Source organism: Pseudomonas sp. E141 (assembly GCF_052659885.1).
In genome coordinates this window covers 4,928,652-5,156,105 of record NZ_CP084024.1, presented here as the reverse complement: position 1 = coordinate 5,156,105, position 227,454 = coordinate 4,928,652, and the positions used below count along the sequence as shown (strand labels likewise).

Below are 227,454 nucleotides of genomic sequence, written 5' to 3'. Positions count from 1 at the left end.
CATCGTGTCAGCGTGACCCATGACGGCGTCGAGATCGAAAGCCTGGAGGTCGAAGATCCGCTGGCCTTCGTCGAAACCTTCAAGGCTCGCTACAACGTGCCTACCATCCCCGGCCTGCCGCGGTTCAACGGTGGCCTGGTGGGTTATTTCGGCTACGACTGCGTACGCTATGTGGAAAAGCGTCTGGGCACCTGCCCGAACCCGGACCCGCTGGGCGTGCCGGACATTTTGCTGATGGTCTCTGACGCAGTGGTCGTCTTCGATAACCTCGCCGGCAAGATGCACGCGATTGTCCTGGCCGATCCGTCCCGGGAAGACGCCTACGAGCAAGGTCAGAAAAGTCTTCAGGCGCTGTTGGAAAAACTCCGGCAGCCGATCACGCCGCGTCCTGGCCTGGATTTCAGCAAACAGTCGGCGGCCGACCCGGTGTTCCGTTCCAGTTTCACTCAGAACGATTACGAAAGGGCCGTCGATACCATCAAGGAATACATCCTGGCCGGCGACTGCATGCAAGTGGTGCCGTCGCAACGGATGTCCATCGACTTCAAGGCTGCGCCCATCGACCTGTACCGGGCGCTGCGCTGTTTCAATCCGACGCCTTACATGTACTTCTTCAATTTCGGTGACTTCCATGTTGTGGGCAGTTCACCCGAAGTGCTGGTGCGGGTCGAAGACAACCTGATCACTGTGCGGCCTATCGCTGGCACCCGCCCTCGTGGGGCCACGGAGGAAGCCGACCGGGCGCTGGAAGAGGACCTGCTGTCGGATGACAAGGAAATCGCCGAGCACCTGATGCTGATCGACTTGGGCCGCAATGACACCGGGCGCGTCTCGGAAGTCGGTTCGGTGAAGCTCACCGAAAAGATGGTCATCGAGCGTTATTCCAACGTGATGCACATCGTCTCCAACGTCACGGGCCAGTTGAAGGCCGGGCTGACGGCGATGGACGCCCTGCGGGCCATCCTGCCGGCAGGAACGTTGTCTGGCGCCCCGAAAATCCGCGCCATGGAAATCATCGACGAACTGGAGCCGGTCAAGCGTGGGGTGTACGGCGGGGCCGTGGGCTATTTTGCCTGGAACGGCAACATGGACACTGCCATTGCCATCCGCACCGCCGTCATCAAGGACGGTGAGCTGCACGTGCAGGCCGGCGGCGGGATCGTGGCCGACTCGGTGCCGGTGCTGGAGTGGGAAGAAACCCTGAACAAGCGCCGGGCAATGTTCCGTGCCGTGGCGCTGGCCGAGCAGACCCCAAGCGACTGAATGGAAGCTGATCAACTGTGGGAGCGAGCCTGCTCGCGAGGCGATGCATGTGTTGAACATGGCGGCCTCATCGCGAGCAGGCTCGCTCCCACACAGGGTTATCTCGATCAGAAATCCAGACTGACCCCGACATTCACTCCTTGCTGGGTAAAGTCATCGTCCTTGCGCAGCGTATAACCGCCCCGCAGGGCCAGATCGTTGGTCAACTTGTGGCTGACCCCCAGGCTCAGGCGATTCAAATGACTCTGCGGCGTATAGCCTTCAAGCGTGAAATCATTGGCCGGCAGACTGTTGAGGGCGATGTTCACTTTTTGGGTGTCGTCTTCGTACTCGCGTTCGTGGGCATATTCGCCATACACCTGGGTCTGACGGGTGAAGTTGTATTTGCCTTGCAAGCCAATGCCCAAGCGTTTCGAGTCGCGGGTCTGGTCATCGAAAGTCAGGGCGGTGGAGCGGGTGCTCTTTTCTGAATACCCGTCGACTTCCACCTTCGCATAATCGGCGCTGATAAACGGTGACAGGTGCCACTGACTGCCCGGCTGGGCAATGTCGTAGCCCAGGCGCGTGCTGAATGCCCACAGGTGACCGTCGGTGTCACCTTTCTCTTGCGCCTGGTTGACGCCCAGGTCGAACTTGCGCTCCAGGTTGTCGTAGTCGAGCTTGCCGCCGGTCAACGCGGCATCGGCCCACCAGCGGTTCTGCTGGAACTGGGCGAAAGCGGTGGCCAGGTAGCTGTTGAGTTTGTAGTCCGAATCGGCGCTGCCTGCCTCCATGTCCTGGCGGTAGAAACCGGCGGCTACACCCACGCGCCAAGCCTCGTTGAGACGATAGCTGCCACCGACGTTCAGGCTGTAGCCGCTGCCGTCGGCGCTGGCGCCACTGTTTTGGCTGTCGATGTCCAGGTGCTGGCCGCCGCCTGCGACGATCGCCCGCCATTGGCCGACGGCTTGCCAGTTCTCCCAGTCCGATTGCCACTGGCTGCGTAATTCATCCTGGTGGGCGCGCAAAGTCGAGTGGGCCATTTCCGGCAGCAATGTCAGCTCCCATGGCGCCGCGAGCAGGGAAAAGGCGTAATCGGCGATCAGTTGCTGTCCGGCCTCGGTGGGGTGGACCGAGTCGTTATAGATCAGCTTGGTGGGGTCTGGCGTCGCGCTGTTGATGCCATAGGTGGGGTTTTCCGTGCAGCCGTTGCCGCTGAAGCAGGTGGCGGTGAGGTTCTCGCCGGTGGCGAGGCCGAATCGTGCTGGATCGGCGAAACTTTCCTGCAGCAGTAGCGGAACGTTCAGTGGAATGATTTCGGCATCAATGCCTTGCAGCCGCGTGACCAGTTGCTGGTTGAACTGGTTGCTGAGCTGCGAAACGGCGTCTTGCAAAGGCGTGCCATTGAGCGCAGGGGTCAGGCCCAGGTCGGGCAGCAGCCAGACCATCACATAACGGGCTCCGGCGGTTTGCAGCACCTGGACACTGTCGGCCAGGCGGTCCGCGGCGGCGTTCGCCTGGGCGGGGGTCAGTACCAGGCCCTGGAGGAAGTCGTTACCGCCCCCGGAAAGGTAGTACAGCGCGTTCGGGTCGGCACGCAGGCCGTTGGACAGCAGGTATCCGTCACGGCTGCGTTCGCCAGTGTCGGAAACGCCGGTAATCGACTCGAGGATCTGGTCGGTGCGATACCCGCCCACGGCCCAGTTGTTGCCATCGGCCTGGCCTTCGCTGGCACGAACCGCCGAGGTGGATGCCGCGGTTTCATCATCGGAAAAGCCCAACCGTCCGCCCAGCAGTTGGGTGGAATTGAGGGAATAGGATTCGCCGCTTCCGTCGAGATAGAGCGGGCCGGTGCGGTTGGTAAAGCGTTGCGTGGCCCCGGACGGACCGTCCGGGTCGGCAAACTGGCCGGCATCGTTGAGGCTGTCGCCAAACACGATGAAGCTGGAGTAGGGATTGGGCGCGGCGCTCGCCTGGGCGCAGGCCATTGCCAGCAGACAGCCGGCCATTGGTACGAACAACGTTTTTCTTAGCATGAGAAAGTCCGTTTTTATCTTATTGTTGTTAGAAAACGAAACGACAGTACCAAAAACTTCCGGCGTTTTGCCATCCATCAGGCTCGTCGCGATTGTTTCAAAGCCCTTCGGGGGTCGTCATATTGCGTGCACCGTCCAGCTAAGCTACTGTGCCGGAACGTATGAACGAGACTTCCCCTGTGTCGATTGTCAGCAAACTTCTGGATCAATTGATCAAGGCACACGCCCGTTGGCGTTGGCGCGCCTGAACGTTCTCTGCCGGCTTGGCCGGACCTGTACCGATTTGCCTTCTTTACCCGCTTGAAAGTCGCTTCGCTGGCTCATCACACGCCTCGCCAAGCGCAACACCGCGCGGGTCACTCTCCGAAGGCTGTATTTCAAGTCAGTGAATTCAATAGGTTGCTTACGCCATGTTGCTGATGATCGATAACTACGACTCTTTTACCTACAACGTTGTGCAGTACCTGGGCGAGCTGGGCTCCGAGGTCAAGGTCGTGCGCAACGACGAACTGACCATCGCCGAAATCGAAGCCCTCAAGCCCGAGCGCATCGTGGTCTCTCCCGGTCCTTGCACGCCGACCGAAGCGGGCATTTCCATCGAAGCCATCAAGTATTTCGCCGGCAAGCTGCCGATCCTGGGTGTCTGCCTGGGGCACCAGTCGATCGGCCAGGCCTTTGGCGGCGACGTGGTGCGCGCCCGGCAAGTCATGCACGGTAAGACTAGCCCGGTATTTCACGAGAACAAGGGCGTGTTCGAAGGTCTGAATCTTCCGCTGACCGTCACCCGCTACCACTCCCTGATCGTCAAGCGCCAAACCCTGCCAGATTGTCTGGAACTGACCGCCTGGACTCAGCTCGAGGACGGCTCTGTGGATGAAATCATGGGGCTTCGTCACAAAACGTTGAATATCGAAGGCGTGCAATTTCACCCCGAGTCTATTCTCACCGAACAGGGTCACGAGCTGTTCGCCAACTTCCTCAAACAAACCGGCGGCACGCGCTAAGGACTTTTCATGGATATCAAGACAGCCCTGAGCCGTATCGTCGGCCATCTCGACCTGAGCACCGACGAAATGCGCGATGTGATGCGCGAAATCATGACCGGCCAATGCTCGGATGCGCAGATCGGCGCGTTCATGATGGCCATGCGCATGAAGAGCGAGAGCATCGATGAGATCGTCGGCGCGGTTTCGGTCATGCGCGAGCTGGCGGACCAGGTCGAACTCAAGACCCTGGATGGCGTGGTGGATGTGGTGGGCACCGGCGGTGACGGCGCCAATATCTTCAACGTCTCCACTGCCTCGGCCTTCGTCGTCGCCGCGGCCGGTTGCACCGTTGCCAAGCATGGCAATCGTGCGGTCTCCGGCAAGAGTGGCAGCGCCGACCTGCTGGAGGCGGCCGGGATCTACCTGAACCTGACGCCAGTACAGGTGGCGCGTTGCATCGATAACGTGGGCATCGGTTTCATGTTCGCCCAGACCCACCACCGCGCCATGAAGTACGCCGCCGCGCCGCGTCGTGATCTGGGCCTGCGGACGATGTTCAACATGCTCGGCCCGCTTACGAATCCGGCCGGTGTGAAGCATCAAGTGGTCGGTGTGTTCAGCCAGGCATTGTGCCGGCCCCTGGCCGAGGTCTTGCAACGTCTGGGCAGCAAGCACGTGCTGGTGGTCCATTCGAAGGATGGCCTGGACGAATTCAGCCTGGCTGCACCCACGTACGTGGCTGAATTAAAAAATGATCAGATCAGCGAGTATTGGGTCGAACCTGAAGACCTGGGCATGAAGAGCCAGAGCCTGCATGGGCTGGCGGTGGATGGGCCGGCCCAGTCGCTGGAGCTGATTCGCGATGCCTTGGGGCGCCGCAAGACTGAAAATGGCCAGAAGGCCGCCGAGATGATCGTGCTCAATGCGGGCGCCGCGTTGTATGCGGCGGATCACGCCAGCAGCCTCAAGCAGGGCGTGGAACTGGCCCATGATGCGTTGCACACCGGCCTTGCCAGGGAAAAACTCGAAGAGTTGGGTGCATTTACCGCCGTATTCAAAGTGGAGAACGAAGGATGAGTGTGCCAACGGTTCTGGAAAACATTCTGGCTCGCAAGGCTCAAGAGGTTGCCGAACGCAGTGCTCGGGTCAGTCTGGCAGAGCTGGAAACCTTGGCGCGGGCAGCGGATGCGCCGCGTGGCTTTGCCAAGGCGCTGATCGATCAGGCCAAGAGAAAGCAGCCAGCGGTGATTGCCGAAATTAAAAAGGCTTCCCCCAGCAAAGGCGTGATTCGTGAACACTTCGTCCCCGCCGACATCGCCAAGAGCTATGAGAAGGGCGGTGCGACTTGCCTTTCGGTGCTGACCGATATTGATTTTTTCCAGGGCGCCGATGAATACCTCAAACAGGCGCGGGAGGCGTGCAAGCTGCCGGTGATTCGCAAGGATTTCATGATCGATCCTTACCAGATCGTTGAAGCCCGAGCCCTGGGCGCAGATTGCGTGCTGTTGATTGTGTCCGCCCTGGACGATGTAAAAATGGCCGAGCTGGCGGCGGTCGCCAAAGGCGTGGGCCTGGATGTCCTGGTAGAGGTCCACGATGGCGAGGAGCTGGAGCGGGCCTTGAAGACCCTCGATACTCCGCTGGTCGGGGTGAACAACCGCAACCTGCATACTTTCGAAGTCAGCCTGGAAACGACTCTGGATTTGTTGCCGCGTATTCCGCGTGATCGCTTGGTGATCACCGAGAGCGGGATCCTGAACCGAGCCGATGTCGAGCTGATGGAAGTCAGCGATGTGTATTCGTTCCTGGTGGGCGAAGCGTTCATGCGCGCGGAAAATCCGGGTACCGAGTTGCAACGTCTGTTCTTCCCTGAACGCGGTGTTCCGATAAGCGGTTCGACGCTGGATTGATTCAATGTCGCCGGTGATTTCCCTGACCGTCGAAGCCGGTCTGCAAGCCGAACAGGATTTGCTGGCCAGCATCTGTGCAGGCGACGCTGAGTTCGGCTTGTTGTTCTGGCAGCCCAATGATCGCGCGCTGGTCATGCCTCGTCGTTTGAGTCGTTTACCGGGGTTCGAACACGCCTGCCAAATCTCGGCGGCCCACGACTGGCCAGTGCTGCTGCGCGAAACCGGCGGTGAGCCGGTGCCGCAGTCTGCCGCCACCGTCAATATCGCCCTGGTTTACGCTCCGCCGCGTAGTGAAGGCGACCATGGCCGCATCGAAACCGGTTATCGCCGGTTGTGTGATCCGATCTGCCAGTTATTGGATGAGCTGGGTGGGGTGGCTTCGTTGGGTGAAGTCGAGGGTGCGTTCTGCGACGGTCGATTCAACGTCAATCTCGACGGCCGGAAAATGGTCGGCACTGCTCAGCGCTGGCGTCAGAGCAAGGGCGGCCAACGCCCGGTGGGTCTGGTGCATGGAGCCCTGTTGCTGGAGAACGAACGCGAATCGATGGTTGCCGCGGTCAATCGTTTCAATGAAGCCTGTGGCCTGGCGCAGCGAGTGCGCGCCGAGAGTCATATCGCCTTGCATGAAAAATTCCCGGCGCCTCACGCGTTGCAGCGGCTTGAGGCGCTGTACCGGGAACTGCTGACCAGGCTGCTCGCCTAGCGCGTCCCAAACACCACCATGGTCTTGCCTTTGACGCTGACCAGGTTGCGCTCTTCCAGATCCTTGAGCACACGACCGACCATCTCCCGCGAGCAACCCACAATCCGCCCGATTTCCTGGCGCGTCACCTTGATCTGCATGCCGTCCGGGTGGGTCATGGCATCGGGTTGCTTGCACAGTTCCAGCAAGCAGCGGGCGACGCGACCGGTCACGTCGAAGAAGGCGAGGTCGCCCACCTTGCGGGTAGTGTTGCGCAGGCGCTGTGCGATTTGTCCGCTGAGGACGTACAGAATGTCCGGATCCTGCACCGACAGTTCCCGGAACTTGCTGTAGCTGATCTCCGCGACCTCACATTCGACCTTGGCCCGTACCCAGGCGCTACGTTCCTGTTCTTTGCCTGCCTGTTCAAACAATCCAAGTTCGCCGAAGAAATCCCCGGCGTTGAGATAGGCGATGATCATTTCGCGACCGTCATCATCCTCGATCAGGATCGTGACCGACCCTTTGATGATGAACGACAGGGTGTCGGAGCGATCGCCCGCGCAGATGATGTTGTGCTTGGCCGGGTAGCGGCGACGCTGACAATGCATCAAGAGTTTGTCGAGATTCTTGATCTTGGGTGTGGGAGTAATGGCAACCATGGTTGTATCCCGAAAGACTGCGCGGTGTATTGATTTGGATTTTTTGTGGGGCGCGACTGGCAATCGCTATAGCTGGCCATACGCCAGCTAATTGGCGCCAGCTTAACAGAGGCGTCCCTAATTGATTTGAGAATTTACCTACACGTATTTGTCATGCGTCCTAAGGCAGAAGCCGCCGTGGCGGGGGGCTGTGCTAAGCTGGCGACCCTTTTTTCAGACAGTGGAGTCTTGGCGATGAAGGCACGCATCCAATGGGCTGGCGAAGCCATGTTCCTCGGTGAGTCAGGTAGCGGTCATGTGGTCGTCATGGATGGCCCGCCAGAAGCCGGAGGTCGGAACCTGGGTGTAAGGCCGATGGAAATGCTCCTGCTGGGCGTGGGCGGCTGCAGTAACTTCGACGTGGTCAGCATCCTTAAAAAATCGCGCCAGGCCGTCGAAAGTTGCGAAGCTTTCCTGGAAGCGGAGCGCGCCACCGAAGACCCGAAAGTGTTCACCAAGATTCACATGCATTTCGTGGTGAAGGGGCGTGCCTTGAAGGAAGCCCAGGTCAAGCGCGCCATTGAGCTGTCAGCCGAGAAATATTGCTCGGCTTCCATCATGCTCGGCGCCGCCGGTGTTGAAATCACTCACGATTATGAAATCATCGAATTGGGTTGAATCGACATCCAACCATCATAAAAGCAGTGCAAGCTCTGGCGATCAGAAGCCGACCTCTGCATAATGCGCCACTTTTTTCAGGGCAGTGATCGGTCCTCCGGCCGGTCCCTTGTCTGGACAGACAACCAAAATCGCCATCGCGAAGAGGTGTTAACCGTCCTACGCAGGTGCGTCGTTCGCATCTGACGGGCATGCTTGATCACGCGGCCAGGCCGCAATACATAGAGAGTTTTCAAACGGTGAAAAGCAAACTCAAGCTCCATGGGTTCAATAACCTGACAAAGACCTTGAGCTTCAACATCTATGACATCTGCTATGCGGAAACCCCGCAGGACCAGCAGGCCTACGTCGAGTACATCAATAAAGAGTACAACGCCAAGCGCCTCACGCAGATCCTCACGGAAGTTGTCGATATCATTGGTGCCAACATCCTGAACATCGCCAGTCAGGACTATGAACCCCAAGGCGCCAGCGTGACCATTCTGATCTCGGAAGAACCGGTGACACCGACCGACAGCCAGATCGAAGAGTCCCCGGGCCCATTGCCGGAAATCATCCTGGCCCACCTCGACAAGAGCCACATTACGGTACATACCTACCCGGAAATCCACCCGGTGGATGGCATTGCGACGTTCCGTGTGGACATTGACGTGTCGACCTGTGGCGTCATTTCACCGCTCAAGGCACTCAATTTCCTGATTCACCAGTTCGACTCGGACATCGTGACGGTGGATTATCGCGTGCGTGGCTTTACCCGCGACGTTGAAGGCCACAAGCACTTTATTGATCACGAGATCAACTCGATTCAGAACTATCTCTCCGAAGACACTCGCGACGCGTACCAGATGACCGACGTGAACGTGTATCAGGAAAACCTGTTCCACACCAAAATGCTGCTCAAGAACTTCGAGCTTGATAACTACCTGTTCGGGGACGCTACCAGCAACCTTTCTGCTGAACAGCGGGATCAGGTGGAAGACCGTGTGAAACACGAGATGCTGGAAATTTTCTACGCGCGCAACATGCCACGCTGAAGGTTTCAGCTACAAAAAAGGCGGCTCCCCATGGGAGTCGCCTTTTTTAGTTTCTGTAGAACGTGGATGAACGCTCAGGCCTGCAACGCTGTGGCGTGGGTATAACCCCTTCGCCACCCTTGCACGATCAGATTCGATAGGTGCTCTTGGTCATGACCTTGGCCAGCAGGCTCATGCCGAACTTCACCGGCGCTGGAAAACGAAACCCTCCGGCCTCGAGTGCACTTTCGGCGTGGTGCTCTTCATCCTCGCGCATCTGCTTGAGAATCGCCCGGGACTTTTCGTCCTCGGCCGGCAACTGCTCCAAGTGCTCATTCAGGTGTTTGCACACCTGATGTTCAGTGGCCGCCACAAAGCCGAGGCTGACTTTGTCGCTGATCAGCCCGGCCACTGCGCCGATTCCAAATGACATCCCATAAAACAACGGGTTCAGGACGCTGGTATGGCTGCCCAGTTGGTGAATGCGTTGTTCGCACCAGACCAGATGGTCGATTTCTTCCTCGGCGGCATGCTCCATCGCCTCACGTACCTGGGGCAGCTTCGCCGTCAGCGCCTGGCCCTGATACAGCGCCTGGGCGCAGACTTCACCGGTGTGGTTGATGCGCATCAGCCCAGCGACATGGCGGGTTTGCTCGTCACTCATTTGCACGTCTGGCTGCACGATAGCCGGCGATGGACGGTAGGGCTGACCACTGAAGGGCAGCAGCGTACGCATCGCGGTATCAGCTTGCAGCAGTAGACGGTCAATCGGTGAGTAGTGACGTTGGGTAGTCATGCTTACCTCCGGGAAAAATCTCGGCGGCCAGTTTAACTCAATCGGCCGCTCAGGATTTGCGTTGGGTCAGGGTATCAACCCGGCGGCCAGTTCATCTGGCGCTGCCCAAGCACATGCATATGAATGTGATAGACGGTCTGTCCCCCAAGTTCATTGCAGTTCATCACCACACGAAAACCTTCTTCGCAGCCCAGTTCAAGCGCCAGGCGCTGGGCAGTGAACAGGATATGCCCGGCCAAGCCTTTGTCTTCTTCGGTCAGATCATTGAGCGTGCGGATCGGTTTCTTTGGGATGACCAGGAAATGCACAGGTGCTTGTGGGGCGATGTCGTGGAACGCCAGAACTTGATCATCTTCGTAAATGATCTTGGCCGGAATCTCCCGGTTGATGATCTTGGTAAACAGAGTATCCACAGCTGTTTCTCCATTGGGTTAGTCGAGCTTGAGTGTACTTAAGGCGCGATTGGCGAGCCCGGGTTTTCACGGCAAAAGGCATTCAGCGGGGGCAGCAGGCCTTGTTGGTCATGCCGGCAATCGTGCGAACCAGCCATCGCGGGCCCAGCCGCGGCAACGCTGCCAGCCAGCGATTGCGGCGCCCAGGAATGATGATCGCCCGGTTTTTTTCCAGTGCGCGCACGGCATACAGCGCGACTTCCTCCGGGCTCATCAGGGTTTGACTGTCGTTGAATTTCTGTTCATTGAGCTGCGCCCGGGCGAAAAAGCCGGTTCGTGTCGGGCCAGGGCAAAGCACCGATACCTTTATTGCGCTTTTTTTCAGCTCGACCCGCAGGGCTTCGGAGAAATGCAGCACGTAAGCCTTGCTGGCGTGATAGGTGCTCATCCAGGGGCCAGGCTGGAACGCGGCGATCGATGCAACGTTCAGGATCTGGCCACCGCCCTGCAGCGCCATGCTGTTGCCCACCGAGTGACAGAGCCGCGTCAAGGCGAGGATGTTGACTTCGATCAGGTCCTGCTCGGTCATCCAGTCCTGGCCCAGGAACGGCCCGCTGGTGCCGATACCGGCACAATTGACCAGCAGGTCGATCTGTCGCTCGCCTTCTTCCAGCTCGAGCAGAAAGCCTGAAAGCCTCAGCGGTTCTCCCAGGTCACAGGCCCGGAACAACACCTCCACGCCAAAACGCTGAGTCAGTTCGATTGCAATACTTTCCAGCCGATCACGCTGTCGAGCCACCAATATCAGGTCGCGACCGCGGCGGGCGAGTGCTTCGGCCATTGCCAGGCCAATGCCACTGGAGGCGCCAGTGATCAGAGCGTAACGGGTCATGCAGTTCTCCATCGCAACGGCCCGTCACCAGTGTACTGAGCTGTCACCGGCACGAAGCGCGCTTATTGTTCCTCTTCATAGTCTACAGAAGGCGCAGCAGGCTCGGCTGCTTCGACGGCTGGTTCTGCAGTGTCTTCATCAATGAGCTCGCTGCTCTCATAGCTGCTCAAGGAACTGCTGTCGTATTCCTCTGTGATGCCGCTGAATGCACCGGCCATTGCGGCAAGGAAAGCCACCACGATCATGACAATCCACAGTGACGAAAGTACCTTGACCGCAGTGCTGTTGGGCGGCGGCGGGGGGCCATAGCGATTGGCGCCGGTGTTGCCGGGCAAGGCCATGAGTACGAAGGGGAAGACACTGCCCACGAACGGCACCAGGTTGAGCAGCCACAACCACCCGGACCAACCCAGGTCGTGCAGGCGCTGGACGCTGAACTGGATGCTTACATAAGCAAAGCCCAGTGCGATGATCAGTCCCAGCAGGCCGCCGACGATCATTGCCGCCGTGGAGCTGGAGGCGAGGATCCAGGTCAAGCCCAATGAAAAGGCTGTGCCCACCACAAACAGCATGACCAGCGTCAAGGCCATGGTCCAGCCCAGGAAGCGCAGCCGTCCGATGCGCCCATCGAAGCTGAAGGGCTTGAGCGTGCTGTACTCGGCCATTGCTTCACCCACCTCGGCTCGGGGTGGCGCGTAGGGCGATACCGGGTCGATGATTGAGTCCGGGTGGCGTCCGTTCGACGTCGGCGAATGCTGTACCTCGTCCAGGTTCAGTTCGAGGGAAGGTTCGGCTTCGATTCGCGCATCGATCCCGCTCTTGTTGAGAGCCTCCAGGTACTTCTGCGCTTCGGCCTGGGACAGGTTGCTTTTAAGCGCCACCTTGCGCCCGCTGAACAACCGCTCAATGGCACTGACATCGCTTTTGAACAGTTCAGCCAGGTTGAGCTTGGCTGTGGTGGTTTCGACACCCGGCAGCAGGGCTCCATCAAATACGATATTGAAACGGGTTTCGCTCATGCCAGGCATCCTTGTCTCATAAGGTTAAGCAATGGTTTTGATCCGGTTGATTTCAGCGGGGCCATTGGCCGCCGAGTTGTGTCGCGCGGGCCAGCGCTTGCCGGTACTCTTCATCCAGGCGTGCCACTAGCTGATCGACACTGGGCAGATCATGGATTTCACCCACGCCCTGGCCTGCGGACCATACGGTTTTCCAGGCCTTGGCTTCGTCGTTCAGCGGCTTGAGTTTGGAACCGAAATCCACTTCGCCCTTGCCCTGCAGGGCGGCCAGGTCGAAACCGGCGTTTTCCAGGCTCTGGCGCATGAAGCTGGCCGGCACTCCTGACACCGCAGGAGTATGCACGATGTCTGCGGCTCTGGATGTGAGCAACATCTCCTTATAAGCGTCAGGCGCATGGCTTTCGGTCGTGCCGATGAAGCGTGTGCCGAAGTAGGCCAAATCCGCGCCAAGCAGTTGGGCGGCCAGAATCTGATGGCCGTGGTTCAGACATCCCGCAAGCAGCAGGGTTTTGTCGAAGAACTGGCGGATTTCGGCGACCAGTGAGAAAGGGCTCCAGGTCCCGGCGTGGCCACCTGCGCCGGCGGCGACCGCTATCAAGCCGTCGACACCGGCTTGGGCAGCTTTCTCGGCATGACGGCGCGTGGTGACATCGTGGAATACCAGCCCACCATAGCTGTGAACCGCATCCACCAGTTCTTTCACGGCGCCCAGGCTGGTGATGACAATCGGCACCTGATGTTCGATGCAGATGGCCAGGTCGGCCTGAAGCCGTGGGTTGCTATGATGGACGATCAGGTTCACGGCATAGGGTGCCGGGTTTTCCATTGTTGCCAGGCCCGCTTCGATTTCTTCCAGCCAAGCCTTGAAACCACTGCTTTCGCGCTGGTTCAGCGCCGGAAAGCTGCCGACGATTCCGTTGCGGCAGCAGGCCAGTACCAGCTGTGGATTGGAAATCAGAAACATCGGCGCTGCCACGACGGGCAGGCGCAAACGTTGTTCAAGCAGAGCGGGCAGCGACATCGGAAGTACCCCGGATAAGGTGGTGCTGATTGAAAGTTAGAACGGCCGAACCACGACCAGAATTACGATAGCCAGCAATATCAGAACCGGCACTTCATTGAACCAGCGATAAAAGACATGGCTGCGGGTGTTTTCGCCACGGGCGAAGCGCTTCAATTGCGCGCCGCACATATGGTGATAGCCGATCAGCAATACCACCAGGGTCAGCTTGGCGTGCATCCAGCCGCCTTGAGTGAAGTAGGCACTAGCGTTGAGACTCAGCAGCCAGATGCCGAATACGAGGGTGGCGATCATCGCCGGCCCCATGATGCCGCGATACAGCTTGCGCTCCATGACGATGAAGCGTTCTTTACTGACGCTGTCTTCGCTTTGGGCGTGATAGACGAACAGGCGAGGCAGGTAGAACAGGCCGGCGAACCAGCAGACCATGCTGACGATATGAAGTGCTTTGAGCCATAGATAGAGCATTTTTTTGTATTCCCAGATTCACGGTAGCCCGATAGTAGAGGCTAGAGCGGCCACACGTCACCTTGGCGGTTGTCGCCGGGCCGCGCGGCCCCTATCATCGACAGCTTTCCAGTGGGTTCGTTGAGGGCAGGTATATGGTCAAGGTCGGTATCGTCGGCGGCACGGGTTACACCGGTGTCGAACTGCTGCGTCTGTTGGCACAGCATCCGCAGGCTGAGGTGGTGGTCATTACCTCCCGATCCGAGGCTGGACTGGCCGTCGCCGACATGTATCCGAACCTGCGGGGCCATTACGACGGCCTGGCGTTCAGCGTTCCGGACATCAAGACCCTCGGGGCCTGTGATGTGGTGTTCTTCGCCACGCCTCACGGTGTTGCCCATGCCCTGGCAGGCGAACTGCTGGCCGCCGGGACCAAGGTCATCGACCTGTCGGCAGATTTCCGTCTGCAGGACGCTGAAGAGTGGGCCAAATGGTACGGTCAGCCACACGGTGCGCCAGATCTGCTGGACGAGGCGGTCTACGGCCTGCCGGAAATCAATCGCGAGAAAATCCGGCAGGCACGGTTGATCGCTGTCCCGGGCTGCTATCCAACGGCAACGCAACTGGGTTTCCTGCCGCTGCTCGAGGCGGGGCTTGCTGATGCGTCGCGTCTGATCGCCGACTGCAAGTCGGGTGTCAGCGGTGCCGGCCGTGGTGCCAGTGTCGGCTCGTTGTACTCCGAGACGTCGGAAAGCATGAAGGCGTATGCCGTCAAAGGCCACCGTCATCTGCCGGAAATCCGCCAGGGGCTGCGTCGCGCGGCAGGCAAGGATGTCGGCCTGACTTTTGTGCCGCACCTGACGCCGATGATTCGGGGCATTCACTCCACGCTGTACGCAACCGTCGTCGACCGTTCCGTAGACCTGCAAGCGTTGTTCGAGAAGCGTTACGCCAACGAACCGTTCGTCGATGTGATGCCGGCTGGCAGCCACCCTGAAACTCGTAGCGTACGCGGCGCTAACGTTTGCCGGATCGCGGTGCATCGCCCACAGGATGGCGATCTGGTAGTGGTGTTGTCGGTCATCGATAATCTGGTCAAAGGCGCGTCCGGCCAGGCTGTGCAGAACTTGAACATCCTGTTCGGGCTGGATGAGCGTCTGGGTCTGTTCCACGCTGGGATGTTGCCTTAACTCCAATCTGAGGCTGCAAGCTTGAAGCGCCAGGCTTGCAGCTCATAACGTGTAGTTTGCGCCTGCCTCTCAAATAGTTGACCGATTTTCTAGGAGAAGCGGATAATGCGCGTCATCACGCATTATGGCGGCGTAAGCGCCGGGAGATATTCAGCATGAGCGTCGAAACCTTCACCCCCACGGCTTTGCAATTCACCCACGGTGCCGCGCACAAGGTGAAGAGCCTGGTCGATGAGGAGGGGAATGATCGTTTAAAGCTGCGCGTTTTTGTGACGGGCGGCGGTTGTTCGGGTTTTCAATACGGCTTCACTTTCGATGAGGAAGTGGCTGATGACGACACCATCGTCGAACGCGAAGGTGTCAGCCTCGTGGTCGATCCGATGAGCTTCCAGTACCTGGCGGGTGCTGAGGTGGATTATCAGGAAGGGCTGGAAGGGTCGCGCTTCGTCATCAAGAACCCTAACGCCACCACAACCTGTGGGTGCGGTTCTTCGTTTTCGATCTGAGGCTTTAAATAAGAACGCCGCAGCGCCTTACGGCTCTGCGGCGTTTTGCTGTGCGGCGAAAAATGGATTCAGGCGGGATAGATTGCGCCGAGTATGCGCAAACCCCGTGCGCCGGTGACACTTGGGCGATTCGCTGAAATGCCTTCAAGGCAGCAATGGGCCAGCCAGGCAAAGGCCATGGCTTCGACCCAATCCGGGTCTACACCGTAAGTGGCCGTGCTGCTGACTTGGGTGTTTGGCAGTAAGTCGGCCAGCCGCTTCATGAGTGTGCGGTTGTGCGCGCCGCCGCCGCAAACCAGCAGCTCTTGAGTGTTGGTCTGGGCATTCTGCAGTGAGTGGACGATGGTCAGGGCCGTCAGTTCGAGTAGCGTTGCCTGCACGTCTTCAGGGGCGAAGACCGGTAGGTGCGACAGGTGCTGGGTCAGCCAGGACAGGTTGAACACTTCGCGCCCTGTGCTTTTAGGGCCTTGAGTGACAAAGAAAGGGTCGCCAAGCAGAGCCTTTAGCAGAGCCGGTTCGACTTTTCCGCTGGCAGCCCACAGACCATCGCGATCAAAGTGCTCGCCCCGTTGCTGATGTATCCAGGCGTCCAGCAATACGTTGCCAGGGCCGCAATCGAAACCGGCTACCGGCTTTTCGGGTTCTATCAGGCTGAGATTGCTGAAGCCGCCGATATTCAGCACGGCACGATTGCCGGCCCGTTCTTCAAACAGTGCTTCGTGAAACGCAGGAACCAGCGGGGCGCCTTGTCCGCCAGCAGCAACATCGCGACTGCGAAAATCGCTGACGACGGCAATGCCGGTCAATTCGCTCAACAATGCGGGGTTGCCGATCTGCACGGTAAAGCCACGGGCCGGCTCGTGTCGAATGGTCTGACCATGACTACCGATTGCCCGGATACCTTCAGGTTTGAGCTTCTGTGCGTCGAGCAGCGTGTGGACGCCCTGCGCAGCCAGCCTTACCCAGTTTTGTTGGGCAATGGCTGAGCGAGCGATCTCATCGGGCCCGCTGCTGCATAACTCGAGCATTTCGGTGCGCAGGGAGGCGGGCATGGGGATGTAGTGCGTGGCGATCAACTTGATCGCCGGAGTCAGTTCGATCAGCGCGATATCCAGTCCATCCAGGCTGGTGCCAGACATCACGCCGATATAGTGCGCCATGGTTTAGCGCTTGCTTGAGGCGAGCATGGTGGCTTTTTCCTGGTCCATGCGAGCCATCAAGGGTTGGCTCTGAGCCAGGAAGCGTGAGCGCTCGGACTTGGCAATCGGATCGGCCATGGGGAGCTTCTGGCCCAGCGGATCAACGTGGACGCCGTTGACCTGGAATTCATAATGCAAATGCGGCCCGGTGGACAGACCGGTAGTGCCAATATAGCCAATCACCTGGCCTTGCTTGACGCTGCCGCCGGTTTTCACGCCTTTGGCGAAGCCCTGCATATGGCCATACAGTGTACGGTAAGTGTTGCCGTGCTGGATGATCACGGTGTTGCCATAGCCACCCCGGCGTCCGGCCAACAGCACTTTGCCGTCTCCGGCGGCCTTGATTGGGGTGCCGCGGGGAGCTGCGTAGTCGACGCCTTTATGGGCGCGGATCTTGTTCAGGATGGGATGTTTGCGGCCTACGGAGAATCTTGAGCTGATGCGGGCGAAATCAACCGGCGTACGGATAAATGCCTTGCGCATGCTGTTGCCGTCGGCAGTGTAATAGCTGCTGTTGCCTTGTTTGTTGGTGTAGCGCACCGCCGTGTAGGTCTTGCCGCGATTGGTGAAGCGGGCGGAAAGAATAGGGCCGTTGCCGACGCTTTTTCCGTTGACCATTTTCTGTTCGTAAATGACGTCGAACTCGTCGCCCTGACGAATATCCTGAGCGAAGTCGATGTCGTAGCCAAACACGCTGGCCATATCCATTGTCAGGCTATGGGAAAGGCCGGCGCGTGCGGCCGATTGCGACAATGAGCTGTTAATGACGCCATGAGCATAGGCTGAGCGCACGGTTGGTTTGGTGATGACGCGGTTGAACGCATAACCCTTGTCGTTTTTGCTCAGGGTGATGCTTTCCAGGTCACTTAGTTTGGTATGCAGGCTGGTCAGTTGTCCGTCTGGGCTGAGTTCGAACTCGAGTTTCTGACCCCTCTGGAGCCGAGCGAACTGTTTGGCTTTCTTGTCGCTGGCCAGGATCTCGTGGACCAGGGTCGACGGCAGCCCAACCTTTTCGAAGAGAGTGGAGAGCGTGTCGCCTTTGGCAACTATGACCTCATGGTGGCCCGGGTCTTTCTTTTCTTCGATCGCAGGCTCCGCTTGGGCGGACGCGGGCGTGTCTTCAGCGTTGTTTTCGATCTGCGCGAAGGGGGAGGCTGCGGCCTCGTTTGTGGCTTGGACGGCTTCGGCAGCGTCTTGATCTTGTGTCAGTTGTTCAGCAGGGCTTTCCAGTTCGAGACTCAGGGTCGTCTTTTTGGCTTCAACATCGCTGGAGGGAAACACCAGGAGCGCCAGGCTAAGAAGGGCGGCAATACCACTTGCAGCGAGCAGGTGGGTCTTGGGGTAAAGCGGCGGCGCTTTGGATGGTTCTGTGGTCATAGGTAATTTGACTTTTGAAGAGATGAATTGGAAAAGATGAATGACATGATGAAGATGAAATAACTGTATAAAATATAACCAAATCACCTGCGAAGCAAGCCCGCGGACACTCTGCCCGTGGATTGGTGTCCGCGCACCCGGCAAACCTTGTATTTGGTGCGCGATCTTGTATGGTTGGGTCCCTTTGAATCTGAGCCTTGCGGGTCTGTTATGAAGTCGGTTGAAGAGCAGCTAGCGCTGATCAAGCGTGGTGCAGAAGAGTTGTTGGTCGAGTCCGAGCTGATTGAAAAGCTCAAGCGTGGGCAGCCGCTGCGTATCAAGGCTGGTTTCGACCCGACGGCACCCGATCTGCACCTGGGTCATACCGTGCTTATTAATAAGCTGCGTCAGTTCCAGGACCTGGGGCATCAGGTCATCTTCCTGATAGGTGACTTCACTGGGATGATCGGCGATCCGAGTGGTAAGAGCGCAACGCGCCCACCGCTGACGCGCGAGCAGGTTCTTGATAATGCCGAGACCTACAAGACTCAGGTCTTCAAGATTCTTGATCCGGCCAAGACCGAAGTCGCTTTCAACTCCACCTGGATGGATCAGATGGGGCCGGCGGATTTCATTCGCCTGACCTCCCAATACACCGTGGCTCGTATGCTCGAGCGCGATGATTTTGACAAGCGCTATAAAACCAGTCAGCCGATCGCCATTCATGAATTCCTCTATCCGCTTGTTCAGGGCTATGACTCGGTGGCGTTGCGTGCTGACGTCGAGCTCGGCGGTACGGATCAAAAGTTCAACCTGCTGATGGGGCGCGAGCTTCAGCGTGGTTATGGTCAGGAAGCCCAGTGCATTCTGACCATGCCTTTGCTGGAGGGGTTGGATGGTGTGAAGAAGATGTCCAAGTCGTTGGGTAACTATGTGGGTATCCAGGAAGCGCCGGGTGTTATGTACGGCAAGCTGGTTTCCATTCCTGACGTGCTTATGTGGCGTTACTTCGAATTGCTCAGCTTCCGTTCCATGGATGAGATCAACGCATTCCGTGCGGATGTTGAGGCTGGGGCAAATCCGCGGGACATCAAGATCAAGCTGGCTGAGGAGATTGTCGCCCGTTTCCATGGTGAGGAAGCTGCGGCCAATGCTCATCGTGCGGCGGGCAACCGGATGAAGGATGGCGAATTGCCGGATGATCTGCCTGAGATCGAATTGACTGCGGCCGAGGATATGCCGATTGCGGCCGTCCTTAATAAAGCAGGCTTGGTCAAGAATGCTGCGGCAGCGCGAGATCTTCTTGGTTCGGGCGGCGTGCGCATCGATGGTGAAGTGGTGGATCGCGCTTACATATATAAGCTGGGCGCTACCCATGTCTGTCAGGCTGGCAAGAAGGCTTTTGCACGTATCGTGCTGAAGCCGGAATAAAAGCCGAAATTAGTGCTTGACGGCAAATTCTGGAAGTCTATAATTCGCCCCACTTCCGGCGCAGTCGAAACGGAAAACTCCTTGAGTTTCAATGAGTTAAACGATTTTAGACAGCGCAGGGCTTCAGGTCATCGAAGCTTGGGAAGCAGTTGGTGGGGCGGTTTTTCTGGCTCCGTTAACGATTCGATCTTCTCGATCGAAAGCGTCAAAAAGAGGTGTTGACAGCAGCGAGTAACGCTGTAGAATTCGCCTCCCGCTAACGAGAGATCGGAAGCGCAAGTGGTTGAAGTTGCAGAGGAAACTTTGAAAACTTCTTAAAATAACCGCTTGACAGATACGCTGGGCGCTGTAGAATGCGCGCCTCGGTTGAGACGAAAGGCTCAACCCACCGCTCTTTAACAACTGAATCAAGCAATTCGTGTGGGTGCTTGTGGAGTCAGACTGCTAGTCAACAGATTATCAGCATCACAAGTTACTCCGCGAGAAATCAAAGATGTAACCAACGATTGCTGAGCCAAGTTTAGGGTTTTCTCAAAACCCAAAGATGTTTGAACTGAAGAGTTTGATCATGGCTCAGATTGAACGCTGGCGGCAGGCCTAACACATGCAAGTCGAGCGGTAGAGAGGTGCTTGCACCTCTTGAGAGCGGCGGACGGGTGAGTAAAGCCTAGGAATCTGCCTGGTAGTGGGGGATAACGCTCGGAAACGGACGCTAATACCGCATACGTCCTACGGGAGAAAGCAGGGGACCTTCGGGCCTTGCGCTATCAGATGAGCCTAGGTCGGATTAGCTAGTTGGTGAGGTAATGGCTCACCAAGGCGACGATCCGTAACTGGTCTGAGAGGATGATCAGTCACACTGGAACTGAGACACGGTCCAGACTCCTACGGGAGGCAGCAGTGGGGAATATTGGACAATGGGCGAAAGCCTGATCCAGCCATGCCGCGTGTGTGAAGAAGGTCTTCGGATTGTAAAGCACTTTAAGTTGGGAGGAAGGGCATTAACCTAATACGTTAGTGTTTTGACGTTACCGACAGAATAAGCACCGGCTAACTCTGTGCCAGCAGCCGCGGTAATACAGAGGGTGCAAGCGTTAATCGGAATTACTGGGCGTAAAGCGCGCGTAGGTGGTTCGTTAAGTTGGATGTGAAATCCCCGGGCTCAACCTGGGAACTGCATTCAAAACTGTCGAGCTAGAGTATGGTAGAGGGTGGTGGAATTTCCTGTGTAGCGGTGAAATGCGTAGATATAGGAAGGAACACCAGTGGCGAAGGCGACCACCTGGACTGATACTGACACTGAGGTGCGAAAGCGTGGGGAGCAAACAGGATTAGATACCCTGGTAGTCCACGCCGTAAACGATGTCAACTAGCCGTTGGGAGCCTTGAGCTCTTAGTGGCGCAGCTAACGCATTAAGTTGACCGCCTGGGGAGTACGGCCGCAAGGTTAAAACTCAAATGAATTGACGGGGGCCCGCACAAGCGGTGGAGCATGTGGTTTAATTCGAAGCAACGCGAAGAACCTTACCAGGCCTTGACATCCAATGAACTTTCCAGAGATGGATTGGTGCCTTCGGGAACATTGAGACAGGTGCTGCATGGCTGTCGTCAGCTCGTGTCGTGAGATGTTGGGTTAAGTCCCGTAACGAGCGCAACCCTTGTCCTTAGTTACCAGCACGTCATGGTGGGCACTCTAAGGAGACTGCCGGTGACAAACCGGAGGAAGGTGGGGATGACGTCAAGTCATCATGGCCCTTACGGCCTGGGCTACACACGTGCTACAATGGTCGGTACAGAGGGTTGCCAAGCCGCGAGGTGGAGCTAATCCCACAAAACCGATCGTAGTCCGGATCGCAGTCTGCAACTCGACTGCGTGAAGTCGGAATCGCTAGTAATCGCGAATCAGAATGTCGCGGTGAATACGTTCCCGGGCCTTGTACACACCGCCCGTCACACCATGGGAGTGGGTTGCACCAGAAGTAGCTAGTCTAACCTTCGGGGGGACGGTTACCACGGTGTGATTCATGACTGGGGTGAAGTCGTAACAAGGTAGCCGTAGGGGAACCTGCGGCTGGATCACCTCCTTAATCGACGACCGCAGCTGCTTCATGAGCTCCCACACGAATTGCTTGATTCATTGAAGAAGACGATTGGGTCTGTAGCTCAGTTGGTTAGAGCGCACCCCTGATAAGGGTGAGGTCGGCAGTTCGAATCTGCCCAGACCCACCAATTTCATGGTGTTCCCTGTAGAAATACGGGGCCATAGCTCAGCTGGGAGAGCGCCTGCCTTGCACGCAGGAGGTCAGCGGTTCGATCCCGCTTGGCTCCACCATTACAGATTGGCACCAACGTTTAAAGCTTAGAAATGAGCATTCCACCAAGACGGTGCTGAATGTTGATTTCTAGTCTTTTGATTAGATCGTTCTTTAAAAATTTGGGTATGTGATAGAAAGATAGACTGAACGTTACTTTCACTGGTAACGGATCAGGCTAAGGTAAAATTTGTGAGTGCTCTTAGAGCATGCGAATTTTCGGCGAATGTCGTCTTCACAGTATAACCAGATTGCTTGGGGTTATATGGTCAAGTGAAGAAGCGCATACGGTGGATGCCTTGGCAGTCAGAGGCGATGAAAGACGTGGTAGCCTGCGAAAAGCTTCGGGGAGTCGGCAAACAGACTTTGATCCGGAGATGTCTGAATGGGGGAACCCAGCCATCATAAGATGGTTATCTTGTACTGAATACATAGGTGCAAGAGGCGAACCAGGGGAACTGAAACATCTAAGTACCCTGAGGAAAAGAAATCAACCGAGATTCCCTTAGTAGTGGCGAGCGAACGGGGACTAGCCCTTAAGTGGCTTTGAGATTAGCGGAACGCTCTGGAAAGTGCGGCCATAGTGGGTGATAGCCCTGTACGCGAAAGTCTCTTAGTCATGAAATCGAGTAGGACGGAGCACGAGAAACTTTGTCTGAATATGGGGGGACCATCCTCCAAGGCTAAATACTACTGACTGACCGATAGTGAACTAGTACCGTGAGGGAAAGGCGAAAAGAACCCCGGAGAGGGGAGTGAAATAGATCCTGAAACCGTATGCGTACAAGCAGTGGGAGCCCACTTTGTTGGGTGACTGCGTACCTTTTGTATAATGGGTCAGCGACTTATTTTCAGTGGCGAGCTTAACCGAATAGGGGAGGCGTAGCGAAAGCGAGTCTTAATAGGGCGTCTAGTCGCTGGGAATAGACCCGAAACCGGGCGATCTATCCATGGGCAGGTTGAAGGTTGGGTAACACTAACTGGAGGACCGAACCGACTACCGTTGAAAAGTTAGCGGATGACCTGTGGATCGGAGTGAAAGGCTAATCAAGCTCGGAGATAGCTGGTTCTCCTCGAAAGCTATTTAGGTAGCGCCTCATGTATCACTGTAGGGGGTAGAGCACTGTTTCGGCTAGGGGGTCATCCCGACTTACCAAACCGATGCAAACTCCGAATACCTACAAGTGCCGAGCATGGGAGACACACGGCGGGTGCTAACGTCCGTCGTGAAAAGGGAAACAACCCAGACCGTCAGCTAAGGTCCCAAAGTTATGGTTAAGTGGGAAACGATGTGGGAAGGCTTAGACAGCTAGGAGGTTGGCTTAGAAGCAGCCACCCTTTAAAGAAAGCGTAATAGCTCACTAGTCGAGTCGGCCTGCGCGGAAGATGTAACGGGGCTCAAACCATACACCGAAGCTACGGGTATCACTTAGGTGATGCGGTAGAGGAGCGTTCTGTAAGCCTGTGAAGGTGAGTTGAGAAGCTTGCTGGAGGTATCAGAAGTGCGAATGCTGACATGAGTAACGACAATGGGTGTGAAAAACACCCACGCCGAAAGACCAAGGTTTCCTGCGCAACGTTAATCGACGCAGGGTTAGTCGGTCCCTAAGGCGAGGCTGAAAAGCGTAGTCGATGGAAAACAGGTTAATATTCCTGTACTTCTGGTTATTGCGATGGAGGGACGGAGAAGGCTAGGCCAGCTTGGCGTTGGTTGTCCAAGTTTAAGGTGGTAGGCTGAGATCTTAGGTAAATCCGGGATCTTAAGGCCGAGAGCTGATGACGAGTTACCCTTTGGGTGACGAAGTGGTTGATGCCATGCTTCCAAGAAAAGCTTCTAAGCTTCAGGTAACCAGGAACCGTACCCCAAACCGACACAGGTGGTTGGGTAGAGAATACCAAGGCGCTTGAGAGAACTCGGGTGAAGGAACTAGGCAAAATGGCACCGTAACTTCGGGAGAAGGTGCGCCGGTGAGGGTGAAGCACTTGCTGCGTAAGCCCACGCCGGTCGAAGATACCAGGCCGCTGCGACTGTTTATTAAAAACACAGCACTCTGCAAACACGAAAGTGGACGTATAGGGTGTGACGCCTGCCCGGTGCCGGAAGGTTAATTGATGGGGTTAGCTAACGCGAAGCTCTTGATCGAAGCCCCGGTAAACGGCGGCCGTAACTATAACGGTCCTAAGGTAGCGAAATTCCTTGTCGGGTAAGTTCCGACCTGCACGAATGGCGTAACGATGGCGGCGCTGTCTCCACCCGAGACTCAGTGAAATTGAAATCGCTGTGAAGATGCAGTGTATCCGCGGCTAGACGGAAAGACCCCGTGAACCTTTACTATAGCTTTGCACTGGACTTTGAATTTGCTTGTGTAGGATAGGTGGGAGGCTTTGAAGCGTGGACGCCAGTTCGCGTGGAGCCATCCTTGAAATACCACCCTGGCAACTTTGAGGTTCTAACTCAGGTCCGTTATCCGGATCGAGGACAGTGTATGGTGGGTAGTTTGACTGGGGCGGTCTCCTCCTAAAGAGTAACGGAGGAGTACGAAGGTGCGCTCAGACCGGTCGGAAATCGGTCGTAGAGTATAAAGGCAAAAGCGCGCTTGACTGCGAGACAGACACGTCGAGCAGGTACGAAAGTAGGTCTTAGTGATCCGGTGGTTCTGTATGGAAGGGCCATCGCTCAACGGATAAAAGGTACTCCGGGGATAACAGGCTGATACCGCCCAAGAGTTCATATCGACGGCGGTGTTTGGCACCTCGATGTCGGCTCATCACATCCTGGGGCTGAAGCCGGTCCCAAGGGTATGGCTGTTCGCCATTTAAAGTGGTACGCGAGCTGGGTTTAGAACGTCGTGAGACAGTTCGGTCCCTATCTGCCGTGGACGTTTGAGATTTGAGAGGGGCTGCTCCTAGTACGAGAGGACCGGAGTGGACGAACCTCTGGTGTTCCGGTTGTCACGCCAGTGGCATTGCCGGGTAGCTATGTTCGGAAAAGATAACCGCTGAAAGCATCTAAGCGGGAAACTTGCCTCAAGATGAGATCTCACTGGGACCTTGAGTCCCCTGAAGGGCCGTCGAAGACTACGACGTTGATAGGTGGGGTGTGTAAGCGCTGTGAGGCGTTGAGCTAACCCATACTAATTGCCCGTGAGGCTTGACCATATAACACCCAAGCAATTTGCTGACCCGATACAGGGCACCAGATTGCGGTGTGTGAAGACGCTATGAACCGAAAGTTCGCACAACACACAAATCTATCGCATACCCATTCGCTGGAACGTGACCGCAAGGCACGCGCTGGCTACCGAATTTCTTGACGACCATAGAGCATTGGAACCACCTGATCCCATCCCGAACTCAGCAGTGAAACGATGCATCGCCGATGGTAGTGTGGGGTTTCCCCATGTGAGAGTAGGTCATCGTCAAGATTAAATTCCGAAACCCCTATCTGCTGACGCAGGTAGGGGTTTTGTTTTGCCCGCAGGAAAGACCATTTGTGTTTCTATGCAACGGTCTTGCGCATCGCTATCATGCGGGCCTCATTATCAGGTGCAGTTTGCATGCTCACGTTGCTTAAACTTCTGAAAGATGGCCGCTTCCACTCGGGTCAGGCGCTGGGTACTGCGCTGGGTATCAGTCGTAGTGCTGTATGGAAGCAGTTGCAGCACCTGGAGGCGGAGTTAGGGCTATCTGTTCATAAGGTTCGAGGTAGAGGTTATCAGCTGGCTAAGCCGCTGCTGCTTTTGGACTCGGCTGAGATTAGCGCCAAAGAGTCCTGTGAGTGGCCCATCCATATATTTGACTCCATTGATTCGACCAACGCTGAAGCGCTTCGCGCCATAGAGCGTGGAATGGGCGCGCCATTTATGATTTTGGCCGAGCGACAGACAGCCGGTCGTGGTCGTCGTGGTCGCAAGTGGGTGAGTCCGTTTGCCGACAATCTTTACCACAGTCTGGTGCTGCGAATTGATGGTGGCATGCGCCAAATTGAGGGGCTCAGCCTGGTTGTGGGGCTTGCAGTTATGCACGCCTTGCATGATATGGGGATCGCGGGGGCTGGGCTGAAGTGGCCTAACGATGTCCTGGTAGGTGATAAGAAAATCGCGGGCATCTTGCTTGAATTGGTGGGGGATCCAGCAGACGTCTGCCACGTTGTCCTCGGCGTAGGGATTAATGTGAATATGCGGTCGACCGATGAGGTCGACCAGCAATGGACGTCCATGTGCCTTGAGGCGGGCAGGGATTTCGATCGAAACGAGCTGGTTGGACGGTTGGCCGCGAAGTTTCAGCATTACCTCAGGCTCCACCAGGTGTCGGGTTTCTCCGCGATCCAAGAGGAATGGGAGCGATACCATCTGTGGCAGGGGCGGAATGTTTCCCTGATTGCCGGTATCAACCAGGTTGACGGGGTTGTGATGGGCATTGATCGTCAGGGCGCGCTGCGTTTGAAGGTAGATGGCGTGGAAAAAATCTTTAGCGGTGGTGAGCTCAGTTTGAGGTTGCGTGATGATTCTTGAGCTCGATTGCGGCAATAGCTTTATCAAGTGGCGTGTCCTTGACTTCGATGGCGTAACACCGATCGAAGGAGGGGTGGTTGGTACCGATAGTGCCCTGCTGGCAAGCTTGAGTGACGCCGATAAATTTAAGCTCAAGAAATGCCGTCTCGTTAGCGTGAGGACTCCGCAAGAGACGGATTCGCTGGTTGCTCTGCTAATTGATGTTTTTGGAGTGTCTGTCTCACGCGCTGTGCCTGTTCGGGAGTTGGCCGGTGTTAAGAACGGTTACAACGATTACGAGCGGCTAGGGCTCGATCGATGGTTGGCTTTGCTTGGGGGCTTCCATCTTGCTTCGGGAGCCTGCCTGGTGCTCGATTTCGGTACGGCCGTTACAGCGGATTTCGTGGCCGCGGATGGTGAGCATTTAGGGGGGTTCATTTGTCCTGGTATGCCTTTGATGCGTAATCAGTTGCGCACTCATACCCGACGGATTCGCTATGACGATACGGCTGCCGAGCGGGCTCACGAGAGTCTCGCCCCTGGTCGTGCGACCGTTGAGGCGGTGGAGCGCGGTTGCATGCTCATGCTCAGAGGGTTTGTCCTGACTCAGCTTGAACTGGCTAAAGAATATTGGGGAAACGACTTCGTAGTATTTCTCACGGGGGGAGATGCCAATTTGGTATCCGGTGTTGTGCCTGATGCCAAGGTAGTGCCTGATCTGGTTTTTGTTGGTTTGGCGATGGCCTGTCCTTTGTCTTGAGGTTCCTATGCGGTGGCTTTTTCTGCTGTTGGTGGTTTTGAATGTCTTTTATTACGTCTGGCATCAACAGGAGGCTCCGCTTCGGGCAAAGGATGTGACTCCGTTGAGTTTGTATCGGGGCTCGCAGCAGGATATTCATCTCTTGAGCGAAACGGCAGATGCGCTTGTAAGGCGGGATTCAGGCAAATCTGCTGGCCGAGGCGCATGTGTTTATCTTGGTGGCTTCACCCGGATTGAAATGGCGCGCCAGCTGGAGCAGCGCCTCGCGGCATCCGGGATCGCGGCTCGCTCCATTGCGCAGGGCTCACCGAATCTGCCTGAGGGCGAAGGATTTTGGGTTCTGATTTCGCCAGATAGCGGGATGAAGGTGAATGAAATGTTGCTTCAAAACCTTTCTAAAGAATTCAATGAGTTAAAACATAAAATAATGCCCTGTGAGGGGGTTGCACCCGCAGGGTAGTTTGCATAGAATGGCGCCCGCTTCGCAGCGAAGGCCTTTAACGGCTAGCGCCACGAAGCAGCGTCAACGCAGCTAACCTCAGGTTTTTTATGAGAAAATGCTTGACAGAAGGCTGGCATGATATAGAATGCCGGCTCGCTTAGGAGGGGTTCCCGAGCGGCCAAAGGGATCAGACTGTAAATCTGACGTCTACGACTTCGAAGGTTCGAATCCTTCCCCCTCCACCAGTTTTAGCGTGAGCTGCAAGCTCCGCGGGTATAGTTTAGTGGTAGAACCTCAGCCTTCCAAGCTGATGATGCGGGTTCGATTCCCGCTACCCGCTCCAAGTTTGCAGGTTGTGCATAGTGTTTCGCTCTTGTAGCTCAGTTGGTAGAGCACACCCTTGGTAAGGGTGAGGTCAGCGGTTCAAATCCGCTCAAGAGCTCCATATAACAAGGCAGATATGAAAATATCTGCCTTTGTTTTAATGGTTTGTGTGACTTGCTAAATTCTTCTCCTAGGGGTGATTTCGATGGCTAAGGAAAAGTTCGAACGTAATAAGCCGCACGTCAACGTTGGTACTATTGGTCACGTCGACCACGGTAAAACCACGCTGACCGCTGCTCTGACCCGTGTCTGCTCCGAAGTTTTCGGTTCGGCCAAGGTTGACTTCGACAAGATCGACAGCGCCCCGGAAGAGAAAGCTCGCGGTATCACCATCAACACCGCTCACGTTGAATACGATTCGGCCGTGCGTCACTACGCACACGTTGACTGCCCAGGTCACGCCGACTACGTAAAAAACATGATCACTGGTGCTGCCCAGATGGACGGCGCGATCCTGGTTTGCTCGGCCGCGGATGGTCCGATGCCACAAACCCGTGAGCACATCCTGCTGTCCCGTCAGGTAGGCGTTCCGTACATCGTTGTCTTCCTGAACAAGGCTGACATGGTTGACGACGCTGAGCTGCTGGAGCTGGTTGAGATGGAAGTGCGCGATCTGCTGAGCACTTACGACTTCCCAGGTGATGACACTCCAATCATCATCGGTTCGGCTCTGATGGCTCTGAACGGCCAAGACGACAACGAAATGGGTACCACCGCTGTCAAGAAGCTGGTGGAAACTCTGGACAGCTACATCCCAGAGCCAGAGCGTGCTATCGACAAGCCGTTCCTGATGCCAATCGAAGACGTATTCTCGATCTCCGGTCGCGGTACTGTTGTGACTGGTCGTGTTGAGCGTGGCATCGTCCGCATCCAGGAAGAAGTTGAGATCGTCGGTCTGCGCGACACTCAGAAAACTACCTGCACCGGCGTTGAAATGTTCCGCAAGCTGCTCGACGAAGGTCGTGCTGGCGAGAACTGCGGCGTACTGCTGCGCGGCACCAAGCGTGACGACGTTGAGCGTGGCCAGGTTCTGGTCAAGCCAGGCACCGTCAAGCCGCACACCAAGTTCACTGCAGAAGTTTACGTTCTGAGCAAGGAAGAAGGCGGCCGTCATACTCCGTTCTTCAAAGGCTACCGTCCACAGTTCTACTTCCGTACAACTGACGTGACCGGTAACTGCGAGCTGCCAGAAGGCGTTGAAATGGTAATGCCAGGTGACAACATCCAGATGACTGTCACTCTGATCAAGACCATCGCGATGGAAGACGGTCTGCGTTTCGCTATCCGTGAAGGCGGTCGTACCGTCGGCGCTGGCGTCGTAGCCAAAGTCATCGAGTAAACAGTTGTAATGTCTTTTTCGGGCCGGCATAATGGTCGGCCTGATTTTGTTTTAGGTCAGTAGCTCAATTGGCAGAGCGACGGTCTCCAAAACCGTAGGTTGGGGGTTCGATTCCCTCCTGACCTGCCAGATTCACTTGGTGTATCTGGCTTTCTTTTCACAGGATCTTCATAGATGACTCCTAAAGCTGAAGCTCAAGGCTCTCGCTTCGATCTGCTCAAGTGGCTAGTGGTAGTCGCTTTGGTGGTTGTTGGCGTTGTTGGCAATCAGTATTACTCTGCTTCGCCGATCCTGTACCGTGTACTTGCATTGCTTGCTATCGCCGCTGTTGCTGCCTTTGTGGGGCTGCAAACGGCTAAGGGCAAGTCTTTTTTTGTACTCGCTAAGGAAGCCCGCACCGAGATTCGTAAAGTCGTATGGCCGACTCGCCAAGAAACCACGCAGACCACGTTGATCGTTGTGGCTGTTGTTCTGGTAATGGCGTTGCTGTTGTGGGGGCTCGATTCCCTGCTCGGCTGGCTTGTTTCCTTGATTGTTGGCTAAGGGTGTCCCGTGGCTAAGCGTTGGTACGTTGTGCATGCTTACTCGGGTTACGAGAAGCATGTCATGCGCTCGCTGGTAGAGCGCGTAAAGCTGGCTGGCATGGAAGATGGCTTTGGCGAGATTCTGGTCCCCACTGAAGAAGTGGTTGAGATGCGTAATGGCCAGAAGCGCAAAAGTGAACGCAAGTTCTTTCCAGGCTACGTGCTGGTACAGATGGATATGAACGAAGGGACTTGGCACTTGGTCAAGGATACCCCTCGGGTGATGGGCTTCATCGGCGGTACCGCTGACAAGCCTGCACCGATTACAGATAAAGAGGCAGAAGCGATTCTGCGTCGCGTCGCTGATGGTAGCGATAAGCCGAAGCCAAAAACGCTGTTTGAGCCAGGTGAAGTTGTTCGGGTCACTGATGGTCCATTCGCCGACTTTAATGGCACGGTTGAAGAAGTTAACTACGAAAAGAGCCGGATCCAAGTGGCTGTGCTCATTTTCGGTCGCTCTACTCCGGTAGAGCTAGAGTTCAGCCAGGTCGAAAAGGTCTGATTGAACAGGCATCCCAACCCCGCAGCCCTAGGCTGTGGGGTTTTGTCGTCACTGGGATAAACGCGCAAGTAACCGGGGAGCCTTTCGAGGCGCTAGAACCCGTAATTGGAGTGCCTCATGGCCAAGAAAATTACCGCTTACATCAAGCTGCAAGTGAAGGCCGCTCAGGCTAACCCAAGCCCACCTGTTGGTCCTGCCCTGGGTCAGCACGGCGTGAACATCATGGAATTCTGCAAGGCCTTCAACGCCCGTACTCAGGGTCTTGAGCCAGGTCTGCCAACTCCAGTGATCATCACTGTCTACAGCGACCGTAGCTTCACCTTCGAAACTAAAAGCACCCCTGCTTCGGTTCTGCTGAAGAAGGCTGCAGGTTTGACCAGCGGTTCCGCTCGTCCAAACACCGTTAAGGTTGGCACCGTTACCCGTGCCCAGCTGGAAGAAATCGCGAAAACCAAAAACGCGGATCTGACTGCAGCTGATATGGATGCAGCCGTGCGTACTATCGCCGGTTCTGCTCGTAGCATGGGCCTTAACGTGGAGGGTGTGTAATGGCTAAGCTGACCAAGCGTCAAAAGGCTATCGCCGGCAAAATCGAAGCAGGCAAGGCCTACAACTTTGTAGACGCCGCCGCTCTGCTGGCCGAGCTGTCGACTGTCAAGTTCAGCGAGTCGTTCGACGTTGCTGTAAACCTGGGTGTTGACCCGCGTAAATCCGACCAGGTCGTTCGTAGCGCTACCGTGCTGCCACACGGCACTGGCAAGACCGTTCGTGTAGCTGTTTTCACCCAGGGCCCAGCAGCTGAAGCTGCTCTGGCTGCTGGTGCTGACCGCGTAGGCATGGACGATCTGGCTGCTGAAATGAAAGGCGGCGACCTGAACTATGACGTAGTTATCGCATCCCCGGATGCCATGCGTGTTGTGGGTCAGTTGGGTCAGATCCTCGGTCCACGTGGTCTGATGCCTAACCCTAAAGTCGGCACCGTAACGCCAGACGTAGCTACCGCGGTTAAAAACGCCAAGGCTGGTCAGGTTCGTTATCGCACCGACAAGAACGGCATCATTCACACCTCCGTTGGCAAGATTGGCTTCGACGCCGTCAAGCTGAAGGAAAACGTAGAAGCCCTGATCGCTGATCTGAAGCGTATCAAGCCAGCTTCTTCGAAAGGCATCTACGTCAAGCGCGTTACCCTGAGCACCACTATGGGCCCAGGTCTGGTCATCGATCAGAGCTCGCTCGACGCGTAAGACTCAGATTGGCGCAAGCGATTGCGCCAATCGAAAAATTGGGGTCCCTGCCTGGCGGGGGCTGTCCAAGACCGTAGGCGACGCAAGTCTTAAACCACAAGCCTACGCAGATGGTGCTCCCGGTTCCTTACCGAATCAGACACCAAAACGACATTCGGTTTCGACCGAATGAAACGGTAACAAGCAGGAGTTAAACCCGTGGCAATTAATCTCGAAGACAAGAAGGCCATCGTCGCTGAAGTCAACGAGGCTGCCAAAGTCGCTCTGTCCGCTGTCGTGGCTGATGCCCGTGGCGTAACAGTAGGCGCAATGACCGGACTCCGTAAAGAGGCCCGTGAAGCTGGTGTTTACGTACGTGTCGTACGTAACACCCTGCTCAAGCGCGCAGTTGCTGACACTGAATACAGTGTTCTCAACGACGTGTTCACCGGCCCGACCCTGATCGCGTTCTCCAAAGATCATCCAGGCGCTGCTGCCCGTTTGTTCAAGGAATTCGCCAAGGGTCAGGACAAGTTCGAGATCAAGGCAGCTGCGTTCGAGGGCAAGTTCCTCGCAGCTAATCAGATCGATGTACTGGCAACACTGCCGACCCGCGACGAAGCCATTTCGCAGCTGATGAGCGTGATTCAAGGCGCTACCAGCAAGCTGGCTCGTACTCTGGCTGCAGTTCGCGAGCAAAAAGAAGCTGCCGCAGCCTAAGGCTGAGCACTTCCTCTCGCGCTTTTTTGTTTATTTCGATGGCCGCGTAGGCCGTCCCCCAATTCAGGAAATACAGTAATGTCTATCTCCCAAGACGATATCCTCAACGCCGTAGCTGAAATGTCGGTTCTGCAGGTTGTTGAGCTGATCAAAGCTTTCGAAGAGAAATTCGGCGTTTCCGCTGCCGCTGCTTCCGCTGGTCCAGCTGCTGCTGCCGCCGTTGTTGAAGAGCAAACCGAATTCAACGTCATGCTGACCGAAGCTGGCGAGAAGAAAGTAAACGTGATCAAGGCAGTACGTGAACTGACCGGTCTGGGCCTGAAAGAAGCCAAGGCTGTAGTTGACGGCGCTCCTGCCATGGTTCTGGAAGCTGTTGCCAAAGACGCAGCTGACAAAGCCAAGGCCGCTCTGGAAGAAGCAGGCGCTAAAGTCGAGCTGAAGTAAGCATCGACTTTGCGTCTCCAGCCCGAGCGTTAAGCGACAGGCTGATGGCTGGTGGCTTTTGCCACCGGCCTTTTTCCGTTATTGGCAGCCGACTGGGTCGGTGCTTATAGCGCGCTGTATCCACCCGATGTGGTGGCGCAAACCATGGGGTTTGCACGATTTTCTGGCTGCTCCCGTCGGGAGGGGCCAAACAAGCAGGTGACCAAGCTGGGGAACGCTGATGGCTTACTCATATACTGAGAAAAAACGTATCCGCAAGGACTTTAGCAAGTTGCCGGACGTCATGGATGTGCCGTACCTCCTGGCCATCCAGCTGGATTCGTATCGTGAATTCTTGCAAGCGGGAGCGACTAAAGATCAGTTCCGCGACGTGGGCCTGCATGCGGCCTTCAAATCCGTTTTCCCGATCATCAGCTACTCCGGCAATGCTGCGCTGGAGTACGTCGGTTATCGCCTGGGCGAACCGGCATTTGATGTCAAAGAATGCGTATTGCGCGGTGTGACTTACGCCGTACCTTTGCGGGTAAAAGTGCGCCTGATCATTTTCGACAAAGAATCGTCGAACAAAGCGATCAAGGACATCAAAGAGCAAGAAGTCTACATGGGTGAAATCCCCCTGATGACTGAGAACGGTACCTTCGTAATCAACGGTACCGAGCGTGTAATCGTTTCCCAGCTGCACCGTTCTCCGGGCGTGTTCTTCGACCACGACCGTGGCAAGACGCACAGCTCCGGCAAACTGCTTTATTCCGCGCGCATCATTCCTTACCGCGGTTCGTGGCTGGACTTTGAGTTCGACCCGAAAGACTGCGTATTCGTGCGTATCGACCGTCGCCGCAAGCTGCCTGCATCGGTACTGCTGCGCGCGCTCGGCTATACCACCGAGGAAGTGCTGGACGCGTTCTACACCACCAACGTTTTCCATGTGCAGGGTGAGAATCTCAGCCTGGAACTGGTGCCTCAGCGCCTGCGCGGTGAAATCGCTGTCCTCGATATCCAGGATGACAAAGGCAAGGTTATTGTCGAGCAAGGTCGTCGTATCACCGCTCGCCACATCAACCAGCTGGAAAAAGCCGGGATCAAAGAGCTGCAGGTGCCGATCGACTACGTTCTGGGTCGCACCACGGCCAAGGTCATCGTGCATCCAGCTACCGGCGAAATCCTGGCAGAGTGCAACACCGAGCTGAACACCGAGATCCTGGCAAAAATCGCCAAGGCCCAGGTTGTTCGCATTGAAACTCTGTACACCAACGATATCGACTGCGGTCCGTTCATCTCCGACACGCTGAAGATCGACTCCACCGGCAACCAGCTGGAAGCCCTGGTCGAAATCTATCGCATGATGCGTCCTGGCGAGCCGCCAACCAAAGACGCAGCCGAGACCCTGTTCAACAACCTGTTCTTCAGTCCTGAGCGCTATGACCTGTCTGCGGTCGGCCGGATGAAGTTCAACCGTCGTATCGGTCGTACCGAAATCGAAGGTTCGGGCGTGCTGAACAAGGACGACATCGTTGCGGTGCTCAAGACCCTGGTCGACATCCGTAACGGCAAAGGCATCGTCGATGACATCGACCACCTGGGTAACCGTCGTGTCCGCTGCGTAGGCGAGATGGCCGAGAACCAGTTCCGTGTTGGCCTGGTGCGTGTAGAGCGCGCGGTCAAGGAACGTCTGTCGATGGCTGAAAGCGAAGGCCTGATGCCGCAGGATCTGATCAACGCCAAGCCAGTGGCTGCTGCGGTGAAGGAGTTCTTCGGTTCGAGCCAGCTGTCTCAGTTCATGGACCAGAACAACCCGCTGTCGGAGATTACCCACAAGCGTCGTGTATCTGCACTCGGCCCGGGCGGTCTGACCCGTGAGCGCGCAGGCTTCGAAGTTCGTGACGTACACCCGACTCACTACGGTCGTGTATGCCCGATTGAAACGCCGGAAGGTCCGAACATCGGTCTGATCAACTCGCTGGCAGCCTATGCTCGCACCAACCAGTATGGCTTCCTCGAGAGCCCGTACCGTGTGGTGAAAGAAGGTCTGGTGACCGACGAGATCGTGTTCCTGTCCGCAATCGAAGAGGCCGATCACGTGATCGCTCAGGCTTCGGCGACCATGAACGAAAAAGGTCAGCTGATCGACGAACTGGTAGCTGTTCGTCACCTGAACGAGTTCACCGTCAAGGCGCCAGAAGACGTCACCTTGATGGACGTTTCGCCCAAGCAGGTTGTTTCGGTGGCGGCATCGTTGATTCCGTTCCTCGAGCACGACGACGCCAACCGTGCGTTGATGGGCTCGAACATGCAGCGTCAAGCTGTACCGACCCTGCGTGCCGACAAGCCGCTGGTAGGTACCGGCATGGAACGTAACGTTGCCCGTGACTCCGGCGTTTGCGTCGTGGCTCGTCGTGGTGGCGTGATCGATTCCGTCGACGCCAGCCGTATCGTGGTTCGTGTTGCCGATGACGAAGTTGAAACTGGCGAAGCTGGTGTCGACATCTACAACCTGACCAAATACACCCGCTCCAACCAGAACACCTGCATCAACCAGCGTCCGCTGGTGAGCAAGGGTGATCGGGTTCAGCGTAGCGACATCATGGCCGACGGCCCGTCCACCGATATGGGTGAACTGGCACTGGGTCAGAACATGCGCATCGCGTTCATGGCATGGAACGGCTTCAACTTCGAAGACTCCATCTGCCTGTCCGAGCGTGTTGTTCAGGAAGATCGCTTTACCACGATTCACATTCAGGAACTGACCTGTGTGGCTCGTGACACCAAGCTTGGCCCAGAGGAAATCACTGCGGACATCCCTAACGTGGGTGAAGCTGCACTGAACAAGCTGGACGAAGCCGGTATCGTTTACGTAGGTGCTGAAGTAGGCGCAGGCGACATCCTGGTTGGTAAGGTCACTCCGAAAGGCGAGACTCAACTGACTCCGGAAGAAAAACTGCTGCGTGCCATCTTCGGTGAAAAAGCCAGCGACGTTAAAGACACCTCCCTGCGTGTGCCTACCGGCACCAAGGGTACCGTCATCGACGTACAAGTCTTCACCCGCGACGGTGTAGAGCGTGACGCTCGTGCACTGTCTATCGAGAAGACTCAACTCGACGAGATCCGCAAGGACCTGAACGAAGAGTTCCGTATCGTTGAAGGCGCAACTTTCGAGCGTCTGCGCTCCGCTCTGGTCGGCCACAAAGCCGAAGGCGGCGCCGGTCTGAAGAAAGGTCAGGAAATCACCGACGAAGTTCTCGACGGTCTTGAGCATGGTCAGTGGTTCAAACTGCGCATGGCTGAAGATGCTCTGAACGAGCAGCTCGAGAAGGCCCAGGCCTATATCGTTGATCGCCGCCGTCTGCTGGACGACAAGTTCGAAGACAAGAAGCGCAAACTGCAGCAAGGCGATGACCTGGCTCCAGGCGTGCTGAAAATCGTCAAGGTTTACCTGGCAATCCGTCGTCGCATCCAGCCGGGCGACAAGATGGCCGGTCGTCACGGTAACAAGGGTGTGGTCTCCGTGATCATGCCGGTTGAAGACATGCCGCACGATGCCAATGGCACCCCGGTCGACGTCGTCCTCAACCCGTTGGGCGTACCTTCGCGTATGAACGTTGGTCAGATCCTTGAAACCCACCTGGGCCTCGCGGCCAAGGGCTTGGGCGAGAAGATCAACCGTATGATCGAAGAGCAGCGCAAGGTTGCTGATCTGCGTAAGTTCCTGCACGAGATCTACAACGAGATCGGCGGACGCAACGAAGAGCTGGATACCTTCTCCGACCAGGAAATCCTGGATCTGGCGAAGAACCTGCGCGGCGGCGTTCCAATGGCAACTCCGGTGTTCGACGGTGCCAAGGAAAGCGAAATCAAGGCCATGCTGAAACTGGCAGACCTGCCGGAAAGCGGCCAGATGCAGCTGTTCGACGGCCGTACCGGCAACAAGTTCGAGCGCCCGGTTACCGTTGGCTACATGTACATGCTGAAGCTGAACCACTTGGTAGACGACAAGATGCACGCTCGTTCTACCGGTTCTTACAGCCTGGTTACCCAGCAGCCGCTGGGTGGTAAGGCGCAGTTCGGTGGTCAGCGTTTCGGGGAGATGGAGGTCTGGGCACTGGAAGCGTACGGTGCCGCATACACTCTGCAAGAAATGCTCACAGTGAAGTCGGACGATGTGAACGGCCGGACCAAGATGTACAAAAACATCGTGGACGGCGATCACCGTATGGAGCCGGGCATGCCCGAGTCTTTCAACGTGTTGATCAAGGAAATTCGTTCCCTCGGCATCGATATCGATCTGGAAACCGAATAACACGTGACGCGAATCGAGAGCGGGGCTGTTTTGCCCGCTCTCTGCTCCGCCAGGAGGAAAGGCCTTGAAAGACCTACTGAATTTGCTGAAAAACCAGGGTCAAGTCGAAGAGTTCGACGCCATCCGTATCGGATTGGCCTCGCCTGAGATGATCCGTTCGTGGTCGTTCGGTGAAGTTAAAAAGCCGGAAACCATCAACTACCGTACGTTCAAACCCGAGCGTGACGGCCTGTTCTGCGCCAAGATTTTTGGCCCGGTAAAGGATTACGAGTGCCTGTGCGGTAAGTACAAGCGCTTGAAGCACCGTGGTGTGATCTGCGAGAAGTGCGGCGTTGAAGTCGCGCTGGCAAAAGTTCGTCGTGAGCGCATGGCGCACATCGAACTGGCCTCGCCGGTTGCCCACATCTGGTTCCTGAAATCGCTGCCGTCCCGTATCGGCTTGCTGATGGACATGACCCTGCGTGATATCGAGCGCGTTCTCTACTTCGAGAGCTATGTCGTTATCGACCCGGGCATGACCACCCTTGAAAAAGGTCAGCTGCTCAACGACGAGCAGTACTTCGAAGCGCTGGAAGAGTTCGGCGACGATTTCGATGCCCGCATGGGTGCCGAAGCTGTCCGTGAGCTGCTGCACGCGATCGACCTGGAGCACGAGATTGGCCGTCTGCGTGAAGAAATTCCGCAAACCAACTCCGAAACCAAGATCAAGAAGCTGTCCAAGCGTCTGAAGTTGATGGAAGCCTTCCAGGGTTCCGGCAACCTGCCAGAGTGGATGGTGCTGACCGTTCTGCCGGTTCTGCCGCCAGACCTGCGTCCACTGGTTCCGCTCGATGGTGGTCGTTTCGCGACTTCCGACCTCAACGATCTGTATCGTCGAGTGATCAACCGTAACAACCGCTTGAAGCGCCTGCTTGATCTGTCCGCTCCGGACATCATCGTGCGCAACGAAAAGCGTATGCTGCAGGAAGCTGTCGACGCATTGCTCGACAACGGTCGTCGTGGTCGCGCTATCACCGGTTCCAACAAGCGTCCTCTGAAATCCCTGGCTGACATGATCAAGGGTAAGCAGGGTCGTTTCCGTCAGAACTTGCTCGGTAAGCGTGTTGACTACTCCGGTCGTTCGGTAATTACCGTAGGCCCGACCCTGCGTCTGCACCAGTGCGGTCTGCCTAAGAAAATGGCTCTGGAGCTGTTCAAGCCGTTCATTTTCGGCAAGCTGGAAATGCGTGGTCTCGCGACCACCATCAAAGCCGCCAAGAAGATGGTCGAGCGCGAGCTGCCAGAGGTTTGGGACGTTCTCGCCGAAGTGATTCGCGAACACCCAGTGCTGCTCAACCGTGCACCGACCCTTCACCGTCTGGGTATCCAGGCGTTTGAACCGGTACTGATCGAAGGTAAGGCCATCCAGCTGCACCCTCTGGTCTGTGCTGCGTACAACGCCGACTTCGACGGCGACCAAATGGCCGTGCATGTACCGCTGACGCTGGAAGCCCAGCTCGAAGCGCGTGCGCTGATGATGTCGACCAACAACATCCTGTCGCCAGCCAACGGTGAGCCAATCATCGTTCCGTCGCAGGACGTTGTATTGGGTCTGTACTACATGACTCGTGAAGCGATCAACGCCAAGGGCGAAGGTCGTGTGTTCGCGGATCTGCAGGAAGTTGACCGTGTGTTCCGTGCCGGCGAAGCCGCACTGCACGCCAAGGTCAAAGTGCGGATCAACGAAACCGTGAACGATCGTGATGGCGGCAGCGTGACCAACACCCGTATCGTCGACACCACCGTCGGCCGTGCGCTGTTGTTCCAGGTTGTGCCAAAAGGTCTGTCCTTCGACGTCGTCAACCTGCCGATGAAGAAAAAGGCGATCTCCAAGCTGATCAACCAGTGCTACCGCGTGGTTGGTCTGAAAGAGACCGTGATCTTCGCTGACCAGTTGATGTACACCGGTTTTGCCTATTCGACCATTTCCGGCGTTTCCATCGGTGTTAACGACTTCGTTATCCCGGACGAAAAAGCCCGCATCATCGGTGCTGCTACCGAAGAAGTGAAAGAGATCGAAAGTCAGTACGCCTCCGGCCTGGTAACCCAGGGCGAGAAGTACAACAAGGTGATCGACCTCTGGTCCAAGGCGAACGACGAAGTATCCAAGGCGATGATGGCCAACCTCTCGAAAGAGAAGGTCATCGACCGTCATGGCAACGAAGTCGACCAAGAGTCCTTCAACTCGATGTACATGATGGCCGACTCGGGCGCACGGGGTTCTGCTGCGCAGATCCGTCAGCTCGCCGGTATGCGTGGCCTGATGGCCAAGCCGGACGGTTCTATCATCGAGACCCCGATTACCGCGAACTTCCGTGAAGGTTTGAGCGTACTCCAGTACTTCATCTCCACTCACGGTGCTCGTAAGGGCCTTGCGGATACCGCGTTGAAAACGGCGAACTCCGGTTACCTGACTCGTCGTCTGGTAGACGTTGCGCAGGATCTGGTCGTGACCGAGATCGATTGCGGCACCGAACACGGCCTGGTAATGACTCCGCACATTGAAGGCGGTGACGTTGTAGAGCCGCTGGGTGAGCGCGTATTGGGTCGTGTCATCGCCCGTGACGTATTCAAGCCGGGTACCGAGGACGTAATCGTTCCTGCCGGCACCCTGGTTGACGAGAAGTGGGTCGAGTTCATCGAACTCAACAGCATCGACGAAGTGATCGTACGTTCGCCGATCAGCTGCGAAACCCGCTACGGCATCTGCGCCAAGTGCTACGGTCGCGACCTGGCTCGTGGTCACCAGGTGAACATCGGTGAAGCGGTCGGCGTTATCGCTGCCCAGTCCATCGGTGAGCCGGGTACCCAGCTGACGATGCGTACGTTCCACATCGGTGGTGCGGCCAGCCGAACCTCCGCAGCTGACAGCGTTCAGGTGAAGAATGGCGGTACTGTCCGTCTGCACAACCTCAAGCACGTAGAGCGCGTGGACGGTCACCTGGTGGCTGTATCCCGTTCCGGTGAGCTGGCGATCGCTGACGACTTCGGTCGCGAGCGCGAGCGCTACAAGCTGCCGTACGGTGCTGTGATTTCGGTCAAGGAAGGTGACAAGGTCGACGCTGGCGCTATCGTGGCCAAGTGGGATCCGCACACCCACCCGATCGTGACCGAAATGAAAGGTACCGTGACCTACGTGGGCATGGAAGAAGGCATCACGATCAAGCGTCAGACTGACGAATTGACCGGTATGACCAACATTGAAGTACTTGATGCGAAAGATCGTCCAGCTGCTGGCAAGGACATCCGTCCGGCCGTGAAGATGGTCGACGACAACGGCAAGGATCTGTTGCTGCCAGGTACTGACGTAATCGCTCAGTATTTCCTGCCAGCCAACGCCCTGGTCGGTGTTGCGGACGGTGCGCGGATCGCGATCGGTGATGTTATCGCTCGTATCCCGCAGGAAACTTCGAAAACCCGCGACATCACCGGTGGTCTGCCGCGTGTTGCCGACTTGTTCGAAGCCCGTCGTCCGAAAGAAGCCTCGATTCTGGCTGAAGTCAGCGGCACCATCGCGTTCGGTAAAGAGACCAAGGGCAAGCGCCGTCTGGTCATCACGCCGAACGACGGTAGCGATCCGTACGAAGAGCTGATTCCGAAGTGGCGTCACCTGAACGTCTTCGAAGGCGAACAGGTAAACCGCGGCGAAGTTATCTCCGACGGCCCGAGCGATCCACACGACATCCTGCGTCTGCTGGGTGTGAGTGCGCTGGCCAAGTACATCGTGAACGAGATCCAGGACGTTTACCGTCTGCAAGGCGTGAAGATCAACGACAAGCACATCGAGACCATCCTGCGTCAGATGCTGCGTAAAGTTGAGATCGCTGAATCCGGCGATTCGAGTTTCATCAAGGGCGACCAGATGGAGCTGACTCACGTACTGGTGGAAAACGAGCGCCTGGCGACGGAAGACAAGTTCGTCTCCAAGTTCACTCGCGTGCTGCTGGGTATCACCAAGGCGTCGTTGTCCACCGAATCGTTCATCTCGGCGGCTTCCTTCCAGGAAACCACCCGTGTACTGACCGAAGCGGCGGTAACCGGCAAGCGCGATTACCTGCGCGGCCTGAAAGAAAACGTGGTCGTGGGTCGTCTGATCCCGGCTGGTACCGGTTTGGCCTATCACAGCGAGCGCAAGCGTCGTCGTGATGCAGACAAGCCGTTGCGCGTAAGCGCCAGTGAAGTGGAAGCTGCACTGACCGAAGCACTGAACTCGAGCGGTAACTGAGTTCTGCGGTAATTAAGTGCCTGGCCCTGGTCATCCCGTTTGCTGGATCGAGACAAAATGTCGAGATCCGGCGGGCGGGGAGGTCGGGGCCTTGCCTTGACTGGGAACAAGATCCTCTTTAGACTCTTGATCCCCTAAATTTGGCGGGAATTCGTTCCTGCCATTTTGCTTTTCTTGTAAGACAATAGCGTCGCAAGACAACAGTGGAGCTAGTAGATGGCAACTATCAACCAGCTGGTACGTCAGCCGCGTAAGCGTATCGTCGAGAAATCCGACGTGCCTGCGCTGCAGAACTGCCCGCAACGTCGTGGCGTATGCACCCGTGTGTATACCACCACGCCGAAAAAACCTAACTCGGCACTGCGTAAAGTATGCCGTGTGCGTCTGACCAACGGTTTCGAGGTTTCCTCGTACATCGGTGGTGAAGGCCACAACCTGCAAGAGCACAGCGTGGTACTGATCCGCGGCGGTCGTGTAAAAGACTTGCCAGGTGTTCGTTACCACACCGTTCGCGGTTCTTTGGATACTTCCGGCGTTAAAGGTCGTAACCAGGGTCGTTCGAAGTACGGTACCAAGCGTCCGAAGTAATCGGCCGTTTTGCAGTTTTTCATTTTATTGAGTCGATAAGAGTAAGGTCGGGCACGCATTAGCTGTCCCGGGCTAACCTGAAGACCGTTTGAGGGCTTATCAATGCCAAGACGTCGCGTAGCAGCCAAACGTGAGATTCTGGACGATCCGAAATACGGAAGCCAGATTCTCGCCAAGTTCATGAACCACGTAATGGAAAGCGGCAAGAAAGCCGTTGCCGAGCGTATTGTTTATGGCGCACTGGACAAAGTTAAGGAACGCAAGAACAGCGATCCCCTGGAAATCTTCGAGAAAGCTCTCGACGCCATCGCTCCGCTGGTCGAAGTGAAGTCGCGCCGTGTAGGCGGTGCTACTTACCAGGTTCCGGTCGAAGTTCGTCCGTCCCGTCGTAACGCCCTGGCAATGCGCTGGTTGGTAGACTTCGCCCGCAAGCGCGGTGAGAAGTCCATGGCTCTGCGTTTGGCTGGCGAACTGTTGGACGCTGCTGAAGGTAAAGGTGCTGCAGTTAAGAAGCGTGAAGACGTGCACCGTATGGCTGAAGCCAACAAGGCTTTCTCGCACTACCGCTTCTAATTCTAGCGTCACTCAATTTGCGAGGGCTTTATGGCTCGTACTACACCGATTAATCGCTACCGTAACATCGGTATCGTTGCCCACGTGGATGCTGGTAAAACCACCACCACTGAGCGCGTCCTTTTTTACACTGGCAAAAGTCACAAGATGGGCGAGGTGCATGATGGCGCCGCGACCACCGACTGGATGGTGCAGGAGCAGGAGCGTGGTATTACCATTACTTCTGCTGCCATTACCGCCTTCTGGAAGGGTTCCGAGAAGCAGTATCCGCACGAGCATCGCTTCAACGTTATCGATACCCCGGGTCACGTGGACTTCACCATTGAAGTTGAGCGTTCCCTGCGTGTACTCGACGGCGCTGTGGTTGTGTTCTGCGGTACCTCGGGTGTTGAGCCTCAGTCGGAAACCGTATGGCGTCAGGCCAACAAATACGGTGTTCCACGTCTTGTTTACGTAAACAAGATGGACCGTGCTGGTGCCAACTTCCTGCGCGTGATCGGTCAGATCAAGCAGCGTCTGGGTCACACTCCGGTGCCGATCCAGCTGGCTATCGGTTCCGAAGACAACTTCCAGGGTCAGATCGATCTGATCAACATGCAAGCTGTCTACTGGAACGATTCTGACAAGGGTATGGTTCCTGTTCGCAAGGACATCCCGGCAGAGTTGCTGGAAGAAGCCGAGAAGTGGCGCGGCAACATGGTTGAGGCTGCGGCCGAAGCCAACGAAGAACTGATGAACAAGTACCTTGAGGGTGAAGAGCTCACCAACGAGGAAATCAAGGCCGCTCTGCGTCAGCGTACCATCGCTGGTGAGATCGTTCTGGCTGTTTGCGGTTCTTCCTTCAAGAACAAGGGTGTTCCCCTGGTTCTCGATGCTGTGATCGACTTCCTGCCTGCTCCAACCGACATTCCTGCTATCAAGGGTTCCAACCCTGATAACGAGGAAGAGGAAATGGAGCGTCATGCAAGCGACGACGAGCCTTTCGCGGCCCTGGCGTTCAAGATCGCTACCGACCCATTCGTGGGCACCTTGACCTTCGTTCGGGTTTACTCGGGCGTGTTGAACTCCGGCGACGGCGTGATCAACTCTGTTAAAGGCAAGAAAGAGCGTGTGGGTCGTATGGTGCAAATGCACGCAAACGCCCGTGAAGAGATCAAGGAAGTGCGCGCTGGCGACATCGCGGCCTTGATCGGCATGAAGGACGTCACCACCGGTGAAACCTTGTGCAACGCTGACAAGCCGATCATCCTGGTTCGCATGGACTTCCCGGAGCCGGTTATTTCGGTTGCCGTTGAGCCAAAAACCAAGGATGACCAGGAAAAAATGGGTATCGCTCTGGGCAAGCTTGCTCAGGAAGATCCATCTTTCCGCGTCAAGACTGATGAAGAGACCGGTCAAACGATCATCTCTGGCATGGGCGAGTTGCACCTGGACATCCTGGTTGACCGGATGCGCCGTGAGTTCAACGTCGAAGCCAACATCGGCAAGCCTCAGGTTTCCTATCGTGAGCGCATCACGAAGAACTGTGAAATTGAAGGCAAGTTCGTTCGCCAGTCCGGTGGTCGTGGCCAGTTCGGTCACTGCTGGATTCGTTTTGCGCCGGCTGACGAAGGTCAGGAAGGTCTGCAATTCGTGAACGAAGTCGTAGGTGGTGTGGTTCCTAAGGAATACATCCCGGCGATCCAGAAGGGTATCGAAGAGCAGATGAAGAACGGCGTTGTTGCCGGCTATCCGCTGATCGGCCTGAAGGCGACTGTGTTCGATGGTTCTTACCACGACGTCGACTCCAACGAGATGGCGTTCAAGGTGGCTGCTTCCATGGCGACCAAGCAACTGGCCCAGAAGGGCGGTGGTGAGTTGCTTGAGCCGATCATGGCGGTAGAGGTTGTTACGCCTGAAGACTACATGGGTGATGTCATGGGCGACCTTAACCGTCGTCGTGGCATGATTCTGGGTATGGAAGATACGGTTTCCGGCAAGGTCATTCGTGCCGAGGTTCCGTTGGGTGAAATGTTCGGTTACGCAACCGACGTTCGTTCCATGTCTCAGGGTCGCGCGAGCTACTCTATGGAATTCAAAAAATACAATACAGCTCCGTCGCATATCGTCGAAACTGTTACCAAAAAGCAAGGCTGATTCAGCCCTTTAAGCTAGGAGTTAATTGTCGTGGCTAAAGAAAAATTTGAACGGAACAAACCGCACGTCAACGTTGGCACCATCGGTCACGTCGACCACGGTAAAACCACGCTGACCGCTGCTCTGACCCGTGTCTGCTCCGAAGTTTTCGGTTCGGCCAAGGTTGACTTCGACAAGATCGACAGCGCCCCGGAAGAGAAAGCTCGCGGTATCACCATCAACACCGCTCACGTTGAATACGATTCGGCCGTGCGTCACTACGCACACGTTGACTGCCCAGGTCACGCCGACTACGTAAAAAACATGATCACTGGTGCTGCCCAGATGGACGGCGCGATCCTGGTTTGCTCGGCCGCTGATGGTCCGATGCCACAAACCCGTGAGCACATCCTGCTGTCCCGTCAGGTAGGCGTTCCGTACATCGTTGTCTTCCTGAACAAGGCTGACATGGTTGACGACGCTGAGCTGCTGGAACTGGTTGAGATGGAAGTGCGCGATCTGCTGAGCACTTACGACTTCCCAGGTGATGACACTCCAATCATCATCGGTTCGGCTCTGATGGCTCTGAACGGCCAAGACGACAACGAAATGGGCACCACCGCTGTCAAGCGTCTGGTGGAAACTCTGGACAGCTACATCCCAGAGCCAGAGCGTGCTATCGACAAGCCGTTCCTGATGCCAATCGAAGACGTATTCTCGATCTCCGGTCGCGGTACTGTTGTGACTGGTCGTGTTGAGCGTGGCATCGTCCGCATCCAGGAAGAAGTTGAGATCGTCGGTCTGCGCGACACTCAGAAAACTACCTGCACCGGCGTTGAAATGTTCCGCAAGCTGCTCGACGAAGGTCGTGCTGGCGAGAACTGCGGCGTACTGCTGCGCGGCACCAAGCGTGACGACGTTGAGCGTGGCCAGGTTCTGGTCAAGCCAGGCACCGTCAAGCCGCACACCAAGTTCACTGCAGAAGTTTACGTTCTGAGCAAGGAAGAAGGCGGCCGTCATACTCCGTTCTTCAAAGGCTACCGTCCACAGTTCTACTTCCGTACAACTGACGTGACCGGTAACTGCGAGCTGCCAGAAGGCGTTGAAATGGTAATGCCAGGTGACAACATCCAGATGACTGTCACTCTGATCAAGACCATCGCGATGGAAGACGGTCTGCGTTTCGCTATCCGTGAAGGCGGTCGTACCGTCGGCGCTGGCGTCGTAGCCAAAGTCATCGAGTAAGTCTCTTGTAGGCTCAGCTCGATGAGTTGAAGAGCCCCCGCCTAGCGGGGGCTTTTTTATTGGGTTGACACCTATCAGGGGCGTCTATAGAATTGCGCCTCCTTTTAACGGGCGTATTGCGCTCGGTGGGAATAGCAGCCGGAGTCTGAAATCCAATGCAAAATCAGCAAATCCGTATCAGGTTGAAGGCTTTTGACCATCGCCTGATCGACCAATCCACCCAGGAAATCGTGGAAACCGCGAAACGTACTGGTGCTCAAGTGCGTGGTCCAATTCCACTGCCTACCCGTAAAGAGCGGTTCACCGTTCTGGTCTCCCCGCACGTCAACAAAGACGCGCGTGACCAGTACGAGATCCGTACTCATAAGCGCGTTCTGGACATCGTCCAGCCAACGGATAAAACCGTTGATGCACTTATGAAGCTTGATCTTGCGGCCGGTGTGGAAGTGCAGATCAGCCTCGGCTAAGACTCGGTCTTGGTCGTGTAACGCTCTGAAATGGGCGGCCATAGCGGGTGAAAGCCCCGTACACTCATGAGGTTTACAACATGACTATTGGTGTAGTCGGTCGTAAATGCGGTATGACCCGTATTTTCACCGAAGAAGGTGTCTCCATTCCGGTCACGGTCATTGAGATCGAGCCGAATCGCGTCACCCAGTTCAAAACTGAAGAGACCGATGGCTATCGTGCAGTGCAAGTCACTGTCGGCGAGCGTCGTGCTTCGCGTGTAACAGCTGCTCAAGCTGGCCACTTCGCCAAGGCGAACGTTGCCGCTGGTCGTACCGTAATGGAATTCCGCCTTGAAGAAGGCGAGTACCAGGCCGGCGATCTGATCAACGCTGAAATCTTCGCTGCTGGTCAACTGGTTGATGTAACCGGTCAGTCCAAGGGTAAAGGCTTCCAGGGTACGATCAAGCGTTGGAACTTCCGCGGGCAAGATAACACCCACGGTAACTCCGTATCCCACCGCGTTCCAGGCTCTATCGGCCAGTGCCAGACTCCTGGTCGTGTATTCAAGGGCAAAAAAATGTCCGGTCATATGGGCGCTGAGCGCGTGACCGTGCAGTCCCTCGAAGTAGTGCGCGTGGACGCTGAACGCAATCTGTTGTTGGTCAAGGGCGCTGTTCCTGGCGCTACTGGCGGCAACTTGGTTGTACGTCCAGCAGCCAAGGCTCGCGGTTAAGGGGAAGCTGACATGCAATTAAATGTAAATGACGCTCAAGCGATCGAAGTTTCCGAACTGACATTTGGCGGCGAATTCAACGAGACGCTGGTTCACCAAGCAGTCGTGGCCTACATGGCTGGCGGCCGTCAAGGTAGCAAGCAGCAAAAGACCCGTTCCGACGTTTCTGGTGGCGGTAAGCGCCCATGGCGTCAGAAAGGTACTGGCCGTGCTCGTGCCGGTACTATCCGTAGCCCAATCTGGCGTGGCGGCGGTACCACTTTTGCAGCTCGTCCTCAGGATCACTCCCAGAAGCTGAACAAGAAGATGTATCGCGCAGCAATGCGTTCCATCCTTGCTGAGCTGGTGCGTACTGATCGTCTGGTCGTGGTTCAGGACTTCGCTGTTGAAGCACCGAAAACCAAAGATCTGCTGAACAAGCTGAACGGCATGGGCCTGACTGACGTCCTGATCGTGTCTGACGCTGTTGATCAGAACCTGTACCTGGCTGCTCGCAACCTGCCACACGTCGATGTTCGTGACGTGCAAGGTTCCGATCCGGTCAGTCTGATCGCATACGACAAGGTGTTGATCACCGTGTCGGCCGTGAAGAAATTCGAGGAGCTGCTGGGATGAACCAGGAACGCGTATTTAAAGTTCTGCTTGGCCCGCACGTTTCCGAGAAGGCTACGGTTCTGGCAGACAAGAAAGGCCAGTTCGTTTTCAAGGTTGCTACCGACGCAACCAAGCTGGAAATCAAGAAGGCCGTCGAAAGCCTGTTCAGCGTGAAAGTAGAGCGCGTTACTACCCTGAACGTTCTGGGTAAGAGCAAGCGCACTGCTCGCGGTCTGGGCAAGCGTAATGACTGGAAGAAGGCAGTTATCTCCCTTCAGCCAGGCCAAGATCTCGATTTCAGCAGCAGTGCTGAGTAAGGAAGGGGTGCATCATGGCAATCGTTAAATGCAAACCGACTTCCCCTGGCCGCCGTTTTGTGGTCAAGGTGGTCAACCAGGAGCTGCATAAAGGCGCTCCTCACGCACCGCTGCTCGAGAAAAAATCGAAGTCTGGTGGTCGTAACAACAATGGCCGTATTACCACTCGTCACATCGGTGGTGGTCATAAGCAGCATTATCGTCTGGTCGACTTCCGTCGCAACGACAAGGATGGCATCGCTGCCACCGTCGAGCGTATCGAATACGATCCAAACCGTACTGCTCACATCGCTCTGCTGCTGTACGCAGATGGCGAGCGTCGCTACATCATCGCCCCTAAAGGCGTGAGTGCTGGCGACCAGCTGATCGCAGGTGCTTTGGCACCGATCAAGCCGGGCAACGCTCTGCAGCTGCGTAACATTCCAGTTGGTAGCACCGTACACGGCATCGAATTGAAGCCAGGTAAAGGCGCACAGATCGCTCGTTCCGCTGGTGCTTCGGCTCAGCTGATCGCTCGTGAAGGTGTCTACGTGACCCTGCGTCTGCGTTCTGGTGAGATGCGTAAAGTACTGGCTGAGTGCCGTGCGACCCTGGGCGAAGTCTCGAACTCCGAGCACAGCCTGCGTTCGTTGGGTAAAGCTGGTGCCAAGCGCTGGCGTGGCGTTCGCCCAACCGTTCGTGGTGTTGCCATGAACCCGGTTGACCACCCACATGGTGGTGGTGAAGGTCGTACCTCTGGTGGTCGTCATCCGGTATCGCCATGGGGCTTCCCGACTAAGGGCGCGAAGACTCGTGGTAATAAGCGTACCGACAAAATGATCGTCCGTCGTCGCAAGTAAATAGAGGGATACGACAGTGCCACGTTCTCTGAAAAAAGGTCCTTTTATTGATCTTCACCTACTGAAGAAGATCGAAGTGGCGGCGGAAAAGAACGATCGCAAACCAGTTAAGACCTGGTCGCGTCGTTCGATGATCCTGCCACAAATGGTCGGTCTGACCATCGCAGTACACAACGGTCGCCAACACGTCCCAGTTCTCGTTAACGAAGACATGGTCGGCCACAAACTGGGCGAGTTTGCCGGTACCCGCACATACCGTGGGCACGTGGCTGACAAGAAAGCCAAGCGTTAAGGGGTAAGGAAATGGAAGTAGCCGCTAAGTTGTCGGGCGCTCGAATCTCCGCCCAGAAAGCCCGCTTGGTCGCCGACCAGATCCGCGGGAAGAAGGTGGGCGAAGCGCTCAACCTGTTGGCTTTCAGCAGTAAGAAAGCCGCCGAGATCATGAAGAAAGTGCTGGAGTCGGCCGTAGCCAACGCCGAGCATAACGAAGGCGCAGATGTTGATGACCTCAAGGTCAGCACCGTTTTCGTCAACGAAGGGCGTTCGCTGAAGCGCATCATGCCACGTGCCAAAGGCCGTGCTGATCGCATCGTCAAGCGGTCTTGCCATATCACTGTCAAGGTTGCTGACAAGTAACGGAGTCGAAGAGATGGGTCAGAAAGTACATCCCATTGGCATTCGCCTGGGAATCGTCAAGGAGCACACCTCCGTCTGGTACGCAGACGGTCGGACTTATGCGGACTACTTGTTCGCTGATCTGAAGGTGCGTGAGTATCTCCAAGACAAACTAAAAAGCGCGTCCGTAAGCCGTATCGATATCCATCGTCCGGCGCAGACTGCACGCATCACCATCCACACTGCTCGTCCAGGTATCGTTATCGGGAAGAAAGGTGAAGATGTTGAGAAGCTGCGTCAGGACCTGACCAAGCAAATGGGTGTGCCTGTGCACATCAATATCGAAGAGATCCGTAAGCCGGAGCTCGACGGTATGCTGGTTGCGCAGAGCGTAGCTCAGCAGCTGGAGCGTCGTGTAATGTTCCGTCGCGCTATGAAGCGCGCTGTACAGAACGCAATGCGCATTGGTGCCAAAGGCATCAAAATCCAAGTGAGCGGTCGTCTCGGCGGTGCTGAAATCGCACGTACTGAATGGTATCGCGAAGGTCGTGTGCCACTGCACACCCTGCGTGCCGACATCGACTATGCCAACTACGAAGCTCACACCACCTACGGTGTGATCGGTGTAAAGGTTTGGATCTTCAAAGGCGAAGTAATTGGTGGTCGCCAAGAAGAGCTGAAGCCACAAGCACCAGCGCCTCGTAAAAAAGCTGCTAAGTAAGGGGTACGCCAAATGTTGCAACCAAAGCGTACGAAGTTCCGCAAGCAAATGACCGGTCACAACCGTGGCCTGGCATTGCGCGGTAGCAAAGTCAGCTTCGGCGAGTTCGCGCTGAAGTCTGTTGCTCGTGGTCGTCTCACCGCTCGTCAGATCGAGTCAGCGCGTCGTGCTCTGACCCGTCACGTAAAACGTGGCGGCAAGATCTGGATCCGTGTATTCCCGGACAAGCCTGTCACCAAGAAGCCACTCGAAGTTCGGATGGGTAAAGGTAAGGGTAACGTGGAGTACTGGGTTGCCCAGATTCAGCCAGGCAAAGTCCTGTATGAAATCGAGGGTGTTTCTGAAGAGCTGGCGCGTGAGGCTTTCGCCCTGGCTGCTGCAAAGCTGCCGCTCGCCACCTCCTTTGTTAAACGGACGGTGATGTGATGAAAGCGAATGAACTTCGTGAAAAATCAGCACAGCAGCTGAACGAGCAACTGCTCGGCCTGCTGCGCGACCAGTTCAATCTGCGTATGCAGAAAGCAACTGGCCAGTTGGGGCAGTCTCATCTGCTCTCGCAAGTTAAGCGTGACATCGCTCGCGTGAAAACTGTGCTCAACCAGCAGGCAGGTAAGTAATCATGGCTGAAGCCGAAAAAACTGTCCGTACGCTGACTGGCCGTGTTGTCAGCGACAAGATGGACAAAACCATCACCGTTCTGATCGAGCGTCGCGTTAAGCACCCGATCTACGGTAAATACGTTAAGCGTTCGACTAAGCTGCACGCGCACGACGAAACCAATCAGTGCCACATCGGCGACAAAGTCACTATTCGTGAAACTCGTCCGATGGCCAAGACCAAGTCTTGGGCGCTGGTTGATGTTCTCGAACGCGCTGTGGAAGTCTAAGGGCTAGGGGTCGGAGAAATTATATGATTCAGACTCAATCCATGCTCGATGTGGCCGATAACAGCGGCGCTCGCCGTGTTATGTGCATCAAGGTGCTGGGTGGCTCCCATCGTCGTTACGCTGGTATTGGTGACATCATCAAAGTTACCGTCAAGGAAGCAATTCCTCGCGGTAAGGTGAAAAAAGGCCAAGTGATGACTGCTGTTGTAGTCCGCACTCGCCACGGTGTTCGTCGCGCTGACGGCTCCATCATCCGCTTTGATGGCAACGCTGCTGTTCTGTTGAACAACAAGCAAGAGCCAATCGGCACCCGTATCTTTGGGCCAGTGACCCGTGAGCTTCGTACTGAGAAGTTCATGAAGATCGTCTCGCTCGCCCCAGAAGTGCTGTAAGGAGATCCGACATGCAAAAGATTCGTCGTGACGACGAGATCATCGTGATCGCCGGCAAGGACAAGGGTAAGCGCGGTAAGGTGCTGAAGGTTCTCGCTGACAACCGTCTGGTTGTTGGTGGCCTGAACCTGGTCAAGCGCCATACCAAGCCTAACCCGATGTCGGGCGTACAGGGCGGTATCGTCGAGAAAGAAGCGCCACTGCACGCTTCCAACGTCGCCATTTTCAACGGCGAAACCAACAAGGCTGACCGCGTTGGTTTCAAAGTAGAAGACGGTAAGAAAATTCGTGTCTTCAAGTCGACCCAAAAAGCGGTTGATGCTTGAACACTGCTAGGTAGAAGACCATGGCACGACTAAAAGAGATTTACCGGAAGGAAATCGCACCGAAGCTTAAGGAAGAACTTAAGCTTTCGAACGTGATGGAAGTTCCGCGCGTTACCAAAATCACCCTGAACATGGGTCTGGGCGAAGCGATCGGCGACAAAAAAGTCATCGAGCACGCTGTTGCTGACCTGGAAAAGATCACCGGTCAGAAAGTCGTTGTGACTTACGCTCGGAAATCCATCGCTGGCTTTAAAGTCCGTGAAGGTTGGCCGATCGGCGTCAAAGTGACCCTGCGCCGTGAGCGTATGTACGAGTTCCTGGATCGTCTGCTGTCGATCTCCCTGCCTCGGGTTCGCGACTTCCGCGGCCTGAATGCCAAGTCCTTCGATGGTCGTGGTAACTACAGCATGGGCGTTAAAGAGCAGATCATTTTCCCGGAAATCGATTACGACAAGATCGACGCTCTCCGCGGTCTGGACATTACCCTGACCACCACTGCTCGGACGGATGACGAAGGTCGCGCACTGCTGCGCGCTTTCAAATTCCCGTTCCGCAACTGATTGGAGTAGGAAAATGGCCAAGAAGAGCATGAAAAACCGTGAGCTGAAGCGTCAGCTCACCGTTGCCAAGTACGCCACCAAGCGTGCAGCGCTGAAAGCTATCATCGTTGATCTGAACGCAAGTCCAGAAGCGCGCTGGGAAGCTACCGTAGCACTGCAGAAGCAGCCACGTGACGCAAGCGCTTCGCGCATGCGTAACCGCTGCCGCCTGACTGGTCGTCCGCACGGCGTGTACCGCAAGTTCGGCCTCGGCCGTAACATGCTGCGTCAAGCTGCAATGCGTGGTGACGTTCCAGGTCTGGTTAAAGCCAGCTGGTAAGCACTGTCAATGTCTCGGTGTTCGGGGTCGCAAGATCCTGACCGCCGGTGACCTTGAACTTGAATCAAGCCCCTTTTGGGGCTTGATTCATTTGTGGGGTGTGTCTAGAATACCCGGCTCGCCTGAGCCCGTGCTTTTATCGCGCGGATGTACTCGGCGACACGTAGTAGCCGAAAGGCTAATTTTTTGTGTATTAGGAGCGTCTAGCCCATGAGTATGCAGGACCCGTTAGCGGACATGCTAACTCGTATCCGTAATGCCCAGATGGCTGAAAAGTCCGTCGTAAGCATGCCATCTTCTACTTTGAAGGTAGCTGTTGCCAAAGTCCTGAAGGACGAAGGTTACATTGCGGGTTATCAGATCAGCAGCGAAATCAAGCCACTGCTGTCCATCGAGCTGAAGTACTTCGAAGGCCGTCCGGTCATCGAGGAAGTGAAGCGCGTTAGCCGTCCAGGCCTGCGTCAGTACAAGTCCGTCGAGGATCTGCCAAAAGTTCGTGGCGGTCTCGGTGTGTCTATCGTCTCCACCAACAAGGGTGTGATGACGGATCGTGCTGCGCGCGCTGCCGGTGTCGGCGGCGAAGTTCTTTGCACTGTGTTCTAAGGGGGGATAAGCATGTCACGCGTCGCTAAGAACCCCGTTAAGCTGCCAGCCGGTGTCGAAGTCAAATTCGCAGGCCAACAGCTTTCGGTGAAGGGTGCCAAGGGCACTCTGCAACTGAACATCCATTCGTCCGTTGAGATTGTTGAAGAAGCTGGTGAGCTGCGTTTCGCTGCTCGCAATGGCGATCAACAGACTCGCGCAATGGCTGGTACCACTCGTGCGTTGGTAAACAACATGGTCCAAGGCGTAAGCCAAGGCTTCGAGCGCAAGCTCCAGCTGGTCGGTGTTGGTTACAAGGCGCAAGCAAAAGGCACAGTGCTGAACCTGGCTCTTGGCTTCTCGCACCCAGTGGATTATGAACTGCCGGAAGGCATCACCGCTGAGACTCCTAGCCAGACCGATATCCTGATCAAGGGCATCGACAAGCAGCTGGTAGGTCAAGTGGCCGCCGAGATCCGCGACTTCCGTCCACCAGAGCCGTACAAAGGCAAAGGTGTGCGCTACGCGGACGAAGTCGTCCGTCGTAAAGAAGCCAAGAAGAAGTAGGGCATAGCAAATGACCGACAAAAAAGTTACTCGACTGCGTCGCGCTCGCAAAGCACGCCTGAAAATGCACGAACTCGAAGTCGTGCGTCTCTGCGTGTTCCGCTCGTCGCAGCACATCTACGCCCAGGTCATTTCGGCCGACGGCAACAAAGTCCTGGCAAGTGCCTCGACTTTGGATAAAGAACTGCGTGATGGCGCCACTGGCAACATCGACGCGGCCACTAAGGTTGGCCAGCTGGTCGCTACGCGTGCTAAAGCCGCTGGCGTCTCGCAGGTGGCTTTCGACCGCTCTGGCTTCAAGTACCACGGCCGCGTCAAGGCGCTGGCTGATGCTGCTCGTGAAGCTGGGCTGGAGTTCTAAGTTATGTCAAATAACGACCAAAAGCGCGACGAAGGCTACATCGAGAAGCTGGTTCAAGTTAACCGCGTAGCCAAAACCGTTAAAGGCGGCCGTATCTTCACTTTCACCGCGTTGACCGTGGTTGGTGATGGTAAAGGGCGTGTTGGCTTCGGCCGTGGCAAGTCGCGTGAAGTGCCTGCTGCGATCCAGAAGGCAATGGAAGCTGCTCGCCGCAACATGATCCAGGTTGATCTGAACGGCACCACTCTGCAGTACGCAATGAAGTCCGCCCATGGCGCTTCGAAGGTGTACATGCAGCCTGCTTCTGAAGGTACCGGTATCATCGCTGGCGGCGCTATGCGTGCTGTCCTCGAGGTTGCTGGCGTTCAGAACGTTCTGGCCAAGTGCTACGGCTCGACTAACCCAGTAAACGTGGTTCACGCCACTTTCAAGGGTTTGAAAGCAATGCAGTCTCCTGAATCCATTGCCGCCAAGCGTGGCAAAAGCGTCAAGGAGATCTTCTGATCATGGCTACCGTAAAAGTTACGCTGATCAAAAGCATGACCGGCCGCATCCCTAACCACAAACTGTGCGTTAAGGGTTTGGGTCTGCGTCGCATCGGTCACACTGTAGAGGTCCTGGATACTCCCGAGAATCGCGGGATGATCAACAAGGCCTACTACATGCTGCGTGTAGAGGGTTAATCGATGAAACTCAATGATCTGAGTCCAGCGCCGGGTTCCCGTCGCGAAAAGCATCGTCCGGGCCGTGGTATCGGTAGTGGTTTGGGCAAGACCGGTGGCCGTGGCCACAAAGGTCAAACCTCCCGCTCCGGTGGCACCATTGCTCCAGGCTTTGAAGGCGGTCAACAGCCGCTGCATCGTCGCCTGCCGAAGTTCGGTTTCGTTTCCCTGAAGGCCATGGATCGCGCAGAAGTGCGTCTGTCCGAGCTGGCTAAAGTGGATGGCGACATCGTCACCGTGCAGTCCCTGAAGGATGCCAACGTGATCAACCAGAACGTACAGCGTGTGAAAATCATGCTGTCGGGCGAAGTTGCTCGCGCTGTCACCATCGGAAAGGGAATCGGCGCCACCAAAGGTGCGCGTGCGGCTATCGAAGCAGCTGGCGGCAAGTTCGAGGAATAAATGGCTAAGCAAGGTGCTCTCTCTGCGCTCGGCAAAGGCGGTATGTCTGAACTCTGGGCTCGTCTGCGTTTTCTGTTCCTGGCGATTATCGTCTACCGAATAGGCGCACACATCCCGGTTCCAGGTATCAACCCGGACCGACTCGCGGACCTGTTTCGACAGAATGAGGGGACCATTCTTAGCTTGTTCAACATGTTTTCCGGCGGTGCGCTGGAACGGATGAGTATCTTTGCTCTGGGGATCATGCCGTACATCTCGGCATCGATCATCATGCAACTGATGACCGCCGTCAGCCCACAGCTGGAACAGTTGAAGAAGGAAGGTGAAGCTGGCCGTCGCAAGATCAGCCAGTACACCCGCTACCTCACCGTCGTCCTTGCTCTTGTCCAGGCTGTTGGCATGTCCATCGGTCTGGCAGGGCAAGGCGTAGCGTTCACTGGTGACTTTGGCTTCCATTTCGTCGCAGTAACCACGTTTGTGGCGGGTGCGATGTTCATGATGTGGCTGGGTGAGCAGATTACTGAGCGTGGTGTTGGCAACGGTATCTCGATGTTGATTTTCGCAGGTATCGTCGCCGGTCTTCCGAGAGCCATCGGGCAGTCTTTCGAGTCTGCGCGTCAGGGTGACATCAACATTTTTGCCCTGGTTGCAATCGGTTTGCTGGCAGTAGCGATTATCGGTTTCGTGGTGTTCATTGAGCGTGGTCAGCGTCGTATTGCTGTTCACTACGCCAAGCGTCAGCAGGGCCGCAAGGTATTTGCTGCGCAGACTAGCCACTTGCCGCTGAAGGTGAATATGGCCGGTGTTATCCCGGCTATTTTTGCGAGCAGCATTTTGCTGTTCCCGGCTTCGCTGGGTGCCTGGTTTGGTCAGTCTGAAGGTATGGGCTGGCTGCAGGACATCTCGCAGTCGATCGCTCCTGGTCAGCCGTTGAATATTCTGCTGTTTAGTGCAGGGATTATTTTCTTCTGCTTCTTCTATACGGCGTTGATGTTCAATCCGAAAGACGTAGCGGAAAACCTGAAGAAGTCCGGTGCCTTTATTCCGGGTATCCGTCCAGGCGAGCAGTCGGCGCGCTACATTGATGGCGTTTTGACTCGTTTGACCTTGTTCGGTGCTCTCTATATGACGGCCGTCTGCTTGCTTCCCCAGTTCCTGGTGGTTGCGGCAAACGTTCCGTTCTACCTTGGCGGGACCTCGTTGCTGATCGTGGTCGTGGTTGTGATGGACTTCATGTCCCAAGTACAATCGCACCTCGTTTCGCACCAGTACGAATCCCTGATGAAGAAAGCCAACCTGAAGGGCTACGGCAGCGGCATGTTGCGCTGAGTAGCGTCCATAAGGTTCGAGGAGTTGGTGATGAAAGTTCGTGCATCGGTGAAAAAGCTGTGCCGTAACTGCAAGATTATTCGCCGCGAAGGCGTTGTTCGGGTAATTTGCAGCGCGGAACCGCGTCACAAACAGCGCCAAGGCTGAGTGTGATTGTGCTTTAAGCCCGGCAGCTAGTGCGCTGCCGGGTTGATTATTTGTTATTACAGCGATATTATCTCGCGCCCTATTTCTTGGCTTCCGGGGCGTAGGTAGCTGTCAATTGGAGTCCCACTGAATGGCCCGTATTGCAGGCGTTAACATTCCAGATAACAAGCATACTGTTATCTCGCTGACCTACATCTATGGTGTTGGTCGCACTACTGCACAGAAAATTTGTGCAGTGTCTGGGGTAAACCCAGCGGCAAAGATCAAAGATCTGAGCGACGAGCAGATTGAACAGCTGCGTGGCGAAGTGGCGAAGTTCACCACTGAAGGTGACCTGCGTCGCGAAATCAACATGAAAATCAAGCGCTTGATGGACCTCGGTTGCTATCGCGGTCTGCGTCATCGTCGTGGTCTTCCAGTACGCGGTCAGCGTACCAAGACCAACGCGCGTACCCGTAAAGGTCCGCGTAAGCCGATCCGCAAGTAATCGCCCCAGCGAATCGACAGGAATTTAATCATGGCAAAACCTGCTGCTCGTCCTCGTAAAAAAGTTAAAAAGACAGTGGTTGATGGCATCGCCCACATCCATGCTTCTTTTAACAACACCATCGTGACCATTACCGACCGTCAAGGTAACGCTCTTTCCTGGGCAACCTCCGGTGGTTCGGGTTTCCGCGGTTCCCGCAAGTCCACCCCGTTCGCTGCTCAAGTAGCTGCTGAGCGTGCTGGTCAAGCTGCGCTGGAATACGGTCTGAAAAACCTCGACGTTAACGTCAAGGGTCCAGGTCCGGGTCGTGAATCCGCAGTCCGCGCTTTGAACGGCTGTGGCTACAAGATCGCCAGCATCACCGACGTGACGCCAATCCCGCACAACGGGTGCCGTCCGCCGAAGAAGCGCCGCGTGTAATCCAGGAGATTGTAAAGAATGGCTCGTTACATTGGTCCAAAATGCAAACTCGCTCGTCGCGAAGGCACCGATCTCTTTCTGAAGAGCGGCGTGCGCGCGATCGAATCGAAGTGCAACATTGAAGCAGCACCTGGTATCCACGGCCAACGCCGCGGTCGCCAGTCCGATTACGGCACCCAACTGCGTGAAAAGCAGAAGGTCCGTCGTATCTACGGCGTTCTCGAGCGTCAATTCAGCGGCTACTACAAAGAAGCAGCTGGCAAGAAGGGCGCAACCGGCGAAAACCTGTTGCAACTGCTCGAATGCCGTCTGGACAACGTTGTATACCGTATGGGTTTCGGTTCTACTCGTGCCGAATCCCGTCAGCTGGTATCGCACAAGTCGATCAGCGTTAACGGTCAGACCGTAAACGTTCCGTCCTACCAGGTTCGTGCTGGTGACGTGGTTGCTGTTCGCGAGAAAGCAAAGAACCAACTTCGCATTGTCCAAGCTCTCGATCTGTGTGCCCAACGTGGCCGCGTAGAATGGGTAGAAGTAGACACTGAGAAGAAGTCGGGCGTTTTCAAGAACGTTCCTGCTCGCAGTGATCTGTCCGCCGACATCAACGAAAGCCTGATTGTCGAGCTCTACTCCAAGTAAGGGCTAGAAAATAGGTGCATCCATGCAGATTTCGGTAAATGAGTTCCTGACACCCCGCCATATTGATGTGCAGGTTGTCAGTCCAACCCGCGCCAAGATCACACTCGAGCCTCTCGAGCGTGGTTTCGGCCACACCCTGGGCAACGCGCTGCGCCGCATCCTGTTGTCCTCAATGCCCGGCTGTGCAGTAGTCGAGGCCGAGATTGACGGTGTGCTCCATGAGTACAGCGCCATCGAAGGTGTACAGGAAGATGTAATTGAAATCCTGTTGAACCTTAAAGGTCTGGCTATCAAGCTGCACGGTCGTGACGAAGTTACGCTGACCTTGTCGAAGAAGGGTTCGGGGGTGGTTACCGCTGCCGATATTCAGCTGGATCATGATGTCGAGATCGTTAACCCCGATCACGTAATCGCTAACCTGGCGTCTAACGGCGCCCTGAACATGAAGCTCACCGTAGCTCGTGGTCGTGGTTATGAACCGGCAGACTCGCGTCAGAGCGATGAAGACGAAAGCCGCAGCATCGGTCGCTTGCAGCTCGACTCTTCGTTCAGCCCGGTTCGCCGTATCGCATACGTGGTGGAAAACGCCCGTGTCGAACAGCGTACCAACCTGGACAAGCTGGTTATTGATCTGGAAACCAACGGTACCCTGGATCCTGAAGAGGCCATTCGCCGCGCTGCAACCATCCTGCAACAGCAGTTGGCTGCGTTCGTCGACCTCAAGGGTGACAGTGAGCCAGTGGTTGTCGAGCAGGAAGACGAGATCGATCCGATCCTGCTTCGCCCGGTTGACGATCTGGAACTGACTGTACGTTCGGCTAACTGCCTTAAGGCGGAAAACATCTACTACATCGGCGACCTGATTCAGCGCACCGAAGTAGAGCTGTTGAAGACTCCGAACCTTGGCAAGAAATCCTTGACTGAAATCAAGGACGTTCTGGCCTCCCGCGGTCTGTCCCTCGGCATGCGCCTCGACAACTGGCCGCCTGCAAGTCTTAAGAAGGACGACAAGGCGACTGCCTGATCGTCGTAATCACCGAACGTTGTGTTTGGTAAGGAATGAACCATGCGTCATCGTAAAAGTGGTCGTCACCTGAGCCGCACCAGCTCGCACCGCAAGGCCATGTTCCAAAACATGGCGGTGTCGCTGTTCGAGCACGAGCTGATCAAAACTACACTGCCGAAAGCCAAAGAACTGCGCCGCGTTGCTGAGCCGCTGATCACTTTGGCCAAGACAGATAGCTTGGCTAACCGCCGTCTGGCTTTCGACCGTACTCGTTCGAAAGCTATCGTTGGTAAGCTCTTCAACGACCTGGGCAAGCGTTACGCTACCCGTGAGGGTGGCTACCTGCGCATCCTCAAGTGCGGTTTCCGCGCTGGCGACAACGCGCCTATGGCGTACGTCGAGTTGGTTGATCGTGCTACCAGCGGTGAAGCTGTATCCGCTGAGTAAGTCGGCAACATACAAAAAACCGGGCCTTGTGCCCGGTTTTTTGTGCCCGGTCAAAAAGTGGCAGTCACCTCTGTTGGCTGGCTTGCGCTTGGCAATGCGACAGCATTAGATAATGACTATCGATGTCCATGATTTAATGAATTTGGATACTGTCATTAACATGATCAATACTCCTTTCCAGCCGATTAGCCGGCAGTTTGAAGACCGACCTAGGAAGATTGAGCATGAGCCAGACCAAAACGCTTACGACCGCCAGCGGCGCTCCTGTCGCCGATAACCAGAACTCTCGCTCCGCTGGCCCGCGTGGCCCGCTGTTGCTCGACGACTTCCACCTTATCGAGAAGCTCGCTCACTTCAATCGCGAGAACATTCCCGAGCGCCGTGTACACGCTAAGGGATCGGGCGCTTACGGCACATTTACCGTAACCCGGGATATCACCCAGTACACCAGCGCCAAGCTGTTTGAGTCGGTCGGCAAACAGACCCCGACGTTCCTGCGTTTTTCCACCGTGGGTGGCGAGCGTGGCTCTGCCGATACTGAGCGCGACCCACGCGGTTTTGCCCTGAAGTTCTACACCGAAGAAGGGAACTGGGACATCGTGGGTAATAACACCCCTGTGTTCTTCATCCGCGATCCGCTGAAATTCCCCGATTTCATCCATACGCAGAAGCGCCTGCCCCAAAGCAATCTGAAAAGTGCCCAAATGATGTGGGATTTCTGGTCGCATTCGCCCGAGGCTTTGCACCAGGTCACCATTCTGTTCTCTGATCGTGGCATTCCCGATGGCTACCGTCACATGCACGGCTTCGGCAGCCACACCTATAGTCTGATCAGCGCCGAGGGTGAGCGTCACTGGGTGAAATGGCACTACAAGACCAAGCAAGGGATCAAGAACCTGACGCCGGCTGAAGCTGCACGCCTGGCGGGCACCGACCCGGATTACGCTCAGCGTGATCTGTTCAATGCGATCGAGCGTGGCGATTTCCCGAAGTGGAGCGTCTGCATCCAGATCATGACCGAGGCCCAAGCGGCGGCCCATTACGAGAACCCGTTCGACGTGACCAAGACCTGGTCGCAGAAGGAGTTTCCGTTGATCGAGGTCGGCGAGCTGGAACTCAACCGTAACCCGCTGAACTACTTCGCTGAAGTTGAGCAGGCAGCGTTCGGGCCGAGCAATATGGTTCCAGGGGTTGGCCTTTCGCCAGACCGCATGCTGCAAGGTCGTGTATTCGCCTACGCTGATGCGCACCGCTACCGTGTGGGCACCAATCACCAGCAATTGCCAGTCAACGCCCCGCGCAGCCCGGTCAACACTTACCAGCGCGACGGAGCCATGGCGTTCGGCAGCAATGGCGGTGCGGCACCGAACTACGAGCCCAACAGCTACGTCGAGGCCCCCAAGCAGGCTCCGCGTTATGCTGAACCGGCCCTGGCGCTCGGTGGTTCGGCAGACCGTTACGATCACCGTGAAGATACCGACTACTACAGTCACGCCGGTGCGCTATTCCGCTTGATGAATGATGCGCAGAAAGCGCTGCTGATCAGCAACATCGCGGGTGCGATGGCTGGTGTATCGGCGGATGTCGTCGATCGTCAGTTGCAGCACTTCTTCAAAGCGGATGTCGCTTACGGTGAAGGCATCGCGAAAGCGTTGGGCGTACAGCTTAACTAAGTCTAAACGAGAAGCAGAACCGCCCTCAATTGGGCGGTTTTTGCGTTATTTAACCGGCTTTTCTCGGATTTTCTTCGCTTTTATTGCGATAGGCGAGTGACCTTGCGGTCAGCTTGGTTCAAACTAGAGCCTTCAAAGCTTGTGGAGATGTAGGGCGATGCAAGGTCACCCAGACGTAATCGATTACCTCAACACGCTGCTGACAGGCGAACTGGCAGCCCGTGATCAATATTTCATCCACTCGCGGATGTACGAGGACTGGGGTTTTACCGAGCTCTACGAACGTATCAACCATGAGATGGAAGAAGAGGCCCAGCACGCCGATGCGTTGATGCGCCGGATCCTGATGCTCGAAGGTACGCCACGCATGCGCCCGGATGATCTGGACATCGGTACTACGGTGCCAGACATGCTCGCGGCCGACCTGCGCCTGGAATACAAAGTCCGTGCCGCGTTGTGCAAGGGCATTGAGCTCTGCGAACAGCACAACGATTACGTGACCCGCGAGATCCTGCGCATCCAGCTCAACGACACCGAAGAAGACCATACCTACTGGCTCGAGAAGCAGCTGGGCCTGATCAAGTTGATAGGCCTGGAAAACTACCTGCAGTCGCAGTTCTGATTGCAGGGAAAGGGAACGCAGAGCGTCCCAAGCTGCATTCCCACGCGGAGCGTAAGAGCGATCAAACAAAAAAGCCCCTGTCATTGATGAGATGACAGGGGCTTTTTCGTGGCCGGGGAGAAATCAGTCCCGGTCACGCTCCAGCAGCGGCTTGAGGTAGTAGCCAGTGTGCGACTGCTTCATCTCGGCCACTTCCTCAGGCGTACCCACCGCGATGATCTGACCACCCTTGGAGCCGCCTTCCGGCCCCAGGTCCACCAGCCAGTCCGCCGTCTTGATCACATCCAGGTTGTGCTCGATTACCACCACGGTGTTGCCATGGTCGCGAAGGCGATGCAGGACGTCGAGCAATTGCTGGATATCAGCGAAGTGCAAGCCCGTGGTCGGCTCGTCGAGGATGTACAGGGTCTTGCCGGTATCACGCTTGGACAGCTCGCGAGACAGCTTGACCCGCTGGGCCTCGCCGCCGGACAACGTCGTTGCCGATTGCCCAAGCTTGATGTACGACAGCCCCACATCCATCAGCGTCTGGAGCTTGCGCGCCAGGGCCGGCACCGCGTCGAAGAACACCCTGGCCTCTTCGATGGTCATCTCGAGGGTTTCGTGGATATTCTTGCCCTTGTACTTGATCTCCAGGGTTTCGCGGTTGTAGCGCTTGCTCTTGCACACGTCGCACGGCACATAGATGTCCGGCAAGAAGTGCATCTCGACCTTGATCAGGCCGTCGCCCTGGCAGGCTTCGCAGCGCCCGCCCTTGACGTTGAACGAGAAACGCCCTGGGCCATAGCCGCGTGAACGGGACTCCGGCACGCCGGCGAACAGCTCGCGAATCGGCGTGAACAGCCCGGTATAAGTCGCCGGGTTGGAGCGCGGTGTGCGACCGATGGGGCTCTGGTCGATGTCGACGACCTTGTCCAGATGCTCCAGGCCCTTGATGCTGTCGTGGGCGGCGGCCTCCAGGGTCGTGGCGCCGTTCAGGGCCGTAGCGCTGAGGGGGAACAGGGTGTTGTTGATCAGCGTCGATTTGCCGGAGCCGGACACACCGGTCACGCAAGTCAGCAGCCCAATCGGGATGTCCAGGTCAACGTTGCGCAGGTTGTTGCCACGGGCGCCCTTGAGGCTCAGCGACAGCTTCTTGTTGCGCGGCGTACGCTTGGCCGGCACCTTGATCTTCACCCGGCCCGACAGGTATTTGCCGGTCAGGGAGTCGGGATGCGCCATGACTTCGGCGGCTGTGCCTTGGGCAACGATATGCCCGCCATGCACGCCCGCACCCGGACCGATGTCCACGACGTAATCCGCCAGGCGGATCGCATCCTCGTCGTGTTCGACCACGATCACCGTGTTGCCGATGTCCCGCAGGTGCTTGAGCGTTCCGAGCAGTCGATCGTTGTCCCGCTGGTGCAGGCCAATGGACGGTTCGTCGAGGATGTACATCACCCCCACCAGGCCGGCACCGATCTGGCTGGCCAGGCGAATACGCTGGGCTTCGCCGCCGGACAAGGTATCTGCGCTGCGATCGAGGGTCAGGTAGTCCAGGCCAACGTTCACCAGAAATTGCAGGCGCTCGCGGATTTCCTTGAGGATCTTGTCGGCAATTTCGCCCCGGCGGCCGGTGAGCTTCAAGCCGCCGAAGTAGTCGGTGGCGTCCCCAATCGGCAGGTTGGTCACCGCCGGCAGGGTTTTCTCACCGACCCACACATGCCGCGCCTCTCGACGCAAACGGGTACCGCGGCAATCGGGGCAGGGCTGGGTGCTGAGGAACTTGGCCAGCTCTTCGCGCACGCTGGCCGATTCGGTCTCGCGATAACGCCGCTCCAGGTTCGGCACGATGCCTTCGAACGGGTGGGAGCGTTTGACGATATCGCCACGGTCGTTCAGGTATTTGAAGTCGACACTTTGTGAGCCGCTGCCGTGCAGGATGAATTTCTGCTGGTCGGCGGGCAGCTCGTTGAAGGGTTTGTCCAGGCTGAACTTGTAGTGGGCCGCCAGCGACCCGAGCATCTGGAAGTAGTAGACGTTACGCCGGTCCCAGCCGCGAATCGCGCCCTCGGCCAGGGTCAGTTCGCCATTGACCAGGCGCTTGGTGTCGAAGAACTGCTTGACCCCCAGGCCATCGCAGGTCGGGCACGCGCCGGCCGGGTTGTTGAAGGAGAACAGCTTGGGCTCCAGCTCGCTGATGGCGTGGCCGCAGATCGGGCAGGCGAAGCGCGCCGAGAAGATGATTTCCTCGCCGGGCTCGTCGTCCATCGGCGCTATCAGGGCGATGCCGTCGGCCAGCTTCAGCGCGGTCTCGAAGGATTCGGCCAGACGCTGTTGCAGGTCGGCCCGGACCTTGAAGCGGTCGACCACCACATCGATCGAATGCTTTTTCTGTTTATCCAGCTTCGGCAGTTCGTCCAGCTCGCACAGCTTGCCGTTGACCCGTGCCCGAACGAAGCCTTGGGCGCGCAGTTCTTCGAAGACCATCAGGTGCTCGCCCTTGCGCTCGCGGATGACCGGCGCCAGCAGCATCAACTTGCTGCCTTCGGGCTGGGCCAGCACCAGGTCGACCATCTGGCTGACGGTCTGGGCTTCCAGCGGGATGTCGTGGTCGGGACACCGGGGAATACCGACCCGCGCATACAGCAGGCGCAGGTAGTCGTAGATCTCGGTGATGGTGCCGACGGTTGAGCGTGGGTTGTGGGAAGTCGACTTCTGTTCGATGGAAATCGCCGGCGACAGGCCTTCGATGGTGTCGACGTCGGGTTTTTCCATCATCGACAGGAACTGCCGGGCGTAGGCCGACAGCGATTCGACATAGCGCCGCTGGCCTTCAGCGTACAGGGTGTCGAAGGCCAGGGATGATTTGCCGGATCCGGACAGGCCGGTGATGACGATCAGCTTGTCCCGTGGCAGGGTCAGGTCGATGTTCTTCAGGTTGTGGGTACGGGCCCCACGAATCAGGATCTTGTCCAAAGTGGCCTCGCTCGGCGGGCGTCGAAAACGTAGGAGTATACGGGCAAATACTGGATGGATGCACACTATTGAAAGTGAGTTTGCAGTCATACATGAAGACTGCGCGGCAAACGGTCGCGATATACCCCCTCAATCGATGGGACTGGTAGAATCGCCGCCGGTTCACACGAGGTTTTTCCATGCACGATCCCCACAGCGAACGCATGAGCAGCGGCGAGACACGCGCAGCAAGCGGTCTGGCTCTTGTGTTCGCCTTCCGTATGCTGGGCATGTTCATGGTGTTGCCGGTGCTGGCGACCTATGGGATGGATCTGGCAGGCGCGACCCCGGCCCTCATCGGGTTGGCGATTGGCGCGTACGGCCTGACCCAGGCGATTTTCCAGATCCCGTTCGGGGTCATTTCCGACCGCATAGGCCGGCGTCCCGTCATCTACCTGGGCTTGATTGTCTTCGCCCTGGGCAGTGTGCTGGCGGCCAATGCCGATTCGATCTGGGGCGTGATCGCCGGACGCATCCTGCAAGGCGCCGGGGCGATTTCCGCAGCCGTCATGGCTTTGCTGTCGGACCTGACCCGCGAACAGCATCGGACCAAGGCCATGGCCATGATCGGCATGACGATCGGTCTGTCGTTCGCCGTCGCCATGGTCGTCGGGCCGTTGCTGACCCGCGCCTTTGGCTTGTCGGGGCTGTTTCTGGTCACGGGGGGCATGGCGCTGGTGGGCATCCTGATCGTGGCGTTCATGGTGCCGCGCTCCACCGGGCCGTTGCAGCACCGCGAATCAGGGGTGGCTCGCCAGGCGCTGATGCCGACGCTCAAGCACCCGGACCTGCTGCGTCTGGACCTGGGCATCTTCGTGCTCCACGCCATGTTGATGTCCAGCTTCGTTGCCTTGCCGCTGGCGCTGGTGGAGAAGGCCGGCCTGCCCAAGGAGCAGCACTGGTGGGTTTACCTGACTGCGCTGCTGATTTCGTTTTTCGCCATGATTCCGTTCATCATCTACGGCGAGAAGCGACGCAAAATGAAACGAGTTTTGCTCGGCGCCGTCGTGACGCTGATGCTCACTGAGCTATTCTTCTGGCAGTTCGGCGACAGCCTGCGGGCCCTGGTGATCGGCACAGTGGTGTTCTTCACCGCGTTCAATCTGCTGGAGGCGTCGCTGCCGTCGCTGATCAGCAAGGTTTCACCGGCGGGTGGCAAGGGCACGGCGATGGGGGTTTACTCCACCAGCCAGTTCCTCGGTTCGGCGTTGGGCGGGATCCTCGGCGGCTGGTTGTTCCAGCATGGCGGTTTGTCGGTTGTGTTCCTGGGATGCGCCGCGCTGGCTGCACTTTGGCTGGTCTTTGCTGTTACCATGCGCGAACCTCCGTATGTGACGAGCCTGCGCTTGCCGTTGTCGCCCGAAGCCATCCGCGAAGCAGGCCTGACCGAGCGCCTTAAGGCCGTCGTTGGAGTAACCGATGCAGTGGTGGTCGCCGACGAAGCGGCCGTTTATATCAAACTGGACACCGAATTATTGGATCGCGCGACGCTCGAGCGCCTGGTGAACAACCCGGCCCCGACCACGTGCGAAGCCTAGGAGAACGTTATGGCCCGTGGGGTTAACAAAGTCATATTGGTCGGTACTTGCGGCCAGGATCCCGAAGTTCGCTACCTGCCCAATGGCAACGCTGTGACCAACCTGAGTCTGGCGACCAGCGAACAGTGGACCGACAAGCAGACCGGCCAGAAGGTCGAGAAGACCGAATGGCACCGCGTGTCGATGTTCGGCAAGGTGGCCGAAATCGCCGGCGAATACCTGCGCAAGGGTTCGCAGGTGTACATCGAAGGCAAGCTGCAGACCCGCGAGTGGGAAAAAGACGGCATCAAGCGCTACACCACCGAAATCGTGGTCGACATGCAAGGCACCATGCAACTGCTGGGCGGTCGTCCACAGGGTGACCAGCAGCAAGGTGGCAACAACTACCAGCAGGCTGCTCCGCGTCAGCAAGCACCTCGCCCGCAGTCGGCGCCTCAGCCACAGCGTGAACGTCCAGCGGCTCCGCAACAGGCCGCGCCACAACCGGCTCCGGATTTCGACAGCTTTGATGACGATATTCCGTTCTAAAGCCGCTGGAAGCTCCAGGCAGCGAGCTTCAAGCTAAAAACAAAACCGCGCTTCGGTTTACGAGGCGCGGTTTTTTTTAGCCTTGGATTTGCCGCTTGGGGCATCACTCAGTGGCGGGCAGCCAAAAACTGTTCAGTGCTCACCACATCCGCATAGGCAAAACCCAGGGCCGACATGAAGGCCGCATGCACTTGAGCCGCCGGGACGACGAGCCCATTGAATTCCAGATCGCGGCTGGCACAAGCATCGTGAATCACCGTGACCTCATAGCCCATGTCCGCCGCCGCCCGGGCGACCCCGTCGATGCACATGTGGCTCATGCTGCCGACGATCACCAGATGCTTAATGTCGTGGCGGTCAAGGATGGCTTGCAATTGGGTTTCGCGAAACGAGTTGACGAAGTGCTTGAGCACCACTGGTTCGTCGGTGCGGTTGAGCACTTTGGGATGCAGTTGCGCACCTTCAGAGCCTGGGGTGAAGAACGGTGCGGAATCGGAGGTGAATTCGTGACGGATGTGCACCACCTGATCCGCGGCCTGGCGAAAGGCTTCGATCAGTCTGGCGGCGTTATCGGCGGCCGCTTCGGCACCGACCAATGGCCATTTTCCCTGGGGGAAGTAGTCGTTCTGGATATCGACTACGATGAGCGCTTGCTTGGACATAAGGCTTCCTCGATCAGTGGGGTCTGAAGCCAGTATTGGCTCATGCCACCGGTTTCAGAATGGGCCGTAACGACAATAAGCGAGGGAAAACTGACAATGACGCAGCAAAGGGCAGTCGCTGAGCTCGGGGTGCTCATCTACCCCGGCGCGCAACTGGCGGCGGTGCATGGCTTGACCGATCTGTTCGCCGTGGCGCAGCGGATTGCCGACGAGCAAGCCAGTTCTCAGTTGCCGCGCCTGCGGGTCAGTCATTGGCGAGCGCAGGAGGGAGAAGTGCCGACCCGGGTGTTCGAGAGTTTCGCCGGTCCTCAGGGCAGACTGGTTGCGCTGCTGATTCCACCGTCCATCGCCGGTTTCAGTGAGGGGCTGGTGTCGCAGGCGCTGATGACCTGGTTGCGAGCGCGGCATGCCGACGGCACGGTGCTAGGTGGGGTGTGTGTCGGTTCGATTCTGTTGGCCGAAAGTGGCCTGCTCGATGGGCGCAGCGCCACGACCCACTGGACCTCGGCCAAGACCTTTGCCGCGCGTTATCCGAAGATCAAGCTCGACGCCGACAAGCCCATCGTCGACGATGGCGACCTGATTACCACGGCCGGGCTGATGGCCTGGTCAGAGCTGGGGCTACGACTGGTGGACCGCCTGCTCGGCCCCAGCATCGCCACGCGCACGGCGCAGTTTCTGGTGATCGAACACAGCGACAGCGCCAGCCAATGTGGCAGTAACTTTGCGCCCATCCTCGGACACGGTGACGCGGCCATTCTCAAGGTCCAGCACTGGTTGCAAGGCAGCGGAGCAGTGGACGTTTCCCTCGGCGCCATGGCCGAACAGGCCGGGCTTGAGGAACGCACCTTCCTGCGCAGGTTTCGCGCCGCCACCGGGCTCAAACCTACCGAATACTGCCAGCACCTACGCGTCGGCAAGGCCCGGGAAATGCTGGAGTTCACCAATGGCACCATCGACCACATTGCCTGGACGGTGGGTTATCAGGACCCGGGGGCTTTTCGCACGACGTTCAAGAAAATTACTGGGTTGGCGCCCAGTGATTATCGGACGAGGTTTGGGGTCAGCCCGATGAATGCGCCAAAGTAGTCATCGATCTCTTCGCCACCGTCGCAGTCGTCGTGCAATTTGCCGGATGTCCTCAGGGTGTCGTGCAGAATGAAACAGGCCCGGTGCTATCAATCCTCCCTCAGACGCCCGTTTCGTTGCTCGTCCTGGCTCGCAACACCGTTGGCCTGATCTCTGCACCCCTTTATCTAAAGCCATCGAGCGCAGTTAAAAGGGCACCGCATGACGACGGTCAATCGTAACAAACTGGTAGTGGACCATTCGATCAACCCCCACGCGCCGCTTCATGAGGTCGAAACCAATCGGGCGCTGGCCCGTTGGCTGGCGCAGATTCTCGGCCTTGAATACGGCGGCAGTTATGACCAACAGCATCATGCTGGCCATGATCTGTACTTGCTGCCCACGCAAACCGTCATAGGTGCCGAAGCCGCCCTGCGCTTGGGCGTCAAAGGGCCGGAGGATCTATGGGGCGGTTACGTCGAGCATGATTTTATCTGCACCAAGGCAATCACCCACGGTCTGCTGAACAGGCACGCGGTCGCGCCCTTGGGCTGGTCACCGCTGTTTGCCAAGTTGACCCGGGGGGCGGTGCTCGATGGCGTGACGGTATTTGCGCTCCAGGACGCGCGCCAGGCGGCCGAGCACCTGCTGTACACCGGAGCGATCCGCTTCAAGCCTATCCATGCCTGTGCCGGACGCGATCAGCGGGTGATCAAGAGTCTGGCGCAATTCGATGAAATCGCCGCCGGCCCCGAGGCTCAAGCGCTGTTTCGCGACGGTGTGGTGCTTGAGCAGAATCTTGAGCAGGTCAAGACCCAGAGCGTCGGCCAGAGCTTCATCAACGGCAAGGTCTTGAGCTACTGCGGTGTGCAACATCTGACGCGGGACAGTGAAGGGCTGGAGGTTTACGGCGGCTCGGACCTGTTGGCGGTGCAGGGCGGCTATATTGAATTGCTCAAGCTTGAGCTGCCCGACGATGTACGTGAGGCGGTGCGGTTGGCGCAGGTGTTTGACGATGCCGCCAATCAGGCTTTTCCAACGTTCTTTGCCTCGCGGCGCAATTACGACATCGCCCAGGGCATTGACGTCAGTGGTCAGCCTCGCGGTGGTGTGCTGGAACAGTCATGGCGCATGGGCGGGGCCAGCAGTGCTGAGCTCGCGGCGTTGCAGGCGTTCATTGAGGATCCTACGTCCAGCGCGGTCCGTGTGTCCTCGGTGGAGACCTACACTGACCAGCCCCTGCCCCCTGGGGCCAGGGAGGTCTATCGCGGCCCGGCGCACAATGGTGACTTTCTTCTTAAATACGTAACGGTTCATTCCTATGACGGCTAGAAGCGAAACCATTCAGATCGAGATCGACGACGAATACATGAACGGTACCTTTCTGAGCCCTAAATCCAAGGTTCCAGGGGTGTTGTTCGTCCACGGTTGGGGCGGTAGCCAGGAGCGTGACCTGGAACGCGCCAAAGGCATTGCCGGCCTGGGTTGCGTCTGTCTGACCTTTGACTTGCGCGGGCATACCGGCGGGGCGGGCATTCCGTTATCCCGGGTAACCCGGGAAGATAACCTGCGGGATTTGCTCACCGCCTATGACCGGCTGCTCGCCCATCCAGCCTTGGACACCTCGGCGATCGCCGTGGTGGGCACCAGCTATGGCGGTTACCTGGCGGCGATCCTGACGTTGCTGCGGCCAGTGCGCTGGCTGGCTTTGCGAGTGCCGGCGCTGTATCGCGACGAGCAATGGCACACGCCCAAGCGTGACCTGGACAAGACTGACCTGCTGGATTATCGCAGTACCCTGGTGCACGCCGACACCAATCGCGCCTTGCATGCGTGCTCGCAGTTCACCGGTGATGTGTTGCTGGTGGAATCGGAGACCGACGACCATGTGCCCCACGCGACGATCATGAGCTACCGAGCGGCGTGCCAGCAGACCCATTCGCTGACGCACCGGATCATCGACGGCGCCGACCATGCCTTGAGCGACCCAGTGTCCCAACAGGCCTACACCTCAATCCTGGTGGACTGGATCACCGAGATGGTAGTGGGTGAGCGGTTGAGCATTATTCAGGCGCGGTGATTGCGCTGTGTTCATGCGGCCCTTATCGCGAGCAGGCTCGCTCCCACAGGAGATCTTTGGTGGACAGGAATCCTATGTTCGCCGCAGATCAATTGTGGGAGCGAGCCTGCTCGCGATGAGGCCCGCTCAGACAACCCATACTCAGAACCCCGTCACTTAGGCCCCGGCTTGACCCGCAATGCCTTGGCCTTCGCCTCGATCACCAGGTACATCACCACCGTGATCAATAACGGCAAGATGAAGTAAATCGCCCGATAGGCAATCAGCCCCGCCAGCAGGCTGCCACGAGAAACCTCGTGCTGCAGCAGGGCAATGAACACCGCCTCCAGCACCCCCAATCCCGCCGGAATGTGCGTGATGACCCCGGCAATGCTGCTGATCATCAGCACCCCGAGCACCACCGGATAATCCAGCTTGCCCGGCAGCAGGGTGAAGATCACCGCCGCCATCAGCGACCAGTTCAACGCCCCCAGCGCCAGTTGCAGCCCCGCCATGCGCAGCGACGGCAGGTTGATTTCCATGCCGCGGATGGTCCAGGCCCGACGTTTGGAAAACCGACAGGCCACCAGATAACCGGCACTGATGCACAGCAGCAGCACGCCCACGCCTTGCAGCGCAGTGCTGCTCAGTTTCCAGCCCGGTGGCATCGTTACCAGGCCACTGCTGAACACCACCCCGGCCAACGTCATGTAGCCAAACCAGTTCGTGGCCAGGCTCAGGCCGAGGATCTTGGCGATGTTCCCGTTGCTGACCCCCAGCCGTGAATACAGCCGGTAGCGCATGGCGATGCCGCCGACCCAGGCACTGAGGTTCAGATTGAAGGCGTAGCTGATCACCCCCACCGGCAATATCTGCCGCCAGCCCAGTTTCTGCCGTATGTAGGTGCGGCCGATCAGGTCGTAGCAAGCGTAAGTGATGAAACTGGTAACGGTGAGCGCAGCGGCAATGAGCAACGTGCGCAGTTTGAAGTCCGCCAGGGTCGCGAACACTTCGGCCCAGTCAATGCGCCGGGCCAGGGCAGTGAACAACACGATCAGCAGCAGGAAGAAGGCCAGGGTCAGTGGGCGTTTCCAGCGGCTCCAGCGTGATTTGGGTTTGCTGTGTTCGGCCGCGTGGGCATCAGATGCGTGGGCATCACTTGGCGCCGTGTGCGCGTCAGAGTGGTTCATGGGGTTCGCTCCGAACCGCCGTGGGCGGCGAAAAAGGTTTCAGGCGCGGCTTATGGGCTGGCAGCCAGCCGGCCCAGGCCGGAAAGTGGCGCAGGAAGTGAAACACCATAAAGCCGATGGTCATGCGCCACAGCAGGCCCCGAGGGGCAGGGTTGGCCGGCATGACGGTGCAATGGTTGCGGCTCAGATCATCGAGGCGCTCGAACAATTCACGGTTGAAGGCCCGGTCGCGGATCAGCACATTGGCTTCCAGGTTCAGGGACAGGCTCAGGGGGTCGAGGTTACTTGAGCCCACCGTGCTCCAGTCCTCATCCACCAAGGCGACTTTGCCGTGCAACGGCCGTTCGCAATACTCGTAGATCACCACGCCGGCCTTGAGCAGATAGTTGTACAGCATCCGCGCCGCGAGCTTGGCGATCATCATGTCCGGCTGGCCCTGCAGGATCAGTCGTACTTCCACGCCACGCCGCGCGGCATTGCGGATCTCGCGCAGCAGCCGGAAACCGGGGAAGAAATAGGCATTGGCAATGACCACGCGTCGCTGGGCGCTACGCAATACTTGCAGGTACACCTCTTCGATGTCGGTCTGATGCTCATGGTTGTCGCGATAGACCAGCCGCACCTGACCATCATGATCGTTGAAGGCCAACTCGTTGCGGCGGCTGCGGCGGCGTTGCCACCAATATTTGGCCCGGCTGGGCCGACCGCTCTGCAACAGCGCGAAGTGATGGATATCCACCACCGCCGGTCCTTTGACCTCCACGGAATAATCCTGCTTGGCCTCGGGACCGAAGTCGCCCAGATGGTCTGCGGAAAAATTGATCCCGCCGATAAACGCGATCACACCGTCCACCACGACGATCTTGCGGTGCAGGCGCCGGAACCAGTTGGTGCGGATGCCCAGGTGCCGGGGTGCGGGATCGAATATCTGCAAACGCACCCCGGCGTCGCTCAATGTCGCCAGAAATTCCGGGGTCAGCTCGCCGCAGCCAAAACCGTCCAGGCTGACGGTGATGCGCACGCCACGTCCGGCCGCGTCCACCAACAGGTCCCGTAGTTCGATACCGACTTTGTCCTCGAACAGAATGAAGGTCTCAAGGAGGATTTCCTTTTCGGCCCGGCGTATGGCCTCAAAGACCCTGGGAAAATACTCCTCGCCGTTCTCCAAAAGCGTGACCCGGTTATTGCCGTGCCAACCGTACTCGATGTCCACCAGCGCCGGATTGCGCTCGGTCGGCGGAACCTCTACCTGTTCCACCGTCGCCTTGTTCATAGTCGCGCTCATAATTCGATCTCCACCGAAAGCGGTGCATGGTCGGAAAGGTGCGACCAGGGGCGTACGTTCAATACCTTGGGATGACGGGCCTTGAGGTTGCGCACGTAGATGCGGTCCAGACGCAGGACCGGCAGGCGCGCCGGAAAGCTGCGGGCCGGCTTGCCCCATTGCTCGGCGAACACCTCCCGCAGGCCGCTGGGTTCAAGCAGCTCGCTGGCTTTGCCGCGCCAGTCATTGAAATCCCCGGCGACAATCACCGGCGCCTCGGGCGGCAGTTCGCTCAAACGCTGGCAAAGCAGTTTCAATTGCTCGACACGATGCCCCTCGCGCAACCCCAGGTGCACGCAGATGGCGTGGATTTCCCGCTCATCGCCGCCCGGCAGACGCAGCACGCTGTGGAGCATGCCGCGGCTTTCATGGCCGCTGATAGACACGTCCAGGTTGTCGTGGCGAATGATCTGGAATTTGGACAGCAATGCGTTGCCATGGTCCCCCGCCGGGTACACCGCGTTGCGCCCGTAGGCGAATTGTGGCCAGAGGCTATCGGCGAGGAATTCGTATTGCGGCATGCTCGGCCAGTTGGAATAGCGCTGCGGGTGGTGTTCGTGGGTGCCGTGGACTTCCTGCAAGAACACCACGTCGGCGGACACACTGCGCACCGCCTCGCGCAGTTCCGGGAGGATGAAGCGCCGGTTCAGGGCGGTGAAACCTTTATGGGTGTTGACCGTCAGGACGGTGAAGCGATTGATCCGGTCGAGGTCTTGCGTCCGTTCCTGGGTTGGATCGCGGGTCGTTTCGGTGAACTCCGGGATGCTCATGGCAATACCCCCTCGGCCGGGCGCTCGCCGGGCGTGGTGGCCAGGTCCTTGTCCAGGTCGAAGTGCTCCAACAAGTGACGCGCGTCATAGGGCGCACGGACTTTGATGTCATTGTCGAAATAGCAGAACACCTCCCGGCTCTTGCGGGCGCGGGGTTTCTTTTTCGGGTCGATCAAATGGGCATCGCGCGGTTGTGTGCCGTGGCTCCAGGCCTCGATCCGCTCGCCCCAGCGTTTCAAGGCCGCATCGGTGTAGCCGCTGGCGTATAGCTCCTCGGCTCCGTGCAGGCGCAAGTACACGAAGTCGCTGGTAACGTCTTCGCGATACGGCCATTTTCCCGCGGTGTCAGCGATCACCAGTGCCACGTCGTAGCGTTTGAGCAAGGTGATGAAGTGTGGATCGATAAAGCTTTCATGACGGATCTCCACCGCGTGACGCAGCGGCCGCTTCTTGTCGGCCTGGGTGCTGGCGTGGCCGTTCAGGCGCGGTTCGTGCTCCCGGGCCAGGGCGGCGGCATCTTCGGTGTTGTGGGGCAGTTGCTTGAGAAAGTCTTCGAACAACTCGGGATCGAATTTGAAACTGGGAGGAAACTGCCAGAGGATCGCGCCGAGTTTCTCCTTGAGCTCCAGCACGCCGGAAGCGAAGAAATTGGCCAACGGCTTGTGAATGTCCCGAAGACGTCTGATGTGGGTGATGAAACGCGGCGCCTTGACGCTGAAGACGAAGCCGGGCGGGGTCTCGGCGTACCACTGGGCATACCGTTCGGGGCGTTGCAGGGCGTAGAACGATCCATTGATTTCGATGCTGTTGACCGCTCGCGAGGCGAATTGCAATTCCCGTTTCTGGGTCAGCCCCTTGGGGTAGAAATCCCCCCGCCAAGGCGTATAACGCCAACCGGAAATGCCAATGTGGATCGCCGTCATGTGTCCCTCCCGTGCCAATGACCTCGTACCGCCTGTGTCTTTTGATGACTGTCGCGCGGGGTAGAAAGTTTCGATGGAGTTACCGACGGTGAGGGCAGGTGAAGTCCTGCAGTCTTGTTCGCTGTGTTTCAATAGTTGCTCAATGGGCCCCCAGCGCAGATCAAATGTGGGAGCGAGCCTGCTCGCGATGAGGTCCGTCCAGACACCCTCAACTTCTCTGGATCAGCTTGTTCCTTACCTCAGTCATGCCCTGCGCATCCAGCTCCAGCCACACATGCTGTTTGCCCGCGATCTGCGCCGCCGCCGGCAGGCCATCGCGATACACCAGCCGATTGCTGGCCAGCGCCGGTACTTTCGCTCCCGGCAACAAGGTGCCGGCCAGGTTCAGCGGGTCGACACCGCACACCGCGACCAGGGCGCCGTCGCTGGGGCGGCGGCGCACTTCCCGCAGCAATGGAATGGCTTCGGGCAGGGCGAATTGCTCGCCCGCCAGGCCGCTGACAAAACGTCCGCCGCGAATCTCTCCCCGCGCCTCCAGGCGATGAAACGTGCGCAGTAACTCGCGCCAGCTCGGCAACCAATCCGCCTCCCGCTCCAACAGGCGCCAGAACACCACGCCATAACGGCGCAGCAAGGTCATGGCGATGTGTTCCAGGGTGTCGGGCGGTATCGCCGCTGGCCGGTTTCCTTCCTCGGGCTCTGGTGTGCTACGGCGTAACAAGGCCCAGCGCCCGGCATCGTCCATGCCGCCAACGAATGCCCCGCGCCCGCGCCGACTGCTGCGCGCCTGGCGCTTACTGGCAGGGGTGATCAACGCGCGCAACCCGGCGAAGCTGTCGGCATTTACCAGCCCGGCGCCTACCAGTTCCTGTAGCGCGATTTCCAGTTCGCTGCGCAGCAAGTGCGCCTCGTGCAACAACTCATCGAAAAACAGCGCGCCGTGTTCGCTGAGGGCCTTATGGACTTTTTGCGTCTTGGGTGACAGCTCGCTGGGAGGGGTCTGTTCAGTCAGGCTGCTCCAGAGGGCGACCTGATTGCGCGGCAGCAACACAATCGGCGTGCTGCGCAAGGCGCTGGAAGATTGCTTCTGACGAGCGCTCAGGCGCGTCCACACCAGCTTGCCGCTGCGGCACAGCTCATCGAGCCAACTCGGGGAATAGTCCTTGATCCGCGCCGGCAACAGGTCGCTGTCCCACGCCGAGGCGGCGGCCGGATAGCCTTCGAACTGGCTGATGATCGACGGCAGCACCGCGTTGCCCCGGCCTTGGGTGGACGGCGACAGATGCTGCCAGTCGAACAGGAACCGCATGAAATCCTGCAACATCACCGGCTCGATTTCCCGGCGCAGGCGCTTGACGGTGTAGCGGTGGATACGCGCCAGCAAATGCCGCTCGCACCATTCTTCCTGTCCGCTGCCGGGGGTGAATCGGCCACGCAGCACGTAGCCTTGCTGTTCCAGTTGCGCCAGGGCCTGGGTGATGGGCGGGGGCGTTAGCCCCAGCGGGTAGGCGATGGCCTCCAGCGGCAGTGGACCAAAGGCGCTGAGCCGCGCGCGCAGTACCTCCACCATGGCCTCATCGCGGTCCCAGGGTTCATCGAAACCCGCCAGCGGCGTCAGCGGCGGTCGCCATTGAGCCTGTGGATAAATGGCTTGCAGACACGTCAGCCGTTCCAGCGCCACCCACAGACCTCGTTCGGCGCTGATCTGTACATGACTGGCGCGGCCGCGCTCGGCCAGGGCCTGCAGCCAGTCCAGCCACGACGGCTGAGCACTTGCCTCGCTGTCGGCGATGCAGGCCAGGCTCATCAGTGCTTCGTGCATTTCATCGAGGTTGGTGGGGGCCGGCCAGGCTTCGTCCCGTACCGCCTGGATGGCGTCGGCGTCGAGTGCGCCGAGGTCGTCGGTAGACTGCGGGTCGCTCCAGCGCCGGTTGATCACCGCTTGGGTGCGGCGTTCTTCCAGCGGGGCGTCGTCGAGAAAGGTGTAGGGCCGGGCGCTGAGGATTTCCGCCGCCAGGGGCGAGGGCGCCGGCAGATCGCGGCTGATCAGACGAACCTCGCCGGCTTCCATGCGCTGCAACAGCGTCAGCCACCCTTCGCTGTCCATGGCTTCGTGCAGGCAGTCGTCGAGGGTCTGTTCCACCAGTGGGTGATTGGGGATTTCCCGTTCGCCGGCGAGGTTCTCCAGGCAGGCGATCTGGTCCGGGAATACGCTGGCGATCAGGTCTTCGCTTTTCATGCGCTGGATCTGCGGAGCGACTTTGCGTCCGCCCGAATAGCGCGGCAAGGCCAGGGCGACACTGGCATTCCAGCGCCAGCGCACGCCGAACAGCGGCGCATCCAGCACTGCCTGGATCAATATCTGTTCGGCACTATGGCTATTGAGATAGCGCCAGACCTCGTCCAGCTCGAAGCTGTGGCTGGTGGACAGCGACAGCACAATGGCGTCTTCGCTGGCGGCGGCCTGCAATTCGAAATTGAAGGTGCGGCAGAAACGCTTGCGCAGGGCCAGGCCCCAGGCGCGGTTGATGCGGCTGCCGAACGGCGTATGGATGATCAGTTGCGTGCCGCCGGACTCGTCGAAAAACCGCTCCATCACCAGTGTGTCCTGGGACGGCAGGGCGCCGAAGGTCAGGCGTGCCGGGGCCAGGTAGTCCACCAATTGTTCGGCACTGGCCAGGTTCAGTTGCAAGGTGCCGGTCAGCCAGTCGAGGGCCGGTTGCAAGTTGCCCGGCGTGGCACCGAGCAGTTGGTCCAGTTGGGCTTGCAGGCGGGCTACCGCCAGGGACAACTCGGCGCTGCGGCCAGGGGCTTCGCCAAGCCAGAACGGAATGGTCGGCGGCTGGCCCTGGGCGTCCTCGACCCGCACCCGACCGGTCTCCACGCGAATGATGCGGTAAGAGGTATTGCCCAGTTGGAACACGTCGCCGGCAATGCTCTCCACGGCGAAGTCTTCGTTGACGCTGCCGATGTTCAATCCTTGGGGTTCGAGCAGCACGCTGTAGTCGGCGTTGTCCGGGATGGTGCCGCCGCTGGTCACGGCGGTCAGCTTGCTGCCCCGGCGCCCGCGCAGGGTGCGGGTGACGGCGTCGCGATGCAGGTACGCACTGCGCACGCCCTGACGACCATTGAGGCCCTCGGCGAGCATGTGCAGCAGCGCCTGATAGTGGCCGTCGTCCAGCTCGGCATAGGGCGCGGCGCGGCGAAAGGTTTCCAGCAGCGCCTGTTCCGGCCATTCCTGGCAACTGACCTCGGCGACGATCTGCTGGGCCAGCACATCCAGTGGCGCCTTGGGGATGTGCAGAATGTCCAGCTCGCCACGGCGCACGCAATCGAGCAGGGCGACGCATTCGATCAAGTCGTCGCGGGTGGTGGCGAACAGGCGTCCCTTGGGCGTGCCGCCAACCTGATGGCCCGAGCGGCCGACCCGTTGCAAAAACGCCGAGATCGACCGCGGCGAGGCGATCTGACACACCAGGTCGACGTCGCCGATATCGATGCCCAGTTCCAGGGACGCGGTGGCGATCAACACCTGCAACTCGCCGCGCTTGAGCCGTTGTTCGGCGTCGAGGCGAAACTCCTTGGCCAGGCTGCCGTGGTGGGCGGCCACGGCGTGCTTGCCCAGGCGTTCGCTCAAATGACGGCTCAGGCGTTCGGCCAGTCGCCGGGTGTTGACGAAAATCAGGGTGGTGCGGTGTTCCCGGGCCAGTTCGGCGAGGCGGTTGTAGACCAGTTCCCAAACATCATTGGCCATCACCGCCGAGAGCGGCACGGGTGGCACTTCTATGTCCAGGTCCCGGGGGCGGGCGTGGCCGATGTCGACGATTTCACAGCTGCGCCCCTGGCCAACGAGAAAACGCGACACCGCTTCGATGGGTTTTTGCGTGGCGGACAGACCGATGCGCATCAGCGGTTCGGCGCACAGCGCTTGCAAACGCTCCAGGCTCAAGGCCAGGTGACTGCCGCGCTTGCTGGCGGCGATGGCGTGGATCTCGTCGACAATGACGGTGCGGGTGCTGGCGAGCATTTGCCGGCCGGAATCGGAGCCGAGCAGCACGTAAAGCGATTCGGGAGTGGTCACCAGAATATGCGGCGCGGTCTTGCGCATCGCTGTGCGGTCTTTTTGTGGCGTGTCTCCGGTGCGCACGGCGGTGGTGATGTGCAACGGCGGCAGGCCCATCTGCCGCAATTGTTCGGTAATGCCGGCCAGTGGGTTTTGCAGGTTGATCTGGATGTCGTTGCTCAGTGCCTTGAGCGGCGAGACGTAGACCACCAGGGTCTGGTCCGGCAGACCGCCCTGTTCCAGGCCTCGGTGTACCAGGTCATCCAGTACGGCAAGAAATGCCGTCAGGGTCTTGCCCGATCCCGTGGGCGCAGCCACCAGGGTCGAACGGCGCTGCCCGATCAACGGCCACGCCCGGGCCTGGGCGGCCGTGACCGCCGGGAATGTCTGGCTGAACCAGGCGCGAACGGCGGGATGAAAGCCTGCCATGGCGTGGTCGGCTGGGAAGGGCAGATTCATGTGGGCAGTTATGCGGGTGGGATGGGGAAGATGCAAGTACCTCTGAGCGATGCCTGGCCTGGGAGGGCCTCATCGCGAGCAGGCTCGCTCCCACATTCGACCGCATTCTTTCTGAAGAGACTCGCTCCATTGTGGGAGCGAGCCTGCTCGCGATAGAGCCTGTGAACCTTACACAAATACCGGATCTGCACTTTACGGATGACGGTTGCGCACTAAACCCGCAAAATGCAACGATTCCGACAACGCCTGCGGGCGTTGTCGACCCAATTCTTTTGCCAACAGACCGGGCCTGCTGACTTTATGCGAATGCGCCTTATGTTACTGGGCGGCGGAAATGCCCTTGGGCAGGCGCTGATTCGCCTCGGTGCGGAAGAAGACATCGGTTTTCTTGCCCCCCGCCCCCCCGAAGACGGCTGGGATGCCGCGAGCCTGACGCAGCTGCTGGACGACACTCGACCGGACGCCTTGATCAACCTGGCGTACTACTTCGACTGGTTCCAGGCTGAGACCGTCAGCGAGCAGCGCCTGGCCAGCCAGGAGCGCGCTGTCGAGCGGCTGGCCGAGCTGTGCCAGCATCACAACATCATTTTGCTGCAACCGTCGAGCTATCGCGTGTTTGATGGATCCCGCGCTACGGCCTACAGCGAAAAGGACGAACCCGTGCCCTTGGGTCTGCGCGGTCAGGCCTTGTGGCGGATCGAGCAGAGCGTGCGCGCCACCTGTCCGCAACATGTGCTGTTGCGTTTCGGCTGGCTGCTGGACGACAGCGCCGACGGCATCCTGGGACGTTTCCTGGCCCGGGCCGAACAACCCGAAGACCTGCTGTTGGCCGACGACCGTCGGGGCAATCCGACGCCAGTGGACGACGCGGCGCGGGTGATCATCTCGGTGCTCAAGCAACTCGATTGCGCCGCGCCGTTGTGGGGCACCTACCACTATGCCGGGCATGAGGCGACCACGCCGCTGGCGTTGGGGCAAGCGATCCTCACCGAAGCCCGGGCCCTGCATCCCCTGGCAATCGAATCGCCTACCCCCCAGGCACACGCCGCACGGCCGGACGCCGCGGAAGAACCGCAGCATGCTGTGCTGGCCTGCAAGAAAATTCTGCACACGTTCGGGATCAAGCCCCGCGCCTGGCGCGCTGCACTCCCGGGCTTACTGGATAGGTTTTATCGTCATGGCTAAAGGTCCTGTTTTAATCACCGGCGGCGCTGGTTTCATTGGTTCGCACCTGACCGACGCCTTGCTCGCCAAGGGTCATTCGGTACGCATCCTCGATGACTTGTCCACCGGCAAGCGCAGTAACCTGCCGCTGGACAACCCTCTGGTTGAACTGATCGAAGGCGACGTGGCCAATGCGGCGCTGGTAGCCCGGGCCGTGGCCGGTTGCAGCGCCGTGGCGCACCTGGCAGCAGTGGCTTCGGTGCAGGCCTCGGTGGACGACCCGGTGCGCACCCACCAGAGCAATTTCATCGGCACCCTCAATGTCTGCGAAGCCATGCGCCAGGCCGGGGTGAAGCGGGTGCTGTTCGCCTCCAGCGCAGCGGTCTATGGCAACAACGGCGAAGGTGAGTCCATCGACGAAGACACGCCCAAGGCCCCGCTCACGCCATATGCTTCGGACAAGCTGGCCAGCGAGTTCTACCTGGACTTCTACCGCCGCCAGCACGCACTGGAGCCGGTGGTGTTCCGCTTCTTCAACATCTACGGCCCGCGTCAGGATCCGTCCTCGCCTTATTCCGGGGTCATCAGCATCTTCAGCGAACGGGCACAGAAAAGCCTGCCGATCACGGTGTTCGGCGACGGCGAGCAGACCCGGGATTTTGTCTACGTCGAAGACCTGGTGGACGTGTTGGTGCAGGCCATTGAAACACCTGAGGTGCAAGTGGGCGCGGTGAACGTCGGCTGGAACCAGGCCACGACCCTCAAACAATTGCTCCAGGCCCTGGCCGTGGTGGTGGGCGATCTGCCGCCGATCAGCTACGGCCCGGCTCGCTCCGGCGACATCCGCCATTCCCGGGCTGACAATCGCCGGCTGTTGGAGCGCTTCAGCTTTCCACCACAAACGCCGATGAGCGTGGGGCTGGCGCGGCTGCTGGAACGCTGAATCCTACGCCACCAAAAACTGTGGGAGCGAGCCTGCTCGCGATAGCGGTTTATCAGCTGGCATCAATGCCGGCTGATCCAACGCAATCGCGAGCAGGCTCGCTCCCACAGGTTTTTTCTTAATCTCAAGAATGATTTAGAACTTGTAACCCAACCCCACCATGTAGATCCAAGGGTCCACATCGACATTCACCTTGGCCCGGGTTCCGCTGGCCACGGCGTTGTTGTCCACATAGGCGGTGGTGTCGATGTCGATGTAGCGAATCTGGCCGTTGACCATGATGTTGTCGGTCAGCATGTAGTCGGCGCCCACTTGCCACGCCATGCCCCAACTGTTGCTCGCCCGGAAGTTGCTGAAGCCGTTGGCGCTGGCTTCGCTGCCGACGTGCTCATCGTAGATCCAGGTGTAGTTGATGCCGGCGCCGACATAAGGCTGGAAGGCCGACTTGGCGTCGAGCGGGTAGTAGACCAGGCTCAGGGTTGGCGGCAGGTGCTTGAGGGTGCCGAGCTTGTTGTTGGCCGCACCCAGGGCGGTGCCTTTGATCTTCACATCGTGCTCGAACGGCGACGCGGCCAGCAGTTCGATGCCCAGGTTGTTGGTGATCATGTAGGCGAAGTTCAGGCCTAGCTGTGTGTCGCTGCTCATGGTTGCCTTGCCGCCAAGGTCGGCGCCGGCCAGCGGGCCACGATCGACCTTGACGCTGGAGCTGTCGGCTTCCGGGTTGACGGTGATGGCGCCAGCGCGAACGATGATGTCGCCAGCGGTATGAGCCTGGGCGAGCGGGGAGGCGAGCGCGAGGGCCACGAGGGAAGCGCTGAGCAGAGACTTTTGCATGGGGGCTCCAGAGGGCATCTAAAATTGATGTCTCATGGTACGCAGCGCTCTAGGGCGGTCTTTTGACTCAGCTCAATGAGTCTGGGTCTATTAATTGACTCAGCTCAATAAAATGATGATGAGGAAATCTTGAGGGCCCCATCGCGAGCAGGCTCGCTCCCACATTCGACCCCATTCCTTCTGACGAAACTCGGTCAACTGTGGGAGCGAGCCTGCTCGCGATAGCTATTTCATTGCCAACATATCACCACCAGATTCACTCCGGCAGCTCATACACATAAATCTTCTCAGCCGCCATCTGATACCCGGCATCGGCCAGTTCACTGGTGGACGGCTTGACCTGCATCGGCCCTTCGACCCAGTACGGCTGGTACAACTCGTCGAGCTTGACCCCGATTTCACTTTTCACATGCACGATCTGATTCGACGGCGGTGGCGGTACGTGGATGCAAGCGCCGAAATACGGCACCAGCAAAAAGTCCGTGGTGCGGCCTTCCTCGCTGACTTCCAGCGGCACGATGTAACCCGGCAAACGAATCTGCTGGCCGTCGAGTTCCTTGACCACCGGCGCGTTGGGCAGATCCTGCTTGGCCGCGGGGGCCGCTTCGGCGGCCAGGGCATCGCTCATCTGCGACAGGTCGTGCAGCGGCGTCATGTTCGGCACTTCCGGCGGTGCGTCCGGCGGGATCATTTCCTGCCACGACAAGTCCCTCGGTTCGGCCGCCCACAGCGGTAGGGCGACCGTCATCAACAGCGCAAGCAAAGCGCGGGGCATCTTCAACGTCCTCATAAACGGATCGACAGGCCATCGGCCAACGATTGGCGATAGGCGCGCCAGGCCGGCACGCTGCCCATCAGTAGAGCGGCGACCAGAATGCCAGCCATCAGCGTCCATTCATATTCGCTCGGCCAGGCCAAGGGCAGATACAACCCATAGGCCGACTGCACATAACCCTGCGCGGCGGCGATGCCGATGTACAGCAGGGCCAGCCCGGCGGCGACCCCGGCCAGCGCCAGGGCGAAGGCTTCGAGCACCAGCAGGGTCGCGATGTGCCACGGCCGCGCGCCCACCGAGCGCAGGATCGCCATCTCCCGCCGCCGCTCGTTGAGGCTGGTGAGGATCGCCGTGAGCATGCCGATCAGACCGGTCAGCACCACGAACAGCGAAATCACGAACAAGGCTTTTTCCGCCGTGCCCATCAGGCTCCATAACTCCTGCAACGCCACGCCGGGCAGGATCGCCAGCAACGGCTCGCCGCGGAACTCGTTGATCTCGCGCTGCAGGGCGAAGGTGGAAATCTTGCTGTTGAGGCCAAGCATGAACGCGGTGATCGCCTTGGGCGTCAGGTCCATGTTGCGGGCCTGGTCGGCGCTGATGCGGCCCTTGCCCTGGGCCGGCACACCGTTTTTCCAGTCGATGTGGATCGCTTCCATGCCGCCGAGGCTGATGTGCAGCGTGCGGTCCACCGGGGTGCCGGTGCGCTTGAGAATACCGACCACGGTGAAGGGCTTGTCATCGTGCTTGACCAGGCTGACCACCGCCACGCCGTGGGCCAGCACCAGTTTGTCGCCCAGCGTGTAATGCAGCGCCTCGGCCACTTCGGCGCCGAGCACCACTTCGAATGGATCGGTGGCGAAGGCGCGGCCCTCGGCCAGCGCCAGGTGTTGCCGGCGACCGTATTGGTAATGCTCGAAGTAGGCCTCGGTCGTGCCCATCACCCGGTAGCCGCGATGGGAATCGCCCAGGGACATGGGGATCGCCCACTTCACTTTCGGGTTGCTGGCGAACTGCTCGAAGCTGTCCCAGCGGATGTTGTTGGTGGCGTTGCCGATGCGAAACACCGAATACAGCAGCAGGTTCACCGAACCCGAGCGGGCACCGACGATCAGGTCGGTGCCACTGATGGTGCTGGCGAAACTGGCCCGCGCCTCGGTGCGGACCCGCTCTACCGCCAGCAGCAGGCACACCGAAAGGGCAATGGCGAATGCGGTGAGGATCGCGGTGAAACGGCGGTTCGCCAGGCTGGCCATGGCAAGACGGAACAAATACATCTCAGACCTCGAGTGGCGTGGCGGCGCGATTGAGATCGGCCAGCGAGAGGTTGCGGTCGAACAGCGGCGCCAGGCTCTGGTCATGGCTGACGAACAGCAGGCTCGATCCGGCCTCGCGGCATTCAGCGAACAGCAGCCGCAGGAAGTTTTCCCGGGCGTCGTAGTCCAGTGCCGAGGTGGGTTCGTCGGCGATCACCAGTTCCGGCTGGCCGATCAATGCCCGGGCGGCTGCTACCCGTTGCTGCTGGCCGATGGACAGCGAGTCGGCGCGGCGCCCAAGCAGATTCGTGTCGGTCAGGCCCAAGTGCGCCAGCAGCGTGGCAGCAGCTTGATCGACGCTGCCGTGACGCTGGATCGCCCGTTGTGCACGCAGTTTCGAGAAGTGACAGGGCAGTTCAACGTTCTCGCGCACCGAGAGAAACGGCAGCAGGTTGAATTGCTGGAAGATGTAGCCGGTGTGGTCGACGCGAAAGCGGTCGCGGGCCCCGGCGCCCAGTTCGGTGAGTTCCTGGCCGAGCAGGCGAATGCTGCCCCGGTCCGGTGTCTGCACACCGCCCAGCAGCCCCAGCAGCGTGGTCTTGCCGCTGCCGCTGGGGCCTTTGAGAAACAGCGTCTCACCGGCCTCCAGGCGAAACGCCGGGATATCCAGCAAGGGTGGATGTCCGGGCCAACTGAAGCCCAGGTCGGACAGTTCGATGAGTGCTTGAGTCATGTTTGCGGGTTCAAAAGATGAATACCTGTGGGAATACCGGTGGGAGCAAAGCTTGCTCGCGATGAGGCCGTCACATTCAACTTGGGTGTCGACAATCGAACCGCCATCGCGAGCAAGCTTTGCTCCCACCAGGCTCGCTCCCACATTGGTTTTGCGGTCAATCAGAACTTCAGGGTGGGGGCCTTGGCCGTCACTTCCACGCCTTGCTGGCCGCTCGGGCTGATCAGTTGTACCTGAATTTTCTGGGTGGCCGGGAAGGTTTTGAACAGGGTCGCCAGGTCCAGGTTTTTCAACTCGCCCGGGGTGGCGCAGGTGAACTGGTAGTGGGCATGGATTTCACTGTGTTCGCCGTGGTGTTCGTCGCCATGCTCATCTTCGTCGTGGTCATCGTGGTCCGGTTCATCGCCAAACAGCGGACTCTCCAGTTCCTGCTGGGCCACGGTGCATTTGGCGGCGGCGGGCAGGCTGAACAGCGCCAGCGGCTTGTCCAGTTGCGCACGCACGGCGGCGACCTTGGCCTTGTCGGCATCGCTGGTGGCGGCGTGTTCGAAGCCCACCAGGTTCATCGCCGGGCTTTCCAGCTCCAGTTCCAGGGTTTGGCCATCCAGGGCGGCATTCAGCCGGCCGACACCGTGTTCATGGGCGCCGAGGCTGCCGTGCTCGTGATCATGATCGTGGTCATGCTCGACCGCCGCATGGGCGACAGCCAAGGGCAGCAGGGCGAACGGCAGGGCGAGAAGCAGACGGCGCATGACGAGTCTCCAGATAAAATGTGTGTTCTGTTATGTAATCTTATAACGAAAGTGCGCAGAGTTTGACCGGCTGCTTGGCGTCGCGCAAGGCCCATGGGAGCATGGGCACATGAAATTTTCAGGAGCACGGTAATGTTGCGGATACGCGGAACCGTCGGTGATTGGCCGGTGGACTTGTCGATCGACATGGATGAGGGCGACTGGGCGCAGCTCGGCGCGCAGCTGCAAACGGTCAGGCCCGATAACACGGCGACGGCTGCGGCCAGGCCGGCCAACCAGGACGATGCCTTGTGGCAGATCGCCAGGGAATTGCTGCGCAAGGCCGGGCAACTGAGCGGTCCGGACCTGCTGGAACAGCTCGAAGGCCTGACCGGCAGCGCCCCGGCCGGCAAACGCCTGTTAGTGCGCTTGCGCCATAGTCCGGACGTGAAAGTCATCAGCGGCGGCGATACACCGCTCTACAGCTGGCACGCAGATTGAGCCGCAAGCCCCAAGCTGAAACGAATCGCCGCTTGCAGCTCGAAGCTTGCAGCTTGCAACGGCTCCTCTAGTACAACGCCGCAAACAGCTTGCGGCGATAGGTCGTCACCAGCGGATGGTCGTTGCCCAGCAATTCGAAGACTTGCAGCAACGTCTTGTGGGGCAGGCCTTCGCTGTAGCTGCGGTTGCGGATGAACAGCTTGAGCAGCGCGTCGAGGGCCGGCTCGTACTGCTGGCGGGCCAATTGCTGGATTGCCAGTTGATACACCGCTTCGTCGTCCTGCGGATCTTTCGCCAGGCGGGCCTTGAGATCGGCGGCGTCCGGCAGATCCTTGGCCAGGCCGAGGAACTGGATCTGTGCCTTGGCCCCGGCCAGCGCGGCCTTGTGCTCGTCGCTTTTCACCGCGTCGAGCACGGTTTGTGCCTCAGTCAGCTCACCGCGCTCGGTCAGGCAGCGGGCATACAGGATCAGCGCCTTGGCGTTGGTATTGTCTTCCCCCAGCAGTGCAGTGAGCACGGCCTCGGCATCAGCGAAACGCCCCTCGTCGAACAGCGCCTGGGCCTGTTCAAACGGGTCGGCGGCGGCCGGAGGCGGCATCTGTACATGGGGTTCGAGCATCGCCCGCACGGCGGACTCCGGCTGGGCCCCGGCGAAACCGTCGACGGGCTGGCCGTCCTTGAACAGCACCACGGTAGGCAAGCTGCGAATGCCGAAGCGGGCGACGATGTCCTGCTCGATGTCGCAGTTGACCTTGGCCAGCAGCAGTTCGCCCTGATAGCTCTCGGCAATGCCCTGCAGCATCGGCATCAACGCCTTGCACGGCGCGCACCACTCGGCCCAGAAATCCACCAGCACCGGTTTGTGAAAAGAGTTGGCGATCACCGACTGGTCGAAATCGGCGGTGGTGGCGTCGAAGATGTACGGGGTGTCCTGGGTCATGGGGAATCTCGTAGAACGCTTGAATGGGGCAACTATACGGCTTGGTGGGGGGCGGCTGAAAGCGGGGGGTTGCGGTGCCTTATCGCGAGCAGGCTCGCTCCCACATGGGATTTGTGATGAACACACATTTTGTATTCGACACAAAACCCTGTGGGAGCGAGCTTGCTCGCGATGCTTTTATGACTGGCGCCGCGCGTGGTACAGGCTCACATGCCGAAACTGCTCGGGCTCGGCCAGATCCGGCAAGGTCATGGCTTCGAGCATTTCGATGCGCCGGTACAGCGGATGCTGGAAATCCCGCACCCGGGAGTCGGCCACCAGGGCCTCGCGACCGCGACTGAGGAACTGGTCGAGCAACGGCAGGTTGGCGCGGTCGTAAAGCACATCCGCCACCAGGATCAGGTCGAAGCGATCGTCCTCGGCGAAAAAATCCTCCGAGTACCCAAGCGTTACATCATTGAGCAGGGCATTGGCCTGGCACGCAGCAAGCGCCAGAGGATCCAGATCACAGGCCACCACCTCCAGCGCCCCGGCCTTGAGCGCGGCAATACCCGCCACGCCGGAACCGGCGCCGAAGTCCAGCACTCGCTTGCCTGCGACCCAATGCGGCTGTTCGACCAGATAGCGTGCCATGGCCAGGCCGCTGGCCCAGCAGAAGCTCCAGTAAGGTGGTTCGTGGAGAATGCGCCGGGTTTCTTCCGGGCTGAACGCGCGGTCCATGTTATCGCCGTCGATCAGCCACAATTTCAGCTCAGTCTCAGGCAGTGGGCAAGCCACTAGGCGCGCGTCTCCAAGCAACTGGCCCAACGCGTGTTGCAGGTCTTGCGGTGAATTCATGGCGCTTTGACAAATTGCAGCGCGCCCAGCGCCTGAGTGGTCGGCTGGCTGATGCGTTGCTCCGGCAGATGCAGGATCAACTGGCCCGACTGGCTGGCGCGGCCGCGCAGTTCCACGCGGGCGCCAACCGGGAAGGCTTCGGGGTTGAAGCGCAGGCGAAAGGGTAGCGCCTGGTTGGTGCCGATCAGGCTGGAGCTGGCGAGCAATTGTTGCGGACGGTCCTTGTCATCGATCACCAGCAGCGCCAGTTCGACCTCGGCCCCGGCCGGTATCCCTTGCAGGGTGCCGCTCAACTCCCGCTGGTGCGCCGGTAGCGGCCCCAGTTCGGCGGCCTGGCGGGCTTTTTCCTGGGCCTGTTTCGGCGCAGGGGGCTTGGCCGGGGCGGGGGCATCGGGTTTGGGGGCGTCGCTGCTGCACGCCATCAGCAGGCTGAATAGACTGAGCAAAACGAGCGATCGTAGCGGCATGTGTGGCTCCAGCAAGGTAAATTCCAGGGGGCTGACGGTAACCCCGTCTGTATACCGTAAACCCTATGGCTTGTCTTGCCAGTGGGATGCGCTACCATGGCCCTCCCTTTTTTTGTTGCCTGCCACCATGCACTGTCCCTTCTGCGGTGCCAACGACACCAAGGTCATCGACTCGCGACTGGTCGCCGAGGGCGAACAGGTCCGCCGCCGGCGCGAATGCCTGGCCTGCGGCGAGCGTTTCACGACGTTCGAGACCGCTGAACTGGTGTTGCCGCGCCTGATCAAGACCGACGGCAGCCGTCAGCCGTTCGACGAAGACAAACTGCGCGCTGGCATGCAGCGCGCCCTGGAAAAACGCCCGGTGAGCGTCGAGCGCCTGGAAGCGGCGCTGGTGCACATCAAGCACAAGCTGCGGGCCACTGGCGAACGCGAGGTCAAATCCCTGGTGGTCGGTGAACTGGTGATGGCCGAGCTGCAGAAGCTCGATGAAGTCGCCTACATCCGTTTCGCCTCGGTCTATCGCCGTTTCCAGGACTTGAACGAATTTCGCGAAGAAATCGACCGCCTGGCCCGCGAACCGGTGAAAGAATGACCAGCCCGGCGCAGCAGGCGGTCCTCGACGCCCAATACATGGCCCGTGCCCTGGAACTGGCGCGGCGCGGTCACTACACCACGCACCCCAATCCCCGGGTAGGTTGCGTGATCGTGCGTGACGGTCAGGTTGTCGGCGAAGGTTGGCACATTCGCACCGGCGAACCCCATGCCGAAGTCCATGCCCTGCGCGCCGCCGGTGAACAGGCTCGGGGCGCCACGGCTTACGTGACCCTCGAACCCTGTAGTCATCACGGGCATACGCCGCCCTGTGCCGATGCGTTGGTCAATGCCGGCGTGGCGCGGGTGGTGGCGGCGATGCAGGACCCGAACCCGGAAGTCGCCGGGCGCGGCCTGCAGCGGCTGGCCCAGGCCGGTATCGCCACCGAAAGCGGCGTCCTGGAAGGCGAAGCCCGCAAGCTCAATGAAGGTTTTCTCAAGCGCATGGAACACGGCTTGCCGTTCGTGCGGGTCAAGCTTGCCATGAGCCTCGATGGCCGCACCGCCATGGAAAGCGGCGAAAGCCAGTGGATCACCGGCCCGGCTGCACGTTCGGCGGTGCAACGCCTGCGCGCCCAGGCCAGTGTGGTGCTGACCGGTGCCGATACGGTGCTGGCCGACAATGCCCGGCTGACCGTGCGCGCCGATGAACTGGGCCTGGATGCGCAGCAGACCGCGCTGATCATGAGTCGTCCGCCGTTGCGGGTACTGGTTGACGGTCGTCTGCGCGTGCCGCTGGACGCACCTTTCTTCAAGGCTGGCCCGGCGCTGGTCGCTACCTGCATGGCGGTGGAAGAACAATACGCCAATGGCCCAGAATGCATGATCGTGGCGGGCGACGATGGCCAGGTCGATCTGCGTCGCCTGCTGATGGAGCTGGCGGGCCGCGGCGTCAATGAAGTGCTGGTGGAAGCCGGCCCACGCCTGGCGGGGGCTTTTGCCCGGCAAGGATTGGTGGATGAGTTCCAGATTTTCATCGCCGGCAAGTTCCTTGGCTCTTCGGCACGACCGTTACTGGATTGGCCGCTGGCGCAGATGAAAGATGCCCCGGAGCTGAAAATCACCGAAATCCGTGCCGTGGGCGATGACTGGCGAGTCATCGCCGTTCCCGTTTCGCAGGCCCGCGTATAATTCCCGGCTTTCGCTCAAGCGGCGGCCCGTTCTCGAGGAGGACTCCATGTTTACCGGCATCATCGAATCCATCGGCAGCATCCGTGCACTGACCCCCAAGGGCGGCGACGTGCGGGTTCATGTCGAAACCGGCAAGCTCGACCTGAGCGACGTCAAACTGGGCGACAGCATCGCGGTAAACGGCGTGTGCCTGACCGCCGTCGAACTGCCGGGCAATGGTTTCCTGGCGGACGTCAGCCGCGAAACCCTCGACTGCACCGCCATGAACGATCTCAAGAGCGGCAGCCCGGTCAACCTGGAAAAAGCCCTGACCCCTACCACCCGCCTGGGCGGACATCTGGTCAGTGGCCATGTCGACGGCGTGGGTGAAGTGGTTGCGCGCAGCGATAACGCCCGGGCCGTGGAGTTTCGCATCCGCGCCCCGAAAGAGCTGGCCAAGTACATCGCCCATAAAGGCTCGATCACCGTCGATGGCACCAGCCTGACGGTCAATGCGGTGGATGGCGCCGAGTTCCTGCTGACCATCATTCCGCACACCTTGAGCGAAACCATCATGGCCTCGTATCGGCCCGGTCGCCGGGTCAACCTGGAGGTTGACCTGCTGGCCCGTTATCTGGAGCGCCTGCTGTTGGGTGACAAGGCAGCAACGCCTGCAGCCGGTAACATCACTGAAAGCTTTCTGGCCGCCAACGGCTACCTCAAATCCTGACCCAAGGGGGTGCCGCGTGGCGCTCAATAGCATCGAAGAACTGGTTGAAGACATCCGCCAAGGCAAGATGGTCATCCTCATGGATGACGAAGACCGCGAGAACGAAGGCGACCTGATCATGGCCGCCGAGTGCTGCAAGGCCGAACACATCAACTTCATGGCCAAGCACGCCCGTGGCCTGATCTGCATGCCCATGACCCGCGAGCGCTGCGAGCTCTTGAAGCTGCCATTGATGGCGCCGCGCAACGGTTCCGGCTTCGGCACCAAGTTCACCGTGTCCATCGAGGCCGCCGAGGGCGTGACCACCGGGATCTCCGCCGCTGACCGTGCCCGCACTGTGCAGGCTGCCGCCGCGAAAGACGCCAAGGCCGAAGACATTGTCAGCCCCGGCCACATCTTCCCGCTGATGGCCCAGGCCGGCGGCACCCTGGCCCGTGCCGGCCACACCGAAGCGGCGTGCGACCTGGCGCGCATGGCTGGTTTCGAAGCCAGCGGCGTGATCTGCGAAGTCATGAACGACGACGGCACCATGTCCCGTCGCGCGGAACTGGAAGCCTTTGCCGCCGAACACAACATCAAGATCGGCACCATCGCTGACCTGATCCACTACCGGATGATCCACGAACGTACCGTTCAGCGGATTGCCGAGCAGCCGCTGGACAGCGAACTGGGCCAGTTCAACCTGGTGACCTACCGCGACTCGGTGGAAGGTGACGTGCACATGGCGCTGACCCTGGGCACCGTGTGCGCCGAAGAACCGACCCTGGTGCGCGTGCATAACATGGACCCGCTGCGCGACCTGCTGATGGTCAAGCAGCCCGGCCGCTGGAGCCTGCGGGCCGCCATGGCCGCGGTGGCCGAGGCCGGCAGCGGCGTGGTCCTGCTGCTCGGACACCCGCTCGATGGCGACGTGTTGCTGGCGCACATCCGTGAAACCGGCGATAACACCATCGTGAAAAAACCGACCACCTACAGCATCGTCGGCGCCGGTTCGCAGATCCTGCGGGACCTGGGCGTACGAAAAATGCGCCTGATGAGCGCACCAATGAAATTTAATGCGATATCCGGTTTCGACCTGGAAGTTGTAGAATACGTGCCCTCCGAATAATGGCCCGGGATTTCCGGCTCAGTATTCGCGGCTAATATCACTAAGGAGCGCGTATTCGAACGCGCTCTGGCTCTTTAAGAGATCTGACGAATGACCCTGAAGACCATCGAAGGTACCTTCATCGCCCCTCAAGGCCGCTACGCTCTGGTAGTGGGCCGTTTCAACAGCTTCGTGGTTGAGAGCCTGGTTGGCGGTGCGGTCGATGCCCTGGTTCGCCATGGCGTGAGCGAAAGCGACATCACCATCATCCGTGCGCCTGGCGCCTTCGAAATTCCGCTGGTTGCGCAGAAAGTCGCTCAAAAGGGCGAATATGCGGCGATCATCGCTCTGGGCGCGGTCATTCGTGGCGGTACTCCGCACTTCGAATACGTGGCCGGCGAATGCACCAAGGGCCTGGCCCAGGTGTCCATGGAATTCGGCGTGCCGGTCGCCTTCGGCGTGCTGACCGTTGATTCCATCGAGCAAGCCATCGAACGTTCCGGCACCAAGGCCGGTAACAAAGGCGCCGAAGCTGCCCTGTCCGCCCTGGAAATGGTCAGCCTGCTGGCGCAGTTGGAGGCCAAGTGATTAGCGACGAAAGCGATCGTTTCAACCCGCGCGATCCCAAGCCAGCCGATGCCGGCAAGCCTTCGAAGAGCGTCAAGCGTCGCGAAGCCCGTCAGCTCGCGACCCAGGCGCTGTATCAATGGCACATGGCCAAGCAATCGCTGAACGAGATCGAAGCGCAGTTTCGGGTCGACAACGATTTCAGTGACGTTGATGGCGCGTACTTCCGCGAGATCCTGCATGGCGTCCCGGCCCACAAGACCGAAATCGACATTGCCCTGGCCCCTTGCCTGGACCTGACCATCGAAGAGCTGGACCCGGTTGAACTGGCCGTGTTGCGCTTGTCCACCTGGGAGCTGATGCAGCGCGTCGACGTTCCTTACCGCGTAGTGATCAACGAAGGGATCGAGCTGGCGAAAGTCTTCGGGTCCACCGATGGGCACAAGTTCGTCAACGGCGTACTCGACAAGCTGGCCCCGCGTCTGCGTGAAGCTGAAGTGAAGGCGTTCAAGCGCTGACCGGCGTTTGCAGCGACTATGGGCGAATTTGAGCTGATCCGTCATTACTTCGCCGCCGCGTCTTGCGCGCAGGGCGGCGAGGGCGTTGCGCTCGGGATCGGCGACGACTGCGCCTTGCTGGCCGTTCCACCCGGGGAGCAGTTGGCGGTGTCCACCGATACCCTTGTGGCCGGTGTGCATTTTCCAGACCCTTGCGACCCGTTCCTGCTCGGCCAGCGCTCGCTTGCCGTGGCGGTCAGTGACCTGGCCGCCATGGGCGCTACTCCTTTTGCATTTACCCTGGCCCTGACCTTGCCGACGGTGACCGCCGATTGGTTGCAAGCCTATGCCCGTGGTTTGAACCAGATGGCCCAGGCGTGTGACGTCGCGCTGGTGGGCGGTGACACGACGCGTGGGCCGTTGAGCATGACCCTGACGGTGTTCGGTCGCGTGCCGTGCGGCCAGGCCCTGACTCGCGGCGGCGCGCAGCCTGGTGATTGGCTATGTGTCGGTGGCGAGTTGGGCAATGGCGCTGGCGCATTGCCGCTCGTGCTGGGGCAGCGCACCGCCGAACCTGATATCGCCGAGCCGCTGCTGGCGCATTATTGGTCGCCACGCCCGCAAATCGACCTCGGCCTGGCGCTGCGGGGCAAGGCTGGCGCGGCGATGGATATCTCTGATGGCCTGCTGGCCGATTGCGGGCATATCGCCCTGGCGTCAGGTGTGGCGTTGCACGTTGAACGTGACCGCCTGCCATTGTCCAAGGCTTTGGTAGCGTTCCTGGGCCGAGCGAATGCCGCGCATGCCGCGTTGAGCGGTGGTGACGATTACGTGTTGCTATTCACCTTGCCATCTGTCCGACTGATGGCGTTGCAGGCCGAGGGCTGGCCGATCCATGTGATCGGTCGCGTGGTGGCCGGGCAAGGTGTCGCGCTGCTCGACAGCGATGGACACGACATCACCCCGCAAATCCGGGGCTATCAACATTTTCGGGAGACACCGTGACAGATCATCCCAACCAGGTCCCGGCGGAATTCGTTCCGCCCTCGGTCTGGCGTAATCCCTGGCATTTCCTGGCGTTCGGCTTCGGTTCGGGCACTTTACCTAAAGCTCCGGGCACCTGGGGCTCGCTGGTTGCGCTACCCTTTATACCGTTGTGGCAGATGTTGCCGGACTGGGGCTACTGGCTGATGCTCGGCATCACCATGCTGTTCGGCTTCTGGCTGTGCGGCAAGGTGGCGGATGACCTGCGGGTGCACGATCATGAAGGCATCGTCTGGGACGAAATGGTCGGCATGTGGATTACCCTGTGGCTGGTGCCTGAAGGATGGTATTGGCTGTTGGCGGGTTTTCTGATGTTCCGCTTCTTCGATATCCTTAAGCCTTGGCCGATCCGCTGGATCGACCGCAAGGTGCATGGAGGCGTAGGCATCATGCTTGACGATGTATTGGCCGGTGTCTTCGCCTGGCTGGCGATGCAAGGATTGGTGTGGTGTTTCTCCTGAGGGATTCAGGCATGGGCGCAAGCCGCGCACTCTTACTGCTGTTGTGTCTGGTGGTCTGCTTCGGCGCGCGGGCGGAGCCGACGGCGCTGCCCGACAAGGTGCGCGCGGCCAGCGAGGAATGGGCGGATTACTCCCAGGCTGATGGCAAGGGCATGGCGTGGGACATCTTGCGGGAGGTGTTCGAACCCGCAGGCGTGAGGCTGGAAACCCGCAGCGTGCCGTATACCCGTTCAATCGGGCTGGTGCAGCGCGGTGAGGTCGATGTGCAAGTGGGCGCTTATCTCGATGAGTCGGAGGGGGTGCTTTATCCTCAATGGCACTACGATGTCGATCACATCTACGCCTTGGGGCTGGCCTCCAAACCGTCTCCTACATTGGCGACGGTCGGCAACTATCGGCTGGTGTGGATGCGTGGCTACGAATACGACAGCTACCTGCCTAACATCCGCAAATTCAACGAAATTCACCGTGCTGTGGGCATCCTGCCGATGCTGGTCCATGAACGGGCCGATTTTTATATCGATGCGTTGATGGAAATCGAGAACTTGCTTGCCAAGACCGAGAATCCCCAGCAATTCAAGCTGTCGCCGCTGATCAATCTGCCGCTCTATCTGGGGTTCGCCAACACCGAAAACGGTCGGGTGCTACGGGACCTGTTTGACCGGCGCATGGCTGAGCTGGTGAAGAACGGTCGACTGAAGCCGATTTTTGCACGCTGGAAACAACCCTATCCCTTCGACGAGCACGGCAGGCCACCAAAGCCGTAATCAATCTTTTCGATGTTTATGGCCGATAATTCAGCCTGAGCGTCGGTCGGGACGTGCTGTTACAATGCCCGCCTCTGCGAATCTCCAGTAATAGATCAGGAGCACACCGGTGCCTGTCGTTTTTGTTGCCGCTTCCAAGCTGCCAACGCCTTTTGCGCAATTCACCATGCATGGTTTTCTCGATGAAGCCACTGGCCGCGAGCACGTCGTGCTGAGCCTGGGTGATTTCGCCGACGGTGCCCCGGTACTCGGCCGCCTGCACTCTGAATGCCTGACGGGCGATGCCTTGTTCAGCCAGCGCTGTGATTGCGGCTCGCAACTTGAGGCCGCGCTGCGGGCCATTGCCCGCGAAGGGCGTGGCGTGCTGCTTTACTTGCGCCAGGAAGGCCGCGGCATTGGCCTGCTGAACAAGATTCGCGCCTATGAGCTGCAAGATGGCGGCGCCGACACGGTCGAAGCCAACGAGCGCCTGGGGTTTGCGGCCGACCTGCGTGACTACAGCATCTGCCTGCCGATGCTCGAACATCTGGGCGTCAAGTCGTTGCGCTTGATGACCAACAACCCGCGCAAGGTCAAGGCGATGTCCGATATGGGCATCGTGGTGGCCGAACGTGTGCCACTGCACACCGGGCACAACCCCCACAACAAACTTTACCTGGCGACCAAGGCCAGCAAGCTCGACCACATGATGGGCAACGAGCACCAGGGCGAGGTTGATCGGGCGTGACGCGCGGTCAGGTTCGGCGGCGACTGTCCGTCAGTTGGTGGCAATACCTGGCGCTGGCCTTGCTGCCGCTGTTCGTGATCAACGCGGTATTCGGCCAGGGCGAAGCGATTCTGCCGGTGCTGGCGATGCCGCTGTTTATCGCTGGCGTGGCCTCCATGTTCGTCAGCCTGCGCTTCTTTGGCGCTTACAAACACGCCTTGATCGCCACCCAAAAAGCCCTCGACACCCCCGAAGAGCCTCAAGCCTGGATCGCCTTGGCGGCCCGGCGGCGTGTGGCCTTTCTCGCTGCTGGCCTGCCGGCCTGGATCGGCGCCCTGGCGGTGTTCGTGGGCCTGGAAGCGGTGCCGTTGATGCTGCTGGCGTTGTCCACGACGGTCTTGTTCTACCTGTATCGCATCCCGCGTCAGCTCGGTTGATGATCCGCTGGCTGGCGGTCCTGCTGCCTCCACGGTTGCGGCCCAGCGTGTGGTCAGCCTGGCTCCATCCCTGTCTGAAATCGTGGTTGAACTGGACTCCGCCGACCTGCTGGTGGGCGTGCTGGATGGCGGCGATCGGCCCTTGGTGTTGAAAGACCTGCCTTCTGTGGGGCGTTATGGGCAATTGGACATGGAGCGCTTGCTCAGTCTCAGGCCCGATCTGCTCCTGCTCTGGCCCGGCAGCGTCGGCCACGCCCAGCGCCGGCAGCTCAAGGGATTGAAGATTCCTGTCCATGTTGCCGAACCCCACGGTCTCGACCAGCTCATCACTCAAATCGAAGCCATCGCCACGCAGCTCGGCCGTCCGGAACGGGGCGTGGAGCGAGCGACGCAGTTGCGCGGGCGTCTTGAGGCGTTGCGTCAGCGCTACCGGCGCGACACGCCGTTGCCGGTGTTCTATCAGGTCTGGGACCGGCCGCTGTACACCGTTGGCGGCGAGCAGATCATCAGTGATGCGCTGGCGGTTTGCGGGGCGCGCAATGTGTTTGCCGACCTGACCTTGCCGGCGCCGCAGGTGAGTGTGGAGTCAGTGTTGCAGCGCAATCCGCAGATCATCCTGGCCACGGACCAAGCCCAGCTCGACGCGTGGAAAGCCTGGCCGCAGCTGGCGGCGGTGGCGCAGGGGCGGCTGCTGTTAGTCAGTGACAAGGGGCTGGAACGGCCCAGTGGGCAGATGATCGAGGCGACGGCGCGGTTGTGCGGGTTGATTGCGCCAGACAGATAAACCGCGGTGCTCCCAATCGCGAGCAGGCTCGCTCCCACAGGGATTTGTGGCACCGCTGATTTTGTATTCACATCGGATCAAATTGCGGGAGCGAGCCTGCTCGCGATGAGGTCAGTCCCGGCACCACAATCTCTGGATCAAAGCGCCGGCGTCCAGGTCACCCCAAACAACCAGGCCCGGCCCTCCTCACGATACCCATACTGCCCACCTTCATGGCGATACAGCGCCCGGCTGTAGCCCTTGTCCAGCAGGTTATCGACCTTCATCTCCAGCTTCACCTCGCGGTTCAACGTCCAACTGCCGCGCAACCCGAGCAGGGCGTATCCGCCCAGGGTGTTGCGGTTGTTCTCATCGTCGTAGCTGCTGCTCACCGTTTGCCAACTGGCGCCCAGGCTCAAGCGGTCAAACTGGCGGTCCAGGTCCAGGCTCAAGGTCCGGCGGGCGCGGCGGGCCAGGGTGTGGCCGCTGTCGCGGTCCCGTGGGTCGATGATGGCCAGGCCCAAATTGCCCTGCCAGCCGAACAGCTCCTGGCTCAGGGCTGCTTCGAAACCGTTGATTCGTGCCGAGGCGACGTTTTGTGGGCGTGAATTGCTGCCGAAAATAATCGCGTCTTCCAGGTCCGTGCGGTACAGCGAAGTCTCCAGACGGGCGCTGTCGCTCAGTTGGCTGCGCCATTGCAGTTCGTAGCTTTTGGCGGTTTCGGGCGCAAGGTCCGGGTTGCTGGAGTTCGGGTAGTACAGGTCGTTGAAGGTCGGTGCGCGGAAGCTTTCGCTGTAGGTCAGCAGCACATCATTGTCCGGATTCACCGGCAGGGTGAACGTGCCGCTCCAACTATTCTGGGCGCCGAATTGCTGGTTCTGGTCGCGGCGCACGCCCAGTTCGGTGGAGAACGTTTCGCCCCGGAAACGATGCTGGATAAACGCCGCACGGTTCCAGCGGCTGTCTTCGTCATACGGCGTGCTGCTGTTGATCCGATCCTCATACCAATCACCACCGACAATCAGGCTGTTGCGATCGTCCAGCGTTACATCGTTCTGCCAGGTGAGCGAGTCGCGGTAGGTGTTGAACACTTCCCGGACATCGCTGAGCTTGTCGAAGGTTTTTTCGCGGTTTTCGCTGTGGCCCAGTTCCAGGCGCGATTTCCACGCGTCGTTGATGCGCCCATCGACATAAGTGCTGAAACTGCTCACCGAGAAATCACTGTAGGGCTGCTGGGTTAGTGAGTCGACTGGACTGTCGTATTCGCTTTTGCCGCGGTTATCCAGCAGGTTCAGGCCCACTTCCAGGTCAGCGTTGAGCTCATGACTCAAGCTCAGGCTCAAGGACTGGTTGCGGTTGGCATCAAGGTCTCGGTCGCTGGCGTAGGACTCATGGGTGCGATTGGTCCCATCGCTTTCATCCAGGCTGGCGCCGAGGCTGAAGCGTGTTCGATCATCACCGCCGGACAGGCCCAGGCTGCGCTCCCAGGTCTGGTGGCTGCCGAAACCCAGGTGCAAGCGCGGTTGCAGGCCTTGTTCGTTACCACGACGGGTAAAGATCTGGATCACCCCGCCCACCGCATCGGCGCCGTAGATCACTGAGCGCGAACCACGCAGCACTTCCACCCGTTCGATCTGGTTGATGTTCAGGCGTTGCAAGTTACTGTCGCCGGAGGTGGAGTTGCCGATGCGCTGGCCGTCCACCAGCACCAGGCTCTGGGCCGATTTGGTGCCGCGAATGTAAATTCCCGGCAGGCTGCCACGCCCGCCCAGCGGCGCCACCTGAACCCCCGGCACACGGCTGAGCAGGTCGGTCACGCTGGCCGGTTGCAGGCGTTCGATGTCGTCACGGGTGAATACCGTGTTGGCGGCGCTACTGTCGTTGCGGGCCTCGACCTGGCGGTTGGCGCTGATGACCACGTCGGGGAGCTTGAGGGCCTGGTCGCGTTCGAAGGTGTCGGCCAGCAGCTCGGTGGTTGGTAGCAGTGAGAAGGTCAGGGCGAGGCGCAGTTTCATGGGTGTTCCGAGAAATATGGCTCCACGCATACCCCTGTGGGAGCGAGCCTGCTCGCGATAGCGGTGCGTCAGTCGATGTAGATGTCGACTGGTCTTACGCCATCGCGAGCAGGCTCGCTCCCACAAGGGATTTGTGTGGTCTGAAGATTTACCGGCCCAGCACCTGCAACCGCTGGCGCACGGCCGCTTCGATCCCGGCCTCGTCCAGCCCGCATTCAGCCAGCATCTGCGCCGGTTTGGCGTGTTCGACGTAGATGTCCGGCAGGCCCAGGTGCAGCACCGACTTGAGGATGTTTTCCCGGGCCAGGAACTCGCTGACCGCCGCTCCGGCGCCGCCCATGATGGCGTTTTCCTCGACGGTCACCAGCAGTTCGTGACTGCCGGCCATCTCGCGCACCAGGGTTTCGTCCAGGGGTTTGACGAAGCGCATGTCCACCACGGTGGCGTCCAGGGTTTCGGCGACCTTCAAGGCCTCGGCCAGTTGCACGCCAAACACCAGCAGGGCGGTCTGCTTGCCCTGGCGGCGAATCACGCCCTTGCCGATTTCGATCGGCTCAAGATCAGCTTCAATGGTCGCATTCGGGCCGCTGCCGCGAGGGTAGCGCACCGCCGCCGGGCCATTGAACAGGTGACCGGTGGTGAGCATTTTGCGCAACTCGTTTTCATCGCTCGGCGTCATCAGCAGCATGCCGGGGATGCAGCGCAGGAACGAAAGATCGAAGCTGCCGGCGTGGGTCGGGCCGTCTTCGCCTACCAAACCTGCACGGTCGATGGCGAACAGCACATCGAGGTTCTGCACCGCGACGTCATGAACAAGCTGGTCGTAGCCGCGTTGCAGGAAGGTCGAATAAATCGCCACCACCGGTTTTGCGCCTTCACACGCCATGCCGGCGGCGAGGGTGACAGCGTGCTGCTCGGCAATCGCCACGTCGAAGTAGCGCTGCGGGTAGCGCTCGCTGAAGGCCACCAGGTCCGAGCCTTCCTTCATCGCCGGGGTAATGCCCACCAGGCGCGGGTCGGCGGCGGCCATGTCGCACAGCCATTGGCCGAACACAGCGGAATACTTCGGTCCGCTGGCCTTCTTCGGGGCGGTGGCCGGGGCGTCCACCGGCTCAAGCTTGGTGATGGCGTGGTAACCGATCGGGTCGACTTCCGCCGGGGCGAAGCCTTTGCCTTTCTTGGTGACCACATGCAGGAACTGCGGGCCTTTGAGATCGCGCATGTTGCGCAGGGTGGCGATCAGAGTGGGCAGGTCATGGCCGTCGATGGGGCCGATGTAATTCCAGCCCAGCTCCTCGAACAGCGTACCGGGCACCAGCATGCCCTTGGCGTATTCCTCGGTGCGGCGGGCGATTTCCCAGGCGCCTGGCAGGCGCGAGAGCACCTTCTTGCTGCCTTCGCGCATGCTGGCGTAGGTGCGGCTGGAAAGAATCTTCGCCAGGTAGTTGGACAACCCGCCGACGTTGCGCGAGATCGACATGTCGTTGTCGTTGAGGATCACCAGCATGTTGGCGTTGACTTCCGGCGCGTGGTTCAGCGCCTCGAAAGCCATGCCTGCCGTCAGTGCACCATCGCCGATCACGGCAATCGCCTTGCGCTCGCTGTCTTGCAGACGGGCGGCAATCGCCATGCCCAGGGCGGCGCTGATGGAGGTGCTGGAGTGGCCGACACCAAAGGTGTCGTACTCGCTCTCGGAGCGCCGCGGGAACGCTGCCACGCCGTCCTTCTGGCGCAGCGTGCCCATGCGCTCGCGACGGCCGGTGAGGATTTTGTGCGGATAGGCCTGATGACCGACGTCCCACACCAGCCGGTCGTCCGGGGTGTCGAATACGTAATGCAGCGCGATCGTCAGCTCGATGACGCCAAGGCCGGCGCCAAAGTGGCCACCGGTCTGGCCGACCGTGTAGAGCAGCTCCAGGCGCAACTCATCGGCCAGGGTTTCCAGCTCGGCTTCACCCAGGCGACGCAAGCCGTCCGGCGTGTTGGCGCGGTCCAGCAGCGGCGTGGTCGGGCGTTTGCGGGGAATCTCTTGAAACGTCGTGGGCATCAGGCGAATCGTTATAGGTATAGAAAGAGGCGGCAGTTTACCTTATGCATCGCAAGCTGCCCACGCGTAGGCCGGAACTTGGCCGATACGCAGTCTGACCCCGTATCAGCTACGGCGTTCGACGATATATCGGGCCAGCTCGCGCAACGGCTCGGCCGCCGCGTCAAAGGGTCGCAGCGCGCTCAAGGCCTGGTCGCGCAACTCCAGGGCATAGGCCTTGGCAGCCTCGAGGCCGAGCAGGGCCGGGTAGGTCGGTTTGTCGCGAGCGATATCGGCGCCCTGGCGTTTGCCCAGGGTCTGGGTATCGCTTTCGACGTCAAGGATGTCGTCCTGCACCTGGAACGCCAGGCCAATGGCCCGGGCGTAGGTTTGCAAGGCTTGCAATTGGTCAGGCGTGGCCCGACCGCTGGCCAGGGCACCGAGTTTGACGCTGGCCTCGATCAAGGCGCCGGTCTTGTGCCGATGCATGTATTCCAGCGCGCTCTGATCCAGCTTGAGGCCCACTGAACCGAGGTCGATGGCCTGGCCGCCGACCATTCCGGCCGGGCCTGCCGCCAGCGCCAGGGCGCTGACCATGTCCAGGCGAATCTGCGCCGGGCAATCGTTCAGCGTCGGCTCCAGCAGGGCGCTGAACGCCAGACTCTGCAAGCCGTCACCGGCCAGGATCGCGCAGGCTTCGTCGAATTTCTTGTGGGTGGTGGGTTGGCCGCGACGCAAATCGTCGTCGTCCATGGCTGGCAAATCATCATGGACCAGCGAATACGCGTGGATCAGCTCCACGGCGCAGGCCGCGCCGTTGGCCTGTTCAGGGGCGCCGCCCAAGGCCTCGCACGCCGCGTAGGCCAGCAGCGGACGCACGCGCTTGCCGCCGTTCATCACGCTGTAGCGCATGGCCTCGTACAACCGCGCCAGCTCAGGGCTTGGGGAGGTGAACAGGGTATCCAGTGCCGCGTTGACCCGGGCCTGACTGCCGGCCTGATAAGCGCCGATCATTCAGGCTGGTCCGCGTCGAAAGGCTCTTCGGTCAGCTCACCATCGCGTTCGAGCAACAGTTGCACCTTTTGCTCGGCCTGGGCCAGCGCCGCCTGGCAGTCGCGAGTCAAGCCGATGCCCTGCTCGAAGGCGGTCAGCGAGTCTTCCAGCGACAACTCGCCGTTCTCCAGCCGCTCGACCAGCGTTTGCAGGTCGGCCAGAGATTGTTCGAAGTCCAGTGCAGCTTTTTTGCGGGCCATGGCGGCGATTCCGGTTGACTGTTAAACGGGCGCGACACTAGCAGACATGGGGTATTGGGGCAATCAGAGCAGGACCCGCGCGGTTTGTGAGGCATCGTTTTGTGGCGAGAGTGCTTGCTCCCTCGTCATGGGGGATTCAGTCAGCTGGATAATGGATTCGGTACCGGGTACTGCGTCCCCCGCCGGGCAATCGCTCCAGACAACCTTTTTCCAGCAACTCTGCAAGGTGCCGCGTGGCCGTTGCCTTAGAGACCTTGGCCACGGTCTGATATTGAGCCGCGCTGATACCGTGCTCAAAGCCGCGTTCACCACCATCGAGCAAGCGGTTCAGCACTTTGGTCTGTTCGGGCGTGAGTGCTGAGGCGCGATGAGCCTGCCAGAACCGTGTCTTGCCCAATACACTTTCGATCTGCGTCATCGCTTTGTGCAGGCTGCGCGACAGGGTTTGCAGAAACCAGGTCAGCCAGTCAGTGATGTCCAGTGTCGCTTTTTGGCTGCTTTCAAGGATCCGGTAATAGCCGGCGCGGTCGTCCAGGATGCTTACGGACATGGCGTAGAAACGGATCGCCTGAGCTTCTCCTTGGGCCAGTGCCAGATCGGTAAGCGTACGAGTCAGGCGACCATTGCCATCGTCGAATGGATGCAAAGTGACAAACCAGAAATGAGCGATGCCGGCGCGTAGCAATGGATCGAACTCGGCTTGATGACGACTGGACTCGAACCAGTCGATGAATGCTTGCAACTGGTGCTCAAGACCCTGGCGAGGTGGCGCTTGGAAGTGAACGGTGGGACGGTCCAGCCTGCCTGAGACCACCTGCATAGGATCATCGCCGCGCAGCGAACCCACGCGGATCTCACGATGAGCAAGGTCACCTGTCTGATCAGGAAAAAGCCACTTATGCCATTCCAGCAATCGCTCGATAGTCAGGGGCTGATCGAAGTGCCGGGTGGCGTCCAGCAACAGGTTCGCCAACCCTTCACTGCGCGGGCTGACAGGGTTTTCGCCGGCTTGTTCGAGGCCCAGGCGTCGTGCCAGAGACGAGCGGACTGAGCCCACATTCAACTGCTCTCCTTCAATGGCCGAAGAGGTCACGATGTTTTGCAGAAGGGCATCCAGTTCGTTCTGGGCACTGAGCGAAGCGGTCACCGCGCCAGTCATGCCAAGCAGTTGACCCTGGGTTTGCACGCATTCGCGCAGCAGCGGCGCCAACGCATCTGCCTGCCAGCGAAAATCAGGCCAGTCGGGCTGCTGCCAGATCCAGTGAGGTGCCATAAGCCTGTCCAAAGTTGAATGAGCCGAATAATAGCGCTATTCGGCTCATTTCGTGAGCCGAATAGCCACGCTAATCGGCTCACGCCCCCCTCAGTACGTGATTTCCCACACAGATTCGCGCGTTCCCTGATTGTGAATAATCCGCCGAATCGCTAACCTTCGCCGCATCTACGGGCCCCTTGTGGCGGGGCCTTCAGACGTAACCCGAATAATGACAGGCAGCGCCGAGGAAGGGCGCCGGGTTGGGTCATGCATGGCAGGAGGCAGACATGCGTTTTCTTTCATTGTTGATCGTGCTGGCGGGCGCGCCACTGGCGTGGGCCGAGCCTGCCGCCGAGCTGTCGGAGCCCGTCGGCGGCTGGCGCTACAGCGGCTTGCTCGATCGCACTGAAAACCCGCGCGTGGCCTATCCCACGCCGCCCATCGACCGCGGCGTGCAGCGCAATCGCACGATGATCGAGGGTCGGCTCAAGGCCATGGGCACGGCCCGAGCGCCCCACAGCCTGGCCGTCAACGGCAATCCACTGAATCTCTATACCGACGATGAAGGGCGTTTCGCCCGCCCGTATGCCTTTGGTGCTGGCTCCAACAGCGTCGAGGTACGCAGCTCCGCAGGCCAGTCCCTCAAGCGCGTGCAGTTCTATGAAGCCAACAACCAGCGAACCCCGGCGCAGATCCGCGTGGTGCTGGGTTGGGACGATCCCAAGGCCGAGCTGGACCTGCACATCGTCACCCCCGACGGCCAGCATGCGTTCTTCGGCCGGCCGGCGCTGAGCAACGGCGGCGGCCTCGACCCCGATGGCGTCGATGGCCCTGGCCCTGAGATGTTCACCATGACCGCGCCGATGCACGGTACCTACCTGGTCTACGTGAACTACTGGGGCAACTACAGCAACGGTGGCTACAACTTCGAGGAAACCAGCAACCAGAACGAGGTGATCACCTCGCAGATCAACCTGGTGCTCAACGAAAACACCGTCGATGAAAAACGCGAGACCTTTGTCGTGCCCCTGCGCGCCATCGGCGATCTGTTGCTGGTCAAGACTTTCAACTACTAAGTATCCGCTCCACGGATGAACAGGCCCTTGTGAATATGAGCGACAACACTGCTTCCCCGACCGCGCCGGCCCCCGCCACCAAACCTGTGCGCCGCTGGCCGGCGCTGCTGATCGGGCTGTGCCTGGTGGCCGGTGTCGCCGCCGGACTGGGTTGGTTCATGACCAAGCCCAAGGCACCGCCCATGGAACTGGCGTTGGAAAAACTCGGCCTGAGCCGCCCCGACGGCCTGCTCGAGGCCCACTCCCTGAGCCAGTTGCCCAAGGACTTGCTGGCGGTGCCGTTCCTCAAGTCCACGCTCACCGAGGATTTCGTCTTCTATTACGAAACCCATGCCGACCGCCTCGGGCTGATCGGCAGCCTGCGGCGGATCATCTACGAGCATGATCTCAAACTGCAGGACAGCCTGATCGAGCAGCTTTTCGACCAGCCGGCCGATGTAGCGCTATGGCGCGGCGCCGACGGGCGGCTCAAGGATTTTCTGCTGGTGATGGATCGTGGTGGTCTGGCCAAGGTGCTGGAGCCGCTGGCAAAAGTGGCGCTGGATGATTCGCAACTCAGCCAGCTCGGTGAGATGAACGTGGCCGGCGACGTGGTGCCGGTCTATCAACTCACCTATAACGCCAGCAAAGCCCTGGTATTCGCTTCCCATGGCGACAAGCTGGTGGTGTTGTCCAATCCGACCAGGCTCTACGACCTGGGAAGTGGCCCCACCGACGAACCCGGCATGGTCTCGACCCAGGCCCTCGAAGCGCTGCTGGCCGGTGAAAAACTCTTCCCCGAAGCCTTTGGTCTGCTGCCCAAGGCGCCTGAGGTCAAGCAACGCATCTCGGTCAATGCCAGCGTGCTCGCCATGGGCTATCAGCGTTTCATCCCGAACTTCGCCGGGTTGCGTTTCGACATGGACGACAAGGGCTGGCACAGCTTCCTGGCCATGGATGAGCTGGAAGACCAGCCGGACTTCGACTTCAAGCCAATCTGGCAAGCCATGCCCATGGGCGCCAGCGCCTGTGTCGCTTTGCCCCTGGCCGCCGAACAACAGAAGCCATTGCTGGTGAAACTCGGTGCCGACGACAACGCGGCCCAGGTCATGATCGAGCACATGGCCGGCGCGGCGGGGCTGTGCTGGTACGCCGATTCGCGGCTTTACACACCACTGCTGGTGGCGAACCTGAACGATGACGGCGGCAAGCTCGATGCCGACCTGGGCAACCTGTTCGGTTCGATGGTGGGCGCCTACGAAAACAACGTGGCCGAACATGCGTTTCCCGTTGTTGAGACACAGGAAGGCCCGATGCACCGCTGGCAACGCCAGGTCAGCTCCAACTTCGGCCCTTACCCGGCCAAGGACGCCGCGCAGCCCGAGTCGATCACCGGCAAGGCGTTCATGCAAGTCAGCCTGGCGCGGCACGGTTCGACCCTGTTGTTTTCCCTCGACGACAAACTGGTGGACAAGGCCCTCGGCACCCTCGACAAACGGTTCCCACCCATGGCCGATGTGGTGCCCAAGGACCTGTTGATGCCGGTCTACTTCGGCCCGGATGCCATGGCGCAACTGATGCAGCGCGAAACCCTCGACAGCTTGCCCCAGGACATGGAGCCGGTGTTCTACAACGCCGCGCAAACCTACCTGATTCCGAAGCTGCGCACCCTTGGCGGCTACGGCAAATACGCCCTGACGTTGCCCGAAGACAGCGAACCGGACGGCCACTGGCAGTGGTTGCCACTGGAATGGAAAGCGCTGTGACCGGGTTGATCCGCCGCCCCGGATGGGTGTTGATGCTGGCGCTGCTGCTGGGCGGGCAGGCGTTTGCCGCTCAGACACCCGCGCTGGATGTACAGCAATCGAAGGTCTTTCGCGCCTGGTTCGTGCGTATTGCCCAGGAACAACTGACCAAAGGCCCGAGCCCGCGCTGGTACCAACAGGACTGCGCCGGGCTGGTGCGCTTTGCGGCCAATGAAGCGCTGAAGGTCCACGACCAAAAGTGGTTGCGCAGCAATGGCCTGTCCAATCGCTACCTTCCGCCAGAGCTTGAACTGAGCGATGCCCAGCGACGTCTGGCCCAGCAGTGGCAACAGGGCGGCGGCAAGGTCGGACCCTACGTCAACGCCATCAAGCTGATCCAGTTCAACAGTCATCTGGTGAGCCGGGATGTCACCCAGGCCCGTCCGGGCGATCTGATGTTCTTCGATCAGGGCGATGACCAGCACCTGATGATCTGGATGGGCCGCAACATCGCCTATCACACCGGCACCACCACCCCAACCGACAACGGCATGCGCTCGGCAAGCCTGCAACAACTCATGAACTGGAAGGACACCCGATGGATACCCGACGCAGCCAACCCCAACTTCATCGGCGTCTATCGACTCAACTTTCTCTCCCAATGACCGGTGCCCGCATGCTGCGCTTGTGTTCAAAATTGCCCCTGCTGCTGGCCCTGTTGCTGGCGCCGATCGTTCATGCCGAAGACACTGTGCAGCCCAGCGGCTACACACCGTTGGCCGGTGAAAGCTTCTTCCTGCTGGCCGACAGCAGTTTTGCCAGTGACGAGCAAGCCATGGTCCGCCTCGAAGCGCCGGGGCGCGACTATCGGAAATTCCGCATGGAGCCGTACGGCGGTGCCGATATCCGCGTTTATCGCATCGAAAAACCGCTGGATTTCCTCAAGCGCCAGAAGAACCTGCACCGGGTGGTCAGCGACGGCCAGTTCAAGGGCGAAGGGCTGTCGAACACCCTGGCGTACCTGTGGGACAACTGGTACCGCAAATCCCGTCGGGTGATGCAGCGGGCGTTTTCCTACGAGTCGCGTCAGCAAGTCACCGAGCAAGTGCCGGAACTGAAAATGGGCAGCGCCATCGCCGCGCCGACGCCGTACGACGCGCAACCACAGTTCGCCCTGATTCCGGGTTTGCCGGTGGTCAGCCAGTTCCGTTATCCGCTCTGGCAGGCCAAGCCGATCCAGCCGCCAGCGGGGGTCAACCTGGCGGGTTCGTCGAGTGAATTCATCAGCGTCGCGCCAGGCAACGTCTACGTGCCGCTGGGCCAGTTGAAACCGGGGCTGTATCTGGTCGAAGCACTGATCGGTAAATACCGGGCCACCACCATGGTGTTTGTCTCCAACACCGTAGCGGTGAGCAAGATCGCCGGGGACGAGCTGCTGGTCTGGGCCGCGCGTAAACACGAAGGTCGTTCGGTGCCCAAGGTCAACGTGCTGTGGACCGACGGCCTGGGCGTGATGAGCAGCGGCGCCACCGATGAAGACGGCTTGCTGCGCCTCAAGCACGTCAGCCCGGAGCGTTCGTTTGTCATCGGCGAGGACGAGGAGGGCGGGGTATTCGTCTCGGAAAACTTCTACTACGACAGCGAAATCTACGACACCAAGCTGTTCGCCTTCACCGACCGGCCGCTGTATCGGCCGGGGGACTGGGTGTCGCTGAAAATTGTCGGCCGTGAATTCAAGAATGCCCGGGACTCAGTGCAGCCGACGGCCGCCGACGTCAATGTCAGCGTGCTGGATGCCACCGGCACCGAGTTGCAGACCCTGGCCCTGAAGCTGGACTCCAAGGCCGGCACCCAAGGCCGTTTCCAGCTGCCGGAAAACGCCGTGGCCGGTGGTTATGAGTTGCGCTTTGGCTACAAGGACCAGCTCTACAGCAGTGCCTTTCGCGTGGCCGAATACATCAAGCCGCACTTCGAAATCGCGCTGAACCTCGCCAAGCAGGATTACCGCACCGGCGAGCCGGTCAAGGGCGCTCTCGTGCTGCTGTACCCGGACGGCAAACCGGTGGCCAACGCCAAGGTGAGCCTGAGCCTGCGGGCCCAGCAACTGTCGATGGTGGATAACGAGCTGCAGTACCTGGGGCAATTCCCGGTGGAGCTGACCAGCAGCGAAGTGACCACCGATGCCAAGGGCAACGCCACCCTCGAACTGCCGGCCGCCGACAAGCCGAGTCGCTATACGCTCACTGTGTTTGCCAGCGATGGCGCGGCGTATCGGGTCAAGACCACCAAGGAAATTCTCATCGACCGTGGCGCGGCGAACTTTCGCCTGAGCGCGCCCCAGCGTTTCAGCGCCGCCGGCGAGAACGTCTCGTTCAGCTACACCAACGAGGGTGGCAACGCGCAAAGCAACGCCGTGACGCCGGGCAGCTACGCCTGGGTGCGGCTGGAAGACCAGACCACCGGCGAAGGCAAACTGGCGGCCAAGGACAAGGGCTTCAGCCTGACCTTCGAGCGTCCGGGCACCTACAACCTGACCCTCAAGGATGACCACGGTCGAGTCATTGGCGCCACCGGCCATTCGGTGACCGGCGAAGGTATCAAGGCCGTGCCGGGCACGGTCGAGATCGTCCTCGACAAAGCCCAGTATCAGGCCGGTGACGAAGCCCTGGCGCTGATCACCTTCCCGGAGCCGGTCAGTGATGCGCTGCTGTCACTGGAGCGGGACAAGGTCGAGGCCACGGCGCTGCTGTCCAAGGGCGGCGACTGGCTGAAAATGGAAAAGCTCAGCGACACTCAATACCGCGCGCGCATCCCGGTGAAAGACGCTTTTGCGCCGAACCTGACCTTCTCGGTGCTGTACACCAAGGGTGGCCAATACAGCTTCCAGAACGCCGGTATCAAGGTGGTCGCGCCGCAGATCGACGTCGCCATCGTTACCGACAAAGCCACTTATCGGCCTGGCGACACGGTGACCGTGGACCTGAGCACCCAGTTCGTCGGCAAGGCGATCCCGGCGCACCTGACCGTCAGTGTCGTGGATGAAATGATCTACGCCCTGCAACCGGAAGTGGCGCCCACCATCGATCAGTTTTTCTACCATCCGCGCCGCAACAACGTGCGCACCAGCGCCAGCCTGTCGTTCATCAGCTACGACGTGGCCCTGCCGGGCAGCCCGGGCGCGCCGGGCAAGGCCAACCGCAGCGAGCGCGGGGTCAAAGTGCTGGAGCGGCCTCGTCGTGAAGACGTCGACACTGCCGCGTGGCAACCGGAGCTGGTCACCGACGCCAATGGTAAGGCCCGCTTCACCTTCAAGATGCCGGACTCCCTGACTCGCTGGCGCATCACGGCCCGGGCCATCGCCGACGACGGTCAGGTGGGGCAGAAAAAGCAATTCATCGGTTCAGAGAAACCGCTGTACCTGAAGTGGAGCGGCCCGACCCGGTTCCGCAGTGGTGACAAACCGCAAATGGGCCTGTTCGCTTTCAGCCAGTCCGAACAACCGTTGAAGGCCGAACTGCTGATCCGTTACGCCGGTACTGAACAGCGCGTGGTGGCGGACCTGAAGCACGGCATCAACTATGTGGCGCTACCGTCTCTGGAGTTGAGCAACGGCGACTTGAACGTGCAGTTGCAGGTCAATGGCGAAACCCAGGACACCCTGGCCGTGCAACTCAATGCCATTGGCAACGGTTGGCAAGTCACCCAGAGCCAGCGCCTTGACGTGGCGAGCGGTGACACACCGCTGAGCCTGCCGCTTGATGCCAGCGATATCCGCCTGCGCCTGGACGACAGCCCGCAAGCGCTGTTCCGTTCGGCCCTGGATGACTTGTTGAGCTACCCCTACGGCGGCGTCGAGCAAACTGCCAGTCGTCTGCTGCCGCTGAGCATCGCCTACCCGACGCTGGCGGCGAACCCGCAGATTCGCGATCGCTTGCGGCTGATCATGCAAAACAGTCGCCTGCGCCTGGTGCAAATGGCCGGGCCTGCGGCGAGCTTCACCTGGTGGGGGCAGGCTGGCGAACCGGATGCGTTCCTCACGGCCTACGCTTATTACGCCGACTGGCACGCCAGCCAGGCCCTGGACCTGAGCCTGCCGCCGGAGCACTGGCAGCGGGTGCTGGAGGTCTACGCCAAACAGGCCGGCGATACGCCGTTGCTGCAGCGTGCGCTGATCCTGTCGTTCGCCAAACAGATGCAACTGCCGGTGAACACCTTGCTCAGCGGCTTGATGGACGACCTGGCGAAAGCCGGCGAGGGCGGCGACTCGAGCGTGATGGACAGTGGCGAAGACAGCCTGGTCATGAGCGCGCCGGATTCGGCCCTGGGCTTGGCCAGCGCCCGCATGCTGACGGCGTCCCTCGCCAGGCAGGTGAAGGTGCCGCTGCCGGAGGCCTTCAGCCGGCAACTCGACGCCGCACAACAGCAACTGGACGTCAGCTCCCAGCCGTTCGTCGAGGCCTTGAGCCTGTCACTGCAAAGCTTCGATCAGGCGCGTGCCAAGGCATTGCTCGAACGTCTGCTGCCGCAGCAATCGACCCTTGAACGGGCCCTGGCCTTGACCTGGCTGCAACGCAGCATCGAGCAGGCCGCGCCCGCCGTGGCCCTGACCCCGGGCGAAGGCTGGAAGGCCCGGCAAGGCGCCACCGGTGAAACCTACTGGCAATGGCAGGGCGCGCAGCTACCGACCCTGCTGACCTTAAGCGGCGCCGAGGAGCGCCCGCTGCAAGCGGCACTGAGCTACCAGAGCCAGCAAGCGCCCGTGACGCCGATGGCGGTGACCATTACCCGGCGCTTGTCCCGTCTGGTGCCGGGCGACGAGGCCTTCACCTTCAAGCTCGAAGCCGTGGGCAGCAAGCCGCTGTCCAGTGACAGCCTTTATCTGGATGAAGTGATCATCAACAGCAAGGCCTCTACGCCGCTGCGCTACGGCATGCTCGAAGTGCCGCTGCCGCCGGGTGCCGATGTGGAGCGCACCACCTGGGGCATCCAGTTGCTGGGCAAGGCCGGCAGTGAGCCGACTTCCCTGGAGAAGGCGCGCTTCGAGCCGGGTCAGATGGGTTACGCGGTGCCGCTGGACGCCCTCAGTGGCGAGCTGCGCCTGCGGCATCTGGTGCGCTTCTCCCAGAAGGGCCAGTTCAGCTTGCCGCCGGTGCGTTTCACCCAGGTCTATGCACCGCAGCATCAGGCTCGGGAACAGAAACCGGCGCTCGGTCAGGTCACGGTCAACTGACATGCGCTGGCCGCGGCTTGGGTGGTTGTTGTGCTTGATCCCTGCGCTGGCCACAGCGCAGGAGGAACCGTTGCGCCTGGCTTTCGACGGTCAGTTGCTGCGGGTGAGCCAGACCCAGGTGCTGGACCGTCAGCCCTTGCCCGAGGCCTTGCAGGCGCCGCTGGGCAGTGTGTGGAAGCTATTTGTCTACGCATGGCTGGTGGACACCGGCGCTCGCGAACCGGCATATGAATGTCGCGGTGAGTCCAAAGAGGAAGTCTATTGCTGTAGCGCCGGGCAGAGCATCGGTCGCGATCAGGCGTTGGTGAAATCCTGCGGTCTGTACTTCGAACCGCAGCGGCTTGGGCTTTCGGCTTCGAACTGGCGCGATTACTGGCAGGCCCGCCAAGCGCCGTCGTGGCTGCTGGACCTGCCGAGCCTGCAACCGCAAAAACAGGTACGCGTGGTTGAACTGCTCAAGGCACTGGCGATGCTGCCGGCTCAGGATCAGGCCCGTCGGGTACTGCTGGACGTGGTGCTCAACGCGGCGGATGGGCGTCTCGTCGGCCAGTTGGGCAGTCGTCTGCGGGTCAAGACCTGGAGTTGGCTGGGTGAACAGGATCCTTCATCGCGTCAGGGTGGTTTCGCTGGTTGGCTGGCCGACGGCACGCCGGTGTGGGCTGGTGGGCGTGGCACCAGCGAGCAGATATTGAAGGCATACGGTGATGGATTGGCGGCGGCGCTGCCGTCCCGTTGGCCGGCGGAAACGGGGCGATGTGTGGAAGTTGACCTGTTCGCCCGGTATCCCTTGCTGCGGGTGATGGCGAGTGACGGGCCGGCCACCCCAGGCCCGTTGCGCGGCGATTACCGTGTCGAATTCGCCAATGGCAACCAACTGGATATCCACAGCGACGGCGAGCTGTTTCTGCTGCCCGGCAAACTGGTGGCGCGACTGGATCGGGAAGAGTACGTCGCCCGGGTCCTGCAGCGCGAAGCCAAGGCTGAACCCGTCGAAGCGGCCAAGGCCCTGGCCGTGGCGATCCGCAGCTACCTGCTGCAAAACGCCCAGCGTAACGGCGATTGCCTGAGCATCGATGACAGCAGTCATCGCCAGCGCGTCGCCCCACGTCCGGCGACGCCGCAAACCCGCGCCATCGCCGCCTGGACCAGCGATCTGGTGCTGGCGGGCACCGACGTGACCTACCACTCTGACCGATCCGCCCCGGACAAACTGTCCTGGGCCCACGCCGTGGAGCAGGCCAGCGCCGGCCAGCGCTACGACGCCATCCTGCTGCATGCCTACCCGCGCGCCAGCCTCAGCCGCTGGGACAATCCGGTGGCGTCCTGTGAAGCGTTGCCCGCCGCTCAGGACTGGCTGTTGAAACAGCGACGCGGCTGGCGCCCCCGTCTGGCAGGTGAAGTGGGTTACAACGAAATCAGCGCGTTTGCCGTCTGCCGTGTCGCCTTCGGCCGGCCCTATGTCGACCGCGAACGCCGGCGCATCTTCGTGCGCGGTGTGCTGTCGTTGCAAGACCGCCTCGACCTGACCCACGAATACTTGCACCTGGCCTTTGAAGCCCACCCCAATGGCCAGGACGAAACCTACATCGAAGGGCTCGCCCGTCACCTCTTGCTGGAATAGACCATGACACTCCGTTATCCACAGGCCTTGCTGTTGTTCTGCGCTTTGGCCGTGTTGCCGCCGGCCATTGCGGGCGAGGGCATCAACCTCGACACCCCGGTCGGCGGCTGGCGCAGCGGCGCGCCGGGCGGTGAAGGCGAAAGCTTCAGCCAGACCGTCAACTACCCGGCTTCTTCGGTCAACACACCTCAGGGCCAGGCCAGCACCGCCCGCATCAGCGGCCAGATCAAAGGCACGCCCAAGGACAGTAACGAGCCGGGCAAACTCATCATCAATGGCGTGACCCTGCCGCTGAAACTCGACCCGCAAGGGCACTTCGACCGGCCGTTCTCGTTCCCCAATGGCAGCAACAGCATCGAAGTGCGCAGCCCCGACGGCCAGCAACGCCACCGTACGCAATTTCTCAACACCAGCGGCGGCGCCACCCCGGCCAAACTGCGGGTCTTGTTGACCTGGGACAGCGACGGCACCGACCTGGACCTGCACCTCGTCACCCCGGACGGCGCCCACATCTGGTACGGCGACCGCGTCGTCCCCAACGGCGCCGCGCTCGACGTCGATGTCACCACCGGCTACGGCCCGGAAATCATCGCCATGCCCGCGCCGATCAAAGGTCAGTACCTGGTGTACGTGAACTACTACGGCGGCGGTTACCGCAGTGACGAGGACGGCGAGCAACAAGCGGCACAAGCCCTGACCACGGCGCAGATCACCGTCATCACCGAAGAGGGCACGCCAAGCGAGAAGATGGAAACCTTCGTGGTACCGATGCGCACGGCGGGGGAGTTGATGTTGGTCAAGAGCTTCAGTTACCCCTAAGGCCGCGCCAGAGTCGTTTGTGAGTGTGGGAGCGAGCCTGCTCGCGATAGCGGTATGTCAGACACCCTGATGCTGAACGTGCTGTCGCTATCGCGAGCAGGCTCGCTCCCACAGGGGGTGTCCGTCGTTTGTGACAATTAAAAATCTCACGCGTGAGCTATTGAGGGGCTTGGGTATTCCCTGTAGTGTTTCTCACGCGTGAGTTTTTTCGCAGTGAGGTCAGCACCATGAACAGCCGCTCTCCAACAGATCCTGCGGGGTCTGTTACCGATTCAGCGAGCCGCAAGGGAGAGCGCTCGAAACCGTCCGTGAAAAAACCATCCAGCTTTTACATGAAGCAGATGCGCGCGGGCTTGAGTGCCGCCGGGTATGTGAAACACGAAACTTGGGTGCTTCCCGAAAACCGGAGCCTGCTCAAGCAGATGGAGAAACAGCTACGCCAACCGATTCTGGCTGGCTCATTCATGTCGGAGAATTACATGAGCGCAGGTAACAACTGGAACATTGATCGCCTCTTCAGTGCCCTTCAGGCCCTCGACGAAGTGGTGGCGAACGACATCACGCTTTCCCTTGTTCAAGGCTCCGAGTCCAGCATCAAGTTGGAAATGAACGATTTTGGCGGCTTGCCGATTTACATCGCAGTGGTGGGTGATCAGATCATCGTCGACACCGTTCTGGTGGATGTCGAATCGATCAATGACGTCGCGGCCTTCAATGATGCCGTGCTGCGCAGCCGGGAAATGTTCCCGCTGTCCTCGATCGGTATCGAGTCCATGCCCAACGGGCAGATTGTCTACAACATGTTTGGCGCACTGAGTTCCGACTCCAGCCTGACCAACGTCGTGACCGAGGTCAAAACCCTCGTCGACAACGTCCAGCGCGCCAGCGAAGCCTTCGAACGTTTCTTCATCTAATTTTTCGGGAACAGGAAATATCCAATGACTCAGTCCATCTGGAGCAAATTGTTCACCGCGCTGCGTGGTGGTGCCAACGAAGTCGGCGAGTCGATCGTCGATCAACAGGCCCTGCGCATCCTCGACCAGGAAATTCGCGATGCCGACAGCGCGCTGGCCAACGCCAAGCGTGAGCTGGTCACCATCATGGCCAAACACAAACTGTCGACTGACCGCGTCAGCGAGTACAACGCCAAGATCCAGGACCTGGAGTCCAAGGCGCTGGCGGCCATCCAGGCCAACCGTGAAGACCTGGCACTGGAAGTGGCCGAAGCCATTTCGACCCTTACCTCTGAGTTGGACGCCGAGCAAAAGCACGCGACCGAGTTCGGTGGTTACGCTGAAAACATGCGCAAGGACATCGTCAAGGCCGAGAACCGCATCAAAAGCCTGCGTCAGCAAGTGGACATGGCCAAGGCCCGTGAGAGCGTGCAGAAAGCCCAGGTCAGTGCTTCGATTGCCAGCGGCGGCGCCAATGGCAAGCTGGAAACCGCCGTCGGTACGCTCAACCGCCTGCAGGCCAAGCAACAGCAACGTGCCGCTGAACTGCAAGCCCAGGACGAACTGGCCGAGGCTTCGACCGGCAACGACCTGGAGCGCAAACTGCGCGATGCCGGCATCACGCCGAACGAAGGCAGCGCCAATGCGATTCTGGAACGCCTGAAGAAAAAATCGGCGGAGTAATCGGCTGGGCTTTGCCTTGGTCAGGACCGGCCAAGGCAAGCCAGGCAAAGACCTTGTGGCGAGGGGATTTATCCCCCGTTGGGCTGCGAAGCAGCCCTGAAACCTGACACCCTCGGTGTGTCAGTTGGGTCGAGTTCGCTGTTATTGGGGCTGCTCCGCAGCCCAGCGGGGATAAATCCCCTCGCCACAGGGTTTTGTGTTCAGCTTCAGGTTTTGTGTCTTAGTCCTGTTTTCCTGAAAATTCCCGGATTTATTGTCACCAAAGCTCTTCTATCCAATCCCCGCAGCAGGTTTAATGCTGCCCCGTGACCGCACTTGAGCACTCCGCTGCCCGTGCGATGACGTCGCCAGGAATGAACCCACGGAGTCAGGGACGAAATGTCGATTTTCCTTTTGCTGCGAACCTACGCCTCGTCCTTCTTCCATCGGTTCGGCTGGGCGGGCCTGGCCATTGCGTTGGGCATACACCTGTCCATCGCCTGGATCGGCCTGGTGCTTCTGGGCGAACAGCACCTCATCGCTGCCGCCACGTTTATCTACTTCTATCTCACCACCACGCTCACCGTCGGCTATGGCGATCTGTTGCCACAGACATCCGCCGGGCGAATTTTCGTGGCCACTTGGATCATGCTCGGGGGCATTGCCCTGTTGACGACGGTCATCGGCAAAACCACCAGCAGCGTCATTGATGTATGGAGAAAAGGCATGAAGGGCAAAGGCGATTTCACCGGCAAGACCGGCCACACCGTTCTCATCGGCTGGGAGGGCGCCTCCAGCGAACGGGTCATCGAGTTGCTCCTGCAGGACGAGACGTCCAATGACAACCTGATTGTCATCTGCGATTGCGTGCTTGAAGAAAACCCCATGCCCGGCAAGACGACTTTTATCAAAGGTGAAAGCCTGTCCTCTGTCGCACTTTTGCAGCGTGCCGGTGTGCCGGGTGCCGAACGCGTCCTGGTGCGCACCCACTCAGACGACCTGACCCTGTCCACCGTGCTGGCGGTCAATCAACTGAACCCGGTCGGGCATGTGGTCGCCCATTTCAATGACAGTGAAGTGGCCGCCCTCGCCAGCGCCTACGCGCCCAGCCTGGAATGCACCTCCAGCATGGCCATCGAGATGTTGGTGCGTGCTTCACAGGATCCGGGTTCGTCAGTGGTCATCAATGAATTGCTTTGCGTGGGCGAGGGCGCCACTCAGTACCTGATGAAACTGCCCGAAGCGTTTGATGCCGCGTTCGGCGATCTGTATGTGCAGATGAAAGAACACCACAACGCCATTCTCATCGGCTACCGCGCCAAAGGCGCCCGGCACCCGTCGATCAACCCGCCCTGCGACACGCGGGTCGGGGGCGGCGGCGACCTCTTCTATATCGCCTCCGCGCGTCTCAAGGAAATCTCCAATGGGCTGGTTTAAACGGTTGATGGGCATGGAGGCGCCGAACTCGGGCAAGGACTCCAAATGGGTCGCCAACCCAATCCCGGCCTCCGTCGGGCCGCTGGGCCTGGCATCTGGCAAAGAACTCAGGTTCGATAGCACGCTGAAGTTGTTGCTCGACGGCAACACCGGCGTGGTCATCCCGGATGCCCAGCAGATCTGGAGCACCGGCATCGTCGACCTCGGGCAATCGAACTGGCTGACGCGCTGTTACATGAACGACGAGGACTACTGGCTGCAAGTGCACACCAGCGGCGATGTCGCCGGGCAGGTCGAATCGGTGATCCTGTTCAATTACCTCAGTTACGTCACCCTCAACAGCGAAGCGGAGTTGCGACGCCTGGCCGGGCCCGAAAGCCTGATCGGCCTGCCGACCTACAACCACGACGGTGTCGAGTACAGCCGCGAATGGGGCACCGAGGAAGGCCAGACTGAACTGGTGGCGTTGAGCGAGCGCGTGAGCAATCCGGATGAGTCCTACAGCGTCGAGCACCGCTCAATGCTGTATGCCCGCGAAACCGGCCTGACCGATCGCCGGGAATTCCTGCTGTTTTCCGTCGAAGAAGATGCCGAAGGCACCATCAGCTTGAGCACGTCGCTGGGCATTTCGCTGTACACCACTGACCTGAACACTTTTTAAAAAAGGAAGAAGTCCATGCTTGAAGCGCTCTCGATTTCCCTGAACAAAGCCGCCGTGCTCGGGTTTGTGTTGTACATCCTCGGTGCGGCCGTGCTGTTCGCGCTGTACCAGTTCATCTACACCCGGATCACGCCGCACAAGGAATTCGAACTGATCCGTTCGGGCAACGTGGCCGCCGCCATCGCGCTGGGCGGCGCCATCATCGGTTTCGCCATCCCGGCCAGCAATGTGATTGCCTATTCCGTCAGCATTCTGGACTTCGTCGTCTGGGCCGTGATCGCAGCGTTCGTGCAACTGCTGGCGTTCCTGGTGACCAGCCTGGTGCTCAAAGGCGCCTCTGAACGCATTAAAAAGGGTGAGCTCGCCGCGGGTATTTATATCGCGGCAGTGGCCATCAGCGTCGGCATGTTGAACGCCGCGTGCATGACGCCTTCCCAGAACTGATTGCGCCACGGAGATCCCATGAAACGAAGCAAGTACGTTCAGCTCTCGCTGGCCGCGTCGGTCGCCATGGCGATATCAGGCTGCGGCCCGACGGAAAAAACCTACCCGGTACAAAAGAAGTACAACTTCCAGTCCGTGCAGCAATGTGCCGATGAAAAACTCCCGGTAGACGTGTGCTCCGACGCCTATATGACCGCCATGGCCGAGCATCGCCGCATCGCACCGACGTACAGCAACCAGGCCGATTGCGATGCCGACTTTGTTGCCGATTGGTGCCAACAGGATTCCACCGGCCAGTTCATCCCCAGGCTGGGTGGTTTCGAACTGACCGCCGATGGCCAGGTTACCCAAGCCCAGGTGGACGCGGCCAAGGCACAACTGCCGGCCTCCGAAGCCAATGCGCAAGGCTCAGGGTTCTCCGGCACCAGCCTGCTGACCGGGTTGCTGATCGGCAACATGCTGAGCAGCAACCGCAACAGCTATTACTCCCAACCGGTCTACCGCTATCGCGATGATCGCGGCAACTACGCGTCCTCAACGCTTGCCCAGCGGATTTCCAAAGGTTCGACCTTTACCAAGTCCAATCAGGCGAGGTATGGCAACTACACCGACACGGTCCGGTCCGCCAGCAAGCCGATCTCTGTTGCTTCCTCCACCTCCCGTGGTGGTTTCGGCAGCAAAGCCAGCGCCCGTAGCGGTTGGGGCGGATCGAGCAGCTCCGGGCGATCGAGCAGTTAAGGAACGCGCGTCATGAAGAAAGTCCATTGCGCCGAACGTCATGACTGGAAACAGACCGCCGAGAGTCTCGGCTTTCTGTTCCACACCATCGACGACGAACCCTATTGGGACGAGAGCGCGTACTACCAGTTCACGCTCAAGCAGATCGAAGACGATCTGGAGGACCCGACCACCGAGATCCATGAGATGTGCATGGACCTGGTGGCCCGAGTGGTTCAGAGCGAGGAGCTGCTGGAGCGCCTGAGCATTCCCGCGCCGTTCTTCGACATGGTTCGCACCTCATGGCTTGAAGGGCATCCGCACCTGTATGGGCGCATGGACTTCTCCTACAACGGTAGCGGCCCCGCCAAGCTGCTGGAACTGAACTACGACACGCCGACCAGCCTGTACGAGGCGTCGGCGTTTCAGTGGGGCTGGCTGGAGCAATGCATCGAGCGCGGACTGTTGCCCGGGCATGCCGACCAGTTCAACAGCATCGACACCAAGCTGCATCAGGTCTTTGCCCAACTGCAACTCAAGCAGCCTTTTTACTTTGCGTCGATGAAAGACTCGATCGAAGACAAGGGCACCACCGACTACTTGCGCCTGATCGCGGAAAAAGTCGGCATCGAATCGCGGCACATCGATATCGAGGACATCGGCCTTACAGGCGAAGGCCGTTTCGTCGATCTGGAAGATCGCTGGATCCCTCACCTGTTCAAGCTGCATGCCTGGGAGTTCATCTTCCACGAGCCTTTTGGTGCGGCGATTGCCCAGAGCGACACGCAGTTTTTCGAGCCGGCCTGGAAATCGATCATCTCCAACAAAGGCATCCTGCCGTTGCTGTGGGAATTCAACAAAGGTCACCCGAACCTGCTCGCAGCCCATCTCGACACTGACTCGAGCAAAGCCGTACCCAAGGGCTGGGTACGCAAACCGTTCTTTTCCCGGGAAGGCGCCAACATCGAGCTGCAAACCGCTGATGGCCTGATCGTCAAAGAAGACGGCCCCTACACCGACGCCCCCTTCATCCTCCAGGAATTCGCCCCGTTGCCGAAGTTTGGCGACAGCTACACATTGATCGGCTCCTGGGTCATCGGCGACCAGGCCGCCGGCATCGGCGTGCGGGAAGACAACAGCTTGATCACCAAGGATTCGAGCCGGTTCCTGCCGCATTTGATCCTCGACTGATTGCCGATCGTCCATCGAGGATCAAGGGACGAGAATCCCATGTGGGAGCGAGCTTGCTCGCGATGGCGGTGGATTAGCCAACATCAATGTCGACTGACTTTCCGCTATCGCGAGCAGGCTCGCTCCCACAGGTCAGGTGTTCACCACAGATTTTTTCAGGTCCACCAGTACCGCACCAAATGAAAGAAGATCGGTGCGGCGAAGCACACCGAATCCAGCCGATCCAGCATGCCGCCGTGGCCTTCGATCATGTGCCCCCAATCCTTGACGCCACGGTCGCGCTTGATGGCCGACATGACAATCCCACCGGCAAACCCCAGCAAGTTGATCAGCAAGGCGATGAGGAACGACTGCCACGGATTGAACGGCGTGATCCACCACAACGCGCCACCGATCAGCGAAGCCAGCAGAATGCCGCCGACAAAGCCCTCGACGGTTTTCGACGGTGACAGGTTCGGGGCGATCTTGTGTTTGCCGAACAACTTGCCGCACACGTATTGCAGCACATCCGACAGCTGCACCACGATCACCAGGTAAGCGATCAGCAACAGGTTGCGCCCTTCGAAACCGGCGATGTCCAATGTCAGCAGCGCCGGCACAAACGAGATGCAGAACACCGCGATCATCAGCCCCCACTGGACCTTGGAAGCGCGCTCCAGAAAGTGCGTGCTGTCGCCGCCCAGGGACGCCAGGATCGGCAGCAGCAGGAACACGTACACCGGGATAAAGATCGAAAACAGCCCGTACCAATCAAAATAAATCAGCAGGTATTGCAGCGGCAGCGCCAGGTAAAACGCCGCCACCAAGGCCGGGTAGTCGCTGCGTCGGGTCGGTGTCAGGGTCAGGAATTCCCGCAGGGCGTAAAACGACACGGCGTAGAACAACAGGATGACCGCCGCGTTGCCCAGCCAGAACGCGGTGCCGATCACCAGCACCATCACCCACCAGGCGTTGATCCGCGCGTTGAGGTTATCGATGACCGAATTCGGCGCGCCTTTTGTCCGCAGTTTGAGAATGAAACCAATCACAGAGGCCAGCAGCAGAATCGCGCCGATCCCGCTAAACAGCATCAGGGTATGTCTATCCATGTCAGACGTGCTCCGGGGCCAGTGCCAGCAGCGCGGCCCGGCTGCGTTCAAGAAATTGCTCTTTGCCTTCATCTTCTTCGATGCACAGCGGCGCGCCGAAACTGGTGGTGCACAACAGCGGCAACGGCAGTACCCGACCTTTGGGCATGACGCGGTTGAGGTTGGCGATCCACACTGGAATCACCTCGACCTCGGGATGGCTTTTCATCAAGTGATAGATCCCGCTCTTGAACGGCAGCAGGCCGTCCTCCGGGTTGCGCGTGCCCTCGGGGAAGATGATCAGCGAGTCGCCGTTTTCCAGGGCGTCGAGCATCGGCTGCAAAGGGTTGTACGAAGGGTCCTTGCGCTCGCGGTCCACCAGCACGCCGTTGAACACCCGGTTGATGATGTAGCGCCGCAGCGGGCTGGTCTGCCAGTAATCGGCGCCCGCCACCGGCCGGGTAAGCTTGCGCAGCGCCGGCGGCAACGAGGCCCACAGCAGCACGAAGTCGCCGTGGCTGCTGTGATTGGCGAAGTAGATCCGCTGCACCGGTTGCGGCGCGCAACCGAGCCACAGGCTGCGAGCCCCCGTGACCATGCGGGCGGCGGAGGTGATGAGGCTGGCGACCACGGGTTCGAACATGAGGATTCCTTGTCCTGAGAAACATAAGCGTAACTGTGGCGAGGGAGCTTGCTCCCGCTGGGCTGCGCAGCAGCCCCCAAGAGGCTGAGCACAATCAATCTGATACACCGCAGTGCTTGGTTTTGGGGCTGCTTCGCAGCCCAGCGGGAGCAAGCTCCCTCGCCACAAAAGCTATCTAGATACCTGAAGTTAGCCAGGGACTTGCGAGGATCACGCCCAGCGTCAAGACAACTTGCGTGGCCAGCAACAACGACTGGCGGCGCAGCAGCAACAACGCGCCGTGCCGGCGCTCGGTCCAGAGCCGACCGCTGCGTTCGACCGGTTGCAGGCCGAGGGCGGTGAGGGCTTGATCCAATGTATAGGTTCGTTCGGCCAGCGATTGGGTGCTGTCCGCCATGCGCTGGAACAGGTCGGCATCAAACGCCACGCGCTGCGCCCAGTACTTTTGCAGCACGCCAAGCAGGAATATCACGACGCTAAAGCACAGCAGCCACGGATTGACGCTACCGACCAAAAGTTGAGCCAGCCCCAGCAGCGCCGCCAACAGGGTCAGCCCCGTGGAAAGCTGATCCAGCGAGTGACCTCGGCGCAACAGGCTCGCCACCGTGTGGAGTTCCATATCACTGATCATGGTCATTCCTCGTGCTTGTGGATAACCGTTCCAACGCTCGACGGTGCGCCGGATGCAAAACAACCTGCGGGCGGGCCCGCTGGATTTGGACGATGGCCGCATCGACGCTGGCGGCCCGGCCAGTGTGCAACAACCACGCGGCCACAGCGCTGGCGCTGCGTGAATAACCCAAGGCGCAGCAAACCAGTAGCGGCCCATGCTGACGCAGGTTCTCGATCATCCGCGCAGCCTCCAGGCACTGCTCGGCACTGGGCGCGGTCAGGTCAAGCACCGGCAATGCGCGATAGGCGATGCCGGTGCTGTCCATGGACATTTCGGCGCAAAGGTCGAGCACGCCGGTAAACGCACTGTCCTTCAATTCCATCGGCGTGGGAATGCGCCCCAGCCAGACGTTATCGGCCACCTGATCGGCCTGCGGATGCTTGCGCGTCCACCATCGGGAATTGATCCACGCCGCCGCCAGGTAAGGCGCCAACAGCCAGCGCACCGCCGGGCTCAATCGGCCATCCGCGCGCTTCTGAAAGCCATCGGCACCGAACACCAGGTAATTCAGCGCCACCCCCAGCACCGCCACCGCCGGCCAGATCAACCAGAGCCACGCGCCACCCAAGGCAAACGCCGGAACAAAAAACGCCGCAGCCCCTAAACCATAGCGCAAAGCCAATCGCAGACGAGCCGGGTCCGCGGTCACACGCGCATTTTTCAGCGGGCTGGGCCGATCCAGCGGCCACAACCAGACACACAACCACCCGGCCAACGCACCTGTGGGCAGGTCAATAAAGTGATGTTGATACGTGGTCAGCACCGACACGCCAATCAGCGCGAACCAACCGTGCATCAGCCAACGCCAGAGCCCTTGCAGGTGCCGCTGATAACACACCCACAGCACCACCAACAACGCGATGTGCAGCGACGGCGCCTGATTGAACGGCTTGTCGAACCCGGCCAGCACGTCGAACAGCCAACCGAACACCCCATCCATTTCCGGCCGGGCGAAGGTGAAACGCAACGGCCAGATCAGAAAACAACTGACCGCAATCGCCTGGGCCGTGAGCAGACGCAAGGCGTGGCGTTTGAGTTCTTCGCGGCTGTTGGGCAACAGCAACGACAGGCCGTACAGCAGATCAATCGACCAATAGGGCACGATGGTCCAGGCCATAAACGGCATGTAGCTTTCCCAACCAAACACCAAACTGCCCACGTTGTCCCGCTGAGACGTCACCCAAGTGGCGAAGCCATAGGTGCTGAAAAACAACGGCGCCAACAACAGCAACCACAGCACCGCCGGTTTCAACAGGCCGGGCTCGCGGGCCGGGGCGATGACGGCGCTCATCACTGCACTCGCTGAGCCAGCGAAACGCTGAAGATGCCCCACTCATCGACCCGCAAAGTGATCTTGCGGAAACCCGCCGCCTCCACCAGTTGATCCATCTCCGCCTGCGTGCGCCGGCGCATCACCCAGGCCTGCCCGGCGCGGTGGCTGGTGAGGGCGCGGGCGATCAGTTCCAGTTGCGGGTGCCACGGCTGCCCGGTGTAGACCAGGAACCCGCCAGGCTCCACCGCTTCGGCCAGGCCGGCGAGGGAGTCGCCGACCATCTGATTATCGGCAAACAACTCATACAAACCGGACACCACCGCGAGCGTCGGTTTGGGCTCCAGCGCCGCCAGATCCGAGCGATCAAAGGCATCACCTTTGACGAACCGAGCGATATCGCCCAAGCCCTTCTCAAGAATCAGCGCACTGCCGTCCCGCACGTTGATGTCGCTGTAGTCGCGCAGCAGGATCGACTCCGGCAACGGACTGACGCCTTGCAGCGCTTCGAGAATGTAACGGCCATGACCCGCGGCGATGTCGACAATGCGCACCTCGCGGTCCTGCTCGCGCAACCTGCCCATGGCCAAACGCAGCAGTTCCTCGACGTGCAACTTGCGCTGACGAATCCCGCGCCAGCCGATGGAGTTCAGGTAATTCTGGTCAATCATCCGCCCCACGGCCGAGGTGCCGGTGGGGCGATTGCGGTAGACGTAATCCAGCGTGCTGCCGGAATCGAAGCCGGTGTCGAAACCCAACTTCACCCCAGCCGACAACTTGCTGCCAAAGCGCATGCTGGCGCGGGTCATGCGCCAGTACAGGTCGCGCAACGAATTGTGCGGCAGCGGCGTCGCCAAGGCTTCGGACTCGGCGCAGGTCGCACCCAGACGATCGGCGTCCAGCAGGGAAGGGCGGTCCAGCGGGCGGGCAAAGTTTTGCAGAATGAACCGACGGGCACTGGCGATGGCCGGTGCACGGTTCTTCTCGCCGAGGGTGTCGTGGAAGAACCCCGGCAGAATGTGTTTCTCCTTGTGCACACTGCCCAACCGCTCGAAGAACTGCTCCTGGGGTTTGCGCTGCACCACAAAGTCGGAACCTGAGATCAACAACTGCGTCGGCACCTGAATCGCCTGGGCATCGGCCACCACGCGGTCGGCGGCTTCGTAGAGACCCAGCAGCACGTTCACCGAAATCGCCTTGGTGATCAGCGGATCGCTGTCGTAGGACGCCACCCGCTCCGGGTCATGGCTGAGGAATTTCGCCTTGACGTAACTGTTGACGAAAAAGTTGCCGCGAAACCGACGCATCAGCGCCAGGCCCGGACGAGCGAAAGGCACGTAAAGCTTGACCTTGAACGCCGGCGACGCCAGCACCAGCGAGCGAATTCGCGGCGCGTAATCGTGAACCCAGGTCGACGCAATCACCGCCCCGACACTCTGCGCCACCACGGCGATGTTCTGCTCGTCGATCTGATGCGTTGCGCCGATGTGATCGCAAAACGTCTGCACATCCCGCGCACTGGTGGCAAAACTCGGACTGTCGCCGCGCGCGCCCGGCGACTGGCCATGGCCGCGTGCATCCCAGGCAAAGAAGTCGAACCCGGGCAAATCCAGCTCATCCACCAGATGCGCAATGCGCCCGGAGTGTTCATGACCCCGATGAAACAACAACACCGCCTGACGAGGCTCACCCTGCGGCGCATCGACGGCCGGCCAATGCCGGTAAAACAAATCCACGCCGTCAAAGGTGGTAAACGTCAGTTCCTGGGCTTCGCGCATTGCAACTTCCTTATGCTGAGGGAGCGTTTTCCGTCACTTGATTCAGGCCATGACGCACCCGATTGACCAAGGTATAAACCAGCAGGGCGGCTACCACCGCCATCACACCATCAACCCACCCGGCCCCGAGCCAGCCCAGGGCAATCCCGGTCGCCAACACGCCCAACACAAAGGCGCGATCACTCTTGCCCATCGGCCCGTCATAGCGCCGCGAAGCCCCGACCATCGCCCCCAAGACGCCTGCGTATTCGCTGAACAACGCCAACAGCGTGACCAACAACACCAGCAACAGACTGGCATCGGCAAACAGGGCAAAAGGCAGGATCAAGGCAGCGTCGGCGATGATATCGCATAGCTCATTGAGGTAGGCGCCCAGATGCGATTGCTGCCCGAACTCCCGCGCCAACATGCCATCCACCGCGTTCAACGCCATGCGCAGAAGCATCCAGATCGGCACCAGGATAAACACCCCCGGATGATTGGCGAACCACGCCACCACGGCCCCCACCAGCACAGAGACAACGCCGGCGAGCAGGGTGACCTGATTGGCGGTGATGCCCTTGTCGTAAAGGCGCTGGACCATGGGGCGCAGCAGGTTCTGGAAGGCGGGTTTGAGCTGGTAGATGGAGGGCATGGGAATGAAATCTCGGCCGGTTACGGGGCTGGGCTTGTTCAGCTGCGAGATTACGATAGTTGGGGTTTGGCTGGAGGGGTAATTCTCGAGAATGCGCGCGGGTAGGCATCTGGCAACGAATTCACCGGTGAATAAAGAACCCCTGTAGGAGCGGGCTTGCCACAAGCCTCTGTGGGAGCATAGCTTGCTCGCGATAGCGGTTCATCAGCCAAACAGGTCAACACCCTGTTGTCCCAAACATAAGGAACGCTCCAAATGCCGCAAATGGATTGGCTCGAAAACCACATGGACAAATGCGACCAGATGGCCGAGTGGCTTCACCAGGAATTCAGCTATGAATTCGCCCAGCAATCCCTCGCCAGTTGGCAGCAAGAGTTCGCTGCGGGCCAACGTGATGGACACTGGAAATGCCTGATCGCCACGGAGCAAGACCAGTTGCTAGGCGGCGTCTCACTGGCCAGCGACGACCTGCCCGACCGACCAGAACTCGGCCCATGGCTGGCATGCGTCTTCATCACCCCAATCGCCCGCCGCAGAGGCCTTGCCGCGCAACTGATCGAAGGCATCTGCAACCATGCCAGAGAAGCGGGATTCACCACCTTGTACTTGCACACCCACAACCAGCGCGACTACTACACCGGGCTTGGCTGGGAAGTGCTGGAGCGCTTTGAGGCATGGGGGAAAGAGCAATGGCTGATGTCGCGGCAGCTGTAACCACCGCCGGGACCGCACACCGGCGAGTCGATTGTTCCTACGCGGATCCCGGGCATCGGCAACCCCCCGACACAACCCCAACACCCATCAAGCATCTGACCCACCGCCATAGCAGTCCTTTCGCCCACCCCCTGTGGGAGCGAGCCTGCTCGCGATAGCGATACACCAGTCAACCTCCGCGCCACTGATTCACCACCTCGCGAGCAGATCCCGGCAATCCGCTTCCCTCTATGCATTGCCTCCCATTGCGCAGTTACGCGCGCCTTCCACCAATCAGCGATTCAAAGCACCGAGCGTGCAGACAACGTCGCCGATCTCCCCTGGAACTAATTTCTGCAAACGTTCATGGCTGAAACGTATCAGCTCGAACAAAAAACCAAAATATGCACAAATGCATTTTTTCGCTTGACCCACATGGGTGAGCCTCTATAAGGTGGTTTAACTGTATGCGCATACAGTATTTCTAAAGCGTTATTTATTTGAATCCATTCATGGACGAGGCACTACCTTATGAAAACCAACCCTGAAAAATTCGGTGTAACACCCCATCAACCCAGCCTTTGGACCCGCGCTGATGCGTTGAAAGTCCGGGCGGACGATCCCACCACCACTCAGCCGCTGGTCAGCGCGGATTTCCCGGTACTGAACAACGACGTGTTTATCTGGGACACCATGCCCCTGCGCGACTTGGACGGTAACGTGACGTCCGTCGATGGCTGGTCGGTGATCTTCACCCTGACGGCCGATCGTCATCCAAACGACCCGCAGTACCTCGACGAGGACGGTAACTACGACATCCTCCGCGATTGGAACGATCGTCACGGTCGGGCAAAGATGTACTACTGGTTTTCGCGTACCGGCAAGAACTGGGAATTCGGTGGCCGTGTGATGGCCGAAGGCGTTTCGCCGACCGCTCGCGAATGGGCCGGTACGCCGATCCTGTTGAACGACCGCGGTGAAGTGGACCTGTATTACACCGCCGTCACTCCGGGCGCGACCATCGTCAAGGTGCGCGGTCGGGTGGTGACCACTGAACACGGTGTCAGCATGGTCGGCTTCGAGAAGGTCAAGCCGCTGTTCGAGGCCGACGGCAATATGTACCAGACCGAAGCACAAAACGCGTTCTGGGGTTTCCGCGATCCATGGCCTTTCCGCGACCCGAAAGATGGCAAGCTGTACATGCTGTTCGAGGGCAACGTGGCCGGTGAGCGCGGCTCGCACAAAGTGGGAGAGGCAGAAATCGGCAATGTGCCACCGGGTTATGAAGATGTCGGCAACTCGCGCTTCCAGACCGCCTGTGTCGGCATCGCCGTAGCCCGCGACGCGGACGGTGACGACTGGGAAATGTTGCCGCCATTGCTGACCGCCGTGGGCGTAAACGACCAGACCGAGCGCCCGCACTTCGTGTTCCAGGATGGCAAGTACTACCTGTTCACGATCAGCCATACCTTCACCTACGCCGACGGCGTGACCGGGCCGGACGGCGTGTACGGTTTCGTCGCGGACTCGCTCTTCGGCCCTTACGTGCCGCTGAACGGATCCGGCCTGGTGCTGGGCAACCCGTCCTCCCAGCCATTCCAGACCTACTCGCACTATGTAATGCCAAACGGCCTGGTGACCTCCTTCATCGACAGCGTACCGACCGACGAAACCGGCACGCAGATTCGTGTGGGTGGCACCGAGGCACCCACGGTGGGCATGAAAATAAAAGGGCAGCAGACCTTCGTGGTGGCCGAGTACGACTACGGTTACATCCCGCCGATGCTCGACGTCACACTCAAGTAATAGCGACGCAGGGGTTTCAGGCAGCGGGTTTGCGGTCGATGTCAAAACCGTGGTGGATATGATCGAGATATCCCGCCTGATTCATTGCGATGTTGCTCGCAAGCTCCATTGAATAACGAGTCGTAACCTTCTTCGCGACTGGCTGCAAGGATGCAGCCGGTCGTGAATGCATTCCTCTGCAACGTATGTAGACAAGCTCCTCTGTGGGAGCGAGCTTGCTCGCGATAGCGGTGCATCAGCAACATTCCAGCCAGCTGTTTATCGTGACTGCACGAGACTAGCCACGACCGACATCGCCTTGCGCCATTGCCTACAACTACGCCAGAATCCGCCGGCTTGTGCGTCTTCGAGGGCGTCGGTAGTTTGAATCCTGTCACTGAGCATCAGTGATCGGGTTTAGTCGCCCGTCTCAACCTAAGGCGTACCAGGTCCCGTCGGACAGGCTGTGCTGTTCCTGTATTGATGGTGGCTGTGCGCAGGGCGCCCCCGGGCGCGCCGGGATTCTTAGGTTCACCGGTCGACTAACCTGCGCACAGCTGCCGCCCTCTCGTTTAGTCGCGAGGTGGTTGCAGCATTACTTAAGGAACCTAAGTCGATGGCAAAAATTACACCGAACCCTCCGACCACAGATGAGCATGTATCTCGCGCTCAGTCTGCTCGTAACAATAAGCTTGATGACGCTGCCAACCGGGCGTTGGATTACTACCTGAAGCCTACGCCGAAGGACGAAACGTCCGACAAACCCAACACCATCTTCCGCATCGCACCGGATGTTGATTCGGAATGTCTGCTGGCCAATCTCAGTGAAAACCTGGCTTCGGCCAATGCCATGATCAGTGATTTGGCGTTTGGTCTTGAGGGATCACGACGGCATTTTGCGTTGGGGATTTTGCAGGTGATTGAGGTGAGTGAACTGTTGGCGAATCGGGCTTTGGATATTGTTGAGGTGAGGTAGAAGGGCGAGGCATTCGCGCTTTGAGAGGAAAAAAGGTCTTGCTCAGCAAGGCCTTTTTTCGTCAGATCTCGCGGCAATGGGCGTCAGGTATGGGAGCGCCTAGGGTTCGTCGCTCAATTTTGGCTGTGAATTTCATTTAATCGCTAATGTAGATCATGACCACGGCAGCGCCCTAGACCGGTAACTATGCGGACTGGTCTATTAAATCGCTATTGTCGGTAGCGCTTGCCGCAGTGTGCCTTGCTTTCATTTTGAATCGCCAGCCCGTGTTATCTGAGCTGGGCATGTGCCCAGGAGTGTCTATGGCTGGCTTTCTGAAAGCTTTGATTCACACGGTGCTATCACCATTGCTACATTCACGTTCCCGATTCCGTGGACAGGATGAGTACCAATATGCCAACGATGTGGATGGTTCGAGGTGATGGCGGTCGTCTCTATGACGACTTCAGGGATCGCAATCTGGCAGCCATCGGTTGGGCTCAGTTAGCACTTGCCGCAAAGCCTGGCGTTTCCCGAAAGGCCTTGATCCAAGCTTATAAGGAACTCCAACCTGGTATTAAGGACGCTAGCGCCGTATCGGGTGCTTCTCAGGTGTTCCGTTTCGTTAACGAAATCAAAGAAGGCGATACGGTCGTCACTTACTCGCCTGCGAACCGGACCTACTTGGTAGGTCGCTTCACTGGTGCATGCCAGCTTCGTCCCGACCTGGCAGACGATGGGATGTCGTTGACTAGGCCTGTTGAGTGGTATCCGCAAGAGGTTGATCGCGACAAGTTAAACAGCGTCAGCAGAAATAGCTTGGGGTCCACGCTAACCATATTTAACGTCGCGGAGGTTGCACAGAAGGAATTGCTTGCCCTTGCTACCGGTAAAGACGTATCGGCGCCGCCGAAGGACTTAATCGACGATCCCGAAGCTCTTGAAGATCCGCTGAAAGGTGTTCAGGAGATTGCTTTCGAGCGTATCAAGGACCAAATCAATAGCCTGGACTGGTCTGAAATGCAGGAGCTGGTCGCTGGCATCTTACGAGCGATGGGCTACAAAACGCTCGTCTCCCCAGCCGGTGCTGATCGTGGCAAAGACATCATTGCTTCGCCCGACGGCTTTGGATTTGAGCCGCCGCGCATCGTTGTCGAGGTCAAGCATCGAAATGTACGGATGGGGAGTAATGAGATTCGCAGCTTTCTTGGTGGGAGGCACAAGGAGGATCGAGGGCTGTATGTGAGTACTGGAGGGTTCACAAAGGAGGCGCTCTATGAGGGTGAGCGGGCTAACGTGCATCTGACAATGTGGACGCTGGATGAATTGGCTCGCACGTTGATGGCGCATTATCCAGCTACCGATCCGGAGACTAAGCGCTTGGTGCCGTTGAGCTACTTTTATGTGCCTGCGTAGAGAAGCGTCGCTCACCTGTCATGCTGCTGTCGCTTGAAAAGGCCGGGTTGATTTCACGCGAGCTGGGGCGCGCTCGCAGCGTCTCAGTTTTGGTCGATTACGATCTGCTGCCCCGGCTTCATCCGATTGAAGATCAAACGGTCAGAACCTCTGTGATGAGGTAATAGGTCGGCAGTAACCCGCACCTCTCTTGTGCCCGCACTGAAATATCGCCCACACTAGAGAGGTGCGTGACGATAGATTTGCAAAAAACAGCCAACCGACGCTGGCTGCCCAGTGCGATTGGCCTCGTGATTACTGCCGGCTTACAGTGACCACTCATTCGACAGAGACTCTGCCTGCTTCAGCACCAACTCCACTGCATCTGATTGCTGATCTGGCGGATACTTCCACCGCTGCAAACAGCGACGCACCAAAATGCGCAGCTTCGCCCGTACGCTCTCACGCACCTGCCAATCGATAGTCGTACTGGCGCGCAGCTTCTCGGTAAGCTCCATGGCGATTTTTTTGAGCGTATCATCACCCAGTTCGCGCACCGCGCTTTCGTTGTTAGCCAACGCATCGTAGAAGGCAATTTCATCGTGGCCCAGGCCCAGCGAAGCTTCCCGCTCCAGCGCGGCCTTGAATTCCTTGGCCATCTGGATCAGTTCTTCGATGACCTGCGCCGTCTCGATCGCTCGGTTGTGATACTTGCGTAATGTCTCCAGCAAGCGGTCGCCGTACTTCTTTTCCTGCACTACGTTGTTGCGCGCGCGCGCCTTAACTTCGTCACGCAACAGTTTTTCCAGCAGCTCCACGGCAAGGTTGCGGCTTTCCATCTGCCGCACGTCCTCCAGGAACTCATCCGAGAGCAGGCCGATGTTGGGCTTATCCAACCCGGCCAGCGCAAAAATATCGTCCACCCCATCAGAGAAGATGGCATTGTCCAGAATCTGCTTGAGCGCGCTGTTCTTCTCGGCATCGCTGCGCTTCTTATCGACGGTGGTGAACTTGGTAATGGCCGCCTTGATGGCCGAGAAGAAGGCAATCTCCTTACGCAGTGGCGCGGCTTCATCCAACGTGCCACACAACGAAAAGGCCTTAGTCACTGCCAGAATGGTGTCGAGGAATCGTGTTTTTCCGTCCTTCAGGCCCAGAATATGGTTGGCAACGGGCACTAGTAGTTCGAGTGGCCGGGTCTCAAATGCGCTGTAGTCGAAACCGTGCATCATTCCTCGCACGATATCCATCTTCTCTAACAGCACAGCCAATGCTTCAGCAGAGTTGTGAGTGGGGTCACCTTTACCTTTGGCATCGGTATAGGTCTTCAGCGCCGCTTTCAGCTCGTTGGCAATGCCGATGTAATCGACCACCAGGCCGCCAGGCTTGTTCTTAAACACCCGGTTGACGCGGGCAATAGCCTGCATCAGGTTGTGGCCTTTCATGGGCTTATCGATGTACATGGTGTGGCAACACGGCGCGTCAAAGCCCGTCAGCCACATGTCGCGCACAATCACCAGCTTCAGCGGGTCTTTCACGTCTTTGAAGCGAGTTTCCAGACGTTTCTTCACCTGCTTGCTGTAAAGGTGCGGCTGCAGCAGGGCCTTGTCGGCAGCCGATCCTGTCATCACGATCTTGATAGCCCCTAGCTCGGGGTCATCGCTGTGCCAGTCAGGACGCAAGCTTACGATGGCGCTGTAGAGATGGGCGCATATATCGCGACTCATGCAGACGATCATGGCCTTGCCGTCTGCCACAGATACGCGCGCCTCAAAGTGCTCGATCAGGTCACGCGCCACCTGCTGCAGGCGAGGCTCTGAACCCACAAGCTTTTCCAGCGCGGCCCACTCGCCTTTGGTTTTTTCTCGGCTGACGATGTCTTCTTCGTCTTCAACAACCTCTTCAACCTGCTCATTGAGCGTGTCGATTTCGGCTTGGTTCACATCCAGCTTGGCCAAGCGGCTTTCGTAGAAAATCGGCACTGTTGCGCCATCATCCACGGCATCCTGGATGTCATAGATGCTGACGTAGTCACCAAACACTTCGCGGGTATCACGGTCTTCCAAGGCAATGGGCGTGCCTGTAAAACCAAGGAAGGTGGCGTTCTTCAATGCGTCATGCAGATGTTTGGCATAGCCGAACACGTACTTGCCTGTCTTGGTGTCCAACCGGCCTTTGGTGCCGTACTGGCTGCGATGGGCCTCATCGGATATCACCACGATATTGGTGCGATCAGAGAGCAACGGATGCTTCTCTTCCTCTTCCAGCAGCGCGAATTTTTGCACCGTGGTGAAGATGATGCCACCCGCCTCGCGTGAAGCCAGCATCTCGCGCAGTTCATCGCGGTCACCGGCTTGCCGTGGGGTGGTCTTGAGCAGGTCACTGGCGGCGCAGAAGGTGGCGAATAACTGGCCATCCAGGTCATTGCGGTCCGTCACGACGACTAACGTGGGGTTCTTCATCTCAGGTTGCTGCAACAGCTTGCCCGCGTAGCACGCCATGGTGATGCTTTTGCCCGACCCCTGCGTGTGCCACACCACGCCTGCTTTGCGTGAGCCAGGCTGCACCTCTTTGGCATAGGTCGCACGCTCTTCGTGGACCGCGAGTACACCTTTATCCGCATTTTGGGAGGCAATCACCGTGGCGCGCACGGCCTCGCGAACCGCATGGAACTGGTGATAGCCGGCAATCTTTTTGACAATGCTGTCGCCATCCTGCTCGAACAACACGAAGTGCCGCACGTAATCCAGAAACAACTCAGGTTTGAAGAAGCCACGCACCACCGTCTCCAGCTCCATCTGCAGGCGCGGCCGGTCGTCTTCGTTCAGGATGGTGCGCCAGGGCAACATACGTTCGGCGTTAGCCGTGAGCGAACCCACCCGCGCCGTCCAGCCATCACTCACCACCAAGGCGGCGTTGCTGTTGAACAGGTCGCTGATCTCGTCCTTGTATGTCTGCAGCTGATTAAAGGCGTCCCAGACGTCGCTTTGTTCGTTGGCGGGGTTCTTCAGCTCCACCACGGCCAGCGGTAAGCCATTGACGAAGGCGATCAAGTCGGGCCGGCGTGGTTGCCTTGTGCCGGTGACGGTGAATTGGTTCACCACCAGAAAGTCGTTGTTGCTGGGCTGGGCAAAGTCGATGAAATACACCCAGTCCTGCTTCTTCTGCTCACCGACTTCAAACTCCACCGCCACACCACTGAGCAACAAACGGTGCACGCTGCGGTTGCGCACCACCATCTGCGGCTCGCTCACCGTTTGCAACGCATGTACGGCCTGTTCAAGGGCAGCAGCTGGAATTTGCGGATTAATCCGTGTCAGTGCGGCCAGCAGGCGCTCTCGCAGAACCACCTGACGGTAGTCGGTACGCTCGGGGGCGCTGCTATCCGGCGCGATATCCGGGCCGTGGGCAAATCGCCAGCCAACCTGCTGGAACCAGCTCAGGCACAGTTCTTCGAGTTGCTGTTCGTTCAACATGTGGAACCCTTACGCTTTCCTGGGCTAGCTGGTAAACGCCCTAGTTTGTGATGAAATAAGAAAACCCATACAAATCAATGCTTTACTTGAAAGCCGACAGCCAAGGCCGATTTGCGATGAAATGACGGCTATGCCCATGCCGGGATATATCGCGCATAGCGTCTTGAGTCCGGCGCGTTCGGGTCGCTCTTGACCAGCCCCTGTTCCATGGTCGCGGTAATGATCTGCGAAATCGTGTTGCTACTGCCCTCAGGCAAGCCAAAGCGCTCACGCAGAGACTGATTGGTCATCTGTTTGCGCAGCACATACTGCAATACACAGTGCTGGAAGCACGCGCGAACGCGGTCGCTGCCATTCATCTCGCGGAACGAACGCGGGCCGTGAATCACCACAATTGTGCGGCGGTGACTGGTTAAAAACTCGGGGGCCGGCAGCTGCATCAACTCGGCTGCTTCGATCACCCGATCAATACCGCTGCTCTTTTCTTCGCAAATCCCGAAACGTCGCATCAAGTCGGCCAACCGCTCATTACGGGACTGGTAACCGTCGATAAAGCGCTCAACCGGCACGATGGGCTCTCCCGGGTTGGAGATCTCCACGCGGTTGCTGAAAACCTCCACCACAGGAGAGGTGCCGCCCATATCAAAATCCTGGTGAATCAGCGCATTGGCGAGCAACTCTCGCACCACCACTTCGGGCAGCAATTTGACCTCTTTGCGAATCGCCCCTTCGATCACCTCGTTCTGCGGCAACTTGCCCATCACATACTGCACCAACCCAGCAAAGCCTACGGCATAGCCCTTTTCGCCGGTCACATCCGAGACGGTCTGCATCTTCGACTCACCGGCATACAAGATCACACGCGCCGCCTTACGGCTGATATCAGGGAACTGCCGCATGTTCTTGGCCAGCAGCACAGCACCAATATGCAAAATGTTGAAGCCCGCCGAGGTGCGCTCAATCAAGCGCTCATCCAGCAAGCGAGCCAGCACGCCCTCTTGGTCGGTGGGGTAAGGCAAACGCATCAAGTCGAAGAAGGTCTGGGTATCGAGCAACTGCACCACATCTTGCGCAGACACCTCCTTGAGCGAGGGGTTCTCCAACCAGCTGGGCTGCCCTTCGGCGAAAATCTTGCGTAGCTGATCCTCGCTCATCGGCACCAACTCTTCGCCGGAGCGCATCAGGTAAGCGCCATCATGGTGGTACGCCGTGCCCTTGGGCCGCGCTGGAATACTGAAAACCACAACCCGCCCATCTGGGTGAGCAACGGCCTCTATGTCCACGCGAAAACCCACCCAGTGGAACAGCTTCTCGGCGATATCCTGGTGGTCGGGAAACGCTTGGCTGCCCACAACGACGCGCGGTGGTTTGTCCGCAATACCAAGCACCAGATGCCCACCGCCCTCGTTGGCAATAGCTACGCAGTAGCGGCAAAGCTTGCGCGTGTCGTACTGGTTACTTGCCTCTTTGAATTCGAGGTTCTGGGTTTCGGAGGCAAGGCCGCGCCAGATGTCGATTTGTTCGGGTGACGTACTCATGCAAATACCACCTGTCTACGCGCTACGGCGATGGCCAGTCTGAGAGTCTGTTCCAGCAGGCTGTGATCCGGCTTGCCCTCAGCATCGAGGGGTGTCGGATACCAGAGTGGCCGAATTTTCAACTGCAACAGGCGGGCTTCCTTGCGAGCTCGCTCTTGCTGTGTGGCGGGTTCATTGAGCAGAGCAAAGTGATCCGGAACTTCAAATGCTGCTTCATCGACTACTGATTTGAACAGATCGAGCGTCTTGTCTTGCTCCAGGCTGCAGCCCAAGAACAGCAGCGAGTGGCTGATAAAGATTTGCCGCAGCGCCCGAGGCAACTGGTTTTGGAACGCGAACGGCTCACCTGCGGCTCCGCCGTAGGCCTCCTGATATTGCACCTGGGTAAACACATGGGTATTGGCCTGCCCGGCGTCTCCGTGCAACTTCAGAATGCAACGCTCACCGCGCAACAGCCGCTGTACGAAGTTATTGCCCGCCTGCATGCCGTGCATGTAGCCATCCAGCGGCTGAGCCGTTTCTCGAAACAGGTCTTCGATGACCGTATCGAAATTGGTGGTGACGATACAGCCGTTGGCGAGGTCGGGCAGCAGCGCAACCGGCCCGGTGATCGCCCCCCGCTGACGAAACTCAGTCTTGATGAAATGCCGCACAATCTCTGCGTCCGTTTCATGCAGCACTTGCGCGGCTTGCAGGTAGTCGTATTGCGCCATCAGTGGCTCGATGTCCTGCACATCCAGGCCACCTAGCTTTTGTGCGATCTTGCGTAGCGCCTCACCCCACATCGGATAACCACAAGGTCTGGAAAGCCCCGCACCGACAAACGGCACGATTCGCCCGAAGCGAATGGCATCCACCAGGTCAAGGAACACGGCTTGCTGATCTGAGTCTTTGATAAAGGTCGCCGCCGCTTCATGCTGATTGACCTGACACTGCCCCTCCCAGTGATCCAGCTCATCCACATAGGCGTCGCGCTCAACCCAGTACAGGGCATCGCTTACTTTGATCAGGTACTCGTGTTCCGGGTCGCGCAGGCTTTTAAATGCCAGCGGCTCGGCTTCATCGAGTACCGCATTGAACGCCTGATTCGACGAGTACGCCGCCTGCAAGACCTCCTCGACCCTGTCCACGATATTGTTTTCACGGAGCTTCTTAATGTCCATCAAGCGATCCCAGCTTGTTCGGCGAGCGCTTCGACAGACAACTCGCCGGAGAGCAGTTTGGGGAGGAGGGTGTCGCGGAGTTCTCGCAAGCTTTGCGTCTGTCGCTCATTAGCTTCCATTTGCAGATGCAGGTTCGAAATTTTTTTCGAAAATTCTAGACAGATATCGGGAGTAGCGACCACTACATCCTTTGAAATCAACTCCATCCAGTGACGCCGGTACTCTTGAAATTTCTGCTTTTCTTTGACGGCGTAATAAACCCAAGCAGTAGCCCGACCTTGTCCCTGTAACGGAATCACATTCTGTGAAATATCAAACGACTGAAAGGATAGTCGAGTAACACACGTATGGTCACCGAAAATAAACATCGGATTTTCTGAGCTGGCTGGATAGGAGGCAGCACCATTGTGAAATCCCAATAGTATTGATGCGCCCTGCTCAAAAACAGGTATTTGACCGTACTCTGAAACCTGCTCTCTTGTGTATCGCGTTTTTGCAGAAAGTCGCGACAACAGTGTTTCGACTTTTGAAGCACTCCAGCGCCGTGGAATCTCGCCCAACTCCGACGTTTCCATCTCTTCCGGGAACAGCGCAGCCGTAGCAGCGAGTTGTTCGTATTGCTCAGGCGGCAGCGCTTCGAGCTCAGCGTCGGGTTTGCCGCTGATGGCGCTCATCGCGGCGCGCAGCGGGTCACGGCCTTCGGCGAGAGCGACGATCTTGGCTTTGACCGGGTCGAAATCAACAAACCACGATTTAAAGATGGCTTGCGCCATGGCTTCGAGGGTTTGGTTGATGCGGCGGCTAAGGTCTATTTTGATGTCTAAGGCATCCACTGTCCTGACGATGCCCTGCTGGACATCCAAAGGAGGGAGCCTGAATACATGTCTTTTGAGTTGTCCCAGATTAAATCCAGGCACTGCTGCGCCAATTCCATTGGCGAGAATTTCTTGTTGCTTTTCTGGGCTGGAGAAGACGTAGTACAGATACTTTGGATCAACCCTCTTTGGATCAACTGTTAATTTCATCTGCTTGTTGGAGACCACGTACTCGGAGTACTTGGATTTTTCGTGAATCAGTCCAATCTGATTTATGCTGCCCCAGCAAGTGAAGACTAGGTCTCCTCTCCTCGCTATAGATCGACTGAACTCCTTGGCTTTGCCGAGCGAGATAAAGACAAAATTTTCATCATTTAGCTTGATCCCCATATCTACACTTAGATTCGAACCTCGAATGACAGGTACGCCTGCAGCGGTGAAAAACTTCGAACTAATTGCAGAGCCAAACGGCCCCGTCGATAGAGCATTCGAACCACTTGCAGCTATGTCTTCGACACGAACTACAGGCCAGTCAGAAGCCATAACCCAACCCCGCTAAGTTCTTCTTGATCTCCCCCTCCAGTTTGGCGCTCTCCTCGAACTGCTCCGCCAACTGCGCCGTCAGCCGCACCATCTTGTCGGCAAAGGCTTCACCGTCATCCTCCTGCTCCTCTGCACCCACATAGCGCCCAGGCGTTAGCACATGCTCGTGCTTGCGGATATCGTCCAGCGAGGCGGAGAAGCAGAAGCCTGGCACGTCTTCATAGCCCTCGCCGTACTGCCAGGCGTGAAAGGCGTCGGCCACTCTCTTGATGTCATCCAGCGTGAAGTCACGCAGCACGCGGTCTTTCATATAACCGAGTTGGCGGGCGTCAATAAACAAGAACTGGCCACGCCGGTCGCGCTTCTTTTTGTCCAAGTTGAAGCCGTTAGCCTTGTCTTTGGTGAGGAACCAGATACAGGCCGGAATCTGCGTGTTGGTGAAGAGCTGACCTGGCAGTGCCACCATGCATTCCACATGGTCTTGCTCAATCAGTTGCTTGCGGATTTCGCCTTCGTTGCTGGTGTTGCTACTCATCGAGCCATTGGCCAGCAGCAGCGCCATACTGCCAGTAGGGGCCAAGTGGTAGAGCATGTGCTGCAGCCAGGCAAAGTTGGCGTTGCCTTGCGGGGGCGTGCCCACCAGCCAACGCGGGTCTTTTTCCAGTTTGGCGTTCCACCACTCCTTCATATTGAAGGGCGGGTTGGCCATCACGTAGTCGGCACGCAGGTCGGGGTGCAGGTCGTTTTGCAGGGTGTCGCCGGGCTGGCCGCCAAAATTGAAGTCCAGACCGCGGATGGCCATATTCATAGCCGCCAGCTTCCAGGTGGTGGGGTTGCTTTCCTGGCCATAGACACTGATCTGGCCGGTCTTGCCGTTGACCACCTTGCCGCCGTGCTCGGCGATAAACTCCTCGCTCTGCACGAAGAAACCGCCCGAGCCCATGGCCGGGTCGTATACCCGCCCCTTGAACGGCTGCAGCATCTCCACGATCAGCGTGACGATGCTCTTGGGCGTGTAATACTGGCCGCCCTTTTTGCCCTCCGCCAGAGCGAACTGGCCAAGGAAGTATTCGTAGACGTGGCCGAGGATGTCTTTGCTCTTTAGATTCAGCGGCTGGCCGTTATAGCTGGGCTGGCTGAAGTTGGTGTCAGAGAAATGCGCGATCAGATCGGCCAACTTGTAGCTGTCGAGTTGGGTGCGTGAAAACTCCTTATTGAGCACGTTCTTGAGTTTGACGTTCTCGCGCTCGATGGCGTCCATGGCGTTGTCGATCAGCCAGCCGACGGTGCGCATCTTTTCTGCCGTGTCTTTACCCGGCGCGTTCCAAGGCAAAGGTTCGCCGGGTGGCAATTGCGCTAACTCGCGCAGTGTTTGCCAGCGCGCTTCAATCGGCACCCAGAAGACGTTTTTTTCGGTGTAGTAGTCGCGCACCTCCAACTCGGCGGCGACATTCTCTTCGTACTCGTCGCTACCAAGGTCGCCGTAATCCTCTGGGTCCATAAAGTAATCGTCGGCAGGGTTGGTGAGCTGCGCGCGTAGCTCTCGCTGGCGCTCCTCGAAGGCGTCGGATACGTACTTGAGAAAAATCAGGCCAAGCACCACGTGCTTGTAAACCGATGCATCCAAGGAAGAACGCAGCTTATCAGCGGCCGTCCAGAGCTTCTTTTCGAGTTCAGTGAAAAATTGTTGTTCAGTGGGGGTCATCTGGTCATTCCCTAACGGCTAGGCACGCCCTTTCAGCGGGCATGTCCAGCGAAATTCGCGCTCAGCGCCTGAATAAGTGCTGAGAGGCCATAGTGCGTGTGAAGATACACGCCGTGGCCTTGTAAACGCCACAGCAAATGGCATGGAGAGCCACTAGTAACGGCATCTGACTGAGTCGCCCTGCTTCTGTAGCCATCTAAGAACCAACTTGTGGCGTAAGCGTTATCGTCCTCGATTGACTGTACCTGGTCGATTTCTGCCAGTCGAAGACATCCAGTGTGCTGGCGAGGCCTGATGCAAACGCCTGATCAGGTGGAATGCCATATATGCAGGCTGTTTCGTATTATGTTGGTTCTGATCAAACCAAGGACGAAGAAGGAGCCAAAATATGCGAAGTTACCCGCAACGTGTTTGGGACAATATCGTACCGCTAGCGGAAACGGTGAACTGGCATTCTCCAGCGCATGGGCAGGTAAAATTGGGCCCGACTGGAAGCCAATGAAATCAGGTTTTGAAAGTTAAAAAGCCGGCTTATGGCCGGCTTCTCGTTGACTAACTCAGTTCGTTTTTGACAAACCTCACCAGCCTTCAAAACGTACATCCGGCTCTTGCGGCCGGCTGTGGGACTTGGTCAGAAAGTGATCTGCCTTGTCGGTGCGAGGCGTGGGCTCGCAAATGTGGGGCGGAGGATACGCGGGTTTTGTTCGGAATCCCAGTGGTAAGTGGTGTGGAATCATTGGGTTAGGGGTGGTTCAGGGGGAAAGCAGGGGCTGCTGCGCAGCCCAGCGGGAGCAAGCTCCCTCGCCACAAAAGCTCCTCAACACAGGGAGCTCCCGCCACAGTCTTTCTATCCGGCTTGGTCAATCGAACACCGGTGGTCTCTGTTTGTTCAGGGTGGACCACCAGAAGACCCAGCCGATGACTTTGATGTTTTGCGCTTCGATCTGTTCGGCGCTGAAGACCTCGTCAGGATACGCAGCACAGTTATGACTACGCAGGCGTAACCGATTACCGGGAACGCGGTGCAGGTATTTGATACGCAGCATGCCGTCGTGCTCAAGCGCATAGATATGGCCGTCGACGATTTGGGTCAGGCCGCGGTCGATGGCGAGGGTGGAGCCGTCTTCGATGCGTTCGGCCATGCTGTCGCCGACCATGGTGGTGCAGATGGCGTCGCCGGGGTCGATTTCCAGGGATTCTAGGTGGCTGCGGGGCAGGCGGATGGTTTGGTCGGGGATTTCGATGATGTGGGTTTTGGTTTCGCCGGGGGCGATGGGGGCTTCCTTGTAGAGGGGCAGTTCGATGTCCGTGGTTTCTTGCACGCTGTAGACGCCATCGTTTTCGGCGGCTTCATAGGTGATGCCAGGGCCCAGGCCCAGTGGAGTCTGCGGGCCTTCGCCGGTGGCGAGCCATTGTGGGCTGACGGTCAGCAGGCTGGCGATGGAGTAGATGCGCCCTGGCGGGATGCCACGGTTGAACCAGTTGTTTATGTGCTGGGATTTCACGCCGTATAACTTCGCGAAGTCGGCGGATCGGATATTCGCTTCTTTTAGAAGGGCTCTGAAGCGGTCGCCACTGGAAAGTATTTTCATAAACGGAAAGTTTAGGGGCGACTGTATTTTCGGCAATAAACATGTCGTTCAAATATATAAGACGATCTTTCCGTTTGCAGGATTTGAAAGGGGCGGGCTAAACGGGGTTAAACGGTATTAATACAACTTAGTATTTATCATCATTAAGACATAAAAAACCCCGGTGCAAACCGGGGTTCTTCTTTACTTCAGTTTCAGCCTTTGTAGGCGGCAACCGACTTGGTGATCGCTTCGCGGGCGGCGTCAGCACCGGCCCAGCCTTCGATCTTGACCCACTTGCCTTTCTCGAGATCCTTGTAGTTCTCGAAGAAGTGTTCGATCTGCTGGATCAGCAGGGCTGGCAGGTCGGTGTATTCCTTCACGTCGACGTACAGCTGCGACAGTTTGTCGTGCGGTACGGCGATGACTTTGGCGTCGCCGCCGCCGTCGTCGGTCATGTTCAGGATGCCGACCGGACGGGCGCGGATGACCGAGCCTGGGGCGACTGGGTAAGGGGTCACGACCAGCACGTCGAGGGGGTCACCGTCGTCGGCCAGGGTGTTGGGGATGAAACCGTAGTTGGCCGGGTAGAACATTGGGGTGGCCATGAAACGGTCAACGAACAGGCAATCGCTGTCTTTGTCGATTTCGTATTTGATCGGGGCGTGGTTGGCCGGGATTTCGATCGCGACGTAGATGTCGTTCGGCAGGTCTTTGCCAGCCGGAATCTTGCTGTAGCTCATTGGGCGGTGCCCCCGTTAATTGACCAAATGACTGGTCGGATTGACCAAAAAGTGGCGGCGATTATAGGCATATTCGGCCGTCGATGCCACGTTACAAGGGTCTTAGAGACCTTAGTATGACGCCTGATAGACCGGATCTTCGGCTTGAAGTTGCCGCAGCCGGGCCAACGGGTCCTGGCGGTAGAACGCCTTGAGCTGTTCATAGACCCGCGGGTACGCCTGGTGCAGCAGGTCTGGGGCGCTGAAGAAGTATTCGCTGGTGACGGCGAAGAACTCCGCCGGATTCTCCGCGGCGTAGGGATCGATGACGGTTTCTGCGTCCGGATCCTGGTCCAGTTGACGGTTGAGGTCGTCGAAAGCCTGTTGCATGGCGTCGGCCCAGTCTTTGACCCGCATGTCGGCATGCAGCGGTGGCAGGCCGTTGGCGTCGCCGTTGAGCATGTCGAGTTTGTGCGCCAGCTCATGGATCACCAGGTTGTAGCCGTCCCAGCCGCCGCTGGCGAGCACGCCGTCCCAGGCCAGGATGATCGGGCCCTGGGGCCAGGCTTCGCCGCTGTGTTCGCCGTCCCATTCGTGCTCGATGCCGCTGGCGTCGCGGTAGCGCTGGGGGCTGAGGAAGTCGTCGGGGTAGAGCACGATTTCGTGAAAGCCCTGGTACCAGTTCAAGTCGCCGAGGTGCATCAGCGGCAATTGCGCCTGGGCGGCGAGCAGCAGGCGTTGTTCCTGGTGCAGTTCGACGCCGGGCAGGGCGCTCAGGTGTTTGTCATGCAGAAACAGCACGCAGGCTTCGCGCAGCCATTGGTCCTCGGTGGCGCTGATGCCGTCGAGAAAGCTCAACTGGTGACGCACCCGCTGCCAGGTTTCCTCGCTGACGGGATGTTTGGCGAGGGTGCGTTGCCGGCGCCAGCCGCTCAGGGACCACATGGGCGATCAGCGCGGATGGGCTTTCGAGGCGCTGGCGGCGAGGCGGCTGCGGATCACGCCGATGATCATCGGTACCAGCGACAGCAGGATGATGCCCAGCACCAGCAGGGACAGGTTTTGCTTGATGAATGGCACGTTACCGAAGAAGAACCCGAGGGTGACCAGGCCGCCGACCCACAGGATGGTGCCCAGGACGCTGAAGGCGAAAAAACGCGGGTAGGGCATTTTTGCAACGCCGGCGACGAAGGGGGCGAAGGTGCGGATGATCGGCAGGAAGCGCGCCAGGGTCACGGTTTTGCCGCCGTGCTTGTCGTAGAAGTCGTGGGTTTGTTGCAGGTAGTCGCGGCGGAAGATTTTCGAGTTCGGGTTACTGAACAGCCGTTCGCCTGCGGTGCGGCCAATGATGTAGTTGGTGCTGTCGCCAAGGATCGCCGCCAGCATCAGCAGGCCGCCGAGTAGCACCGGGTCCATGCCGCCACCGGCGGCTACCGCGCCGGCGATGAACAGCAGGGAGTCGCCCGGCAGGAAGGGCATCACCACCAGGCCGGTTTCGCAGAAGATCACCAGGAACAGGATGGCGTAGATCCACGGCCCGTAGTTGGTCACCAGCAGGTCGAGGTACACATCGAGATGCAGAATGAGGTCGAGGGGGTTGAAATCCATGCAAAGCACCTGTGGTCGCGGCCTGACTGGGTGGGGCCTGTGGGTCGGGCTTCGAGTAAGGCTACAGCGCGTGTAGCTTTTTCTTACAAGCCGGGAAGAGCGGCATTATACGAGGTCGAGGGTGGTGTGCGTGGTGAGTTTGTAGCGGGGGATGTCGGGAGGCTTCTGGCTGGGTGAAGAACTCTGTGGCGAGGGAGCTTGCTCCCGCTGGAGCGCGAAGCGGTCCCAAATGCAGCCAACCCGGTCTGCCTGATGCACCGCGTGCTCAGGTTTTGGGGCTGCTGCGCAGCCCAGCGGGGATAAATCCCCTCGCCACAACGTTTCACCCAACCACAGGGGTTATCGATCGTTCCTACGCTCCGCGTGGGAATGCATCCCGTGACGCTCTGCGTCAAGCGGAACGCGGAGCGTCCCTGGCGGCATTCCCACGCGGGAGCGTGGGAACGATCAGTCCGCGGTAATCGGGTCAGAGCTCTTCGCTGATCGGCAACACGTAGTTCTTGAACTCGGTGTCTTCCTTGAAGCCGATGGACTCGTAGGTTTTCTGCGCCACGTCGTTGTTGCTGCTGGTGGAGACGCGCATACGTACGGCGTTGGTTTCCTTGGCCATTTTTTTCGCGGTGCGGATCAGGTTGTCGGCCACCAGCTGGCGGCGGGCGTCCTCGGCGACGTAGATGTCGTTGAGGATCCACACGCGCTTGAGCGACAGTGACGAGAAGCTTGGATAGAGCTGGCAGAAGCCCAGCAACCGGTTGTCATCGTCATCAGGCAACGCCAGGTAGATCACCGATTCCTTGCGGCGCAGGCGTTTTTCGAGGAAGGCTCGGGACGAATCCGGGTAGGGCAGCGAGCCATAGAATTCCCGGTATTTGACGAACAATGGGGTCAGCAGGTCCAGGTGTTCCAGGGTCGCTTGGATAATCCGCATAGTAGGTCTCGTCTGCAAAGGTCGACAGATACTCGGACAACAACGGCGTTCTGCCGTGCTTCGATGCTGCCTGAAAGCGGATCAAAAACGCAAACTTGTAAACGGATCAGCTTCGGGGCGGCATCAGTAGGAAGTTACCTTTCATATCGGCGGTATTTTCCGAGTCTAGAGTTTGGACCTGGGCTTCGTCCTTCAGGTTGACCCCCGAGAGCTGTCTGCGGCAGGCCTCGCGCATCAGGTAGATCAGGCGGTGGGCGGCCATGCCGTAGCTCAAACCTTCGAGCCGGACGTTGGAGATGCAGTTGCGATACGCATCGGTCAGGCCGACCTTGGGGTTGTAGGTGAAATACAAACCCAGGCTGTCGGGGGAACTGAGGCCGGGGCGTTCGCCGATCAGGATCACCGACATTTTTGCGCCGAGCCGCTGCGCCACCTCATCAGCCACCGCGACGCGGCCCTGTTCCACCAGAATCACTGGCGAGGTTGACCAACCATCAGCGGCGGTCTGTTCTTCCAGCCGCGCCAGGAACGGCAAGGTATGCCGATGCACCGCCAGCGCCGACAGGCCGTCGGCCACGACGATGGCCAGGTCTACGCCGCCGGGATTGGCCGCTGCGTAGTCCTCCAGGATTTGTACGGAGGACTCGTCGAGCCGTCGGCCCAGGTCCGGGCGCTGCAGGTAGCTGTTGCGGTCGCTGGCGGCGCTATGCAGCAGCAGGCTTTCACGGCCGCGTTCGGTTAACTGTGCGCGAATGCCCTGGTGATCGAACGCCAGGTGCACCGCATCGCGAGCCTGGGCATGGGCGTACTGGAAGTCCAGTTGCGCCGAGGTCGGCAGGCTGGTGCCGGTGCGGCCCAGGGCGATGCGCGCCGGGGTGAGGTTGCGCAGATTCAGCCAAGGGTTTTGTGGATCTACAGGTTTTTTATCCATGGGCAGTTCTCTCATCCCAAATGCGGCTTATCCCAAATGAGCTAATGCGTGACGAAACGCCGGTGGCAGGTTGTCGCCGAACCGCACCCGGCCATCGGCCTGGGTGAAAATGCCCATGTTCGCCAGCCAGGTTTCGAATTCCGGCGCCGGCTTCAGGCCCAGGGTCTGGCGGGTGTAGAGGGCGTCGTGGAACGAGGTGGTCTGGTAGTTGAGCATGATGTCGTCGGAGCCGGGGATGCCCATGATGAAGTTGATCCCGGCCACGCCCAGCAGGGTCAGCAGGGTGTCCATGTCGTCCTGGTCGGCTTCGGCGTGGTTGGTGTAGCAGATGTCGCAACCCATCGGCACGCCCAAAAGCTTGCCGCAGAAGTGGTCTTCGAGGCCGGCGCGGATGATCTGTTTGCCGTTGTACAGGTATTCCGGGCCGATAAATCCTACGACGGTATTCACCAGAAACGGCTTGAAATGCCGTGCGACGGCGTAGGCCCGGGTTTCGCAGGTCTGTTGATCGACGCCGTGGTGGGCGTTGGCTGACAGGGCACTGCCCTGGCCGGTTTCGAAATACATCAGGTTGTTGCCCAAGGTGCCGCGATTCAGGCTCAGCCCGGCGTCATAGCCTTCCTGCAAGACGTTCAGGTTGATGCCGAAACTGGCGTTGGCCGCTTCGGTGCCGGCGATGGACTGGAACACCAGGTCCAGGGGCACGCCACGGTTCGCCGCTTCAATGGAGGTGGTGACGTGGGTCAGCACGCAGCCTTGGGTCGGGATGTCGTAGCGCTGGATGATGGCGTCGAGCATTTCCAGCATGGCGCAGATCGACGCTGTGCTGTCGGTGGCCGGGTTGATGCCGATCATGGCGTCGCCATTGCCGAAGAGCAGGCCGTCGAGAATGCTCGCGGCGATCCCGGCGGGCTCATCGGTGGGGTGGTTGGGTTGCAGGCGGGTCGACAGTCGCCCGCGAAGGCCGAGGGTGCCGCGAAATTTCGTCACCACGCGGATTTTCTGCGCCACCAGCACCAGGTCCTGCACGCGCATGATCTTCGACACGGCGGCGACCATTTCCGGGGTCAGGCCCGGGGCCAGCGCCCGCAGGCTGTGTTCGTCGGCGGCGTCGCTGAGCAGCCAGTCGCGAAAACCGCCGACGGTGAGATGGCTGACGGCGGCGAAGGCCTGTTTATCGTGGGTGTCGACGATCAGCCGGGTGACTTCGTCGTCCTCGTAAGGAATCAGCATTTCTTGCAGGAAATGGCTGAGGGGCAGGTCGGCCAAGGCCATTTGCGCCGCCACTCGTTCACCATCGTTGAGTGCCGCGACCTCGGCCAGAAAATCCCCGGAACGCGCCGGGCTGGCCTTGGCCATCAGGTCTTTGAGGCTGTCGAAGCGGTAGGTCTGGGCGCCGACCGTGTGTGCAAAACTGGCCATACAGGTTCTCCGTGACGGCGCCGCTGGGCGGCGCCGTGGTTTTCGGCGTTTTACAACTTAGTGCAAGGCTTCTTCAGCTTTCTGAATGGCCGCGAATTCTTCTTCGGGCGTGCCTGCTACCAGGTGATGCCGACTGTAGAACGCGAAGTAAGCAATTAACACTCCATAGATGATCGCCGCGCCGATGACCACCCGCGGATCCACCAGAAAGCCCGCTACTACGGCGATGCACGCCAGCACCAGGGCCACGCCCGAGGTGAAGATGCCGCCCGGTGTGCGGTATGGCCGGTCCATTTTGGGGCGGCGGATGCGCAGGGTGATGTGCGCGGCCATCATCAGCACGTAGGAGATGGTGGCGCCGAACACCGCCACCAGAATCAGCAGATCGCCCTGGCCGGTCAGGGACAGACCGAAACCGATAATGCCGGGGATGACCAGCGCCAATACTGGTGCTTTGCTTTTATTGGTTTCGGAGAGCTTGCGTGGCAGGTAACCGGCGCGAGACAACGCGAAGATCTGCCGCGAGTAGGCGTAGATGATCGAGAAGAAGCTGGCGATCAGGCCCGCCAGGCCCACCAGGTTGACGAAGTTGCCCATCCAGGTCGAGCCGCCGTAGGCCTTGGCCAGGGCTTCCACCAGCGGGTTGCCCGAAGCCATCAGCGCATTGGAACCCGCGCCGCCTGGGCCGATCACCAGAATCAGCAGGGCAAACGCCACCAGCACCAGCATGGCGCCGATCAGGCCGCGTGGCAGGTCGCGCTTGGGGTTCTTGGTTTCTTCAGCCGCCAGCGGTACGCCTTCCACGGCCAGGAAAAACCAGATGGCATACGGAATGGCTGCCCACACGCCGACATAGCCGAACGGCAGGAATGGGCTGGCGCCCATGGCCGCGGTGACCGGGATGTCCAGCAGGTTGGCGACGTCGAAGTGCGGCACCATCGCCACCAGAAACACGCCCAGTGCCAGGGCGGCGACGGCGGTGATGATGAACATCAGTTTGAGCGCTTCACCCACGCCGAATATGTGGATGGCGATGAAGATGATGTAGAACGCCAGGTAGATCATCCAGCCGCCAATGCCGAATAGCGATTGGCAATACGCGCCGATGAACACGGCAATCGCCGCCGGGGCGATGGCGTACTCAATGAGGATCGCCGTGCCCGTGAGAAACCCGCCCCAGGGCCCGAATGCGCTACGGGCAAAGCCATAACCACCGCCGGCGGTGGGAATCATCGAGGACAGCTCGGCCAGGGAAAAGCACATGCACAGGTACATCGCGGCCATCAGCAGCGTGGCAAGAAACATCCCGCCCCAACCGCCCTGGGCCAGGCCGAAGTTCCAGCCGGCGTAGTCCCCGGAAATGACATACGCCACCCCCAGGCCCACCAGCAGGACCCAGCCCGCCGCGCCTTTTTTCAGTTCACGTTGTTGGAAGTATTCGGAGCCGACTTTTTCAAAGTCGACCGAGGACGTTGCCGGTTGCGGGTTTGCTTGATCGCTTGGCATAAGGGTTTACCTGTTTTTATTGTTTTTTTGTCTAGCCTGATCGCCGGATTAGCGCAGTACCCCTGTGGGAGCGGGCTTGCTCGCGAAGGCGGCGGCACCTTGAGCAACTATGTGACTGACACACCGCTTTCGCGAGCAGGCTCGCTCCCACAGGGGAGTTGGGCCAGCCGAAACTGGAGCGCCATCCACAAATCCTGTGTGGGAGCGAGCCTGCTCGCGATAGCTATCTAAAGGGGCGAAGCAGAACCACCTGCCTCGCCCCAATGCCTTAGAAGAACCCCAACGGATTGATGTCATAGCTCACCAGCAGGTTCTTGGTCTGCTGGTAGTGGTCGAGCATCATCTTGTGGGTTTCACGACCCACGCCGGACTTCTTGTAACCACCAAACGCCGCATGAGCCGGGTAGAGGTGGTAGCAGTTGGTCCAGACGCGACCGGCCTTGATCGCCCGGCCCATGCGATAGGCGCGGTTGATGTCGCGGGTCCAGAGACCGGCGCCGAGGCCGAACTCGGTGTCGTTGGCGATCGCCAGGGCTTCGGCTTCATCCTTGAAGGTGGTGATGCTCACCACTGGGCCGAAGATTTCTTCCTGGAACACGCGCATCTTGTTGGTGCCCTTGAGCAGGGTTGGCTGGATGTAATAACCCGTGGCCAGGTTGCCCTCGAGTTTTTCCACCTTGCCGCCGGTCAGCAGTTCGGCACCTTCGCCCTTGGCGATTTCCAGGTACGAAAGAATCTTGTCGAATTGCTGCTCGGACGCCTGGGCGCCGACCATGGTGTCGGTGTCCAACGGGTCGCCGCGCTTGATCTGCAGGACTTTGTTCATCACAACTTTCATGAACTCGTCGTAGATCGACTCCTGCACCAGGGCGCGGGAAGGGCAAGTGCAGACTTCACCCTGGTTGAAGAACGCCAGCACCAGGCCTTCGGCAGCCTTTTCGATGAAGCTCGGCTCGGCCTGCATGATGTCTTCGAAGAAGATGTTCGGCGACTTGCCGCCCAGTTCCACGGTGGACGGGATGATGTTCTCGGCCGCGCATTTCATGATGTGCGAGCCGACCGGGGTCGAGCCGGTGAAGGCGATCTTGGCGATGCGCTTGCTGGTGGCCAGGGCTTCACCGGCTTCTTTGCCGAAGCCTTGCACCACGTTCAGTACGCCGGGCGGCAGCAGGTCGCCGATCAGCTCCATCAGCACGCAAATACCCAATGGGGTTTGCTCGGCGGGCTTGAGCACCACGCAGTTACCGGCGGCCAGGGCCGGGGCGAGTTTCCAGGCGGCCATCAGCAGCGGGAAGTTCCACGGGATGATCTGCCCGACCACGCCCAGCGGTTCATGGATGTGATAGGCCACGGTGTTGCCGTCGATCTCGGCGGCGCTGCCTTCCTGGGCGCGCAGGCAACCGGCGAAGTAACGGAAATGGTCGGCGGCCAGGGGGATGTCGGCGTTGAGGGTTTCGCGTACGGCCTTGCCGTTGTCCCAGGACTCGGTGATCGCCAGAACCTCAAGGTTCGCTTCGATGCGGTCGGCGATTTTCAGCAGGACCAGCGAACGGGCCTGGGCGGACGTGGCGCCCCAGGCATCGGCAGCGGCGTGGGCGGCGTCCAGGGCTTTTTCGATGTCTTCGGCCGTGGAGCGCGGGAATTCGGCAATGGGCTGGCCATTGACCGGGGAAGTATTGGTGAAGTACTGACCTTTGACAGGCGCGACGAACTCGCCGCCGATGTAGTTACCGTATTTGCTCTTGAACGAAACGATAGCGCCTTCAGTACCGGGGTGAGCGTAACGCATGATGAGTTCTCCTTGGCTTTTGTGCTTATACGGGAGGCCGCGCAAAATTGAGCGCTGGTAATTAAGCCTAGAGCAAAGGTCGGGCCACTGCCTTGCAGGGCCCGTAAATCAAGACTTTAGGAGCAGTTCGTCGGACAAACGGATGCCCTGCGTGACGATAGCGATACAGCGGGTGTGACAGTTTGTGCCAGATGCGAGACAGTCTGTGACCGGCAGGTCGCGCCAGCATTGCAAAGGTGGGTGGGCTGGAGGATGCTGGGCCTCACCAGTTGGCCTGCCCAGCAAAGTTGTGGCGAGGGGATTTATCCCCGCTGGGCTGCGAAGCAGCCCCCAAAGCAGCCAACTCGATCAATCTGATACACCGCATGCTTAGGTTTCAGGGCTGCTTCGCAGCCCAGCGGGGATAAATCCCCTCGCCACAGGTTAAGTGTTGAACATTGGTTAAATGTTAAACAGTTGCTCCAGTGAGGCAGGTCCTTCGGGGAGAACAATAAGAAATGCACAGCAACCACTTGAGTCGCCATGCCCAACAAGTCCTGACGGTCACCCAGGGCAAGGCCCATTTGCAGGGCCCTGGCAGCGATCCGTCGATTGCCCGCTCCTGGCTGCGTTGCCTTGAGGACTATCACCTCGACCCGGCGCAAAACCTGGCGCCGACGGTGCTTGAGCATGGCCGGGTGCTGGAAAGCCGCGAGCGCCTGCAACAGGTGTTGCACATCGCCGGCACGGAAATGACCAGCCTGCATCAACAACTCTCCGGCGCCGGCCACGCGGTGCTGCTGACTGACGCGCGCGGCGTGATCCTCAACTGTGTCACCGCCCCCAGCGAGCGCAAGATTTTCGAACGGGCCGGCCTCTGGCTCGGCGCCGACTGGAGCGAAGCCTGCGAAGGCACCAACGGCATCGGCACCTGCCTGGTGGAGCGCCAGGCCCTGACCATTCACCAGGAAGAACACTTTCGCGGCCGCCACACCGGCCTGACCTGCTCGGCCAGCCCGGTTTTCGACCCCCACGGCGAACTGCTCGCGGTGCTGGATGTGTCATCGGCCCGGCCGGACGTGTCGCGCCAGAGCCAGTTCCACACCATGGCCCTGGTCAACCTCTCGGCGAAGATGATCGAGAGCTGCTATTTCCTGCGCTGCTTCGACAATCAATGGCTGCTGCGTTTTCACTTGCAGGCCGAGTCCGTGGGGTTGTTCAGCGAGGGGCTGCTGGCGTTCGACGGCGAAGGGCGGATCAGCGCGGTCAACCAGAGTGCTCTGAACCTGTTGGGGCATATTCGCGGTGGCTTGCTGGGGCAGCGGGTGGAAGACTTTTTCGATTGTTCACTGGATGAGCTGCTCGGACGGGCCAGCACCCAGGCCAGCGCCAGTTGGCCGTTGCGCACCCGTGACGGGCGGCACTTGTTTGCAGTGTTGCGGGGGCAGCCGCGCAGTGTGCCGGTCCCGGTCGTCCCGGCATTTAAAACCATCGAGCCCGCCCGGTTACCGGGCATCTGCCTGGGGGATGCGGCGTTGCAAGAGCATTTTCGCAAGGCGCTGCGAGTGTTCGAGCGCGATGTGCCGCTGCTGATCCATGGCGAAACCGGCTCCGGTAAAGAAGCTTTCGCCAAAGCCGTGCATCACGCCAGCCAGCGTGCCGGGAAAAACTTCGTGGCGCTTAACTGCGCAGCCATCCCGGAAAGCCTGATCGAGAGTGAGCTGTTCGGTTATCGCGGCGGCAGCTTCACCGGCGCGCGCAAGGAAGGCATGCGCGGCAAGCTGCAACAGGCCGACGGGGGCACGCTGTTTCTGGATGAGATCGGTGACATGCCCCTGGCCTTGCAGACCCGTTTGCTGCGGGTGCTGGAAGATCGCCAGGTGGTGCCTATCGGTGGCGAACCCGAAGCGGTGAACGTGCGCATCATCAGCGCCACCCACCGTCAGTTGCTTGATCGGGTGCGCGACGGCAGTTTTCGCGAGGACTTGTACTATCGCCTCAACGGCCTGGAGATCCCTTTGCCGGCGTTGCGCGAGCGCAGCGACAAGTCCCAGTTGCTGGATTTTCTGTTGGCCGAAGAAGCGGGCGCCGAAGCGGTGGCGATCGACGAACCGGCGCGCCAGGCATTGCTGAGTTTTGATTGGCCGGGCAACGTGCGGCAACTGCGCAATGTGCTGCGCACCCTTGCTGCGTTGTGCGACGGCGGGCGGATCGGGCTGGAGAATCTGCCGGCGATGATTCGCCAGTGTCCGGTGGCGTTGGTTGAAACCGTGGCGGAGCGCCCGCTGGAAGATGCCGAACGGTTGGCGCTGCTCGATGCCCTGGAGCGCCAGCGCTGGCACATGACCCACACCGCCGAACAACTGGGCATCAGCCGCAATACGCTTTATCGGAAACTGCGCAAACACGCGATTGCCCGCTGAGCCGCGTCGCGGCCATTCGCGAGCAAGCCCGCTCCCACATTCTGACCGCATTCTTCCTGAAAGAACTCGGTCAACTGTGGGAGCGAGCCTGCTCGCGATGGCGGCGGCACATCCAACATCGCCGCAAACTGACCCACCGCTATCGCGAGCAAGCTCGCTCCCACAGAGGATTTGCGGTGTTCTGATGGTTGCAGTTCGAAACACAAGGTGCGATTTCCCCCTCCCTACGCTAACCTGCGGCCATGTTTACGAGGTCGACTATGCACATCCATATTCTCGGTATTTGCGGCACTTTCATGGGCTCGATGGCGGTATTGGCCAAGGAGCTGGGCCATCACGTGACCGGTTCCGACGCCAACGTCTACCCGCCGATGAGCACGCAGCTGGAGGCCCAGGGCATTGAGCTGACCCAAGGCTACGACCCGGCGCAACTGGACCCGGCGCCGGACCTGGTGGTCATCGGCAACGCCATGTCCCGTGGCAATCCGGCGGTTGAATACGTGCTCAACAAAGGCCTGCCTTACGTGTCCGGCCCGCAATGGCTGGCCGACCATGTGTTGCAGGGCCGTTGGGTCCTGGCCGTGGCCGGCACCCATGGCAAGACCACCACCAGCAGCATGCTCGCCTGGGTGCTGGAGCACGCGGGCATGAGCCCGGGCTTCCTGATCGGCGGCGTGCCGCAGAATTTCTCGGTGTCGGCGCGCCTGGGTGGTACGCCGTTCTTCGTGATCGAGGCCGATGAATACGACAGCGCGTTCTTCGACAAACGCTCGAAATTTGTCCACTACCGTCCGCGCACCGCGATCCTCAACAACCTTGAGTTCGATCACGCCGACATCTTCCCCGATCTGTCGGCCATCGAGCGGCAGTTCCACCATTTGGTGCGCACCATTCCAAGTGAAGGCCTGGTCATCCATCCGGCCACCGAGCCCGCGTTGCAGCGGGTGATCGAAATGGGTTGCTGGACCCCGGTGCAAACCACCGGTGCCGGCGGGCAGTGGCAAGTGAAGTTGCTCAAGGACGACGGTTCGCAGTTCGAAGTCATGTTCGAAGGCGTGGCCCAAGGTGTGGTCGATTGGGACATGACCGGCCAGCACAACGTCGCCAACGCCCTGGCGACCCTGGCGGCGGCCCGTCATGTCGGTGTGGTGCCGTCCATGGGCATCGCCGCGCTGAGTGCGTTCAAAAGCGTGAAGCGGCGGATGGAAAAGGTCGCTGAAGTGCGCGGCATCACCATCTATGACGACTTCGCTCACCACCCGACGGCCATCGCCACCACCCTCGACGGTTTGCGCAAGCGCATCGGCGATGCACCGCTGATTGCCATCATCGAGCCGCGTTCCAACTCCATGAAACTCGGCGCCCACCGCGATGGCCTGCCGGAAAGCGTGGTGGATGCCGATCAGGTGATCTGGTACGCGCCGGCCAACCTGGGCTGGGACCTGGGCGCCACCGCCGCGTTGTGCACGGTGCCGTCGATTGTCAGCGATTCCCTGGAAGGCATCATCGAGCGCGTGAAGAGCCAGGCCCAGCCCGGTACCCACGTGGTGATCATGAGTAACGGCGGCTTCGGCGGCCTGCACGGCAAACTGGCCGAGGCACTGAAATGAACACGCGCCTGGAGAGCAATGGCCCCGACCGCATCACCCTGGCCATGACCGGTGCTTCCGGCGCCCAGTACGGCTTGCGCCTGCTCGATTGCCTGGTGCGGGAAGACCGCGAGGTGCATTTCCTCATCTCCAAGGCGGCGCAATTGGTGATGGCCACCGAGACCGACGTCACCCTGCCGGGCAAGACCCAGATGATGCAGGCCTTCCTCACCGAATACACCGGGGCAGCGGCGGGGCAGATTCGTGTGTATGGCAAGGAAGACTGGATGTCGCCGGTGGCTTCGGGCTCCGGGGCGCCGGCGGCGATGGTGGTGGTGCCGTGTTCCACCGGCACGCTCTCGGCGATTGCCACCGGTGCCTGCAACAACCTGATCGAGCGCGCCGCCGACGTGACGCTCAAGGAGCGCCGCCAGTTGATCCTGGTACCGCGTGAGGCGCCGTATTCGAGCATTCATCTGGAGCACATGCTCAAGCTGTCGAACATGGGCGTGACGATTCTGCCGGCCTCTCCGGGTTTTTATCACCAGCCACAGACTATCGATGACCTGATCGATTTTGTGGTCGCGCGGATTCTCAATCTGCTGGACATCCCCCAGGACATGCTGCCGCGCTGGGGCGAGTACCATTTGAGCAGTGATGAATAAGCTGCTGGTGGTAGTGCTGGCGCTGCAACTGACCGGCTGCGCCACCGCCCGCACTCTGGACGCCGCCAAACCCGGCGCGCCGGTGGTGTATGCGGGCACGCGCCTGGACTTGTATGCGCTTAACGGTGGCTGTTGCGCCAAGGACCGCTTTGGCGCCGAAGCGCCGCGTTACCCAGGCGTGGATCTGCCGGCCAGCGCGTTGCTCGATACCTTGTTATTGCCGTTGTCGTTGCTGACGGTGATTGGCGTGGGGTTTCAGGCTACGGGTGGGTTGTAACCAGCGCTACAATCCAACATGGATGTAAGCTGGGCCACCGCTATCGCGAGCAGGCTCGCTCCCACATTGGTACGCATTCCTTCTGAAGAACTCGGTCAACTGTGGGAGCGAGCCTGCTCGCGATGGCGTCCGCCCAGGCGCCGCAATTATTTGCCCAACTTACGCAACTCATCCGACTCCACCACCCGCACCCCTTCCTGTTCTTCCAGGGCCAGGCGCCACATGGCGCGGGCCAGTTGGCAGGCTTCGATGCCGTGGTACTTGCCGGGGATCAGCCTCGACAAGGGGCCGGCCAATTGTTCGGCCAACCGCGGTTCGGTGCGTTCGCCCAGTAGCAGGGACGGGCGGCAAAGGGTCAGCTGTGGCCAGTCCTGGGCCTTGAGGGCGGCTTCCATTTCGCCTTTGACCCGGTTGTAGAAAATCGAAGAACTCGGGTCAGCCCCCAGCGCGCTGATCACGATCAGGTGCCTTGCGCCCAGCTCCCGGGCACGCTTGGCGAAGGCCACCACCAGGTCCAGGTCCACCGCGCGAAACGCCTGTTCTGAGCCGGCCTTCTTGATGGTCGTGCCAAGGCAGCAAAATGCGATGTCCACCTGGCCACTGAGGCGGGGCAGCAGTTCGGCTGTTTCACCGACCGGGTTTTCCAGGTGTGGATGCTCGGCCAGCGGCCGGCGTGAAGGCGCCAATACACGTGTGATGGTCGGCTCGTTGAGCAGCCGGTCCAGTAGATGTTCCCCGGTCAACCCGGAAGCTCCGGCAAGCAAAACATGCTGAGGCGTCAAGTACATAGTGTTTCCCCCTTGATACGATTCAGCTTAGTTGCTCTTTTGGGCCTCGTCGTTCAATGCCGTACTTTGTAAAGCTTTTCGCGCCTGTTGCTTGCGCAATAGCTGCCAATGGGAAAGGACGGTCCTGGGCGCCCAGATCTGCGGCTCGGAAGCTTCGAAATTGTCCGCCTGTTCCCGCTCGGCCACGGTGGCCTTGGCACGCTTGAAGGCTTGCTCAAGATCGTCGGTCTGGTTCAGTGCCTGGGCGAACAGGGCGTCGCCGAAGTAGGTGAAGTTGGCCTCCTCGGAGCAGCCGAACGACACCCGATCGGCGCGGGAAGCGGTCATGATCAAGGTGCGTTCATCCTTGAGTGCCGGGATGAAGCCGCCGGAGTAACAGGCTGAAATCACCACGATCTTGTCGCGATCCTTCAGCGGCGCCAGCACCACGGCCAGTTCATCGGCGGGCAGGTCGGCCAGTTCCATGCGCGGCTGGTCGAGCACCAGTTCGTGTTCGCTGGTGCCGTGGCTGGTCAGGTAGATGAAGATCAGGTCTTCCGGGCCGCTGCGTTCGGCCAGGGTGCTGGCGGCGCGACGCAGGCTTTCGCGAGTGGCCATGGGCCGGTCACCGAGGTGATCGCGGTGGTTGACCAGGCGGATCTGGCCGAACGCGCCAAAACGGCTGGTGAGCATGTTGGCGACGTAGTCGGACTCGCGCAGGAACACACTCTGCTTGCCGTCGCCGCCCACCGTCAGGCTGTACAGCTCCACTGCGGGTGTCGAGGCCGGGATATTGGCCAGGGCATTTTCCAACAGGCGCCCCTGGGCCAAAAGGCCGAGCTCGAGCACATCCGGCAGTAGCCGCCCGCCAGCGTCGCGTACTCGCAGGCCGTTGGCCCAGGTGCCGCTTTGCACGGTGCCATCGGTCAGCGCCAGGGTGCCGCGCCCGTGGTAGGTGTCGTTCTCGAACTGGCCGATATAAAAGCTGCCGTCGGGCAGGTTCAGCCGGCCCTCGCCGCTAAAGCGCCAGTCATTGAATTGACCGAGGTAGTGGCTGCCGTCGGCGCCGATCAGTTGGCCCTTGCCGGTGAGCGCGCCTTCCTTGAACTGGCCGATCCAGACATCGCCGTCGGCATTTTCATAACGACCGCGACCGCTGAGCTGGTTGTTCTTGAACCCGCCGATGTAGACATCGCCCTCGGCGCTGTTGAAGGTGCCTTTGCCCTGGAGCTGGCCGTCGACGAAATTGCCGGTGAACTGGTTGCCACTGGCATCGAAGCGCTGGCCTTCACCGTTGGGTTTGCCGTTGACGAACGGCCCCTGGTATTGGCTGCCGTCCTCAAGCTCCAGGCGCCCGAAACCGGAATAGCGGTCGGCCTTGAATTCGCCGCGGTAGACCATGCCGTGTTCCTTGAGCGTGCCTTCACCGTCGCGCCGGCCTTGCTTGAAGCCGCCGGTGTAGCTGCTGGTGGGCGTGCTCAGGCTACCCTGGCCGTTGAACAGGCCTTGCTGGAACTGGCCGCGATAGACCTCGCCATTGCTGCCGTGCCATTCCCCGGTGCCGTGCCACTGGCCTTTGTCGAACTGCCCGGCGTACCAACTGCCGTTGGGGTAGTCGACACGCCCCTGGCCTTGCAGCAAACCGTCCACCAGGTCGCCGCGATAGCGTCCGCCGTCGGGCAGGCGCGCGTCGGGAGGCAACAGCGATTCGCCGTCGCCGCAAGCGGTGAGCAGCAGGGTCAGGGCCAAAGGGAGAAATGAGCGCATAACGGGATCCAGATAATCAGGTCACGAGTATGCCGTAGCAATGCGCGTCAGGAGAAGCGATGCGAAACTGCCGCAGCGGCTTCGCATCCGCGAGGGGCTACACGAAGCAGAGCGACAGCGGCTCAGCGATGTAGGCCGGTTTGTCCGAACCTTCGATTTCCAGGGTAGCGGTGGCCTTGAGCAGCCATTGGCCGGGTTTCTTCTCGGTCACGTCCACCAGGTCGACCTTGAGACGGACCTTGGAGTCGACTTTCACGGGCTGAATGAAACGCACGCTGTCCAACCCGTAGTTGACGACCATCTTCACGCCTTCGGGCAGGATCAGGATGTCTTCCATGAGCTTGGGCATCAGCGACAGCGACAGGAAACCGTGGGCGATGGTGCTGCCGAACGGTGTCTGCGCGGCCTTGACCGGATCGACGTGGATGAACTGAAAGTCGCCAGTGGCTTCGGCGAACAGGTTAATGCGATCCTGATCGATGGTAAGCCATTCGGAACGTCCAAGTTCCTTGCCGACATAATCTTTGAGCGCTGCAACGGGAACGTAGGGCATTGAGACTCTCCTTGGGTTCATCGGTTTTGTCTTTTTTGGAACGGGGATCGGCGTCCCCGGAGAACCACTGTAGATCAACATGACGGGCAGGGCAGGTCATCGACCATGCTTTTTACGAATGCCGACCCATAGCGCGGGCGTGCTTATAATGCGCGCGCATTGTTTGCGTACGTGTTGCTGGGGAGGATGAAGGATGTTGCTACGGGGCCTGACCTGGCTGGTGCTGTTCCAATTGCTGGGCACCGCCATCAATCATTTGTTCCTGCCGGTGCTGCCGGGGCCGATCATTGGCCTGCTGTTGCTGCTGGGCTATCTGGTCATCCGTGGTGAAGTCGGCGAGCCATTGAACCTGGCGGCCGGCAGCCTGCTGCGCTACTTGCCGTTGCTGCTGGTGCCGCCGGCGGTGGGGGTGATGGTGTACGCCCGGGCCATCGCTGCCGATTTCTGGGCCATTGTCGGTGCGCTGGTGCTGTCGTTGATCCTGTCCATGGCGTTTACCGGTGTGCTGATGCAGCGCCTGGCCCGGCGTCACGCCCCCGAGTCGGAGGATGGGCAATGATGCTTGATTGGCAGGGCGCCTGGAGTTCGGTGATCCATCATCCGCTGTTTGGTATCGGCATCACCCTGGGCGCCTATCAACTGGTGCTGGCGGCGTTCGAAAAGACCCGCTGGGTGTTTCTGCAGCCGGTGCTGATGTCGATGTTGCTGCTGATCGGTGTGCTGGTCGGCTGCGGCATCAGCTACGCCGAGTACCGTGAGAGCACGGAAATTCTCAGCATTCTGCTGGGGCCGGCCACCGTCGCGCTGGCGGTGCCCTTGTACCTGAACCTGCGACGGATCCGGCAATTGTTCTGGCCGATTTTTACTACGCTGGTGATAGGCGGGGTGTTCGCCACGGGCTCTGCGGTGGTGTTGGGCTGGGCTTTTGGCGCCGAACACATGATCCTGATGACCATGGCGCCCAAGTCGGTGACTTCACCGATCGCCATGCTGGTGGCCGAGCAGATCGGCGGCGTAGCGGCCATGGCCGCGGTGTTTGTGTTGATCACCGGCGTGCTCGGGGCGATTCTGGGCCCGAGCATTCTGACCAAGCTTGGGGTCCATAGCCCTGAAGCCCGTGGCATGGCCCTGGGCCTGACCGCTCACGCGGTCGGCACGTCCGTGGCGTTGCAGGAAAGCGAAGAGTCCGGCGCCTTTGCGGCGCTGGCGATGAGTCTGATGGGCGTGGCCACGGCGGTGTTGCTGCCGTTGGTGGTGTCGATGACGGTTTAAGGAACTGCTTATGAGCTTGCCGCTTTTCCCGTTGAACACGGTACTGTTCCCCGGTTGCATCCTCGATTTGCAGATTTTCGAGGCGCGTTACCTCGATATGATCGGTCGCTGCATGAAAATGGGCGAGGGGTTCGGCGTGGTGTGCATCCTCGATGGCGAGGAAGTCGGTATCGCCCCCGACGGCTTTGCGCGGGTGGGCTGTGAAGCGCGAATCACCGATTTCTCCCAGCAGGACAACGGGCTGCTGGGCATTCGCGTGCAGGGTGGACGACGTTTTATCGTGCACAGCAGCAGTGTCCAGGCCGATCAACTGACCGTCGCTGAAGTCGAGTGGCTGGAGGATGAGCCTGAACAACCGCTGCAGGATGAGGATGCCGACCTGGTGGCGCTGCTCAAGGCCCTGGCCGAACACCCGATGGTCGAGGCCCTGAACATGGGCACCGAAGCCACCGGCCAGCAGTCGCTCGCCAATCAACTGGCCTACCTGCTGCCCTTCAATGAACTGGACAAGCTCGACCTGCTGCAACTCGATGATCCTCAGCAGCGGCTGGATGCAATCCAGGCGTTGCTTGATGAGTTGCAGGGCGAACTGTTCGCCTGAGGCGCTCATCACTGACCAGGCTGATCTCTTGTGGGAGCGAGCTTGCTCGCGATAACGGTGGCTCAGTTTGCATCAATGCTGAATGTACCGACGTCATCGCGAGCAGGCTCGCTCCCACAGTTGATCTTCAGTGACCACAAAGGGGCGTTTCACAGCCGATTCCCTGTGGGAGCGAGCCTGCTCGCGATAGCTGGCTGCCGGCCTCAATAGGCATACCGCAGCATCCCATTGGGCAGGTGGCGCAGTGCGAAGAAGCTGAATGCCGCCACCATCGCGGGCAGAATCAACCACCAGATTTTCGGCGGCATGGCCGGCAGCGGGGTCTGGCGCTGGCTCAGCCAGAGCATCGCTGCGCAGACACAGGCGGCGAGCATGGCGCCGGCGACGATGTCGCTCGGCCAATGGGCACCCAGGTACACCCGCGACAGGGCAATGGCCAGCGCTGGCAAACAGCCCAGCAACAGCCAGGTCAGACGCAGGCGTGGCGGTTGCCCGCGACCGGCCAGGATGGCCAGCGCCAGGAACAGGGCAAAGGCGCCGGAGGCATGACCGCTGGGCATGCTGTAGCTGGTCAGCGGCTCGCTCAGGACTTCCGGGCGTACACGGGCGAAAAAGTGCTTGGTGCCGGTATTGGCCAATGCGGTGAACAGCATCGTGGCCCCGGCAAAGATTGCCTGGCGCCATTGGCGCGCCAGCAATAGCAACCCGGTCAGCAGGGCGCTGAAAATCAGCATGTAGTGGAATTCGCCGATCAGCGTGAAGGTCACGGCGATTTCGTCCATTGTCGGGCTGCGATGTTCCTGGACCAGAGCCACCAGCCCCTGATCGAAAGCTGTGAGGTAGCGAAAGCCGATGAACAGCCCGATCAGGATCACCAGGCCCAGACCTGCGATCAGCGCTGAGGCATGTCGATGGCGCCGCAGACTGCTGTTGACGCTCAATGCGATCATCACCGCGATGCTGCCAATCACGACACCGGCCTGTGGCCAGAAACCCTCGGGCAACGGCAGGCGGATCGCTGCGCCAGTGGCCCAGCCGGGCAGCAGATACGCCACGCTCCAGCCGGCGGCGGCCAGCAGACTGACGGCGGCGAAGCGCGGGAAGGGCATGTCGAACATCCCGGCCACCATCGGCAACATGGGTCGCAGCGGGCCAATGAAGCGCCCTACCAGCAGGCTGGCGATGCCGTAGCGCTGGAAATAGCTTTCCGCCGCGCTCATCCATTCGGGGTGATGCCGCAGCCCCGGCAGGCGCCGGATGTTCTGGTGAAAATGCCTGCCCAGGAAATACGACACCAAGTCCCCCAGCAAACCGCCCAGCAGGCCCAGCAGCAAAGTCTCGCCCAGGGACAACGCGCCGCTGCCGGCCAGTACCGCGACCGCAAACAACAGCACCGTACCCGGCACGAGCAACCCAGCGATGGCCAGGCACTCTACACAGGCAACGATAAACACCGCCGCCGCCAGCCATTGCGGGTTGGCGGTCAGCCAGCCAGTGATGCTATCGAGCCATGGGCCCATAAAAACAACTCCATTTCCATTGAGCATTAAGCGGCATGCATTTTTTACTGTGGGAGCGAGCCTGCTCGCGATAGCGGTGTATCAGCCAACCTCTGATTCGACTGACCTGGCGCCATCGCGAGCAGGCTCGCTCCCACAGGGTTGGGCAGTGTGGCGTTCAGGAAAGCAAAAAATAATCCCGCCCTTCGACCTGTCCGCGACGCAGCGGGTTCCGCGTGCACCAGGGGGCGTAGGCCGCGTCGACGAAGCGGTAGAGCAGGTGTTCATCCCGTCCCAGTGGGATGCCCAGGCGGGTAGTCTGGATCACGTTGACTGTCGGCACGCCCACGTCTTCCACCAGCAAGCGTTCCGGGTCGAAGCGTTTGGCATCCCACTGCGGCACTTTCAGCCCCAGGGCCTTGCACAACAACGTCTGGCCGGCGCAAAGCTTTTGCGAGGGGCGCGGGCGGCCTTGGGCGTCGGGGTTGTTGAGCAGCATCTGCGCCAGGCTTGCCGGGCCGGAAACAGTATCGACCCACGGGTATGCCGATTTGATCAGCACCGCATTGCCGGGGCCATGGGCGCTGAAATTCAGCGAATCGCCACCCCGGGCGTAATACATATAGATGTGGCCGCCATCCAGAAACAAAGCCTTACGTTTTTCCGTGTAGCCCAGCGAAGCGTGGCTGCCCTTTTCAGCGAAGTAATAGGCTTCGGTTTCGATGATCCGCGCGCTGAGCCACAGGTCACCGACCTTGTGGCGAATGACTTTGCCCAGCAGGTCCCGGGCGAGCACCTGGGCATCGCGATCAAAAAAACCGTCGGGCAGGGCGTTTGGCAGTGGGGGCGAATCGGTCATGGCGTGAGACGAAGGGAGGCCAAAGGAAGCGCGATGATAGCAATGGAAAGCTTAATCGGCGCTGAACAGCGACTATTTGTACAGGTTTTGCTCTTCCGCCGGTCACCACTGTGAGTCCACGCTGTTAGTCGAGGGATACGACAGCTATAATCTGCCGCTTTCCCCTTTGCCAAGACCACACAGACCATGACTGAGTCCGTTCTTGACTACATGACCCGCCTGGGTCGCGCCGCTCGCCAGGCGTCGCGCATCATCGGCCGTGCCAGCACCTCGCAGAAAAACCGCGCCCTGCTGGCCGCCGCCAATGCGCTGGACGCCGCTCGCGCCGAGTTGTCCGCCGCCAATGAGCTGGACCTGGCCGCCGGCCGGGCCAACGGCCTCGAGCCGGCCATGCTCGAACGCCTGGCGCTGACCCCGGCGCGCATCGACGGCATGATCGTCGGTCTGCGCCAGGTCGCGGCGCTGCCGGACCCGGTCGGGGCGATCCGGGACATGAGTTATCGGCCGTCGGGTATCCAGGTCGGCAAAATGCGCGTGCCCCTGGGCGTGGTCGGCATCATCTACGAGTCGCGGCCGAACGTGACCATCGATGCTGCGAGCCTGTGCCTGAAGTCGGGTAACGCGACCATCCTGCGCGGTGGTTCCGAGGCCATTCATTCCAACCGCGCGATTGCCGCCTGCATCCAGCGCGGTCTGGCCGAAGCCGATCTGCCGGCGGCCGTGGTGCAAGTGGTGGAAACCACCGACCGCGCCGCGGTCGGCGCACTGATCACCATGCCCGAGTTCGTCGACGTCATCGTGCCCCGTGGCGGCAAGGGCCTGATCGAACGAGTCAGCCGCGACGCCCGCGTGCCGGTGATCAAGCACCTGGACGGCATCTGCCACGTTTACGTCAGTGCCCACGCCGAGTTGCCCAAAGCCCAGCGCATTGCCTTCAATGCCAAGACTTACCGCTATGGTATCTGCGGCGCGATGGAAACCCTGCTGGTGGACCAGGCCGTTGCCCAGGACTTCCTGCCGGCGATGGCTGCACAGTTCCGCGAAAAAGGCGTCGAGCTGCGCGGTTGCCAGCGTACCCGGGCAATCATTGAGGCGGCCGAGGCCACCGAAGAAGACTGGAACACCGAGTACCTGGCGCCGATCCTGTCGATCCGCGTGGTCGACGGGCTGGACCAGGCCATCGAGCACATCAATCGCCATGGTTCCCACCACACCGACTCCATCGTCAGCGAGCATCAGGGCGAAACCCGGCGTTTCGTGGCCGAAGTGGACTCGGCGTCGGTGATGATCAACACCCCGACCTGTTTCGCCGACGGCTTCGAATACGGATTGGGTGCCGAGATCGGCATTTCTACTGATAAGCTGCACGCCCGTGGCCCGGTGGGCCTCGAAGGCTTGACCTGCGAGAAGTACATCGTGGTCGGTGACGGCCAGTTGCGCGGACAGGAGCCGGTCTGACTTGGGCGACCTTGACCCGTCAGCCGCAGTGACGACGACAACTGCGCCCCAGCGCATCGGTATCCTGGGCGGCACGTTCGACCCAGTGCACATCGGCCACTTGCGCGGTGCGCTGGAAGTCGCCGATGCCCTGGCCCTCGATGAGCTACGCCTGACGCCCAGCGCCAGGCCGCCTCACCGGGATACGCCGCAGGTATCGGCCCAGGACCGTCTGGCGATGGTCGAGTGCGCGGTGGCCGGTGTGGCGCCGTTGGTGGTGGACGCCCGCGAATTGCTGCGGGACAAACCGTCCTACACCATTGATACCCTGGAGCTGATGCGCGCCGAACTGGCCGCCGACGCCCAGGTTTTTCTGCTTTTGGGCTGGGACGCATTTTGCGGCCTGCCCACTTGGCATCGCTGGGAAGAGTTGCTCCAGCATTGCCACATCCTGGTGTTGCAACGCCCGGATGCCGACAGCGAGCCGCCGGATGCCTTGCGCAACCTGCTGGCGGCGCGTTCGGTGAGCGACCCGCTGGCCCTGAAAGGGCCGAGCGGACAGATTGCATTCGTCTGGCAGACGCCGCTCGCGGTATCCGCCACCCAGATCCGTCAACTGCTGGCCAGCGGTAAGTCGGTACGTTTCCTGGTGCCCGACGCGGTCCTGGCCTACATCGATGCGCACGGGCTGTACCGTGCGTCGAACTGAAAAAAGGGCGCGCTTCAAGGCACGTGAATGCGTGTAGCGAAGCGCCCGAACATACGAGCAAAACGAGTTTTATATGACTGACAAAGACGTAAACAAAGTAAAGCGCAAGGGCACATTCAAGAGCGCCCCGCTTCCCGTAGAAGCTCATACTGGCGTGGTACTGGCCGGCGAAGAGCTGGTCAAGGTTGCCGTTGCGGCCCTGGAAGACGTCAAGGCCCAGGACATTCAGGTGATCGACGTTCGCGAGAAGCAGAGCATCACGGACTACATGATCATCGCCACCGGTACCTCCAACCGCCAGATCGGCGCGATGCTGGATAAGGTTCGCGAAGCGGTCAAGGCCCAGGGCGTCAAGCCACTGGGTGAAGAAGGCAAGGGCGACAGCGACTGGGTGTTGCTGGATATGGACGACGTCATCGTGCACATGATGACCGCCTCGGCGCGCCAGTTCTATGACCTGGAGCGCCTGTGGGCCGGTGCCGAGCAAAGCCGTTCGGCCAGCGCCGCGCACCACAGCCCGGAAAATACCCATGAGCATTTCACCAAGCTCAACAAAGACCAGCAATAAGGGATCGCTGTGCGACTGCGCCTGATCGCCGTCGGTTCCCGCATGCCCAAGTGGGTGGAAGAAGGCTGGCATGAATATGCCAAGCGTCTTCCTTCCGAGCTGGCCCTGGAACTGGTGGAAATTCCGCTCAACACCCGCGGCAAGAACGCTGATGTGGCGCGCTTTATCCGTCAGGAAGGCGAAGCCATGTTGGCCAAGGTCGGGCCGAACGAGCGGATCGTCACGCTCGAAGTGCACGGCAAGCCTTGGAGCACCGAGCAACTGGCGGTCGAGCTCGATCGCTGGCGGCTGGACGCGCGCACGGTCAACTTCATGGTGGGTGGCCCGGAAGGGTTGGCACCGGAAGTCTGTGCCCGGGCCGATCAACGCTGGTCGTTGTCGCCTTTGACGTTGCCGCACCCGCTGGTGCGGATTCTGATCGGCGAACAGTTGTATCGTGCCTGGACAGTCCTGTCCGGGCACCCTTACCACAAGTAATCCTGCCCTCATGCCTCAGCCGATCCGCATCAAGGACCACGAAAAAGACGCCCGCCTGGTGCGTGGTCGCGTCGTGTTCGGTGCAATTGCGGTCGTGGCGCTGATTGGTGTGCTGATCGCGCGCCTGTATTTCCTCCAGGTGATTCAGTACGAGTACCACTCGACCCTGTCGGAAAACAATCGCGTGCATGTGCAGCCGATTCCGCCGACTCGCGGGTTGATTTTCGACCGCAACGGCGTGGTGGTGGCCGATAACCGGCCCAGCTTCAGCCTGAGCATGACCCGTGAGCGTTCCGGGGATTGGCAGAAGGTGCTCGACGTGATCGTCGAAGTGCTGCAGCTGACCCCCGAGGATCGGGCGATTTTCGAGAAGCGCATGCGCCAGGGCCGGCGCCCGTTCGAGCCGGTGCCGATCCTGTTCGAGCTGACCGAAGAGCAGATCGCCCTGATCGCTGTGAACCAGTTCCGCCTGCCGGGCGTTGAAGTGGTGGCGCAGTTGGTGCGTCACTACCCCCAAGGCGCGCACTTCGCCCATTCGGTGGGCTACATGGGGCGGATCAACGAAAAAGAGCTCAAGAACCTCGACCCGGTCAATTACAGCGGTACCCACCACATCGGCAAGACCGGCATCGAACGCTTCTACGAGGCCGAGCTGCACGGCCAGGTGGGCTACGAGGAAGTCGAGACCAATGCCCGTGGCCGCGTGTTGCGGGTGCTCAAGCGCACCGACCCGATCCCCGGCAAGGACATCGTCCTGAGCCTGGACATCAAATTGCAGGAAGCCGCCGAAGCGGCGTTGGGCGGCCGGCGCGGCGCTGTCGTGGCGCTGGACCCGAACACCGGCGAGGTCCTGGCGATGGTCAGCCAGCCGAGTTTCGACCCGAACCTGTTCGTCACTGGCATCAGTTTCAAGGCCTATGCCGAGTTGCGCGATTCCATCGATCGGCCACTGTTCAATCGCGTGCTGCGCGGCCTCTATCCGCCGGGTTCGACCATCAAGCCGGCGGTGGCCATTGCCGGGCTGGACGCGGGTGTGATCACCGCTTCCAGCCGGGTCTACGACCCCGGTTATTACCAACTGCCGAACTACGACCACAAGTACCGCAACTGGAATCGCTCCGGCGACGGGTACGTGGATCTGGAAACGGCGATCATGCGGTCCAACGACACCTACTTCTATGACCTGGCCCACAAGCTGGGGATCGACCGGCTGGCGTCCTACATGGGCAAGTTCGGTCTCGGTCAGAAAGTGTCCCTGGACATGTTCGAAGAGTCGCCGGGCCTGATGCCATCCCGCGAGTGGAAGCGGGCGACCCGCCGCCAGCCGTGGTTCCCGGGTGAGACGTTGATCCTGGGGATCGGCCAGGGCTACATGCAGGCGACGCCGCTGCAACTGGCCCAGGCCACAGCCCTGGTGGCGAGCAAAGGCAAGTGGTATCGCCCGCATCTGGCCAAGACCATCGAAGGCCAGAAGCCCGTGGACCCCAACCCGGTGCCGGACATCATCCTGCGTAATCCGTCGGACTGGCAGAAGGTCAATATCGGCATGCAGCAGGTGATGCACGGCGCCCGGGGCACCGCGCGCAAGGCTGCCATCGGCGCGCAATACCGGATTGCCGGCAAGAGTGGTACGGCCCAGGTGGTCGCGATCAAGCAGGGCGAAAAGTACGACCGTTCCAAGGTTCAGGAGCGCCACCGCGACCACGCCTTGTTCGTTGGTTTCGCGCCGGCCGAAAACCCGAAGATCGTCGTGTCGGTGATGGTCGAGAACGGCGAGTCCGGCTCCGGCGTTGCCGCGCCGGTGGTGCGCCAGATCATGGACGCCTGGCTGCTGGATGAACACGGCCAGCTCAAGCCCGAATACGCAAGCCCCATCACTGCGGAGGCTACGGCCCGTGAAGAATAATTTCGACCGGATCCTCTCCAGCGAAGATGTGATGCGTCGTCGCGCCACTCTGTTGCAGCGCATGCACATCGACGGTCCGTTGTTGATCCTGTTGCTGACACTGGCCGCCGGCAGCCTGTTCGTGCTGTATTCGGCCAGCGGCAAGAATTGGGACCTGCTGGCCAAGCAGGCCACTTCATTCGGCATCGGCCTGGTGTCGATGATCTTTATCGCCCAACTGGAGCCTCGGTTCATGGCGCGCTGGGTGCCACTGGCCTATGTGGGCGGCGTGGTCTTGTTGGTGATCGTGGACATCATGGGCCACAACGCCATGGGGGCGACACGCTGGATCAACATCCCCGGGGTGATCCGCTTCCAGCCTTCCGAGTTCCTGAAAATCATCATGCCGGCGACCATCGCCTGGTATTTGTCCAAGCGCACCTTGCCGCCACAGCTCAAGCATGTGGGCATCAGCCTGCTGCTGATTGGGGTCCCGTTTATCCTGATCGTGCGCCAGCCCGATCTCGGCACCTCGTTGCTGATCCTGGCCGGCGGCGCCTTCGTGCTGTTCATGGGCGGGTTGCGCTGGCGCTGGATCCTCAGCGTGATCGCTGCCGCCGTGCCGGTGTCCGTGGCCATGTGGTACTTCGTGATGCACGACTACCAGAAGCAGCGGGTCCTGACGTTCCTCGACCCGGAGAGCGATCCGCTGGGCACCGGCTGGAACATCATCCAGTCCAAGGCCGCCATCGGCTCCGGCGGTGTGTTCGGCAAAGGGTGGTTGCTGGGTACCCAGTCGCACCTGGACTTTCTGCCGGAAAGCCACACCGACTTCATCATCGCCGTGTTGGGCGAAGAGTTCGGTCTGGTGGGTATTTGCGTGCTGCTGCTGATCTACCTGTTGTTGATCGGCCGTGGCCTGGTGATTACCGCCCAGGCCCAGACATTGTTCGGCAAATTGCTCGCGGGCAGCCTGACCATGACGTTTTTTGTTTATGTTTTCGTCAATATCGGTATGGTCAGTGGCCTGTTGCCGGTCGTGGGGGTGCCGTTGCCATTCATTAGCTACGGAGGAACTTCGCTGGTGACGCTACTGTCAGCGTTTGGGGTTTTGATGTCGATCCATACCCATCGCAAGTGGATCGCGCAGGTTTGAATAAGGTGAAGAGTTCAATGCAAGCAATGCATGGCTGGTCGACGCGATTTGCGCCGTGGGTCGGCCTGTTCGGCCTCCTGGGCGGTGCGTCGCACGCCCTGGCCGGCGAATATGAAGGCTCGCCGCAAGTGGCCGAATTCGTCGGTGAAATGACCCGCGACTACGGTTTTGCCGGGGAACAGCTGATGGGGGTGTTCCGCGAGGCCCAGCGCAAGCAGTCGATTCTCGACGCGATCTCCCGGCCCGCCGAGCGGGTCAAGCAGTGGAGCGAGTATCGGCCGATGTTCATCTCCGAGGCGCGCATCGCCCGGGGCGTGGACTTCTGGCGCCAGCACGAGGCCGTGCTGGCTCGCGCCGAGCAGGAGTATGGCGTGCCGGCTCAGGTCATCGTGTCTATTATTGGTGTCGAGACGTTTTTTGGTCGTAATACCGGGAATTTCCGGGTGGTCGATGCGCTGTCGACCCTGGGCTTCGATTATCCGCCGCGCGCCGAGTTCTTCCGCAAGGAGCTGCGCGAGTTCTTGCTGCTGGCTCGCGAGGAACAGGTCGATCCGTTGACCCTCAAGGGCTCCTATGCCGGAGCCATGGGCTTGCCGCAGTTCATGCCCAGCAGTTTCCGCGCCTATGCGGTGGACTTCGACGGCGATGGCCACATTAATATCTGGACCAACCCGACCGATGCCATCGGCAGTGTTGCCAGCTACTTCAAGCGCCACGGCTGGGAGCCTGGCGAGCCGGTGGTCAGCCGTGCAGACGTGCGTGGCGACCAGGTAGACGAAGGCCTGACCACAGGCATCGAGCCGACGAAGACCGTCGGGGAGTTGCGGGCGCTGGGGTGGTCGAGTCATGATGCGCTGCGTGACGACATGCCAGTCACCGCGATTCGCCTGGAAGGCGAACAAGGCCCTGAGTACTGGATGGGCCTGAAGAATTTCTACGCGATTACGCGTTATAACCGCAGTGTGATGTACGCCATGGCCGTGCATCAGCTGTCTGAAGAGCTGGTCAAAGCACGGGGCGTCAAATAATGCAGGCATTGCCTACCTATCAACCCCTGAAAGCCGGACCCCTGAAGCTGGTAGCGCTGGCTGCACTGTCGTTGCTGGTCGTCAGTTGCTCCACCAGTCGCCCGCCGGCCCAGAAAACCTCTACTGCCGTGCGCGCCACGCCAGGCCTGGACATCAACCGGGCCCACAAGGACGGCGCGCCGTGGTGGGACGTGGATGTTTCGCGCATTCCCGACGCCACGCCAACCCTGCACACCGGCCCGTACAAGGCCAACCCGTACACGGTGCTGGGCAAGACGTATTTCCCGATGGCCGAATCCAAGCGTTACGTCGCTTCGGGCACGGCGTCCTGGTATGGCACCAAGTTCCACGGCCAGAACACCGCCAATGGCGAGGTTTATGACCTGTATGGCATGAGCGCGGCCCACAAGACCTTGCCGCTGCCCAGTTATGTGCGGGTGACCAACCTGGACAACAACAAGGCCGTGATCCTGCGGGTCAATGACCGCGGGCCGTTCTATTCCGACCGCATCATCGACCTGTCGTATGCGGCGGCAAAAAAACTCGGTTACGCTGAAACCGGCACCGCGCGGGTCAAGGTCGAAGGCATCGATCCGCAGGAATGGTGGGCCCAACGAGGCCGTCCGGCGCCTTTGATGCTCAACGAGCCAAAAGTGGCGCAAAATGCCGCGCCGACCGTGACGGCTTCCACCGGTACGGTCGAGCAATGGTCCCCGCCGCCGCAGCAACATGCCGCCGCCGTGGTGCCCGTGCCGCTCGACGCAAAAAAAAACGCTTCTGCAACAGCGTCTGGCCAGTATCTGCAAGTCGGCGCGTTCGCCAACCCGGACGCTGCCGAACTGTTGAGATCCAAGCTCAGCTCGATGGTCAGCGCGCCGGTGTTCATCAGCTCCATCGTGCGCAACCAGCAGACACTGCATCGGGTACGCCTGGGGCCGATCGGTTCTCCGGATGAAGTCCAGCAGGTGCAGAACAGTGTGCGCCTGGCCAATCTCGGTTCGCCGAGCCTGGTCAGCGCGGAATGATTTGATTGAAGGCCCGCTAGCGGTTGGAGCGGGCCAGGTTGTTGGCTCTACGAATAACAAAAGCCCGGCAAGGGATGTGAGTGAGCAACTTAAATACGCGGCGACCCGTTAGAAGGTTGCCTGTTTAGTTTTGCCTTCGGGCAGTTTCCATTAGCGATTTCGAGAGACGGATGAACATCACCACCTTTGCCAAACGCCTTTGCCTGCTAGTCCCGCTGCTGCTCTCACCTGCCGCGTTCGCGGTCGAGATGATGCCCGCGCCCCCTCAACTGGCCGCCAAATCCTTTGTGCTCATGGATGCCAGCAGCGGCGAGGTCCTGGTGGAGAGCAATGGTGACCAGCGCCTGCCACCGGCCAGCCTGACCAAGCTGATGACCGCCTACATCGCCACCCTGGAAATCCGTCGTGGCCAGATCGGTGAAAACGATCCGGTGACCGTCAGCGAAAACGCCTGGCGCACCGGCGGTTCGCGGATGTTCATCAAGGTCGGTTCGCAAGTGACCGTCAGCGACCTGCTGCACGGCATCATCATCCAGTCCGGCAACGACGCCAGCGTCGCCCTGGCCGAGCACATCGCCGGCAGCGAAGATGCGTTCGCCGACATGATGAACAAGACTGCCAGCGACCTGGGTCTGACCAACAGCCACTTCATGAACCCGACCGGCTTGCCGAACCCGGAGCACTACTCTTCGGCTCACGACATGGCGATTCTGGCGCGAGCGATCATTCACGAAGACCCGGCGCACTACGCCATCTACTCCCAGAAGGAATTCTTCTGGAACAACATCAAGCAGCCTAACCGCAACCTGCTGTTGTGGCGCGACAAGACCGTCGATGGCCTGAAGACCGGCCACACCGAAGAGGCCGGCTATTGCATGGTGTCTTCGGCCGTTCGTGACGGCATGCGCCTGATCGCCGTCGTTTTCGGCACCAACAGCGAAGTGTCCCGTGCCGCCGAAACCCAGAAGCTTTTGACCTACGGTTTCCGCTTCTTCGAAACCCAGACCTTCTACCAGAAGGGCACTGAACTGGCCCAGGCCCAGGTGTGGAAAGGCACCACCAATCAGGTGAAGGCCGGCCTGGCCCAGGACCTGACCATGACCCTGCCAAAAGGCCAGCTCAAAAAGCTGGTCGCGACCATGACCATGAATCCGCAAATGATCGCGCCAATCGCCAAGGGCGACGTGATCGGCAAGGTGGAAGTCAAGCTGGACGACAAAGTGGTGCACAGCGCTGACCTGATCGCTCTGGACGCGGTCGAGGAAGGTGGTATCTTCCGCCGCATCTGGGATAGCATCCGTCTATTCTTCTACGGCTTGTTCAACTGATTGAAGTGTTGACCTGCATGGCCCCGTTCCTTTCCGGTGCGGGGCCATGTGCGTTACCACGGCTTACGAGGCCGTTACGCCATGACAGACTCAGAAGTAAAGGCGCCAAAGATCGAGTTCCCCTGCGAGGATTATCCGATCAAGGTAATTGGCGACACCGGTGTGGGATTCAAGGACAAGATCATCGCGATTCTTGAAAAACACGCCACCGTTGATCACAAGACCCTGGCCGAACGCCAGAGTACCAACGGCAAGTACACGACGATTCAGTTGCACATCATTGCCACCGGTCAGGAACAGCTGTACGACATCAACAGCGAGTTGCGAGCGACCGGGTTCGTGCACATGGTGTTGTGATGCCGGGCACGCTGGGCTTTCGCGAGCTGGGCCAGATGGCTTACGAGCCGGTCTGGCATGCCATGCAACGCTTCACCAACGACCGCGGCACCACCGCCGGTGACGAAGTCTGGCTGGTGCAACACCCGCCGGTGTTCACCCAGGGCCAGGCCGGCAAAGCCGAACACCTGTTGCTGCCGGGGAATATCCCGGTGGTGAAGACCGACCGCGGTGGCCAGGTGACCTACCATGGCCCCGGTCAATTGGTGGCCTATCTGTTGCTGGACGTACGCAAGCTGGGGTTCGGTGTACGCGAGCTGGTCACCCGCATGGAGACCTGCCTGATCGAACTGCTGGGCAGCTACGGCGTGACAGCAGCGGCCAAGCCGGATGCTCCGGGTGTCTACGTCGATGGGGCGAAAATTGCCTCTCTGGGTTTGCGCATCCGCCATGGTTGTTCGTTTCATGGCCTGGCGTTGAACGTGGACATGGACATGGAGCCGTTTCGACGGATTAATCCCTGTGGCTATGCAGGGCTGGCGATGACCCAGCTGTGCGATCACACAGGATCGATTGAATTTGCCGAGGTAAGTGCCCGGCTGCGCGCGCAGCTCGTCAAACACCTCGACTACGCTGAGCAGACGACCCTCACGGGCGGAATCGACTGATATGACTACTGATGCTGTGCAAACCATGATCCCGACGCTGGATGTTACCGAGCGTCCGGCCCCGCGTGCCAAGGTCGAGGCCGGCGTAAAGCTGCGCGGCGCCGAGAAAGTTGCACGTATCCCGGTCAAGATCATCCCGACCACCGAACTGCCGAAGAAACCTGACTGGATCCGCGTGCGCATCCCGGTTTCGCCGGAAGTCGACCGCATCAAGGCGCTGCTGCGTAAACACAAACTGCACAGCGTCTGTGAAGAAGCGTCCTGCCCGAACCTGGGGGAATGCTTCTCCGGCGGCACCGCTACGTTCATGATCATGGGCGACATCTGCACCCGTCGCTGCCCGTTCTGTGACGTCGGCCATGGTCGGCCGAAGCCATTGGACGTGAACGAACCCGAAAGCCTGGCCATCGCCATTGCCGACCTCAAACTCAAGTACGTGGTCATCACCTCGGTGGACCGCGACGACCTGCGTGACGGTGGTGCCCAGCACTTTGCCGATTGCATCCGCGAAATCCGCAAGTTGTCACCGAACGTGCAGCTTGAGACGTTGGTGCCGGACTATCGCGGTCGCATGGACATTGCACTGCAAATCACCGCCGCCGAGCCGCCGGATGTCTTCAACCACAACCTGGAAACCGTACCGCGCCTGTACAAGGCTGCGCGTCCGGGTTCGGACTACCAGTGGTCGCTGACCTTGCTGCAACGCTTCAAGCAGATGATGCCGCACATTCCGACCAAATCCGGCTTGATGCTGGGTCTGGGGGAAACTGACGAAGAAGTCATCGAGGTCATGAAGCGCATGCGTGAGCATGACATCGACATGCTGACCCTGGGTCAGTATCTGCAGCCTTCGCGTAGTCACCTGCCGGTGCAGCGTTTTGTGCACCCGGATACCTTTGCCTGGTTTGCTGAGGAAGGGTACAAGATGGGCTTCAAGAACGTTGCTTCCGGGCCGTTGGTGCGGTCTTCGTATCATGCGGATGAGCAGGCGAAGTTGGTCAAGGCTGAGTTGCTCGGGTCTTGATTTTCTAGCGTTGTTTTTTGGGGCGGTGTGTATATCCGTTTCTTCGGTAACGGCTACTTGTGGTTCCGCCCTTACGGCGGGTCACTTTTGAAGAGCCCGGAAGCCGGCCCAGTCAAAAGTAACCAAAACGCTCTTGCCCCACCACTCGGTGCCTCGCCTAGGCTCGGCATGCCTTCACTCCGGCATTGGTTCGTGGGCCCGCCGCGAAGGGCCATCCATGGCCCAGCGCGGCTAACCCGGCATCCATGCCGGGTTACCCACGAACCAATGCCTGCGTTCAGCCAGCGTGGTTAACGGGGCGCCCCAGATCAACGTCCACCGCGAGGCAGCCTGACAACCGGCCTGGTTTGGGGGTATCGCGTTTCCCCTGTGGGAGCGGGCTTGCTCGCGATAGCGGTGGGTCAGTTTGCAGTGATGCTTGGATGTACCGGCGTCATCGCGAGCAGGCTCGCTCCCACAGGTTTTGTGTCGCTTGCAAATACTGTGAGCACCCACAAATCAATGTGGGAGCGAGCCTGCTCGCGATAGCGGTGGTTCAGCCACATAGATGCTGGACATGCCCAGCTCTTGCTTTGCTTTGCTTTGCTTTGGATCTTGATCTTGACGCCCCGTTAAACCACGCTGGCCGAACGCAGGTATTGCGCAGTGGGCATCCCGGCATGGATGCCGGGATAGCCGCGCTGGGCCATGGATGGCCCTTCGCGGCGGGCCCACGGAGCAATGCCTGCGTTCGGGCACACCGAGCCTAAGCGAGGTGCCGAGTGGTGGGGCAGAAGCGCTTTGGTTACTTTCGCGCTTTTCGAAAGTGACCCGCTGTAAGAGCGGAACCATAAGTAGCCGTTACCGCAGCAACGGATATACACACGATCAAAAAGACCGGGAAACCCATGGAACCCACCCTAAACCCACATCACCCCGTCCCAGCACTCCCGACCGAAGGCCTGATCGCCGTGATCGCCCCCGCCGGTCCAGCAAACCTGGAAACGGACAAAGCCATCCAATGGATGCGCGCCCGGGGCCATGAGCTGCGTATATTCCCAGGTGTGTACGAAAAGGACGGCTACCTGGCCGGCAGCGACGAAGTACGCCTCAACGACCTGCATGCCGCCTTCGCCGACCCAGAAGTAAAAGCGATCATTTGCCTGCGTGGCGGCTACGGCACCCCGCGTTTGCTGGATCGCATCGATTTCGACCTGTTGCGGCGCAACGCCAAGCCCTTCGTCGGCTACAGCGACATCACCGCCTTGCACCTGGCCATCAGCCGATATGCAGGGTTCGTCACCTTTCATGGCCCGTTGCTCAACGCCGATCTTCTCGGCGACAAGGAACCCTCCACCGTCACTTCTTTTTTCAGCCTGTTGCGTGGGCAGTTGAAGGCCGGCAGTGTGCTGAGCCATCCCGCAGCTTATCCGTTGACTACCGTTGCACCCGGCATCGCCTGCGGGCGTTTGCTGGGGGGCAATCTGTCGATGATTGCCGCGACCATGGGCACGCCCTACGAAATCGACGCCGAAGGCGTGATCCTGTTGGTGGAAGACATCAACGAGCCGCTTTACCGCATCGACCGTCTGCTGACTCAGTTACGGCTGGCTGGCACGCTGGCAAAGTTGCGGGGTGTATTGCTGGGGGATGTCGCCGGGGTGGACGTCGAGGCGTTGAACAAACTGTTCCAGCAGACCTTCGAGCCGTTTGGTATCCCGGTGTTGTCCGGCTGGCGCAGTGGGCATTGCGATCCGAACCTGACGTTGCCCATGGGCGCGTTGGTGACGCTGGATGCGGGGGAGAAGAGGTTGGTGCTGGAGCAGGATGTGGTGGTCAGGGGTTAGATTTTTGTTGCCTGATGGTCAGTCATCGCGAGCAAGCTCGCTCCCACATTGGCCCCGCGTTTCTCTGAAAGAACGCGGTCAACTGTGGGAGCGAGCTTGCTCGCGATGGCGGTAGCCGCCATAAGGCAAATCAGCGGTTACGCAACCCTTCCAGAAGCTTGTGCGTCGGATAACCATCCGCGGGCCAGCCGAACGACTGCTGGGCGCTGCGTATGGCTTTGCGGGTGTTGGCGCCGATGATGCCGTCGGGCGTGCCTGCGTCGAAGTTGTGTTTGCCCAGCAAGGTTTGCAGTTCGAAGCGCTCGCTACGGCTCAAGGGCAGATCGTCCTTTGGCCATTGCCCGCTGATCAGCCCCGCGCCGGCGAAGCGTTCTGACAGCAAACTCACCGCCAGGGCGTACGACGAGGAATTGTTGTACTTGAGGATGGCGCGGAAGTTATCGAGCACCAGGAAGGCCGGCCCGCGATAGCCGGCCGGCAGCAGCAGGGCTGCCGACAAGTGTTCGGCGTCAGCTGGGACCTGGCTGCCGTTGGGCAGGCTGACGCCCAGTTGCAGCCATTCGGAGACGGGTTTGCGGATCGCGCCGTCGGCCAGCGGGTAGTCGAACCCTTCTTTGAGCTTTACCTCGAAGCCCCACGGCTGTCCGCGCTGCCAGCCAGAGCTTTGCAGGTAGTGCGCGGTCGAAGCCAGGGCGTCGGTGGCGCTGCCCCAGATATCGCGGCGGCCGTCACCATCGAAGTCCACCGCGTGGGTGTTGTACGTGGTGGGAATGAACTGGGTCTGGCCCATGGCTCCGGCCCAGGAACCCAGCATTTTTTCCGGAGCGATGTCGCCGTCTTGCAGGATCTGCAGTGCGGCGATCAGCTGCGCATGGGCAAACCCCGGGCGCCGCCCTTCATAGGCCAGGGTCGCCAGGGAGTTGATCACCGACTTGGTGCCCTGGAACTGACCGAAGTTGCTTTCCATGCCCCACACCGCCACCAGGGCCTGGCGGTCGACGCCATAGCGCTGCTCGATGCTTTGCAGGATGTCGGCATGCTGTTGGACTAGTGTCTGGCCCCGGCGTACTCGCAGCGGCGACAGCGCTCCATCGAGGTATTCCCACACCGGACGGCTGAATTCCGGCTGGCTGCGGTCGGCTTTGATGACGCTCATGTCCGGGCTGACGCCGATAAAGGCGCGATCAAACAGGTCGGCACGGATTCCCGCGGCCAGGGCTTGCTTGCGAAAACCGGCTTGCCATTCGGCGAAAGTTTGCGTGGGGGCGATGACCAGGTTGTCACCGGTCGGGACCACGGGCGGCACGATGGCTGGAGCAGGCACGGCAGGGACGGTCTTGAGCGGTTGGGCGTCGGCGGCGGTAGGTTTTTCTGCACAGGCGACAAGCAGAACGACGCTTGTGGCTGCAATCAATTGGCGCAGGGGCCAACGACGGGAAAGACAAAAGGGCATGCACGGGTCCAGATAAACAAATCAGATGCTGACCTTATCATGCGCAAAGGAGAATAGGGCTGGTCCGGGTGTTTCAAGCCGCCACAAAGCAAGAAGCCTCCCAGTTGTCAGACTGGAAGGCTTCGCGGCGGTAGCTGCCTTTGCCCTTGGCGGGTCGTTCCTGGCGGCTGCGGAACAGGGGCTGGGCGATGATGGATTTGGCCTTGTTGGGGCCATGCTTGGATGGCTTTTTGCTCATGAGGGGGTCTCTCGTGGGGTGGTTTTGTGGAGCAAATCATGCGGCAGAGTTGGGGGGCTGTCCAGTCCCTGCTTTGCGTAGGAAATTTCAAGGATGGCGAGGGGAATTGTGGCTGGAGAGCTTTTGTGGCGAGGGAGCTTGCTCCCGCTGGGCTGCGCAGCAGCCCCAAAAAACAGGGCCGCTACGCGCCCCAGCGGGAGCAAGCTCCCTCGCCACAAAAGCATCTTTGCCACAGAAAACATCCTCCCCACAAAAAGCTCTGTGGGTCGGGAGAAATGGCTTACTCGGCAGGTAAGGCCAACCGCTGCCCAGCCATCAACAGCGACAAGCGGCTCAGGCTCATCCATGGCGACCCTGCCGCCTGACCTTTGATCTGCGCATCGATGCGCTGGGCTTCGAGCAGCAGTTGCGCCCAGCGCGGTGCCGAATAGCGTTGCAGGGCCTTGCTCATCAGCGGCTTGCGTTTGTCCCACACCGGCGGACGGGCTTGGCTGAAAGCCTTGTCCAACGGTACACCCTGGCTGTATTGCAATGAGAGGTTGGCCAGCAGGCGCAACTCTCGGGCCAGGGCCCAGAGGATCACCGGGGGCTCGACGCCTTCGCCCCGCAAGCCCTCGAGCATGCGCAGGGCGTGGGCGGCTTCACCGTTGAGGATCGCATCGGTCAGCCCGAACACATCGAAACGCGCACTGTCGGCCACGGCGGCCTGTACCGTTTCCACGGTGATCTGCCCGCCCTCGGCCATCAGCTTGAGCTTTTCGATTTCCTGAGCGGCGGCCAGCAGGTTGCCTTCGACCCGGGCGGCGATCAGTTCCACCGCATCCTGGCTGGCCGATAGGCCGGCCTGGGACAGGCGCTGGCGGATCCAGCTGGGCAACTGGCTGACGTCCACCGGCCAGATCTGTACGAACTGGGTCTGCTGACCTTCAACCAGGGCCTTGCCCCATTTGGTTTTTTGCGCGCTGCCGTCGAGTTTTGGCAGGCTGATGAGCAACACCGTGTCTTCGGCTGGCCGTGAGCAATATTCGATCAGCGCGGCGGCGCCCTTGTCACCGGGTTTGCCGGATGGCAAGCGCAGTTCCAGCAGGCGTTTTTCCGCGAACAGCGACATGCTCGCCCCAGCCTGCAACAGCGTGCCCCAGTCGAAACTGGCGTCGGCGGCGAACACCTGGCGTTCGTCGAAGCCTTGCTGACGGGCGGCAGAGCGAATGGCGTCGGCGGCTTCCTGGCACAGCAGCGGATCATCGCCACTGATGATGTAGACCGGCGCGAGGGCGCCTTGCAGGTGTTTGCCGAGTTGGGCGGGAGCGAGCTTCATAAGAGAAGGCGAGCGGGGCGCCAAAGCGCCCCGCAAGGCTTATTCAGAGGGGATTTGCATCGGCGACTGTTGCGGGGTTTCCGCTTCAGCCTTGCGTGCCGCTTCCAGTGCGTCGGCTTCTGCCTTGGCGCGGGCGTCGGCGGTCTGCTGCAACTGGTCCAGTTGGGCTGGGCTCAGTTGTTGCAGGCGCAGCATCATGCGTTGCACGAGGTCACGACGCATTTCAACACGCACTTCGCTCGACTCCTGGTCGGAACCGGTGATGTTGTTGCCATCGTGCAGGTAGACCTTCTGCACTTGCAGTTTGTCGTCCAGCAGCACCAGGTTGTTCTGGCCGCGGATCTCATAGCTCAGGACGTTGTTGAGTTCGTACTCGGCCGAGCGACCGGCACCGGCGTAACTCAGGCTGCGCTGGCTTTGCTGTTCACTGGTCAGCACCAGTTTGTACGGCGCGCCGTTGTAGACCTTCACGCCGCTGTTTTCCAGTGAGTCGCGCAGCATCTTCACGGTCTCGCCATAAGCGTCCCGGGCGCTGAGGTCCAGCTCCGTGATGGCCAGCTCGGTGGTGCCGGTGCCGCGCAGCTGGAAGCCGCAGGCGCTCAACAGGACCGCCAGGCCCATTACCAGCAGATTACGTTTGATCATCTTGTTGCTCCCCTTGAAACCCTATGGCTCGACAGTGCGGCCCCGCAGGTTATATTCGGCGCCCGGCCCAAGCCGGCGCCCGATCCAATTAGCTTGCGACGATGTTGACCAGTTTGCCGGGCACGACGATCACTTTGCGGATCGTCAGGCCATCGACGAAGCGCAACACGTTTTCATTGGCCCGTGCGGCGGCTTCGATTTCTTCGCGAGTGGCGGCGGCTGGCATTTCGATCTGGCCGCGCAGCTTGCCGTTGACCTGGATGACCAGGGTCAGGCTGTCCTGCACCAGCGCGGTTTCGTCCACCACCGGCCAGCCGGCGTCAATCACCGGGTCAGCGTGGCCCAGGCGGTTCCACAGCTCGTGGCTGATGTGCGGCGTGATCGGAGCCAGCAGCAGCGTCACGGCTTCCAGACCTTCGTGAACCAGTGCGCGATCCTGTTCGGTGCCTTGCGCGGCTTTTTCCAGGACATTCATCAGCGTCATCACCTGGGCGATGGCGGTGTTGAATTTGTGGTTCTGGCCGACGTCATGGCTGGCCTGCTTGATGGCCAGGTGGATCGAACGGCGAACGGCTTTCTGCTCGTCGTTCAGGCCGGCGACGTCCAGTTTGCCCGGCAGGCCCTGAGTGACGTGGGCTTGAGCCAGACGCCAGACGCGCTTGAGGAAGCGGTGCGAACCTTCGACGCCGGAGTCGGACCATTCCGCGCTCATGTCGGGTGGCGAGGCGAACATCATGAACAGGCGGCAGGTGTCGGCGCCGAACTGGTCGATCATCGACTGCGGGTCGACGCCGTTGTTCTTCGACTTGGCCATCTTCTCGGTGCCGCCGATTTCCACCGGCAGGCCGTCGGCGATCAGTTTGGCGCTGATGACCTTGGCTTTGCTGTCGCGTTCGAGTTCGACGTCGGCCGGGTTGTACCAGGTGTAGGCACCGTTGGCTTCGCGACGATAGTAAGTCTCGGCGATCACCATGCCTTGGGTCAGCAGGTTCTTGAACGGCTCGTTGGAGCTCACCAGGCCTTCGTCACGCATCAGCTTGTGGAAGAAGCGCGCGTAGAGCAGGTGGAGAATGGCGTGTTCGATGCCGCCGATGTACTGATCCACCGGCAACCAGTGGTCAGCCGCGGATTTTTCCACCAGGCCGCCTTCATAGTGCGGCGAGGCGTAGCGGGCGTAGTACCACGAGGACTCGACGAACGTGTCCATGGTGTCGGTTTCACGCCGGGCCGGCGCGCCGCATTTCGGGCAGCTGCATTCGTAGAACTCGGGCATGCGCGCCAGGGGCGAGCCGGCGCCGTCGGGTACCACGTCTTCGGGCAGGACCACGGGCAGTTGATCTTCCGGTACCGGTACGTCACCGCAAGTATCGCAGTGCACGATCGGAATCGGGCAGCCCCAGTAGCGCTGGCGGCTGATGCCCCAGTCCCGCAGGCGGAACTGGGTGCGGGAGGCACCGAGGTTTTTCTTGATCAGGGCCACTTCGATGGCGTCGAACGCGCCGGGGAAGTCCAGGCCGTCAAACTCGCCGGAGTTGATCAGTTCGCCGTGTTCGCCATAAGCGTCCTGCCATGGCGCCGGGGTCTGGTCACCGGCGCTGGTACGCACCACAGCCTTGATCGGCAGGTTGTACTTGTGGGCGAATTCGAAATCGCGCTCGTCGTGGGCCGGAACAGCCATGACGGCGCCGTCGCCGTAGTGCATCAGCACATAGTTGGCGACCCATACCGGGAGTTTTTCGCCGGTGAGCGGATGCTCGACGAACAGCGAGGTCGGCAGGCCTTTCTTCTCTTGAGTGGCGACATCGGCTTCAGCGACGCTGCCACCTTTGCATTCGGCAATGAACGCCTGCAGCTCGGGGTTGTTGCGGGCGGCCAGGGTCGCCAGCGGATGCTCGGCGGCCACGGCGACATAGGTGGCGCCCATCAGGGTATCCGGACGGGTGGTGAAGACTTTCAGATTGCCCGCTTCGCCAATGGAGGCGACGTCGTAGGGGAACTGCACTTCCATGCCCCGGGACTTGCCGATCCAGTTGCGCTGCATGGTCTTGACCTGTTCAGGCCAGCCGGTCAGCTCGTCGAGACTCTCCAGCAGTTCATCCGCGTAGGCGGTGATCTTGAAGTAGTACATCGGGATTTCGCGCTTTTCGATCAGCGCGCCGGAGCGCCAGCCGCGACCGTCGATCACTTGCTCGTTGGCCAGTACGGTCTGGTCCACCGGGTCCCAGTTCACGGTGCCGTTCTTGCGGTAGATCACACCTTTTTCGAACAGGCGGGTGAACAGCCATTGTTCCCAGCGGTAGTAATCAGGCTTGCAGGTGGTGACCTCGCGGGACCAGTCCACCGCCAGGCCCAGGCTGCGCAGCTGGGTCTTCATGTAGGCGATGTTTTCGTAGGTCCACTTGGCGGGGGCCACGTTGTTCTTCATCGCGGCGTTTTCCGCCGGCATGCCGAAAGCGTCCCAACCCATGGGTTGCAGGACATTCTTGCCTTGCATGCGCTGGTAGCGGGAGATCACATCGCCGATGGTGTAGTTGCGCACATGCCCCATGTGTAGCTTGCCGCTGGGGTAAGGGAACATCGACAGGCAATAGTAAGTCTCCTTGCCTGGCTGTTCACTGACTTCAAAGGACTTTTGCTCGTCCCAGAACGACTGGGCGGCGGCTTCGATTTCACGGGGCTGATAGTGTTCGTGCATGGCTACTTTTGTACTGAATGGGGTGGCCCAATCCTCTTCGTTGCCATGCTGGACGCAGACGACGCCTGATGCGGCGTTTTCGATGCCCAGCCGAGCTGGAAGTGGAGTTACAGGAAGCGCCGTAGCATACATGACCGTGCTCTGCCGAGGGAAACCCTGATTGCGTGCCGGGGCATTGTCGATACCCGGTGACGGCCGCTGTTCAGGGCCGTTGGTCGCGGCGCCCTGCCGGTTTGCCCAGCGAAGCTAAGCTTCTCAATGGGGAGTGAGTCTTATCTTCAATGAGGTGAGGGATGGTTGAATCACAACGTAAAGTAACTACACCTGAGTTGTACGAAAAACTGATCGATCGTCTCGGGGTGGCCCTGGACGCTGCAAGAACCGCCGGTCGCTTGCGCGATGAACGTCCGGCAGAGCTGGAACTGCGTGGCTTGACCCCCGCAGAGTTCGAGCTGGTCAAGGCTTACCTTGAGCAGGTCGGGCATCAAGCCCCCACAAGTGGGGCTCAGCTACTCAAGCGCCTCGATACGCCCCGTTCGGCCAAGGTTGTATGGCTCAAGGATCGGACGCCCACCAGGGATGCTGTAAAAGTCCGGTCACTGCAGTTCAAGTAAAGCCGGATTCACGCTTGTCGCTTTTTTTGGTTCAAGGTTATTTCGAATCTGTTGTCGCTTTGCGTCAACCCACCTAGGCTTCGGGCATCTATGGAGATGCCCGATGCCGTTTCGCTATTTCATCAAACAACTTTTATTGCCGCCCGGCATTCTTTTGCTGCTGTTGGTGCTTGCCTGGTGGTGGCGCAACTCCCGGCCGCGCCTGGCTCGCCTGTGTTTCATTGCAGGGGTGGGCGGTTTCTGGCTGATGAGTTTGCCTGTGGTGGTGCAATGGAGCGCCAAGGCGTTGGAGCGCGAGCCACCGCTGCCTCGCAGCGAATGGGTGACGCTGGCGCAACGTGCCGATGCCATCGTGGTGCTTGGTTCGGGCCGCGATCGCGGTGACCTGGCCTGGGGTACCGACCAGCCCACCGGCATCGGTCTGGAGCGCCAGCGGTATGCGGCGCGACTGGCCAAGGCATCGGGATTGCCGGTGCTGACCAGCGGCGGCTTGCACTATGGCTCCCCGCCGAGTGAAGCGAAATTGATGGCCGATTCGATGCTCGATGATTTTGGTGTCACCGTGCGCTGGCAGGAAGGGCGCAGTCGCACGACCTGGGAAAACGCCCAGATGAGCGCCGAGATGTTGCTGCCGCAGGGCATCAGACGAGTCGTGGTGGTGACCCATGCGTCGCACATGCCACGGGCAGTCTGGAGTTTCGAGCGCTCGGGGTTTGAAGTGGTTCCTGCACCGGTGGGCTTTCTGGGGCAGGACAATGCCCGCCCGCTGGGCGGCTGGATGCCGGAGTTCAAGTCGATCTGGCAATCGGGGCAGTTGATGAACGAGGCGGTGGGGCAGGTGGGGTATAGGTTGTTTTATCGTTGAAGTGTTCCCGGATCGTTCCCACGCTCCTGCGTGGGCACGCCTCAAGGGACGCTCTGCGTTCCAAGGCGGGCTGGCGTCGGCCACCAATGACGCGGAGCGTCACGGGCTGCATTCCCACGCGGAGCGTGGGAACGAGCAACCTTAAACCGTCTTGGCCATCCGTCCCGCCATCAACGCCCAGCCCAGCAGCAACACGCACACGATGATCAGCGGCCACGAGCGCCATTGCAGGTAGGGCGTCAGCCCGTGCATCGGCACCACTTCGCCGTACAGCACGCCACGCTCGAATTGCGGAATCTGTACGGTGATCTGGCCGAAGGGGTTGATCAGGCCGGTGACGCCGTTGTTGGTGGAGCGGATCATCCAGCGACCGGCTTCCAGGGCGCGCATCTGCGCCATTTGCAGGTGTTGCAGCGGGCCGATCGAGGTGCCGAACCAGGTGTCGTTGCTGATGGTCAGCAGCAGGTCGCTGCGCGCCGAGAGGCCAGCGGCGAACTCCGGGTAGACCACTTCATAGCAGATGAACGGCGCGATCTGGTAACCCTTGGCTTGCAGCAAAGACTGGTCGGCCGGGCCCCGGGCAAAGTCCGACATGGGGAGATCGAAGAACGCGATCAACCCCCGCAGAATGTCCTGCAACGGCACATATTCGCCAAATGGCACCAGTTTTTGCTTCAGATAAGTGCCGTCACCTTCACCGGTCACGGTGATGCCGTTGAAGTAACGCTTCTGCTGGTGCACCAGTTGGCGAATCGGAACGCCGGTAATCAGCGCTGAATTTCGCTCGGCGGCGAAGGTGCCCATCATGTCCAGATAGCCCTGGGCAGATTCCTTGAGCACCGGCACAGCTGTTTCCGGCCAGATCAGCAGGTCGACCCGTTTGGAGGCAAAACTCATGTCGCGGTACAACGCCAGTTGCGCGTTGAGTTGCTCGGGGTCCCACTTCATGCTTTGTTCGATGTTGCCCTGGATCGCCGCGACGCTCAGCGGATCACCCGAAGGGCTGGTCCAGGCATGGTCTTTGAGCGCCATGCCGGCGACCCACGGGCCGATCAGCAGGACCACGCCTGCTGCGATAAAGCCTTTGCGCCCGGCGCGGATCAACCGTGGCGCGTTGTACAGCAGCGCGGCGGTGAGGGCCAGGGTGAAGGAAATCAGCCACATCCCGCCCAGCGGCGCGAGGCCGGCCAAGGGGCCGTCAAGTTGGCTGTAACCGGAATACAGCCACGGAAACCCGGTGAGGAACCAGCCGCGAAAGGCTTCCTGGCCCAGCCACAGGGCGGCGAAGGCCAAGGCGTCGGCCAGCGGGGCTTCGTTACGCCGCAACCACCGGGCCCAGAGCCAGGCGGGCAGGGCGAAAAACCAGGCAATGGCGGCGATGAACAGCAGCATCAAGAAACCGGCGAGCAGCACCGAGGCGCCGCCGAAGTTGTGAATGCTGACATAGATCCAGCTGGTGCCGGCGCCAAACAGGCCGAAACCGAAGCACCAGCCACGGCCGAGGGCCTGGCGCGGTGAAAGCTCGCGCAGACCGGCATAGAACAGCCCGACCGCCAGCAGTGCCAGCGGCCAGATGTCGAACGGCGCCAGGGCCAGGGTGGTGATCGCGCCAGCCGCCATGGCCAGCAGGTTACCGGGCCAGCCGGGGCGGGTTGTCCAGCGCATGTGTGTCCTTAGCGGGTCTCGCAGGGTTTATCGGGCAATGGGTGACAGGCGCAGCAAGTGAATCCGACGGCTGTCGGCGTTCAGGATGCGAAAGCGCCAGGAGCCGATTTCCGTGGTTTCATTGCGCTTGGGCAGGTGCCCGAAAGCACTCATCACCAGGCCGCCGACGGTGTCGAACTCATCGTCGGAGAATTGACTGTCGAAAAACTCGTTGAAGTTCTCGATCGGCGTCAGGGCCTTGATCAGGAAGTCGCCGCTGGGCAGCGGCTTGATGTAGCTGTCTTCCTCGACGTCGTGCTCGTCTTCGATGTCGCCGACGATCTGCTCGAGCACGTCTTCGATGGTGACCAGTCCGGCCACGCCGCCGTATTCGTCGATGACGATGGCCATGTGGTTGTGATTGGCGCGGAATTCACGCAGCAGCACGTTCAAGCGCTTGGACTCGGGCACGAAGGTGGCCGGGCGCAGCAAGTCCTTGATGTTGAAACTGTCGCCGTTCTCCTGAAGGATCAGCGGCAGCAGATCCTTGGCCAGCAGCACGCCCATGACGTCGTCATGGCTCTCGCCGACTACCGGGTAGCGCGAGTGAGCGGAATCGACCACGGCGGGCAGGAATTCGCGAGGTGTCTGGGTCGCCTTGATGCTGACCATCTGCGAACGGGGGACCATGATGTCCCGCACTTGCAGGTCAGCGACCTGGATGGCGCCTTCGACGATGGCCAGCGCTTCGCTGTCCAGCAGTTTGTTCTGGTGTGCATCGCGCAGCAGCTCCAGCAGCTCCTGGCGGTTTTTCGGCTCATGGGCAAAAGCCTGGGTGAGCTTGCCCAGCCATGACTTCTGCCCGTTGCTCGATCGATCTTCGCTCATAGCGATTACTCTGAATCCTTTGTCGTTACAGGTTGATGTATCAGTGTTCGTCGCCGGCGTAGGGGTCGGGGTGACCCAGCTCTGCAAGCAACGTTCGTTCCAGCGATTCCATTTCCTCGGCTTCGTCATCTTCTATATGGTCGTAACCCAATAGATGCAAGCAGCCGTGAATCACCAGATGGGCCCAGTGGGCCTCAGCGGTCTTGCCTTGTTCGGCCGCTTCGCGCTCCACCACCGGGATGCAGATCACCAGATCGCCCAGCAGCGGAATGTCGAGCAGTTCGTCGGGCACGTCGGCGGGGAACGACAACACATTGGTGGCGTAGTCTTTCTGCCGCCAGGTGTGGTTCAGCTCGCGGCCTTCGGGCTCGTCCACCAGGCGGATGGTCAGTTCCGAGTCGGCGCTGCGCTGGCGCAGGGCCAGCTCGCACCATTGGCGTAACTGAGCCTCGCTGGGAGCGGGGCGTTCGCTGGCCAGTTGCAGGTCAAGTTCAAGCATCGTGGCGATTGCCCTTCTCAGCGGTCGCCAGCTCATCCTGATGATTCTCGAAGCGCTCGTAGGCTTCGACGATGCGCTGCACCAATGGATGGCGCACGACGTCCTTGGGCATGAAATGCGTGAAACTGATGCCCGGCACGTCCTTGAGCACCTGGATCACATGGTTCAGCCCGGATTTGGTGCCGCGGGGCAGGTCGACCTGGGTGATGTCGCCGGTGATCACCGCGGTGGAGCCGAAGCCGATCCGGGTCAGGAACATTTTCATCTGCTCGACCGTGGTGTTCTGGCTTTCGTCGAGGATGATGAAGCTGTTGTTCAGCGTACGGCCACGCATATAGGCCAGCGGTGCGACCTCGATGACCTGGCGTTCGATCAGCTTGGCGACGTATTCGAAGCCGAGCATTTCGTACAGTGCGTCATACAGCGGACGCAAGTACGGGTCGATTTTCTGGGCCAGGTCGCCGGGCAGGAAACCGAGTTTTTCCCCCGCTTCAACCGCCGGACGCACCAGCAGGATACGGCGCACCTGTTCGCGTTCCAGCGCATCGACGGCGCAGGCCACGGCCAGATAGGTCTTGCCGGTACCGGCCGGACCGATGCCGAAGTTGATGTCGTTGCCCAGGATTTCCTTCACGTAGCGCTGCTGATTCAAGCCGCGAGGGCGAATCATGCCTTTTTTCGTGCGCAAGGCCACGGCAGGTTCCGACGGAGCGTGGTTCTCGAGTTCTTCGAGTGCCGACTCCTGCAGGAACAGGTGGACGGTGTCCGGCGACAACTCGCTTCCCTTGGTTTCCCGATAGAGGCGGCGCAGCAGGTTTTCCGCGGAGGAGGTGTGCTTGGGTTCGCCGATCAGTTCGAACTGGTTTCCGCGGTTGCGGATCTCGATGGCCAGGCGCTGTTCGATCAAGCGCAGATGCTCGTCGAATTGCCCGCACAGATTGGCGAAGCGGCGAGCCTCAAAGGGCTCGAGAATGAAACGATGTGGTTCGATGGGTGCGTTCAAGGTCGTTTTTAGCCGCCCTGGGGCAATTAAGATGAAATCAAGGATAACGCCAGTAGGCTGGGTGCGAAAGCTCTTAAAGAGGCGAATCTGATCACAGGGCATGGCACGACCACTGTGGGAGCGAGCTTGCTCGCGATGGGGGCTTCACATTCAACATAAGTATTGACTGTCATGCCGCTATCGCGAGCAAGCTCGCTCCCACAGGAAGTGCGGGGTCACTGGACCAACGAACCGCGCAACGAGTGCGGTTGCGCGGCATCGATGTGGACGTCGGCGAACTGACCGATCAGGGCCGGAGTGTCGCAGCGGAAGTTGACGATGCGGTTGTTTTCGGTCCGCCCTTGCAATTCGCCCGGGTCTTTTTTCGAGTAATCGGTCACCAGAATCCGCTGGACGGAGCCGACCATCTGTCGGCTGATCTCGAAACCTTGCTGGTTCAAGCGATGTTGCAAGGCGTTGAGCCGTTCTTTTTTCACCTCTTCTGGTGTCTCGTCCGCCAAATCGGCGGCCGGAGTGCCGGGACGCTGGCTGTAGACGAAGGAATAGGAAAAATCGAAACCCACGTCTTCGATCAGCTTCATGGTCTGCTGGAAATCTTTCTCGGTTTCGCCGGGGAAACCCACGATAAAGTCCGAACTGATGCAGATTCCCGGCACCGCCGCCCTCAGTTTGCGCAGCTTGGATTTGTACTCCAGCGCCGTGTGGTTGCGCTTCATGGCCGCCAGGATCCGGTCGGAGCCCGATTGCACCGGCAGGTGCAGATGCTTGACCAGTTCAGGCACTTCGGCATGGGCCTGGATCAGGCTGTCGGAGAACTCCAGTGGGTGCGAGGTGGTGTAGCGGATACGGTCGATGCCCTCCACGGCCGCCACCACGCGGATCAGCTCGGCGAGGTCTGCCAGGCGCCCATCGTGGGTCAGGCCGCGATAACCGTTGACGTTCTGCCCCAGCAGCGTCACTTCCCGCACGCCGTGTTCCGCCAGGTGGATGATTTCGGCAATCACGTCGTCGAACGGCCGGCTGACTTCTTCGCCACGGGTATAGGGCACCACGCAGAACGTGCAGTACTTGCTGCAACCTTCCATCACCGACACGTAGGCGCTCGGGCCGTCGATACGGGGTTCGGGCAGGTGGTCGAATTTTTCGATTTCCGGGAACGAGACGTCGACTTGCGGCAGTTTGGTGATGCGCGCGGCGTCGATCATCTCCGGCAGGCGGTGCAGGGTCTGCGGGCCAAAGACCACGTCTACGTAGGGCGCGCGGTCACGAATGGCAGCGCCTTCCTGGCTGGCCACGCAACCGCCCACGGCGATGACCATTTCCGGGTTGGCCAGTTTCAGTTCACGCCAGCGACCGAGCTGGGAGTACACCCGGTCCTGGGCGCGCTCGCGGATGGAGCAGGTATTGAGCAGGATCACGTCGGCGTCTTCGGCACGGGCGGTGACTTCCAGGGCCTGGTGTTCACCCAGCAGATCGACCATGCGCGAGCTGTCGTACTCGTTCATCTGGCAACCGTGGGTTTCGATGTAAAGCTTCTTGGCCATGGACGGAGTCATCACGTGATTCAAAGAACCGCGCATTATAGGGAACAAGTCACCCGGTTCCTACCGCTGCGCGAGCAGTGGCTATGCTATAGTTCGCGCCCTCATTTTTACCCGCCGATGTGTTTCGCCTGCCATGACCAAACGTGAAGCTCCAATCTACAAGGTGATTTTCCTCAACCAGGGCCAGGTGTTCGAAATGTACGCCAAGCAGATCTATCAAAGTGATCTGTGGGGCTTCCTGGAAGTCGAAGAATTCGTCTTTGGCGAGCGCACGCAAATGGTCGTCGATCCGAGCGAAGAAAAGCTCAAGGCGCAGTTCGAAGGTGTGGTGCGCAGCTTCGTGCCGATGCATTCGATCGTGCGTATCGACGAGGTCGAGCGCCTGGGCACCCCGAAAATCAGCGAAGCCCGCGGCGCGGTCGGCAATGTCATGCCATTTCCGATGCCGATGCCTGAGAAGTAAGCGCCAAGACTGAGTTGCCCCCAATCGCGAGCGGGCTCGCTCCCACACTGGATCTTCTGTGTGCACATTATTTGTGAACACCCGGGATTAACTGTGGGAGCGAGCCTGCTCGCGATTAGGCTCTCAAGGCCGTGGTGGATTCAGGGCAGTGGCGAGAAGGGCGTGCGCCCGTCGGCGTTCTGCAATTCCATCAGGTATTTGCGGAAGATCTGCCCCAGCACCTGTGTCGCGACTTCCAACTCGTCGCGGGGCATCTGTTCGGCGACTTCGTCGGCGGTGTCCAGGGCTTCTTCGGCGCCATTGACCGCCGCCATCTTCAAGACAATGTAGGCCTGCACGTTGTTGGCCGGCACGCCTTCGCCATGGAAGAACATGCCGCCCAGCTTGTATTGCGCCTGGGCATGGCCTTGCAGTGAGGCTTTTTCGAAGTAGCTGAGGGCCAGTTTGAGGTCGCGCGGCGCAGCCTTGCCGTCGTAGTAGAACTCGCCCAACTCGTATTGCGCTTGTGCATCGCCCGCGTCCGCCGCTTTTTGACAGGCGTCGAGTGCCGGTGCGAGATCTTGTGGCTGGGTGTTGAGCGTGCAACGGCCCATCGCCGGGATCAACAACGAGTTGCCGCCTGCTTGTGCGTTCGCCAGCAGCGGCTGAAGGAGCAACAGGCAGCCCAGGGCAAGGGTGCGGCCGGTGCGGTTCATGGGAATCGACTTACCTCTGAGGGGCACGCGGACCCTCCGGGGGATCCAATAAGCGCGCATTATGAAATAAGCAGGGCCATCCTTACAAAGTCTTTACTCGTTTTTCTGCTGCGAGGGAGCGCTAACGGCAGCTTCGGGGGGTAATACGTAGGAAAAGGGGCAAGAGGTTGTCGTCAATCACTGACGCCAGCGTCAGCCAGCGTCAGTTATCCACAGGCTTACTTCAACGCGGCGAAGGCCCGCTCGGCGGCGTCGAGGGTGATCTTCAGCTCGGCCTCGCCATGGGCGATGGAGGTAAAGCCGGCTTCGAACGCGCTCGGTGCCAGGTACACGCCACCGTCGAGCATCAGGTGGAAGAAACGCTTGAAGCGGTCAGCGTCGCTGGCCATCACATCTTCGAAGGTCACGATGTCATCGGCGCCACTGAAGTACAGGCCGAACATGCCACCGGCCTGGGTGGTCACGAACGGAATGCCCGCTGCGTCGGCACGAATCTGCAAACCGTCGAGCAGACGGGTGGTGTAGTCGGTCAGCTCGGCGTGAAAGCCCGGGCGGCTGATCAGACGCAGGGTGGTCAGGCCGGCGGCCATGGCCAGCGGATTGCCTGACAGCGTACCGGCCTGGTAGACCGGACCCAGCGGCGCGATGCATTCCATGATGGCACGCTTGCCGCCGAAGCAACCGACCGGCATGCCGCCGCCGATGATCTTGCCGAAGGTGCTCAGGTCCGGTGTCACGCCGTAGTGGGCCTGGGCGCCGCCGAGGGCTACGCGGAAACCGGTCATCACTTCGTCGAAAATCAGCACCACGCCGTGCTGGTCGCACAGGCTGCGCAGGCCTTCGAGGAAACCCGGCGCCGGCGGTACGCAGTTCATGTTGCCAGCCACAGGCTCGACGATGATGCAGGCCACTTCCTGGCCGACTTCGCCGAGCATCTTCTCGACTTCTTCGAGGTCGTTGAACGGCAGGGTCAGGGTGTGCTTGGCAAATGCTGCGGGCACGCCGGCCGAACTTGGTACACCTTGGGTCAGCGCGCCGGAACCGGCCTTGACCAGCAGGCTGTCGGAGTGGCCGTGGTAGCAGCCTTCGAACTTGATGATGCTGTCGCGACCGGTGAAGCCCCGCGCCAGGCGAATCGCACTCATGGTTGCCTCGGTGCCGGAGCTGACCATGCGCACCATTTCCATCGACGGCACGATCGAGCAGACCAGGTCGGCCATCTCGGTTTCCATGGCGGTCGGGGCACCGTAGGACAGGCCATGCTGTAACTGGTTGCGCACCGCTTCCAGCACGTCCGGATGGCTGTGGCCGAGGATCATCGGGCCCCACGAACCGACATAGTCCACATAGCGCTTGTCATCTTCGTCCGTCACGTACGCGCCTTCGGCGTGTTTGAAGAACAGCGGGGTGCCGCCAACGCTCTTGAACGCACGAACGGGGGAGTTCACGCCGCCGGGGATGTGCTTTTGGGCATTGGCAAACAGGGTTTCGGAACGGGACATGGTTGGGCTCTCGAAATCGAAAAATTATTTGATCTGCAACAGATCGTTGAAGGCACGGGCGCGGCGCGTCACTTCCTGGGGGCTGTCGGCGCCGAACAGACCATGGACCACGGCCAGCAGGTCGACACCGTGAGCCACCAGCGGGGCGGCGTTGTCCAGGGTGATGCCGCCGATGGCGCACACCGGTATATGCAGTTTGATCCGGGCCTGGTCGAGCAGTTCAAGGTTTGCACTGGGTGCGCCGGGCTTGGTGTTGGAGTTGAAGAAGCGTCCGAACGCGACATAGCTGGCGCCCTCGCTGGCGGCCTGTTCGGCCAGTTCCAGGCTGGAATGACAGGTGGAGCCGATGATTGCGTCGCGCCCCAGCAGCGCCCGTACTGGCGCCAGAGGGCCATCGGTCTGGCCCAGGTGAACGCCGACGCCCAGGCGCGCGGCCAGTTCGGCGTCGTCGTTGATGATCAATCGGGTCTTGTAGCGCTCGCACAGATTGCGCAGCGCTTCGGCTTCGCGCAGACGGCGGGCTTCGTCGCTGCTTTTATCACGGTATTGCAGCAGGGTGACGCCACCTTCCAGTGCCGCTTGCACATACGCGAGGAATTTGCCGGCCAGCAGTTGGCTATCGGTGATGGCGTAAAGGCCACGTAGTTTCATTCCACAGCCTCCGGGGCTACGAGCAGAAATCCAGCGGCAGGCGACGCGGGACGAACTGGCCTTTGCCCAGCTGTTCGGCATCGCGCAGGGTGCGCCAGGTGTAATCCAGTGCTGTCTTGACCGCGCTGGCGAGGTGTTCGCCCTGGGCCAGTCGTCCAGCCAGGGCGCTGGCCAGGGTGCAGCCGGAACCATGGTAGCTGCCGGGCAAGCGCTGGCAGGTGAACGTTTCGCGGCGACCATCGCGGCTGTACAGGCGATTGTGGACTTCATGTTCGTCGCCGTGACCACCGGTGATCAACAGGTGCTTGACGAAGGGCAGCAGTTTTTCGGCGCATTCATCGGCGCTGCCCTCGGGCAGTTCGGCGAGGATACGTGCTTCCGGCAGATTGGGGGTGGCGATGATTGCCAGGGGCAACAGGCGTTCGCGCATGGCGTAGCCGACTTCATCCTTGCCCAATCGTCCGCCGCCACCGGCACGCAGCACCGGGTCGCAGACCATGGGCAAATGCGGGTGCGCCTGCAGCAGTTCGACCACCGTGTCGACCATTTCCAGTGAGCCGAGCATCCCCAGCTTGACCGCCGCTACCTGCGAATCGTTGAGCACGGCATTGGCTTGCGCCAGCACCCACTCCCGATCGAGCACGCGGAAATCGCTCACGTTAACCGTGTCCTGCACGGTCAACGCGGTAACGGCCGGGGCGGCATGACAACCCTGGGCGAGCAGGGCTTCGATATCTGCCTGCAAACCGGCGCCACCACTGGGGTCGTGGCCGGAGAGACAGAGGACAACGGGGCGAGAGCTGTAGATATTCATGGTGCGCGAGCTTACCACCAAACCTGTTTTGTCGGTGGTCGGACTCTGAGGGTTTTATGCTGGACTGCTTGCTCTGATGATTGCTTTTGACCCACCCGTTGCCGACCTGACCAAAGCAACAGCTCTATCTCAATGCTTGGCGCTGGAACGCCCGTTCTAGAGCCATCTGTAGGAAAAATTTCAATGGTGCAAATTGGCCATCAGCGGCTATGCTAGAAATGGATCCAACCAATAACAGGTAATGCCGGTTTTACGTCTACTCAGGGAATGGGGGGCTTCCTGATTCAACCGGACAGGCCACGCTGGGGCTTAAATGCGCTATTTGCTGATGTTGCTGCTGTGCTTGCCCGCTTTGGCAAGCGCCCTCGAATTCGATGAATTCACCCAAAGCCTGCCCTTGGGCCATGCCCTGCAGGTGTTTGAAGACACCCACGGTACGGCTACCATCGACGACGTCCTGGCAGAGGCTGCGGCGGGTCACTTCAAACCCCATGACAAAGCCACGCTGAACGCCGGTTATTCGCGCTCGGCATTCTGGCTGAAAATAGACCTGCACTACCGTCCCGGCAATCCGGACGCCCAACGCACCTGGTTGTTGGAGCTGGCCTATCCGCCGCTGGACCATCTGGACTTGTATCTGCCTGACAGCGCCGGGGCGTATCGCCTGGTTCGCCAGACCGGCGATGCCTTGCCGTTCGCCAGCCGTGAAATTCGCCAGAACAACTACCTGTTCAGCCTGGACTTCAAACCTGAACAACGCCAGGCCGTGTACCTGCGCCTGCAAAGCCAGGGTTCGATCCAGGCGCCGCTGACGTTGTGGTCGAGCACGGCCTATCTTGAGCAACAACCTGTGCGCTTGTACGTGTTGGGCACCATCTATGGCGTACTGCTGGGGATGCTGGTCTACAACCTGTTCATTTACCTGAGCGTGCGGGACACCAGTTACCTTTATTACATCGTTTATATCGCCTCGTTCGGCCTGTATCAGTTGTCGGTCAACGGAGCGGCCGTGGAGTATTTCTGGCCGGACAACCCCTGGTGGGCCAATGCCGCAACCCCCTTTTTCATCGGCTGTGCGGGTCTGTTCGGCAGCCAGTTTGCGCGCAGCTTCCTGCAAACCGCGCAACACAGTCGTTGGCTTGACCGGCTGCTGCTGGCGCTGATCGTCTACAGCGCGGTAGTGGTGGGCCTGTCGCTGATGACCAGTTACGCCTTGGCCTTGCGCCTGGCGACGGCATTGGCGCTGGTATTTACCGTGGTGATTTTCGCCGCTGGGCTGTTCGCCTGGTGGCGTGGCCTGCGGGTGGCGCGTTATTTCATCATCGCTTGGTCGGCGTTTCTGCTGGGGGGCGTGGTCAACACGATGATGGTGCTCGGTTATCTGCCGAACGTATTCCTGACCATGTACGCCAGCCAGATTGGCTCGGCCATCGAAGTAGCGCTGCTGTCCCTGGCCCTGGCCGACCGTATCAATGCCATGCGCGAGCAGCAGGCCCAGACGCTGTTTGACGCCGGGCAGAAACTTGAAGTGCTTAACCAGCAATTGGCCCATGGCAACAAACTCAAGGATGAATTCCTCGCCACCTTGACCCATGAGCTGCGCACGCCGATGAATGGCGTGATCGGTTCGCTGGAGTTGATGGAAACCGTCGAAATGAATGAGGAGCTGACCCAGTATCAACAGACCGCCGCAGGTTCTGCGCGGGACATGATGCGCATGGTCAACGGCATCCTCACCCTTACCGAGTTGCAGGCCGGCAAGCTCAAGGCCTACCCGGCGCCGTTCAGTCTGCGCGCGATGGTCGACGCCTTGCAGGTGCAGTTCGGTGCCAATGCGGCGGTCAAGAGCCTGGATTTCAAGGTCGACGTGGCACCCGGCCTGACGGACCGGCTGATCGGTGACAGTGGCAAGCTGGCCCAATGCCTGGAATGCCTGCTGGACAACGCCGTCAAGTTCACCCGTACAGGGGGCCTGGCGCTGCGGGTCAGTGGCAGGCCGTCGGGGCTCGATCGGCTGGTGCTGTCCTTTGCCGTGATCGACACCGGTATTGGTTTCACGGACCTCGGGGAGGCGAGCTTGTACCAGCGCTTCTTCCAGCTGGACGGTTCCATGACTCGGGAATACGGCGGTCTCGGCGTGGGGCTGGCGATCTGTCGGCAGCTGGTGGAGTTGCTGGGCGGACGCCTGACTCACACCTCCGAACCCGGTCGCGGCAGCCGATTCCAGTTGGATGTCGAGGTGGAAATGGCCGTGCCCGTGGAGGCGCCCACGCCATTTTCGTTCAGCCCGCGAGAAAGCGCGCGGTTGCCTCAGGATTGCACGGTGTTGCTGGCTGACGACAACAGCATTGATCTGCTGGTGATGCGCGGCATGTTGCTCAAGCTCGGTTACCGGGTGCGTACCGCCGACAGCGGCCGCGCGGCACTGGATATGCTGCAGGGCGAGAGTGTTGATGCCGTGCTGCTCGATTGCCAGTCGCCACCGCTGGACGGGGTGTCGGTCTGCTGTCAGATCCGTACACTCGCCGGCTGCGAGGACCTGCCGGTGTTTGTGGTCAGTCCCAATCCGAATCACGAGCGCTGCACGTCGGGCGCGTTGACCGATTACCTGAGCAAACCGGTGAAATTCGAGGTGTTGCGCACGATTCTGCAACGGCGGGTACTTTGTCCAAAACAGGGTGAAAGCGCCGATATTTAGGCGGGTATGACACTTTGTTCGGCCCAGGGGCGGTGCTTAACTGAACCTCTGCTGGCCGACCAAGGAGCCCTGTCATGAACCTGCACCAGTTCGCCGAGACCCACGAGGTCACCAATCAGCCACCGTCCCTGGATGGCGCCAACCTCTATCGCATCGACCTGCCGCTGCAACAGTGGTCGCAGCGTTTTGGTGCGGGTTGGGCGCAAGGGCGGATCGATGCGTATGGCGCACTGGCCGGCGGGCCGCTGATGGAAGCGGGGTTTCTGGCGAACCAGAACAAGCCGGTGTTTTCCAGCCACGACCGCTACGGCCATCGCATCGATCTGGTGGAATTCCATCCCGCTTACCACCAGTTGATGCGCACGGCCGTCGAGCATGGCTTGCCCAGCCTGCCATGGGCCCAGCCGCAACCCGGCGCCCACGTCGCCCGAGCCTCGATGACTTATCTGCACAGCCAGGCTGAAGCCGGCACCGGTTGTCCGCTGACCATGACCTTCGCCAGCGTCCCGGCGTTGCGTTTGCAACCGGACCTGGCCGAGCTCTGGGTGCCCAAAGCGCTCGCCACCGAGTACGACCCGCGAAACGTCGGCATGGCCCACAAGGCCGGGGTGACCCTCGGCATGGCGATGACTGAAAAGCAGGGCGGCACGGACGTGCGGGCCAACACCACCAAAGCTTATCCGGTGGGCGCCAGCGGTCCGGGCCAGGCCTATGAGCTGGTGGGCCACAAGTGGTTCTGCTCGGCGCCGATGTGCGATGCCTTTCTGACCCTGGCCCAGACCGACAAGGGCCTGAGCTGTTTCCTGCTGCCGCGCCATCGTCCGGACGACACCCGTAATCAGTTCTATATCCAGCGGCTGAAGAATAAGCTGGGCAACTGTTCCAACGCCTCCAGCGAAGTTGAATTCCGTGGTGCACTGGCCTGGATGGTCGGTGAGGAAGGGCGAGGCGTGCCGACCATCATCGAGATGGTCGCCATGACCCGCTTCGATTGCATGGTCGGTTCCAGTGCTCTGATGCGCCAGGCCCTGACCCAGGCCAGCCATCACTGCGCGCATCGCAAGGTCGGTGGCAAGTTGTTGAGCGAACAGCCACTGATGCAAAACGTATTGGCTGACCTGGCGCTGGAAAGTGAAGCCGCCCTCGCCCTGAGCCTGCGCATGGGCCGGGCGCTGGACCACTTGAGTGACGAACACGAGGCCAAGTTCGCGCGGCTGGTGACTGCGGTGGGCAAATACTGGATCTGCAAACGCGCCCCCGCGATGATCAACGAAGCCGCCGAATGCATGGGCGGCGCTGGTTATGTCGAAGACAGCATCCTGCCGCGCCTCTATCGTGAAGCACCGGTGAACTCGACCTGGGAAGGCTCCGGCAATGTACAGTGCTTGGATGTGTTGCGGGCGCTGTCCAAGGAACCGGGCGTGCTTGAAGTGCTGTTCACCGAGCTGGGTGACGGCCACGGCGACAAACGCCTGGCTGCCCACATCGATCGGTTGCAGGCGGCGTTCAAGGATACCGCTGACATCCAGTACCGCGCCCGGCAATTGACTGAAGAGATCGCCATCGGCCTGCAAGCCAAGCTGCTGCTGGAAGCGGGCAACAGCGACGTCAGCGACGCCTTCATCGCCAGCCGCCTGGGTTCGGCTGGCCGGGCATACGGCGCCTTGCCCCGAGGCCTGAATGTCGAGGCCATCGTGACACGCTCCACGCCCCAGGGTTTCTAAACGCCGAACCTGTGGGAGCGAGCTTGCTCGCGAAGGCGTAGGCACATCCAACATCTCTGGTGACTGATACACCGCTATCGCGAGCAGGCTCGCTCCCACAAGGGATCTGCGACGAATGAAGAACCTGCGATTGGCGGCGATCAAGGGTGGGAGCGAGCTTGCTCGCGATGGCGTCGGCACATTCAACATCTTTGCTGACTGATACACCGCTATCGCGAGCAGGCTCGCTCCCACAGGGGATCTGCGACGAGTGAAGAATCTGCGACTGGTGGTGATCAAGGGTGGGAGCGAGCTTGCTCGCGATGGCGGCGGCACATTCAACATCTCGGGTGACTGATACACCGCTATCGCGAGCAGGCTCGCTCCCACAGGGGATCTGTGGTGAATGAAGAATCTGCGGCTGGCGGCGATCAAGGGTGGGAGCGAGCCTGCTCGCGATGGCGTAGGCACATTCAACATCTTTGCTGACTGATACACCGCTATCGCGAGCAGGCTCGCTCCCACAGGGGATCTGCGGTGAATGAAGAACCTGCGGCTGGTGGTGATCAAGGGTGGGAGCGAGCTTGCTCGCGAAGGCGTAGGCACATCCAACATCTTTGCTGACTGACACAGCGCTATCGCGAGCAAGCTCGCTCCCACAGGGGATCTGCGGTGAATGAAGAATCTGCGACTGGCGGTGATCAAGGGTGGGAGCGAGCCTGCTCGCGATGGCGTTGGCACATTCAACATCTCGGGTGACTGATACAGCGCTATCGCGAGCAGGCTCGCTCCCACAGGGGATCTGCGGTGAATGAAGAATCTGCGGCTGGCGGCGATCAAGTGTGGGAGCGAGCCTGCTCGCGATGGCGGCGGCACATTCAACATCTCGGGTGACTGACACAGCGCTATCGCGAGCAGGCTCGCTCCCACAGGGGATCTGTGGTGAATGAGGAATCTGCGGCTGGCGGCGATCAAGTGTGGGAGCGAGCTCGCCCCCACAGGGGATCTGTGGTGAATGAAGAATCTGCGGCTGGTGGTGATCAAGGGTGGGAGCGAGCTTGCTCGCGAAGGCGTCGGCACATTCAACATCTCGGGTGACTGATACACCGCTATCGCGAGCAAGCTCGCTCCCACAAGGGATCTGTGGTGAATGAAGAATCTGCGGCTGGCGGCGATCAAGGGTGGGAGCGAGCCTGCTCGCGATGGCGTAGGCACATTCAACATCTCGGGTGACTGATACACCGCTATCGCGAGCAGGCTCGCTCCCACAGGGGATCTGCGGTGAATGAAGAACCTGCGGCTGGTGGTGATCAAGTGTGGGAGCGAGCTTGCTCGCGATGGCGTAGGCACATTCAACATCTCGGGTGACTGATACACCGCTATCGCGAGCAGGCTCGCTCCCACAGGGGATCTGCGGTGAATGAAGAATCTGCGGCTGGTGGTGATCAAGGGTGGGAGCGAGCTTGCTCGCGAAGGCGTCGGCACATTCAACATCTCGGGTGACTGATACACCGCTATCGCGAGCAAGCTCGCTCCCACAGGGGATCTGTGGTGAATGAAGAATCTGCGGCTGGTGGTGATCAAGGGTGGGAGCGAGCTTGCTCGCGATGGCGGCGGCACATTCACATCTCTGGTGACTGATACAGCGCTATCGCGAGCAGGCTCGCTCCCACAGGGGATCTAAGGTGAATGAAGAATCTGCGGCTGGCGGCGATCAAGGGTGGGAGCGAGCCTGCTCGCGATGGCGGCGGCACATTCAACATCTCGGGTGACTGATACACCGCTATCGCGAGCAAGCTCGCTCCCACAGGGGATCTAAGGTGAATGAAGAATCTTCGGCTGGTGGCGATCAAGGGTGGGAGCGAGCTTGTTCGCGATGGCGGCGGCACATTCACATCTCTGGTGACTGATACAGCGCTATCGCGAGCAGGCTCGCTCCCACATGGGGATTTGTGGTGGATGATCGATCGCGCCCAATACGCCACTGTTCCCGTCGGACGACGATGCAGGCAAGATGAAGGCCTGCAAGTCAGAACACAGGAAGCTGATCGTGACCGAAGCGTTTATTGTCGTTCAAACCGCCGAACAAGCCGTGGATCGTTTGGCGGCCCTGCACGAGCGTGCGACCACTGCGCTGAACCAGGCGCTCAAGCGGTACCTCAAGGATCGTATCGAGCCGGATGCCGAACAGCGGGCGTTGTTTCGCTATCCCGCCCTGCGCCTGACCTATCACTGCCATGGCGAAGTCCCGCAAACCACCCGCGCCTACGCCAAGGTCCAGTTGCCGGGCACCTACAGTGTCACCGTCACCCACCCGGCTGCGTTCCGTAAATACCTGCTGGAGCAGTTGGTCCCGCTGATGCACGACTTTACCGTCACCGTCGAAGTGGGTGTCAGCGAGCAGAACATCCCCTATCCCTACGTGGTGGAGCAGGGCGATGAACTGGCCGGCTCCGGCGTGACTGCCGCGGTGCTGGCGCGAGTGTTCCCCAGCACCGACCTGTCGGCCGCCACCGATGGCATTGCCGACGGCCTCTATGACTGGGAAAACACCGACCCGCTACCGCTGGCTCTGTTTGACGCGGCGCGGGTGGACTTTTCCCTGCGTCGGCTGGTGCATTACACCGGCAGCGACTGGCGCCATGTGCAGCCGTGGATCCTGCTGACCAACTATCACCGTTATGTGGATCAGTTCATTGTCCATGGCTTGGAGCAACTGCGCAGCGACCCGCGTTTTGTGCGCATGGTCCTGCCGGGCAACGTGATCATCGAAAAGAGCATGGACCACGGTGAAGCCTCGGCGATCGCCGCGGGCGTGGTCTGGCACCGCTATCAGATGCCGGCCTATCACCTGCAGGCCAGCGACGGCCACGGCGTGACCCTGGTGAACATCGGCGTCGGGCCGTCCAACGCCAAGAACATCACCGACCACCTGGCCGTGCTGCGCCCCCACTGCTGGCTGATGATCGGTCACTGCGGTGGGCTGCGGCAGTCCCAGACCATCGGCGACTACGTGCTGGCCCACGCTTACATGCGCCGCGATGGCATCCTCGACCGGGTCGTGCCGCCGAATATTCCGATCCCGGCCCTGGCTGAAGTGCAGATGGCCTTGCAGCAAGCGGCGGCCAATGTCACCGGTGAAAAGGGCGACGAGCTGAAGAAGCGCCTGCGCACCGGCACCGTATTGACCTACGACGACCGCAACTGGGAGTTGCGCTGGGCCCAGGAGCGTCCGTTGATCAACCTGTCCCGCGCCGTGGCGGTGGACATGGAAAGCGGCACCATCGCCGCTCAGGGATACCGCTTGCGGGTGCCGTACGGCACGTTGCTTTGTGTCTCGGACAAACCGCTGCACAGCGAGATCAAATTGCCGGGTTCGGCCAACGCGTTTTACGAACGGGCGGTCAACCAGCACCTGAAGATCGGCATCGCGGCGCTGGACCTGTTGCGCAACGAACTCAACTCGCTGCACTCGCGCAAGTTGCGCAGCTTCGACGAGCCGCCGTTCCGCTGATGAACTGATCCCGGTTGAAGGGGCAGTGGTTATTTAACGGTCGGGCCACTAGCATGGTCGGCCCAGACCGTTAGATGTTGTGTTTGCCATGCCCCGTCCGCCACGTCCCGCTTCCCGCCGCCCTGGCGCGAAACCTCCCGCATCCGCCCCGCGCCGTGTGGCCAAGGCCCCGCCGGCCGAGCCGAGGCTGATCCTGTTCAACAAACCCTTCGATGTGCTGACGCAATTTTCTGACGATCAAGGGCGGGCGACGCTCAAGGACTTTATCGACGTGCCCGGCATTTATCCCGCCGGGAGGCTGGATCGCGACAGCGAAGGGTTGCTGCTGCTGACCAACGACGGGCAGTTGCAGGCCCGCATCGCCGACCCCCGGCACAAACTGGCCAAGACCTATTGGGTGCAAGTAGAAGGTGAGCCCAGTGCCGAGCAATTGCAGCGTCTGTGCGATGGCGTGGAACTGAACGACGGCATGACCTTGCCCGCACGAGCGCGACAACTGGACGAACCGCAGCTATGGCCGCGCAACCCGCCGGTGCGCTTTCGTAAAAGCGTGCCGACCAGCTGGCTGGAACTGGTGATTCGCGAAGGGCGTAACCGTCAGGTACGGCGCATGACCGCCGCGGTGGGCTTGCCGACATTGCGTCTGGTGCGGGTCAGGATCGGTGACTGGACGCTTGAAGGGCTGGATCAGGGACAGTGGAAGGAAGTGCCGGCGCGTTTATAAGGTGCCGGTCTCGATCAGGCCGATCACCACGCTCTTGATGACGAATGCCGCCACGCCCAGTCCCAGCACGAAAAACAGGATGAACGAGCCGAAACGCCCGGCCTTGGACTTCTTCGCCAGATCCCAGACGATAAAACCCATGAAAATGATCAGGATGCTGACAAGGCCAGTCATCATCCACTCTTCGAAAACCACAGGATCCATCGAAACACTCCGGCGTGGGCGAGGTTGAAAAGGCGGGGCGAGTATACGGCATGGAAAGAGGGCGAAGGATTGGGCTGCGACGGTGTGTCGCAGCTATTCATCGCCTGGGCTGACGCAGCGGTGTTCTCTTCAGTCGTGGTGGACACCGGCCCGCTTGAGCATCTGTTTGCAGCGTTCGGACAAGTGAAACACCCGCAGGTGCTTGCCGGCCTTGCTATAGCGTTCACGCAGGGTCTTGAGCGCCGCGATGGCCGAATAGTCGACAAAGCTCAAGTGACGGCAGTCCAGGGTTACCAGGGACGGATCGTTGGCCGGGTCGAACTGGTTGAGAAACGGCGTGGTCGAGGCGAAGAACAGGGTGCCGTGCAGGCGATAGAGCTTGCTGCCGTCCGCTTCCAGATGCGTATCGGCGTACAGCTCCCGGGCCTGTTGCCAGGCAAAGTTGAGCGCCGCAATGATAATGCCGCACAGCACCGCGGTGGCCAGATCGGTGAACACCGTGATGGTCGTCACCGCGATGATCACCAACACGTCATTGACGGGCACTTTGTTGATCACCCGTAGCGAGGCCCAGGCAAAGGTCTGCTGGGACACCACGAACATCACGCCTACCAGCGCGGCCAACGGGATGCGCTCGATCAACGGCGACAGAAACAACACGAACAGCAGAACCATCACCCCGGCCACCACGCCGGATAACCGGCCGCGCCCGCCCGAACTCAGGTTGATCACGGTCTGGCCGATCATTGCGCAACCGCCCATGCCGCCGAACAGTCCTGAGGCCATGTTGGCCGCGCCCAACGCTACGCACTCGCGGTCCGGGTAGCCGCGGCTCTCGGTGATCTCGTCGGTCAGGTTCAGGGTCAGCAGGGTTTCCAGCAGGCCGACCATCGCCATCACCACCGCATAGGGCGCGATGATCCGCAAGGTATCCAGGTTCCAGGGAATGTCCGGCCAGACAAAAGCCGGCAGGCCGCCGGCGATATGCGCCATATCACCCAGGGTGCGGGTCGGCAGCCCGAAAAAGTACACCGCCAGGCCAACCCCCAGGATTGCCACCAGGGCCGGCGGAACACTGCGGGTCAGGCGTGGCAACAGGTAGACGATGGCCATGGTCAGCGCCACCAGGCCGATCATCAGGTACAACGGGCCGCCGCTGAGCCAGGTCTCGCCGCTCTTGAAGTGTTCCAGTTGCGCCAGGGCGATGATGATCGCCAGGCCGTTGACGAAACCGAGCATCACCGGGTGAGGCACCATGCGCACCAGTTTGCCCAGCCGCAACAGCCCGAACGCCATCATGATCAACCCGCCCAGCAGCACAGTGGCCAGCAGGTATTGCACGCCGTGTTGCACCACCAGCGCGACAATCACCACGGCCATCGATCCCGCCGCGCCAGACACCATGCCTGGCCGCCCGCCGAACAGCGCGGTCAGCGTGCAGATGATGAAAGCGCCGTACAACCCCATCAGCGGGTTGAGATGGGCCACCAGGGCGAACGCGATGCATTCGGGCAGCAAGGCAAAAGACGTGGTGAGGCCGGCGAGGGCGTCGGCGCGAAGACGTGCTGGTTTCATGATTTTCCTGGCTGGGCAGCGCTTGAGAGTCGACTGCCGTGGGCGTGGTGCAAAAACAGGGTGGGGATGGTACGGAATTGAGTGCGGTGCGGCCAGTGGTTGGTCGTCGTGTGGGTGATTGCGGGGCGGCTTCGCAGCCCGGAAGGCGCACGCTTCCTCGCCACGAGAGACGGCCAGGGATGAAAATCCTGCACTGAATTTACATGGCAGGTGGTGGGCGATGTCCGTCAGCGACATTTCTTGTCTGTGTACGAAAATTACTTTCAGTACGTTTGAAGATTGCTCCTCGAAATGATTTATGAGTTTCACAAACACAACGACGTGACCCCATTCGAGGAGTAACGCATGGCCCCTGCATTCGGTTATTGGCTGTTGGTCTACGCGGCCATCGCCATCATTGCGCTGATCGTTTTGATCGCCCGATATCGGCTTAATCCGTTCATTGTCATTACGCTGGTGTCCATTGGCCTGGCGCTGCTGGCCGGGATGCCGCCGTCCAGTGTGGTCGGGGCGTATGAGGCGGGCGTCGGCAAGACCCTGGGGCACATCGCGCTGGTGGTGGCCTTGGGCACGATGCTCGGCAAGATGATGGCCGAGTCCGGCGGGGCCGAGCGCATGGCGCAAACGCTGATCGAGCGCTTCGGCGAGCGCAACGCCCATTGGGCGATGGTGTGCATTGCCTTCCTGGTGGGGCTGCCGTTGTTTTTCGAAGTCGGTTTCGTGCTGCTGGTGCCCATCGCGTTCACCATTGCCCGGCGCGTGGGCGTGTCAATCCTGATGGTGGGGTTGCCGATGGTCGCCGGTCTCTCGGTGGTGCATGCCCTGGTGCCGCCGCACCCGGCGGCGATGCTGGCGGTGCAGGCGTTCCAGGCCTCGGTGGGGCAGACCTTGCTGTACGCGATCCTGATCGGTATTCCTACCGCGATCATTGCCGGCCCTGTGTATGCCAAATTCATCGTGCCGCGCATCCAACTGCCGGACGATAACCCGCTGGAGCGCCAATTCCTCGACCGCGAGCCCCGCGCCAATCTGCCAGGTTTCGGGATAACCCTGGGGACCATTCTGCTGCCGGTGGTGCTGATGTTGATCGGCGGTTGGGCCAACCTGATCTCCGAGCCGGGCAGCGGCTTCAATCAGTTCCTGCTGTTCATCGGCAACTCGGTGATTGCCTTGCTGCTGGCGACCCTTCTCAGCTTCTGGACGCTGGGCCTGGCCCAGGGCTTCAACCGTGAGTCGATCCTCAAGTTCACCAATGAATGCCTGGCGCCAACGGCCAGTATTACGTTGCTGGTGGGCGCTGGCGGTGGTTTGAACCGGATCCTGGTGGACGCCGGAGTCACTCAACAAATCGTCGGCCTGGCCCAGGAATTCCAATTATCACTACTGGTCATGGGCTGGTTGTTCGCCGCCCTGATGCGCGTCGCCACCGGTTCGGCCACGGTGGCGATGACCACGGCCTCCGGTATCGTCGCCCCCGTGGCGATCGGTCTGGGCTATCCCCATCCCGAGCTGCTAGTGCTGGCCACCGGCGCCGGGTCGGTGATCTTTTCCCACGTCAACGACGGCGGCTTCTGGCTGATCAAGGAATACTTCAATATGACCGTCACTCAAACTTTCAAGACCTGGACCGTACTCGAAACGCTGATCTCCCTGGTTGCGTTCGGCCTGACCCTAGGACTTGCGCGCTTGCTTTAATCGCAGCGCTCCAACACAGGTGCCGTCATGGACATCCTTTACCAGATTCGCTCCCGTCAGGATTCCTTCAGCGCCGGCGAAGGAAGAATCGCCCGGCTGATGCTCGACGACGTAGGGTTCGCCGCCTCGGCCAGCCTGGATGAACTGGCCCAGCGGGCCGAAGTCAGCAGTGCCACGCTGTCACGGTTTGCCCGTACCGTTGGCTGCCGCGACCTGCGGGACTTGCGCCTGCAACTGGCCCAGGCCAGTGGCGTCGGCAGCCGGTTTCTCGACCCCGCCGGCGCGCCCGAGCAATCGGCGTTTTATGGGCAGATCGTCGGCGATATCGAGACGACGCTGCGTCAGCACCTGTCGGCATTCGAGGAGTCTCGGTTCAGCGACGCGGTGCGGATGCTCGGCAAGGCGCGGATGATTCACGCGTTCGGGCTCGGCGGTTGGTCGGCGTTGTGCGGCGAGGAGTTGCAGGTACGGCTGGTGCGTTTCGGCTACTCGATTGCCGCCTGCCGGGATCCGGTGATGATGCGCATCACCGCCACCTCATTGAGCCAGGAGCATTTGGTCATCGCCTGTTCACTCACCGGCATCACCCCGGAACTGCTTGGCGCGGTGGAACTGGCGCGCAGTTATGGTGCGCCCATCCTGGCCATCACCCGCGCCGACTCGCCGCTGGCCCGATTGGCCGACGTGGTGCTGCCGCTGCAAGGCGCCGAAACCTCGTTCATTTATAAGCCCACGGCGGCGCGCTACGGCATGCTGCTGGCCATCGATGTACTCGCCACCGAGCTTGCGCTGGCCCACCCCGAAGACAATCAAGAGCGTCTGCGGCGAGTCAAACTCGCCCTGGACGATTACCGCGGTGGCGACGATCACTTGCCGCTGGGAGACTGAGATGCTGTACGACACGCTTATCCGCAACGCACGGGTCATCGATGGCAGCAACACCCCCGGTTACAGCGCCGACGTGGCGATCCGTGCCGGTCGCATCGAGCGCATCGCCGACCTGCGCGATGCCCGGGCAATCGAAGAAATAGACGCCGCCGGCCGGGTGCTGGCTCCAGGGTTCATCGATGTGCACACCCACGACGACACGGTGGTCATTCGCCAACCGCAGATGCTGCCCAAACTCAGCCAGGGCGTGACCACGGTGATTGTCGGCAATTGCGGTATCAGCGCTTCGCCGGTGAGTTTGCGGGGCGAGCCGCCGGACCCGATGAATTTGCTCGGCACCGCCCAAGCGTTCGTCTATCCGCGTTTCGATGATTATCGTTCGGCGGTGGAGGCGGCCACGCCGGCGGTCAACGTGGCGGCGCTGGTGGGGCACACGGCGCTGCGCAGCAACCACATGGATGATTTGTTGCGCACCGCCAGCGTGAGAGAAATCGCCGCCATGCGTCAGCAACTGCGCGAAAGCCTGGAGGCCGGCGCGCTGGGGTTATCCACCGGCCTGGCCTACGCCAACGCATTTTCGGCCTCCACCGATGAAGTCATGCAACTGACCCAAGAGCTGAGCGCATTCGGGGCGGTCTACACCACCCATCTGCGCAGCGAATTCGAACCGGTGCTTGAGGCCATGGACGAAGCGTTCCAGATCGGCCGTCACGCTCGCAGCCCGGTGATCATTTCCCACCTCAAATGTGCGGGTGCCGGGAATTGGGGGCGCAGTCCTCAGGTGCTCGCGGCGCTGGAGAATGCGGCGAAAACCCATCCGGTCGGTTGTGATTGCTACCCCTATGCGGCCAGCTCCTCGACCCTGGATCTCAAGCAGGTGACCGATGCCCATCGCATCACCATCACCTGGTCGACGCCTCATCCGCACATGGGAGGGCGCGATCTGGCTGACATCGCCGCCGAATGGGATGTGCCGCTGCTGGAGGCTGCGCGGCGCCTGCAACCGGCCGGCGCGGTGTACTACGGCATGGACGAAAGCGACGTACGACGAATCCTCGCCCACCCGTTGTCCATGGTCGGCTCCGACGGTTTGCCGGAGGATCCGTTTCCGCATCCGCGCTTGTGGGGGGCTTTCCCGCGGGTGCTGGGGCATTTCAGCCGAGACATCGGGCTGTTTGCGTTGCACACCGCCGTGCACAAAATGACCGGCCTGTCGGCGGCGCGCTTCGGCCTGAAGGACCGTGGGGAAGTTCGGGAAGGGCATTGGGCGGATCTGGTGTTGTTCGATCCTCATACCATCAGGGATGTCGCCGATTTCAACGAGCCGCAACGGGCCGCCGAAGGTATCGATGGGGTTTGGGTCAACGGCGTCTTGAGCTACCGCGAGGGCCGGGCGAACGGGCGCAGGCACGGGCGGTTTCTGGCGCGAGAAGGGGATCTACGCCGTGGATTCAGTTCGTCACCCGGCGCTTGAGAGGTGGAAACACAATGGAATGCCCCTGTGATCTGCTTCTCAGTGGTGGCATTGCGATATTAAAGAAGCCGGCGATATAGCCGAAGCAATGAGTTCAACCCATCTAAACTGGGTCTTTTCAGCCAGGGAGCAACCCATGAGCTTCGGTAAAACCACCCCGATCCTGCGGATCTTCGATGAAACCAAGGCATTGGCGTTCTATGTCGACTTCCTGGGATTTACCGTCGACTGGCAACATCGCTTTGGTGACGATTTTCCGCTGTACCTGCAAGTCTCTCGCGACGGATGCGTGCTGCACCTGTCCGAACACCATGGCGACTGCACCCCGGGCTCGGCACTGCGCATCGAAACGGATGAACTGGAAGCTTTCCAGGCGCAACTGCTGGCCAAGCAATACCCCTTCGCCCGCCCTCAGATTCAGGCCATGCCGTGGGGTAGCCAGGACATGACGGTGGTCGATCCGTTTGGCAATCGGTTGGTGTTTACCAACGGGATTAGTGTGTAACGAGGTTGGATACATTGATGGGCGAGCGGGGGCGTTGGGCTAGATCTGCCGCCACGTGACGAAAGAGCCAAGGTGATGGATCTTTTTGACTGATTGTAATGACATTGCGCAAAGCGCCCATTTCTTCCGGGAAATGGGCGCCCGCCATGATCAAACCCGGAAGTGACTCACCATCATCTGCAACTGATTACCCAAGCGGGCCAGTTCAACACTGGACGCTGCGGTTTCTTCGCTGGCGGCGGCGGTCTGTTCGGACACGTCGCGTACGTTGATGATGCTGCGGCTGATCTCCTCGGCCACGGCGCTTTGCTCTTCGGCAGCGGCAGCGATCTGCTGGTTCATCGACTGGATGTTCGACACCGTGCGGGTGATGTTTTCCAGTGATACACCGGCCTTGCGGGTCAGGGCTACGCTGCTGTCGGTGAGGCTGCGGCTGTTGTTCATCACGGCGGCCACTTGTTGGGTGCCGTTCTGCAGGCCGGCCACCAGGCCTTCGATTTCCTCGGTGGACTTTTGTGTGCGCTGGGCCAGGCCACGGACTTCGTCGGCAACCACCGCGAAGCCACGACCGGCTTCACCGGCGCGCGCCGCTTCGATTGCCGCGTTCAGGGCCAACAGGTTGGTTTGTTCGGCGACGGCCTTGATCACGTCCATGACACTGCCGATCTTGTCGCTTTCCTGTTGCAGCACGGTCATGGCGTCGGTGGAGCGCTCCACTTCACTGGCCAGGCGTTCGATCTGGGCGATGGCTTCGTTGACCACCTGGTCGCCGGCACGGGCTTCACCGTCTGCGGCGGCGGCTGCCTGGGATGCCTCTTCGGCGTTGCGGGCAACTTCCTGAACCGTGGCGGTCATCTCGTGCATGGCGGTCGCCACCTGATCGGTCTCGACTTTCTGGCTGTTGACGCCGGCGCTGGTCTGCTCGGTTACTGCGGACAATTGTTCGGCAGCACTGGCGATCTGGGTCACGCCGTCACGGATGCCGCTGATCAGGTCGCGCAGGGTCACGCCCATGCGTGCGATGCCCTGTTGCAGTACGCCCAGCTCATCGCGACGGGTGACGATGAGGTTGTGCGAGAGGTCGCCACTGGCAATGCGATCGACCACGGCCAGGGTTTCGCGCAGCGGTCGGGTGATCTGGCGAGTGATGATGACCGCCGCGATGATGCCTACCAGCAACGCCAACAACGTGCTGACCAGTTGCAGGGTGCGGGCCTGGGCGCTTTCGGCATCGCGACGGTCGAGCTGGATCTGATACAGCTGTTCGCTCAGGGAGACGATGGTCGTGCCCTGGTCGGTCATTTCCTTGCGAGCCTGCGCCGCCTCGGCAATGGCCAGGGTGAAAGCCTGGACGGAGCTGCGGTATTGAGTCAGGGCAGCTTCGAGCTGACGCAGCTCACCTTGCCGGGTGCTGGCGAAATACGCATTCAGCGGTTGGAGCGAAGCGAGGGCGGCGCCCAGTTGGGCGACGGCCTTGCGTTCGTTTTCGGGGTTGCTGTTGGCGGTGTAGCCGCGCACTTCATAGCGGGCCAACATGAACGCCTGCTTGGCCTCGGTGATGGCCTGGTACTGTTCCAGGCGCTGGTCGCTCGAGAGCATTTGCTGAACGTCAGTATTGATCGTCTCGATCAGCTGGTAAGCGGTCCCGGCGTTGGCAGTCATCGCGTCGCGGGCGGTGTTGGCGCTGCGGTAGGCGTTGCGCATTTTGTTCAGGGACACCTGATAGGCGCTGATCGTCGCGCTCTGCTCCTTGAGCAGCTTGACGTTTTCCGGGCTCTTGAAGCTGCTCAGCAGCGCGTTCTGTTGCGCAACGAAACTATCGAGGGTGGTTTGCACATTCTGTGCGGCGGTCTCGTCGCCATTGGTGAGCATGTATTGCAGGCGCACGACCCGAAGTTTGGTCAAGCCGGCATTGAGCTTGGTGATGTCGCTCATCCAGTTGCTGCGGTCGATCAGCCCTCCCAGGCTGGTCCAACTGGTCAGCGCCAGGACGCAGGTCAGTACCAGCACCAGGCCAAAGCCCAGGCCCAGTTTCATGTTGACGCTAATGTTGCCAAACCAGCTATTCATCATATTCCTCCAGGAACGTTGTGCTGCTTGATCGTCGGTACGCTGGAAGATTGTTGTTTTTGAGCCAGCTAAAACGTGTAACAGGGCTGTATCGGCTGCCGACTCTGGATCTGAAAGGATTTTTTTGGAGTGTCAGGCATTGGCTGGAGAACTTGCTGCGCGCCTCAGGGTTATCCTGAATTCCAGGCAAAAAAAAGCCCGCGGGAGGGCGGGCTAAAACCTTAGTTTCTTGAATGAGCGAGGGGACTTTACCCAATCACGCGAACGCGTGGGGTGAAGAAAAGTTCATGAGAGGCGGGTGGCAATGAGCAGAGAACGAAGCCCTCAACCTGGATCAGATTGAGGGCTTCTCTCAGCGCCTGACAACCTCACCTCAGATCAAACCGATCCAGGTTCATCACCTTGACCCACGCCGCGATGAAGTCGCTAACGAACTGCTCCTGCGCATCTGCGCTGGCATACACTTCGGCCAGGGCCCGTAGTTGGGCGTTGGAGCCGAAGACCAGATCGACACGAGTGCCGGTCCATTTGACCTGACCGGTCTTGCGGTCGCGGGCTTCGAACGTTTGCTGGTCGTCTGAGAGCGGTTTCCATTCCACGCCCATGTCCAGCAGGTTGACGAAGAAGTCGTTGGTCAACGCACCTGGCCGTTGGGTGAAAACCCCATACCGGGTTTGGCCGACATTGGTCTCGAGCACGCGCAGGCCGCCGATCAGTGCGGTCATTTCCGGTGCACTGAGGGTCAGCAGTTGCGCCTTGTCGATCAGCAGTGCCTCGGCGGATACGCGATACCTGCCCTTTAGGTAGTTGCGAAAGCCATCGGCGATGGGTTCAAGAAAGCCGAACGACTCGACGTCGGTCTGCTCCTGGCTGGCGTCCATACGCCCCGGCGAGAAAGGCACCGTCACGCTGAGCCCGGCATTCTTCGCCGCCTGTTCAATGCCGGCGCTGCCAGCCAGCACGATCAGGTCCGCCAGGGAGATTTTTTTACCACCGGACTGGGCACCGTTGAACTCGTCCCGGATTTTTTCGAGAGTCGCCAGCACCTGCGCCAATTGTTCCGGCTGGTTGGCCGGCCAATCTTTCTGCGGGGCCAGACGCAGCCGGCCACCGTTGGCACCGCCGCGCTTGTCGGAGCCACGGAAACTGGACGCGGCCGCCCAGGCGGTGGACACCAGTTGTGAAACCGACAGGCCCGAGGCCAACAGCTTGCCTTTGAGGGACGCGATGTCGCTGTCGTTGACCAGAGCATGGTCCACTGCCGGGATAGGGTCCTGCCAGAGCAGCTCTTCGTTGGGCAGTTCCGGGCCGAGGTAGCGCGAGAGCGGGCCCATATCGCGGTGGATCAGCTTGAACCAGGCCCGGGCGAAGGCGTCGGCCAATTGGTCCGGGTTCTCCAGGAAGCGCCGTGAGATTTTTTCGTAGATCGGGTCGAAGCGCAGCGCCAGGTCAGTGGTCAGCATGGTTGGATTACGCCGCTTGGACGGATCATGGGCGTCCGGAATGATACCCGCGCCAGCACCGTTTTTCGGGGTCCACTGATGGGCACCGGCCGGGCTCTTGGTCAGCTCCCACTCAAACCCGAACAGGTTCTCCAGATAATTGTTGCTCCAGCGGGTAGGTGTGGTGGTCCAGGTCACTTCCAGGCCACTGGTGATGGTGTCGGGGCCTTTGCCGGTGCCGAATGCGTTCTTCCAGCCCAGGCCCTGTTGTTCCAGGCCGGCGGCTTCAGGCTCGGCGCCGACATTGTCCGCAGGCCCTGCGCCGTGGGTCTTGCCAAAGGCATGGCCGCCGGCAATCAGGGCCACGGTTTCTTCATCGTTCATCGCCATGCGGCCAAAGGTTTCGCGGATATCCAGCCCCGCAGCGACCGGGTCCGGTTGACCCTCGGGGCCTTCCGGGTTGACGTAGATCAGCCCCATCTGCACGGCGGCCAGCGGGTTCTCCAGATTGCGCCCCAGATCGGTACGGCTTTCTTCATTGCCCGGCTCGGCCACCAGTTGTCCTTCGCCGGGATCTTGCATCGCGGCTTTATCCGGCTTGCCGTAGCGGGTGTCGCCGCCCAACCATTTGTTTTCGGAACCCCAGTAGACGTCTTCGTCCGGCTCCCAGACGTCGGGACGACCGCCGGAAAAACCGAAGGTCTTGAAGCCCATGGATTCCAGCGCGACGTTGCCGGTGAGCACGATCAGGTCGGCCCAGGATATGTTGCGACCGTACTTCTGCTTGATCGGCCATAACAGCCGGCGCGCCTTGTCGAGGCTGACGTTGTCCGGCCAGCTGTTGAGGGGCGCAAAACGCTGTTGGCCGGAGCCTGCGCCACCGCGCCCGTCGCCGGTGCGGTAAGTGCCGGCGCTGTGCCAGGCCATACGGACAAAGAGCGGGCCGTAGTGCCCGAAGTCCGCCGGCCACCAGTCCTGGGAGTCGGTCATCAACGCATTCAGGTCATTTTTCAGGGCCTGGAAATCCAGGCTTTTGAATGCTTCGGCGTAGTTGAAATCCTCGCCCATGGGGTCGGACAGCGGGGAGTGTTGGTGCAGGATTTTCAGATTCAGCTGGTTGGGCCACCAGTCACGGTTTGTGGTGCCACCACCCGCAGCATGATTGAACGGGCATTTCGATTCGTTTGCCATGAGGAGCTACCTTGGTCGTATTCATCCAGCTATCCAGCCCGCGCGGGCTCTATAGCGACAGGTGAAAATCAATACGTAGATGCAGGGCTCACAGTTCGCTCATTGATCGTTCGGCCTTCCGGCAATCGACGTCGATTGCCCGCATCGTGGCCCACGGCAAGCCCAGTACGTTTCGAACGCTTTCGTATCACTAATCAGGTCTGATCCGGCCAGCTTACGCTGGCGCTGAATCAAGGCTAGTCCTTCTGTGGCAGATCGCTAATAGCCGCAGTATTAATGGTTAATAGGCAGATTCTTTTACCCGGCTTGCCGGTCGAGGCAGATGATAGGGCCAGCGCTTGGTTACGGGAGAGGACCGGACCATGAACGAACGCCCCCGCAGCACGGCCATCCACGAAGCCGGCCACGCCTTGGCTTTTTGGTGGAACGGCCAGCCTATAAAACGCGTCACCGTACGCACCCGGGCTGAAGCCCGCGCGGGACCGATGTTCGACCTGCTCGGTCACCCGCAACACGCCGAAGGGTTAGTGGAGGCCGATTACCTCGTCCTGCGCCCGGCCTTCACCGCCCGGGGAATTGCTGAATATTTGCCATCGATGGTCGACTTTATTGAACGCGACCTGATCCATTGCTTTTCAGGGCCTGTGGCCGAAGCGATCTACCGACATCGCCAATCCGACCGGCTGTTCCGAAGCAGTGGCCGCGCAGACCTCGTCCGGGGGCATGAACTGATCAGCCTGCTGCCCCCACGCCTGTTGCTCGACGCCGAATCCCGAGCCATCGCCCGTAGCAGTTGCCTTGTGCATCGGTACTGGTTTGCCGTCCGCGCGGTGGCGGACCTTTTGCAGGAGCAGGGGGCGATCGAGGGAGAGACCGTCACCGCACTGCTGCACGAGATTACTGGGGAGGCGCCGGTGCGGTTGGGGAATGAGGTGAGGAGCCTTGATTCTTGAGTTGTAGCGGATGATGTAAAAGCTTGGTGATGCCGGGGTTTGTGGGGGAAGCGTTGGCTGTGGCAAGCGGCAACCGAGCGGCTTACCATGCCAAGCAGAGGCCAAAGGAGCGAACTCATGCAAACGCTCAAAGTTGCAATCGCCGGATTCGGCGGCGTCGGACGTGCCACAGCCGACCTGCTCCTGTCCCGACGCGAGCGCTATCGCCAGGTTTACGGCGTGGACGTTAGCCTGGTCGCGGTGTGCGGATCACGTGCAGGCCTGGCTGACGCGAACGGCCTGCACGCGCATCAGTTGAATGCACTGCAGGCGGGTCTTTCAGGGCCGGATTTCGTGATGGCGAGCGGCGCAGACGTTCTTATCGAGGCAGGGCCGAGCGATTTTCGCAGCGGCGAGCCGGGTCTTGCCTACCTTCGTACGGCGCTGTCGGCCGGTCTGGACTGCATCGTTATATCGAAGGGCGCTCTGGTCCACAGCGGGCGACAATTGCGCGAACTCGCGCAGGCCTCGGGGGCGATGCTCAAACTCAGTGGTGCAGCCGCTGCCGCCCTGCCGACACTCGATCTTCTCGACCATAGCCTGGCCGGCTGCAAGGTGCTCGCCCTCGAGGGCATCCTCAACGCCACGACCAACTACCTGCTTGACGCCATGGGCACACAGGGCCTCAGCTTCGATGCGGCGTTGCGTGAAGCGCAGGCAGGAGGGTTCGCCGAAGCTGACCCGCGCAACGACACGGAAGGCTGGGATACCGCGTGCAAGCTCCTGCTACTGGCCAACTTCGGTCTTGGTGCCGATCTGACGATGGACGACCTGGTGGTCGAAGGTATTCAGTCGGTCACGGCAGAGCGCATCGAGGCGTGGCGCGAGAGGGGGCTCGTTCCCAAGCTGATCGCCAGCCTCACCTGCGCAGACGGTGTTATCCGCGCCAGCGTCGGCATCAAGGCCTATCCGCTGTCCGACCCGTTCGCCCACGTCAGCGCAAAGAGCAAAGCGATCCGTATCAGCAGCGACGCAATGGGCGAGACGCTGGCAATCGGCTGTGGCGCTGAGCCGATCGCCACCGCAGCGGCCGCGCTGAAGGACCTCGAACACATCCTCATGGCCAGGACTGCTCGGTACTCATCTCTTTCACAACCCCCATCCTGACCCTGCGTACCTTGGCACTTTGCCGCAATCAGGCCTTCTCTCATGAGGCCAAACGTACTCGGTCTGCAGTTTCATCCCCAAGTCCGTGGCGCACGATTCGAGCACTGGTTGCTGGGGCATGCGAGTGAGCTGGCCACGTCAGGCATGGACCCTGTCAAGAAGGGCCCGTAGAAACCAACGGCCCTAAAGCCACACATTCACCGCATAAATGTTCCAGAACCGTAAGCCTGTCCAATTCGCAGACAGCCGCTCTGGAGATAGTACCCATGGCTTTCAGCAAGATTGAGGGACTGAGGGCCTACTAAAAATTGGCCTATCTACGACATCGCCATGACTGCAGCACTGCGTTTACGCCATGGCGATCATCAGCATTCACGCGCGAACACACCAGGTGATTGAAATGACCAATCCAAAACTCGAAGTGCTGACACCAAGCAATTGCCAAGTGATCTTCATCGATCAACAGCCGCAAATGGCATTTGGGGTACAAAGCATTGATCGGCAGACATTGAAGAACAACACCGTGGGCCTGGCCAAGGCCGCGAAGATTTTCTCTATTCCAACCATCATCACCACGGTCGAAACAGAAAGCTTTTCGGGTCATACCTATCCGGAATTACTGGCCGTTTTTCCTGAGGCACCGATCCTTGAGCGTACCTCGATGAACTCCTGGGACGACCAGAAAGTACGCGATGCGCTGAAAAAGAATGGCCGTAACAAGGTGATCGTCTCTGGCTTGTGGACCGAAGTCTGCAATACGACTTTCGCACTGTCCGCGATGCATGATGCCGGCTATGAAATTTATATGGTGGCCGACGCCTCTGGCGGTACCAGCCAAGCTGCGCACGATTACTCCATGCAACGCATGATTCAGGCTGGAGTTGTCCCAGTGACCTGGCAGCAAGTTCTGCTGGAGTGGCAGCGTGACTGGAAGAACCGCGATACCTACGACGCCGTTATGGCATTGGTCAAAGAGCACTCTGGCGCATATGGCATGGGCGTCGACTACGCCTACACCATGGTGCACAAGGCTCCTGAGCGGGTAACACACGGGCCGACGCTGGAGCCTGTTGCGGCGAAGATCTGACCTCTGTCGGGTCGGCACGATAGGTCGACCCGACTTCAAATCAGTTCGGGTCTACCCGCCGTAACGGAGCTGGCTGGATTCGAGTGATCGCCAGGCGCCTGGCTCAACCCACAACGCCACGAGGAAGGATCATGAGTGAAGATCTGTCAGACAAAGGCCGTCGCCGGTTTCTCGCTACCAGCTCCGTTCTCGGAGCAGCGGGAGCACTCTGGTCTGCCCTGCCTTTTGCCGGCTCCGCCGGCAGCTCTTTCGCCAACCCTGCGGGAGGTTCCATGGAAGCCGATCTGATTCTTTACAACGGTCGTCTGCACACCGTGGATCGTGAAAAGCCGCAAGCGACAGCTGTGGCCATTAAGGACGGAAAGTTCATTGCCGTGGGCAGCGACGCAGAGGCCATGGCGGTCCGCGGTGATGCGACCCAGGTTGTCGACTTGCAAAAACGTACGGTGATCCCAGGTCTCAATGACTCGCACCTGCACCTGATCCGTGGTGGCCTGAATTACAACCTGGAACTGCGCTGGGAGGGTGTTCCATCTCTCGCTGACGCGTTGCGGATGCTCAAGGATCAGGCTGATCGCACGCCTGCGCCGCAGTGGGTTCGGGTCGTGGGGGGCTGGAATGAATTCCAGTTCGCCGAGCGCCGTCTGCCTACTCTGGACGAATTGAACAAGGCCGCACCAGATACGCCGGTATTCGTTCTGCACCTTTATGACCGCGCCCTCCTGAATCGGGCGGCACTGCGCGTTGTCGGCTATACCCGCGACACGCCTAATCCGCCGGGCGGAGAGATTGTCCGCGACAGCAATGGCGAACCCACCGGCATGCTGGTAGCCAAACCCAACGCGATGATTCTCTATTCGACCCTGGCCAAGGGGCCAAAACTGCCGCTGGAATACCAGGTCAACTCGACACGCCAGTTTATGCGCGAACTCAACCGCCTTGGCGTGACCAGTGCCATCGATGCTGGTGGTGGTTTTCAGAACTATCCGGACGACTATGAAGTGGTCCGCGAGCTGGCCAAGCACAACCAGTTGAGCGTGCGCATCGCCTACAACCTGTTCACCCAGAAACCCAAGGAAGAGCTGGCCGACTTCAAGAACTGGAGCGCCATGGTCAAGCCTGGCGATGGCGATAACTTCTTCCGGCACAACGGTGCCGGCGAAATGCTGGTGTTCTCTGCCGCAGACTTCGAAGACTTCCTTGAGCCTCGGCCAGACCTTGCGCCGACTATGGAGCAGGACCTGGAACCCGTGGTCCGTCACTTGGTCGAGCAGCGCTGGCCGTTCCGGCTGCACGCGACCTACGACGAATCCATTTCGCGAATGCTCGATGTGTTCGAGCGAGTCAATCGCGACATTCCGTTCAATGGCCTGCCATGGTTCTTTGATCACGCTGAAACCATCAGTCCGAAGAACATCGAGCGGGTACGCGCCCTTGGCGGTGGCATTGCCATTCAGGACCGCATGGCCTTCCAAGGCGAGTATTTCGTCGACCGCTACGGCAGCAAGGCCGCTGAACAGACCCCGCCAATTCAACGCATGCTGGCCGAAGGCGTACCAGTTGGTGCAGGGACTGATGCAACTCGCGTCTCCAGCTACAATCCCTGGACCTCGCTTTATTGGCTGGTCAGCGGCCGAACGGTTGGAGGGCTGGAGCTGTACCCCAACGGTCTTTCGCGTGACACCGCCCTGCAGCTCTTTACCCATGGCAGTGCCTGGTTTTCGTCAGAGCAAGGCAAGAAGGGCCAGATCAAGGTCGGGCAACTGGCCGACCTCACGGCCCTGTCGGCGGACTTCTTCAGTGTCGAGGAAGAGGCGATCAAGTGGATCGAGTCGGTGCTGACCGTCGTCGACGGCAAAGTGGTCTACGGCGCCGCGGAATTCGACCAGCTGTCGCCGCCGAGCCTGCCGGTCATGCCGGACTGGTCACCGGTTGCCAAGGTACCCGGCCACTGGCGTCCCGCTTCACCGCTGCTGACTCAAGTGCATCAATGCTCAGGCCCTTGCGCGGTGCATGCGCATAGCCATGACAAGGTGCGTCGGTCATCCGTACCCGTCAGTAACTACCAAGGTTTCTGGGGTGCCTTCGGCTGCTCCTGTTTCGCTTTCTGAACATGGACACGACTATCGAAAAGCGCTCCCCCTGGAGCGCGCTGCGCCATAGCACTTTCCGCTGGCTATGGCTGGCCAGCATTGCCTCCAACATCGGCACTTGGATGCACGAAGTAGGGGCCGGCTGGTTGATGACGACGCTTTCAGCCAGCCCCATGCACGTTGCCTTGGTGCAGGTTGCAGGCTCCGCGCCGATGTTCTTTCTTGCTCTTCCAGCGGGAGCCATGGCCGACATCGTCGACAAGCGTCGCTACCTGCTTATGGTGCAAGTGTGGATGGCCGCGGTGGCGATGCTCCTGGCTCTGCTCACGCTAAACGGCATGATGACCGTCGCGCTGCTGCTCCTCCTGACCCTGAGCATGGGCGTGGGGACTGCACTGATGATGCCGGCCTGGTCAGCTTTGACGCCCGAACTGGTCGACAAGCGCGACCTCGGTTCGGCCATCGCCCTGTCCAGCCTTGGCATCAACGTCGCCCGGGCCATCGGACCGGCGATTGCCGGGGTACTGGTCAGCCTCACCGGCCCCTGGGCCACCTTCGCGCTGAACGCCGTATCGTTCCTCGCGGTGATGGCGGTGCTGTATACCTGGAAGCGCGAGCAGACACCTGCGTTGTTCCCGGCGGAACGGCTGCTCGGTGCCATGCGTGCAGGCTGGCGCTACAGCCGCAGCTCCCAGCCGTTGCAAGCGGTGCTGGTGCGGTCGGCGGCGTTCTTCGTCGGTGCCAGTGCCGGCATGTCGCTGCTGCCGCTGATCGTACGCGCTGAACTGAACGGCAGCGCCAGCGATTTCGGTCTGCTGCTCGGCAGTGTCGGCGTCGGTGCAGTGCTCGGCGCTACTTTACTGCCGCGCATCCGTGATGCGGTGAACCCCGATCACCTGGTGGCCGGCTCCAGCCTGCTCTACGCCCTGGTGCTTGCCGCGCTGGCCGGGGTGCGCAACCTCTACTGGCTGATACCGGTGATGATGATCAGTGGCGCGGCCTGGATCGCCGTGTTGTCGAGCCTGCAAATGGCAGCACAGACTTCCGTACCCAACTGGGTGCGGGCGCGGGCACTGTCGGTATACATCCTGGTGTTCTTCGGCAGCATGGCGGCCGGCGGCGCGCTGTGGGGCTTCGTCGCCAGCCACCTGTCGATCAGCCTCACCCTGCTGATCGCAGGCGGGGTTCTGCTGGTGGGCATCGTACTGACCCTACACTTCCATTTGCCGGTCACCGAGACCGAAGACCTGGCCCCGTCCCTGCACTGGCCTGCACCGATCCTTGCCGATGACCAGGACCAGGAACGCGGTCCAGTGATGGTCACTCTTGAATACCAAGTCGATCCGTCGCAGGCAGAACAGTTTCGCTTTGCCATGCAGGATGTACGCAGCATGCGAATGCGCAATGGCGCCTTTTCCTGGGGGCTGGTCCAGGACAGTGAGCATCCGCAACGTTGGCTGGAGTTTTTCTTTGATGAGTCCTGGCTTGAACATCTGCGCCACCACGGCCGGGTAACCCGTGCCGAACAACGCATCGAGGCTGCGGCTCGCCAGTTCCAAGCGGTCGGGGTCGCCATACGCATTCATCACTACCTGGCCCCCGCTAAGTCCCACACCTGAGCGCATTCACAAAGGAGTCAACGCATGAGCCGCAATGACATGCGCAAGGTGGGTCTCAATCTGCTGATTCTTATTGAGGCGTTGATGCACGAGCGCAATCTCACTCGCGCCTCGGAAAAACGCTTCTTATGGGATCAGGGATGAATACAACCGTGCTATTCATACATGGCGAATGGCTGTCTGCCGCCGCCTGGGATAATTTCTCCAGTCGCTATCGGGCATGCGGCTACACCTGTATTGCGCCACCTTGGCCCTTATCGGAGGGGCCGCCAGAAAGGCTGCGCAACGCGCCACATACCGACTTCCCAAGGCTTGGGATCAGACAAATTACTGAGCACTATGCAGCGCTGATTCGGCGCATGCCTCAGCCGCCCTTGCTAATTGGCCACTCGCTGGGCGGTCTGCTCGTTCAGATGCTGTTGGATCGTGGTCTTGGCTGTGCCGGCATTGCGATTGCATCGATACCCCCTCGCGGGGTAATACCGCGCTTGAGCGTTCTCTCCAGGGCGATACCCATGCGCATGGCTTGGGGCAGTTGGAAGCGAGTCATGTATTTTCCGCTACGAGAATTTACCCAACAATTTACCCAGGCTATGGCGATCCAGGATATTTCGCTGCTATATGCAAACCATATCGTGCCAGCACCGGGGCGGATTTTCTTTGAAGCGGCTTTCGGTATTGGCACCTATGTCGATTTTGCCAATGACCGCAGAGCACCGCTGCTGTTGATCGCCGCCGAGAACGATCACAGCGTACGGCCATGCGTGGTGACGTCGAACTATCGGCACTACAACCGCTCTGCGGCCAGCACCTCGCTCAAGTGCTTTGCCGGGTACAGCCATTGGCTCATCACCGAACCAGGTTGGGAGCAAGTAGCTGACTACACAATTGAATGGGCGCAAACTCAGCTGGGTCGTTTTTGATTTTTTTCAGGTTCGCGCGGTGATTAGCGTATTGGGATCTTACCCAACCAAACAGCAGTTGCTCACCCCAGGAAATCGCTGGCGCACATGCACGGCGTTGGCAATCCATATGCTGTTGGTTTGCCTGCCATGGTTCAGTACGACGGCAACGGCCTCCGACTACTTACTGGACACGCTGGAGCACCACCGTTGGACCGTCGCTGATGAGGGACCTAGCCAGGTAGGGGCTTTGGCCCAGACCCGAGACGGTTATCTCTGGCTCGGAACCAACGATTCGCTCTATCGCTTTGATGGTCTGGACTTCGCGCGCTATACCCCGCCAGACGGTAACCCGCTTGGCATCATTTCCGTACTCAAGGCGGAGGATGAGGGCTTGTGGGCCGGTCTCCGTACTGGGGGCATAAGCCTGATAACCGACACGGGCATAACCACTTACCCAGTCAGCGCTGGGTTGCCTGGCGGAGTGGTCTATAGCATCGCCAAGGATCACAGTGGCGCAGTCTGGATCGCCGCAAATGATGGTTTGGCACGGTTTGACGGTAACGCCTGGCAACGTATCGGTACCGACTGGAACTTTCCGGGACGACATGCTCGCGCGGTACTCGTCGACCGCGATGGGACGCTATGGGCAGCCAATGAAGATCGCCTGTTCTACCTGCCGTCGGGTGCCCGAGCGTTTGTCGATGCAGGCATTGCGGTGGGTTGGGTGAGTCAAATGGCTCAGGCTCCAGATGGGGCCATCTGGATGGCCGAACGATATGGCGGTTCGCTGCGCCGAATCGTGCCAAGCGAAGGCGATGCGGCGACCCAGGTGACCGTAATCGACGGGGCTAATGGTTTGTTATTCGACAGCGCCGGGGCGATATGGGTGGGTACCAGCGGTAAGGGCGTTCGCTATGTGCCAGCCTCTGCCAGCCTCAACGCGCTATCGATAACTGACGCCCTCAATCACCAAGAAGCGTTTATGGCCAAGGATGGCTTGAGTGCAGATAACGTTCTCCCAATACTCGAAGATGTCGACGGCAATATCTGGGTGGGCACTAGCGCCGGGCTAGACCGTTTTCGGCCAAGTGCTATGGTCTCGGCCGCATTTCCACACAACGCCCAGAATTTCGCATTGGTTGCCGGTGCGGCAGGCAGTGTCTGGGCAGGTACCAGCAACCTACCTGCAATGCGCCTGAGCAGTACGGGGTTGACCACTCTGGATATACCGGCACCGATTACTAATGCCTTCGGTGATGCTAACGGTGATATCTGGATGGCTGGCAGCAACGGTATCTGGCGTGCGCAAGGAGACAAAATCGAGCGAGTTGCCCCATTGCCAACCCAGGACGCGCTTGACTCAGCCGTACGCGCGATGACTCTCGATCGGGCGGGTGACCTGTGGGTTTCGATCAACCGCAAAGGGTTGTTCGTTCTTCGAGACGGACGTTGGTCAATCGTTGCCCCGCCTAATGCTGATCCAAGCCAGTTAATGCCTGTCAGCGCTACCACTGATCCTCTTGGCAGGCTCTGGTTCGGCTACCGCAATAACCTGATTGTTACTCACGACGGCAAGGTACAACGACACTGGGGGGCGGACGAAGGCTTAAAGGTTGGTCATGTCACCGCGATGCTACATCAGGGCCATCTCACCTGGGTTGGTGGCCAGCGTGGAGTGGCCTTCTTCGATGGTGAGCGCTTCCACAGCCTTCACCTACCGGACAATGGACTGTTCGACAATATCTACGCGATTCTAGCCGTACCTCCCAGAGAACCTGAAGGCGACGGTAGCTATGATCTCTGGCTCCACGGCAAAGCCGGGGTCTATCAGTTGACCGCTCGTGAATTAAAGCGCGCCATCGCTGACCCGCTATATCAAATAAGTTACCGCAGCTATGAGGTGATTGGTGGCCTGGCCAACGACCCCCACCAAGTACTCCCATTACCCACCGCAGTGCGTAGTACGGATGGACGTCTATGGTTTAGCACCAGTAAGGGCGTGACCTGGATCGATCCAACTCGCTACGTGCAGAGTAAAGCCGCCCCCAAGGTAGTTATCCAATCATTCAATGTCGATGGTAAGGAACCCCCACCCAGTGAGTTGTCACGGCTGGGAGCAGAGCCAAGAAGCATCGAAATCTCTTACACAGCGCTCAGCCTCTCAGGTATGCAAGGCTTGCACTTTCGCTATTTGTTGGAGGGGTTCGACACAGACTGGCAGCAGGCGGGTTCAAAACGTAGCGCCATCTACACGGGGCTCGGCCCCGGAGATTACAGGTTCCGCGTATTAGCCTCCAATCAGGATGGGCTACTGAGCACCGAAGAGGCCGTGCTGAGCTTCAGTATTCGACCCGTTTTCTACCACACCCCACTGTTTATCGTATTGAGCGGTCTAGCAGTGGTAAGCGTTTTGTGGATGCTGCATCGCTTCAATATTCGCCGTTCGGCCCAGAATCTGCGGGACCGCCTCGAGGAGCGACACGCCGAGCGCGAGCGAATCGCCCGTGAACTGCATGACACCCTACTTCAGGGTGTGCAGGGCCTTATGTTGAGTTTCCAAGCCGCCACTGAGCAAATCCCCAGTACTCATCCGGCTCGAGGCAGAATGGAGAGAGCGCTAGACCGTGCAGATCAGGTTTTGGTGGAGGCACGAGAGCGGGTGAATAATCTGCGTGATCTGAACGAGCCTGCTCTGAACCTGATCGATGCATTTGCCGCTGTCACGAGTGAGCTGCAGCTAGAAGGCAGTACGCGCTTTACCCTGAGCAGCCACGGCACGCCACTGCCGCTGCACCCTATAGTCGGTGAAGAAAGCTACCGGATAGGCTGTGAAGCGATCATGAACGCCTTTCGACATGCCAATGCGCAGAACGTGGAAATCCAGATCGTTTACACCAAACACGCATTTCAGCTGAGCGTTGGCGATAATGGTAGCGGCATCAACCCACAGTATCTGCCGCCCAATATCCGCCCCAATCACTGGGGCTTACACGGCATGCTGGAGCGGGCCGAAAAAATCGGCGGACGGCTGTCTATTCAAAGAGGAGCCCACAGCGGCACTGAAATTCAACTGACTGTACCCGCGGCAACGGCCTATCGACGTATCCCGCGACGACTTAGCCAGTGGCTACGTGTATTGACCCAATTGAGGCCCTGAGTGTGCACCCAGAGAATGAACAGATACGCGTGCTGGTCGTCGATGACCACCCTCTGCTGCGCGAGGGTATAGCCGCCGTCCTTGAAGCCCAATCAGACATAGCGCTGGTCGGCTAGGCGACCAATGGGCACGAAGCGCTTCAGCTATTTCGCTTGCTGCGCCCGGACGTCACCCTGATGGATCTACAAATGCCCGAGATGGATGGCATCGAGGCGATTCATGCCATTCGCGCCGAGTTTCCTTGCGCACGCATTGCCATTCTGACCACCTATCGGGGTGATGTACGGGCCTTACATGCAATCAAGGCGGGAGCTATCGGCTACTTATTGAAAAGTAGTCTACGCAAGGAGTTGCTGGATGCCATCCGCTCTATTGCTGCAGGCAACAACCATTTCCCGGCAGAGATAGCTGTTGAACTGGCTGATCACCTAAGCCACGACTGCCTGACCGCTCGTGAAATCCAGGTTCTGCAATGTGTGGCTATGGGCAAACCCAACAAGCAAATCGCCGCGGAACTCATGATCACGGAAGACACTATCAAGGGGCATTTAAGAAATATCATGGACAAGTTGGGTGCCAGCAATCGCACCCATGCGGTCACTCTCGGCATTCAGCGCGGCATCATCACTGTGTAATACCCCACTTTTGAGGGGGGCGCGCGCCCCCCATTGTTGTCTTATGTGCGTTCAGTGCACGGCGTAGCATGGCGCCATGGACATAAAGATCCACAGTGGAGCACCGCCATGCGTGCCACCTTGCATGCCGTTACCCCGGCAACTGCAGTAGACAGCCAGACTCAGCGCTGTATTTCCGACGAGGCTTATGACGGCGTCATGCAATTGCTTAGAGATGCTCAAGCGCACCTGAGCATTGACCGTGACTCAGCCTGCCTATGCCTGACCCGCGCCCTGGTCATGTTGCAAAAGAGCGATAGTCAGTTAAAAAGCCGTCATGGCTGCCTATCCAGTTGGCAAACTAAACGGGTGGTTGACTACATCGACGCTAACCTCGACTCATCAATACGCACAAATCAGTTGGCTGCTGTTCTCAGCCTGAGTGTCAGTTACTTCTCGCATGCTTTCAAAAATACCTTTGGTGTAACGCCGCTGGTTTACGTCGCACGTCGTCGCATCGAATCTGCGCGTCAGATCATGCTCACGACCGACTCCTCGCTGACCGACATCGCCCACAGCCACGGATTCTGTGACCAATCCCATTTCATCCGTACCTTCCGCCGCCAGATCGGGGTTACACCTCAGGCCTGGCGACGTTTGTGCGATGCCGGGTTATACGAGGAACAGACCAGTTCCACCCCCAGAGCACTGGCCATTGTCAGGGCCTCAGCGTGCAACGCATAGCGCAGGGCTATCGCCCCCGGATATCGAAGCTCAGGGGCTTGCCGCCAGCGCTCATCCAAATTGCGGAGTTCGAAACAATGAGCCTAGAGGCCTTCGCTGCGGCAGGCGGATGACCGTGGGTTGGAAGTCGTACGCCATCAGGGCGAGTACGGTGCTCGTATCGCATCAAAGCTGCACGGCTAGTCGAGCAGCGTCAGGGTGACGACTAGTACGCCGTCGGAGGAGATGGTACGGCCGTCACGGCCGCCGGTGGCTTCTGCATAGGCACGCTAAGCAATGGTTTGAATCGACATACACCGGCTTTCAAAAAAGCTGAAAAGACACCACGAAAAAGATCACCAGCACCACAAATGGAATACGCCTAGGAATACATTTCAAAATGGATCTGCCTGAAGCGCTGTGGAGCTCAATGGCCCTAAAGCCCCCGTATTTACTGGATTTAAGGCACAAAAAAAGACGTCCGTGGACGTCTTTAGATGATGAAATGGTGGAGCCGGGGGGATTTGAACCCCCGTCCGCCAGTACTCCGCTGTCGGTACTACATGCTTAGCCGTGTCTATTAAGTTAACCCTCAGCGACCCGACGGGCAGGGTGCTTTGGGCGAGTTGTGTAAGTTTTAGCCGATTCGTCCACAACGTACTGCACGGCGATTCCGTTCTATATGACAATCACTTTGGGTTTACGGACATCCCCTGGTGATTGCTGGACCCGAAGGTACCAGAAGGGAAGGGCTAAGGCTGCTTACGCAGCGAGAGCGTATTCCCCGTAGGTTTCGTCATTGGCAACTATAGGAAGTTGCAACAGTGGATTTACGAGTTCTGTTACCAACTCGGCATGCACCTAAAGTTTCGCAACCGGCGTCGAATCCTAAACGGCCCCGAGCCTGTAGCTCCGTGAATCAGCTGGAGCGACAAGCCTGCGCAGTGTACGCTAATACGCGGCTGAGGCCAACCCGCAGGTTGGCCTGACGCGAGCTTACTGCTGATCGCCTTTGGTGTTGTTCTCCAGTTTTTGCAGAACCTGGGTGGTCAGCGAGATGCAGTTTTCGACGCCTTCCTTGGTGCCTTTGGCCTGTTCGGCCTTGGCTTGGCTCACTGTGCCAGTGACGTCAG

General features: G+C 59.8%; 207 protein-coding genes, 6 tRNA genes, 3 rRNA genes, 1 other RNA gene and 3 pseudogenes (2 of these 220 running past the window's edge). 143 read left to right on the top strand and 77 right to left on the bottom strand.

Annotation, left to right across the window (positions count from 1 at the left end; all coding sequences use genetic code 11):
• Positions 1-1,263, top strand: partial view of an anthranilate synthase component I gene (gene trpE / locus GKKCFE_RS23125; RefSeq protein WP_047228055.1) — the 3' portion only. Its footprint begins 219 nt before the window's first position; only the last 1,263 of its 1,482 coding nucleotides appear in the window; its start codon lies beyond the left edge, outside the window; the stop codon is at positions 1,261-1,263.
• 107 nt (positions 1,264-1,370) lie between these two features.
• Here trpE and estP read toward each other — a convergent pair whose 3' ends face one another.
• Positions 1,371-3,278: an esterase EstP gene (gene estP, locus GKKCFE_RS23120; RefSeq protein WP_445577129.1), complete on the bottom strand. Its 1,908-nt coding sequence runs from the start codon at positions 3,276-3,278 to the stop codon at positions 1,371-1,373.
• A gap of 410 nt (positions 3,279-3,688) precedes the next feature.
• On the opposite strand from estP, the gene GKKCFE_RS23115 reads away from it, so the two are divergent.
• From GKKCFE_RS23115 to GKKCFE_RS23100, 4 genes are read left to right on the top strand one after another with little or no spacing between them, the layout of a single operon-like run.
• Complete coding sequence (locus tag GKKCFE_RS23115) at positions 3,689-4,282, top strand: aminodeoxychorismate/anthranilate synthase component II (protein WP_047228053.1); 594 nt, start codon at positions 3,689-3,691, stop codon at positions 4,280-4,282.
• Between the two features lie 9 nt (positions 4,283-4,291).
• On the top strand, positions 4,292-5,341 hold the full coding sequence (gene trpD / locus GKKCFE_RS23110; RefSeq protein WP_092400967.1) for an anthranilate phosphoribosyltransferase: 1,050 nt from the start codon (positions 4,292-4,294) through the stop codon (positions 5,339-5,341).
• Positions 5,338-6,174 (top strand): indole-3-glycerol phosphate synthase TrpC, encoded by an 837-nt coding sequence (gene trpC, locus GKKCFE_RS23105; protein WP_047228051.1) that lies wholly within the window; start codon positions 5,338-5,340, stop codon positions 6,172-6,174. The genes trpD and trpC overlap by 4 nt, the downstream gene beginning before the upstream one ends.
• A gap of 4 nt (positions 6,175-6,178) precedes the next feature.
• Positions 6,179-6,877: a lipoate--protein ligase family protein gene (locus tag GKKCFE_RS23100; RefSeq protein ID WP_047228050.1), complete on the top strand. Its 699-nt coding sequence runs from the start codon at positions 6,179-6,181 to the stop codon at positions 6,875-6,877.
• Here GKKCFE_RS23100 and crp read toward each other — a convergent pair.
• Entirely contained in the window at positions 6,874-7,518 is a 645-nt protein-coding gene (gene crp, locus GKKCFE_RS23095; protein WP_047228049.1) for a cAMP-activated global transcriptional regulator CRP, read from the bottom strand. The two genes, GKKCFE_RS23100 and crp, sit on opposite strands and share 4 nt — an antisense overlap.
• Positions 7,519-7,752: 234 nt before the next feature.
• Here crp and GKKCFE_RS23090 point away from each other — a divergent pair, with 234 nt between their 5' ends.
• Together GKKCFE_RS23090 and speD are read left to right on the top strand one after the other, a co-directional pair.
• Positions 7,753-8,175: an OsmC family protein gene (locus tag GKKCFE_RS23090; protein ID WP_003206127.1), complete on the top strand. Its 423-nt coding sequence runs from the start codon at positions 7,753-7,755 to the stop codon at positions 8,173-8,175.
• Positions 8,176-8,414: 239 nt separating this feature from the next.
• Positions 8,415-9,209 (top strand): adenosylmethionine decarboxylase, encoded by a 795-nt coding sequence (gene speD / locus GKKCFE_RS23085; RefSeq protein ID WP_047228048.1) that lies wholly within the window; start codon positions 8,415-8,417, stop codon positions 9,207-9,209.
• A gap of 127 nt (positions 9,210-9,336) precedes the next feature.
• Here the strand turns inward: speD and coq7 are convergent, their stop codons facing one another.
• From coq7 to hemJ, 6 genes are all read right to left on the bottom strand, one after another.
• Positions 9,337-9,984, bottom strand: coding sequence for a 2-polyprenyl-3-methyl-6-methoxy-1,4-benzoquinone monooxygenase (coq7, locus tag GKKCFE_RS23080; protein WP_445577128.1), 648 nt, complete (start codon positions 9,982-9,984; stop codon positions 9,337-9,339).
• A 74-nt stretch (positions 9,985-10,058) separates the two neighbouring features.
• Positions 10,059-10,397 carry a histidine triad nucleotide-binding protein gene (locus GKKCFE_RS23075; protein WP_003316306.1) on the bottom strand — a complete coding sequence of 113 codons (339 nt, stop codon included), beginning with the start codon at positions 10,395-10,397 and terminating at the stop codon, positions 10,059-10,061.
• Between the two features lie 82 nt (positions 10,398-10,479).
• Complete coding sequence (locus GKKCFE_RS23070; protein ID WP_047228046.1) at positions 10,480-11,268, bottom strand: SDR family NAD(P)-dependent oxidoreductase; 789 nt, start codon at positions 11,266-11,268, stop codon at positions 10,480-10,482.
• Between the two features lie 62 nt (positions 11,269-11,330).
• Complete coding sequence (locus tag GKKCFE_RS23065; protein WP_274090705.1) at positions 11,331-12,287, bottom strand: DUF805 domain-containing protein; 957 nt, start codon at positions 12,285-12,287, stop codon at positions 11,331-11,333.
• Positions 12,288-12,339: 52 nt separating this feature from the next.
• Complete coding sequence (locus GKKCFE_RS23060; RefSeq protein ID WP_107322991.1) at positions 12,340-13,308, bottom strand: NAD(P)H-dependent flavin oxidoreductase; 969 nt, start codon at positions 13,306-13,308, stop codon at positions 12,340-12,342.
• 36 nt (positions 13,309-13,344) lie between these two features.
• The gene (gene hemJ / locus GKKCFE_RS23055; protein ID WP_092455622.1) at positions 13,345-13,776 is read right to left on the bottom strand and encodes a protoporphyrinogen oxidase HemJ; all 432 of its coding nucleotides are present in this window, start codon (positions 13,774-13,776) and stop codon (positions 13,345-13,347) included.
• A gap of 134 nt (positions 13,777-13,910) precedes the next feature.
• Between hemJ and argC the strand changes: the two genes are divergently transcribed.
• On the top strand, positions 13,911-14,945 hold the full coding sequence (argC, locus tag GKKCFE_RS23050) for an N-acetyl-gamma-glutamyl-phosphate reductase (RefSeq protein ID WP_445577127.1): 1,035 nt from the start codon (positions 13,911-13,913) through the stop codon (positions 14,943-14,945).
• 155 nt (positions 14,946-15,100) lie between these two features.
• Complete coding sequence (erpA, locus tag GKKCFE_RS23045; RefSeq protein ID WP_003206114.1) at positions 15,101-15,451, top strand: iron-sulfur cluster insertion protein ErpA; 351 nt, start codon at positions 15,101-15,103, stop codon at positions 15,449-15,451.
• A gap of 68 nt (positions 15,452-15,519) precedes the next feature.
• On the opposite strand, the gene GKKCFE_RS23040 is transcribed toward erpA, so the two are convergent.
• A complete protein-coding gene (locus GKKCFE_RS23040) occupies positions 15,520-16,611 on the bottom strand; it encodes an anhydro-N-acetylmuramic acid kinase (protein ID WP_047228041.1) in 1,092 nt (363 codons plus the stop codon).
• 3 nt (positions 16,612-16,614) lie between these two features.
• Positions 16,615-18,027, bottom strand: coding sequence for a peptidoglycan DD-metalloendopeptidase family protein (locus GKKCFE_RS23035; protein ID WP_188251797.1), 1,413 nt, complete (start codon positions 18,025-18,027; stop codon positions 16,615-16,617).
• 210 nt (positions 18,028-18,237) lie between these two features.
• Between GKKCFE_RS23035 and tyrS the strand changes: the two genes are divergently transcribed.
• The 56 genes from tyrS to bfr all read left to right on the top strand — a co-directional run bounded on the left by tyrS (position 18,238) and on the right by bfr (position 61,875).
• On the top strand, positions 18,238-19,437 hold the full coding sequence (gene tyrS / locus GKKCFE_RS23030; protein ID WP_076383442.1) for a tyrosine--tRNA ligase: 1,200 nt from the start codon (positions 18,238-18,240) through the stop codon (positions 19,435-19,437).
• A gap of 550 nt (positions 19,438-19,987) precedes the next feature.
• A 16S ribosomal RNA gene (locus GKKCFE_RS23025) occupies positions 19,988-21,524 on the top strand.
• 65 nt (positions 21,525-21,589) lie between these two features.
• Positions 21,590-21,666: transfer RNA gene (locus GKKCFE_RS23020), tRNA-Ile, on the top strand.
• Between the two features lie 27 nt (positions 21,667-21,693).
• Positions 21,694-21,769: transfer RNA gene (locus GKKCFE_RS23015), tRNA-Ala, on the top strand.
• A 247-nt stretch (positions 21,770-22,016) separates the two neighbouring features.
• Positions 22,017-24,908 (top strand): 23S ribosomal RNA (locus GKKCFE_RS23010).
• Between the two features lie 150 nt (positions 24,909-25,058).
• Positions 25,059-25,174: ribosomal RNA gene (gene rrf / locus GKKCFE_RS23005) — 5S ribosomal RNA — on the top strand.
• The 16S, 23S and 5S rRNA genes sit together here with 2 tRNA genes alongside, the layout of an rRNA operon.
• A 132-nt stretch (positions 25,175-25,306) precedes the next feature.
• Entirely contained in the window at positions 25,307-26,263 is a 957-nt protein-coding gene (birA, locus tag GKKCFE_RS23000) for a bifunctional biotin--[acetyl-CoA-carboxylase] ligase/biotin operon repressor BirA (protein WP_047230554.1), read from the top strand.
• Positions 26,253-27,002 carry a pantothenate kinase gene (locus tag GKKCFE_RS22995; RefSeq protein ID WP_445577126.1) on the top strand — a complete coding sequence of 250 codons (750 nt, stop codon included), beginning with the start codon at positions 26,253-26,255 and terminating at the stop codon, positions 27,000-27,002. Before birA ends, GKKCFE_RS22995 begins: the two co-directional genes overlap by 11 nt.
• Before the next feature lie 7 nt (positions 27,003-27,009).
• Positions 27,010-27,462, top strand: coding sequence for a hypothetical protein (locus tag GKKCFE_RS22990; protein WP_445577125.1), 453 nt, complete (start codon positions 27,010-27,012; stop codon positions 27,460-27,462).
• A gap of 142 nt (positions 27,463-27,604) precedes the next feature.
• A tRNA-Tyr gene (locus tag GKKCFE_RS22985) sits at positions 27,605-27,689 on the top strand.
• 24 nt (positions 27,690-27,713) lie between these two features.
• Positions 27,714-27,787 (top strand) — tRNA-Gly (locus GKKCFE_RS22980).
• Between the two features lie 26 nt (positions 27,788-27,813).
• Positions 27,814-27,889, top strand: a tRNA-Thr gene (locus GKKCFE_RS22975).
• A gap of 84 nt (positions 27,890-27,973) precedes the next feature.
• Positions 27,974-29,167: an elongation factor Tu gene (gene tuf, locus GKKCFE_RS22970; RefSeq protein WP_003186103.1), complete on the top strand. Its 1,194-nt coding sequence runs from the start codon at positions 27,974-27,976 to the stop codon at positions 29,165-29,167.
• Between the two features lie 53 nt (positions 29,168-29,220).
• Positions 29,221-29,296, top strand: a tRNA-Trp gene (locus GKKCFE_RS22965).
• A gap of 45 nt (positions 29,297-29,341) precedes the next feature.
• Entirely contained in the window at positions 29,342-29,710 is a 369-nt protein-coding gene (gene secE, locus GKKCFE_RS22960; protein WP_003186101.1) for a preprotein translocase subunit SecE, read from the top strand.
• A gap of 9 nt (positions 29,711-29,719) precedes the next feature.
• The gene (gene nusG / locus GKKCFE_RS22955) at positions 29,720-30,253 is read left to right on the top strand and encodes a transcription termination/antitermination protein NusG (protein WP_003186097.1); all 534 of its coding nucleotides are present in this window, start codon (positions 29,720-29,722) and stop codon (positions 30,251-30,253) included.
• Positions 30,254-30,370: 117 nt separating this feature from the next.
• Complete coding sequence (rplK, locus tag GKKCFE_RS22950; protein ID WP_003176435.1) at positions 30,371-30,802, top strand: 50S ribosomal protein L11; 432 nt, start codon at positions 30,371-30,373, stop codon at positions 30,800-30,802.
• A complete protein-coding gene (rplA, locus tag GKKCFE_RS22945; protein ID WP_003186095.1) occupies positions 30,802-31,497 on the top strand; it encodes a 50S ribosomal protein L1 in 696 nt (231 codons plus the stop codon). Before rplK ends, rplA begins: the two co-directional genes overlap by 1 nt.
• A 198-nt stretch (positions 31,498-31,695) precedes the next feature.
• Positions 31,696-32,196, top strand: a complete 501-nt coding sequence (gene rplJ / locus GKKCFE_RS22940; protein ID WP_047230484.1) for a 50S ribosomal protein L10 — start codon at positions 31,696-31,698, stop codon at positions 32,194-32,196.
• Positions 32,197-32,274: 78 nt separating this feature from the next.
• Positions 32,275-32,640: a 50S ribosomal protein L7/L12 gene (gene rplL, locus GKKCFE_RS22935; protein WP_027617682.1), complete on the top strand. Its 366-nt coding sequence runs from the start codon at positions 32,275-32,277 to the stop codon at positions 32,638-32,640.
• A gap of 220 nt (positions 32,641-32,860) precedes the next feature.
• Positions 32,861-36,934: a DNA-directed RNA polymerase subunit beta gene (rpoB, locus tag GKKCFE_RS22930; RefSeq protein WP_047230483.1), complete on the top strand. Its 4,074-nt coding sequence runs from the start codon at positions 32,861-32,863 to the stop codon at positions 36,932-36,934.
• A 64-nt stretch (positions 36,935-36,998) separates the two neighbouring features.
• On the top strand, positions 36,999-41,198 hold the full coding sequence (rpoC, locus tag GKKCFE_RS22925; RefSeq protein ID WP_047230482.1) for a DNA-directed RNA polymerase subunit beta': 4,200 nt from the start codon (positions 36,999-37,001) through the stop codon (positions 41,196-41,198).
• Positions 41,199-41,414: 216 nt separating this feature from the next.
• Entirely contained in the window at positions 41,415-41,786 is a 372-nt protein-coding gene (gene rpsL / locus GKKCFE_RS22920; RefSeq protein WP_003186084.1) for a 30S ribosomal protein S12, read from the top strand.
• Positions 41,787-41,888: 102 nt separating this feature from the next.
• Positions 41,889-42,359, top strand: a complete 471-nt coding sequence (gene rpsG / locus GKKCFE_RS22915; RefSeq protein WP_003186074.1) for a 30S ribosomal protein S7 — start codon at positions 41,889-41,891, stop codon at positions 42,357-42,359.
• 30 nt (positions 42,360-42,389) lie between these two features.
• Positions 42,390-44,495: an elongation factor G gene (fusA, locus tag GKKCFE_RS22910; protein ID WP_047230481.1), complete on the top strand. Its 2,106-nt coding sequence runs from the start codon at positions 42,390-42,392 to the stop codon at positions 44,493-44,495.
• A gap of 30 nt (positions 44,496-44,525) precedes the next feature.
• The gene (tuf, locus tag GKKCFE_RS22905; protein WP_139049048.1) at positions 44,526-45,719 is read left to right on the top strand and encodes an elongation factor Tu; all 1,194 of its coding nucleotides are present in this window, start codon (positions 44,526-44,528) and stop codon (positions 45,717-45,719) included.
• A gap of 155 nt (positions 45,720-45,874) precedes the next feature.
• Positions 45,875-46,186 (top strand): 30S ribosomal protein S10, encoded by a 312-nt coding sequence (gene rpsJ / locus GKKCFE_RS22900; RefSeq protein ID WP_003186070.1) that lies wholly within the window; start codon positions 45,875-45,877, stop codon positions 46,184-46,186.
• Between the two features lie 80 nt (positions 46,187-46,266).
• Entirely contained in the window at positions 46,267-46,902 is a 636-nt protein-coding gene (gene rplC, locus GKKCFE_RS22895) for a 50S ribosomal protein L3 (protein WP_003186059.1), read from the top strand.
• Between the two features lie 12 nt (positions 46,903-46,914).
• Positions 46,915-47,517 (top strand): 50S ribosomal protein L4, encoded by a 603-nt coding sequence (gene rplD / locus GKKCFE_RS22890; RefSeq protein ID WP_003186057.1) that lies wholly within the window; start codon positions 46,915-46,917, stop codon positions 47,515-47,517.
• Positions 47,514-47,813 carry a 50S ribosomal protein L23 gene (gene rplW / locus GKKCFE_RS22885; RefSeq protein WP_002555488.1) on the top strand — a complete coding sequence of 100 codons (300 nt, stop codon included), beginning with the start codon at positions 47,514-47,516 and terminating at the stop codon, positions 47,811-47,813. The genes rplD and rplW overlap by 4 nt, the downstream gene beginning before the upstream one ends.
• Before the next feature lie 14 nt (positions 47,814-47,827).
• The gene (gene rplB, locus GKKCFE_RS22880) at positions 47,828-48,652 is read left to right on the top strand and encodes a 50S ribosomal protein L2 (protein WP_003186055.1); all 825 of its coding nucleotides are present in this window, start codon (positions 47,828-47,830) and stop codon (positions 48,650-48,652) included.
• A 16-nt stretch (positions 48,653-48,668) separates the two neighbouring features.
• Positions 48,669-48,944 (top strand): 30S ribosomal protein S19, encoded by a 276-nt coding sequence (gene rpsS / locus GKKCFE_RS22875; RefSeq protein ID WP_002555486.1) that lies wholly within the window; start codon positions 48,669-48,671, stop codon positions 48,942-48,944.
• A gap of 11 nt (positions 48,945-48,955) precedes the next feature.
• Positions 48,956-49,288 carry a 50S ribosomal protein L22 gene (gene rplV / locus GKKCFE_RS22870; RefSeq protein WP_003103908.1) on the top strand — a complete coding sequence of 111 codons (333 nt, stop codon included), beginning with the start codon at positions 48,956-48,958 and terminating at the stop codon, positions 49,286-49,288.
• Between the two features lie 13 nt (positions 49,289-49,301).
• Positions 49,302-49,988 carry a 30S ribosomal protein S3 gene (gene rpsC / locus GKKCFE_RS22865; protein WP_003176422.1) on the top strand — a complete coding sequence of 229 codons (687 nt, stop codon included), beginning with the start codon at positions 49,302-49,304 and terminating at the stop codon, positions 49,986-49,988.
• A gap of 12 nt (positions 49,989-50,000) precedes the next feature.
• On the top strand, positions 50,001-50,414 hold the full coding sequence (rplP, locus tag GKKCFE_RS22860; RefSeq protein ID WP_003186052.1) for a 50S ribosomal protein L16: 414 nt from the start codon (positions 50,001-50,003) through the stop codon (positions 50,412-50,414).
• Positions 50,414-50,605, top strand: a complete 192-nt coding sequence (rpmC, locus tag GKKCFE_RS22855; protein ID WP_002555481.1) for a 50S ribosomal protein L29 — start codon at positions 50,414-50,416, stop codon at positions 50,603-50,605. Before rplP ends, rpmC begins: the two co-directional genes overlap by 1 nt.
• Before the next feature lie 2 nt (positions 50,606-50,607).
• On the top strand, positions 50,608-50,874 hold the full coding sequence (gene rpsQ, locus GKKCFE_RS22850; RefSeq protein WP_003194644.1) for a 30S ribosomal protein S17: 267 nt from the start codon (positions 50,608-50,610) through the stop codon (positions 50,872-50,874).
• 23 nt (positions 50,875-50,897) lie between these two features.
• Entirely contained in the window at positions 50,898-51,266 is a 369-nt protein-coding gene (gene rplN / locus GKKCFE_RS22845) for a 50S ribosomal protein L14 (RefSeq protein WP_002555479.1), read from the top strand.
• 11 nt (positions 51,267-51,277) lie between these two features.
• Entirely contained in the window at positions 51,278-51,592 is a 315-nt protein-coding gene (gene rplX, locus GKKCFE_RS22840) for a 50S ribosomal protein L24 (RefSeq protein WP_003186046.1), read from the top strand.
• Positions 51,593-51,612: 20 nt separating this feature from the next.
• A complete protein-coding gene (gene rplE / locus GKKCFE_RS22835; protein ID WP_003186044.1) occupies positions 51,613-52,152 on the top strand; it encodes a 50S ribosomal protein L5 in 540 nt (179 codons plus the stop codon).
• Positions 52,153-52,165: 13 nt separating this feature from the next.
• Positions 52,166-52,471: a 30S ribosomal protein S14 gene (gene rpsN / locus GKKCFE_RS22830; protein WP_003186042.1), complete on the top strand. Its 306-nt coding sequence runs from the start codon at positions 52,166-52,168 to the stop codon at positions 52,469-52,471.
• Between the two features lie 210 nt (positions 52,472-52,681).
• A complete protein-coding gene (rpsH, locus tag GKKCFE_RS22825) occupies positions 52,682-53,074 on the top strand; it encodes a 30S ribosomal protein S8 (protein WP_017848802.1) in 393 nt (130 codons plus the stop codon).
• Positions 53,075-53,086: 12 nt separating this feature from the next.
• Positions 53,087-53,620, top strand: a complete 534-nt coding sequence (rplF, locus tag GKKCFE_RS22820; RefSeq protein ID WP_003186039.1) for a 50S ribosomal protein L6 — start codon at positions 53,087-53,089, stop codon at positions 53,618-53,620.
• A gap of 10 nt (positions 53,621-53,630) precedes the next feature.
• Positions 53,631-53,981, top strand: coding sequence for a 50S ribosomal protein L18 (rplR, locus tag GKKCFE_RS22815; RefSeq protein WP_003186037.1), 351 nt, complete (start codon positions 53,631-53,633; stop codon positions 53,979-53,981).
• 3 nt (positions 53,982-53,984) lie between these two features.
• Complete coding sequence (gene rpsE, locus GKKCFE_RS22810) at positions 53,985-54,485, top strand: 30S ribosomal protein S5 (RefSeq protein WP_003186035.1); 501 nt, start codon at positions 53,985-53,987, stop codon at positions 54,483-54,485.
• A gap of 2 nt (positions 54,486-54,487) precedes the next feature.
• A complete protein-coding gene (gene rpmD, locus GKKCFE_RS22805; protein WP_003186033.1) occupies positions 54,488-54,664 on the top strand; it encodes a 50S ribosomal protein L30 in 177 nt (58 codons plus the stop codon).
• A 3-nt stretch (positions 54,665-54,667) separates the two neighbouring features.
• Positions 54,668-55,105 carry a 50S ribosomal protein L15 gene (rplO, locus tag GKKCFE_RS22800; RefSeq protein ID WP_003186032.1) on the top strand — a complete coding sequence of 146 codons (438 nt, stop codon included), beginning with the start codon at positions 54,668-54,670 and terminating at the stop codon, positions 55,103-55,105.
• A complete protein-coding gene (gene secY, locus GKKCFE_RS22795; protein ID WP_047229771.1) occupies positions 55,106-56,434 on the top strand; it encodes a preprotein translocase subunit SecY in 1,329 nt (442 codons plus the stop codon).
• 30 nt (positions 56,435-56,464) lie between these two features.
• Positions 56,465-56,581, top strand: a complete 117-nt coding sequence (rpmJ, locus tag GKKCFE_RS22790) for a 50S ribosomal protein L36 (protein ID WP_002555468.1) — start codon at positions 56,465-56,467, stop codon at positions 56,579-56,581.
• A gap of 130 nt (positions 56,582-56,711) precedes the next feature.
• Positions 56,712-57,068 (top strand): 30S ribosomal protein S13, encoded by a 357-nt coding sequence (gene rpsM, locus GKKCFE_RS22785; RefSeq protein ID WP_047229770.1) that lies wholly within the window; start codon positions 56,712-56,714, stop codon positions 57,066-57,068.
• Positions 57,069-57,098: 30 nt separating this feature from the next.
• The gene (rpsK, locus tag GKKCFE_RS22780; protein WP_002555466.1) at positions 57,099-57,488 is read left to right on the top strand and encodes a 30S ribosomal protein S11; all 390 of its coding nucleotides are present in this window, start codon (positions 57,099-57,101) and stop codon (positions 57,486-57,488) included.
• An 18-nt stretch (positions 57,489-57,506) separates the two neighbouring features.
• A complete protein-coding gene (gene rpsD, locus GKKCFE_RS22775; RefSeq protein WP_003176404.1) occupies positions 57,507-58,127 on the top strand; it encodes a 30S ribosomal protein S4 in 621 nt (206 codons plus the stop codon).
• Positions 58,128-58,149: 22 nt separating this feature from the next.
• Positions 58,150-59,151, top strand: a complete 1,002-nt coding sequence (locus tag GKKCFE_RS22770; RefSeq protein WP_003186012.1) for a DNA-directed RNA polymerase subunit alpha — start codon at positions 58,150-58,152, stop codon at positions 59,149-59,151.
• Positions 59,152-59,193: 42 nt separating this feature from the next.
• Positions 59,194-59,580 carry a 50S ribosomal protein L17 gene (gene rplQ / locus GKKCFE_RS22765; protein WP_003186009.1) on the top strand — a complete coding sequence of 129 codons (387 nt, stop codon included), beginning with the start codon at positions 59,194-59,196 and terminating at the stop codon, positions 59,578-59,580.
• Between the two features lie 224 nt (positions 59,581-59,804).
• Positions 59,805-61,253 carry a catalase gene (locus GKKCFE_RS22760; RefSeq protein ID WP_076383443.1) on the top strand — a complete coding sequence of 483 codons (1,449 nt, stop codon included), beginning with the start codon at positions 59,805-59,807 and terminating at the stop codon, positions 61,251-61,253.
• Between the two features lie 157 nt (positions 61,254-61,410).
• On the top strand, positions 61,411-61,875 hold the full coding sequence (gene bfr, locus GKKCFE_RS22755; protein WP_025215751.1) for a bacterioferritin: 465 nt from the start codon (positions 61,411-61,413) through the stop codon (positions 61,873-61,875).
• Positions 61,876-61,998: 123 nt separating this feature from the next.
• On the opposite strand, the gene uvrA is transcribed toward bfr, so the two are convergent.
• Positions 61,999-64,833: an excinuclease ABC subunit UvrA gene (uvrA, locus tag GKKCFE_RS22750; protein WP_445577124.1), complete on the bottom strand. Its 2,835-nt coding sequence runs from the start codon at positions 64,831-64,833 to the stop codon at positions 61,999-62,001.
• Between the two features lie 179 nt (positions 64,834-65,012).
• Between uvrA and GKKCFE_RS22745 the strand changes: the two genes are divergently transcribed.
• Both GKKCFE_RS22745 and GKKCFE_RS22740 read left to right on the top strand, forming a co-directional pair.
• Positions 65,013-66,410 carry an MFS transporter gene (locus GKKCFE_RS22745; protein WP_076383444.1) on the top strand — a complete coding sequence of 466 codons (1,398 nt, stop codon included), beginning with the start codon at positions 65,013-65,015 and terminating at the stop codon, positions 66,408-66,410.
• 9 nt (positions 66,411-66,419) lie between these two features.
• The gene (locus GKKCFE_RS22740; protein WP_047229766.1) at positions 66,420-66,938 is read left to right on the top strand and encodes a single-stranded DNA-binding protein; all 519 of its coding nucleotides are present in this window, start codon (positions 66,420-66,422) and stop codon (positions 66,936-66,938) included.
• A gap of 107 nt (positions 66,939-67,045) precedes the next feature.
• On the opposite strand, the gene GKKCFE_RS22735 is transcribed toward GKKCFE_RS22740, so the two are convergent.
• Positions 67,046-67,600 carry a cysteine hydrolase family protein gene (locus GKKCFE_RS22735; RefSeq protein WP_139049050.1) on the bottom strand — a complete coding sequence of 185 codons (555 nt, stop codon included), beginning with the start codon at positions 67,598-67,600 and terminating at the stop codon, positions 67,046-67,048.
• Positions 67,601-67,696: 96 nt separating this feature from the next.
• Between GKKCFE_RS22735 and GKKCFE_RS22730 the strand changes: the two genes are divergently transcribed.
• The 3 genes from GKKCFE_RS22730 to GKKCFE_RS22720 all read left to right on the top strand — a co-directional run bounded on the left by GKKCFE_RS22730 (position 67,697) and on the right by GKKCFE_RS22720 (position 70,748).
• A complete protein-coding gene (locus GKKCFE_RS22730; RefSeq protein WP_445577123.1) occupies positions 67,697-68,689 on the top strand; it encodes a GlxA family transcriptional regulator in 993 nt (330 codons plus the stop codon).
• Between the two features lie 201 nt (positions 68,690-68,890).
• Positions 68,891-70,000 carry a DUF3182 family protein gene (locus tag GKKCFE_RS22725; RefSeq protein WP_445577122.1) on the top strand — a complete coding sequence of 370 codons (1,110 nt, stop codon included), beginning with the start codon at positions 68,891-68,893 and terminating at the stop codon, positions 69,998-70,000.
• Positions 69,990-70,748 carry an alpha/beta hydrolase family protein gene (locus GKKCFE_RS22720; protein WP_047229762.1) on the top strand — a complete coding sequence of 253 codons (759 nt, stop codon included), beginning with the start codon at positions 69,990-69,992 and terminating at the stop codon, positions 70,746-70,748. Before GKKCFE_RS22725 ends, GKKCFE_RS22720 begins: the two co-directional genes overlap by 11 nt.
• A 152-nt stretch (positions 70,749-70,900) precedes the next feature.
• Here the strand turns inward: GKKCFE_RS22720 and GKKCFE_RS22715 are convergent, their stop codons facing one another.
• The 5 genes from GKKCFE_RS22715 to GKKCFE_RS22695 form a co-directional block, all read right to left on the bottom strand.
• Positions 70,901-71,917 carry a lysylphosphatidylglycerol synthase domain-containing protein gene (locus tag GKKCFE_RS22715; protein WP_160893667.1) on the bottom strand — a complete coding sequence of 339 codons (1,017 nt, stop codon included), beginning with the start codon at positions 71,915-71,917 and terminating at the stop codon, positions 70,901-70,903.
• Positions 71,904-73,202 (bottom strand): cardiolipin synthase ClsB, encoded by a 1,299-nt coding sequence (gene clsB / locus GKKCFE_RS22710; RefSeq protein ID WP_047229760.1) that lies wholly within the window; start codon positions 73,200-73,202, stop codon positions 71,904-71,906. Before clsB ends, GKKCFE_RS22715 begins: the two co-directional genes overlap by 14 nt.
• Complete coding sequence (locus tag GKKCFE_RS22705) at positions 73,199-74,011, bottom strand: endonuclease/exonuclease/phosphatase family protein (RefSeq protein ID WP_076383448.1); 813 nt, start codon at positions 74,009-74,011, stop codon at positions 73,199-73,201. Before GKKCFE_RS22705 ends, clsB begins: the two co-directional genes overlap by 4 nt.
• Complete coding sequence (locus tag GKKCFE_RS22700; protein WP_047229758.1) at positions 74,008-74,934, bottom strand: DUF72 domain-containing protein; 927 nt, start codon at positions 74,932-74,934, stop codon at positions 74,008-74,010. Before GKKCFE_RS22700 ends, GKKCFE_RS22705 begins: the two co-directional genes overlap by 4 nt.
• Positions 74,935-75,142: 208 nt before the next feature.
• Complete coding sequence (locus tag GKKCFE_RS22695; protein WP_445577121.1) at positions 75,143-79,456, bottom strand: DEAD/DEAH box helicase; 4,314 nt, start codon at positions 79,454-79,456, stop codon at positions 75,143-75,145.
• Between the two features lie 300 nt (positions 79,457-79,756).
• On the opposite strand from GKKCFE_RS22695, the gene GKKCFE_RS22690 reads away from it, so the two are divergent.
• Positions 79,757-80,641 (top strand): sugar nucleotide-binding protein, encoded by an 885-nt coding sequence (locus GKKCFE_RS22690; protein WP_076386543.1) that lies wholly within the window; start codon positions 79,757-79,759, stop codon positions 80,639-80,641.
• Positions 80,634-81,563, top strand: coding sequence for an NAD-dependent epimerase/dehydratase family protein (locus tag GKKCFE_RS22685; protein ID WP_445577120.1), 930 nt, complete (start codon positions 80,634-80,636; stop codon positions 81,561-81,563). Before GKKCFE_RS22690 ends, GKKCFE_RS22685 begins: the two co-directional genes overlap by 8 nt.
• Before the next feature lie 135 nt (positions 81,564-81,698).
• On the opposite strand, the gene GKKCFE_RS22680 is transcribed toward GKKCFE_RS22685, so the two are convergent.
• From GKKCFE_RS22680 to GKKCFE_RS22660, 5 genes are all read right to left on the bottom strand, one after another.
• Positions 81,699-82,397, bottom strand: a complete 699-nt coding sequence (locus GKKCFE_RS22680; protein WP_076383451.1) for an OmpW/AlkL family protein — start codon at positions 82,395-82,397, stop codon at positions 81,699-81,701.
• Positions 82,398-82,653: 256 nt separating this feature from the next.
• Positions 82,654-83,172: a DUF3299 domain-containing protein gene (locus GKKCFE_RS22675; RefSeq protein WP_047229754.1), complete on the bottom strand. Its 519-nt coding sequence runs from the start codon at positions 83,170-83,172 to the stop codon at positions 82,654-82,656.
• A gap of 11 nt (positions 83,173-83,183) precedes the next feature.
• The gene (locus GKKCFE_RS22670) at positions 83,184-84,449 is read right to left on the bottom strand and encodes an ABC transporter permease (RefSeq protein ID WP_047229753.1); all 1,266 of its coding nucleotides are present in this window, start codon (positions 84,447-84,449) and stop codon (positions 83,184-83,186) included.
• Position 84,450: 1 nt separating this feature from the next.
• A complete protein-coding gene (locus tag GKKCFE_RS22665; protein ID WP_076383452.1) occupies positions 84,451-85,161 on the bottom strand; it encodes an ABC transporter ATP-binding protein in 711 nt (236 codons plus the stop codon).
• A 161-nt stretch (positions 85,162-85,322) separates the two neighbouring features.
• On the bottom strand, positions 85,323-85,913 hold the full coding sequence (locus GKKCFE_RS22660; RefSeq protein ID WP_076383453.1) for a DUF2796 domain-containing protein: 591 nt from the start codon (positions 85,911-85,913) through the stop codon (positions 85,323-85,325).
• 132 nt (positions 85,914-86,045) lie between these two features.
• Between GKKCFE_RS22660 and GKKCFE_RS22655 the strand changes: the two genes are divergently transcribed.
• A complete protein-coding gene (locus GKKCFE_RS22655; protein WP_047229750.1) occupies positions 86,046-86,393 on the top strand; it encodes a hypothetical protein in 348 nt (115 codons plus the stop codon).
• Positions 86,394-86,460: 67 nt separating this feature from the next.
• Here the strand turns inward: GKKCFE_RS22655 and trxA are convergent, their stop codons facing one another.
• The 3 genes from trxA to GKKCFE_RS22640 form a co-directional block, all read right to left on the bottom strand.
• Positions 86,461-87,333, bottom strand: a complete 873-nt coding sequence (gene trxA, locus GKKCFE_RS22650; RefSeq protein ID WP_076383454.1) for a thioredoxin — start codon at positions 87,331-87,333, stop codon at positions 86,461-86,463.
• Positions 87,334-87,510: 177 nt separating this feature from the next.
• Entirely contained in the window at positions 87,511-88,170 is a 660-nt protein-coding gene (locus GKKCFE_RS22645) for a class I SAM-dependent methyltransferase (RefSeq protein WP_445577119.1), read from the bottom strand.
• Positions 88,167-88,637 (bottom strand): YbaY family lipoprotein, encoded by a 471-nt coding sequence (locus GKKCFE_RS22640; RefSeq protein ID WP_173406495.1) that lies wholly within the window; start codon positions 88,635-88,637, stop codon positions 88,167-88,169. Before GKKCFE_RS22640 ends, GKKCFE_RS22645 begins: the two co-directional genes overlap by 4 nt.
• 127 nt (positions 88,638-88,764) lie before the next feature.
• Here GKKCFE_RS22640 and nrdR point away from each other — a divergent pair, with 127 nt between their 5' ends.
• From nrdR to GKKCFE_RS22580, 12 genes are all read left to right on the top strand, one after another.
• Positions 88,765-89,229: a transcriptional regulator NrdR gene (nrdR, locus tag GKKCFE_RS22635; RefSeq protein ID WP_024778359.1), complete on the top strand. Its 465-nt coding sequence runs from the start codon at positions 88,765-88,767 to the stop codon at positions 89,227-89,229.
• Positions 89,226-90,359, top strand: a complete 1,134-nt coding sequence (ribD, locus tag GKKCFE_RS22630) for a bifunctional diaminohydroxyphosphoribosylaminopyrimidine deaminase/5-amino-6-(5-phosphoribosylamino)uracil reductase RibD (RefSeq protein ID WP_339492172.1) — start codon at positions 89,226-89,228, stop codon at positions 90,357-90,359. The genes nrdR and ribD overlap by 4 nt, the downstream gene beginning before the upstream one ends.
• 46 nt (positions 90,360-90,405) lie before the next feature.
• On the top strand, positions 90,406-91,068 hold the full coding sequence (locus GKKCFE_RS22625) for a riboflavin synthase (RefSeq protein ID WP_047229745.1): 663 nt from the start codon (positions 90,406-90,408) through the stop codon (positions 91,066-91,068).
• Positions 91,069-91,084: 16 nt separating this feature from the next.
• Entirely contained in the window at positions 91,085-92,176 is a 1,092-nt protein-coding gene (gene ribBA, locus GKKCFE_RS22620) for a bifunctional 3,4-dihydroxy-2-butanone-4-phosphate synthase/GTP cyclohydrolase II (RefSeq protein WP_076383459.1), read from the top strand.
• A gap of 90 nt (positions 92,177-92,266) precedes the next feature.
• Entirely contained in the window at positions 92,267-92,743 is a 477-nt protein-coding gene (ribH, locus tag GKKCFE_RS22615) for a 6,7-dimethyl-8-ribityllumazine synthase (RefSeq protein WP_047229743.1), read from the top strand.
• Positions 92,740-93,240, top strand: a complete 501-nt coding sequence (gene nusB, locus GKKCFE_RS22610) for a transcription antitermination factor NusB (protein WP_047229742.1) — start codon at positions 92,740-92,742, stop codon at positions 93,238-93,240. The genes ribH and nusB overlap by 4 nt, the downstream gene beginning before the upstream one ends.
• Positions 93,241-93,258: 18 nt before the next feature.
• Positions 93,259-94,224, top strand: a complete 966-nt coding sequence (gene thiL, locus GKKCFE_RS22605; protein WP_047229741.1) for a thiamine-phosphate kinase — start codon at positions 93,259-93,261, stop codon at positions 94,222-94,224.
• Positions 94,221-94,724 (top strand): phosphatidylglycerophosphatase A family protein, encoded by a 504-nt coding sequence (locus GKKCFE_RS22600; RefSeq protein ID WP_047229740.1) that lies wholly within the window; start codon positions 94,221-94,223, stop codon positions 94,722-94,724. The genes thiL and GKKCFE_RS22600 overlap by 4 nt, the downstream gene beginning before the upstream one ends.
• 11 nt (positions 94,725-94,735) lie before the next feature.
• Positions 94,736-95,491, top strand: coding sequence for a substrate-binding periplasmic protein (locus GKKCFE_RS22595; RefSeq protein WP_445577118.1), 756 nt, complete (start codon positions 94,736-94,738; stop codon positions 95,489-95,491).
• Positions 95,492-95,600: 109 nt separating this feature from the next.
• On the top strand, positions 95,601-96,218 hold the full coding sequence (gene ribA / locus GKKCFE_RS22590; RefSeq protein ID WP_047229738.1) for a GTP cyclohydrolase II: 618 nt from the start codon (positions 95,601-95,603) through the stop codon (positions 96,216-96,218).
• Positions 96,215-96,634, top strand: coding sequence for a hypothetical protein (locus tag GKKCFE_RS22585; RefSeq protein WP_047229737.1), 420 nt, complete (start codon positions 96,215-96,217; stop codon positions 96,632-96,634). The genes ribA and GKKCFE_RS22585 overlap by 4 nt, the downstream gene beginning before the upstream one ends.
• Before the next feature lie 7 nt (positions 96,635-96,641).
• Positions 96,642-97,418 carry a cobalamin-binding protein gene (locus tag GKKCFE_RS22580; RefSeq protein WP_445578064.1) on the top strand — a complete coding sequence of 259 codons (777 nt, stop codon included), beginning with the start codon at positions 96,642-96,644 and terminating at the stop codon, positions 97,416-97,418.
• A gap of 137 nt (positions 97,419-97,555) precedes the next feature.
• Here GKKCFE_RS22580 and GKKCFE_RS22575 read toward each other — a convergent pair whose 3' ends face one another.
• From GKKCFE_RS22575 to GKKCFE_RS22555, 5 genes are all read right to left on the bottom strand, one after another.
• Positions 97,556-99,412, bottom strand: a complete 1,857-nt coding sequence (locus GKKCFE_RS22575; protein ID WP_445577117.1) for a TonB-dependent receptor domain-containing protein — start codon at positions 99,410-99,412, stop codon at positions 97,556-97,558.
• A gap of 148 nt (positions 99,413-99,560) precedes the next feature.
• The gene (gene dxs, locus GKKCFE_RS22570; protein WP_445577116.1) at positions 99,561-101,459 is read right to left on the bottom strand and encodes a 1-deoxy-D-xylulose-5-phosphate synthase; all 1,899 of its coding nucleotides are present in this window, start codon (positions 101,457-101,459) and stop codon (positions 99,561-99,563) included.
• A 105-nt stretch (positions 101,460-101,564) separates the two neighbouring features.
• Positions 101,565-102,452, bottom strand: coding sequence for a (2E,6E)-farnesyl diphosphate synthase (ispA, locus tag GKKCFE_RS22565; protein WP_445577115.1), 888 nt, complete (start codon positions 102,450-102,452; stop codon positions 101,565-101,567).
• On the bottom strand, positions 102,449-102,691 hold the full coding sequence (locus GKKCFE_RS22560; protein ID WP_047229733.1) for an exodeoxyribonuclease VII small subunit: 243 nt from the start codon (positions 102,689-102,691) through the stop codon (positions 102,449-102,451). Before GKKCFE_RS22560 ends, ispA begins: the two co-directional genes overlap by 4 nt.
• A gap of 136 nt (positions 102,692-102,827) precedes the next feature.
• The gene (locus GKKCFE_RS22555; RefSeq protein WP_445577114.1) at positions 102,828-103,964 is read right to left on the bottom strand and encodes a Fic family protein; all 1,137 of its coding nucleotides are present in this window, start codon (positions 103,962-103,964) and stop codon (positions 102,828-102,830) included.
• Between the two features lie 269 nt (positions 103,965-104,233).
• On the opposite strand from GKKCFE_RS22555, the gene GKKCFE_RS22550 reads away from it, so the two are divergent.
• From GKKCFE_RS22550 to GKKCFE_RS22490, 13 genes are all read left to right on the top strand, one after another.
• Positions 104,234-105,022 (top strand): YfaP family protein, encoded by a 789-nt coding sequence (locus GKKCFE_RS22550; protein ID WP_047229732.1) that lies wholly within the window; start codon positions 104,234-104,236, stop codon positions 105,020-105,022.
• A 35-nt stretch (positions 105,023-105,057) separates the two neighbouring features.
• Positions 105,058-106,767, top strand: coding sequence for a DUF2138 domain-containing protein (locus GKKCFE_RS22545; protein WP_445577113.1), 1,710 nt, complete (start codon positions 105,058-105,060; stop codon positions 106,765-106,767).
• Positions 106,752-107,411, top strand: coding sequence for a DUF1175 domain-containing protein (locus tag GKKCFE_RS22540; RefSeq protein WP_047229730.1), 660 nt, complete (start codon positions 106,752-106,754; stop codon positions 107,409-107,411). The genes GKKCFE_RS22545 and GKKCFE_RS22540 overlap by 16 nt, the downstream gene beginning before the upstream one ends.
• The gene (locus tag GKKCFE_RS22535; RefSeq protein WP_445578063.1) at positions 107,408-111,976 is read left to right on the top strand and encodes an alpha-2-macroglobulin family protein; all 4,569 of its coding nucleotides are present in this window, start codon (positions 107,408-107,410) and stop codon (positions 111,974-111,976) included. The genes GKKCFE_RS22540 and GKKCFE_RS22535 overlap by 4 nt, the downstream gene beginning before the upstream one ends.
• 1 nt (position 111,977) lies before the next feature.
• Positions 111,978-113,597, top strand: a complete 1,620-nt coding sequence (locus GKKCFE_RS22530; protein WP_445577112.1) for a DUF2300 domain-containing protein — start codon at positions 111,978-111,980, stop codon at positions 113,595-113,597.
• A gap of 3 nt (positions 113,598-113,600) precedes the next feature.
• Entirely contained in the window at positions 113,601-114,416 is an 816-nt protein-coding gene (locus GKKCFE_RS22525; RefSeq protein WP_445577111.1) for a YfaP family protein, read from the top strand.
• Between the two features lie 332 nt (positions 114,417-114,748).
• Positions 114,749-115,330, top strand: a complete 582-nt coding sequence (locus GKKCFE_RS22520; RefSeq protein WP_092394936.1) for a YjfI family protein — start codon at positions 114,749-114,751, stop codon at positions 115,328-115,330.
• A 24-nt stretch (positions 115,331-115,354) separates the two neighbouring features.
• Complete coding sequence (locus GKKCFE_RS22515; RefSeq protein WP_047229446.1) at positions 115,355-116,053, top strand: PspA/IM30 family protein; 699 nt, start codon at positions 115,355-115,357, stop codon at positions 116,051-116,053.
• A gap of 378 nt (positions 116,054-116,431) precedes the next feature.
• A complete protein-coding gene (locus tag GKKCFE_RS22510; RefSeq protein ID WP_047229447.1) occupies positions 116,432-117,469 on the top strand; it encodes an ion channel in 1,038 nt (345 codons plus the stop codon).
• Positions 117,456-118,130 carry a DUF2491 family protein gene (locus GKKCFE_RS22505; protein WP_047229448.1) on the top strand — a complete coding sequence of 225 codons (675 nt, stop codon included), beginning with the start codon at positions 117,456-117,458 and terminating at the stop codon, positions 118,128-118,130. The genes GKKCFE_RS22510 and GKKCFE_RS22505 overlap by 14 nt, the downstream gene beginning before the upstream one ends.
• A 15-nt stretch (positions 118,131-118,145) precedes the next feature.
• Entirely contained in the window at positions 118,146-118,574 is a 429-nt protein-coding gene (locus tag GKKCFE_RS22500) for a DUF350 domain-containing protein (RefSeq protein ID WP_047229449.1), read from the top strand.
• Positions 118,575-118,592: 18 nt separating this feature from the next.
• Positions 118,593-119,312, top strand: a complete 720-nt coding sequence (locus GKKCFE_RS22495) for a DUF1190 domain-containing protein (RefSeq protein WP_076383471.1) — start codon at positions 118,593-118,595, stop codon at positions 119,310-119,312.
• Positions 119,313-119,324: 12 nt separating this feature from the next.
• Entirely contained in the window at positions 119,325-120,482 is a 1,158-nt protein-coding gene (locus GKKCFE_RS22490; RefSeq protein ID WP_047229451.1) for a glutathionylspermidine synthase family protein, read from the top strand.
• Positions 120,483-120,637: 155 nt separating this feature from the next.
• On the opposite strand, the gene GKKCFE_RS22485 is transcribed toward GKKCFE_RS22490, so the two are convergent.
• The 6 genes from GKKCFE_RS22485 to GKKCFE_RS22460 all read right to left on the bottom strand — a co-directional run bounded on the left by GKKCFE_RS22485 (position 120,638) and on the right by GKKCFE_RS22460 (position 126,547).
• Positions 120,638-121,570 (bottom strand): phosphatidate cytidylyltransferase, encoded by a 933-nt coding sequence (locus GKKCFE_RS22485; protein WP_047229452.1) that lies wholly within the window; start codon positions 121,568-121,570, stop codon positions 120,638-120,640.
• A gap of 1 nt (position 121,571) precedes the next feature.
• The gene (locus GKKCFE_RS22480; protein ID WP_281459797.1) at positions 121,572-122,192 is read right to left on the bottom strand and encodes a lysophospholipid acyltransferase family protein; all 621 of its coding nucleotides are present in this window, start codon (positions 122,190-122,192) and stop codon (positions 121,572-121,574) included.
• A gap of 175 nt (positions 122,193-122,367) precedes the next feature.
• Positions 122,368-122,823 (bottom strand): hypothetical protein, encoded by a 456-nt coding sequence (locus tag GKKCFE_RS22475; RefSeq protein WP_274090073.1) that lies wholly within the window; start codon positions 122,821-122,823, stop codon positions 122,368-122,370.
• Positions 122,813-124,156 (bottom strand): phosphatase PAP2/dual specificity phosphatase family protein, encoded by a 1,344-nt coding sequence (locus tag GKKCFE_RS22470; RefSeq protein WP_445577110.1) that lies wholly within the window; start codon positions 124,154-124,156, stop codon positions 122,813-122,815. The genes GKKCFE_RS22475 and GKKCFE_RS22470 overlap by 11 nt, the downstream gene beginning before the upstream one ends.
• A complete protein-coding gene (locus GKKCFE_RS22465; protein WP_445577109.1) occupies positions 124,156-125,913 on the bottom strand; it encodes a bifunctional alpha/beta hydrolase/class I SAM-dependent methyltransferase in 1,758 nt (585 codons plus the stop codon). The genes GKKCFE_RS22470 and GKKCFE_RS22465 overlap by 1 nt, the downstream gene beginning before the upstream one ends.
• 10 nt (positions 125,914-125,923) lie before the next feature.
• Positions 125,924-126,547: a CDP-alcohol phosphatidyltransferase family protein gene (locus GKKCFE_RS22460; RefSeq protein WP_274090070.1), complete on the bottom strand. Its 624-nt coding sequence runs from the start codon at positions 126,545-126,547 to the stop codon at positions 125,924-125,926.
• A gap of 255 nt (positions 126,548-126,802) precedes the next feature.
• Here GKKCFE_RS22460 and GKKCFE_RS22455 point away from each other — a divergent pair, with 255 nt between their 5' ends.
• The 4 genes from GKKCFE_RS22455 (at position 126,803) to GKKCFE_RS22440 (ending at position 131,396) form a co-directional block, all read left to right on the top strand.
• Complete coding sequence (locus GKKCFE_RS22455) at positions 126,803-127,261, top strand: GNAT family N-acetyltransferase (RefSeq protein WP_445577108.1); 459 nt, start codon at positions 126,803-126,805, stop codon at positions 127,259-127,261.
• Positions 127,262-127,771: 510 nt separating this feature from the next.
• The gene (locus tag GKKCFE_RS22450; RefSeq protein ID WP_445577107.1) at positions 127,772-129,046 is read left to right on the top strand and encodes a glycoside hydrolase family 68 protein; all 1,275 of its coding nucleotides are present in this window, start codon (positions 127,772-127,774) and stop codon (positions 129,044-129,046) included.
• Positions 129,047-129,641: 595 nt separating this feature from the next.
• Positions 129,642-130,001, top strand: a complete 360-nt coding sequence (locus tag GKKCFE_RS22445; protein ID WP_095963463.1) for a DUF6124 family protein — start codon at positions 129,642-129,644, stop codon at positions 129,999-130,001.
• A 393-nt stretch (positions 130,002-130,394) separates the two neighbouring features.
• Positions 130,395-131,396, top strand: coding sequence for a restriction endonuclease (locus GKKCFE_RS22440; protein WP_445577106.1), 1,002 nt, complete (start codon positions 130,395-130,397; stop codon positions 131,394-131,396).
• 305 nt (positions 131,397-131,701) lie between these two features.
• Here the strand turns inward: GKKCFE_RS22440 and GKKCFE_RS22435 are convergent, their stop codons facing one another.
• From GKKCFE_RS22435 to exaC, 14 genes are all read right to left on the bottom strand, one after another.
• Positions 131,702-134,851 carry a type I restriction endonuclease subunit R gene (locus GKKCFE_RS22435; RefSeq protein WP_445577105.1) on the bottom strand — a complete coding sequence of 1,050 codons (3,150 nt, stop codon included), beginning with the start codon at positions 134,849-134,851 and terminating at the stop codon, positions 131,702-131,704.
• Positions 134,852-134,979: 128 nt separating this feature from the next.
• On the bottom strand, positions 134,980-136,389 hold the full coding sequence (locus tag GKKCFE_RS22430; RefSeq protein WP_445577104.1) for an ATP-binding protein: 1,410 nt from the start codon (positions 136,387-136,389) through the stop codon (positions 134,980-134,982).
• On the bottom strand, positions 136,386-137,552 hold the full coding sequence (locus GKKCFE_RS22425; RefSeq protein WP_445577103.1) for an SIR2 family protein: 1,167 nt from the start codon (positions 137,550-137,552) through the stop codon (positions 136,386-136,388). The genes GKKCFE_RS22430 and GKKCFE_RS22425 overlap by 4 nt, the downstream gene beginning before the upstream one ends.
• On the bottom strand, positions 137,552-138,910 hold the full coding sequence (locus tag GKKCFE_RS22420) for a restriction endonuclease subunit S (RefSeq protein ID WP_445577102.1): 1,359 nt from the start codon (positions 138,908-138,910) through the stop codon (positions 137,552-137,554). Before GKKCFE_RS22420 ends, GKKCFE_RS22425 begins: the two co-directional genes overlap by 1 nt.
• Positions 138,900-140,615, bottom strand: coding sequence for a class I SAM-dependent DNA methyltransferase (locus GKKCFE_RS22415; protein ID WP_445577101.1), 1,716 nt, complete (start codon positions 140,613-140,615; stop codon positions 138,900-138,902). The genes GKKCFE_RS22420 and GKKCFE_RS22415 overlap by 11 nt, the downstream gene beginning before the upstream one ends.
• Positions 140,616-141,475: 860 nt before the next feature.
• Positions 141,476-142,207 (bottom strand): LexA family transcriptional regulator, encoded by a 732-nt coding sequence (locus GKKCFE_RS22410; RefSeq protein ID WP_160893633.1) that lies wholly within the window; start codon positions 142,205-142,207, stop codon positions 141,476-141,478.
• Positions 142,208-142,401: 194 nt separating this feature from the next.
• On the bottom strand, positions 142,402-142,929 hold the full coding sequence (ppa, locus tag GKKCFE_RS22405) for an inorganic diphosphatase (RefSeq protein WP_047229468.1): 528 nt from the start codon (positions 142,927-142,929) through the stop codon (positions 142,402-142,404).
• Positions 142,930-143,040: 111 nt separating this feature from the next.
• A complete protein-coding gene (locus GKKCFE_RS22400) occupies positions 143,041-143,853 on the bottom strand; it encodes a M90 family metallopeptidase (RefSeq protein ID WP_107321806.1) in 813 nt (270 codons plus the stop codon).
• Positions 143,854-143,859: 6 nt separating this feature from the next.
• Complete coding sequence (locus GKKCFE_RS22395; protein ID WP_107321807.1) at positions 143,860-144,516, bottom strand: DedA family protein; 657 nt, start codon at positions 144,514-144,516, stop codon at positions 143,860-143,862.
• 466 nt (positions 144,517-144,982) lie between these two features.
• Positions 144,983-145,444, bottom strand: coding sequence for a GNAT family N-acetyltransferase (locus GKKCFE_RS22390; protein ID WP_092394658.1), 462 nt, complete (start codon positions 145,442-145,444; stop codon positions 144,983-144,985).
• Between the two features lie 106 nt (positions 145,445-145,550).
• Positions 145,551-146,375 carry an ethanolamine ammonia-lyase subunit EutC gene (gene eutC, locus GKKCFE_RS22385; protein WP_107321808.1) on the bottom strand — a complete coding sequence of 275 codons (825 nt, stop codon included), beginning with the start codon at positions 146,373-146,375 and terminating at the stop codon, positions 145,551-145,553.
• Between the two features lie 27 nt (positions 146,376-146,402).
• On the bottom strand, positions 146,403-147,797 hold the full coding sequence (locus tag GKKCFE_RS22380) for an ethanolamine ammonia-lyase subunit EutB (protein ID WP_445577100.1): 1,395 nt from the start codon (positions 147,795-147,797) through the stop codon (positions 146,403-146,405).
• A 57-nt stretch (positions 147,798-147,854) separates the two neighbouring features.
• Entirely contained in the window at positions 147,855-149,303 is a 1,449-nt protein-coding gene (gene eat, locus GKKCFE_RS22375) for an ethanolamine permease (protein ID WP_445577099.1), read from the bottom strand.
• A gap of 268 nt (positions 149,304-149,571) precedes the next feature.
• Entirely contained in the window at positions 149,572-151,092 is a 1,521-nt protein-coding gene (exaC, locus tag GKKCFE_RS22370; RefSeq protein ID WP_092394646.1) for an acetaldehyde dehydrogenase ExaC, read from the bottom strand.
• A gap of 497 nt (positions 151,093-151,589) precedes the next feature.
• On the opposite strand from exaC, the gene GKKCFE_RS22365 reads away from it, so the two are divergent.
• From GKKCFE_RS22365 to GKKCFE_RS22350, 4 genes are all read left to right on the top strand, one after another.
• A complete protein-coding gene (locus tag GKKCFE_RS22365; protein WP_445577098.1) occupies positions 151,590-153,494 on the top strand; it encodes a sigma-54-dependent Fis family transcriptional regulator in 1,905 nt (634 codons plus the stop codon).
• Positions 153,495-153,754: 260 nt separating this feature from the next.
• A complete protein-coding gene (gene mpl, locus GKKCFE_RS22360) occupies positions 153,755-155,104 on the top strand; it encodes a UDP-N-acetylmuramate:L-alanyl-gamma-D-glutamyl-meso-diaminopimelate ligase (protein ID WP_445577097.1) in 1,350 nt (449 codons plus the stop codon).
• Positions 155,101-155,748 (top strand): flavin prenyltransferase UbiX, encoded by a 648-nt coding sequence (gene ubiX / locus GKKCFE_RS22355; protein ID WP_445577096.1) that lies wholly within the window; start codon positions 155,101-155,103, stop codon positions 155,746-155,748. The genes mpl and ubiX overlap by 4 nt, the downstream gene beginning before the upstream one ends.
• Entirely contained in the window at positions 155,741-156,025 is a 285-nt protein-coding gene (locus GKKCFE_RS22350) for a YceK/YidQ family lipoprotein (protein ID WP_160893627.1), read from the top strand. The genes ubiX and GKKCFE_RS22350 overlap by 8 nt, the downstream gene beginning before the upstream one ends.
• A gap of 146 nt (positions 156,026-156,171) precedes the next feature.
• Here the strand turns inward: GKKCFE_RS22350 and GKKCFE_RS22345 are convergent, their stop codons facing one another.
• The 3 genes from GKKCFE_RS22345 to GKKCFE_RS22335 form a co-directional block, all read right to left on the bottom strand.
• A complete protein-coding gene (locus GKKCFE_RS22345; RefSeq protein ID WP_047229480.1) occupies positions 156,172-156,813 on the bottom strand; it encodes an oxidoreductase in 642 nt (213 codons plus the stop codon).
• A gap of 27 nt (positions 156,814-156,840) precedes the next feature.
• Positions 156,841-158,559 carry a C13 family peptidase gene (locus GKKCFE_RS22340; RefSeq protein ID WP_339492214.1) on the bottom strand — a complete coding sequence of 573 codons (1,719 nt, stop codon included), beginning with the start codon at positions 158,557-158,559 and terminating at the stop codon, positions 156,841-156,843.
• Positions 158,560-158,656: 97 nt separating this feature from the next.
• A complete protein-coding gene (locus tag GKKCFE_RS22335; protein ID WP_047229482.1) occupies positions 158,657-159,112 on the bottom strand; it encodes a MaoC family dehydratase in 456 nt (151 codons plus the stop codon).
• A gap of 193 nt (positions 159,113-159,305) precedes the next feature.
• On the opposite strand from GKKCFE_RS22335, the gene GKKCFE_RS22330 reads away from it, so the two are divergent.
• From GKKCFE_RS22330 to GKKCFE_RS22320, 3 genes are read left to right on the top strand one after another with little or no spacing between them, the layout of a single operon-like run.
• The gene (locus tag GKKCFE_RS22330) at positions 159,306-159,671 is read left to right on the top strand and encodes a CidA/LrgA family protein (protein ID WP_047229483.1); all 366 of its coding nucleotides are present in this window, start codon (positions 159,306-159,308) and stop codon (positions 159,669-159,671) included.
• On the top strand, positions 159,668-160,384 hold the full coding sequence (locus tag GKKCFE_RS22325; RefSeq protein WP_173406519.1) for an LrgB family protein: 717 nt from the start codon (positions 159,668-159,670) through the stop codon (positions 160,382-160,384). The genes GKKCFE_RS22330 and GKKCFE_RS22325 overlap by 4 nt, the downstream gene beginning before the upstream one ends.
• 10 nt (positions 160,385-160,394) lie before the next feature.
• The gene (locus GKKCFE_RS22320; protein ID WP_047229485.1) at positions 160,395-160,985 is read left to right on the top strand and encodes an LON peptidase substrate-binding domain-containing protein; all 591 of its coding nucleotides are present in this window, start codon (positions 160,395-160,397) and stop codon (positions 160,983-160,985) included.
• Positions 160,986-161,188: 203 nt separating this feature from the next.
• On the opposite strand, the gene GKKCFE_RS22315 is transcribed toward GKKCFE_RS22320, so the two are convergent.
• Positions 161,189-162,505 carry a bifunctional DedA family/phosphatase PAP2 family protein gene (locus GKKCFE_RS22315; protein ID WP_107321814.1) on the bottom strand — a complete coding sequence of 439 codons (1,317 nt, stop codon included), beginning with the start codon at positions 162,503-162,505 and terminating at the stop codon, positions 161,189-161,191.
• 157 nt (positions 162,506-162,662) lie between these two features.
• The gene (locus GKKCFE_RS22310) at positions 162,663-163,343 is read right to left on the bottom strand and encodes a DNA-3-methyladenine glycosylase (protein ID WP_047229487.1); all 681 of its coding nucleotides are present in this window, start codon (positions 163,341-163,343) and stop codon (positions 162,663-162,665) included.
• Between the two features lie 186 nt (positions 163,344-163,529).
• Here GKKCFE_RS22310 and GKKCFE_RS22305 point away from each other — a divergent pair, with 186 nt between their 5' ends.
• The 13 genes from GKKCFE_RS22305 (at position 163,530) to GKKCFE_RS22245 (ending at position 176,810) form a co-directional block, all read left to right on the top strand.
• Positions 163,530-164,801 carry a glutamate-5-semialdehyde dehydrogenase gene (locus GKKCFE_RS22305; protein WP_445577095.1) on the top strand — a complete coding sequence of 424 codons (1,272 nt, stop codon included), beginning with the start codon at positions 163,530-163,532 and terminating at the stop codon, positions 164,799-164,801.
• Between the two features lies 1 nt (position 164,802).
• Positions 164,803-165,489, top strand: a complete 687-nt coding sequence (gene nadD, locus GKKCFE_RS22300; RefSeq protein WP_047229489.1) for a nicotinate-nucleotide adenylyltransferase — start codon at positions 164,803-164,805, stop codon at positions 165,487-165,489.
• Between the two features lie 73 nt (positions 165,490-165,562).
• The gene (gene rsfS / locus GKKCFE_RS22295; RefSeq protein ID WP_014340379.1) at positions 165,563-166,057 is read left to right on the top strand and encodes a ribosome silencing factor; all 495 of its coding nucleotides are present in this window, start codon (positions 165,563-165,565) and stop codon (positions 166,055-166,057) included.
• A 9-nt stretch (positions 166,058-166,066) separates the two neighbouring features.
• Positions 166,067-166,534 carry a 23S rRNA (pseudouridine(1915)-N(3))-methyltransferase RlmH gene (gene rlmH, locus GKKCFE_RS22290; protein WP_047229490.1) on the top strand — a complete coding sequence of 156 codons (468 nt, stop codon included), beginning with the start codon at positions 166,067-166,069 and terminating at the stop codon, positions 166,532-166,534.
• 10 nt (positions 166,535-166,544) lie between these two features.
• Positions 166,545-168,440: a penicillin-binding protein 2 gene (gene mrdA, locus GKKCFE_RS22285; RefSeq protein ID WP_047229491.1), complete on the top strand. Its 1,896-nt coding sequence runs from the start codon at positions 166,545-166,547 to the stop codon at positions 168,438-168,440.
• Between the two features lie 31 nt (positions 168,441-168,471).
• Positions 168,472-169,575 carry a rod shape-determining protein RodA gene (gene rodA / locus GKKCFE_RS22280; protein WP_047229517.1) on the top strand — a complete coding sequence of 368 codons (1,104 nt, stop codon included), beginning with the start codon at positions 168,472-168,474 and terminating at the stop codon, positions 169,573-169,575.
• A 17-nt stretch (positions 169,576-169,592) separates the two neighbouring features.
• Positions 169,593-170,603: a lytic murein transglycosylase B gene (gene mltB, locus GKKCFE_RS22275; RefSeq protein WP_445577094.1), complete on the top strand. Its 1,011-nt coding sequence runs from the start codon at positions 169,593-169,595 to the stop codon at positions 170,601-170,603.
• Positions 170,603-171,628, top strand: a complete 1,026-nt coding sequence (locus GKKCFE_RS22270; protein WP_047229493.1) for a septal ring lytic transglycosylase RlpA family protein — start codon at positions 170,603-170,605, stop codon at positions 171,626-171,628. Before mltB ends, GKKCFE_RS22270 begins: the two co-directional genes overlap by 1 nt.
• Positions 171,629-171,798: 170 nt before the next feature.
• Positions 171,799-172,956, top strand: a complete 1,158-nt coding sequence (locus tag GKKCFE_RS22265) for a D-alanyl-D-alanine carboxypeptidase family protein (RefSeq protein ID WP_288914997.1) — start codon at positions 171,799-171,801, stop codon at positions 172,954-172,956.
• A gap of 81 nt (positions 172,957-173,037) precedes the next feature.
• Entirely contained in the window at positions 173,038-173,313 is a 276-nt protein-coding gene (locus GKKCFE_RS22260; protein ID WP_047229495.1) for a DUF493 domain-containing protein, read from the top strand.
• Complete coding sequence (gene lipB / locus GKKCFE_RS22255) at positions 173,313-173,960, top strand: lipoyl(octanoyl) transferase LipB (RefSeq protein ID WP_445577093.1); 648 nt, start codon at positions 173,313-173,315, stop codon at positions 173,958-173,960. The genes GKKCFE_RS22260 and lipB overlap by 1 nt, the downstream gene beginning before the upstream one ends.
• Before the next feature lies 1 nt (position 173,961).
• On the top strand, positions 173,962-174,984 hold the full coding sequence (gene lipA / locus GKKCFE_RS22250) for a lipoyl synthase (protein ID WP_047229497.1): 1,023 nt from the start codon (positions 173,962-173,964) through the stop codon (positions 174,982-174,984).
• An 887-nt stretch (positions 174,985-175,871) separates the two neighbouring features.
• Complete coding sequence (locus tag GKKCFE_RS22245) at positions 175,872-176,810, top strand: S66 peptidase family protein (RefSeq protein ID WP_445577092.1); 939 nt, start codon at positions 175,872-175,874, stop codon at positions 176,808-176,810.
• Between the two features lie 130 nt (positions 176,811-176,940).
• Here the strand turns inward: GKKCFE_RS22245 and GKKCFE_RS22240 are convergent, their stop codons facing one another.
• From GKKCFE_RS22240 to leuS, 5 genes are all read right to left on the bottom strand, one after another.
• The gene (locus GKKCFE_RS22240) at positions 176,941-178,263 is read right to left on the bottom strand and encodes a lytic murein transglycosylase (protein ID WP_445577091.1); all 1,323 of its coding nucleotides are present in this window, start codon (positions 178,261-178,263) and stop codon (positions 176,941-176,943) included.
• Positions 178,264-178,336: 73 nt separating this feature from the next.
• Positions 178,337-178,501 (bottom strand): alternative ribosome rescue factor ArfA, encoded by a 165-nt coding sequence (gene arfA / locus GKKCFE_RS22235; RefSeq protein WP_047229500.1) that lies wholly within the window; start codon positions 178,499-178,501, stop codon positions 178,337-178,339.
• Positions 178,502-178,781: 280 nt separating this feature from the next.
• Positions 178,782-179,819: a DNA polymerase III subunit delta gene (holA, locus tag GKKCFE_RS22230; RefSeq protein WP_139049085.1), complete on the bottom strand. Its 1,038-nt coding sequence runs from the start codon at positions 179,817-179,819 to the stop codon at positions 178,782-178,784.
• Between the two features lie 39 nt (positions 179,820-179,858).
• On the bottom strand, positions 179,859-180,464 hold the full coding sequence (locus GKKCFE_RS22225) for an LPS-assembly lipoprotein LptE (RefSeq protein WP_107321820.1): 606 nt from the start codon (positions 180,462-180,464) through the stop codon (positions 179,859-179,861).
• 88 nt (positions 180,465-180,552) lie between these two features.
• Positions 180,553-183,159: a leucine--tRNA ligase gene (leuS, locus tag GKKCFE_RS22220; RefSeq protein ID WP_092459435.1), complete on the bottom strand. Its 2,607-nt coding sequence runs from the start codon at positions 183,157-183,159 to the stop codon at positions 180,553-180,555.
• Between the two features lie 293 nt (positions 183,160-183,452).
• Here leuS and GKKCFE_RS22215 point away from each other — a divergent pair, with 293 nt between their 5' ends.
• Positions 183,453-183,773, top strand: a complete 321-nt coding sequence (locus GKKCFE_RS22215) for a hypothetical protein (RefSeq protein WP_047229504.1) — start codon at positions 183,453-183,455, stop codon at positions 183,771-183,773.
• A 103-nt stretch (positions 183,774-183,876) separates the two neighbouring features.
• Positions 183,877-184,638, top strand: a complete 762-nt coding sequence (locus tag GKKCFE_RS22210; RefSeq protein ID WP_139049086.1) for a YdcF family protein — start codon at positions 183,877-183,879, stop codon at positions 184,636-184,638.
• Between the two features lie 141 nt (positions 184,639-184,779).
• Here the strand turns inward: GKKCFE_RS22210 and lnt are convergent, their stop codons facing one another.
• The 5 genes from lnt to miaB all read right to left on the bottom strand — a co-directional run bounded on the left by lnt (position 184,780) and on the right by miaB (position 190,216).
• Positions 184,780-186,303 carry an apolipoprotein N-acyltransferase gene (gene lnt / locus GKKCFE_RS22205; protein ID WP_139049087.1) on the bottom strand — a complete coding sequence of 508 codons (1,524 nt, stop codon included), beginning with the start codon at positions 186,301-186,303 and terminating at the stop codon, positions 184,780-184,782.
• Positions 186,304-186,330: 27 nt separating this feature from the next.
• Positions 186,331-187,170: an HlyC/CorC family transporter gene (locus GKKCFE_RS22200; protein WP_025215634.1), complete on the bottom strand. Its 840-nt coding sequence runs from the start codon at positions 187,168-187,170 to the stop codon at positions 186,331-186,333.
• A gap of 40 nt (positions 187,171-187,210) precedes the next feature.
• Positions 187,211-187,669, bottom strand: a complete 459-nt coding sequence (gene ybeY, locus GKKCFE_RS22195; protein WP_047229507.1) for an rRNA maturation RNase YbeY — start codon at positions 187,667-187,669, stop codon at positions 187,211-187,213.
• Positions 187,662-188,672, bottom strand: a complete 1,011-nt coding sequence (locus GKKCFE_RS22190; RefSeq protein ID WP_047229508.1) for a PhoH family protein — start codon at positions 188,670-188,672, stop codon at positions 187,662-187,664. Before GKKCFE_RS22190 ends, ybeY begins: the two co-directional genes overlap by 8 nt.
• Before the next feature lie 215 nt (positions 188,673-188,887).
• Positions 188,888-190,216 (bottom strand): tRNA (N6-isopentenyl adenosine(37)-C2)-methylthiotransferase MiaB, encoded by a 1,329-nt coding sequence (gene miaB / locus GKKCFE_RS22185; RefSeq protein WP_172833785.1) that lies wholly within the window; start codon positions 190,214-190,216, stop codon positions 188,888-188,890.
• A 133-nt stretch (positions 190,217-190,349) separates the two neighbouring features.
• On the opposite strand from miaB, the gene GKKCFE_RS22180 reads away from it, so the two are divergent.
• A complete protein-coding gene (locus GKKCFE_RS22180; protein WP_016773045.1) occupies positions 190,350-190,679 on the top strand; it encodes a DUF1820 family protein in 330 nt (109 codons plus the stop codon).
• Between the two features lie 140 nt (positions 190,680-190,819).
• Here the strand turns inward: GKKCFE_RS22180 and GKKCFE_RS22175 are convergent, their stop codons facing one another.
• The 4 genes from GKKCFE_RS22175 to GKKCFE_RS22160 all read right to left on the bottom strand — a co-directional run bounded on the left by GKKCFE_RS22175 (position 190,820) and on the right by GKKCFE_RS22160 (position 194,341).
• The gene (locus tag GKKCFE_RS22175; RefSeq protein WP_047229510.1) at positions 190,820-191,374 is read right to left on the bottom strand and encodes a tetratricopeptide repeat protein; all 555 of its coding nucleotides are present in this window, start codon (positions 191,372-191,374) and stop codon (positions 190,820-190,822) included.
• A gap of 218 nt (positions 191,375-191,592) precedes the next feature.
• Positions 191,593-192,876 carry a glutamate-1-semialdehyde 2,1-aminomutase gene (hemL, locus tag GKKCFE_RS22170; protein WP_047229511.1) on the bottom strand — a complete coding sequence of 428 codons (1,284 nt, stop codon included), beginning with the start codon at positions 192,874-192,876 and terminating at the stop codon, positions 191,593-191,595.
• Positions 192,877-192,900: 24 nt separating this feature from the next.
• Positions 192,901-193,527: a thiamine phosphate synthase gene (thiE, locus tag GKKCFE_RS22165; protein WP_047229512.1), complete on the bottom strand. Its 627-nt coding sequence runs from the start codon at positions 193,525-193,527 to the stop codon at positions 192,901-192,903.
• Between the two features lie 16 nt (positions 193,528-193,543).
• Entirely contained in the window at positions 193,544-194,341 is a 798-nt protein-coding gene (locus GKKCFE_RS22160; protein WP_076383510.1) for a hydroxymethylpyrimidine/phosphomethylpyrimidine kinase, read from the bottom strand.
• Positions 194,342-194,654: 313 nt separating this feature from the next.
• Here GKKCFE_RS22160 and GKKCFE_RS22155 point away from each other — a divergent pair, with 313 nt between their 5' ends.
• The 4 genes from GKKCFE_RS22155 (at position 194,655) to GKKCFE_RS22140 (ending at position 202,980) form a co-directional block, all read left to right on the top strand.
• On the top strand, positions 194,655-197,039 hold the full coding sequence (locus GKKCFE_RS22155; protein WP_188251958.1) for a hybrid sensor histidine kinase/response regulator: 2,385 nt from the start codon (positions 194,655-194,657) through the stop codon (positions 197,037-197,039).
• 74 nt (positions 197,040-197,113) lie between these two features.
• On the top strand, positions 197,114-198,763 hold the full coding sequence (locus GKKCFE_RS22150; protein WP_139049090.1) for an acyl-CoA dehydrogenase family protein: 1,650 nt from the start codon (positions 197,114-197,116) through the stop codon (positions 198,761-198,763).
• A gap of 1,993 nt (positions 198,764-200,756) precedes the next feature.
• The gene (gene amn / locus GKKCFE_RS22145) at positions 200,757-202,256 is read left to right on the top strand and encodes an AMP nucleosidase (RefSeq protein ID WP_160893475.1); all 1,500 of its coding nucleotides are present in this window, start codon (positions 200,757-200,759) and stop codon (positions 202,254-202,256) included.
• A 157-nt stretch (positions 202,257-202,413) separates the two neighbouring features.
• Positions 202,414-202,980, top strand: a complete 567-nt coding sequence (locus GKKCFE_RS22140; protein ID WP_445578062.1) for a pseudouridine synthase — start codon at positions 202,414-202,416, stop codon at positions 202,978-202,980.
• Here the strand turns inward: GKKCFE_RS22140 and GKKCFE_RS22135 are convergent.
• Together GKKCFE_RS22135 and GKKCFE_RS22130 are read right to left on the bottom strand one after the other, a co-directional pair.
• A complete protein-coding gene (locus GKKCFE_RS22135) occupies positions 202,975-203,184 on the bottom strand; it encodes a DUF2788 domain-containing protein (RefSeq protein ID WP_047230243.1) in 210 nt (69 codons plus the stop codon). The two genes, GKKCFE_RS22140 and GKKCFE_RS22135, sit on opposite strands and share 6 nt — an antisense overlap.
• Positions 203,185-203,313: 129 nt before the next feature.
• On the bottom strand, positions 203,314-204,759 hold the full coding sequence (locus GKKCFE_RS22130) for a SulP family inorganic anion transporter (RefSeq protein ID WP_445577090.1): 1,446 nt from the start codon (positions 204,757-204,759) through the stop codon (positions 203,314-203,316).
• 345 nt (positions 204,760-205,104) lie between these two features.
• Between GKKCFE_RS22130 and GKKCFE_RS22125 the strand changes: the two genes are divergently transcribed.
• From GKKCFE_RS22125 to GKKCFE_RS22110, 4 genes are all read left to right on the top strand, one after another.
• Positions 205,105-206,454 (top strand): GntT/GntP/DsdX family permease, encoded by a 1,350-nt coding sequence (locus GKKCFE_RS22125; protein WP_445577089.1) that lies wholly within the window; start codon positions 205,105-205,107, stop codon positions 206,452-206,454.
• 27 nt (positions 206,455-206,481) lie between these two features.
• Positions 206,482-207,342, top strand: a complete 861-nt coding sequence (locus GKKCFE_RS22120; RefSeq protein ID WP_047230240.1) for a MurR/RpiR family transcriptional regulator — start codon at positions 206,482-206,484, stop codon at positions 207,340-207,342.
• A gap of 1 nt (position 207,343) precedes the next feature.
• Complete coding sequence (locus GKKCFE_RS22115) at positions 207,344-208,816, top strand: N-acyl-D-amino-acid deacylase family protein (RefSeq protein ID WP_445577088.1); 1,473 nt, start codon at positions 207,344-207,346, stop codon at positions 208,814-208,816.
• A gap of 136 nt (positions 208,817-208,952) precedes the next feature.
• Positions 208,953-209,321 (top strand): glyoxalase superfamily protein, encoded by a 369-nt coding sequence (locus GKKCFE_RS22110; RefSeq protein ID WP_047230238.1) that lies wholly within the window; start codon positions 208,953-208,955, stop codon positions 209,319-209,321.
• A 150-nt stretch (positions 209,322-209,471) separates the two neighbouring features.
• Here the strand turns inward: GKKCFE_RS22110 and GKKCFE_RS22105 are convergent, their stop codons facing one another.
• The 3 genes and pseudogenes from GKKCFE_RS22105 to katG all read right to left on the bottom strand — a co-directional run bounded on the left by GKKCFE_RS22105 (position 209,472) and on the right by katG (position 214,024).
• Positions 209,472-210,176: a methyl-accepting chemotaxis protein gene (locus GKKCFE_RS22105; RefSeq protein ID WP_371264159.1), complete on the bottom strand. Its 705-nt coding sequence runs from the start codon at positions 210,174-210,176 to the stop codon at positions 209,472-209,474.
• 201 nt (positions 210,177-210,377) lie between these two features.
• A pseudogene (locus GKKCFE_RS22100) lies at positions 210,378-211,256 on the bottom strand (methyl-accepting chemotaxis protein); the annotation flags it as partial.
• A 503-nt stretch (positions 211,257-211,759) separates the two neighbouring features.
• Positions 211,760-214,024: a catalase/peroxidase HPI gene (katG, locus tag GKKCFE_RS22095; protein WP_445577087.1), complete on the bottom strand. Its 2,265-nt coding sequence runs from the start codon at positions 214,022-214,024 to the stop codon at positions 211,760-211,762.
• Between the two features lie 362 nt (positions 214,025-214,386).
• Here katG and GKKCFE_RS22090 point away from each other — a divergent pair, with 362 nt between their 5' ends.
• From GKKCFE_RS22090 to GKKCFE_RS22045, 10 genes and pseudogenes are all read left to right on the top strand, one after another.
• On the top strand, positions 214,387-214,977 hold the full coding sequence (locus tag GKKCFE_RS22090) for a hypothetical protein (protein WP_047230235.1): 591 nt from the start codon (positions 214,387-214,389) through the stop codon (positions 214,975-214,977).
• 117 nt (positions 214,978-215,094) lie between these two features.
• A complete protein-coding gene (locus tag GKKCFE_RS22085) occupies positions 215,095-216,123 on the top strand; it encodes a homoserine dehydrogenase (protein WP_445577086.1) in 1,029 nt (342 codons plus the stop codon).
• Positions 216,124-216,523: 400 nt separating this feature from the next.
• Positions 216,524-217,210 (top strand): hydrolase, encoded by a 687-nt coding sequence (locus tag GKKCFE_RS22080; protein WP_047230248.1) that lies wholly within the window; start codon positions 216,524-216,526, stop codon positions 217,208-217,210.
• A 272-nt stretch (positions 217,211-217,482) separates the two neighbouring features.
• Entirely contained in the window at positions 217,483-219,321 is a 1,839-nt protein-coding gene (locus tag GKKCFE_RS22075) for an amidohydrolase (protein WP_322834686.1), read from the top strand.
• A 2-nt stretch (positions 219,322-219,323) separates the two neighbouring features.
• Entirely contained in the window at positions 219,324-220,922 is a 1,599-nt protein-coding gene (locus GKKCFE_RS22070; RefSeq protein WP_445577085.1) for an MFS transporter, read from the top strand.
• Between the two features lie 24 nt (positions 220,923-220,946).
• Positions 220,947-221,051: pseudogene (locus GKKCFE_RS22065) on the top strand (LysR family transcriptional regulator); the annotation flags it as partial.
• A gap of 11 nt (positions 221,052-221,062) precedes the next feature.
• Positions 221,063-221,845 (top strand): alpha/beta hydrolase, encoded by a 783-nt coding sequence (locus GKKCFE_RS22060; protein ID WP_445577084.1) that lies wholly within the window; start codon positions 221,063-221,065, stop codon positions 221,843-221,845.
• Positions 221,811-224,984: a two-component regulator propeller domain-containing protein gene (locus GKKCFE_RS22055; RefSeq protein WP_445577083.1), complete on the top strand. Its 3,174-nt coding sequence runs from the start codon at positions 221,811-221,813 to the stop codon at positions 224,982-224,984. Before GKKCFE_RS22060 ends, GKKCFE_RS22055 begins: the two co-directional genes overlap by 35 nt.
• A gap of 176 nt (positions 224,985-225,160) precedes the next feature.
• The gene (locus GKKCFE_RS22050; protein WP_445577082.1) at positions 225,161-225,619 is read left to right on the top strand and encodes a response regulator transcription factor; all 459 of its coding nucleotides are present in this window, start codon (positions 225,161-225,163) and stop codon (positions 225,617-225,619) included.
• Between the two features lie 108 nt (positions 225,620-225,727).
• Positions 225,728-226,342, top strand: coding sequence for a helix-turn-helix transcriptional regulator (locus tag GKKCFE_RS22045; RefSeq protein ID WP_445577081.1), 615 nt, complete (start codon positions 225,728-225,730; stop codon positions 226,340-226,342).
• A gap of 191 nt (positions 226,343-226,533) precedes the next feature.
• Here the strand turns inward: GKKCFE_RS22045 and GKKCFE_RS22040 are convergent.
• The 3 genes and pseudogenes from GKKCFE_RS22040 to GKKCFE_RS22030 all read right to left on the bottom strand — a co-directional run.
• Positions 226,534-226,635 (bottom strand): annotated as a pseudogene (locus GKKCFE_RS22040) (organic hydroperoxide resistance protein); the annotation flags it as partial.
• A 192-nt stretch (positions 226,636-226,827) separates the two neighbouring features.
• Positions 226,828-227,221, bottom strand: a transfer-messenger RNA (tmRNA) gene (gene ssrA / locus GKKCFE_RS22035).
• A 96-nt stretch (positions 227,222-227,317) separates the two neighbouring features.
• Positions 227,318-227,454: the 3' end of a hypothetical protein gene (locus GKKCFE_RS22030; RefSeq protein WP_339489307.1), read on the bottom strand. The gene runs 151 nt beyond the window's last position; only the last 137 of its 288 coding nucleotides appear in the window; its start codon lies off the right edge, out of view; its stop codon occupies positions 227,318-227,320.

What these genes read in the sequence shown, in the direction of transcription:
- estP (WP_445577129.1), bottom strand. Translation starts at nt 3,278, where the DNA reads ATGCTAAGAAAAACGTTGTTCGTACCAATGGCCGGCTGTCTGCTGGCA.
- GKKCFE_RS23115 (WP_047228053.1), top strand. Translation starts at nt 3,689, where the DNA reads ATGTTGCTGATGATCGATAACTACGACTCTTTTACCTACAACGTTGTG.
- trpD (WP_092400967.1), top strand. Translation starts at nt 4,292, where the DNA reads ATGGATATCAAGACAGCCCTGAGCCGTATCGTCGGCCATCTCGACCTG.
- trpC (WP_047228051.1), top strand. Translation starts at nt 5,338, where the DNA reads ATGAGTGTGCCAACGGTTCTGGAAAACATTCTGGCTCGCAAGGCTCAA.
- GKKCFE_RS23100 (WP_047228050.1), top strand. Translation starts at nt 6,179, where the DNA reads ATGTCGCCGGTGATTTCCCTGACCGTCGAAGCCGGTCTGCAAGCCGAA.
- crp (WP_047228049.1), bottom strand. Translation starts at nt 7,518, where the DNA reads ATGGTTGCCATTACTCCCACACCCAAGATCAAGAATCTCGACAAACTC.
- GKKCFE_RS23090 (WP_003206127.1), top strand. Translation starts at nt 7,753, where the DNA reads ATGAAGGCACGCATCCAATGGGCTGGCGAAGCCATGTTCCTCGGTGAG.
- coq7 (WP_445577128.1), bottom strand. Translation starts at nt 9,984, where the DNA reads ATGACTACCCAACGTCACTACTCACCGATTGACCGTCTACTGCTGCAA.
- GKKCFE_RS23070 (WP_047228046.1), bottom strand. Translation starts at nt 11,268, where the DNA reads ATGACCCGTTACGCTCTGATCACTGGCGCCTCCAGTGGCATTGGCCTG.
- GKKCFE_RS23065 (WP_274090705.1), bottom strand. Translation starts at nt 12,287, where the DNA reads ATGAGCGAAACCCGTTTCAATATCGTATTTGATGGAGCCCTGCTGCCG.
- GKKCFE_RS23060 (WP_107322991.1), bottom strand. Translation starts at nt 13,308, where the DNA reads ATGTCGCTGCCCGCTCTGCTTGAACAACGTTTGCGCCTGCCCGTCGTG.
- hemJ (WP_092455622.1), bottom strand. Translation starts at nt 13,776, where the DNA reads ATGCTCTATCTATGGCTCAAAGCACTTCATATCGTCAGCATGGTCTGC.
- argC (WP_445577127.1), top strand. Translation starts at nt 13,911, where the DNA reads ATGGTCAAGGTCGGTATCGTCGGCGGCACGGGTTACACCGGTGTCGAA.
- erpA (WP_003206114.1), top strand. Translation starts at nt 15,101, where the DNA reads ATGAGCGTCGAAACCTTCACCCCCACGGCTTTGCAATTCACCCACGGT.
- GKKCFE_RS23040 (WP_047228041.1), bottom strand. Translation starts at nt 16,611, where the DNA reads ATGGCGCACTATATCGGCGTGATGTCTGGCACCAGCCTGGATGGACTG.
- GKKCFE_RS23035 (WP_188251797.1), bottom strand. Translation starts at nt 18,027, where the DNA reads ATGACCACAGAACCATCCAAAGCGCCGCCGCTTTACCCCAAGACCCAC.
- tyrS (WP_076383442.1), top strand. Translation starts at nt 18,238, where the DNA reads ATGAAGTCGGTTGAAGAGCAGCTAGCGCTGATCAAGCGTGGTGCAGAA.
- birA (WP_047230554.1), top strand. Translation starts at nt 25,307, where the DNA reads ATGCTCACGTTGCTTAAACTTCTGAAAGATGGCCGCTTCCACTCGGGT.
- GKKCFE_RS22995 (WP_445577126.1), top strand. Translation starts at nt 26,253, where the DNA reads ATGATTCTTGAGCTCGATTGCGGCAATAGCTTTATCAAGTGGCGTGTC.
- GKKCFE_RS22990 (WP_445577125.1), top strand. Translation starts at nt 27,010, where the DNA reads ATGCGGTGGCTTTTTCTGCTGTTGGTGGTTTTGAATGTCTTTTATTAC.
- tuf (WP_003186103.1), top strand. Translation starts at nt 27,974, where the DNA reads ATGGCTAAGGAAAAGTTCGAACGTAATAAGCCGCACGTCAACGTTGGT.
- secE (WP_003186101.1), top strand. Translation starts at nt 29,342, where the DNA reads ATGACTCCTAAAGCTGAAGCTCAAGGCTCTCGCTTCGATCTGCTCAAG.
- rplK (WP_003176435.1), top strand. Translation starts at nt 30,371, where the DNA reads ATGGCCAAGAAAATTACCGCTTACATCAAGCTGCAAGTGAAGGCCGCT.
- rplA (WP_003186095.1), top strand. Translation starts at nt 30,802, where the DNA reads ATGGCTAAGCTGACCAAGCGTCAAAAGGCTATCGCCGGCAAAATCGAA.
- rplL (WP_027617682.1), top strand. Translation starts at nt 32,275, where the DNA reads ATGTCTATCTCCCAAGACGATATCCTCAACGCCGTAGCTGAAATGTCG.
- rpoB (WP_047230483.1), top strand. Translation starts at nt 32,861, where the DNA reads ATGGCTTACTCATATACTGAGAAAAAACGTATCCGCAAGGACTTTAGC.
- rpsL (WP_003186084.1), top strand. Translation starts at nt 41,415, where the DNA reads ATGGCAACTATCAACCAGCTGGTACGTCAGCCGCGTAAGCGTATCGTC.
- rpsG (WP_003186074.1), top strand. Translation starts at nt 41,889, where the DNA reads ATGCCAAGACGTCGCGTAGCAGCCAAACGTGAGATTCTGGACGATCCG.
- fusA (WP_047230481.1), top strand. Translation starts at nt 42,390, where the DNA reads ATGGCTCGTACTACACCGATTAATCGCTACCGTAACATCGGTATCGTT.
- rpsJ (WP_003186070.1), top strand. Translation starts at nt 45,875, where the DNA reads ATGCAAAATCAGCAAATCCGTATCAGGTTGAAGGCTTTTGACCATCGC.
- rplC (WP_003186059.1), top strand. Translation starts at nt 46,267, where the DNA reads ATGACTATTGGTGTAGTCGGTCGTAAATGCGGTATGACCCGTATTTTC.
- rplD (WP_003186057.1), top strand. Translation starts at nt 46,915, where the DNA reads ATGCAATTAAATGTAAATGACGCTCAAGCGATCGAAGTTTCCGAACTG.
- rplW (WP_002555488.1), top strand. Translation starts at nt 47,514, where the DNA reads ATGAACCAGGAACGCGTATTTAAAGTTCTGCTTGGCCCGCACGTTTCC.
- rplB (WP_003186055.1), top strand. Translation starts at nt 47,828, where the DNA reads ATGGCAATCGTTAAATGCAAACCGACTTCCCCTGGCCGCCGTTTTGTG.
- rplV (WP_003103908.1), top strand. Translation starts at nt 48,956, where the DNA reads ATGGAAGTAGCCGCTAAGTTGTCGGGCGCTCGAATCTCCGCCCAGAAA.
- rpsC (WP_003176422.1), top strand. Translation starts at nt 49,302, where the DNA reads ATGGGTCAGAAAGTACATCCCATTGGCATTCGCCTGGGAATCGTCAAG.
- rplP (WP_003186052.1), top strand. Translation starts at nt 50,001, where the DNA reads ATGTTGCAACCAAAGCGTACGAAGTTCCGCAAGCAAATGACCGGTCAC.
- rpmC (WP_002555481.1), top strand. Translation starts at nt 50,414, where the DNA reads ATGAAAGCGAATGAACTTCGTGAAAAATCAGCACAGCAGCTGAACGAG.
- rpsQ (WP_003194644.1), top strand. Translation starts at nt 50,608, where the DNA reads ATGGCTGAAGCCGAAAAAACTGTCCGTACGCTGACTGGCCGTGTTGTC.
- rplN (WP_002555479.1), top strand. Translation starts at nt 50,898, where the DNA reads ATGATTCAGACTCAATCCATGCTCGATGTGGCCGATAACAGCGGCGCT.
- rplX (WP_003186046.1), top strand. Translation starts at nt 51,278, where the DNA reads ATGCAAAAGATTCGTCGTGACGACGAGATCATCGTGATCGCCGGCAAG.
- rplE (WP_003186044.1), top strand. Translation starts at nt 51,613, where the DNA reads ATGGCACGACTAAAAGAGATTTACCGGAAGGAAATCGCACCGAAGCTT.
- rpsN (WP_003186042.1), top strand. Translation starts at nt 52,166, where the DNA reads ATGGCCAAGAAGAGCATGAAAAACCGTGAGCTGAAGCGTCAGCTCACC.
- rpsH (WP_017848802.1), top strand. Translation starts at nt 52,682, where the DNA reads ATGAGTATGCAGGACCCGTTAGCGGACATGCTAACTCGTATCCGTAAT.
- rplF (WP_003186039.1), top strand. Translation starts at nt 53,087, where the DNA reads ATGTCACGCGTCGCTAAGAACCCCGTTAAGCTGCCAGCCGGTGTCGAA.
- rplR (WP_003186037.1), top strand. Translation starts at nt 53,631, where the DNA reads ATGACCGACAAAAAAGTTACTCGACTGCGTCGCGCTCGCAAAGCACGC.
- rpsE (WP_003186035.1), top strand. Translation starts at nt 53,985, where the DNA reads ATGTCAAATAACGACCAAAAGCGCGACGAAGGCTACATCGAGAAGCTG.
- rpmD (WP_003186033.1), top strand. Translation starts at nt 54,488, where the DNA reads ATGGCTACCGTAAAAGTTACGCTGATCAAAAGCATGACCGGCCGCATC.
- rplO (WP_003186032.1), top strand. Translation starts at nt 54,668, where the DNA reads ATGAAACTCAATGATCTGAGTCCAGCGCCGGGTTCCCGTCGCGAAAAG.
- secY (WP_047229771.1), top strand. Translation starts at nt 55,106, where the DNA reads ATGGCTAAGCAAGGTGCTCTCTCTGCGCTCGGCAAAGGCGGTATGTCT.
- rpmJ (WP_002555468.1), top strand. Translation starts at nt 56,465, where the DNA reads ATGAAAGTTCGTGCATCGGTGAAAAAGCTGTGCCGTAACTGCAAGATT.
- rpsM (WP_047229770.1), top strand. Translation starts at nt 56,712, where the DNA reads ATGGCCCGTATTGCAGGCGTTAACATTCCAGATAACAAGCATACTGTT.
- rpsK (WP_002555466.1), top strand. Translation starts at nt 57,099, where the DNA reads ATGGCAAAACCTGCTGCTCGTCCTCGTAAAAAAGTTAAAAAGACAGTG.
- rpsD (WP_003176404.1), top strand. Translation starts at nt 57,507, where the DNA reads ATGGCTCGTTACATTGGTCCAAAATGCAAACTCGCTCGTCGCGAAGGC.
- GKKCFE_RS22770 (WP_003186012.1), top strand. Translation starts at nt 58,150, where the DNA reads ATGCAGATTTCGGTAAATGAGTTCCTGACACCCCGCCATATTGATGTG.
- rplQ (WP_003186009.1), top strand. Translation starts at nt 59,194, where the DNA reads ATGCGTCATCGTAAAAGTGGTCGTCACCTGAGCCGCACCAGCTCGCAC.
- GKKCFE_RS22760 (WP_076383443.1), top strand. Translation starts at nt 59,805, where the DNA reads ATGAGCCAGACCAAAACGCTTACGACCGCCAGCGGCGCTCCTGTCGCC.
- bfr (WP_025215751.1), top strand. Translation starts at nt 61,411, where the DNA reads ATGCAAGGTCACCCAGACGTAATCGATTACCTCAACACGCTGCTGACA.
- GKKCFE_RS22745 (WP_076383444.1), top strand. Translation starts at nt 65,013, where the DNA reads ATGCACGATCCCCACAGCGAACGCATGAGCAGCGGCGAGACACGCGCA.
- GKKCFE_RS22740 (WP_047229766.1), top strand. Translation starts at nt 66,420, where the DNA reads ATGGCCCGTGGGGTTAACAAAGTCATATTGGTCGGTACTTGCGGCCAG.
- GKKCFE_RS22735 (WP_139049050.1), bottom strand. Translation starts at nt 67,600, where the DNA reads ATGTCCAAGCAAGCGCTCATCGTAGTCGATATCCAGAACGACTACTTC.
- GKKCFE_RS22730 (WP_445577123.1), top strand. Translation starts at nt 67,697, where the DNA reads ATGACGCAGCAAAGGGCAGTCGCTGAGCTCGGGGTGCTCATCTACCCC.
- GKKCFE_RS22725 (WP_445577122.1), top strand. Translation starts at nt 68,891, where the DNA reads ATGACGACGGTCAATCGTAACAAACTGGTAGTGGACCATTCGATCAAC.
- GKKCFE_RS22720 (WP_047229762.1), top strand. Translation starts at nt 69,990, where the DNA reads ATGACGGCTAGAAGCGAAACCATTCAGATCGAGATCGACGACGAATAC.
- GKKCFE_RS22715 (WP_160893667.1), bottom strand. Translation starts at nt 71,917, where the DNA reads ATGAACCACTCTGACGCGCACACGGCGCCAAGTGATGCCCACGCATCT.
- clsB (WP_047229760.1), bottom strand. Translation starts at nt 73,202, where the DNA reads ATGAGCGCGACTATGAACAAGGCGACGGTGGAACAGGTAGAGGTTCCG.
- GKKCFE_RS22705 (WP_076383448.1), bottom strand. Translation starts at nt 74,011, where the DNA reads ATGAGCATCCCGGAGTTCACCGAAACGACCCGCGATCCAACCCAGGAA.
- GKKCFE_RS22700 (WP_047229758.1), bottom strand. Translation starts at nt 74,934, where the DNA reads ATGACGGCGATCCACATTGGCATTTCCGGTTGGCGTTATACGCCTTGG.
- GKKCFE_RS22695 (WP_445577121.1), bottom strand. Translation starts at nt 79,456, where the DNA reads ATGAATCTGCCCTTCCCAGCCGACCACGCCATGGCAGGCTTTCATCCC.
- GKKCFE_RS22690 (WP_076386543.1), top strand. Translation starts at nt 79,757, where the DNA reads ATGCGAATGCGCCTTATGTTACTGGGCGGCGGAAATGCCCTTGGGCAG.
- GKKCFE_RS22685 (WP_445577120.1), top strand. Translation starts at nt 80,634, where the DNA reads ATGGCTAAAGGTCCTGTTTTAATCACCGGCGGCGCTGGTTTCATTGGT.
- GKKCFE_RS22680 (WP_076383451.1), bottom strand. Translation starts at nt 82,397, where the DNA reads ATGCAAAAGTCTCTGCTCAGCGCTTCCCTCGTGGCCCTCGCGCTCGCC.
- GKKCFE_RS22675 (WP_047229754.1), bottom strand. Translation starts at nt 83,172, where the DNA reads ATGCCCCGCGCTTTGCTTGCGCTGTTGATGACGGTCGCCCTACCGCTG.
- GKKCFE_RS22670 (WP_047229753.1), bottom strand. Translation starts at nt 84,449, where the DNA reads ATGTATTTGTTCCGTCTTGCCATGGCCAGCCTGGCGAACCGCCGTTTC.
- GKKCFE_RS22665 (WP_076383452.1), bottom strand. Translation starts at nt 85,161, where the DNA reads ATGACTCAAGCACTCATCGAACTGTCCGACCTGGGCTTCAGTTGGCCC.
- GKKCFE_RS22660 (WP_076383453.1), bottom strand. Translation starts at nt 85,913, where the DNA reads ATGCGCCGTCTGCTTCTCGCCCTGCCGTTCGCCCTGCTGCCCTTGGCT.
- GKKCFE_RS22655 (WP_047229750.1), top strand. Translation starts at nt 86,046, where the DNA reads ATGTTGCGGATACGCGGAACCGTCGGTGATTGGCCGGTGGACTTGTCG.
- trxA (WP_076383454.1), bottom strand. Translation starts at nt 87,333, where the DNA reads ATGACCCAGGACACCCCGTACATCTTCGACGCCACCACCGCCGATTTC.
- GKKCFE_RS22645 (WP_445577119.1), bottom strand. Translation starts at nt 88,170, where the DNA reads ATGAATTCACCGCAAGACCTGCAACACGCGTTGGGCCAGTTGCTTGGA.
- GKKCFE_RS22640 (WP_173406495.1), bottom strand. Translation starts at nt 88,637, where the DNA reads ATGCCGCTACGATCGCTCGTTTTGCTCAGTCTATTCAGCCTGCTGATG.
- nrdR (WP_024778359.1), top strand. Translation starts at nt 88,765, where the DNA reads ATGCACTGTCCCTTCTGCGGTGCCAACGACACCAAGGTCATCGACTCG.
- ribD (WP_339492172.1), top strand. Translation starts at nt 89,226, where the DNA reads ATGACCAGCCCGGCGCAGCAGGCGGTCCTCGACGCCCAATACATGGCC.
- GKKCFE_RS22625 (WP_047229745.1), top strand. Translation starts at nt 90,406, where the DNA reads ATGTTTACCGGCATCATCGAATCCATCGGCAGCATCCGTGCACTGACC.
- ribH (WP_047229743.1), top strand. Translation starts at nt 92,267, where the DNA reads ATGACCCTGAAGACCATCGAAGGTACCTTCATCGCCCCTCAAGGCCGC.
- thiL (WP_047229741.1), top strand. Translation starts at nt 93,259, where the DNA reads ATGGGCGAATTTGAGCTGATCCGTCATTACTTCGCCGCCGCGTCTTGC.
- GKKCFE_RS22595 (WP_445577118.1), top strand. Translation starts at nt 94,736, where the DNA reads ATGGGCGCAAGCCGCGCACTCTTACTGCTGTTGTGTCTGGTGGTCTGC.
- GKKCFE_RS22575 (WP_445577117.1), bottom strand. Translation starts at nt 99,412, where the DNA reads ATGAAACTGCGCCTCGCCCTGACCTTCTCACTGCTACCAACCACCGAG.
- dxs (WP_445577116.1), bottom strand. Translation starts at nt 101,459, where the DNA reads ATGCCCACGACGTTTCAAGAGATTCCCCGCAAACGCCCGACCACGCCG.
- ispA (WP_445577115.1), bottom strand. Translation starts at nt 102,452, where the DNA reads ATGATCGGCGCTTATCAGGCCGGCAGTCAGGCCCGGGTCAACGCGGCA.
- GKKCFE_RS22560 (WP_047229733.1), bottom strand. Translation starts at nt 102,691, where the DNA reads ATGGCCCGCAAAAAAGCTGCACTGGACTTCGAACAATCTCTGGCCGAC.
- GKKCFE_RS22555 (WP_445577114.1), bottom strand. Translation starts at nt 103,964, where the DNA reads ATGGCACCTCACTGGATCTGGCAGCAGCCCGACTGGCCTGATTTTCGC.
- GKKCFE_RS22550 (WP_047229732.1), top strand. Translation starts at nt 104,234, where the DNA reads ATGCGTTTTCTTTCATTGTTGATCGTGCTGGCGGGCGCGCCACTGGCG.
- GKKCFE_RS22545 (WP_445577113.1), top strand. Translation starts at nt 105,058, where the DNA reads ATGAGCGACAACACTGCTTCCCCGACCGCGCCGGCCCCCGCCACCAAA.
- GKKCFE_RS22540 (WP_047229730.1), top strand. Translation starts at nt 106,752, where the DNA reads ATGGAAAGCGCTGTGACCGGGTTGATCCGCCGCCCCGGATGGGTGTTG.
- GKKCFE_RS22535 (WP_445578063.1), top strand. Translation starts at nt 107,408, where the DNA reads ATGACCGGTGCCCGCATGCTGCGCTTGTGTTCAAAATTGCCCCTGCTG.
- GKKCFE_RS22530 (WP_445577112.1), top strand. Translation starts at nt 111,978, where the DNA reads ATGCGCTGGCCGCGGCTTGGGTGGTTGTTGTGCTTGATCCCTGCGCTG.
- GKKCFE_RS22525 (WP_445577111.1), top strand. Translation starts at nt 113,601, where the DNA reads ATGACACTCCGTTATCCACAGGCCTTGCTGTTGTTCTGCGCTTTGGCC.
- GKKCFE_RS22520 (WP_092394936.1), top strand. Translation starts at nt 114,749, where the DNA reads ATGAAGCAGATGCGCGCGGGCTTGAGTGCCGCCGGGTATGTGAAACAC.
- GKKCFE_RS22515 (WP_047229446.1), top strand. Translation starts at nt 115,355, where the DNA reads ATGACTCAGTCCATCTGGAGCAAATTGTTCACCGCGCTGCGTGGTGGT.
- GKKCFE_RS22510 (WP_047229447.1), top strand. Translation starts at nt 116,432, where the DNA reads ATGTCGATTTTCCTTTTGCTGCGAACCTACGCCTCGTCCTTCTTCCAT.
- GKKCFE_RS22505 (WP_047229448.1), top strand. Translation starts at nt 117,456, where the DNA reads ATGGGCTGGTTTAAACGGTTGATGGGCATGGAGGCGCCGAACTCGGGC.
- GKKCFE_RS22500 (WP_047229449.1), top strand. Translation starts at nt 118,146, where the DNA reads ATGCTTGAAGCGCTCTCGATTTCCCTGAACAAAGCCGCCGTGCTCGGG.
- GKKCFE_RS22495 (WP_076383471.1), top strand. Translation starts at nt 118,593, where the DNA reads ATGAAACGAAGCAAGTACGTTCAGCTCTCGCTGGCCGCGTCGGTCGCC.
- GKKCFE_RS22490 (WP_047229451.1), top strand. Translation starts at nt 119,325, where the DNA reads ATGAAGAAAGTCCATTGCGCCGAACGTCATGACTGGAAACAGACCGCC.
- GKKCFE_RS22485 (WP_047229452.1), bottom strand. Translation starts at nt 121,570, where the DNA reads ATGGATAGACATACCCTGATGCTGTTTAGCGGGATCGGCGCGATTCTG.
- GKKCFE_RS22480 (WP_281459797.1), bottom strand. Translation starts at nt 122,192, where the DNA reads ATGTTCGAACCCGTGGTCGCCAGCCTCATCACCTCCGCCGCCCGCATG.
- GKKCFE_RS22475 (WP_274090073.1), bottom strand. Translation starts at nt 122,823, where the DNA reads ATGATCAGTGATATGGAACTCCACACGGTGGCGAGCCTGTTGCGCCGA.
- GKKCFE_RS22470 (WP_445577110.1), bottom strand. Translation starts at nt 124,156, where the DNA reads ATGAGCGCCGTCATCGCCCCGGCCCGCGAGCCCGGCCTGTTGAAACCG.
- GKKCFE_RS22465 (WP_445577109.1), bottom strand. Translation starts at nt 125,913, where the DNA reads ATGCGCGAAGCCCAGGAACTGACGTTTACCACCTTTGACGGCGTGGAT.
- GKKCFE_RS22460 (WP_274090070.1), bottom strand. Translation starts at nt 126,547, where the DNA reads ATGCCCTCCATCTACCAGCTCAAACCCGCCTTCCAGAACCTGCTGCGC.
- GKKCFE_RS22455 (WP_445577108.1), top strand. Translation starts at nt 126,803, where the DNA reads ATGCCGCAAATGGATTGGCTCGAAAACCACATGGACAAATGCGACCAG.
- GKKCFE_RS22450 (WP_445577107.1), top strand. Translation starts at nt 127,772, where the DNA reads ATGAAAACCAACCCTGAAAAATTCGGTGTAACACCCCATCAACCCAGC.
- GKKCFE_RS22445 (WP_095963463.1), top strand. Translation starts at nt 129,642, where the DNA reads ATGGCAAAAATTACACCGAACCCTCCGACCACAGATGAGCATGTATCT.
- GKKCFE_RS22440 (WP_445577106.1), top strand. Translation starts at nt 130,395, where the DNA reads ATGCCAACGATGTGGATGGTTCGAGGTGATGGCGGTCGTCTCTATGAC.
- GKKCFE_RS22435 (WP_445577105.1), bottom strand. Translation starts at nt 134,851, where the DNA reads ATGTTGAACGAACAGCAACTCGAAGAACTGTGCCTGAGCTGGTTCCAG.
- GKKCFE_RS22430 (WP_445577104.1), bottom strand. Translation starts at nt 136,389, where the DNA reads ATGAGTACGTCACCCGAACAAATCGACATCTGGCGCGGCCTTGCCTCC.
- GKKCFE_RS22425 (WP_445577103.1), bottom strand. Translation starts at nt 137,552, where the DNA reads ATGGACATTAAGAAGCTCCGTGAAAACAATATCGTGGACAGGGTCGAG.
- GKKCFE_RS22420 (WP_445577102.1), bottom strand. Translation starts at nt 138,910, where the DNA reads ATGGCTTCTGACTGGCCTGTAGTTCGTGTCGAAGACATAGCTGCAAGT.
- GKKCFE_RS22415 (WP_445577101.1), bottom strand. Translation starts at nt 140,615, where the DNA reads ATGACCCCCACTGAACAACAATTTTTCACTGAACTCGAAAAGAAGCTC.
- GKKCFE_RS22410 (WP_160893633.1), bottom strand. Translation starts at nt 142,207, where the DNA reads ATGAAAATACTTTCCAGTGGCGACCGCTTCAGAGCCCTTCTAAAAGAA.
- ppa (WP_047229468.1), bottom strand. Translation starts at nt 142,929, where the DNA reads ATGAGCTACAGCAAGATTCCGGCTGGCAAAGACCTGCCGAACGACATC.
- GKKCFE_RS22400 (WP_107321806.1), bottom strand. Translation starts at nt 143,853, where the DNA reads ATGTGGTCCCTGAGCGGCTGGCGCCGGCAACGCACCCTCGCCAAACAT.
- GKKCFE_RS22395 (WP_107321807.1), bottom strand. Translation starts at nt 144,516, where the DNA reads ATGGATTTCAACCCCCTCGACCTCATTCTGCATCTCGATGTGTACCTC.
- GKKCFE_RS22390 (WP_092394658.1), bottom strand. Translation starts at nt 145,444, where the DNA reads ATGCGGATTATCCAAGCGACCCTGGAACACCTGGACCTGCTGACCCCA.
- eutC (WP_107321808.1), bottom strand. Translation starts at nt 146,375, where the DNA reads ATGGATAAAAAACCTGTAGATCCACAAAACCCTTGGCTGAATCTGCGC.
- GKKCFE_RS22380 (WP_445577100.1), bottom strand. Translation starts at nt 147,797, where the DNA reads ATGGCCAGTTTTGCACACACGGTCGGCGCCCAGACCTACCGCTTCGAC.
- eat (WP_445577099.1), bottom strand. Translation starts at nt 149,303, where the DNA reads ATGCCAAGCGATCAAGCAAACCCGCAACCGGCAACGTCCTCGGTCGAC.
- exaC (WP_092394646.1), bottom strand. Translation starts at nt 151,092, where the DNA reads ATGCGTTACGCTCACCCCGGTACTGAAGGCGCTATCGTTTCGTTCAAG.
- GKKCFE_RS22365 (WP_445577098.1), top strand. Translation starts at nt 151,590, where the DNA reads ATGCACAGCAACCACTTGAGTCGCCATGCCCAACAAGTCCTGACGGTC.
- mpl (WP_445577097.1), top strand. Translation starts at nt 153,755, where the DNA reads ATGCACATCCATATTCTCGGTATTTGCGGCACTTTCATGGGCTCGATG.
- ubiX (WP_445577096.1), top strand. Translation starts at nt 155,101, where the DNA reads ATGAACACGCGCCTGGAGAGCAATGGCCCCGACCGCATCACCCTGGCC.
- GKKCFE_RS22350 (WP_160893627.1), top strand. Translation starts at nt 155,741, where the DNA reads ATGAATAAGCTGCTGGTGGTAGTGCTGGCGCTGCAACTGACCGGCTGC.
- GKKCFE_RS22345 (WP_047229480.1), bottom strand. Translation starts at nt 156,813, where the DNA reads ATGTACTTGACGCCTCAGCATGTTTTGCTTGCCGGAGCTTCCGGGTTG.
- GKKCFE_RS22340 (WP_339492214.1), bottom strand. Translation starts at nt 158,559, where the DNA reads ATGCGCTCATTTCTCCCTTTGGCCCTGACCCTGCTGCTCACCGCTTGC.
- GKKCFE_RS22335 (WP_047229482.1), bottom strand. Translation starts at nt 159,112, where the DNA reads ATGCCCTACGTTCCCGTTGCAGCGCTCAAAGATTATGTCGGCAAGGAA.
- GKKCFE_RS22330 (WP_047229483.1), top strand. Translation starts at nt 159,306, where the DNA reads ATGTTGCTACGGGGCCTGACCTGGCTGGTGCTGTTCCAATTGCTGGGC.
- GKKCFE_RS22325 (WP_173406519.1), top strand. Translation starts at nt 159,668, where the DNA reads ATGATGCTTGATTGGCAGGGCGCCTGGAGTTCGGTGATCCATCATCCG.
- GKKCFE_RS22320 (WP_047229485.1), top strand. Translation starts at nt 160,395, where the DNA reads ATGAGCTTGCCGCTTTTCCCGTTGAACACGGTACTGTTCCCCGGTTGC.
- GKKCFE_RS22315 (WP_107321814.1), bottom strand. Translation starts at nt 162,505, where the DNA reads ATGGGCCCATGGCTCGATAGCATCACTGGCTGGCTGACCGCCAACCCG.
- GKKCFE_RS22310 (WP_047229487.1), bottom strand. Translation starts at nt 163,343, where the DNA reads ATGACCGATTCGCCCCCACTGCCAAACGCCCTGCCCGACGGTTTTTTT.
- GKKCFE_RS22305 (WP_445577095.1), top strand. Translation starts at nt 163,530, where the DNA reads ATGACTGAGTCCGTTCTTGACTACATGACCCGCCTGGGTCGCGCCGCT.
- rsfS (WP_014340379.1), top strand. Translation starts at nt 165,563, where the DNA reads ATGACTGACAAAGACGTAAACAAAGTAAAGCGCAAGGGCACATTCAAG.
- mrdA (WP_047229491.1), top strand. Translation starts at nt 166,545, where the DNA reads ATGCCTCAGCCGATCCGCATCAAGGACCACGAAAAAGACGCCCGCCTG.
- rodA (WP_047229517.1), top strand. Translation starts at nt 168,472, where the DNA reads ATGCGTCGTCGCGCCACTCTGTTGCAGCGCATGCACATCGACGGTCCG.
- mltB (WP_445577094.1), top strand. Translation starts at nt 169,593, where the DNA reads ATGCAAGCAATGCATGGCTGGTCGACGCGATTTGCGCCGTGGGTCGGC.
- GKKCFE_RS22270 (WP_047229493.1), top strand. Translation starts at nt 170,603, where the DNA reads ATGCAGGCATTGCCTACCTATCAACCCCTGAAAGCCGGACCCCTGAAG.
- GKKCFE_RS22265 (WP_288914997.1), top strand. Translation starts at nt 171,799, where the DNA reads ATGAACATCACCACCTTTGCCAAACGCCTTTGCCTGCTAGTCCCGCTG.
- GKKCFE_RS22260 (WP_047229495.1), top strand. Translation starts at nt 173,038, where the DNA reads ATGACAGACTCAGAAGTAAAGGCGCCAAAGATCGAGTTCCCCTGCGAG.
- lipB (WP_445577093.1), top strand. Translation starts at nt 173,313, where the DNA reads ATGCCGGGCACGCTGGGCTTTCGCGAGCTGGGCCAGATGGCTTACGAG.
- lipA (WP_047229497.1), top strand. Translation starts at nt 173,962, where the DNA reads ATGACTACTGATGCTGTGCAAACCATGATCCCGACGCTGGATGTTACC.
- GKKCFE_RS22245 (WP_445577092.1), top strand. Translation starts at nt 175,872, where the DNA reads ATGGAACCCACCCTAAACCCACATCACCCCGTCCCAGCACTCCCGACC.
- GKKCFE_RS22240 (WP_445577091.1), bottom strand. Translation starts at nt 178,263, where the DNA reads ATGCCCTTTTGTCTTTCCCGTCGTTGGCCCCTGCGCCAATTGATTGCA.
- arfA (WP_047229500.1), bottom strand. Translation starts at nt 178,501, where the DNA reads ATGAGCAAAAAGCCATCCAAGCATGGCCCCAACAAGGCCAAATCCATC.
- holA (WP_139049085.1), bottom strand. Translation starts at nt 179,819, where the DNA reads ATGAAGCTCGCTCCCGCCCAACTCGGCAAACACCTGCAAGGCGCCCTC.
- GKKCFE_RS22225 (WP_107321820.1), bottom strand. Translation starts at nt 180,464, where the DNA reads ATGATCAAACGTAATCTGCTGGTAATGGGCCTGGCGGTCCTGTTGAGC.
- leuS (WP_092459435.1), bottom strand. Translation starts at nt 183,159, where the DNA reads ATGCACGAACACTATCAGCCCCGTGAAATCGAAGCCGCCGCCCAGTCG.
- GKKCFE_RS22215 (WP_047229504.1), top strand. Translation starts at nt 183,453, where the DNA reads ATGGTTGAATCACAACGTAAAGTAACTACACCTGAGTTGTACGAAAAA.
- GKKCFE_RS22210 (WP_139049086.1), top strand. Translation starts at nt 183,877, where the DNA reads ATGCCGTTTCGCTATTTCATCAAACAACTTTTATTGCCGCCCGGCATT.
- lnt (WP_139049087.1), bottom strand. Translation starts at nt 186,303, where the DNA reads ATGCGCTGGACAACCCGCCCCGGCTGGCCCGGTAACCTGCTGGCCATG.
- GKKCFE_RS22200 (WP_025215634.1), bottom strand. Translation starts at nt 187,170, where the DNA reads ATGAGCGAAGATCGATCGAGCAACGGGCAGAAGTCATGGCTGGGCAAG.
- ybeY (WP_047229507.1), bottom strand. Translation starts at nt 187,669, where the DNA reads ATGCTTGAACTTGACCTGCAACTGGCCAGCGAACGCCCCGCTCCCAGC.
- miaB (WP_172833785.1), bottom strand. Translation starts at nt 190,216, where the DNA reads ATGGCCAAGAAGCTTTACATCGAAACCCACGGTTGCCAGATGAACGAG.
- GKKCFE_RS22180 (WP_016773045.1), top strand. Translation starts at nt 190,350, where the DNA reads ATGACCAAACGTGAAGCTCCAATCTACAAGGTGATTTTCCTCAACCAG.
- GKKCFE_RS22175 (WP_047229510.1), bottom strand. Translation starts at nt 191,374, where the DNA reads ATGAACCGCACCGGCCGCACCCTTGCCCTGGGCTGCCTGTTGCTCCTT.
- hemL (WP_047229511.1), bottom strand. Translation starts at nt 192,876, where the DNA reads ATGTCCCGTTCCGAAACCCTGTTTGCCAATGCCCAAAAGCACATCCCC.
- thiE (WP_047229512.1), bottom strand. Translation starts at nt 193,527, where the DNA reads ATGAAACTACGTGGCCTTTACGCCATCACCGATAGCCAACTGCTGGCC.
- GKKCFE_RS22160 (WP_076383510.1), bottom strand. Translation starts at nt 194,341, where the DNA reads ATGAATATCTACAGCTCTCGCCCCGTTGTCCTCTGTCTCTCCGGCCAC.
- GKKCFE_RS22155 (WP_188251958.1), top strand. Translation starts at nt 194,655, where the DNA reads ATGCGCTATTTGCTGATGTTGCTGCTGTGCTTGCCCGCTTTGGCAAGC.
- GKKCFE_RS22150 (WP_139049090.1), top strand. Translation starts at nt 197,114, where the DNA reads ATGAACCTGCACCAGTTCGCCGAGACCCACGAGGTCACCAATCAGCCA.
- amn (WP_160893475.1), top strand. Translation starts at nt 200,757, where the DNA reads ATGAAGGCCTGCAAGTCAGAACACAGGAAGCTGATCGTGACCGAAGCG.
- GKKCFE_RS22135 (WP_047230243.1), bottom strand. Translation starts at nt 203,184, where the DNA reads ATGGATCCTGTGGTTTTCGAAGAGTGGATGATGACTGGCCTTGTCAGC.
- GKKCFE_RS22130 (WP_445577090.1), bottom strand. Translation starts at nt 204,759, where the DNA reads ATGAAACCAGCACGTCTTCGCGCCGACGCCCTCGCCGGCCTCACCACG.
- GKKCFE_RS22125 (WP_445577089.1), top strand. Translation starts at nt 205,105, where the DNA reads ATGGCCCCTGCATTCGGTTATTGGCTGTTGGTCTACGCGGCCATCGCC.
- GKKCFE_RS22120 (WP_047230240.1), top strand. Translation starts at nt 206,482, where the DNA reads ATGGACATCCTTTACCAGATTCGCTCCCGTCAGGATTCCTTCAGCGCC.
- GKKCFE_RS22115 (WP_445577088.1), top strand. Translation starts at nt 207,344, where the DNA reads ATGCTGTACGACACGCTTATCCGCAACGCACGGGTCATCGATGGCAGC.
- GKKCFE_RS22110 (WP_047230238.1), top strand. Translation starts at nt 208,953, where the DNA reads ATGAGCTTCGGTAAAACCACCCCGATCCTGCGGATCTTCGATGAAACC.
- GKKCFE_RS22105 (WP_371264159.1), bottom strand. Translation starts at nt 210,176, where the DNA reads ATGACCGCCACGGTTCAGGAAGTTGCCCGCAACGCCGAAGAGGCATCC.
- katG (WP_445577087.1), bottom strand. Translation starts at nt 214,024, where the DNA reads ATGGCAAACGAATCGAAATGCCCGTTCAATCATGCTGCGGGTGGTGGC.
- GKKCFE_RS22090 (WP_047230235.1), top strand. Translation starts at nt 214,387, where the DNA reads ATGAACGAACGCCCCCGCAGCACGGCCATCCACGAAGCCGGCCACGCC.
- GKKCFE_RS22085 (WP_445577086.1), top strand. Translation starts at nt 215,095, where the DNA reads ATGCAAACGCTCAAAGTTGCAATCGCCGGATTCGGCGGCGTCGGACGT.
- GKKCFE_RS22080 (WP_047230248.1), top strand. Translation starts at nt 216,524, where the DNA reads ATGACCAATCCAAAACTCGAAGTGCTGACACCAAGCAATTGCCAAGTG.
- GKKCFE_RS22075 (WP_322834686.1), top strand. Translation starts at nt 217,483, where the DNA reads ATGGAAGCCGATCTGATTCTTTACAACGGTCGTCTGCACACCGTGGAT.
- GKKCFE_RS22070 (WP_445577085.1), top strand. Translation starts at nt 219,324, where the DNA reads ATGGACACGACTATCGAAAAGCGCTCCCCCTGGAGCGCGCTGCGCCAT.
- GKKCFE_RS22060 (WP_445577084.1), top strand. Translation starts at nt 221,063, where the DNA reads ATGAATACAACCGTGCTATTCATACATGGCGAATGGCTGTCTGCCGCC.
- GKKCFE_RS22050 (WP_445577082.1), top strand. Translation starts at nt 225,161, where the DNA reads ATGGATCTACAAATGCCCGAGATGGATGGCATCGAGGCGATTCATGCC.
- GKKCFE_RS22045 (WP_445577081.1), top strand. Translation starts at nt 225,728, where the DNA reads ATGCGTGCCACCTTGCATGCCGTTACCCCGGCAACTGCAGTAGACAGC.